The organism is Kosakonia sp. H02 (assembly GCA_030704225.1).
Classification (GTDB): Bacteria; Pseudomonadota; Gammaproteobacteria; order Enterobacterales; family Enterobacteriaceae; genus Kosakonia.
In genome coordinates, this window is sequence record CP131915.1 from 1033680 (window position 1) to 1264365 (window position 230686).

Annotated in this window: 203 protein-coding genes, 2 tRNA genes, 1 other RNA gene and 6 pseudogenes (2 of these 212 only partly in view); 84 read left to right on the forward strand and 128 right to left on the reverse strand. The window is 55.2% G+C overall.

Annotated elements, in window-relative coordinates; all coding sequences use genetic code 11:
* The 4 genes and pseudogenes from Q5705_04925 to Q5705_04940 all read left to right on the forward strand — a co-directional run.
* Window positions 1–454, forward strand: a pseudogene (locus Q5705_04925) (glycosyltransferase family 2 protein) (it extends 107 nt beyond the left edge of the window).
* Between the two features lie 79 nt (window positions 455–533).
* Complete coding sequence (locus tag Q5705_04930) at window positions 534–938, forward strand: hypothetical protein (protein WLI77905.1); 405 nt, start codon at window positions 534–536, stop codon at window positions 936–938.
* Window positions 939–943: 5 nt separating this feature from the next.
* Window positions 944–2482 (forward strand): DUF6056 family protein, encoded by a 1539-nt coding sequence (locus Q5705_04935; protein WLI77906.1) that lies wholly within the window; start codon window positions 944–946, stop codon window positions 2480–2482.
* A gap of 213 nt (window positions 2483–2695) precedes the next feature.
* Window positions 2696–2770: transfer RNA gene (locus Q5705_04940), tRNA-Arg, on the forward strand.
* 12 nt (window positions 2771–2782) lie between these two features.
* Here the strand turns inward: Q5705_04940 and Q5705_04945 are convergent.
* The 6 genes and pseudogenes from Q5705_04945 to hutI form a co-directional block, all read right to left on the reverse strand.
* Window positions 2783–3415: a DNA-binding protein gene (locus tag Q5705_04945; protein ID WLI77907.1), complete on the reverse strand. Its 633-nt coding sequence runs from the start codon at window positions 3413–3415 to the stop codon at window positions 2783–2785.
* Between the two features lie 97 nt (window positions 3416–3512).
* Entirely contained in the window at window positions 3513–5045 is a 1533-nt protein-coding gene (gene hutH / locus Q5705_04950) for a histidine ammonia-lyase (GenBank protein ID WLI77908.1), read from the reverse strand.
* Between the two features lie 2 nt (window positions 5046–5047).
* The gene (gene hutU, locus Q5705_04955) at window positions 5048–6730 is read right to left on the reverse strand and encodes a urocanate hydratase (protein ID WLI77909.1); all 1683 of its coding nucleotides are present in this window, start codon (window positions 6728–6730) and stop codon (window positions 5048–5050) included.
* Window positions 6731–6869: 139 nt separating this feature from the next.
* Window positions 6870–7607, reverse strand: a complete 738-nt coding sequence (locus Q5705_04960) for a histidine utilization repressor (protein WLI77910.1) — start codon at window positions 7605–7607, stop codon at window positions 6870–6872.
* 26 nt (window positions 7608–7633) lie between these two features.
* A complete protein-coding gene (gene hutG / locus Q5705_04965; GenBank protein WLI77911.1) occupies window positions 7634–8590 on the reverse strand; it encodes a formimidoylglutamase in 957 nt (318 codons plus the stop codon).
* Window positions 8587–9854, reverse strand: a pseudogene (gene hutI, locus Q5705_04970) (imidazolonepropionase). The gene hutG and the pseudogene hutI overlap by 4 nt, the downstream one beginning before the upstream one ends.
* Window positions 9855–10314: 460 nt before the next feature.
* On the opposite strand from hutI, the gene ypdK reads away from it, so the two are divergent.
* On the forward strand, window positions 10315–10386 hold the full coding sequence (gene ypdK, locus Q5705_04975) for a membrane protein YpdK (GenBank protein WLI78973.1): 72 nt from the start codon (window positions 10315–10317) through the stop codon (window positions 10384–10386).
* Window positions 10387–10466: 80 nt separating this feature from the next.
* Here the strand turns inward: ypdK and Q5705_04980 are convergent.
* The 9 genes and pseudogenes from Q5705_04980 to fkpA all read right to left on the reverse strand — a co-directional run bounded on the left by Q5705_04980 (window position 10467) and on the right by fkpA (window position 16651).
* Window positions 10467–10532, reverse strand: a pseudogene (locus tag Q5705_04980) (hypothetical protein).
* Window positions 10533–10602: 70 nt separating this feature from the next.
* On the reverse strand, window positions 10603–12717 hold the full coding sequence (gene fusA, locus Q5705_04985; protein ID WLI77912.1) for an elongation factor G: 2115 nt from the start codon (window positions 12715–12717) through the stop codon (window positions 10603–10605).
* Window positions 12718–12817: 100 nt separating this feature from the next.
* A complete protein-coding gene (rpsG, locus tag Q5705_04990) occupies window positions 12818–13288 on the reverse strand; it encodes a 30S ribosomal protein S7 (GenBank protein WLI77913.1) in 471 nt (156 codons plus the stop codon).
* A gap of 96 nt (window positions 13289–13384) precedes the next feature.
* Window positions 13385–13759 carry a 30S ribosomal protein S12 gene (gene rpsL, locus Q5705_04995; protein WLI77914.1) on the reverse strand — a complete coding sequence of 125 codons (375 nt, stop codon included), beginning with the start codon at window positions 13757–13759 and terminating at the stop codon, window positions 13385–13387.
* Between the two features lie 124 nt (window positions 13760–13883).
* Complete coding sequence (tusB, locus tag Q5705_05000) at window positions 13884–14171, reverse strand: sulfurtransferase complex subunit TusB (protein WLI77915.1); 288 nt, start codon at window positions 14169–14171, stop codon at window positions 13884–13886.
* A 7-nt stretch (window positions 14172–14178) separates the two neighbouring features.
* Window positions 14179–14538, reverse strand: a complete 360-nt coding sequence (gene tusC, locus Q5705_05005) for a sulfurtransferase complex subunit TusC (protein ID WLI77916.1) — start codon at window positions 14536–14538, stop codon at window positions 14179–14181.
* Window positions 14538–14924: a sulfurtransferase complex subunit TusD gene (tusD, locus tag Q5705_05010; GenBank protein ID WLI77917.1), complete on the reverse strand. Its 387-nt coding sequence runs from the start codon at window positions 14922–14924 to the stop codon at window positions 14538–14540. The genes tusC and tusD overlap by 1 nt, the downstream gene beginning before the upstream one ends.
* On the reverse strand, window positions 14924–15646 hold the full coding sequence (locus tag Q5705_05015; GenBank protein ID WLI77918.1) for a transcriptional regulator: 723 nt from the start codon (window positions 15644–15646) through the stop codon (window positions 14924–14926). The genes tusD and Q5705_05015 overlap by 1 nt, the downstream gene beginning before the upstream one ends.
* Window positions 15647–15805: 159 nt before the next feature.
* Window positions 15806–16651: an FKBP-type peptidyl-prolyl cis-trans isomerase gene (gene fkpA / locus Q5705_05020; protein WLI77919.1), complete on the reverse strand. Its 846-nt coding sequence runs from the start codon at window positions 16649–16651 to the stop codon at window positions 15806–15808.
* Window positions 16652–16889: 238 nt separating this feature from the next.
* On the opposite strand from fkpA, the gene Q5705_05025 reads away from it, so the two are divergent.
* On the forward strand, window positions 16890–17108 hold the full coding sequence (locus tag Q5705_05025) for a SlyX family protein (protein ID WLI77920.1): 219 nt from the start codon (window positions 16890–16892) through the stop codon (window positions 17106–17108).
* Window positions 17109–17272: 164 nt separating this feature from the next.
* Here Q5705_05025 and slyD read toward each other — a convergent pair whose 3' ends face one another.
* The 4 genes from slyD to kefG form a co-directional block, all read right to left on the reverse strand.
* On the reverse strand, window positions 17273–17851 hold the full coding sequence (slyD, locus tag Q5705_05030) for a peptidylprolyl isomerase (GenBank protein ID WLI77921.1): 579 nt from the start codon (window positions 17849–17851) through the stop codon (window positions 17273–17275).
* A 94-nt stretch (window positions 17852–17945) separates the two neighbouring features.
* Entirely contained in the window at window positions 17946–18146 is a 201-nt protein-coding gene (locus tag Q5705_05035) for a YheV family putative zinc ribbon protein (GenBank protein ID WLI77922.1), read from the reverse strand.
* A 10-nt stretch (window positions 18147–18156) separates the two neighbouring features.
* The gene (gene kefB, locus Q5705_05040; protein ID WLI77923.1) at window positions 18157–19962 is read right to left on the reverse strand and encodes a glutathione-regulated potassium-efflux system protein KefB; all 1806 of its coding nucleotides are present in this window, start codon (window positions 19960–19962) and stop codon (window positions 18157–18159) included.
* The gene (gene kefG, locus Q5705_05045; GenBank protein ID WLI77924.1) at window positions 19962–20513 is read right to left on the reverse strand and encodes a glutathione-regulated potassium-efflux system ancillary protein KefG; all 552 of its coding nucleotides are present in this window, start codon (window positions 20511–20513) and stop codon (window positions 19962–19964) included. Before kefG ends, kefB begins: the two co-directional genes overlap by 1 nt.
* Before the next feature lie 124 nt (window positions 20514–20637).
* Here kefG and Q5705_05050 point away from each other — a divergent pair, with 124 nt between their 5' ends.
* The 4 genes from Q5705_05050 to Q5705_05065 are packed head-to-tail and all read left to right on the forward strand — an operon-like array spanning window position 20638 to window position 24752.
* Window positions 20638–22542: an ABC transporter ATP-binding protein gene (locus Q5705_05050; protein WLI77925.1), complete on the forward strand. Its 1905-nt coding sequence runs from the start codon at window positions 20638–20640 to the stop codon at window positions 22540–22542.
* A 52-nt stretch (window positions 22543–22594) separates the two neighbouring features.
* The gene (locus tag Q5705_05055) at window positions 22595–23614 is read left to right on the forward strand and encodes a hydrolase (protein WLI77926.1); all 1020 of its coding nucleotides are present in this window, start codon (window positions 22595–22597) and stop codon (window positions 23612–23614) included.
* The gene (locus Q5705_05060; protein ID WLI77927.1) at window positions 23611–23829 is read left to right on the forward strand and encodes a YheU family protein; all 219 of its coding nucleotides are present in this window, start codon (window positions 23611–23613) and stop codon (window positions 23827–23829) included. Before Q5705_05055 ends, Q5705_05060 begins: the two co-directional genes overlap by 4 nt.
* Before the next feature lie 53 nt (window positions 23830–23882).
* Window positions 23883–24752, forward strand: coding sequence for a phosphoribulokinase (locus Q5705_05065; protein WLI77928.1), 870 nt, complete (start codon window positions 23883–23885; stop codon window positions 24750–24752).
* 33 nt (window positions 24753–24785) lie between these two features.
* Here the strand turns inward: Q5705_05065 and Q5705_05070 are convergent, their stop codons facing one another.
* Entirely contained in the window at window positions 24786–25190 is a 405-nt protein-coding gene (locus Q5705_05070; GenBank protein WLI78974.1) for an OsmC family protein, read from the reverse strand.
* 312 nt (window positions 25191–25502) lie between these two features.
* On the opposite strand from Q5705_05070, the gene crp reads away from it, so the two are divergent.
* Window positions 25503–26135, forward strand: coding sequence for a cAMP-activated global transcriptional regulator CRP (gene crp, locus Q5705_05075; protein WLI77929.1), 633 nt, complete (start codon window positions 25503–25505; stop codon window positions 26133–26135).
* Between the two features lie 48 nt (window positions 26136–26183).
* Window positions 26184–28262 carry a YccS/YhfK family putative transporter gene (locus Q5705_05080; protein ID WLI77930.1) on the forward strand — a complete coding sequence of 693 codons (2079 nt, stop codon included), beginning with the start codon at window positions 26184–26186 and terminating at the stop codon, window positions 28260–28262.
* On the opposite strand, the gene Q5705_05085 is transcribed toward Q5705_05080, so the two are convergent.
* Entirely contained in the window at window positions 28252–29472 is a 1221-nt protein-coding gene (locus Q5705_05085; protein ID WLI77931.1) for an aspartate aminotransferase family protein, read from the reverse strand. The two genes, Q5705_05080 and Q5705_05085, sit on opposite strands and share 11 nt — an antisense overlap.
* Before the next feature lie 86 nt (window positions 29473–29558).
* Window positions 29559–30122 (reverse strand): aminodeoxychorismate synthase component 2, encoded by a 564-nt coding sequence (gene pabA / locus Q5705_05090; protein WLI77932.1) that lies wholly within the window; start codon window positions 30120–30122, stop codon window positions 29559–29561.
* Between the two features lie 151 nt (window positions 30123–30273).
* Here pabA and Q5705_05095 point away from each other — a divergent pair, with 151 nt between their 5' ends.
* Both Q5705_05095 and Q5705_05100 read left to right on the forward strand, forming a co-directional pair.
* Window positions 30274–30645: a type II toxin-antitoxin system RelE/ParE family toxin gene (locus Q5705_05095; protein WLI77933.1), complete on the forward strand. Its 372-nt coding sequence runs from the start codon at window positions 30274–30276 to the stop codon at window positions 30643–30645.
* The gene (locus Q5705_05100) at window positions 30629–30952 is read left to right on the forward strand and encodes a DNA-binding transcriptional regulator (protein WLI77934.1); all 324 of its coding nucleotides are present in this window, start codon (window positions 30629–30631) and stop codon (window positions 30950–30952) included. Before Q5705_05095 ends, Q5705_05100 begins: the two co-directional genes overlap by 17 nt.
* 19 nt (window positions 30953–30971) lie before the next feature.
* On the opposite strand, the gene Q5705_05105 is transcribed toward Q5705_05100, so the two are convergent.
* The 4 genes from Q5705_05105 to Q5705_05120 form a co-directional block, all read right to left on the reverse strand.
* Complete coding sequence (locus Q5705_05105; protein ID WLI77935.1) at window positions 30972–31574, reverse strand: putative adenosine monophosphate-protein transferase Fic; 603 nt, start codon at window positions 31572–31574, stop codon at window positions 30972–30974.
* On the reverse strand, window positions 31564–31734 hold the full coding sequence (locus Q5705_05110; protein ID WLI77936.1) for a YhfG family protein: 171 nt from the start codon (window positions 31732–31734) through the stop codon (window positions 31564–31566). The genes Q5705_05105 and Q5705_05110 overlap by 11 nt, the downstream gene beginning before the upstream one ends.
* A 104-nt stretch (window positions 31735–31838) precedes the next feature.
* On the reverse strand, window positions 31839–32411 hold the full coding sequence (ppiA, locus tag Q5705_05115; GenBank protein ID WLI77937.1) for a peptidylprolyl isomerase A: 573 nt from the start codon (window positions 32409–32411) through the stop codon (window positions 31839–31841).
* A gap of 144 nt (window positions 32412–32555) precedes the next feature.
* Complete coding sequence (locus Q5705_05120; protein WLI77938.1) at window positions 32556–33854, reverse strand: cytosine deaminase; 1299 nt, start codon at window positions 33852–33854, stop codon at window positions 32556–32558.
* A gap of 240 nt (window positions 33855–34094) precedes the next feature.
* Between Q5705_05120 and nirB the strand changes: the two genes are divergently transcribed.
* The 3 genes from nirB to cysG all read left to right on the forward strand — a co-directional run bounded on the left by nirB (window position 34095) and on the right by cysG (window position 38450).
* A complete protein-coding gene (nirB, locus tag Q5705_05125; GenBank protein WLI77939.1) occupies window positions 34095–36638 on the forward strand; it encodes a nitrite reductase large subunit NirB in 2544 nt (847 codons plus the stop codon).
* Window positions 36635–36961, forward strand: a complete 327-nt coding sequence (gene nirD, locus Q5705_05130; GenBank protein ID WLI77940.1) for a nitrite reductase small subunit NirD — start codon at window positions 36635–36637, stop codon at window positions 36959–36961. Before nirB ends, nirD begins: the two co-directional genes overlap by 4 nt.
* A gap of 124 nt (window positions 36962–37085) precedes the next feature.
* Window positions 37086–38450, forward strand: coding sequence for a siroheme synthase CysG (gene cysG, locus Q5705_05135; GenBank protein WLI77941.1), 1365 nt, complete (start codon window positions 37086–37088; stop codon window positions 38448–38450).
* Window positions 38451–38494: 44 nt separating this feature from the next.
* Here cysG and trpS read toward each other — a convergent pair whose 3' ends face one another.
* The 12 genes from trpS to Q5705_05195 form a co-directional block, all read right to left on the reverse strand.
* Window positions 38495–39499: a tryptophan--tRNA ligase gene (gene trpS, locus Q5705_05140; protein WLI77942.1), complete on the reverse strand. Its 1005-nt coding sequence runs from the start codon at window positions 39497–39499 to the stop codon at window positions 38495–38497.
* On the reverse strand, window positions 39492–40253 hold the full coding sequence (gene gph, locus Q5705_05145; GenBank protein ID WLI77943.1) for a phosphoglycolate phosphatase: 762 nt from the start codon (window positions 40251–40253) through the stop codon (window positions 39492–39494). Before gph ends, trpS begins: the two co-directional genes overlap by 8 nt.
* Window positions 40246–40923 (reverse strand): ribulose-phosphate 3-epimerase, encoded by a 678-nt coding sequence (rpe, locus tag Q5705_05150; protein WLI77944.1) that lies wholly within the window; start codon window positions 40921–40923, stop codon window positions 40246–40248. The genes gph and rpe overlap by 8 nt, the downstream gene beginning before the upstream one ends.
* 56 nt (window positions 40924–40979) lie before the next feature.
* Window positions 40980–41801: an adenine-specific DNA-methyltransferase gene (gene dam / locus Q5705_05155; GenBank protein WLI77945.1), complete on the reverse strand. Its 822-nt coding sequence runs from the start codon at window positions 41799–41801 to the stop codon at window positions 40980–40982.
* Window positions 41802–41868: 67 nt separating this feature from the next.
* On the reverse strand, window positions 41869–43149 hold the full coding sequence (damX, locus tag Q5705_05160; protein WLI77946.1) for a cell division protein DamX: 1281 nt from the start codon (window positions 43147–43149) through the stop codon (window positions 41869–41871).
* A gap of 88 nt (window positions 43150–43237) precedes the next feature.
* Window positions 43238–44326, reverse strand: a complete 1089-nt coding sequence (gene aroB / locus Q5705_05165; protein ID WLI77947.1) for a 3-dehydroquinate synthase — start codon at window positions 44324–44326, stop codon at window positions 43238–43240.
* A gap of 55 nt (window positions 44327–44381) precedes the next feature.
* The gene (gene aroK / locus Q5705_05170) at window positions 44382–44903 is read right to left on the reverse strand and encodes a shikimate kinase AroK (protein ID WLI77948.1); all 522 of its coding nucleotides are present in this window, start codon (window positions 44901–44903) and stop codon (window positions 44382–44384) included.
* Between the two features lie 287 nt (window positions 44904–45190).
* On the reverse strand, window positions 45191–46426 hold the full coding sequence (hofQ, locus tag Q5705_05175) for a DNA uptake porin HofQ (protein WLI77949.1): 1236 nt from the start codon (window positions 46424–46426) through the stop codon (window positions 45191–45193).
* Window positions 46392–46736 (reverse strand): HofP DNA utilization family protein, encoded by a 345-nt coding sequence (locus Q5705_05180; protein WLI77950.1) that lies wholly within the window; start codon window positions 46734–46736, stop codon window positions 46392–46394. The genes hofQ and Q5705_05180 overlap by 35 nt, the downstream gene beginning before the upstream one ends.
* On the reverse strand, window positions 46729–47187 hold the full coding sequence (locus Q5705_05185) for a hypothetical protein (GenBank protein WLI77951.1): 459 nt from the start codon (window positions 47185–47187) through the stop codon (window positions 46729–46731). Before Q5705_05185 ends, Q5705_05180 begins: the two co-directional genes overlap by 8 nt.
* Complete coding sequence (locus Q5705_05190; protein WLI77952.1) at window positions 47171–47710, reverse strand: PilN domain-containing protein; 540 nt, start codon at window positions 47708–47710, stop codon at window positions 47171–47173. Before Q5705_05190 ends, Q5705_05185 begins: the two co-directional genes overlap by 17 nt.
* Entirely contained in the window at window positions 47710–48495 is a 786-nt protein-coding gene (locus tag Q5705_05195; protein ID WLI77953.1) for a DNA utilization protein HofM, read from the reverse strand. Before Q5705_05195 ends, Q5705_05190 begins: the two co-directional genes overlap by 1 nt.
* A 119-nt stretch (window positions 48496–48614) precedes the next feature.
* Between Q5705_05195 and mrcA the strand changes: the two genes are divergently transcribed.
* Complete coding sequence (gene mrcA / locus Q5705_05200; protein WLI77954.1) at window positions 48615–51167, forward strand: peptidoglycan glycosyltransferase/peptidoglycan DD-transpeptidase MrcA; 2553 nt, start codon at window positions 48615–48617, stop codon at window positions 51165–51167.
* 52 nt (window positions 51168–51219) lie between these two features.
* Here the strand turns inward: mrcA and nudE are convergent, their stop codons facing one another.
* A complete protein-coding gene (gene nudE / locus Q5705_05205) occupies window positions 51220–51780 on the reverse strand; it encodes an ADP compounds hydrolase NudE (GenBank protein ID WLI77955.1) in 561 nt (186 codons plus the stop codon).
* Window positions 51781–52097: 317 nt separating this feature from the next.
* On the opposite strand from nudE, the gene Q5705_05210 reads away from it, so the two are divergent.
* From Q5705_05210 to pckA, 5 genes are all read left to right on the forward strand, one after another.
* Window positions 52098–54233, forward strand: coding sequence for an intracellular growth attenuator family protein (locus tag Q5705_05210; protein ID WLI77956.1), 2136 nt, complete (start codon window positions 52098–52100; stop codon window positions 54231–54233).
* Between the two features lie 65 nt (window positions 54234–54298).
* Window positions 54299–54976 (forward strand): GMP/IMP nucleotidase, encoded by a 678-nt coding sequence (gene yrfG, locus Q5705_05215; GenBank protein ID WLI77957.1) that lies wholly within the window; start codon window positions 54299–54301, stop codon window positions 54974–54976.
* A complete protein-coding gene (hslR, locus tag Q5705_05220) occupies window positions 54976–55377 on the forward strand; it encodes a ribosome-associated heat shock protein Hsp15 (protein WLI77958.1) in 402 nt (133 codons plus the stop codon). Before yrfG ends, hslR begins: the two co-directional genes overlap by 1 nt.
* Window positions 55378–55401: 24 nt before the next feature.
* Entirely contained in the window at window positions 55402–56280 is an 879-nt protein-coding gene (hslO, locus tag Q5705_05225) for an Hsp33 family molecular chaperone HslO (GenBank protein WLI77959.1), read from the forward strand.
* Window positions 56281–56618: 338 nt separating this feature from the next.
* Entirely contained in the window at window positions 56619–58238 is a 1620-nt protein-coding gene (pckA, locus tag Q5705_05230; GenBank protein ID WLI77960.1) for a phosphoenolpyruvate carboxykinase (ATP), read from the forward strand.
* 49 nt (window positions 58239–58287) lie between these two features.
* Here the strand turns inward: pckA and envZ are convergent, their stop codons facing one another.
* Window positions 58288–59640, reverse strand: a complete 1353-nt coding sequence (gene envZ, locus Q5705_05235) for a two-component system sensor histidine kinase EnvZ (protein WLI77961.1) — start codon at window positions 59638–59640, stop codon at window positions 58288–58290.
* Window positions 59637–60356: a two-component system response regulator OmpR gene (ompR, locus tag Q5705_05240; GenBank protein ID WLI77962.1), complete on the reverse strand. Its 720-nt coding sequence runs from the start codon at window positions 60354–60356 to the stop codon at window positions 59637–59639. The genes envZ and ompR overlap by 4 nt, the downstream gene beginning before the upstream one ends.
* A 217-nt stretch (window positions 60357–60573) precedes the next feature.
* Between ompR and greB the strand changes: the two genes are divergently transcribed.
* The 5 genes from greB (at window position 60574) to feoC (ending at window position 66746) form a co-directional block, all read left to right on the forward strand.
* Window positions 60574–61047, forward strand: a complete 474-nt coding sequence (gene greB, locus Q5705_05245; GenBank protein ID WLI77963.1) for a transcription elongation factor GreB — start codon at window positions 60574–60576, stop codon at window positions 61045–61047.
* A 99-nt stretch (window positions 61048–61146) separates the two neighbouring features.
* On the forward strand, window positions 61147–63486 hold the full coding sequence (locus Q5705_05250; GenBank protein ID WLI78975.1) for a Tex family protein: 2340 nt from the start codon (window positions 61147–61149) through the stop codon (window positions 63484–63486).
* A 432-nt stretch (window positions 63487–63918) separates the two neighbouring features.
* Window positions 63919–64146 (forward strand): ferrous iron transporter A, encoded by a 228-nt coding sequence (feoA, locus tag Q5705_05255; GenBank protein WLI77964.1) that lies wholly within the window; start codon window positions 63919–63921, stop codon window positions 64144–64146.
* Window positions 64147–64176: 30 nt separating this feature from the next.
* Window positions 64177–66495: a Fe(2+) transporter permease subunit FeoB gene (gene feoB, locus Q5705_05260; protein WLI77965.1), complete on the forward strand. Its 2319-nt coding sequence runs from the start codon at window positions 64177–64179 to the stop codon at window positions 66493–66495.
* An 11-nt stretch (window positions 66496–66506) separates the two neighbouring features.
* Window positions 66507–66746 carry a [Fe-S]-dependent transcriptional repressor FeoC gene (feoC, locus tag Q5705_05265; protein WLI77966.1) on the forward strand — a complete coding sequence of 80 codons (240 nt, stop codon included), beginning with the start codon at window positions 66507–66509 and terminating at the stop codon, window positions 66744–66746.
* A 30-nt stretch (window positions 66747–66776) separates the two neighbouring features.
* Here feoC and bioH read toward each other — a convergent pair whose 3' ends face one another.
* Entirely contained in the window at window positions 66777–67547 is a 771-nt protein-coding gene (gene bioH / locus Q5705_05270; GenBank protein WLI77967.1) for a pimeloyl-ACP methyl ester esterase BioH, read from the reverse strand.
* A 38-nt stretch (window positions 67548–67585) separates the two neighbouring features.
* Between bioH and gntX the strand changes: the two genes are divergently transcribed.
* The 3 genes from gntX to gntT all read left to right on the forward strand — a co-directional run bounded on the left by gntX (window position 67586) and on the right by gntT (window position 70576).
* Window positions 67586–68269, forward strand: a complete 684-nt coding sequence (gene gntX, locus Q5705_05275) for a DNA utilization protein GntX (protein ID WLI77968.1) — start codon at window positions 67586–67588, stop codon at window positions 68267–68269.
* A gap of 58 nt (window positions 68270–68327) precedes the next feature.
* Window positions 68328–68903: a Fe-S biogenesis protein NfuA gene (gene nfuA, locus Q5705_05280; GenBank protein WLI77969.1), complete on the forward strand. Its 576-nt coding sequence runs from the start codon at window positions 68328–68330 to the stop codon at window positions 68901–68903.
* Window positions 68904–69259: 356 nt separating this feature from the next.
* Window positions 69260–70576, forward strand: coding sequence for a gluconate transporter (gntT, locus tag Q5705_05285; protein ID WLI77970.1), 1317 nt, complete (start codon window positions 69260–69262; stop codon window positions 70574–70576).
* Window positions 70577–70624: 48 nt separating this feature from the next.
* On the opposite strand, the gene malQ is transcribed toward gntT, so the two are convergent.
* Together malQ and malP are read right to left on the reverse strand one after the other, a co-directional pair.
* On the reverse strand, window positions 70625–72709 hold the full coding sequence (gene malQ / locus Q5705_05290; GenBank protein ID WLI77971.1) for a 4-alpha-glucanotransferase: 2085 nt from the start codon (window positions 72707–72709) through the stop codon (window positions 70625–70627).
* Window positions 72710–72718: 9 nt separating this feature from the next.
* A complete protein-coding gene (gene malP / locus Q5705_05295; protein ID WLI77972.1) occupies window positions 72719–75112 on the reverse strand; it encodes a maltodextrin phosphorylase in 2394 nt (797 codons plus the stop codon).
* Window positions 75113–75645: 533 nt separating this feature from the next.
* Here malP and malT point away from each other — a divergent pair.
* Entirely contained in the window at window positions 75646–78351 is a 2706-nt protein-coding gene (gene malT, locus Q5705_05300; protein WLI77973.1) for an HTH-type transcriptional regulator MalT, read from the forward strand.
* Window positions 78352–78357: 6 nt separating this feature from the next.
* Here the strand turns inward: malT and Q5705_05305 are convergent, their stop codons facing one another.
* From Q5705_05305 to glpE, 3 genes are read right to left on the reverse strand one after another with little or no spacing between them, the layout of a single operon-like run.
* Entirely contained in the window at window positions 78358–79116 is a 759-nt protein-coding gene (locus Q5705_05305) for a DeoR/GlpR family transcriptional regulator (GenBank protein ID WLI77974.1), read from the reverse strand.
* 17 nt (window positions 79117–79133) lie between these two features.
* Complete coding sequence (gene glpG / locus Q5705_05310) at window positions 79134–79964, reverse strand: rhomboid family intramembrane serine protease GlpG (protein ID WLI77975.1); 831 nt, start codon at window positions 79962–79964, stop codon at window positions 79134–79136.
* Window positions 79965–80022: 58 nt separating this feature from the next.
* On the reverse strand, window positions 80023–80352 hold the full coding sequence (gene glpE / locus Q5705_05315; protein ID WLI77976.1) for a thiosulfate sulfurtransferase GlpE: 330 nt from the start codon (window positions 80350–80352) through the stop codon (window positions 80023–80025).
* A gap of 189 nt (window positions 80353–80541) precedes the next feature.
* Between glpE and glpD the strand changes: the two genes are divergently transcribed.
* Window positions 80542–82047 carry a glycerol-3-phosphate dehydrogenase gene (gene glpD, locus Q5705_05320; GenBank protein ID WLI77977.1) on the forward strand — a complete coding sequence of 502 codons (1506 nt, stop codon included), beginning with the start codon at window positions 80542–80544 and terminating at the stop codon, window positions 82045–82047.
* Between the two features lie 360 nt (window positions 82048–82407).
* Here the strand turns inward: glpD and glgP are convergent, their stop codons facing one another.
* From glgP to asd, 6 genes are all read right to left on the reverse strand, one after another.
* Window positions 82408–84855 carry a glycogen phosphorylase gene (gene glgP, locus Q5705_05325; protein WLI77978.1) on the reverse strand — a complete coding sequence of 816 codons (2448 nt, stop codon included), beginning with the start codon at window positions 84853–84855 and terminating at the stop codon, window positions 82408–82410.
* A 19-nt stretch (window positions 84856–84874) separates the two neighbouring features.
* A complete protein-coding gene (glgA, locus tag Q5705_05330; GenBank protein WLI77979.1) occupies window positions 84875–86308 on the reverse strand; it encodes a glycogen synthase GlgA in 1434 nt (477 codons plus the stop codon).
* A gap of 92 nt (window positions 86309–86400) precedes the next feature.
* Window positions 86401–87684: a glucose-1-phosphate adenylyltransferase gene (gene glgC / locus Q5705_05335; GenBank protein ID WLI77980.1), complete on the reverse strand. Its 1284-nt coding sequence runs from the start codon at window positions 87682–87684 to the stop codon at window positions 86401–86403.
* Window positions 87685–87698: 14 nt separating this feature from the next.
* The gene (gene glgX, locus Q5705_05340) at window positions 87699–89675 is read right to left on the reverse strand and encodes a glycogen debranching protein GlgX (GenBank protein WLI77981.1); all 1977 of its coding nucleotides are present in this window, start codon (window positions 89673–89675) and stop codon (window positions 87699–87701) included.
* The gene (gene glgB / locus Q5705_05345) at window positions 89672–91858 is read right to left on the reverse strand and encodes a 1,4-alpha-glucan branching enzyme (GenBank protein ID WLI77982.1); all 2187 of its coding nucleotides are present in this window, start codon (window positions 91856–91858) and stop codon (window positions 89672–89674) included. The genes glgX and glgB overlap by 4 nt, the downstream gene beginning before the upstream one ends.
* A gap of 261 nt (window positions 91859–92119) precedes the next feature.
* Window positions 92120–93226: an aspartate-semialdehyde dehydrogenase gene (gene asd, locus Q5705_05350; protein ID WLI77983.1), complete on the reverse strand. Its 1107-nt coding sequence runs from the start codon at window positions 93224–93226 to the stop codon at window positions 92120–92122.
* Between the two features lie 173 nt (window positions 93227–93399).
* On the opposite strand from asd, the gene Q5705_05355 reads away from it, so the two are divergent.
* Window positions 93400–93993 (forward strand): YhgN family NAAT transporter, encoded by a 594-nt coding sequence (locus Q5705_05355; GenBank protein WLI77984.1) that lies wholly within the window; start codon window positions 93400–93402, stop codon window positions 93991–93993.
* Window positions 93994–94052: 59 nt separating this feature from the next.
* Here the strand turns inward: Q5705_05355 and gntU are convergent, their stop codons facing one another.
* The 5 genes from gntU to Q5705_05380 form a co-directional block, all read right to left on the reverse strand.
* A complete protein-coding gene (gene gntU, locus Q5705_05360) occupies window positions 94053–95393 on the reverse strand; it encodes a gluconate transporter (GenBank protein WLI77985.1) in 1341 nt (446 codons plus the stop codon).
* Complete coding sequence (gntK, locus tag Q5705_05365) at window positions 95390–95923, reverse strand: gluconokinase (protein WLI77986.1); 534 nt, start codon at window positions 95921–95923, stop codon at window positions 95390–95392. The genes gntU and gntK overlap by 4 nt, the downstream gene beginning before the upstream one ends.
* A gap of 137 nt (window positions 95924–96060) precedes the next feature.
* A complete protein-coding gene (gntR, locus tag Q5705_05370; GenBank protein WLI77987.1) occupies window positions 96061–97056 on the reverse strand; it encodes a gluconate operon transcriptional repressor GntR in 996 nt (331 codons plus the stop codon).
* 102 nt (window positions 97057–97158) lie between these two features.
* Window positions 97159–97854 (reverse strand): pirin family protein, encoded by a 696-nt coding sequence (locus Q5705_05375; protein ID WLI77988.1) that lies wholly within the window; start codon window positions 97852–97854, stop codon window positions 97159–97161.
* A 123-nt stretch (window positions 97855–97977) separates the two neighbouring features.
* Window positions 97978–99015, reverse strand: a complete 1038-nt coding sequence (locus tag Q5705_05380) for an oxidoreductase (protein ID WLI78976.1) — start codon at window positions 99013–99015, stop codon at window positions 97978–97980.
* Between the two features lie 393 nt (window positions 99016–99408).
* Between Q5705_05380 and Q5705_05385 the strand changes: the two genes are divergently transcribed.
* Entirely contained in the window at window positions 99409–99861 is a 453-nt protein-coding gene (locus Q5705_05385; GenBank protein WLI77989.1) for a polymer-forming cytoskeletal protein, read from the forward strand.
* Window positions 99862–100048: 187 nt separating this feature from the next.
* Here the strand turns inward: Q5705_05385 and ggt are convergent, their stop codons facing one another.
* A complete protein-coding gene (gene ggt / locus Q5705_05390; GenBank protein WLI77990.1) occupies window positions 100049–101809 on the reverse strand; it encodes a gamma-glutamyltransferase in 1761 nt (586 codons plus the stop codon).
* A 122-nt stretch (window positions 101810–101931) separates the two neighbouring features.
* On the opposite strand from ggt, the gene Q5705_05395 reads away from it, so the two are divergent.
* Window positions 101932–102351, forward strand: coding sequence for a DUF2756 family protein (locus Q5705_05395; GenBank protein ID WLI77991.1), 420 nt, complete (start codon window positions 101932–101934; stop codon window positions 102349–102351).
* Here the strand turns inward: Q5705_05395 and ugpQ are convergent.
* The 14 genes and pseudogenes from ugpQ to livK form a co-directional block, all read right to left on the reverse strand.
* Window positions 102348–103088, reverse strand: coding sequence for a glycerophosphodiester phosphodiesterase (gene ugpQ / locus Q5705_05400; protein WLI77992.1), 741 nt, complete (start codon window positions 103086–103088; stop codon window positions 102348–102350). The genes Q5705_05395 and ugpQ overlap by 4 nt on opposite strands.
* Window positions 103085–104158: a sn-glycerol-3-phosphate import ATP-binding protein UgpC gene (locus Q5705_05405; protein WLI77993.1), complete on the reverse strand. Its 1074-nt coding sequence runs from the start codon at window positions 104156–104158 to the stop codon at window positions 103085–103087. Before Q5705_05405 ends, ugpQ begins: the two co-directional genes overlap by 4 nt.
* A 269-nt stretch (window positions 104159–104427) precedes the next feature.
* The gene (ugpE, locus tag Q5705_05410) at window positions 104428–105273 is read right to left on the reverse strand and encodes a sn-glycerol-3-phosphate ABC transporter permease UgpE (protein ID WLI77994.1); all 846 of its coding nucleotides are present in this window, start codon (window positions 105271–105273) and stop codon (window positions 104428–104430) included.
* Entirely contained in the window at window positions 105270–106157 is an 888-nt protein-coding gene (gene ugpA, locus Q5705_05415) for a sn-glycerol-3-phosphate ABC transporter permease UgpA (protein WLI77995.1), read from the reverse strand. The genes ugpE and ugpA overlap by 4 nt, the downstream gene beginning before the upstream one ends.
* 104 nt (window positions 106158–106261) lie before the next feature.
* Complete coding sequence (gene ugpB / locus Q5705_05420) at window positions 106262–107578, reverse strand: sn-glycerol-3-phosphate ABC transporter substrate-binding protein UgpB (protein ID WLI77996.1); 1317 nt, start codon at window positions 107576–107578, stop codon at window positions 106262–106264.
* A gap of 280 nt (window positions 107579–107858) precedes the next feature.
* Window positions 107859–107984: a type I toxin-antitoxin system Hok family toxin gene (locus Q5705_05425; GenBank protein WLI77997.1), complete on the reverse strand. Its 126-nt coding sequence runs from the start codon at window positions 107982–107984 to the stop codon at window positions 107859–107861.
* Window positions 107926–108129 (reverse strand): annotated as a pseudogene (locus Q5705_05430) (DUF5431 family protein). Before Q5705_05430 ends, Q5705_05425 begins: the two are co-directional and overlap by 59 nt.
* A gap of 243 nt (window positions 108130–108372) precedes the next feature.
* Entirely contained in the window at window positions 108373–108498 is a 126-nt protein-coding gene (locus Q5705_05435) for a type I toxin-antitoxin system Hok family toxin (protein ID WLI77998.1), read from the reverse strand.
* Window positions 108440–108586 (reverse strand): annotated as a pseudogene (locus tag Q5705_05440) (DUF5431 family protein). The gene Q5705_05435 and the pseudogene Q5705_05440 overlap by 59 nt, the downstream one beginning before the upstream one ends.
* Before the next feature lie 207 nt (window positions 108587–108793).
* Window positions 108794–109507, reverse strand: coding sequence for a high-affinity branched-chain amino acid ABC transporter ATP-binding protein LivF (livF, locus tag Q5705_05445; GenBank protein WLI77999.1), 714 nt, complete (start codon window positions 109505–109507; stop codon window positions 108794–108796).
* A 1-nt stretch (window position 109508) separates the two neighbouring features.
* Window positions 109509–110276 carry a high-affinity branched-chain amino acid ABC transporter ATP-binding protein LivG gene (gene livG / locus Q5705_05450; GenBank protein ID WLI78000.1) on the reverse strand — a complete coding sequence of 256 codons (768 nt, stop codon included), beginning with the start codon at window positions 110274–110276 and terminating at the stop codon, window positions 109509–109511.
* Entirely contained in the window at window positions 110273–111550 is a 1278-nt protein-coding gene (locus Q5705_05455; protein ID WLI78001.1) for a high-affinity branched-chain amino acid ABC transporter permease LivM, read from the reverse strand. Before Q5705_05455 ends, livG begins: the two co-directional genes overlap by 4 nt.
* Window positions 111547–112473: a high-affinity branched-chain amino acid ABC transporter permease LivH gene (gene livH, locus Q5705_05460; GenBank protein WLI78002.1), complete on the reverse strand. Its 927-nt coding sequence runs from the start codon at window positions 112471–112473 to the stop codon at window positions 111547–111549. Before livH ends, Q5705_05455 begins: the two co-directional genes overlap by 4 nt.
* Before the next feature lie 54 nt (window positions 112474–112527).
* Complete coding sequence (livK, locus tag Q5705_05465; protein ID WLI78003.1) at window positions 112528–113637, reverse strand: high-affinity branched-chain amino acid ABC transporter substrate-binding protein LivK; 1110 nt, start codon at window positions 113635–113637, stop codon at window positions 112528–112530.
* Window positions 113638–114071: 434 nt separating this feature from the next.
* Here livK and panM point away from each other — a divergent pair, with 434 nt between their 5' ends.
* Window positions 114072–114455: an aspartate 1-decarboxylase autocleavage activator PanM gene (gene panM / locus Q5705_05470; protein WLI78004.1), complete on the forward strand. Its 384-nt coding sequence runs from the start codon at window positions 114072–114074 to the stop codon at window positions 114453–114455.
* Between the two features lie 100 nt (window positions 114456–114555).
* On the opposite strand, the gene Q5705_05475 is transcribed toward panM, so the two are convergent.
* From Q5705_05475 to ftsY, 6 genes are all read right to left on the reverse strand, one after another.
* On the reverse strand, window positions 114556–115659 hold the full coding sequence (locus Q5705_05475) for a branched-chain amino acid ABC transporter substrate-binding protein (protein WLI78005.1): 1104 nt from the start codon (window positions 115657–115659) through the stop codon (window positions 114556–114558).
* Window positions 115660–115900: 241 nt separating this feature from the next.
* On the reverse strand, window positions 115901–117166 hold the full coding sequence (locus Q5705_05480; GenBank protein ID WLI78006.1) for a 4-aminobutyrate--2-oxoglutarate transaminase: 1266 nt from the start codon (window positions 117164–117166) through the stop codon (window positions 115901–115903).
* A 198-nt stretch (window positions 117167–117364) separates the two neighbouring features.
* Entirely contained in the window at window positions 117365–118222 is an 858-nt protein-coding gene (rpoH, locus tag Q5705_05485; GenBank protein ID WLI78007.1) for an RNA polymerase sigma factor RpoH, read from the reverse strand.
* A 267-nt stretch (window positions 118223–118489) separates the two neighbouring features.
* Window positions 118490–119548 (reverse strand): permease-like cell division protein FtsX, encoded by a 1059-nt coding sequence (gene ftsX, locus Q5705_05490; GenBank protein WLI78008.1) that lies wholly within the window; start codon window positions 119546–119548, stop codon window positions 118490–118492.
* Complete coding sequence (ftsE, locus tag Q5705_05495) at window positions 119541–120209, reverse strand: cell division ATP-binding protein FtsE (GenBank protein WLI78009.1); 669 nt, start codon at window positions 120207–120209, stop codon at window positions 119541–119543. The genes ftsX and ftsE overlap by 8 nt, the downstream gene beginning before the upstream one ends.
* Before the next feature lie 2 nt (window positions 120210–120211).
* Window positions 120212–121585, reverse strand: a complete 1374-nt coding sequence (ftsY, locus tag Q5705_05500; GenBank protein WLI78010.1) for a signal recognition particle-docking protein FtsY — start codon at window positions 121583–121585, stop codon at window positions 120212–120214.
* Between the two features lie 190 nt (window positions 121586–121775).
* On the opposite strand from ftsY, the gene rsmD reads away from it, so the two are divergent.
* The 4 genes from rsmD (at window position 121776) to zntA (ending at window position 125669) form a co-directional block, all read left to right on the forward strand.
* Complete coding sequence (gene rsmD / locus Q5705_05505; protein ID WLI78011.1) at window positions 121776–122378, forward strand: 16S rRNA (guanine(966)-N(2))-methyltransferase; 603 nt, start codon at window positions 121776–121778, stop codon at window positions 122376–122378.
* Window positions 122368–122637 (forward strand): DUF1145 family protein, encoded by a 270-nt coding sequence (locus tag Q5705_05510; protein ID WLI78977.1) that lies wholly within the window; start codon window positions 122368–122370, stop codon window positions 122635–122637. Before rsmD ends, Q5705_05510 begins: the two co-directional genes overlap by 11 nt.
* A gap of 122 nt (window positions 122638–122759) precedes the next feature.
* Window positions 122760–123386, forward strand: coding sequence for a lysoplasmalogenase (locus Q5705_05515; GenBank protein ID WLI78012.1), 627 nt, complete (start codon window positions 122760–122762; stop codon window positions 123384–123386).
* Window positions 123387–123461: 75 nt separating this feature from the next.
* A complete protein-coding gene (gene zntA, locus Q5705_05520) occupies window positions 123462–125669 on the forward strand; it encodes a Zn(II)/Cd(II)/Pb(II) translocating P-type ATPase ZntA (GenBank protein ID WLI78013.1) in 2208 nt (735 codons plus the stop codon).
* Here zntA and tusA read toward each other — a convergent pair.
* Entirely contained in the window at window positions 125666–125911 is a 246-nt protein-coding gene (tusA, locus tag Q5705_05525) for a sulfurtransferase TusA (GenBank protein WLI78014.1), read from the reverse strand. The genes zntA and tusA overlap by 4 nt on opposite strands.
* Window positions 125912–126100: 189 nt before the next feature.
* Between tusA and Q5705_05530 the strand changes: the two genes are divergently transcribed.
* Together Q5705_05530 and Q5705_05535 are read left to right on the forward strand one after the other, a co-directional pair.
* Entirely contained in the window at window positions 126101–126766 is a 666-nt protein-coding gene (locus Q5705_05530) for a 7-cyano-7-deazaguanine/7-aminomethyl-7-deazaguanine transporter (protein WLI78015.1), read from the forward strand.
* 72 nt (window positions 126767–126838) lie between these two features.
* Window positions 126839–127396 (forward strand): DcrB family lipoprotein, encoded by a 558-nt coding sequence (locus Q5705_05535; GenBank protein ID WLI78016.1) that lies wholly within the window; start codon window positions 126839–126841, stop codon window positions 127394–127396.
* A 79-nt stretch (window positions 127397–127475) separates the two neighbouring features.
* Here Q5705_05535 and Q5705_05540 read toward each other — a convergent pair whose 3' ends face one another.
* Window positions 127476–128669, reverse strand: coding sequence for an MFS transporter (locus Q5705_05540; protein WLI78017.1), 1194 nt, complete (start codon window positions 128667–128669; stop codon window positions 127476–127478).
* A gap of 145 nt (window positions 128670–128814) precedes the next feature.
* On the opposite strand from Q5705_05540, the gene Q5705_05545 reads away from it, so the two are divergent.
* A complete protein-coding gene (locus tag Q5705_05545) occupies window positions 128815–129864 on the forward strand; it encodes an AI-2E family transporter (protein WLI78018.1) in 1050 nt (349 codons plus the stop codon).
* On the opposite strand, the gene arnF is transcribed toward Q5705_05545, so the two are convergent.
* From arnF to arnB, 7 genes are read right to left on the reverse strand one after another with little or no spacing between them, the layout of a single operon-like run.
* Complete coding sequence (gene arnF / locus Q5705_05550) at window positions 129861–130247, reverse strand: 4-amino-4-deoxy-L-arabinose-phosphoundecaprenol flippase subunit ArnF (GenBank protein ID WLI78019.1); 387 nt, start codon at window positions 130245–130247, stop codon at window positions 129861–129863. The genes Q5705_05545 and arnF overlap by 4 nt on opposite strands.
* On the reverse strand, window positions 130244–130582 hold the full coding sequence (gene arnE, locus Q5705_05555; protein WLI78020.1) for a 4-amino-4-deoxy-L-arabinose-phosphoundecaprenol flippase subunit ArnE: 339 nt from the start codon (window positions 130580–130582) through the stop codon (window positions 130244–130246). Before arnE ends, arnF begins: the two co-directional genes overlap by 4 nt.
* Window positions 130579–132219, reverse strand: a complete 1641-nt coding sequence (gene arnT / locus Q5705_05560) for a lipid IV(A) 4-amino-4-deoxy-L-arabinosyltransferase (protein ID WLI78021.1) — start codon at window positions 132217–132219, stop codon at window positions 130579–130581. The genes arnE and arnT overlap by 4 nt, the downstream gene beginning before the upstream one ends.
* Complete coding sequence (arnD, locus tag Q5705_05565; protein ID WLI78022.1) at window positions 132216–133118, reverse strand: 4-deoxy-4-formamido-L-arabinose-phosphoundecaprenol deformylase; 903 nt, start codon at window positions 133116–133118, stop codon at window positions 132216–132218. Before arnD ends, arnT begins: the two co-directional genes overlap by 4 nt.
* A complete protein-coding gene (gene arnA / locus Q5705_05570; protein WLI78023.1) occupies window positions 133115–135100 on the reverse strand; it encodes a bifunctional UDP-4-amino-4-deoxy-L-arabinose formyltransferase/UDP-glucuronic acid oxidase ArnA in 1986 nt (661 codons plus the stop codon). The genes arnD and arnA overlap by 4 nt, the downstream gene beginning before the upstream one ends.
* Window positions 135097–136080, reverse strand: a complete 984-nt coding sequence (gene arnC, locus Q5705_05575; GenBank protein ID WLI78978.1) for an undecaprenyl-phosphate 4-deoxy-4-formamido-L-arabinose transferase — start codon at window positions 136078–136080, stop codon at window positions 135097–135099. The genes arnA and arnC overlap by 4 nt, the downstream gene beginning before the upstream one ends.
* Window positions 136073–137218: a UDP-4-amino-4-deoxy-L-arabinose aminotransferase gene (arnB, locus tag Q5705_05580; GenBank protein ID WLI78024.1), complete on the reverse strand. Its 1146-nt coding sequence runs from the start codon at window positions 137216–137218 to the stop codon at window positions 136073–136075. The genes arnC and arnB overlap by 8 nt, the downstream gene beginning before the upstream one ends.
* 618 nt (window positions 137219–137836) lie before the next feature.
* Here arnB and nikA point away from each other — a divergent pair.
* Genes nikA through nikR form a run of 6 tightly spaced genes read left to right on the forward strand, consistent with a single transcriptional unit; the run spans window position 137837 to window position 143114 of the window.
* Window positions 137837–139408, forward strand: coding sequence for a nickel ABC transporter substrate-binding protein (gene nikA, locus Q5705_05585; GenBank protein WLI78025.1), 1572 nt, complete (start codon window positions 137837–137839; stop codon window positions 139406–139408).
* Window positions 139405–140346, forward strand: a complete 942-nt coding sequence (gene nikB, locus Q5705_05590; protein WLI78026.1) for a nickel ABC transporter permease subunit NikB — start codon at window positions 139405–139407, stop codon at window positions 140344–140346. Before nikA ends, nikB begins: the two co-directional genes overlap by 4 nt.
* The gene (gene nikC / locus Q5705_05595; GenBank protein ID WLI78027.1) at window positions 140346–141179 is read left to right on the forward strand and encodes a nickel ABC transporter permease subunit NikC; all 834 of its coding nucleotides are present in this window, start codon (window positions 140346–140348) and stop codon (window positions 141177–141179) included. The genes nikB and nikC overlap by 1 nt, the downstream gene beginning before the upstream one ends.
* Window positions 141179–141943 (forward strand): nickel import ATP-binding protein NikD, encoded by a 765-nt coding sequence (gene nikD / locus Q5705_05600; protein WLI78028.1) that lies wholly within the window; start codon window positions 141179–141181, stop codon window positions 141941–141943. Before nikC ends, nikD begins: the two co-directional genes overlap by 1 nt.
* Window positions 141940–142725 carry a nickel import ATP-binding protein NikE gene (nikE, locus tag Q5705_05605; protein ID WLI78029.1) on the forward strand — a complete coding sequence of 262 codons (786 nt, stop codon included), beginning with the start codon at window positions 141940–141942 and terminating at the stop codon, window positions 142723–142725. The genes nikD and nikE overlap by 4 nt, the downstream gene beginning before the upstream one ends.
* The gene (gene nikR, locus Q5705_05610; protein WLI78030.1) at window positions 142713–143114 is read left to right on the forward strand and encodes a nickel-responsive transcriptional regulator NikR; all 402 of its coding nucleotides are present in this window, start codon (window positions 142713–142715) and stop codon (window positions 143112–143114) included. The genes nikE and nikR overlap by 13 nt, the downstream gene beginning before the upstream one ends.
* Window positions 143115–143116: 2 nt before the next feature.
* On the opposite strand, the gene Q5705_05615 is transcribed toward nikR, so the two are convergent.
* The gene (locus Q5705_05615) at window positions 143117–144208 is read right to left on the reverse strand and encodes an iron-containing alcohol dehydrogenase family protein (protein ID WLI78031.1); all 1092 of its coding nucleotides are present in this window, start codon (window positions 144206–144208) and stop codon (window positions 143117–143119) included.
* 197 nt (window positions 144209–144405) lie between these two features.
* Between Q5705_05615 and Q5705_05620 the strand changes: the two genes are divergently transcribed.
* Window positions 144406–145200 carry an SDR family oxidoreductase gene (locus tag Q5705_05620; protein WLI78032.1) on the forward strand — a complete coding sequence of 265 codons (795 nt, stop codon included), beginning with the start codon at window positions 144406–144408 and terminating at the stop codon, window positions 145198–145200.
* Between the two features lie 9 nt (window positions 145201–145209).
* Window positions 145210–146202, forward strand: a complete 993-nt coding sequence (locus Q5705_05625; protein WLI78033.1) for an alpha/beta hydrolase — start codon at window positions 145210–145212, stop codon at window positions 146200–146202.
* Window positions 146203–146260: 58 nt separating this feature from the next.
* On the opposite strand, the gene Q5705_05630 is transcribed toward Q5705_05625, so the two are convergent.
* On the reverse strand, window positions 146261–147259 hold the full coding sequence (locus Q5705_05630) for a bifunctional helix-turn-helix transcriptional regulator/GNAT family N-acetyltransferase (protein ID WLI78034.1): 999 nt from the start codon (window positions 147257–147259) through the stop codon (window positions 146261–146263).
* A 100-nt stretch (window positions 147260–147359) separates the two neighbouring features.
* Window positions 147360–148337 carry an AEC family transporter gene (locus Q5705_05635; GenBank protein ID WLI78035.1) on the reverse strand — a complete coding sequence of 326 codons (978 nt, stop codon included), beginning with the start codon at window positions 148335–148337 and terminating at the stop codon, window positions 147360–147362.
* A 359-nt stretch (window positions 148338–148696) separates the two neighbouring features.
* Between Q5705_05635 and Q5705_05640 the strand changes: the two genes are divergently transcribed.
* A complete protein-coding gene (locus Q5705_05640) occupies window positions 148697–149401 on the forward strand; it encodes a GNAT family protein (protein ID WLI78036.1) in 705 nt (234 codons plus the stop codon).
* Between the two features lie 58 nt (window positions 149402–149459).
* On the opposite strand, the gene Q5705_05645 is transcribed toward Q5705_05640, so the two are convergent.
* The gene (locus Q5705_05645) at window positions 149460–150656 is read right to left on the reverse strand and encodes an NAD(P)/FAD-dependent oxidoreductase (protein WLI78979.1); all 1197 of its coding nucleotides are present in this window, start codon (window positions 150654–150656) and stop codon (window positions 149460–149462) included.
* A gap of 229 nt (window positions 150657–150885) precedes the next feature.
* On the opposite strand from Q5705_05645, the gene pitA reads away from it, so the two are divergent.
* Window positions 150886–152382, forward strand: coding sequence for an inorganic phosphate transporter PitA (gene pitA / locus Q5705_05650; protein ID WLI78037.1), 1497 nt, complete (start codon window positions 150886–150888; stop codon window positions 152380–152382).
* A 64-nt stretch (window positions 152383–152446) separates the two neighbouring features.
* On the opposite strand, the gene uspB is transcribed toward pitA, so the two are convergent.
* Window positions 152447–152782, reverse strand: coding sequence for a universal stress protein UspB (uspB, locus tag Q5705_05655; protein ID WLI78980.1), 336 nt, complete (start codon window positions 152780–152782; stop codon window positions 152447–152449).
* Window positions 152783–153236: 454 nt separating this feature from the next.
* Here uspB and uspA point away from each other — a divergent pair, with 454 nt between their 5' ends.
* On the forward strand, window positions 153237–153674 hold the full coding sequence (gene uspA, locus Q5705_05660; protein ID WLI78038.1) for a universal stress protein UspA: 438 nt from the start codon (window positions 153237–153239) through the stop codon (window positions 153672–153674).
* 58 nt (window positions 153675–153732) lie between these two features.
* Here the strand turns inward: uspA and rsmJ are convergent, their stop codons facing one another.
* Complete coding sequence (gene rsmJ / locus Q5705_05665) at window positions 153733–154485, reverse strand: 16S rRNA (guanine(1516)-N(2))-methyltransferase RsmJ (GenBank protein WLI78039.1); 753 nt, start codon at window positions 154483–154485, stop codon at window positions 153733–153735.
* A gap of 3 nt (window positions 154486–154488) precedes the next feature.
* On the reverse strand, window positions 154489–156531 hold the full coding sequence (gene prlC, locus Q5705_05670; GenBank protein ID WLI78040.1) for an oligopeptidase A: 2043 nt from the start codon (window positions 156529–156531) through the stop codon (window positions 154489–154491).
* Between the two features lie 177 nt (window positions 156532–156708).
* Here prlC and Q5705_05675 point away from each other — a divergent pair, with 177 nt between their 5' ends.
* The 9 genes from Q5705_05675 (at window position 156709) to pqqF (ending at window position 165516) form a co-directional block, all read left to right on the forward strand.
* Complete coding sequence (locus Q5705_05675; GenBank protein WLI78041.1) at window positions 156709–157551, forward strand: 23S rRNA (adenine(2030)-N(6))-methyltransferase RlmJ; 843 nt, start codon at window positions 156709–156711, stop codon at window positions 157549–157551.
* A gap of 82 nt (window positions 157552–157633) precedes the next feature.
* Entirely contained in the window at window positions 157634–158986 is a 1353-nt protein-coding gene (gene gorA, locus Q5705_05680; protein WLI78042.1) for a glutathione-disulfide reductase, read from the forward strand.
* Window positions 158987–159042: 56 nt separating this feature from the next.
* A complete protein-coding gene (locus Q5705_05685; GenBank protein WLI78043.1) occupies window positions 159043–160083 on the forward strand; it encodes a dipeptidase in 1041 nt (346 codons plus the stop codon).
* Window positions 160084–160122: 39 nt separating this feature from the next.
* A complete protein-coding gene (pqqA, locus tag Q5705_05690) occupies window positions 160123–160194 on the forward strand; it encodes a pyrroloquinoline quinone precursor peptide PqqA (protein ID WLI78981.1) in 72 nt (23 codons plus the stop codon).
* Between the two features lie 53 nt (window positions 160195–160247).
* Window positions 160248–161159, forward strand: a complete 912-nt coding sequence (gene pqqB, locus Q5705_05695) for a pyrroloquinoline quinone biosynthesis protein PqqB (GenBank protein ID WLI78044.1) — start codon at window positions 160248–160250, stop codon at window positions 161157–161159.
* Window positions 161160–161167: 8 nt separating this feature from the next.
* On the forward strand, window positions 161168–161923 hold the full coding sequence (gene pqqC / locus Q5705_05700; GenBank protein ID WLI78045.1) for a pyrroloquinoline-quinone synthase PqqC: 756 nt from the start codon (window positions 161168–161170) through the stop codon (window positions 161921–161923).
* A 5-nt stretch (window positions 161924–161928) separates the two neighbouring features.
* On the forward strand, window positions 161929–162201 hold the full coding sequence (gene pqqD / locus Q5705_05705; GenBank protein ID WLI78982.1) for a pyrroloquinoline quinone biosynthesis peptide chaperone PqqD: 273 nt from the start codon (window positions 161929–161931) through the stop codon (window positions 162199–162201).
* A complete protein-coding gene (gene pqqE / locus Q5705_05710) occupies window positions 162194–163327 on the forward strand; it encodes a pyrroloquinoline quinone biosynthesis protein PqqE (protein WLI78046.1) in 1134 nt (377 codons plus the stop codon). The genes pqqD and pqqE overlap by 8 nt, the downstream gene beginning before the upstream one ends.
* 2 nt (window positions 163328–163329) lie before the next feature.
* On the forward strand, window positions 163330–165516 hold the full coding sequence (gene pqqF, locus Q5705_05715; protein ID WLI78047.1) for a pyrroloquinoline quinone biosynthesis protein PqqF: 2187 nt from the start codon (window positions 163330–163332) through the stop codon (window positions 165514–165516).
* Between the two features lie 26 nt (window positions 165517–165542).
* On the opposite strand, the gene Q5705_05720 is transcribed toward pqqF, so the two are convergent.
* The 5 genes from Q5705_05720 to Q5705_05740 form a co-directional block, all read right to left on the reverse strand.
* Entirely contained in the window at window positions 165543–165977 is a 435-nt protein-coding gene (locus Q5705_05720; GenBank protein ID WLI78048.1) for a hypothetical protein, read from the reverse strand.
* A 2-nt stretch (window positions 165978–165979) separates the two neighbouring features.
* The gene (locus Q5705_05725) at window positions 165980–166513 is read right to left on the reverse strand and encodes a type VI secretion protein (GenBank protein WLI78049.1); all 534 of its coding nucleotides are present in this window, start codon (window positions 166511–166513) and stop codon (window positions 165980–165982) included.
* Window positions 166514–166722: 209 nt separating this feature from the next.
* The gene (locus tag Q5705_05730) at window positions 166723–167334 is read right to left on the reverse strand and encodes an HNH endonuclease (protein ID WLI78050.1); all 612 of its coding nucleotides are present in this window, start codon (window positions 167332–167334) and stop codon (window positions 166723–166725) included.
* Window positions 167334–168734 (reverse strand): AAA family ATPase, encoded by a 1401-nt coding sequence (locus Q5705_05735; GenBank protein ID WLI78051.1) that lies wholly within the window; start codon window positions 168732–168734, stop codon window positions 167334–167336. Before Q5705_05735 ends, Q5705_05730 begins: the two co-directional genes overlap by 1 nt.
* A 94-nt stretch (window positions 168735–168828) precedes the next feature.
* A complete protein-coding gene (locus Q5705_05740) occupies window positions 168829–169722 on the reverse strand; it encodes a LysR family transcriptional regulator (protein WLI78052.1) in 894 nt (297 codons plus the stop codon).
* Between the two features lie 131 nt (window positions 169723–169853).
* Between Q5705_05740 and aguB the strand changes: the two genes are divergently transcribed.
* From aguB to Q5705_05755, 3 genes are all read left to right on the forward strand, one after another.
* Complete coding sequence (gene aguB / locus Q5705_05745; GenBank protein WLI78053.1) at window positions 169854–170738, forward strand: N-carbamoylputrescine amidase; 885 nt, start codon at window positions 169854–169856, stop codon at window positions 170736–170738.
* 3 nt (window positions 170739–170741) lie between these two features.
* The gene (gene aguA, locus Q5705_05750) at window positions 170742–171824 is read left to right on the forward strand and encodes an agmatine deiminase (GenBank protein WLI78054.1); all 1083 of its coding nucleotides are present in this window, start codon (window positions 170742–170744) and stop codon (window positions 171822–171824) included.
* A gap of 431 nt (window positions 171825–172255) precedes the next feature.
* Window positions 172256–173929 (forward strand): alpha,alpha-trehalase, encoded by a 1674-nt coding sequence (locus tag Q5705_05755; GenBank protein WLI78055.1) that lies wholly within the window; start codon window positions 172256–172258, stop codon window positions 173927–173929.
* A gap of 68 nt (window positions 173930–173997) precedes the next feature.
* On the opposite strand, the gene Q5705_05760 is transcribed toward Q5705_05755, so the two are convergent.
* Entirely contained in the window at window positions 173998–175587 is a 1590-nt protein-coding gene (locus tag Q5705_05760; GenBank protein WLI78056.1) for an STY4199 family HEPN domain-containing protein, read from the reverse strand.
* A 300-nt stretch (window positions 175588–175887) separates the two neighbouring features.
* On the opposite strand from Q5705_05760, the gene Q5705_05765 reads away from it, so the two are divergent.
* On the forward strand, window positions 175888–176286 hold the full coding sequence (locus Q5705_05765) for a YdeI family stress tolerance OB fold protein (GenBank protein WLI78057.1): 399 nt from the start codon (window positions 175888–175890) through the stop codon (window positions 176284–176286).
* Between the two features lie 42 nt (window positions 176287–176328).
* Here the strand turns inward: Q5705_05765 and Q5705_05770 are convergent, their stop codons facing one another.
* Complete coding sequence (locus tag Q5705_05770; GenBank protein ID WLI78058.1) at window positions 176329–177087, reverse strand: SDR family oxidoreductase; 759 nt, start codon at window positions 177085–177087, stop codon at window positions 176329–176331.
* A gap of 117 nt (window positions 177088–177204) precedes the next feature.
* Here Q5705_05770 and Q5705_05775 point away from each other — a divergent pair, with 117 nt between their 5' ends.
* The 3 genes from Q5705_05775 (at window position 177205) to Q5705_05785 (ending at window position 180798) form a co-directional block, all read left to right on the forward strand.
* On the forward strand, window positions 177205–178107 hold the full coding sequence (locus tag Q5705_05775) for a LysR family transcriptional regulator (protein ID WLI78059.1): 903 nt from the start codon (window positions 177205–177207) through the stop codon (window positions 178105–178107).
* Between the two features lie 48 nt (window positions 178108–178155).
* Window positions 178156–179208 carry an inner membrane protein YhjD gene (yhjD, locus tag Q5705_05780; protein ID WLI78060.1) on the forward strand — a complete coding sequence of 351 codons (1053 nt, stop codon included), beginning with the start codon at window positions 178156–178158 and terminating at the stop codon, window positions 179206–179208.
* A gap of 273 nt (window positions 179209–179481) precedes the next feature.
* Window positions 179482–180798: an MFS transporter gene (locus Q5705_05785; GenBank protein ID WLI78061.1), complete on the forward strand. Its 1317-nt coding sequence runs from the start codon at window positions 179482–179484 to the stop codon at window positions 180796–180798.
* A gap of 40 nt (window positions 180799–180838) precedes the next feature.
* Here Q5705_05785 and Q5705_05790 read toward each other — a convergent pair whose 3' ends face one another.
* Both Q5705_05790 and pdeH read right to left on the reverse strand, forming a co-directional pair.
* Window positions 180839–182893: an AsmA family protein gene (locus tag Q5705_05790; GenBank protein ID WLI78062.1), complete on the reverse strand. Its 2055-nt coding sequence runs from the start codon at window positions 182891–182893 to the stop codon at window positions 180839–180841.
* 67 nt (window positions 182894–182960) lie between these two features.
* Complete coding sequence (gene pdeH / locus Q5705_05795; GenBank protein WLI78063.1) at window positions 182961–183731, reverse strand: cyclic-guanylate-specific phosphodiesterase; 771 nt, start codon at window positions 183729–183731, stop codon at window positions 182961–182963.
* A 230-nt stretch (window positions 183732–183961) separates the two neighbouring features.
* Here pdeH and Q5705_05800 point away from each other — a divergent pair, with 230 nt between their 5' ends.
* Window positions 183962–184891 carry a sugar kinase gene (locus tag Q5705_05800; protein WLI78064.1) on the forward strand — a complete coding sequence of 310 codons (930 nt, stop codon included), beginning with the start codon at window positions 183962–183964 and terminating at the stop codon, window positions 184889–184891.
* A 170-nt stretch (window positions 184892–185061) separates the two neighbouring features.
* Here the strand turns inward: Q5705_05800 and Q5705_05805 are convergent, their stop codons facing one another.
* The 9 genes and pseudogenes from Q5705_05805 to bcsR all read right to left on the reverse strand — a co-directional run bounded on the left by Q5705_05805 (window position 185062) and on the right by bcsR (window position 200681).
* Complete coding sequence (locus Q5705_05805; protein ID WLI78065.1) at window positions 185062–186555, reverse strand: pitrilysin family protein; 1494 nt, start codon at window positions 186553–186555, stop codon at window positions 185062–185064.
* Between the two features lie 218 nt (window positions 186556–186773).
* Window positions 186774–188060 (reverse strand): dicarboxylate/amino acid:cation symporter, encoded by a 1287-nt coding sequence (locus Q5705_05810; GenBank protein ID WLI78066.1) that lies wholly within the window; start codon window positions 188058–188060, stop codon window positions 186774–186776.
* Between the two features lie 238 nt (window positions 188061–188298).
* Window positions 188299–189918 (reverse strand): annotated as a pseudogene (locus Q5705_05815) (EAL domain-containing protein).
* A gap of 220 nt (window positions 189919–190138) precedes the next feature.
* Window positions 190139–193618: a cellulose synthase complex outer membrane protein BcsC gene (bcsC, locus tag Q5705_05820; GenBank protein ID WLI78067.1), complete on the reverse strand. Its 3480-nt coding sequence runs from the start codon at window positions 193616–193618 to the stop codon at window positions 190139–190141.
* Window positions 193600–194706: a cellulose synthase complex periplasmic endoglucanase BcsZ gene (bcsZ, locus tag Q5705_05825; GenBank protein ID WLI78068.1), complete on the reverse strand. Its 1107-nt coding sequence runs from the start codon at window positions 194704–194706 to the stop codon at window positions 193600–193602. The genes bcsC and bcsZ overlap by 19 nt, the downstream gene beginning before the upstream one ends.
* Window positions 194707–194712: 6 nt before the next feature.
* Complete coding sequence (bcsB, locus tag Q5705_05830; protein ID WLI78069.1) at window positions 194713–197109, reverse strand: cellulose biosynthesis cyclic di-GMP-binding regulatory protein BcsB; 2397 nt, start codon at window positions 197107–197109, stop codon at window positions 194713–194715.
* 25 nt (window positions 197110–197134) lie between these two features.
* Window positions 197135–199738: a UDP-forming cellulose synthase catalytic subunit gene (bcsA, locus tag Q5705_05835; GenBank protein ID WLI78070.1), complete on the reverse strand. Its 2604-nt coding sequence runs from the start codon at window positions 199736–199738 to the stop codon at window positions 197135–197137.
* Window positions 199735–200481, reverse strand: a complete 747-nt coding sequence (gene bcsQ, locus Q5705_05840) for a cellulose biosynthesis protein BcsQ (protein WLI78071.1) — start codon at window positions 200479–200481, stop codon at window positions 199735–199737. Before bcsQ ends, bcsA begins: the two co-directional genes overlap by 4 nt.
* 11 nt (window positions 200482–200492) lie before the next feature.
* Complete coding sequence (gene bcsR, locus Q5705_05845; GenBank protein ID WLI78983.1) at window positions 200493–200681, reverse strand: cellulose biosynthesis protein BcsR; 189 nt, start codon at window positions 200679–200681, stop codon at window positions 200493–200495.
* 171 nt (window positions 200682–200852) lie between these two features.
* Here bcsR and bcsE point away from each other — a divergent pair, with 171 nt between their 5' ends.
* From bcsE to bcsG, 3 genes are read left to right on the forward strand one after another with little or no spacing between them, the layout of a single operon-like run.
* Window positions 200853–202412, forward strand: coding sequence for a cellulose biosynthesis c-di-GMP-binding protein BcsE (gene bcsE, locus Q5705_05850; protein ID WLI78072.1), 1560 nt, complete (start codon window positions 200853–200855; stop codon window positions 202410–202412).
* The gene (gene bcsF / locus Q5705_05855) at window positions 202409–202609 is read left to right on the forward strand and encodes a cellulose biosynthesis protein BcsF (protein WLI78073.1); all 201 of its coding nucleotides are present in this window, start codon (window positions 202409–202411) and stop codon (window positions 202607–202609) included. Before bcsE ends, bcsF begins: the two co-directional genes overlap by 4 nt.
* A complete protein-coding gene (bcsG, locus tag Q5705_05860) occupies window positions 202599–204278 on the forward strand; it encodes a cellulose biosynthesis protein BcsG (GenBank protein ID WLI78074.1) in 1680 nt (559 codons plus the stop codon). Before bcsF ends, bcsG begins: the two co-directional genes overlap by 11 nt.
* Before the next feature lie 132 nt (window positions 204279–204410).
* Here bcsG and dppF read toward each other — a convergent pair whose 3' ends face one another.
* From dppF to Q5705_05915, 11 genes are all read right to left on the reverse strand, one after another.
* Window positions 204411–205424 (reverse strand): dipeptide ABC transporter ATP-binding subunit DppF, encoded by a 1014-nt coding sequence (gene dppF, locus Q5705_05865; protein WLI78075.1) that lies wholly within the window; start codon window positions 205422–205424, stop codon window positions 204411–204413.
* Window positions 205411–206403 (reverse strand): dipeptide ABC transporter ATP-binding protein, encoded by a 993-nt coding sequence (dppD, locus tag Q5705_05870; GenBank protein ID WLI78076.1) that lies wholly within the window; start codon window positions 206401–206403, stop codon window positions 205411–205413. Before dppD ends, dppF begins: the two co-directional genes overlap by 14 nt.
* Before the next feature lie 10 nt (window positions 206404–206413).
* Window positions 206414–207316 (reverse strand): dipeptide ABC transporter permease DppC, encoded by a 903-nt coding sequence (gene dppC, locus Q5705_05875; protein ID WLI78077.1) that lies wholly within the window; start codon window positions 207314–207316, stop codon window positions 206414–206416.
* 9 nt (window positions 207317–207325) lie between these two features.
* Window positions 207326–208345 (reverse strand): dipeptide ABC transporter permease DppB, encoded by a 1020-nt coding sequence (gene dppB, locus Q5705_05880; protein ID WLI78078.1) that lies wholly within the window; start codon window positions 208343–208345, stop codon window positions 207326–207328.
* A gap of 140 nt (window positions 208346–208485) precedes the next feature.
* A complete protein-coding gene (locus Q5705_05885) occupies window positions 208486–210093 on the reverse strand; it encodes an ABC transporter substrate-binding protein (protein ID WLI78079.1) in 1608 nt (535 codons plus the stop codon).
* 702 nt (window positions 210094–210795) lie between these two features.
* A non-coding RNA gene (locus Q5705_05890) (RtT sRNA) lies at window positions 210796–210929 on the reverse strand.
* 29 nt (window positions 210930–210958) lie between these two features.
* A tRNA-Pro gene (locus tag Q5705_05895) sits at window positions 210959–211035 on the reverse strand.
* A gap of 91 nt (window positions 211036–211126) precedes the next feature.
* On the reverse strand, window positions 211127–212809 hold the full coding sequence (gene eptB, locus Q5705_05900; protein ID WLI78080.1) for a kdo(2)-lipid A phosphoethanolamine 7''-transferase: 1683 nt from the start codon (window positions 212807–212809) through the stop codon (window positions 211127–211129).
* Between the two features lie 213 nt (window positions 212810–213022).
* Window positions 213023–213454 (reverse strand): organic hydroperoxide resistance protein, encoded by a 432-nt coding sequence (locus Q5705_05905; GenBank protein ID WLI78081.1) that lies wholly within the window; start codon window positions 213452–213454, stop codon window positions 213023–213025.
* A 116-nt stretch (window positions 213455–213570) separates the two neighbouring features.
* Complete coding sequence (locus Q5705_05910; protein ID WLI78082.1) at window positions 213571–214773, reverse strand: MFS transporter; 1203 nt, start codon at window positions 214771–214773, stop codon at window positions 213571–213573.
* Between the two features lie 241 nt (window positions 214774–215014).
* Complete coding sequence (locus Q5705_05915) at window positions 215015–215695, reverse strand: autotransporter domain-containing protein (GenBank protein WLI78083.1); 681 nt, start codon at window positions 215693–215695, stop codon at window positions 215015–215017.
* 148 nt (window positions 215696–215843) lie between these two features.
* Here Q5705_05915 and tag point away from each other — a divergent pair, with 148 nt between their 5' ends.
* Both tag and Q5705_05925 read left to right on the forward strand, forming a co-directional pair.
* Window positions 215844–216422, forward strand: coding sequence for a DNA-3-methyladenine glycosylase I (tag, locus tag Q5705_05920; protein ID WLI78084.1), 579 nt, complete (start codon window positions 215844–215846; stop codon window positions 216420–216422).
* Window positions 216403–216849: an N-acetyltransferase gene (locus tag Q5705_05925; GenBank protein WLI78085.1), complete on the forward strand. Its 447-nt coding sequence runs from the start codon at window positions 216403–216405 to the stop codon at window positions 216847–216849. Before tag ends, Q5705_05925 begins: the two co-directional genes overlap by 20 nt.
* Here Q5705_05925 and Q5705_05930 read toward each other — a convergent pair.
* A complete protein-coding gene (locus Q5705_05930; protein WLI78086.1) occupies window positions 216812–219142 on the reverse strand; it encodes a molybdopterin guanine dinucleotide-containing S/N-oxide reductase in 2331 nt (776 codons plus the stop codon). The genes Q5705_05925 and Q5705_05930 overlap by 38 nt on opposite strands.
* Before the next feature lie 247 nt (window positions 219143–219389).
* Here Q5705_05930 and Q5705_05935 point away from each other — a divergent pair, with 247 nt between their 5' ends.
* The 6 genes from Q5705_05935 to ghrB all read left to right on the forward strand — a co-directional run bounded on the left by Q5705_05935 (window position 219390) and on the right by ghrB (window position 226694).
* Window positions 219390–221195, forward strand: a complete 1806-nt coding sequence (locus Q5705_05935) for an AAA family ATPase (GenBank protein ID WLI78087.1) — start codon at window positions 219390–219392, stop codon at window positions 221193–221195.
* A 329-nt stretch (window positions 221196–221524) separates the two neighbouring features.
* The gene (locus Q5705_05940; protein ID WLI78088.1) at window positions 221525–222541 is read left to right on the forward strand and encodes a LacI family DNA-binding transcriptional regulator; all 1017 of its coding nucleotides are present in this window, start codon (window positions 221525–221527) and stop codon (window positions 222539–222541) included.
* A 112-nt stretch (window positions 222542–222653) separates the two neighbouring features.
* Window positions 222654–223415: a sugar phosphate isomerase/epimerase gene (locus Q5705_05945; GenBank protein ID WLI78089.1), complete on the forward strand. Its 762-nt coding sequence runs from the start codon at window positions 222654–222656 to the stop codon at window positions 223413–223415.
* Entirely contained in the window at window positions 223408–224349 is a 942-nt protein-coding gene (locus Q5705_05950) for a sugar kinase (protein WLI78090.1), read from the forward strand. The genes Q5705_05945 and Q5705_05950 overlap by 8 nt, the downstream gene beginning before the upstream one ends.
* An 81-nt stretch (window positions 224350–224430) precedes the next feature.
* Window positions 224431–225723 carry an MFS transporter gene (locus Q5705_05955; protein WLI78091.1) on the forward strand — a complete coding sequence of 431 codons (1293 nt, stop codon included), beginning with the start codon at window positions 224431–224433 and terminating at the stop codon, window positions 225721–225723.
* The gene (gene ghrB / locus Q5705_05960; protein WLI78092.1) at window positions 225720–226694 is read left to right on the forward strand and encodes a glyoxylate/hydroxypyruvate reductase GhrB; all 975 of its coding nucleotides are present in this window, start codon (window positions 225720–225722) and stop codon (window positions 226692–226694) included. Before Q5705_05955 ends, ghrB begins: the two co-directional genes overlap by 4 nt.
* Before the next feature lie 59 nt (window positions 226695–226753).
* Here the strand turns inward: ghrB and Q5705_05965 are convergent, their stop codons facing one another.
* Window positions 226754–227467: a DUF3053 domain-containing protein gene (locus Q5705_05965; GenBank protein ID WLI78093.1), complete on the reverse strand. Its 714-nt coding sequence runs from the start codon at window positions 227465–227467 to the stop codon at window positions 226754–226756.
* A 380-nt stretch (window positions 227468–227847) separates the two neighbouring features.
* Here Q5705_05965 and Q5705_05970 point away from each other — a divergent pair, with 380 nt between their 5' ends.
* Window positions 227848–228141: an HTH-type transcriptional regulator gene (locus Q5705_05970; GenBank protein WLI78094.1), complete on the forward strand. Its 294-nt coding sequence runs from the start codon at window positions 227848–227850 to the stop codon at window positions 228139–228141.
* Between the two features lie 285 nt (window positions 228142–228426).
* On the opposite strand, the gene glyS is transcribed toward Q5705_05970, so the two are convergent.
* Window positions 228427–230496, reverse strand: a complete 2070-nt coding sequence (gene glyS, locus Q5705_05975; GenBank protein ID WLI78095.1) for a glycine--tRNA ligase subunit beta — start codon at window positions 230494–230496, stop codon at window positions 228427–228429.
* Between the two features lie 9 nt (window positions 230497–230505).
* Window positions 230506–230686, reverse strand: partial view of a glycine--tRNA ligase subunit alpha gene (glyQ, locus tag Q5705_05980; GenBank protein ID WLI78096.1) — the 3' end only. Its footprint extends 731 nt past the window's final position; only the last 181 of its 912 coding nucleotides appear in the window; the start codon falls outside the window, past its right edge — the gene reads right to left on this strand; the stop codon is at window positions 230506–230508.

Sequence of the window (230686 nt, forward strand, 5' to 3'; positions counted from 1 at the left end):
AGTCTTCATCAACGATGGCAGCAAAGATAAGACGGAATCCATTATTAACGCGCTTGCGCTCCCGGATCCGCTGGTTGTACCGCTCTCATTCACCCGTAATTTCGGTAAGGAATCGGCTCTTTTTGCCGGTCTTGAGCATGCCACGGGCGATGCGATTATCCCCATCGACGTTGATTTGCAGGATCCGATAGAAGTGATCCCGCATTTGATAGCGAAATGGCGAGCGGGTGCCGACATGGTGTTGGCAAAACGTTCTGACCGGTCGAGCGATGGCCGACTGAAGCGCAAAACAGCGGAATGGTTCTATAAGCTGCATAACAAAATCAGTAATCCGCAAATCGAGGAAAACGTTGGCGATTTTCGTCTGATGTCGCGCGACGTGGTCGAAAACATCAAATTACTCTCTGAACGTAATCTTTTTATGAAAGGTATCCTTTCATGGGTGGGAGGTCGAGGAAAACGTTGGCGATTTTCGTCTGATGTCGCGCGACGTGGTCGAAAACATCAAATTACTCTCTGAACGTAATCTTTTTATGAAAGGTATCCTTTCATGGGTGGGAGGTAATGTTGACGTTGTCGAATATATCCGCGCCGATCGCGTTGCCGGGAAGTCAAAATTCAACGGCTGGAAACTGTGGAACCTTGCACTTGATGGGATAACCAGTTTTTCTACATTCCCGTTACGTATCTGGACTTATATCGGGCTTGGCGTTTCATTACTGTCATTCTTTTATGCCATCTGGATGGTAATAGATAAATGGTTCTGGGGTAATCCTGTCCCCGGCTATCCTTCGTTAATGACTGCCATATTATTTTTAGGCGGCATTCAACTTATTGGCATTGGGATCCTTGGCGAATATATGGGGCGGGTTTATACCGAAGTCAAAAACAGACCTCGTTATATCGTTAAAAAAAGAAAAAACACTCTGGAAAGTTAACTATTATGTCAGGAAATTTATATAAATCAGCCATTCTCATTCTCGCCTTTCTGGCTATTTTCGCCATTGAATGGCTTACCCCTATTCACTCTGATGATTACCGATATTTTCTTTTAGGCATATCGCCTGAAGCGCATATTCACCACTATCTCACCTGGAGTGGGCGCATTATTGCGGATTATGCAAGTTCACTGATTCTTGTTAGCCAGTCACAATTTGTCTATTCGTTTTCTACTGCCGCTGCCGTTTTAGCATTTTGTTATTTCATTGCAAAAACACCGGCCAAAACGCTGCGCTGGGCAAAGAGCGATAATATTCTCGTACCATTAATATTTTTCACTTACTGGATATCCAACCCTAACTTAGGGCAGACCACTTTTTGGCTTGTTGGTGCAGCAAATTATCTGTGGACGAATTTATTTGTTGCCGCATGGGTTTTCTATATTTATCAGATTACAGCCGACAATATAAAGAAAATAAGCCCATTAGTGATTGTTCTGAGCTTTATGGCCGGTTGTTCCAATGAAAGCGTTTCGCCCTTTGTATTCCTGCTCGCTTTACTGGCGATGGCTTACGAATTGTGGATGACGAAAACGGTCTCTAAAAACAAAGCCATATACACGCTTTTCACGTTAATCGGTTCGTGCACACTTATCTTATCCCCGGGTAACTTTGTCCGCGCCAGTGACAAAGCATTTTGGTATGGGAAACCGCTGCTGGAGCGCATTGCCATTCACGTAACAGAGCGTGTGCATAATCATCTGGCGTTAATCTGGATTTGCTACGTTGTTCTCTTTCTGCTTGTACTGTTAGTTATTTTTAATAAAAACCTCCGTTCTAAGATCGATAAAAAATATATCGCACCCGCCATCCTGATGATCGTTATTGGCATCGGAACCGTGCTGATCATGTTTGCCTCGCCTTCATATCCGGACAGAGTAGTGAACGGAACATTTATGTTTTTCCTGTTCGCTATTTCGTTTATTGCGTATAGCATTCTGATTAGCGGTATTAAAAAAGGCGTCATCGGCGTAACGGCAATTACAATTTTGTGTGCAGGGACATTCTTATGGTCATATACATTGATGTATAAAAGTTATGTGCGCGTTGCACTGCAAGAACAGGTCAGGCTAAGCATCATTAAAAAAGAAGTGTCGCAAGGCAACCTGGACTTTACGATCCCTGATTACCATTTTGTAAAAATGCAAAATAGCGGCGGCCAGTTTGGTTTATTCCATGACCCTGCGGTTTATGGCGAATACTATAGCGTTAATAACATTTTCAGAAAAACAGTCGGCTTTGATTATTCTGTAATTGCTAATGGTAAAGTAATAAACCTCTCTGACGGTAAATCCGCCTACGCTAATTCGACAGGTGATTTTATTATCATCAGCCAGCAACCGGTTAATAAACCCATTACCGTAAAAGTTAATAACACTGAACGCACTCTTCAGGTAGACAAGATGAAATCTGTAAAAATTAACCATGATTATTGGTATTACAGCCATATTCCTGATGGGACTGTTGCTAACGTGTCACTATAATTTTGCCCCTCCCCACACGATATCGTGGGGAGGGTTATCGTGTTTTGTACTTAATGATTTTGTTCATTAAGTACGCACAGCCCGGCAAAGCCAGGGTGAAAAGCACAGCAAATGGACACAAAGCGAACAACCGGGAACGAAAATATTGAGTCATGACGCAGACTTGCGGTAACATGCCAGCGCTTCAGGGTAAACGTAAAATAACCCGAAAAAGTCCCCTTAGTTAAATGGATATAACGAGCCCCTCCTAAGGGCTAGTTGCAGGTTCGATTCCTGCAGGGGACACCAGTATTTCCTTTCCTAACGACTGCCAGACCGGTAAACCGGGATAAGCCGTGTCGTACCCGTAAGATCATCAAATACTTCGCTTTCCGCCGTCGCGATCGCCATACCAGTTTTTCTCAACCTCTGCACATCAGCGGCAATGCGCTGAATGCCAAACCAGAAAAGCCCATCCAGTGCTGTGACCTGTAATCTTGATTCAAGCGCCAGTTTAAGCCGTTCACGCGGAGCCTTCACTTCTTTGGCGATTTGCTGGTAAGGCGCAGCCGTAGCGCCTGTCGGATCCACTCGTCGGATTCTTGTGGCGAGGCGGTATTGAAACGCATCGGGAATGTCACTCAAATCGGTTTTCAGGCTATAGACGCAGCCGAAACGCTTACCGTTGAAAATCACGTTTTTCTGGGCAAGCTGGAATTCGTCACGCAGGCCAGCAATCAGCTGCGGCGCGCGGGTGAGTAATAATCGGAAGGGAAGTTCAAAACTGGTGACGTAATCGACGTTCAGCAGCGCGATTCGCAGCCGTTCTTCTGCTCCAGCCTTAAGCTGGCGGCACTCGTCGAGAACATCGCGCCACTGCTGCGCCAGGCGAGGCGTTCCGGCGGCGTCTGCAAAGCTATACTTCTCAATCTGATAGTCAATTTTTCCGCTCACCCTGAATTCCCTTCTGGCCGTTTTTAGATTCAGCTGCTCAATTTACCAACTCCATGGCATAACCGGAAGATGGGCGCGCATATCCTTCATGCTGTCATCAGTTGTAATCCGGCAAAATCGCAGGCACCAGCCGCGTCAAATGTCCTTCACTCAATAACTGCATGGCCGTGTCTATATCCGGCGCGAAATAGCGGTCTTTATCATAATGCGCAACCTGTTCGCGCAGCAGATTCCGGGCCTGCTCCAGCAACGGACTGGTGGTAAGCCCTTCGCGCATATCGAGGCCCTGGCAGGCGGCCAGCCACTCGACGGCGATCACCCCGCGCGTATTTGCCGCCATTTCCCATAAGCGACGACCGGCGGCAGGTGCCATCGAAACGTGATCTTCCTGATTGGCCGATGTCGGCAGGCTGTCGACGCTGTGCGGGTGCGCCAGCGCTTTGTTCTCGCTCGCCAGCGCTGCGGCGGTAACCTGGGCGATCATAAAGCCAGAGTTCACCCCACCATTTTTCACCAGGAATGGCGGCAGTTGTGACATATGGCTATCCATCAATAACGCGATGCGCCGCTCGGCCAGCGCACCGATTTCAGCAATCGCCAGCGCGATGTTATCTGCTGCCATGGCGACCGGTTCCGCATGAAAATTGCCGCCCGAAATCACCTCGTTTTCAGCGGCAAAAACCAGCGGGTTATCCGACACGGCATTGGCCTCGGTTAACAGCACGTCAGCGGCGAAACGCAGTTGCGTTAAACACGCGCCCATCACCTGCGGCTGGCAGCGCAGTGAATAGGGATCCTGCACTTTATTGCAGTTGTGATGCGACCGGGCAATCGCGCTGTCGTCCGTCAGCAGATGGCGATACAACGCCGCAGCATCGATCTGCCCACGTTGGCCGCGTACCTCATGAATACGGGCATCGAACGGGCGACGGGAGCCGAGCGCCGCCTCGGTGGTCAGCGCGCCACACACCACCGCTGAGGCGAACAACGCTTCCGCCTCAAACAAACCGCGCAGCGCAAACGCAGTGGACGTTTGCGTGCCATTCAGTAGCGCCAGCCCCTCTTTCGCCGCCAGCGTCAACGGTGCCAGCCCGGCATTTTTCAACGCCTCGGTGGAAGGCAGCCACTCTCCTTGCCAGCGGGCTTTTCCCTCGCCGAGCAGCGTCAGCGACATATGCGCCAGGGGTGCAAGATCACCGGACGCGCCCACCGAGCCTTTGACCGGGATCCACGGATAAACGCCCGCGTTAATCATCCCCACCAGCAGTTGAATCACCTGCAAGCGGATGCCGGAAAAACCGCGCGCCAGGCTGTTAACTTTCAGCAGAATAATCAGGCGCACCATGGCATCATCCAGCGGCTCGCCTACCCCGGCAGCATGAGAAAGCACCAGCGAACGTTGCAGATTTTCGAGATCCTCTGTCGCGATACGGGTTTGCGCCAGCAGGCCGAAACCGGTATTGATGCCGTAGGCCGTGCGCCCTTCTGCCATGATGGCGTTGACACACGCCACGCTGTCATTGATCGCGGCAAAAGCGCTGTCATCCAGCGTGATATGAAAAGGTTGGCGGTAAATGTCGCGCAACTGCGCCAGCGTCAGTTGGCCGGGAATAAGCGTGAAGTTATTCATGATTAGCGATGTTCCTGGGTTGCGGCGATCATAGGAAGATTAAGTCCTTGCTCAACGGCACACTCAACTGCGCTGTCATAACCAGCATCGGCGTGGCGCATAACGCCCGTCGCCGGATCGTTATGCAGCACGCGGGCAATACGCGCAGCCGCTTCGTCCGTGCCGTCACAGACAATGACCATCCCGGCGTGTTGGGAAAATCCCATCCCGACGCCGCCGCCGTGGTGCAGCGACACCCAGGTTGCTCCGCTGGCGGTATTAAGCAGTGCGTTGAGCAGCGGCCAGTCCGACACGGCGTCGGAACCGTCGCGCATCGCTTCGGTTTCGCGGTTCGGGCTGGCAACCGAGCCGGAATCAAGATGATCGCGGCCAATCACAATCGGTGCAGAGACTTCGCCACTGCGCACCATCTCATTAAATGCCAGACCCAGTTTTTGCCGCCACGCCAGCCCCACCCAGCAGATCCTGGCCGGTAAACCCTGAAAGCTGATGCGCTCGCGCGCCATTTCCAGCCAGCGGTGCAGGTGCGGGTCATCAATCATCTCTTTTACTTTGGCATCGGTTTTATAGATATCCTGCGCATCGCCGGAGAGCGCCACCCAGCGAAACGGGCCGATGCCCCGGCAGAACAGCGGGCGGATATAGGCCGGGACAAAACCGGGAAAATCGAAGGCGTTCACCACGCCCATCTCTTTGGCCATCTGGCGAATATTGTTGCCGTAATCGAAGGTTGGAACGCCCATCTGGCTAAAGGCCAGCATCGCGGTAACGTGCGCCGCCATACTGCGTTTAGCGGCTTGTACCGTCCCCTGCGGATCCAATTCGGCCTTGCGCTGATACTCCTCCCACGTCCAGCCTTGCGGCAAATAACCGTGCAGCGGATCGTGGGCGCTGGTTTGATCAGTGACCATATCGGGGCGCACGCCGCGTTTAATCAGCGCCGGTAAAATTTCTGCCGCATTGGCACATAGCGCAACGGAGACGGCTTTCCCTTCGCCGGTGTAGCGTTTAATACGTGCCAGCGCGTCGTCCAGCGAGGTGGCTTGCTCATCGACATAGCGTGTGCGCAGGCGAAAATCGATGCGGCTTTGCTGGCACTCAATAACCAGCGAACAGGCACCAGCAAGGGTTGCCGCCAGCGGCTGCGCGCCGCCCATGCCACCGAGCCCGGCGGTTAAGATCCAGCGCCCTTGCAAGTTGCCGCCATAATGCTGACGACCGGCTTCGACAAAGGTTTCATAAGTTCCCTGGATGATCCCCTGGCTGCCGATGTAAATCCAGCTGCCAGCGGTCATCTGGCCGTACATCGCCAGCCCTTTTGCATCCAGTTCGTTGAAGTGCTCCCAGTTTGCCCAGTGCGGCACGAGGTTGGAGTTAGCGATCAGCACGCGCGGCGCATTGTCGTGGGTTTTAAATACGCCCACCGGTTTGCCGGACTGCACCAGCAGCGTTTCGTCGTGCTCAAGGTTGGTCAGCGCGTTGATGATGGCGTCATAACACTCCCAGTTGCGCGCCGCGCGGCCAATCCCGCCATACACCACCAGCGCAGCGGGGTTTTCCGCCACATCCGGATCGAGATTATTCATTAGCATGCGTAGCGGCGCTTCGGTAAGCCAGCTTTTGGCCGTCAGCACTGTGCCTCGCGGGGCGCGGATCGCCTGCGGGCGATGGCGGGTATGCGACATCGTTTTCTCCTGAAATCACGCGGTGGGTGTGTAAACACATATACTTGTCTATACAATTACGCGCAAGGCAGGTTTTAACAAGTTTGATACAATTTTGTGATAGTGCGTCAGCAATCACGCTTTTACTGACGCGACGAGATCAAGAGCTGAAATGACCCTGCAAGCGGTAGCGGGCGCCAGGGAAAAGCAGGCTGGCATGGGAAACAATATGCGAGGTGGACCAGGTGCGGCGGCGGATCAGCAAACAGGGATCGTGCTCCTGAATGTGCAACAGGCGGCACTCTTCTGGCGTTGCCTTAACGGCTTCCACAATGTGTTCCCCTTCGGTGAGCGGCGCGATAAGCGACAGATAAGCATGGGCGGTGGTTTGTGTGTAATCCTGCTGCAAATAATCAGGCACCACCGACGCATTGACGCTGCGATCTTCAATCTGCACCGGGATCTCATTTTCAAAATGGACCATTTTTGAGTGAAAAATCCGCGTCCCTTCCGCCACATTTAGCGCCGCTGCCTGGGTGACATCGGCGAGCCGCTCTTCCAGCAGCAGCACTTCGCAGCGGTGTTGATGATGGCGGGTAGCGATTTCATCGGCAATGCTGCGCACTTCAAACAGCGCGGACTGGCCTTTTGGCTCGGCGACAAATGTCCCCACGCCCTGCAAACGCACCAGTAACCCTTCATCGGTTAACTCACGCACCGCACGGTTGATGGTCATACGGCTAAAACCAAACTGCGCCACCAGCTCCGCTTCGGAGGGAATACGGTCGTGGGGTCGCCATGTACCGTCGTAAATTTTTTCGCTGATAGCCTGCTTCACTTTTTCATAAAACGGCACCGGCGCACTGGCGGATGCAATTCGGGAGCGTGGCGAATACATAACGCGGCTGTTCCTTATCTTAGTGTTCACTGCCACCAGTGAACGATTTGCCAGGCCAGCCGTGCGGCGGCTTTCGCCCCCTGCCCGGCGTTATCAAATAGCGGGTTAAACTCGACCAGATCGACTGCCTGCATTTTACCGCTGCGACACAGGGGTTCAACAATGCGCAGGAGCAGATGAAGCGGCACACCAGGGGCGGCAGGCGCGGAAACGGCGGGCATCTCCCAGGCCGGAAGCACATCGAGATCGATAGTCAGATAGAGCCTGTCGTAACAGGCAATGATCCGTTCGATTTCAGGCAAAACCTGCGTATCAAAGCGGTTCAACACGGCCAGGTCTTCAATCACCTTGACCTTGCGACGCGCGGCTTCATCCCACAGGGTCTGGGTATTGGCCGCACGGCTGGCGCCGAGGCAGCTATAGTTAAAATCGCGTTGCTGCGCCTCGCATTGCTGCGCCAGCTGGCGAAAAGGCGTGCCGGAACTGGCGCGGGAAGCGTGGCGCAAATCCAGGTGGGCGTCGAGATTGATAATGCCGACCTGCTCATTCGGAAAGGCATCAAGGATAGCAGCGCCGTGGCCGAAGGCAGTTTCATGCCCGCCGCCGAAAACCAGCGTGCGCATGTGTGACTGCTGGCAGGCCAGTACCGCGTCGTGCAGCGCCTGTTGCGCGCTTTCCAGTTGCTCCGGCTGCGCCCGGATATTGCCCATCTCGACTAACTGATTATGCCCGACCTGGCTTGCCATATTCGCCAGCGCCTGGCGCAAGACATTCGGCCCCTGCGCTGCGCCGGGGCGGCCCTGATTGCGCTTTACGCCTTCATCACACTCAAAGCCGAGTAGCGCAATTTTTCCACGATGGTGCTCAGGGGCAAACACGCCCGGCTGCGTGATGGTTTGAAAAAGGCGCAGCGCATTCGCGGCTTCGCTGCTGTCGTCCCGCCCTTGCCAGCACGAAGCGGCCACCGGGTGCCAGAGATTCATGGTGTGACCTCGCCGCGAAAGATGCGCTGATAGAGCGGATTACGCCCCGGCTCATAAACCATTTCCACCGGATGCGCCGCATCCCAGACGACGAAATCCGCCACAAAACCTGGCGCTAACTGGCCGTGCGTCTGCTGGCGGCCAAGCGCCTGCGCGGCATGGCGCGTCACGCCAGCCCAGGCCTCTTCCGGCGTCAGGCCAAATTGTACGCAGGCCATGTTCATTGCCAGATGCAGGCTGGCAAACGGGCTGGTGCCGGGGTTGAAATCCGTCGCTATCGCCATCGGTACGCCCTGCTGGCGCAGTAAATCCACCGGTGGTTTTTGTGTTTCGTTAAGAAAATAGAACGCGCCGGGCAGCAATACAGCCACCGTACCGCTGGCGCGCATCGCCGCCACGCCCGCTTCGCTGAGGTATTCAATATGATCGGCGGACAAGCCCTGAAAACGGCTGACCAATTCTGCGCCACCAAGCGAAGAGAGCTGCTCAACGTGCCCTTTCACCGGAATGCCCAGCGCCCGGGCGGCGCGAAACACCCGCCCGGTTTGCGCCGGGCTAAAGCCGACGTTTTCACAAAATACGTCCACGGCCTCAAACAGCCCTTTTTGCCACAGCGACGGCAGGATGGTTTCGCAGACCAGGTGGATATAGCCATCCGGGTCGTTTTTATATTCCGGCGGCGTGGCGTGCGCGGCGAGCAGAGTACGGCTGATTTCAACAGCGTTGGTTTGCGCCAGCGTCCCGGCCACGCGTAGCATTTTCTCTTCGCTCGCCACATCCAGCCCGTAACCGGATTTTATCTCCACAAGGGTCACGCCTTCGCGCATCAGCCTTGTCAGCCGCGACTGTGCCAGCGCGGTGAGTTCCGCTTCGCTGCTCTGACGCGTCGCCTGCACGGTGGCATTGATGCCACCACCCTGCGCGCTAATGTGCTGATAAGAGACCCCGTTCAGGCGCTGCTCCCACTCCTGCGCACGGTTACCGGCAAAAACCAGGTGCGTGTGGCAATCGATCAAACCGGGCGTCACCAGGCGGCCGGCAAGATCCACACTATGCGGCATTTCTGCCGGAAGATCGGCCTGCGGCACTATCGCCCGGATAACGCCGTTTCGCACCACCAACGCATGTTGTTCAACCAGCCCGTAAGGTTGTGGCCGCAATGGATCCAGGGTCGCCAGCGTCGCGTTATGCCAGAGGCGATCGTCAGAGGTCAGCTCAATCATACGGTTCTCTTGTCATGGGTTGTATAGACATTTATTTGCATAATGATTGTGTTGTCAACTGCGCATAATTAATCGCCGGGAGTGCAAAGCCAGACATCTTTTATTTTTCTTTCGTCGCCGTTTAGCGACGGTTGAAGATTCCTGCTTTGCTCATTATGTGACCTGAATCATAAAATTAGCCTTATATTTCAAGCGGAAATGAAGCGTTTCAGCTGAGAGCAAATTGCGTCGCTCAACGAGGATTTATTTAGCGGCGAAAGTATTGTGTCGCCAAAGCCCGACACATTGTAAGTCACTAAAAGTAAATAGAAAAAAGGCTCTTGTAAGGGTAAAAAATTAAGCGTACATTAGCCCCCGTTTGGTGATGAATTCACCCGAATTCTGAGATGGAGCTGTGGCCGAAACGGAGAAAAGTCTCATTTTCCTTTTGGCGTAGTTTCACCTCTCTATACTCAGTCCTGATAGGTCATAAGTGCATACTTTGTATGCGGAGCGATGAACGTGAAATATTTCTTTATGGGCATTTCGGTGATGGTCATTGTGTGGGCCGGCACATTCGCCCTGATGATCTGACCTGAGCGATGACAGCAGAAAAATAAGGAGCCTTTCGGCTAATGCCGATCGTTTAAGGATCGGTTGACCGATCCGGTGGGGTCAACGTGGCCGATAGTACCGACGTTGACGTGCGGTTTAGTACGTTCATATTTTTCTTTAGACACGGCTTTATTCCTTACTATAGTGCTCTCCCTCAAAGGAGAGAGCACGGGACTTTGGTTTTAACCCTGCGGCTTATTTACCACGGGCTTCAATTACGGCCTGAGCAACGTTGTTCGGCGCATCATCATACTTCAGGAACTCCATAGAGTAAGAAGCACGACCTTTAGTCAGAGAACGCAGCTGAGTTGCGTACCCGAACATTTCAGACAGCGGAACTTCAGCATGGATCACAACGCCAGTAACGTTGGTTTCCTGGCCGCGCAACATACCACGGCGACGACTCAAGTCACCGATAACGTCACCGGTGTTTTCTTCCGGAGTCTCAACTTCAACCTTCATGATCGGCTCAAGCAGAACAGGTTTTGCTTTCTTGAAGCCTTCTTTAAAGGCGATAGAAGCCGCCAGTTTAAACGCCAGTTCAGAGGAGTCAACGTCATGGTAAGAACCGAAGTGCAGACGAACACCTAAGTCTACAACCGGATAACCTGCCAGCGGACCAGATTTCAGCTGTTCCTGGATACCTTTATCAACGGCCGGGATGTATTCGCCAGGAATTACACCACCTTTGATGTCGTTGATGAACTCATAACCTTTCGGGTTTGAGCCCGGTTCCAGCGGGTACATGTCGATAACAACATGACCATACTGACCGCGACCACCAGACTGCTTGGCGTGTTTACCTTCGATATCGGTAACTTTCGCACGAATCGCTTCACGGTAAGCAACCTGCGGTTTACCCACGTTCGCTTCAACGTTGAACTCACGTTTCATACGGTCGACGATGATGTCGAGGTGCAGCTCACCCATACCAGCGATGATGGTCTGGTTAGATTCTTCGTCAGTCCATACGCGGAAAGACGGGTCTTCTTTAGCCAGACGGCCCAGAGCCAGACCCATTTTTTCCTGGTCAGCTTTGGTTTTCGGTTCTACGGCGATGGAGATTACCGGTTCCGGGAATTCCATACGCTCCAGAATGATCGGATTGTCCGGATCACACAGGGTATCACCGGTGATCACGTCTTTCAGACCGATAGCTGCCGCGATGTCGCCTGCGCGAACTTCTTTGATCTCTTCACGTTTGTTAGCGTGCATCTGAACGATACGACCGAAACGCTCACGTGCAGATTTCACGGAGTTCAGCACGGTATCACCAGAGTTAACCACACCAGAGTAAACGCGGAAGAAGGTCAGGTTACCTACGAACGGGTCGGTCGCAATTTTGAACGCCAGTGCAGCGAACGGCTCTTCATCACTTGCGTGACGCTCAGCCGGGGTATCTTTACCATCGTCCAGCATACCGTTGATCGCAGGAACGTCAGTCGGGGACGGCAGGTAATCAATTACCGCATCCAGCATCGCCTGAACGCCTTTGTTCTTGAACGCAGAACCGCAAGTTACCAGGATGATTTCGTTGTTCAGAACACGCTGACGCAGAGCAGTTTTGATCTCTTCTTCAGTCAGTTCTTCACCACCCAGGTATTTCTCCATCAGCTCTTCTGAAGCTTCAGCGGCGGATTCGATCAGGTTCTGATGCCATTCTTCAGCCAGATCCTGCATATCAGCCGGGATATCTTCATAAGTGAAGGTAACGCCCTGATCAGCATCGTTCCAGTTGATGGCTTTCATTTTCACCAGGTCAACAACACCGGTGAAACCTTCTTCAGCACCAATTGCCAGTTGCAGCGGAACCGGGTTCGCGCCCAGACGGGTTTTAATCTGGTTTACAACTTTCAGGAAGTTTGCACCCATGCGGTCCATTTTGTTAACGAACGCAATGCGTGGAACTTTATATTTGTTTGCCTGACGCCATACGGTTTCAGACTGCGGCTGAACACCACCAACGGCGCAGTAAACCATTACCGCACCATCCAGAACACGCATGGAACGTTCTACTTCGATAGTGAAGTCAACGTGCCCCGGGGTGTCGATGATGTTGACGCGATGCGGTTCATACTGCTTCGCCATGCCAGACCAGAATGCAGTAGTCGCTGCGGAGGTGATAGTAATACCACGCTCTTGCTCCTGCTCCATCCAGTCCATGGTTGCGGCGCCGTCGTGAACTTCACCGATTTTGTGGTTCACACCGGTGTAGAACAGAATACGTTCGGTAGTCGTGGTTTTACCGGCGTCGATGTGCGCACTGATACCGATGTTACGGTAACGTGCGATGGGTGTTGTACGAGCCATTTGATTCCTCGTTTGTGTCTTTTAGGCGTTCAGATTTAAGTTGCCAAACGGCGGGCGACTTACTGGAAGCGCCCGCCTGTTGGCTAAAACTCCGAAGGGATTACCAACGGTAGTGTGCGAACGCCTTGTTGGCTTCGGCCATACGGTGAACGTCTTCACGTTTCTTAACTGCGGTACCTTTGTTGTCCGCAGCATCGGAAAGTTCGTTCGCCAGGCGCAGAGCCATGGATTTATCACCGCGTTTACGAGCAGCTTCAACGATCCAACGCATTGCCAGAGCATTACGACGAACCGGACGAACTTCAACCGGAACCTGGTAAGTAGAACCACCAACGCGGCGAGACTTAACTTCGACAGTCGGGCGCACGTTTTCGAGAGCTACTTCGAAAGCTTCCAGTTCATTTTTACCAGAACGCTGAGCCAGGGTCTCCAGCGCGCTGTATACGATTGTTTCTGCGGTAGATTTTTTACCGTCTACCATCAGGATATTTACAAATTTCGCCAGCAGTTCTGATCCGAACTTAGGATCCGGCAGAATTTTACGCTGACCAATAACACGACGACGTGGCATGGAAATACTCCGTTGTTAATTCAGGATTGTCCAAAACTCGAAGAGTTTAGTTTGACATTAAGTTAAAACAGTTTGGCCTTACTTAACGGAGAACCATTAAGCCTTAGGACGTTTCACGCCGTACTTGGAACGAGCTTGCTTACGGTCTTTAACACCGGAGCAGTCAAGCGCGCCACGAACGGTATGGTAACGAACACCCGGGAGGTCTTTTACACGACCGCCACGGATCAGGATCACGGAGTGCTCCTGCAGGTTGTGACCTTCACCACCTATGTAGGAAGTCACTTCGAAACCGTTGGTTAAACGAACACGGCAAACTTTACGCAGTGCGGAGTTCGGTTTTTTCGGGGTGGTGGTATATACACGAGTACATACGCCACGTTTCTGCGGGCATGCTTCCAGCGCAGGCACGTTGCTCTTTGCAACTTTGCGTGCGCGTGGTTTGCGTACCAGCTGGTTAACTGTTGCCATTAAATAGCTCCTGGTTTTAGCTTTTGCTTCGTAAACACGTAATAAAACGGCCTCATGTAATATGAGGACGCAGAATTTTATGGCTGTGCTTAAAAGGTGTCAAGAAATATACAGCGATCCCACATTACCAATGCAGCTGAACGGCGTTTTTCACCGTCAGGCTAACAAAATCAGTATAGCTAACCGTGGCAACACTGCTCGAAATTTGACCATCAAGGCCGCGCGCGTCAACATCCTCTTTTAACACATGCACTGATATGGGGGCGCTGAGTAATAATTCAACAAAGGGGCCACTTTCCAGCGCAGCCATGACCCCGTCAGATAACAGCAGCAGGTCGTCGCCAGAACGCAGCAGACGCAGCATCGCCGCCATATCGCACTGCCAGGGTGAGCGGGACAAAGTAAGCAGCATAAACGCCTCAGAAGGTCAGCACGACAGCATACTGGTTAAGCTGTTCACGTAAAGCTTGCGGCTCCAGGGGCTGAGCCGGCAGCACAAATGCCGTCTCTGCGCCTAAGCCACGCTCGCGCAAGGAAGCCGCACACAGCCAGTACTGGTCGATGTCATAAAGAGGAAGGACTTTAAACGTTGCGATGTAATCCCGCGCCAGAATCGCCGCTGGTTGCTGGTTCGCCAGCAACTGAAACACGCCGTCGCCGACAAAAAACACGCCGATATCGTCGCTAAACGCGGATGTGGCGAGCAGCGCATCCAGGCCTTCACGCCCCGAAGAAGAACCGTGGGGGGCAGAGTTAAAAACAAAAGCGATACGTTTCATCAGAACTGCACCACTCTATCGCAGGAGAGCGCCGCTTCCGCCAGCGCGCCTAACCCGGTGAGGGAAAACCCAGCCTGTAGATTTGCGCCAGCAAGCGCCAGCCGCTGCGCTTCGGTCTCATCGACCACGCCACGGCGCAGTGCGGCGGCAACACAGATATGCAGTTCCACATGCTGTTCATCATGAAGACGCTGCCAGGCGCGAACAAGGTCAAACTCGTCGCTGGCGGGCGCCGTGAGCGCATTCGCGTTGCTCACCCCTTCACGATAAAAAAAGACGCTACTCAGCGTATGTCCGGCGTCAAGCAACGCAAGGGCAAATTGATACGCACTGCTGGCCTGCTGGGTACCATACGCCGGGCCGGTCACCATCAGAGCAAAACGCATTAACGATCTTGCCCGGAGAAATCGCCGCTTTTGAACTGGCGAATGTAGAGGTAAACGGTGTGTTTCGAGATATTCAGGCGGTCAGCGACCTGGTTAATGGCGTCTTTAATATCGAAGATGCCTTTCTCGTAGAGGTTGAGAACTATCTGACGGTTCTTGGCGTTGTTGGAAACGTTACGATCGGCGTTAACCTCTTCGATGGTGAATTCCAGCGTTTGCATGACCAAATCTTCAACGGAAGAAGCGAAATTCACCGAGGAGCCAACATCCGGGGTTTCAGGCGGGACAAAGGTGCTCATAATTTGCGAGAACGGCACATCAAGGTTCATGTTGATGCACAGCAGACCAATCACCCGGTGATCGCGGTTACGGATGGCAATCGTCACTGATTTCATCAGTACGCCGCTTTTCGCCCGCGTGAAGTAGCACTTCGAAACGCTACTGTCAGCACCAGTCATATCGTGCAGCATACGCAGCGCGAGATCGGTAATAGGGGAGCCAATTTTACGCCCGGTATGCTCGCCGTTGGCGATGCGGATGGCGGAACATTTGAGATCCTGCAAAGAGTGCAAAACGATTTCGCAGTGCGAACCAATGAGCATCGCTAACCCGTCCACCACCGCTTCATAGGATTTGAGGATATCGAAGTCGGTCTGATCGAAAGGACGTTGATCCAGCAGATCAAGCTCACTGGTTTCGTTGGTTAATAGCGACCTGGACATGAAAAAAAACACTCCTTTTCAGGAGCCTGTCGTTATGTTTTCAGGGCAGGCTCAGTATTCGTATGGGGATATAAATTAATACATCGTAGGTGAAGCATTCCAGAATTATATGCCTGGTGCAAAAAAAAACGCCGCCCGAAGGCGGCGCGTTTCACAGTTTTATTTCTTACTGGTATCGGCGTCTTTCGCATCAGCCGCTTTATCGCCTGCTGCCGGAGCCGCTTCTGGTGCGGCGGCGTCCGCTTTCGGTGCCGGTTTGATATCCAGCAGTTCTACGTCGAAGACCAGCGTGGAGTTAGCCGGAATACCCGGAACGCCGGTTTTACCGTAAGCCAGTGCCGGCGGGATAACCAGCTTGATTTTGCCGCCCTTCTTGATGTTTTTCAGGCCTTCGGTCCAGCCCGGGATCACACCATCAAGACGGAAGGAGAGCGGTTCGCCACGGGTGTAAGAGTTATCAAACTCTTTTCCGTCAATCAGCGTACCTTTGTAGTTCACCACTACCGTGTCGCTGTCTTTCGGCGCATCGCCAGTACCCGCTTTTTCGACTTTATACAGCAGGCCAGATTCTGAGGTTTTCACGCCTTTTTCTTTGGCGAAGGTATCGCGGAAGGCTTTGCCTTTTGCTTCGTTTTCAGTCGCGTCTTTTTCCATGCGATCCTGCGCGGCAGTTTTCACACGGGTTTCAAATGCTTGCAGAGTCTGTTCGATTTCCTGATCGCTCAGTTTGCTCTTATCAGCAAACGCGTCCTGCACGCCAGCGATCAGTTGAGCTTTATCCAGTTTGATGCCCAGTTTTTCCTGTTCTTTCAGGGAATTTTCCATGTAGCGGCCCAGTGACGCGCCCAGTGCATAGGCGGATTTCTGGTCGTCATTTTTAAATGCCGCTTTGCTGTCAGTCGCTGCTGCGTCTTTTGTTGCGGTATCCGCAGCGAAAGAGATCGGTGCATGAAGGGCAACGGCCATGGTGGTCGCCAGCAGCGTGACTTTAAACAGTGATTTCATCCATTTCTCCAGGGGCCGGGGCATCTCGCCCCAGGGTTATACATAAAGTTAAGAAACGTACTATAAAGCGTTGCGGCAGAAATCAACATAAGGACTCCACCCGAATTCACCTGATTTCTGACTATTTTTGTTTAAATAAGTTTCTGCTTTTCTGCCCTGATGCTGTATCGCGAGGCAAAGTTCAGTAAAATCCGCCCGTTTAACGCAAATCAGGCCGGACGCTATCAGGAGGTGAAGTATGCAAGAGTTAACAATCGAAGCGCGACTGGCGGAACTGGAAAGCCGCCTGGCTTTTCAGGAGATGACCATTGAAGAGCTGAATCAGACAGTTATCGCGCATGAACTGGAGATGGCAAAGCTGCGTGAGCATGTGCGTTTGCTGGTGGAGAAAGTAAAAGCCAGCCAACCTTCACATCTGGCATCGCCATCGGAAGAGACCCCACCGCCCCATTATTGAGGCGTAAAAAAAGCGGGTTTCCCCGCTTAGTGCATTTATACCCTATGGATTTCGAATCGCCGGAAGGCGGCAAGCTTGAAAATCCCCGGGAGCATAGAAAACTATGTGACCGGGGTTTGAAAGCGTAGCCAACGCACCTGCGGCGCGAAAGACGACGGGTATTATTAGTGGCAGCCGCAACCGCCGTTACCACCACAGCCGCCTTTACCACCGTGATCGTGGTCATGGCCACCGCAGCAACCATCATGATCGTGGTCGTGGTCATGATCGTGACCGTGCGGACCATGAACGTGGCCGTGCGCCAGTTCTTCTTCGGTTGCTTCGCGGATAGCGACAACTTCAACGTTGAACTTCAGATTTTGGCCTGCCAGCATGTGGTTACCGTCAACCACAACGTGGTCATCTTCCACTTCGGTAATTTCTACCGGTACCGGGCCCTGGTCGGTTTCGGCCAGGAAGCGCATGCCAACCTGCAATTCGTCAACGCCCATAAAGACGTCTTTCGGTACGCGTTGTACCAGGTTTTCGTCGTACTGACCGTAAGCGTCGTTCGCGCCAACAGCCACATCGAATTTGTCGCCGACTTCGTGACCGTCCAGCGCGTTTTCCAGACCGGAGATCAGAGAACCGTGACCGTGCAGGTAGTCCAGCGGCGCACTCACCGGAGACTCATCAACCAATACACCGTCTTCTGTACGTACCTGATAGGCCAGGCTGACCACCAGGTCTTTTGCTACTTTCATGATATCTCCTGAGAGTGGGAAAAATACTGGCGCAGATTGTAGCGGAATTCTGCACCCGTGTACCCTTTAGCTTAAAAAATCCTGCCTGATATCGCTAGTCCGGATGAAAAATCCCTATCACTTGCTCATCTTTGCGAACATGCTCACGGGCTTCTTTATCCGCCTCGCGCATTTGATGCCCGCACTTAACACATTCAACAATATCGACATTATTTTCACGCCACATTGCCAGGGAGTCTTTCGCCTGGCATGCCGGACAGGTCGCGCCGGCGATAAAACGTTTTCGTACAGCCATTCGAATCCCCTTATTCAAACTCGTCCCAGCCGTCTAACTGGCGACGCTCTTGCTGCATTTCACGCTGGAAGATCTCCTCCAGCTCGCGCCGCGCTTCGCGTACGCGGGAAATTTGTACCGTATCGGTATGCACCGGCATCAGCTCGCGCAGCATGCGCATATCCAGACGCCTGAAGTGCAACTGCGCCCGCTGCGCCTGGTGCGGATGCATTCCCAGCGAAATGAGCGCCTTACGCCCCAACTCCAGCGCACTGGAGAAGGTTTCACGGGAAAACTGCGTCACGCCCGCCTGCAATAACTCATGGGCTTCCACACGTCCCCGCGCCCGCGCCAGGATCGCCAAATGCGGAAAGTGCTGCTGGCAAATCTCCACCAGCTTCATCGTATCGAGCGGATCATTACAGGTGATGACAATAGATTGCGCCGCCTCCGCGCCCGCCGAGCGCAGCAATTCCACCTGCGTGGCATCGCCATAATAAACCTTATAGCCGTATTTACGCATCAGGTTGACGGCGCTGATATCGCGCTCAAGCACGGTGATGCGCATTTTGTTCGCCATTAACAGGCGGCCAATCACCTGCCCGAAACGGCCAAAACCGACCACAATCACCTGCGGCTTGTCGTCGTCTACCCACGGCGCTTCGTCTTCATCTTCAGGCGTGTTAAAACGCCGGGAGAGCAGTTTATCAATGCTGCGCATCAGTAGCGGCGTGGTCATCATCGACAACGTGACGGTCACCAGCAGCAGCGCCAGTTGATCATCCTGGAACAGGCGCTGAGAAGAGGCGGTAGAAAAGAGGACAAAAGCGAATTCGCCGCCCTGGCTTAACACCCCAGCGAACTGCATCCGCTCTGCGCTACGCAGACCATAGATGCGCGCCAGCCCATACAGCACCAACGTTTTCACCGCCACCAGCACTGCGACACTTATCACCACCCACAACAGATGGGTATAGAGCACACCAAGATTCAGCGCCATCCCCACCGAGATAAAGAACAGCCCCAACAACAGCCCTTTAAACGGATCGATAGCGATTTCCAGTTCATGGCGATATTCGCTCTCTGCCAGCAGCACACCAGCGATAAAGGTCCCTAACGCCATCGACAGCCCAAGCGCATCCATAAACAGCGCCGAACCCAGCACCAGCAGCAGCGTCGCGGCGGTAAACACTTCGCGCACGCCGGAAGCCGCAATAAAGCGAAACACCGGACGCAGGAGATAACGGCCGCCAACCAGCATCCCCGCAAACGCCAGCACTTTCATGCCGACCTTCATCCAGTCGAGATGGTTATCACCGTTACCCGCCAGCAGCGGCACCAGCGCCAGCGCCGGGATCACCGCCAGGTCCTGAAACAGCAGCACCGAGAAGCCAAGCTGCCCGGACTCGCTGCGGTTCATGCCTTTATCGCGCATCAGTTGCAGCGCCATCGCCGTGGATGACATCGCAAGGCCAATGCCGCCAATCACCGCCGCCTGCCAGGCAAACTGTGTCAGCATTAATAACCCGGCGAGGATCGCGGCACTGAGCAATACTTGCGCGGCGCCGACACCAAAGATAGAGCGACGCAATTCCCACAGCTTCGACGGGTTCAGCTCCAGCCCGATGATAAACATCAGGAACACCACGCCTAACTCCGAGAAATGAAGGATTTCGTCGACGTCGCTGATAAACCCCAGCCCCCACGGGCCAATCGCAATGCCCGCCAGCAAATAACCGAGCACCGCGCCAATACCTAAACGCGCGGCCAGCGGTACGGCAACCACGGCGGCAAAGAGGAATAACACGCCAGCCAGTAACAGCGTGGAACCTTCCATTAACGACCTCCCGGCAGCAATGGCGAGGCCAGCCAGTCACCGTAAGCTTTGGCATGATTCGCCAGCTCCTGCGGTGCCTGCCGACGAGCCCAATAGATGATGATCGGGCTGAGCCAGTGCATACGGCACATTGCGGCGGTCAGCTCAAAGGGGCGCAAAATATCATTCATTGAGTAGCGATTCAGACCATCATGGCGATAAGCCGCCTCCGGCTCGCCGGTGGTAATCACGCTACGCCAGTACTTTCCCGCCAGTTGGTTCCCGCCGATCCCGCTGGCAAAGCCCCGGCTCAATACGCGATCGAACCACTCTTTGAGCAGTGCCGGGCAGCTATAGGTATAAAGAGGATGTTGAAAAACAATAACGTCATGCTCGCGCAACAGCGCCTGTTCATAAGGAATATCAATAAAAAAATCAGGATAACGGGCGTACAAGTCATGCACCGTTACGTTTTGCAGTTGCGTTGCCGGCTTAAGCAAAACCCGGTTCGCCACCGAGTCCTGTGATTCCGGATGGGCATACAGCAGCAACACTTTCGCTGTCTGCGACATCTATTCCCCTCCCGGGTGTCAAATCTGTCATTTTGGGCTAACATTGCGGCCCCGGTGCGGCATTTGGCCGTAACCTTACATTACCATAAAGACAAATTAACATAGTCTGAACATACGGCGTCTTATGATTGTTTTCTCCTCGTTACAAATTCGTCGCGGCGTGCGTGTCCTGCTGGATAACGCCACAGCCACCATCAATCCGGGCCAGAAAGTGGGCCTGGTGGGTAAAAACGGCTGCGGCAAATCGACCCTGCTGTCGCTGCTGAAAAACGAGATAAGCGCCGATGGCGGCAGCTTCACCTATCCCGGCACCTGGCAACTAGCGTGGGTGAATCAGGAAACGCCGGCGTTAGACGAAGCGGCCATCGATTATGTGATAGACGGCGATCGCGAATACCGCCAGCTTGAAGCGCAACTGAATGCCGCCAACGCGCGCAACGACGGTCACGCCATCGCCACCGTACACGGAAAACTCGACGCCATCGACGCGTGGACGGTGCGCTCCCGCGCCGCCAGCTTGTTGCACGGTCTGGGCTTCGCCAACGAACAACTGGAGCGCCCGGTAAGCGATTTCTCCGGCGGCTGGCGTATGCGTTTAAACCTCGCACAGGCGCTGATTTGCCGCTCCGATTTACTGCTGCTGGATGAACCGACCAACCACCTCGATCTCGATGCGGTTATCTGGCTGGAAAAATGGCTGAAAAGCTACCAGGGCACATTGATCCTGATTTCTCACGACCGTGATTTCCTCGATCCAGTGGTCAACAAAATTCTGCATATTGAGCAGCAAAACCTGTTCGAATACACCGGCAACTACAGCTCGTTTGAGCGCCAGCGCGCGACACGCCTTGCTCAGCAGCAAGCCACTTATGAGAGCCAACAGCAGCGCGTGGCGCATCTGCAAAGCTTTATCGATCGCTTTAAAGCCAAAGCCAGCAAAGCGAAGCAGGCGCAAAGCCGCATTAAAATGCTGGAGCGTATGGAGCTGATTGCCCCCGCGCTCGTCGATAACCCGTTCCACTTCAGCTTCCGCGCACCGGAAAGCCTGCCAAACCCGATCCTGAAGATGGAGAAAGTGAGCGCCGGTTATGGCGATCGCACCATTCTGAACGCCATCAAACTTAACCTGGTGCCAGGTTCACGCATTGGCCTGTTGGGGCGCAACGGTGCCGGGAAATCAACGCTGATTAAATTGCTGGCGGGTGAACTGGCGGCGCAGAGCGGCGAAATCGGCCTGGCAAAAGGCATCAAGCTCGGTTACTTCGCCCAGCATCAGCTGGAATTTTTACGCGCCGACGAATCGCCACTGCAACATCTGGCGCGCCTTGCGCCGCAGGAGCTGGAGCAGAAGCTGCGCGATTATCTCGGCGGTTTTGGTTTTCAGGGCGATAAAGTCACGGAAGCGACGGAACGTTTCTCCGGCGGCGAAAAAGCGCGGCTGGTGCTGGCGCTTATCGTCTGGCAGCGCCCGAACCTGCTGCTGCTTGATGAACCGACAAACCACCTCGATCTCGATATGCGCCAGGCGCTGACCGACGCGTTGATTGAGTTTGAAGGCGCACTGGTTGTCGTCTCGCACGACCGTCACTTGCTGCGCTCCACCACCGACGATCTCTACCTGGTGCACGACGGCAAAGTCGAGCCGTTCGACGGCGATCTCGACGATTACCAGCAGTGGCTGAGCGATGTGCAAAAGCAGGAAAACCAGCCTGCGGACACGGCGAAAGAGAACGGCAATAGCGCCCAGGCGCGTAAAGATCAGAAGCGTCGCGAAGCCGAACTGCGCACGCAAACCCAGCCGCTGCGTAAAGAGATTGCCCGTCTGGAAAAAGAGATGGAAAAACTCAATGCGCAACTGGCCGAAGCCGAAGAGAAGCTCGGCGACAGCGGGCTTTACGATCAAAGCCGCAAAACGGAGTTAACCGCCTGCCTGCAACAGCAGGCGACGGCGAAATCCGGCCTTGAGGAGTGCGAAATGGCGTGGCTGGACGCGCACGAGCAGCTAGAGACAATGCTGCAAGCGGAATAAGGCACAACGGCGGGCGTATTCGCCCGTATGTATACAGAGATTAGTTGACAAGATGGCAGAAATTACACCTGCACTTTCCCATGAAGATCAAGAGGATGCTCGCACTTTCCAGCCGATGCGCGGCGCGAGCAATCCGCATCTACAAACGATGCTGCCACGCCTTGTCCGTCGTCGTTTACAGTTCGAACCCTGGTGGCAGCGCCTTGAATTGCCGGACGGGGATTTTGTCGATCTCGCCTGGAGTGAAGAGCCGAACGAGGCGCGCCATAAGCCGCGCCTCGTCGTGTTTCACGGGCTGGAAGGCAGCCTGCATAGCCCGTACGCTCATGGTTTGATTCATGCGGCGAAGCAGCACGGCTGGCTGGGCGTGGTGATGCATTTTCGCGGTTGCAGCGGCATTCCGAACCGCCTGAGCCGCATTTATCACTCCGGTGAAACCGAAGACGGCACCTGGTTTTTGTACTGGCTGCGCAAGGAGTTCGGCGAAGTACCGACCGCCGCGGTGGGGTATTCGCTGGGCGGCAATATGCTCGGCTGTCTGCTGGCAAAAGCGGATGACGACCTGCCTGTCGATGCGGCAGTGATAGTCTCTGCGCCTTTGATGCTGGAAGCCTGTAGTTACCATATGGATAAAGGCTTTTCCCGCGTTTATCAGCGCTATTTGCTTAATCTGCTGAAAGCCAACGCCGCGCGTAAGTTACGTGCTTACCCGGGATCGTTGCCGACGACGTTGCCCACGCTGCGCAAGCTGCGGCGCATCCGCGAGTTTGACGATTTGATCACTGCGAAAATCCACGGCTTTGCCGATGCCCTTGATTACTATCGTCGCTGTAGCGCCATGCCACAGTTGCCGTTGATTCGAAAACCGACGCTTATCATTCACGCCAAAGATGATCCGTTTATGGATCATAATGTCATCCCCGATCCTGGGCATTTACCCGCTAATATTGAATATCAATTGACGGAACATGGCGGGCACGTTGGCTTTGTCGGTGGCACGCTACGTCGCCCGGAGATGTGGCTGGAAAGGCGCATTCCGGGCTGGTTATCGGCTTATCTGGGAGCATCATGATTATTCCATGGCAAGAACTTGAGGCCGGGACGCTGGACAGCCTGATTGAGAGCTTTGTCTTGCGCGAAGGCACCGATTATGGTGAACATGAGCGTTCGCTTGAACAAAAGGTCGCCGATGTTAAACGGCAACTGCAACGCGGCGAAGCCGTGCTGGTGTGGTCGGAACTGCACGAAACGGTGAATATTATGCCGCGCGGGCAGTTTCACGAATAACAGGATGCAGGCGGCTTTGGTACTGAAAATAATATTTTATTCAGGGAGTTGCTATGTCCGCTAAACATCCAGTCATCGCCGTCACTGGCTCCAGCGGCGCGGGAACCACCACCACCAGCCTCGCCTTTCGTAAAATCTTCGCCCAGCTCAACATGCACGCGGCAGAAGTGGAAGGTGACAGCTTCCATCGCTACACCCGCCCGGAAATGGATATGGCGATTCGCAAAGCCCGCGATCTTGGGCGGCATATCAGCTACTTTGGCCCGGAAGCGAACGACTTTGGTCTGCTGGAACAAACCTTTAGCGAATATGGGCAAAGCGGCCAGGGCCAGGCGCGAAAATATCTGCATACCTACGATGAAGCCGTGCCGTGGAACCAGGTTCCGGGGACGTTTACCCCCTGGCAGCCGCTGCCGGAACCGACCGATGTGCTGTTTTATGAAGGGCTGCATGGCGGTGTGGTAACGCCACAACATGATGTCGCGCGCTACGTCGATTTGCTGGTGGGCGTGGTGCCGATTGTGAACCTGGAGTGGATCCAAAAGCTGATCCGCGATACCAGCGAGCGCGGGCACTCCCGTGAAGCGGTGATGGATTCCGTGGTGCGCTCGATGGAAGATTACATCAACTTCATTACGCCGCAGTTTTCCCGCACTCATATCAACTTCCAGCGCGTGCCGACGATCGATACCTCTAACCCGTTTGCCGCCAAAGGCATTCCTTCATTGGATGAGAGTTTCGTGGTTATTCATTTCCGCAATCTGGAAGGAATTGATTATCCGTGGCTGCTCGCGATGTTGCAGGGTTCATTTATCTCGCATATGGATACACTGGTGGTGCCGGGCGGCAAAATGGGGCTGGCGATGGAGTTGATCATGACGCCGCTGGTGCAGCGGTTGATGGAAGGCAAAAAAATCAAATAGCCCGGCAAACCACGCGCCGCCGGGCGGGCATAATCAGGATTCGATCACTTCGTAAGAGTGGGTGATATTCACCGCTTTTTCCAGCATCAATGCCACGGAGCAATACTTCTCTGCCGAGAGATCAACGGCGCGTGACACCGCCGCGTCTTTCAGCGCTTTGCCGGTGACCACGAAGTGCAGATTGATATGCGTAAACAGGCGCGGCGCTTCTTCGCGGCGTTCTGAGGTCAGCTTCACTTCGCAGTCGGTCACGTCATGACGCCCTTTTTGCAGGATCGAAACGACGTCGATTGCGCTGCATCCCCCGGCGGCCATCAGAACCATTTCCATCGGGCTTGGGGCTTTGTCACCTGAGTTGCCGTCCATCAAAATTTGGTGACCAGACGCAGACTCACCAAGGAACGTTAACCCTTCAACCCATTTCACACGTGCCTGCATTTTCATCACTCCGCCGTTGCAATTTTCTGTACAGATTACGCGTACATAAGAAAAGTCGCAACGGAAGGCGACCTGCGTCATGCTGAAGCGAGACACCAGGAGACAGGCGTTAAAAGCTATGCTAAAACAGTCTGGATGCTAGAGAGATACATTGACGTTACGCATGTACGCAAAGGACATCATACATTAGAGACCGCAGATGACGCTGACGGTCCACTTCCCGGGACTTGGGAAGCATTGATTGCAACCCCAGAATCAGGGTTACCTTACGCCCCACTTCTGGAGCCAGCTTATAACAGAGGATAACCGCGCATGGTGCTTGGCAAACCGCAAACAGACCCGACTCTCGAATGGTTCTTGTCTCATTGCCATATTCATAAGTACCCGTCGAAGAGCACGCTGATTCACCAGGGTGAAAAAGCGGAAACGTTGTATTACATCGTGAAAGGCTCAGTGGCAGTGCTCATCAAGGATGAAGAAGGTAAAGAGATGATCCTCTCTTACCTCAACCAGGGCGATTTTATCGGTGAACTGGGCCTGTTTGAAGAAGGTCAGGAGCGCAGTGCCTGGGTACGCGCCAAGACCGCCTGTGAAGTAGCCGAAATCTCCTACAAAAAATTCCGTCAGTTAATCCAGGTGAACCCGGATATTCTGATGCGTCTCTCCTCGCAAATGGCGCGTCGCCTACAGGTGACCTCGGAGAAAGTCGGCAACCTGGCGTTCCTGGACGTAACAGGACGAATTGCGCAAACGTTGTTGAATCTGGCGAAACAGCCGGACGCAATGACCCATCCTGACGGCATGCAAATTAAAATTACGCGCCAGGAAATTGGTCAGATCGTCGGTTGCTCCCGCGAAACAGTTGGCCGCATCCTGAAAATGCTTGAAGATCAAAACCTGATCTCCGCCCACGGCAAAACCATTGTCGTCTACGGAACGCGTTAATCTGTAAAACGGCGCATCGCTCACCCGGTGCGCCGTTTTTCTCTCCTCATGTGGCGCAGGCTGATTTACCACCCCGAAATCAACTACGCACTGCGACAAACGCTGGTGCTGTGTTTACCCGTGGCGATTGGGCTGCTGGTCGGCCATTTGCAACAAGGCCTGCTGTTCTCCCTCGTTCCCGCCTGCTGCAATATTGCCGGTCTTGATACCCCGCACAAGCGCTTCTTTAAACGCCTGATTATTGGCGGCTCGCTGTTTGCAGGCTGTAGCCTGGCGGTGCAGTTGCTGCCTGGCGATAATATTCCGCTGCCGCTGATCATGACCGGGCTAACGCTGCTGTTGGGCGTAACGGGAGAGATCAGCGCGCTGCACGGGCGTTTATTACCGGCCTCACTGATTGCCGCTATTTTTACCCTGAGCCTCGCCGGGAATATGCCGGTGTGGGAGCCGCTGCTGATCTACACGCTCGGTACGCTGTGGTACGGGCTGTTTAACTGGTTCTGGTTTTGGCTGTGGCGCGAGCAGCCGCTGCGCGAATCTCTCAGTTTGCTCTACCGGCAACTGGCCGATTATTGCGAAGCGAAATATAGCCTGCTGACTCAGCATGCTGACCCGGAAAAAGCGCTGCCGCCGCTGCTCGCCCGTCAGCAAAAAGTGGTGGATCTGATTAGCCAGTGTTACCAGCAATTGCATATGCTGGCCGCTAACCAGAACAGTGATTACAAGCGCCTGCTGCGCGTGTTTCAGGTCGGGCTGGATTTGCAGGAGCATATCTCCGTCAGTTTGCATCAGCCGGAAGAGGTGCAAAAGCTGGTCGAACAAACCCACGCCGAGCAGGTGATCCGCTGGAATGCGCAAACCGTCGCGGCCCGCCTGCGCGTGCTGTCGGATGACATTCTTTACCACCGCTACCCGACGCGGTTCACCATGGATAAACAGACAGGCGCACTGGAAAAAATCGCCCGTCAGCACCCTGACAACCCGGTCGGGCAGTTCTGCGCCTGGCACTTCAGCCGTATCGCCCGTGTACTGCGCACCCAGCGCCCGCTCTATATTCGCGATCTGATGGAAGAGAAGCAGCGCCGCCTGCCGCTTATTCCGGCCCTCAAAAGTTACTTGTCGCTCAAATCCACTGCGTTACGTAATGCCGCGCGTATCAGCGTGATGCTCAGTATCGCCAGCCTGATGGGCAGCGCGCTGAGCTTGCCGAAGCCCTACTGGATCATGATGACGGTGATGTTTGTGACACAAAACGGCTACGGCGCAACGCGGGTACGCATTGTCCATCGGGCGGCGGGCACTTTTGCTGGTCTGGTGATAGCCGGGGCAACGCTGCATTTTCACGTGCCGCTCGGCTTTACGCTGGCGGCGATGCTGATGATTACGCTGGTCAGCTATTTGATTATTCGTAAAAGCTACGGCTGGGCAATGGTCGGTTTTACCATTACCGCCGTGTATACGTTGCAGATCCTGACGCTCAATGGTGATGAGTTTATTGTCGCCCGGCTGGTCGATACGCTGATTGGCTGCCTGATTGCTTTCGGCGGCATGGTCTGGCTATGGCCACAGTGGCAAAGCGGCCTGTTGCGCCAGAACGCGCACGACGCGCTGGAAACTTACCAGGACGCTATCCGCCTGATCCTCAGCGATAACCCCGAGGCCACGCCGCTTGCCTGGCAGCGTATGCACGTTAACCAGGCGCATAACGCGCTGTTTAACTCCCTCAACCAGGCAATGCAGGAGCCGGGATTTAACACTCGCTATCTGAACGATATGAAACTGTGGGTTACCCACAGCCAGTTTATTGTTGAGCATATTAATGCGATGACTACGCTGGCGCGCGAGCACACCATGCTGACGCAGGAACTGGCGCAGCGCTATTTGCAGTCGTGTGAGATTGCGCTGCAACGCTGTCAGCAGCGGCTGGAGTATGACGGGCCGGGTGAATCGGGTGATGTGAATATTCTGGAAGCGCCAGAGACGCTGACCCACGGGCCAATGAGCACGCTGGAGCAACATCTACAGCGAATTATCGGCCATCTGAGCACCATGCACACCATTTCATCAGTGGCATGGCGTCAGCGTCCGCATCACGGCATCTGGCTTCGTCGACGCCTTACGCGTTAACGACGTTCGCGATAGCCTGCGCAAAGCGGCGCATCCCTTCGTCGATATCCTGCTCTTCAACAATCAACGACGGCGCAAAGCGCATCACATCTGGCCCGGCGTTCAGCACCATCACACCCGCATCGGCGGCGGCGTAGAGGAAATCCCGCGCGCGGCCTTGGTACTGCGGCTTCAGCTCAGCCCCAATCAACAACCCCATGCCGCGAATGTCGCTGAACAGGTCAAACTGCTCGTTGATTTGCTGCAAATGGCGGACAAATACTTCGCGTTTGGCATTCACGCCATTCAGCACTTCCGGCGTATTGATGATATCGAATGCGGTTCCGGCAATCGCGCAGGCCAGCGGGTTGCCGCCGTAAGTGGAGCCGTGCGAACCCGCATGGAATACGCTGGCGATCTCCTGCGTGGTTAACATCGCGCTGATGGGGAACCCGCCGCCCAGGGCTTTGGCGCTGGTGAGAATATCCGGCGTCACGCCATAGTGCATATACGCGAACAGCTCGCCGCTGCGGCCCATGCCGCACTGCACTTCATCAAACACCAGCAACGCATTGTGCTGGTCACATAATTCACGCAGGCCCTGGAGGAATTCTGGCGTCGCTGCCGTCACACCACCCTCTCCCTGAATAGGTTCAACCACCACCGCGCAGGTGTGATCGTCCATCACCGCTTTCACCGCATGCAGATCGTTAAACGGTACATGGATGATGTCTGCCGGTTTCGGGCCAAAGCCGTCGGAATATTTCGGCTGGCCGCCGACGCTCACGGTAAACAGTGAACGACCATGAAACGCGTTATGGAAAGCGATGATTTTGGTTTTGTACGGGCTGTGGCGCGTAGATGCATAAAAACGCGCCAGCTTAAAGGCAGTTTCGTTAGCTTCGGTGCCGGAGTTCATAAACACCACGCGTTCGGCAAACGTGGCGTCAATAATTTTACGCGCCAGGCGTAGCGCGGGTTCGTTGGTAAATACATTACTGGTGTGCCACAGCGTTTCGCCCTGCGTTTTCAGGGTCTCCACCAGCGCCGGATGGCAGTGGCCTAAGGCAGTAACGGCAATGCCGCCAGCAAAATCAACATACTCTTTACCCTGCTGATCCCACACGCGGCTGCCTTTTCCCTTCACCGGGATAAACTCGGCCGGTGCGTAAATTGGCAGAATAACGTCATCGAAGTTTGCACGCGTCACCGCGTCTTGCTGAGTTGCCATGGCTTGCCCATCCAGTTTATGTTGCATTGATTATGAAAATATAATCACGAAATATGCATAAAAAATCACTGCATGGCAACCAGAAATCACCGCACGAGGAAGTTTTGCAATAACTGATGGCCCTGCTCGCTGAGGATACTTTCCGGGTGGAATTGCACCCCTTCCAGATCCCATTGTCGATGGCGAATGCCCATTATCTCGCCGCTCTCACTACAGGCGGTAACCTCAAAACAGGCCGGTAACGTGGGCGGATCGATAACCAGCGAATGGTAGCGCGTCACGGTTAATGGATTATTAAGCCCGGCAAAAACGCCAGCGCCGTGGTGAGTAACGGGAGAGGTTTTGCCGTGCATGACTTTTGCTGCACGAACGATGGTGGCGCCAAACACCTGCGCAATCGCCTGGTGACCGAGGCAAACGCCAAGCATCGGCAACTGACCGGCGTAATGCTTAATCACATCGAGCGAAATGCCGGACTCATCCGGCGTGCAGGGGCCGGGCGAGATAACAATCTTTTTCGGGCCCAGCGCGGCAATATCGGCCAGCGTCAGCTCATCGTTACGCCTTACCTCCACGCTTGCCCCCAGTTCGCAAAAATACTGGTACAGATTCCAGGTAAAGGAGTCGTAATTGTCGATAAGCAGGATCATGTGAGTTCAACCAATGGATATGCAGCGTTTCATGCAGATTGCGCAAAACTATACGGCACTTCGCAAAGATAACAAATGGGTTTGCGGAAATGTTCCTTTCCACTGACGAAGAAGTACTATTGCACCAAGTGCTACATTCAGGATGAAAGGGATGCTATCTTTTAAACGGATTTTCAAAACGAAATGGTTTGCTAAGGCAGCCCAAAAACACGGTATACGTGACAGTGAATTACGCCGTGCCATTGATGAGATGATGCAAGGTCAGGCGGATAATCTGGGCGGTGGGGTCTATAAGAAACGGCTCAATCAAAACAGGGACCGCGCCATTGTCCTGGCGAAGGGAGGATCTCATGGGTTTTATACCTTTCTCTACGCGAAGCAGGATATGGCAAATATTGATGATAGTGAGCTAGCCGCATTTCGTGAGCTAGCAAAGCATTACGCCTACCTTTCTGAAAAGGCCATATTGATGCTAATCAGTAACAAAGAGTTGGTTGAGATTACCCATGACAACAAAAAGTAAATTTAAAAGCCCTGCTTTCGAAGCGATCCATAGCGCGGCAAGTGGGTTGTTTGATGCAGGTGCGATTGCGCAGGAAACCATGCGTAATTTCGATGAGCGTTGCTTGAGCCCGGTCGAGGATCTTAAACCTGATGAAATAAAAGGATTGAGAGAAAGATTCAACGTCAGCCAGTCGGTATTTGCTCGCTATTTGAATACCAGCGTTTCAACCATACAGAAATGGGAAAATGGCATGAAACGCCCGAGCGGCGTTTCTCTCAAATTATTATCCGTGGTGCAAAAACATGGGCTTAAGGTCTTGCTCTAAGGGCAGCAAGACCTTCAGTTTACTCGCTCTCCACCGCCTCGCTCACCACGTTGCTAAAGATGGCGATTAAGGGTTCCAGGTCGCCCATGGCACCGGCCTGGTTTGCGGCGCGCCACGCTTCGGGATCGATATCGCGCCAGTCGAGAGAGAAGTTAGCGTGCAGTGCAAGCTGTTCGAAAAAGATGCGCTGTGCAATACCGTTCCCGAGGCGGAACGGATGCAGCACATTGATTTCGCAATAGTAATGCGCCAGCCGCGCAATAAACTCCGCTTTCTCCAGCCCGCAAAGCCACTCCTCATCTTCGAGCTGCTGCATCAGGGCGTTGCCCTCTTTCTCGATATATTCGAAATGGCAAAAGCGGGTATCGCCCTCGTAAATATCGACTTCCCGAATCTGCCCTGCCCAGTCGAACACATCCTGATAGAGATGGTGGTGAATGGCGCAAAGATGGGGAAGCCCGCGCGCCAGCGGCCCGAGTTCGAGCGTTGCGGCGCGTAACGCCGTAAGTTGATACGCCGCCTGCTCCAGCCGTTGTTTTTCGTGAATGCCTAACACATTGCGCATCACTTTCAGACCGGGAAGAAGATATGGGTCGCGGCCATCGCCGAATTTATCGCTCATAGTGCCTCCGCAGCTCTTCAAGACGGACATTGGCTTCTTCGGCGTTAAGCGTCACAAGTTCACCGTCAATGCCCTCCAGACGTCGGCTGGCCTGGAAATTGACATTGCGCTGCTTCTCCCAGAGACGGGATTTTTGCCTGTCGGTGAGTTTTTTTGGCATAGCGCCTCCCTGTAGTAGACGTGTACATGCCCAAATTATAAGCAGAAATTTCACGTTACGCAGGAAGGCAAGAGAACACGGGCCGAACAGCCCGTGTGGGAAAATTACGGCAGCACTTTCGCAGAGAGGATAACAACCGGTTTTGACGGGACATTCTGGTAAGGACCGACATCGTGAGTGGGCACCTGAGAAATTTTATCGGCGACATCCATTCCTTTCACAACTTTACCAAACACCGCATAGCCAAAATCACGTTGCCCGTGATCGAGGAAGGCATTATCCGCAACGTTAATAAAGAACTGGCTGGTTGCGCTGTCTTTATCCGCGGTGCGCGCCATCGCAATGGTGCCGCGCGTATTACGCAGGCCGTTATCCGCTTCGTTCTTGATAGGTGGATTCGGCTGCTTTTGCTGCATCTGCTCGTTAAAACCGCCGCCCTGCACCATAAAGCCCGGGATCACACGGTGAAACGTGGTGTTGTTGTAGAAACCGTTGTTGACGTAATCAAGGAAGTTTTTCACCGACACAGGGGCTTTCTGGTTGTTCAGCTCCAGTTCGATATTACCGGCGGACGTGGTGAGCAGAACATGAGGATCGCCTTTTGCTGCCAGCGCAGCAGGGGAGATAGCAGAAAGGGCAAAAACAGCCGCAATAGCCGCCAGAGTCGATTTAACCATAAGGTTTCCTTAACGAAGTGCAGTAAAGAAAGCGAGTGGCTTGATTCTAAAGAGCAGTCAGCCGGCAGGCCAGCCTTTTACTTAATTTTACGTATTTGGAAACAGATGTAACGCCAACCCCGACACAACGGGGCTGGCGAAGTGCTAGTTGCGCGGTGCGCGGCTGAACACCACCTCTTCACCGCCGTTATTCATTTTCACCCAACTTTGCGCAGGCTGCGTACTGGCAATAATTCGCCCGTGGTGAATCGACCAGCGCACCGGCGCCTGGCAACGCACCGCGTCAAAGCCGCTTTCAACAGGCAAAATAATCATATTGGCAGGAAGACCCGGTTCAATACCGTACTCCGTCAGGCCAAGGGTTCTGGCGCTGTTATGAGTGATTAAACGCAGCCCCTCGTCGATTTGCTGGTAACCCATCATTTGGCAAACATGCAGCCCCATATGCAGCACCTGCAACATATTGCCCGTACCGAGCGGATACCACGGATCGAACACATCGTCATGGCCGAAGCAGACATTCATATCCGCCGCCAGCAACTCTTTCACCCGCGTTATACCCCGGCGTTTCGGGTAGTCGTCAAAACGCCCTTGCAGATGAATATTGACCAGTGGATTAGCAACAAAGTTGATGCCAGAAAGCTTCAGCAAACGAAATAGCCGCGCGGTATACGCGCCGTTATAGGAGTGCATCGCGGTGGTATGGCTGGCGGTGACGCGCGACCCCATCTCCCATTTCAACGCCAGCGCGGCGACGGTTTCGATAAAACGCGACTGCTCATCGTCGATTTCATCGCAGTGAATATCCACCGGGCGTTCATACTCACGCGCCAGCGCAAACGCAAAATGCAGGGATTCCAGGCCATACTCGCGGGTAAATTCGAAATGCGGGATGGCACCTACCACATCCGCGCCAAGCTGAAGCGCTTTTTCTAGCAGCGCTGCGCCATTGGGATAGGAAATAATCCCCTCCTGCGGGAAGGCAACAATCTGCAAATCGATCCACGGCGCGACTTCCTCTTTCACTTCCAGCATCGCTTTCAGCGCCGTGAGCAACGGATCGGAAACATCAACGTGGGTGCGCACATGCTGAACGCCGTTCGCCATTTGCCACTTCAGCGTCTGCCAGGCGCGCGTTTTGACATCCTGATGGCTGAGCATCGCCTTGCGTTCGGCCCAGCGTTCAATCCCTTCAAACAGGGTGCCGGATTGGTTCCAGCTCGGTTCCCCGGCGGTTTGCGTGGTATCCAGATGAATATGCGGCTCAATAAACGGCGGCAGCGCCAGCCCGCCCCGCGCGTTGAGCACTTCCAGCGTGTCACTGTGCGTTGCGCCCATCGGCGTGATATCACCAAATCGCCCGTTCTCAATGGCGATTTGCCATAACCCTTCACGATCGGGTAGATGCACATTCTGAACTAACCAAAGCGGTGTTGCTGTCATAGCATTACCTCCTCTTTTTCCCTCAGATATTTTGTATCAGAGCTCGCGACAAAAACCCTCATTTTTTGTATAGAAATTCTGCAACCAATAAATACCAGTGATATCCGCAACTTAGAAAAACCAATAAAAATCAATTATATACCCATTAAGTGGTATGCGCGGGTGTAATTGATGCATATCAATAACGCCTTAAGCTGAATCGTTAAGGTAGGAGGCAGTAGAAAAGAAATCGAGGCAAAAATGAGCAAAGTCAAACTCGCTATTATCGGTAACGGCATGGTCGGCCACCGCTTTATTGAGGATCTTCTCGATAAGGCCGACGCCAGCCAGTTCGACATTACCGTCTTCTGTGAAGAGCCGCGTAAAGCCTACGATCGCGTTCACCTCTCTTCCTATTTTTCCCACCATACGGCTGAAGAGTTATCGCTGGTTCGTGAAGGCTTTTACGAAAAACATGGCGTAAAAGTGCTGGTCGGCGAGCGTGCCATCACTATCAACCGTCAGGAAAAAGTGATCCACTCGAGCGCCGGACGCACGGTTTATTACGACAAATTGATCATGGCGACCGGCTCCTACCCGTGGATCCCGCCGATCAAAGGGTCCGAAACCCAGGACTGTTTCGTTTACCGCACTATTGAAGATTTGAATGCCATTGAGTCATGCGCGCGTCGTAGCCGCCGTGGCGCGGTGGTTGGCGGCGGCCTGCTCGGGCTGGAAGCCGCAGGCGCGCTGAAAAACTTAGGCGTTGAGACGCACGTTATCGAATTCGCCCCGATGCTGATGGCCGAGCAGCTCGACCAGATGGGCGGCGAGCAACTCAGACGCAAAATCGAAAGCATGGGTGTACGCGTACACACCAGCAAAAACACCAAAGAGATCGTGCAGGAAGGCACCGAGGCGCGTAAATCCATGCGCTTTGCCGACGGCAGCGAGCTGGAAGTTGACTTTATTGTCTTCTCCACGGGTATTCGCCCGCGCGACAAACTGGCAACCCAGTGCGGGCTGGAAGTGGCTCCGCGCGGCGGCATCCTGATTAACGATAGCTGCCAGACATCCGATCCCAATATTTACGCCATCGGCGAGTGCGCAAGCTGGAATAACCGCGTTTATGGCCTGGTCGCGCCGGGTTACAAAATGGCGCAGGTCACGGTTGATCATATCCTCGGCACACAGAACGCCTTCGAAGGTGCCGATCTCAGCGCCAAGCTGAAACTGCTCGGCGTGGATGTCGGCGGGATTGGCGATGCCCATGGCCGCACGCCTGGCGCACGCAGCTACGTCTATCTCGACGAGAGCAAAGAAGTTTACAAACGCCTGATCGTAAGTCCTGATAACAAAACCCTGCTCGGCGCGGTGTTAGTCGGCGATACCAGTGATTACGGCAACCTGCTGCAACTGGTGCTGAACGCCATCGAACTGCCGGAAAACCCGGACGCGCTGATCCTGCCAGCACATGCCAGCAGCGGAAAACCGTCTATCGGGGTCGATAAACTGCCGGACAGCGCGCAGATTTGCTCCTGCTTCGACGTGACGAAAGGCGATCTGATTGCCGCTATCAACAAAGGCTGCCACACCGTTGCCGCGCTGAAAGCCGAAACCAAAGCCGGGACCGGCTGCGGTGGCTGTATCCCGCTGGTCACTCAGGTACTGAACGCTGAGCTTGCGAAACAGGGTATCGAAATCACTAACAACCTGTGCGAGCACTTCGCTTACTCGCGCCAGGAGCTGTTCCACCTGATCCAGGTTGAAGGGATTAAAACCTTCGATGCGCTGCTGGCGAAATACGGTACGGGTTACGGCTGTGAAGTGTGTAAACCGACCGTTGGTTCCCTGCTCGCGTCCTGCTGGAATGAGTATGTCCTTAAACCGCAGCATACGCCGCTGCAAGATACCAACGACAACTTCCTCGCCAACATTCAGAAAGACGGCACTTATTCGGTGATCCCGCGTTCTGCCGGCGGTGAAATCACCCCGGAAGGGCTGATGGAAGTGGGCCGTATCGCCCGTGAATTCAATCTCTACACCAAAATCACCGGTTCACAACGTATCGGCCTGTTCGGTGCGCAAAAAGACGATCTGCCGGAAATCTGGCGTCAGTTGATTAATGCCGGGTTCGAAACAGGCCACGCGTATGCCAAAGCGCTGCGTATGGCGAAAACCTGTGTCGGTTCAACCTGGTGTCGTTACGGTGTGGGCGATAGCGTCGGCTTCGGCGTCGAACTGGAAAACCGTTACAAAGGCATCCGTACGCCGCACAAAATGAAATTCGGCGTTTCTGGTTGTACCCGTGAATGTGCGGAAGCGCAGGGTAAAGATGTGGGGATTATCGCCACGGAAAAAGGCTGGAACCTGTATGTCTGCGGTAATGGCGGCATGAAACCGCGCCACGCGGATCTGCTGGCGGCGGATCTGGATCGCGAAACCCTGTTGCGCTATCTCGACCGCTTTATGATGTTCTACATCCGCACCGCCGACAAACTGACCCGCACCGCGTCATGGCTGGAAGGCCTGGAAGGCGGCATTGCGTATCTGCGAAGCGTAATCATCGACGACAAGCTGGGCTTTGACGCGCAACTGGAAGCGGAAATGACCCGCCTGCGTGAAGCGGTGATTTGTGAATGGAGCGAAACCGTGAATACCCCAGCCGCGCAAACGCGCTTCAAACACTTTATCAATAGCGATCGCCGTGACCCGAACGTGCAGGTGGTGCCTGAGCGCGAACAGCATCGCCCGGCCACGCCGTATGAACGTATTCCGGTGATGTTAGTGGAGGAGAACGCATGAGCCAGTGGAACACAGTCTGCAAAATCGATGACATCGTGCCCGCAACCGGCGTCTGTGCGCTGGTGAACGAGCAGCAGGTGGCGATTTTCCGCCCGCGCCACGATGACCAGGTTTATGCCATCAGTAATATCGACCCGTTTTTTCAGTCCAGCGTGCTGTCGCGCGGTATTATCGCCGAACATCAGGGCGAGTTATGGGTCGCCAGCCCGCTAAAAAAACAGCGTTTCCGCCTGCGGGATGGTCTTTGCATGGAAGATGAAAGCCGTTCTGTTGCGCATTTCGAAGCACGAGTGAAGGACGGCGAGGTACAAATCAAAGCATAATCCCCTGCCCTCTCCGCTGCCGTAGTCATGGGTTACTGATATGCTACGGCAAATTCTGCGCGCCCCGCGGTGCCAACCGCGAGGTGCCAGCTTCAGCGTATAACAAAAACCCCGGAGTCATGTCGTGGACCATTTGCCCATTTTCTGTCAATTACGAGGCCGTGCCTGCCTGCTCGTCGGCGGCGGCGATGTCGCAGAACGTAAAGCTCGCTTGTTACTGGATGCGGGGGCACGGCTTACCGTCAACGCGCTCTTTTTTGTGCCGCAGTTCACCGTCTGGGCAGAAGAAGGGATGTTGACGCTGGTGGAAGGGGAATTTAGCGAAACGCTGCTGGATGAATGCTGGCTGGCGATTACCGCCACCGATAACGAAGCGGTTAACCAGCGGGTGAGCGATGCGGCAGAAGTGCGCCGTATCTTCTGCAACGTGGTCGATGCGCCAACCCAGGCAAGTTTTATTATGCCGTCGATTATCGACCGCTCGCCGCTGATGGTCGCGGTCTCGTCTGGTGGCACATCGCCCGTGCTGGCGCGTTTACTGCGCGAGAAACTGGAGTCGCTGCTGCCGCAACATCTGGGTCATGTCGCCAGGTTCGCGGGTCAATTGCGCGGCCGGGTAAAGCGCCATTTCGCCAGCGTCAGCGAACGCCGTCGTTTCTGGGAGAAATTGTTCGTCAATGACCGGCTTGCCCAGTCATTGGCAAACCAGGATGCACCGGCAGTTGAGAAAATTACCGAACAACTGCTGGCAGAACCGCTGGATAACCGGGGTGAAGTGGTACTGGTTGGCGCGGGGCCGGGTGATGCCGGGCTGTTGACATTAAAAGGCTTGCAGCAAATCCAGCAGGCAGATGTAGTGGTGTATGACCGGCTGGTATCCGATGAAATTATGAACCTGGTGCGCCGTGATGCCGACCGCGTTTTCGTTGGCAAACGCGCGGGTTACCACTGTGTGCCGCAGGAAGAGATCAACCAGATCCTGCTACGCGAAGCGCAAAGCGGTAAACGCGTCGTGCGCCTGAAAGGCGGCGACCCGTTTATTTTCGGGCGCGGCGGCGAAGAGTTAGAAACGCTCTGTCACGCCGGAGTGCCCTTCTCGGTGGTTCCGGGTATTACAGCGGCTTCCGGCTGTTCGGCTTATTCTGGCATTCCGTTGACGCACCGGGATTATGCGCAGAACGTGCGGCTGGTGACTGGCCATTTGAAAACCGGCGGCGAGCTGGACTGGGCGAATCTGGCGGCAGAAAAACAGACGCTGGTGTTTTATATGGGGCTGAATCAGGCGGCAACGATTCAGGAACAACTGATCACGCACGGTATGCAGGCGGATATGCCGGTGGCGCTGGTGGAAAACGGCACATCGGTACAGCAGCGGGTGGTGAGCGGCGGCTTATCACAGTTGGGCGAACTGGCACAGCAGGTGCAAAGCCCGGCGCTGATTATCGTTGGGCGCGTAGTGGCGCTGCGCGATAAATTGAAGTGGTTTTGATATTTAATGCCTGATGGCAGCTGCGCCATCAGGCATTCAATCCATTACGGTTTCGCAACGAACCCAATCGCTTCGTAAACCTTTTTCAGCGTTTCAGAAGCACGCGCGCTGGCTTTTTCCGCGCCCTCTTTCATCACCTGTTGCAGGAAAGCTTCGTCGTTGCGATAGCGATGATAACGCTCCTGCAACTCGGTCAGCATGCCGGAAACGGCGTCCGCCACTTCACCTTTCAGATGACCGTACATTTTGCCTTCGAAGTGCTGCTCCAGTTCGGCAATGCTCTGACCGGTCACCGCAGAGAGGATATCCAGCAGGTTGGAAACGCCCGCTTTGTTGGCAACGTCATAACGCACAACCGGCGGCTCATCCGAGTCAGTCACGGCGCGTTTGATTTTTTTCACCACCGATTTTGGATCTTCCAGCAGGCCGATAACGTTGTTGCGGTTATCGTCGGACTTGGACATCTTCTTGGTCGGCTCCAGCAGCGACATCACGCGCGCGCCGGATTTTGGAATGAACGGCTCAGGCACTTTAAACACATCGCCATAAATCGCGTTGAAGCGCTGCGCGATATCGCGGCTCAGCTCCAGATGCTGTTTCTGATCTTCACCCACCGGCACCTGATTGGTCTGATAAAGCAGAATATCCGCCGCCATCAGCACCGGGTAGTCAAAAAGACCGGCGTTGATGTTTTCTGAATAGCGCGCGGATTTGTCTTTGAACTGGGTCATACGGCTCAGCTCACCAAAATAGGTGTAGCAGTTTAGCGCCCAGCCCAGTTGGGCATGTTCAGGAACGTGGGACTGCACAAAGATAGTGCTTTTCTGCGGGTCGATACCGCACGCCAGGTACAACGCCAGCGTATCCAGCGTCGCCTTGCGCAGTTTTTGCGGATCCTGACGCGCGGTAATGGCATGCAGGTCAACGATGCAGTAGATACAGTGATAGTCGTCCTGCATGTTCACCCACTGACGCAGCGCACCCATATAGTTGCCAATGGTTAGTTCACCTGAGGGCTGTGCGCCACTAAAAACGATGGGCTTAGTCATTTTTCATTTCCTGATGTTCACTGAGCGGGAGCCCGAGTGCGGGCAGTAAATCTTTAAAATGGTCGAACACGTAGTCCGGCTCACTTAAGGTAATCGCTTCGCCGTAGTTATACCCATACGTCAGGCCAACAGAGACGCTGCCTGCCGCCTGCGCGGCGCGAATATCATTGCGGGAATCCCCGACGAAGAGTAACTCATGCGGTTGAATATGCAGTTTTTCGCACACCAGCAGCAGCGGTTCCGGATGCGGTTTTTTATTCACCACATCATCGCCGCCGACCACGAAGGTAAAGTATTTGGCGATATCCAGCGCTTCCAGCAGCGGTGCCACAAACGGCGTCGGTTTGTTAGTCACCAGTGCCAGCGGCAGGCCTTTGGCGTGCAGCGCCACCAGGGTTTCCGCCACATCCGGGAACAGAAAACTGCCCTCTTCGACGGTCTCTTCGTAGTAGCGATTAAACAGTTTACGCAGCATCCCGATCTGCTCTGCCTGCGGAATATCACCGGTATCAATATCAGGTTTGCCCTGCGAGACGCGCTGAAAAGCACGCTCCTGGCGGGCCCAGTTAAACGCGCGCTCCATCAGCACATCCGCGCCGTTCCCAATCCAGGTTACCACGCGCGCTTCGCCGGCCTGCGGGAGCTCCAGCGCATATAACGCGCTGTCCACGGCTGCCGTCAGACCCGGCGCACTGTCTACTAACGTGCCGTCGAGATCGAACGCGACACCCTGAATCAACTGCATTTTATCCATGACTTACCTTCGCCAGTTCGCTACGCATTTCATCAATAACCTGTTTGTAATCCGGCTGGCCAAAAATCGCCGAACCCGCGACGAACATATCTGCGCCTGCGGCAGCGATTTCACCAATGTTGCTCGCCTTCACACCGCCATCAACTTCCAGGCGAATATCCAGGCCAGAAGCATCAATACGACGGCGCACTTCGCGCAGTTTGTCCAGCGTGTGTGGAATAAAAGACTGGCCGCCAAAACCGGGGTTAACGGACATCAGCAAAATGACGTCCAGCTTATCCATTACATGATCCAGATAACTCAGCGGTGTGGCCGGGTTAAACACCAACCCCGCTTTACAGCCATGCTCTTTGATAAGCTGCAATGTGCGGTCAATATGTTCAGAGGCTTCTGGATGAAAAGTGATGATGCTGGCGCCAGCTTCGGCGAAGTCCGGCACCAGGCGGTCGACCGGTTTGACCATCAGATGCACATCGATAGGCGCGGTGATGCCGTAGTTGCGTAGCGCTTTCAGCACCATCGGCCCGATAGTCAGGTTCGGCACGTAGTGGTTATCCATCACGTCGAAATGAACGACGTCGCCGCCGGCGGCCAGCACGCTGGCGGTATCTTCGCCCAGACGGGCAAAATCAGCCGACAGAATTGAAGGGGCAATTAAATACTGTTTCATCCGCATCTCCTTGAGAAATTAGGGTTCGGCAGGCTGGCGGCGCGGTGAACGCGGTGTTACAGGGGAGCCGGGCGGTAGAGCGCCAGCAATTCATCCACCTTTTTGCGTGTCCCACCGTTACTGCTGATACTGCGTCGCACTTTCACCACATGCAATTTTGCCTGACGGTACCATTCACGCGTTAACAGCGTGTCATGGTTGGAAATCAACACCGGGATCCGGTTCTGCACCAGGTTTTCCGCAATCGCGGCCAGATGAGCCTGCTGCTCAAGACTAAAGCTGTTCGTGTGGTAAGCCGTAAAGTTCGCCGTCGCAGAAAGCGGTGCGTAAGGCGGATCGCAGTAGATAACGGAGTTCACGTCCGCACGCGCCATGCTCTCAGCGTAAGATTCGCAGTAAAAGAAGGCATTCTGCGCTTTTTCTGCGAAGTGATACAACTCAGCTTCCGGGAAATAGGGCTTTTTATAGCGCCCGAACGGTACATTAAATTCGCCGCGCAGGTTGTAACGACACAGGCCATTGTAGCCATGCCGGTTGAGGTATAAAAACAGCAGCGCGCGCCGGAAAGGATCCTGGCATTGGTTGAACTCTTCGCGCAGCCGGTAATACACCTCGGATTGATTCGCCTGCGGGACGAACAGCGCCCGCGCATGATGAACGTACTCATCGGGGCGGTCTTTGACGATGTTATAAAGACTGATTAAGTCGCTGTTGATATCAGCAAGGATATAGCGGGAGAACGACGTGTTAAGGAACACCGAACCCGCGCCGACGAACGGCTCGATCAGGCATTCGCCCTGGGGCAAATGCCTTCCGATATCGTCCAGCAGGGGGTACTTGCCCCCTGCCCATTTCAAAAAAGCGCGATTCTTTTTCATGCTGACTGATTACTTACACTCTCTCCGGCTGTGGAGAAAGCTCCGACAGCATCCTGCGCTTTATACATTACTTCAGATCGGACTGAACCTGATGCAGCGGCTTAGCCCACGGGTTTTTCGCCTGGACATCTGCGGGCAGCGCGGCAACAGCACGTTTTGCCTCGTCTTTCGACGCATACACACCGCTCACCAGTACATACCACGGCTGACCATTACGCGTTGTCTGATAGACCACGAAGTTTTTCAGGTTCTCTTTCTTCGCCCACGCATTCAGGTTGTTGTAGTTCGACGAACTGCTCAGTTGCAGGGTGTAGTGGCTACCTGGCGCAGATTTCAGCGCACCGACATTCCCGGTTGAGGTGCCGCCGCTCGTCGCAGGTGCCGCGCTGGCAGTCGCTTTCGGCTGCGCAGGGGTCGCGGTTGCCGCAGGTGCTTTCACCGGCGCGCTCGCGGTGGTTTCAGTACGTTTCGGCGTCTGCGCAACCGGTTTTGATTCCGCTTTTGGCTCGGCTTTCGCCACGGGCGCTTTCACGGCCGGTTTCGGCTCAATCACCATCTGCTTGCGTTCAGTACGCGGCGTTTCACCGGACATTGGCTGCTGGTGAGTTGCTGCGCCGTTGCCGTTGCCATTACGCACCGGCGCGACCGTGGCCGGTTCTGTTGGCAGGGTCGAAGTGGCGGCATTATCGATTTGCGTCTGGTTTTGCGGCTGTGACAGCGCCGTATTCAGATCGCCCTGCACTTCCACACGATTTTGCCCTTCCGGTGTTGCCGGTGCCTGACCTTGCGACGGCGTAGAGGAAATCGGCGGCAGAGAGACATCTTGCTGGGCTGGCGCATTGTCTGCGGCCTGCGGCTGAGTACCTGGCGCTGGCTGTGCGCCATTTGCCTGATCTGCCGGGCTCGCGGTCATGCCCGCATTTTCATTATTACCGGAGAGATCGATACTTTTCTCGCCCGATGGATTCTGTTCGTTATTTGTTGTCGGTGCGGGGGATTTCAGCGCAGAGCCGATACCGACAATCAACAGCAGCAGCACCAGAATGCCAACGCCCATCATTACGTACTGACGAGAGGCTGGCTTCGCGGCGGCGGCTTTCTTACGCTTACGCGGACGACGTTCTTCCCGCTCCTCGTCCAGAGCGGCTTCATCTTCTTCGTAGCTCTCTTCTTCACGCTCATCACGCGCCCGGCGGGAACGTGAAGGACGGCGATCGTCGGCATCCACATCAACATCATCAAAGTTGATCTGCGGATCGTCGACACGCTCGGAAGATTGACGAGAACGACCAGGGCGACGATCGCTGGGATCGGGTTTCAGCTCGTCTTCTGGTTTGAATTCATCCATTTAACACCCCACACAAAGGCGTATGCCACGTCATGCATATCGCCCGAAGTTAAACGCCACGCAGCGCGTGACCAGACCTTTCTAATCGTTACGCCTGCTGGCAATCAGCAATAGCGCCAAGTACTACGTCGTGCGACACTCCGCCGCGAACTTCACTCTTCCCTATTGCCAGCGGGAGCACTAAACGCATCTCTCCCGCCAACACTTTTTTGTCGCGCATCATATGCGGCAGGTAAGCCTGCGCGGACATTTCGCGCGGCCCGTGAACCGGCAAACCAGCGCGTTTGAGCAACGCTTTAATACGCTGCGTATCGGCAGTACTAAACTGCCCGAGGCGCTCTGACGCATGTGCCGCCATCACCATACCGGCGGCAACGGCTTCACCGTGCAGCCAGTTACCGTAGCCCATTTCCGCTTCGATAGCATGGCCGAAGGTATGCCCCAGATTCAGTAAAGCACGTAAGCCCATTTCCCGCTCATCGGCAGCGACGACATCAGCTTTAAGCTCACAACAGCGGCGAATACAGTACGCCAGCGTCGGGCCATCAAGACGCAGCAGCGCATCCATATTCTCCTCAAGCCAGTTAAAGAACTCGCCGTCGAGAATAATGCCGTATTTGATCACTTCCGCGAGGCCGGAGGACAATTCGCGGGCAGGGAGGGTTGCCAGGCAATCAAGATCAATCACAACCGACGCAGGCTGATAAAACGCGCCAATCATGTTTTTGCCCAGGGGGTGGTTTACCGCCGTTTTACCGCCAACGGAGGAGTCAACCTGAGAAAGGAGCGTGGTCGGCACCTGAATAAAGCGCACGCCGCGCTGGTAGCTGGCCGCAGCAAAGCCGGTTAAATCACCGATAACGCCGCCGCCGAGCGCGACCAGTGTGGTATCGCGCCCGTGAGGTTTTTGCAACAGTGCGGTGAAGACCGTGTCCATAACCGCCAGGCTTTTGTACTGCTCGCCGTCTGGCAGAATCACGCTATCAACGTTGACGCCAGCCTGTTCAAGAACGCGGCGAACGCTATCAAGATAGAGCGGAGCCAGTGTCTCATTGGTGACCAGCATAACCTGATCACCAGACTTCAGAGGCGCGAAGGAAGCTGGATCGTTGAACAAACCAGCCGCGATGGTGATAGGGTAACTACGTTCCCCGAGAGTGACGGTGATCCTCTCCATGACGCGACATCCACCTTAGTTGCTTAAACCCGCAGGCCTGTGTATTAAGCCAGAATTAGTTGCTTTCCAGCATATGAATAATCTGGTTTGCCACCACTTTAGCGCTCTGATCGTCGGTGCGAATGGTCACGTCGGCAATCTCTTCATACAGCGGATTACGTTCGTCGGCCAACGCTTCCAACACTTCGCGCGGCGGTGCGTCCACTTGTAAAAGCGGGCGTTTTTTATCACGTTGAGTGCGAGCCAATTGCTTTTCGATAGTGGTTTCCAGATAAACCACCACACCGCGGGCGGAGAGACGATTACGGGTTTCGCGAGACTTCACAGAGCCGCCGCCGGTCGCCAGCACGATGCCCTGTTTTTCGGTCAGCTCATTGATGATTTTTTCTTCGCGATCGCGGAAACCTTCTTCACCTTCAACATCGAAGACCCAGCCCACATCAGCTCCGGTTCGTTTCTCAATCTCTTGATCAGAATCGTAAAATTCCATATTGAGTTGTTGAGCTAACTGACGCCCAATAGTGCTTTTGCCGGCACCCATAGGCCCAACCAGAAAGATATTGCGTTTCTCTGCCATTTTTTCGGTACTACTAAGACTATTCGTTGATGATAAACCCGCTTCGCAGACACGCAGCGTAGCAGGACATGAACTGAAACCTCATATGCGATAGTGCGAGAGTCAGATCGAAAATTATCTCAGTACTCCGGCTTGTTTGGCAACTGAATAAACACGTTACCCTTCTCACCACGCTTTGCTATACGGAGACCACTGACGCTCAAATCGGTACTCCTTGTAAGCTAAATCAACTCTCACGTCAAACACCTGAGCCAAGTTACGGGGTAAAAAGGGGTGTTACGGCAGATTTAATGTACCGCTGCCAGCCTGGGGGTGATAAAGACCACCAGCTCGCGCCGTTCATTATCTTTTTCATCCTGGCGAAACAATCGCCCGAAACCGGGAATCGCCCCAAGCCCTGGAACTCGTGCCTGGCCGGCGGTGTTTTTCTGCGAGAAGATGCCGCCAAGTGCCAGCGTTTCGCCGCTTTTCACCTCCACCTGGGTTTCAATTTCCTGTTTATCAATGGCCAGCGCGTCTCCCCCGGCCTGCTGCAACACCTGTCCTGGCATATTCTGGCTGATGCGCAATTTCAGGCGTACCCGTTTATCGGGCAGCACGGTTGGAGTGACTTCCATCCCCAACACGGCTTCTTTAAATTCCACTGCCGTATTTCCGTTCTCCCCGCTGGCGACCTGATAGGGAATTTCGCTGCCCTGTTTGATACTTGCAGGCTGTAAGTGTGATGCCAGCAAGCGCGGGCTGGCAATAATCTCCAATTGTTGCTGTTGCTCAAGGGCGGAAAGTTCCAGCTCCAGTAACCGTGCATTAATGCTGCCAATATTAAAACCGACGCGGGTGGTGGCGGTAGCAACGGAGAGATCCGCCGACAGACCGCTCATTTGCCCGCGAGTTGCTGGGGTATCCTGAGCAAGCCCCCACTTTACGCCCAGTTCACGCAGACTTTTTTCATTGATGGTGACAATGTATGCCGCCAGTTCAACCTGCTCGACCGGCAGGTCCATCTGGGAGACCCATTTTTCCAGCGCGGCTATCCCTTCTTTATTATCACGGACCAGCAGTCGGTTAAGCCGTGTATCCACCGTAATCGTCCCCAGCGGGCTGAGCAATTTGTCCCCGGCTTTCGCCAGTTCACTGGCATCCGCATAGCGCAGCGTAATGCTACGCGTGAGCTTTGGCGCATTCTGTTTGCGCTTTGTCTGAGCCGCTTCCTGCTCCGCCTGCTTCTGTTGCTGCCATGAAGCCGTATGGACCAGCCAGATATTACCTTGCTGATTCAGCGTTAATCCGGCACTGGCCGCCACGGTATGTAACGCCTGGGGCCAGGGCACATCTGTCAGGTTAAGCGACACGTTGCCGCTGACTTGTGGCGGAATCACGATATTCTGTTTTTCCAGCGCTACCAGCGCCTGTAACACCTGGGTGACGGGCACTTCATCGACGGAGAGAGTGACCAGGTTTGTTGCCGTAGTGCAGGCCACCGGCAGACTAAAGAGCACGACGCTCGCTATCCATTTTCGCATTTTGAGTTCCTTTTCGTTTCCAGCGCCAGGTCGAAGGAGCGCACTCCCTTCCTGTTGCGACGTCTATTTCATGCAGGCTGACCGACAACACCCGCCATCCTGTAATAAGCGTGTCACCAGCCCTCACCCGATGCCAGCGCCCGGCAGCATCGCTTACGATCCCAATGGGTTGCCCGCCCTGTACCACGCCGTGAAAGTGCCAGGCGTTGAGTTGCGTAATGCGACAAAGATCTGGCAACGGCTGAAATGGGTCGCGCATACCGCACAGAAGCAAAGCAATCCCGGTGGCAAAGAGCAGGCGTTTAATCATTGTCATGCTCCAGTTGCAGCGTAAATTGCAGCCTCTCTTCGCTGGCGACCAGAGAAAACGCCGGGATCAACATGCCGCGTTCCGCCAGTAGCGGGAAAGTTTCAACCACCCGTTGCCAGCGAGTTTCCAGCACCAGTTCTCCCCCACCTGGTGCGGGCTGCCAGCGGATGAGTTGCCTGTCCTGCGCCTGAAAATCCAGCGGGCTGAAACGGCGCGCATCAGGCAGCGGCGAATGTTCAACTGGCAGTGACAGGGCGCGTAATTTACGCCATTGCGCCTGTCGCACGGAGTGCTGCGCCATTTGTTGAGCGACGGCGTGGGCCTGCGCGTTGTGTATCGGGCGAATGCTCAACCACCACACCAGCGACAGCCCACAAAGTGCGCTTGCCAGCCAGCATATAACCCGCACAGGCGGCGGCAGGGCTAACCAGGTATCAAGGTTGAATGACATCGCCCTGCTCCCGGTTTAGCTGCCAGCTAAATTGCCAGCGTCCCTGTGCATCGCGCATCGTTGCGCCCATCGGTTGCAGGTGAAAACCTGCTATTTTCTGGAGCCGCTGCTCAAGCTCGCTCAGGGCATTCAAACTGCGGGCGAGCCCGGAGAGCTCAAGCTGGTTTTGCCGCCAGCGAAGCTGCGTCAGCCAGGCTTTTTGCCCCAGTTCCGCCGCAAGGGCAAGCAGGGTTTGCCGCCACGCTTGTGTCGCCTGACGACGCAACAGCCGCGCTTGCGCCAGTTTCCACTGTGCTAACCGCAGCCGCTGCGGTTTCTCACCCGCAACCAGCCCCGCCAGCACGGCGTTATCCGACTGCTGCCAGATCCTGGCGCGGTTAAAATCATTGGCGGCTTGCGCTCGCCATAGCAGCCCGCACAGCGTGATGACCAGCGCAGTAACAGTAAACGTTGCCGCCCAGAAGCGCAGGCAGCGCCGCCGCTTCTGCTGCCGCCAGGGAATAAAATTGACAGGCTGGCGCATCAGTATCCCCTGGCGAGCGCCAACCCAAGCGCGACAGCATAACGGCCACCATCCTGCGGTAACGGCGGCTGACGTGACGGGATGGCACTCCAGCAATCGAACCCACCCGGCATCTCGCCGCATTGGGCGATTTCGTCTGCGGGCAGCCCAAGCAACGACGCCAGTTGTACGGCGTCTTCTGCTTCTTCCCGCGCACGTCGCCCCCAGCTCTCTTTTGTTGCCCACAGCCATTGCCGCTCATCGCACCAGGCGAGACAGCGCATTGGGGAATCCAGCCAGGGCAGCAACGCCTGAAGTGCGCTGGCATCAGGGGTAATAGAAGAGAGATGAAGAGAGAGTGTCCGGGCTATCTCCAGCAACGCGGCCACATCTTTATTTTGTGCCGCCGTCACGCCGTAGGTTCGGGCCGTTTCATCTTCGGTGAAGTCGAAACAGAGCTCGCTTTCCGCCATTTCCAGCTCACGCGCCATCGCCTGGGAAACCCAACTGGTCAGCGCCGGTTCGCGCAGCGTGATTGCCGGGCGCGGCAGTTTTCTTTGCAATGTTTGCCCGGCGGGAAACGCCATGCGCACACAGTGTCGTTGTGGCAAGGCGTGACGCCAGGGGCGCAGCGTTTCGAGGAGTTGTTCCGGGGCTTTAATACGCCCCTGCACCACCGCGCCGGGAGGAAGTGGAAGGTGCCACCAGCGGCGTAGCGCTTGCCCATAGCGACCTGCGGCAAGCGCCACAATGAATATGCCATCTTGTTGAATATGCAGACCAATTTGCCAATGCCTGAATGTCATAAATTACGATCTCCTTATCGCGTCGCGCCTTGACGCTATATCAATGCTTCAGGCTTGCCTTTATACTACCGCGCGGTTGTTTATAAACTGCCCAAATGACTCTAAATGGGAAATCTCCAGTGAAGTTCGTAAAGTATTTATTCATCCTTGCAGTCTTTTGCATTCTGCTGGGAGCAGGCTCGATTTACGGCCTGTACAAATTTATTGAGCCACAGCTACCAGATGTCGCCACGCTGAAAGATGTACGGCTGCAAATTCCAATGCAGGTGTACAGTGCTGATGGCGAATTGATCGCCCAATACGGTGAAAAACGCCGTATCCCGCTGACGCTAAATCAAATTCCGCCTGAAATGGTGAAAGCGTTTATCGCTACGGAAGATAGCCGTTTCTATGAGCACCACGGTGTCGACCCGGTTGGGATCTTCCGTGCAGCCAGCGTCGCGCTCTTTTCCGGCCATGCCTCACAAGGGGCGAGCACCATTACTCAACAGTTGGCGCGTAACTTCTTTTTAAGCCCGGAACGCACCATGATGCGTAAAATTAAAGAAGTGTTCCTGGCTATCCGCATTGAGCAACTGCTGAGTAAAGACGAGATCCTTGAGCTTTACCTCAACAAAATCTACCTCGGTTATCGCGCCTATGGCGTGGGCGCGGCGGCGCAGGTTTACTTCGGTAAAACCGTCGATCAGCTCACCCTGAGCGAGATAGCGGTCATTGCCGGGCTGCCAAAAGCGCCGTCAACGTTCAACCCGCTTTACTCTCTCGACCGCGCAACAGCACGTCGCAACGTTGTGCTGGCCCGTATGCAGAGCGAAGGGTATATCACCGAACAGCAGGCCGATGAGGCACGCAGCGAAGCGATTGACGCCAATTACCATGCGCCGGAAATCGCCTTCTCCGCGCCGTATCTCTCTGAGATGGTGCGCCAGGAGATGGTGAACCGCTACGGCGAAAAAGCATACGAAGATGGTTACCGCGTCTACACCACCGTCACCCGCAAAGTGCAGCAGGCCGCGCAGACGGCTGTACGCAATAACGTGATGGATTACGACATGCGTCACGGCTATCGCGGGCCGTCGAATGTGTTGTGGAAAGTGGGCGAAGCGGCATGGGACAGTAAAAAAATTACCGATTCCCTGAAAACGCTGCCGACGTACGGGCCGCTTTTCCCGGCCGTGGTGACCAGTGCAGATCCACAAGAAGCCACCGCCATGCTGGCAGATGGTTCCTCCGTATCCCTGAAGATGGAAGGCGTACGCTGGGCACGTCCTTACCGCTCAGATACGCAGCAAGGCCCCACGCCACGCAAAGTGACGGATGCCGTGCAGGTTGGTCAGCAGATTTGGGTTCGTCAGGTTGATGATGCCTGGTGGCTGGGGCAGGTGCCGGATGTGAACTCGGCGCTGGTTTCTATCAATCCGCATAACGGCGCGGTAATGGCGCTGGTGGGCGGCTTCGATTTCAACCAGAGCAAATTTAACCGCGCAACGCAGGCGCTGCGTCAGGTCGGTTCAAATATCAAACCCTTCCTTTATACCGCCGCAATGGACAAAGGCCTGACGCTGGCGAGCATTCTGAACGATGCGCCGATTTCCCGCTGGGATGCAGGTGCGGGTTCCGACTGGCGGCCGAAAAACTCGCCGGACGAGTATGCCGGCCCGATTCGTCTGCGCCAGGGGCTGGGGCAGTCGAAAAACGTGGTGATGGTGCGCGCAATGCGTGCGATGGGCGTCGATTATGCGGCGGAATATTTGCAGCGCTTTGGCTTCCCGGCACAGAACATTGTGCATACCGAATCCTTAGCGCTCGGCTCCGCCTCTTTCACGCCGATGCAGGTCGCGCGCGGCTATTCGGTGATGGCTAACGGCGGCTTCCTGATCGATCCTTACTTCATCAGTAAAATCGAAAATGACCAGGGCAACGTACTGTTTGAAGCGCGTCCGAAAGTGGCCTGCGCCGATTGCGATATTCCGGTGATTTACGGTGACACGCCGAAATCGAACGTGCTGGAAAATAAAGACATGGAAAATGTCGCCACCTCGCAGACGCAGCAAAACACCGCCGTTCCAATGCCGCAACTTGAGCAGGCAAACCAGGCACTGGTGCAGCGCAGCGGTGCAGAAGAGTACGCGCCGCATGTGATTAGCACGCCACTGTCGTTTTTGATTAAGAGCGCGCTGAACAGTAACGTCTTTGGCGAACCGGGCTGGCAAGGCACGGGCTGGCGCGCAGGCCGCGACCTCAAGCGTAATGATATTGGCGGCAAAACCGGGACCACCAACAGTTCTAAAGATGCGTGGTTCTCAGGTTACGGCCCAGGCGTGGTGACATCGGTATGGATTGGCTTTGACGATCACCGCCGCGATCTCGGTCGCACCACCGCATCAGGCGCGATTAAAGATCAGATCTCCGGGTATGAAGGCGGAGCGAAAAGCGCACAGCCCGCCTGGGATGCCTATATGAAAGCGGTGCTGGAAGGCGTTCCGGAAGAGCCGCTCACGCCGCCGCCGGGAGTAATAACGGTCAATATCGACCGCAGCACCGGGCAACTGGCGAGTGGTGGCAGCAGCCGTCAGGAGTACTTTATCGAAGGGACGCAACCGACCCAGCAGGCAGTGCGTGAAGTGGGTACGACGCTTATCGATAACGGCGAGACACACGAACTGTTCTGACAGCCAACAAAAAGGGCGCTTTCGCGCCCTTTTCATTTATTATTTTGTGCTCTCAGAGCCGCCCCTGGCTTTTTAACCATTCGCGCACTAAAAACAGCGCACTGACGTTGCGGGCTTCGGTGAAATCCGGGTCTTCAAGCAGGTCCATCAGGTGCTTCAACGGCCAGCGTACCTGCGGTAGCGGCTCTGGCTCGTCACCTGGCAATGACTCAGGATAAAGGTCTTCTGCAACAAGAATGTTCATTTTGCTGGAGAAATAAGAGGGCGCCATGCTGAGTTTTTTCAGAAAAGTAAGCTCTTTTGCGCCAAATCCAACCTCTTCTTTTAGTTCACGGTTCGCCGCTTCGTATATACTCTCACCCGGATCGATAAGCCCTTTGGAAAATCCCAGCTCGTAGGATTCGGTGCCGACCGCATATTCGCGGATCAGGATCAGATGATCGTCGACAATCGGCACAATCATCACCGCTTCATGAGTAGAAGGACGCATACGTTCATAGACCCGGCGCACACCGTTGCTAAATTCCAGGTCAACACGCTCTACGTTAAAAAGTCGTGAAGAGGCTACGGTTTCGACGTTAAGAATGGTGGGTTTTTGCAATGATTCGCTCATTATTATCGGTCTTTGCAGAGAAACTTTCGTTATTGTGCGACACTACGCACTGTTTGGGCAATGTCATTTGCCTCTATTTTACATTCTTGCAACCCACTCCAAACCAATTCCCATTTTCACCAGAAAGTCAATAGGTTGAAATAAAACTAAGAATTTGCTGATATTCCCACCTGGGTCGTTTTGCTATTCTTCCCGCCGATGGTATGCGCTTAAAAATACACAAGTTAATTTCTTGCTTATCACGGCCAACCACATTAGATAGTTACGGGAAGGGTGCAACTGACTACACCTGTTAGAAAAAGTAAGATGGGGAAAGCATGAGCACCATTTTGATTTTTTTCGCTGCTATGCTGGCCTGCGCATTCCTCGCCGGATGGATTTACAGGTTCAGGTCGCAACGCCGGTACCGACTGCCTTATTTACAGGCTTTCACCGGCGCAACTGCCCGCAAATTAACTTCAGAAGAGCGCGACGCCGTTGAACGCTATCTGGAAACGCTTTCCCGTACGCAAAATATCCCTGGGCCGACCGGCGCCACTGCCGCGCCGGTAACCATCAAACTCAATGCCCACAGCAATACCGTTCTGTTTGTCGCGCACTCCATCACGCGCTACGGCATCACGACGGACGCCCCTAATAAGTGGCGCTACTATCTGGATTCCGTGGAAGTCCATCTCCCGCCCTCGTGGGAGCAATACATCACGGACGAGAATAATGTTGAGCTGATTCGCACCGACTCAATGCCGTTGGTGATCTCCCTGAATGGCCACACGCTCAGCGAACATATGCATGAAGAGCGCGGCGGCGAGCTGGAGAATATCGCCTCGACACATTCGGCCATTCGCGGTGAAGAGAGCGAACAGATTGAGCTGCTCAATATCCGCCGTGAAACGCCGTATGAATATGCCTTAAGCCGCCCGGACGGCCTGCGCGAAGCGCTGCTGATCTCCGCCTCTTTCTTGATGTTCTTTTTCTGTCTCGCCGCGCCCGACGTCTTCGTTCCGTGGCTGGCAGGCGGCGGTATATTGCTGCTCGCCGCCGGGCTGTGGGGAATGTATGCGCCACCGGCCAAAAATACGCTGCGGGAGATCCATTGTCTGCGTGGCACGCCAAAGCGCTGGGGGCTGTTCGGTGAAAATAATCAGGAGCAAATGAATAATATCTCATTGGGTATTATTGACCTGATTTATCCCCGTCACTGGCAGCCCTTTATCACCCGCGATTTGGGCCAGCAAACGGATATCGATATCTATCTTGATCGCCACGTCGTGCGCCAGGGGCGTTTTTTATCGCTGCATGACGAGGTGAAAAATTTCCCGTTACAACATTGGGTGCGCAGCGCGGTGATCTCTATCGGCTCGCTGGTGGTGCTGGCAATGTTGCTGATTTGGGTCCCGCTGGATATGCCCATCAAATTCACCGTTTCGTGGATTAAGGGCGCGCAAACCGTCGAAGCCAGCAGCGTAAATCAGCTTGAAGCCGCCGGTCTGCGCATTGGCGATACGCTGCGTATTAGCGGCACCGGGATGTGTAATATCCATACGCAAGGCAACTGGACATCGCGCCAGACATCGCCATTCACGCCGTTCGACTGTTCGCAGATCATCTGGAATAACGCCCCGCCTTTGCCGCTGCCAGAATCTGATACCGTCACGAAAGCCACGGCGCTTGCTCAGGCAGTCAGTCGTCAGCTTCATCCCACAGCCGAAGAAGATTCCCGCGTTAGCCCGGTATTACGTTCTGCCATTCAAAAATCCGGCATGGTCTTGCTGGATGACTTCGCCGATATCGTGCTGAAAACACAGGATCTGTGCGCCGCTGAAGATGAATGTCTGCGGCTGAAAAACGCGCTGGTGAATCTGGGCAACAGTAAGGATTGGGACACGCTGACCAAACGGGCCAGTGAAGGAAAGCTGACCGGGGTGAATGTCTTGCTGCGCCCGGTGAGTGCCGAGTCGCTGGATAATCTGGTTACCACCTCCACCGCGCCGTTTATCATGCGTGAAACCACGCGCGCGGCGCAGGCGCTGAACAGCCCGGCACCGGGTGGCTTTTTGATTATTAGCGAAGAGGGTAACGAACTGGTCGATCAGCCGTGGCCGCCCATCGCGCTCTACGATTACCCGGCGCAAGAGCAATGGACGGAATTTCAGCGCCTGGCGCAGTTGCTGATGCAGACCCCGTTCCACGCCGAAGGCATCATCACTTCTCTTTTCACCGATGCGAACGGCACGAAACATATCAGCCTGCATCGCATGCCAGATGCGGCCGGTTTGTGGCGATATGCGGGCACCACCCTGCTGCTGCTGGCGATGGTGATTTGCGGCGTGTATAACGGCGTGCTGGCCCTGCGCCGCTACCAGCGCAACCGCACCCGTATCGAAGAGATTCAGCAGTACTATGAAAGCTGTCTGAACCCCCGTCTGATCCCTACCGAAGATAGCCTTGGCTGATAACACCGCGCTGCGCGAGCTGTGTTAACCTGTCGCGCACGTTTTCTTCTGGCTGGAGCCTTTTAATGCACATTGATATTGCATGGCAGGACGTCGATACCGTTCTGCTGGATATGGACGGCACGCTACTCGATCTCGCCTTTGATAACTTCTTCTGGCAACAACTGGTGCCGCAAACCTACGGCGAGAAGCTGGGCTTAACGGTCGAACAAGCGCAGGACGCTATCCGCCAGGAGTATCACGCCGTGCAGCATACGCTAAACTGGTACTGTCTGGACTACTGGAGCGAACGCCTCGGGCTTGATATTTGCGCCATGACCACACAGCAAGGGCCGCGCGCCGTACTGCGTGAAGATACGGTGCCGTTTCTGGATGCGCTGAAAAAAAGCGGTAAGCGGCGCATTTTGTTGACCAACGCGCACCCGCACAATCTGGCGGTAAAGCTTGAACATACTGGCCTGGCCTCGCACCTTGATTTATTACTTTCCACCCATACATTTGGTTATCCGAAAGAGGATCAGCGCTTGTGGCAGGCCGTTGCCCAGCAAACGGGTCTCAATCCTGAACGCACGTTGTTTATTGATGACAGCGAGCCGATCCTTGATGCCGCCGCGACGTTTGGCATTCGCTATTGCCTGGGTGTAACCAACCCGGATTCCGGGCTGGCAGAAAAAAGCTATTTGCGCCATCCGGGAATGAATGACTACCGCCGCTTGCTCCCCTCGCTTTTAAAGGAGATGTAATGAAACAGCAGCCTGCGCAAGATGTCCGCCTGGATAAATGGCTTTGGTGTGCGAGGTTTTATAAAACCCGCGCCCTGGCCCGCGAGATGATTGACGGCGGCAAAGTGCATTACAACGGGCAACGCAGCAAGCCGAGTAAAATCGTCGAGCTGAACGCCACGCTGACGCTGCGTCAGGGAAATGACGAGCGTACCGTTATCGTTAAACGCATAACGGATCAACGCCGTCCCGCAAGCGAAGCCGTTGAACTGTATGAAGAAACCGCGGAAAGCGTTGAGAAACGCGAAAAAATGGCGCAGGCCCGCAAGCTCAATGCGCTTACAATGCCGCACCCCGATCGCCGTCCGGACAAAAAGGAGCGACGCGATCTGCTGAAATTTAAATCCGGTGGCAGCGAGTAACGCGCACCCGCAAGAGAGATAATCATGGCCAATCAAGACCAATTACACCGCTATCTATTTGAAAACTATGCCGTGCGTGGCGAGTTGGTAACGGTATCCGAAACCTGGAAACAGGTTCTGGAAAACCACAACTATCCGCTGCCGGTGAAAACCCTCCTCGGTGAGTTGTTGGTCGCGACCAGCCTGCTGACCGCTACGCTGAAATTTGCCGGTGATATTACCGTTCAGTTGCAGGGCGATGGCCCGATGAGCCTGGCCGTTATCAACGGCAACAATCGCCAGCAGATGCGCGGCGTTGCTCGCGTGCAGGGCGACATTCCTGACAATGCGGATTTAAAAACGCTGGTTGGTAACGGCTACCTGGTTATCACCATTACCCCGGAAGAGGGCGAGCGTTATCAGGGTGTTGTTGGCCTGGAAGGCGATACGCTGGCGGCATGTCTGGAAGATTACTTCCTGCGCTCTGAACAGCTGCCGACGCGTCTGTTTATTCGTACCGGCGATGTCGACGGTCAGCCTGCGGCGGGCGGTATGTTGTTGCAGGTTCTGCCCGCGCAGGAGACGCAGGCCGCCGATTTCGAGCATTTAGCCGTACTGACAGAAACCGTTAAAGCGGAAGAGCTGTTGACCCTGGAGGCGCAAGATGTGCTGTGGCGCTTGTACCATGAAGAAGAGGTCACGCTCTACGATCCGCAGGATGTTGAATTCAAATGCACCTGTTCGCGTGAACGCTGCGCTGACGCCCTGAAAACTCTGCCCGATGAAGAGGTGGACAGCATTCTGGCTGAAGAGGGCGAGATTGATATGCACTGCGATTATTGCGGTAACCACTATCTCTTTAACGCGATGGATATTGCGGAAATCCGCAATAACGCCTCCCCTGCCGATCCCCAGGTTCATTGATAGCGCCTATATGTCGCCGCCCGTTGGGCGGCGTTTTTGTTTTCCCCGTCACGTTTTTGTTAAAATCCCGCCGGTAAGTGTTACGTAATTCTCTTTCATGAAAGCGATTACAGTCACAAAGCAAAGGTTAAAAATGTTGTCTTACGCCATTTTGATAACATTTCCCCGGTGAATGTAATAAATTTGACCGTAATCCGTCTCGTTACGTGACCCTAATCACAGCGTTTTGCGTCATTCTGGGTTTGTCAGGTCAGATAATTCTATGAGCCTCGTCCCGGTAGCGGGCAAAAAACAACCCTACACTTTCAGGTAGTACATATTGGCTAAGGAGCAGTGACATGCGCGTTAAGAGCTTAACCCCGCAAGATCTCAAGGCTTATGGAATCAACGATGTTCAGGACGTCGTCTACAACCCCGATTACGACACGTTGTATCAGGAGGAGCTCCGTCCAGACCTGAAAGGATATGAGCAAGGCGTATTGACGACATCTGGTGCTGTCGCCGTCGACACCGGTATTTTTACCGGCCGTTCGCCGAAAGATAAGTATATTGTCCGTGATGACACCACGCGCGATACGGTGTGGTGGGCCGACAAAGGAAAAGGTAAGAACGATAACAAGCCGATCTCGCCTGTGATCTGGCAGCATTTAAAAGGGCTGGTCACGCAGCAACTCTCCGGCAAACGCCTGTTTATTATCGATGCGTTTTGCGGCGCGAACCCGGACACCCGCCTCTCCGTTCGCTTTATTACGGAAGTAGCCTGGCAGGCGCACTTCGTTAAAAACATGTTTATCCGCCCAACCGATGAAGAGCTGGCAAGTTTTACGCCGGACTTTATCGTGATGAACGGCGCGAAATGCACCAACCCGCAGTGGAAAGAGCAGGGCCTGAATTCGGAAAACTTTGTCGCGTTTAACCTGACCGAGCGTATCCAGCTTATTGGTGGAACCTGGTACGGCGGCGAGATGAAAAAAGGCATGTTCTCAATCATGAACTACCTGCTGCCGTTGCAGGGCATTGCCTCGATGCACTGCTCGGCTAACGTTGGCGAAAAAGGCGATGTCGCGGTGTTCTTTGGTCTTTCCGGCACGGGTAAAACGACGCTTTCCACCGATCCGAAACGCCGTCTGATTGGTGACGATGAACACGGCTGGGATGATGACGGCGTGTTTAACTTTGAAGGCGGTTGCTACGCCAAAACGATCCGTCTCTCTGAAGAGGCGGAACCGGATATTTTCCACGCTATCCGCCGCGATGCGCTGCTGGAAAATGTCAGCGTCCGTGCCGATGGCAGTATCGATTTCGATGATGCCTCGAAAACGGAAAATACCCGCGTCTCGTACCCGATTTACCATATTCAGAACATCGTTAAACCGGTGTCGAAAGCGGGCCATGCGACGAAAGTTATCTTCCTGACGGCGGATGCGTTCGGCGTTTTACCGCCGGTCTCACGTCTGACGGCCAGCCAGACGCAGTACCATTTTCTCTCCGGCTTCACCGCCAAACTGGCGGGTACTGAGCGCGGCGTGACCGAGCCGACACCGACCTTCTCCGCCTGCTTTGGTGCGGCATTCCTGTCGCTGCATCCCACCCAGTATGCCGAAGTGCTGGTAAAAAGGATGCAGGCCGCCGGTGCACAGGCCTATCTGGTGAATACCGGCTGGAATGGCACAGGCAAACGCATCTCCATCAAAGATACGCGCGCAATTATTGACGCCATTCTGGATGGTTCGCTGGATGACGCCGAAACCTTTACCCTGCCGATGTTTGACCTGGCAATCCCGACGTCATTGCCGGGCGTGGACAGCCGCATCCTTGATCCGCGTAGCACTTACGCATCGCCGGAGCAGTGGCAGGAGAAAGCCACGCAGCTGGCGACGCTTTTTATTGAGAATTTCGAGAAATATACCGATACCGCCGCCGGCGCTGCGCTGGTGAGCGCCGGGCCGAAATTGTAATTTGATTACGTCAGCACAACAAAAACCCGCCGTTTTTTGGCGGGTTTTTTTATGCTTCCTTGATCTGCCCGTTCTGGCGAACAATCGGGATGGGTAACCAGGCGCGGATACATAACCCGCCCCGCTCGCTGGTGCCTAACTCCAGCAGCCCGTTATGGTTATCCACGATGCGCTGCACAATCGCCAGCCCAAGACCGGTGCCGCTGGTGCTGCGCGCGCTGTCGCCGCGGACAAACGGCTGGAACAGATGTTCGCGCTGTTCCGGTTTGATACCCGGACCGTCATCCTCCACCTGGAACCAGGCACGGTTTAACTCCGTGCCGCTGCTCACTTTGATCCAGCCGTTGCCGTAACGCGCCGCGTTGACCACCATATTGGCGACCGCGCGTTTAATAGAGAGCGGATGCATGCGCACGATGATCTCCCCGGCCATGATCCCGGTTTCGATTTCACGCTCGTACCCGCTTTCCGCCGCGACCACTTCGCCAAGCACCGCATTAAGATCCGCCGCTTCCATCGGCATCTCCTGGCCGGTACGCAAATAATCGATAAACTGCTCGATAATCGCGTTGCACTCTTCGATATCTTTGTTAATAGATTCAGCGAGATAACCATCTTCTTCCGCCATCATTTCCGTCGCCAGGCGGATGCGCGTCAGCGGTGTGCGCAAATCGTGGCTGACGCCCGCCATCAACAGCGTACGATCGTCTGCTAACTGCTTCACCCCGGCGGCCATCTGGTTAAAGGCGCGAGTTACCGAGCGCACTTCCGATGCGCCATACTCGCGCAGCGGCGGCGGAATATGCCCTTTCCCCACTTTCAGGGCGGCATGTTCAAGATCAACAAGGGGACGGTTTTGAATACGGATAAAGAGCCACGCGCCGCCAATCGCCAGCAGCATAATCGCCAGCGTATAGCGGAACAGCGGAGAAAAATCACCCTGGTGAATTTCGGTCAGCGGCACGCGCACCCAGATATTGGGCGACAGCCAGGTTTTCAACCACACCACCGGCGAGCTTTTATTCACTTCAACACGCACCTCGGTCGGGCCACCGAGTTGCTGGGCCATTTGCTGGCTTAAAAATTCATAGTGCTGCGCCCAACGCAGGCCAGCGTCTTCCGCCGCCTCGTTGGAATAGAGGGAAATCCCCAGTTCGCGATAGATCTCGCGGCGAAACGCCGGTGGCACCACCAGTTGCGTACCATCCTCCAGTTGCAGTTTATCGGTCATCAGCATACGAACTTCGTAAGCGAGAACCTTATTGAACTGCTGGAGGCTGGGCAGAATGGCGAAATTCAGCACCACCAGGTATGTTGTCACCAGGCTGACAAACAGCAAGGTGACGATAAGCAATAACGTGCGGGCAAAGGAACTTCGCGGCGAGATACGCACTCGCATCATGCTTTAGAACCGTCCGGCACAAACACATAGCCCAGACCCCAGACAGTCTGAATATAACGAGGATGCGCCGGATCTTCTTCCACCATGCGGCGCAGACGAGAGATCTGCACGTCGATAGAACGCTCCATCGCCGAGTATTCACGACCGCGCGCCAGGTTCATCAACTTGTCGCGCGACAGCGGTTCACGCGGGTGGCTCACCAGCGCTTTCAGCACCGCGAACTCACCGCTAGTCAACGGCATCGGCTCATCTTCACGGAACATTTCGCGCGTACCGAGGTTCAGCTTGAACTTACCAAAGGCAATCACCGCTTCTTCCTGAGACGGCGCGCCCGGAAGCTCATTTGCCTGACGACGCAGCACCGCGCGGATACGCGCCAGCAACTCACGTGGGTTAAATGGTTTGGGAATATAGTCGTCGGCACCGATTTCCAGCCCGACAATGCGGTCCACTTCTTCACCTTTCGCCGTCACCATAATGATCGGCATCGGGTTGCTTTGGCTACGCAAACGGCGGCAGATAGAGAGGCCATCTTCGCCAGGCAGCATCAGATCCAGCACCATCAAATGGAAAGATTCGCGGGTTAACAAACGATCCATTTGCTCAGCGTTAGCGACGCTACGAACCTGGAAGCCTTGCTCGGTAAGGTAACGCTCAAGTAATGCGCGCAGACGCATGTCGTCATCCACTACCAGAATCTTATAATTCTCTTGCATTGTTTATACTCCCAAAGGTTCTAACAATAATGTTTCCGTATTCTAAAAAAGTGCGCGTTAACGACCAGCTAAATCTGGTATAAATTCTAGTCGAAATTGTTACAAAGCATATTTAACAGCAGCTTATATGCATAATGCATCACAGAAAACATGATTAATCCGTACGTTACGACGTTTCGTTTGTAAAGTGCAGACAAGACCCAAATAAGGCTGATGAATGAAAACGCCCCTGATTACCCGCGAAGGTTATGACAAACTGAAGCAGGAACTCGATTTTCTCTGGCGTCAGGAGCGCCCGGAAGTCACAAAAAAAGTTACCTGGGCGGCAAGCCTTGGTGATCGCAGCGAAAATGCTGATTACCAGTACAACAAAAAGCGCCTGCGTGAGATAGACCGCCGGGTGCGTTATCTGACGAAATGTCTGGAAAATTTAAAAATCGTCGATTATTCGCCGCAACAAGAAGGAAAGGTCTTTTTTGGTGCCTGGGTGGAAATTGAAAACGACGACGGCGATACCTTGCGCTTTCGTATCGTGGGCTATGACGAGATTTTTGGCCGTAAAGACTATATCTCTATCGACTCGCCGATGGCCCGCGCCCTGTTAAAAAAAGAGGTCGGCGATGTGGCGGTAGTGCAAACGCCCGGCGGTGAAGCGACCTGGTACGTCAATGAAATCGAGTATGTGAAATAACCCTGCGGATGAGTCCGAGAGACCGCTCAACGGCTGGCATTTTGCGGTGTCAGTCCGTATAACTATCCCCTGATTTTTGTTCAGAAGATGATGAAAGAAATGATGAATGATTCGCTCTGCCGCATTATTGCGGGTGAACTTCAGGCACGAACCGAACAGGTGGAATCCGCCGTTCGCCTGCTTGATGAAGGGAATACCGTGCCGTTTATCGCGCGCTATCGTAAAGAGGTCACCGGCGGTCTGGACGACACGCAATTGCGTCAGCTCGAAACCCGTCTTGGCTATCTGCGCGAACTGGAAGAGCGCCGCCAGGCTATCCTGAAATCGATTAGCGAGCAGGGCAAACTCAGCGATGAACTGGCAAACGCCATTAACGGTACGCTGAGCAAAACCGAACTCGAAGATCTCTACCTGCCATATAAACCAAAGCGCCGTACGCGCGGGCAAATCGCCATCGAGGCCGGGCTGGAGCCGCTGGCTGATTCGCTGTGGAACGATCCGTCGCAGGATCCAGAAACCCTGGCCGCCACCTTTGTTGATGCCGATAAAGGCGTTGCCGACAGCAAAGCCGCCCTCGATGGCGCACGTTATATTCTGATGGAACGCTTCGCAGAAGACGCCGCGCTGCTGGCAAAAGTGCGCGACTATCTGTGGAAAAATGCCCACCTCGTATCGACAGTCGTTGCGGGTAAAGAGGAAGAAGGCGCGAAATTCCGCGACTACTTCGATCATCATGAACCCCTTTCAACCGTTCCTTCACACCGTGCGCTGGCGATGTTTCGCGGTCGCAATGAAGGCGTGCTGCAACTGGCGCTGAATGCCGATCCGCAATTCGATGAGCCGCCAAAAGAGAGCCACGGCGAGCAAATTATTATCGACCATCTCGGCCTGCGCCTGAATAACGCCCCGGCGGATAGCTGGCGCAAAAGCGTGGTGAGCTGGACCTGGCGCATCAAAGTATTGATGCATCTGGAAACCGAGCTGATGGGCACAGTGCGTGAACGCGCAGAAGATGAAGCCATCAACGTTTTTGCCCGCAACCTGCACGATCTGCTGATGGCGGCACCGGCCGGGCTGCGCTCCACCATGGGTCTTGATCCGGGTTTGCGTACCGGCGTAAAAGTGGCGGTGGTCGATGGCACAGGTAAGCTGGTCGCCACCGACACCATTTACCCGCACACCGGGCAAGCGGCGAAAGCAGCAGTGACCGTAGCGGCACTGTGCGAGAAGCATAACGTTGAACTGGTGGCGATTGGCAACGGTACGGCTTCACGCGAAACCGAGCGTTTTTTCCTCGATGTGCAAAAGCAGTTCCCGAAAGTCACCGCGCAAAAAGTGATTGTCAGCGAAGCGGGCGCATCGGTTTATTCCGCCTCGGAACTGGCCGCGCTCGAATTCCCCGATCTCGACGTTTCCCTTCGCGGCGCAGTTTCTATTGCTCGCCGTTTGCAGGATCCGCTGGCAGAACTGGTGAAAATCGACCCGAAATCCATCGGTGTCGGCCAGTATCAGCACGACGTTAGCCAGACGCAACTGGCCCGCAAACTGGATGCGGTCGTCGAAGACTGCGTAAACGCCGTTGGCGTTGATTTGAATACCGCTTCCGTACCGCTGCTGACGCGCGTGGCGGGTTTAACCCGCATGATGGCGCAAAATATCGTTGCCTGGCGCGATGAAAACGGCCAGTTCCAGAACCGCCAGCAGTTGCTGAAAGTGAGCCGTCTTGGGCCGAAAGCCTTCGAGCAGTGCGCGGGCTTTTTGCGCATTAACCACGGCGATAACCCGCTCGATGCGTCGACCGTACACCCGGAAACCTACCCGGTGGTGGAGCGTATTCTGGCGGCGACAGAGCAATCCCTGCGTGACTTGATGGGCAACAGCACGGAACTGCGCAAGCTGAAAGTGTCGGAGTTTACCGATGAGAAGTTCGGTGTGCCCACGGTGACCGACATCATCAAAGAGCTGGAAAAACCGGGCCGCGACCCGCGTCCGGAGTTTAAAACCGCGACCTTTGCTGAAGGTATTGAAACCCTGAGCGATTTGCAGCCGGGCATGGTGCTGGAAGGTGCAGTCACTAACGTCACTAACTTCGGTGCGTTTGTCGATATCGGCGTGCATCAGGATGGCCTGGTGCATATCTCCTCGCTGGCGGACAAGTTCGTTGAAGATCCGCACACGGTGGTGAAAGCGGGCGATATCGTGAAAGTGAAAGTGATGGAAGTGGATCTGCCGCGTAAACGCATCGCGCTGACCATGCGTCTGGACGAACAACCTGGCGAAGGTAATGCGCGCCGTGGCGGTGGAAACAGCAATAACCGCGATAACGGCAACCGCGGTAATGCGCGTCCGGCCAAAGCGCCGCGCGGTCGCGAGTCACAACCCAGCGGCAACAGCGCAATGATGGATGCGCTGGCGGCGGCAATGGGCAAGAAGCGTTGATATTAAGCCCCTCTCTTTATGAGAGGGGCTTTTTTGATCCAGCACGCTATTTTCTAAATTCTGATTAATGCTCTATTTTGTTTGTGAATTAATATTCACAAATATTAATCAATCCGATGTGTTATTAACTGTTCACTTAATATTAACGGTGTTGTTTCATTTCAATTCTTAATTAAACATTAACTTTCTGAATTAAATCCGTACTTTTATTCTGCATTACCCCTAAGACAGGCCGTGATAAATATTGCGCTACGTCAAAAAGGCATCACTTTTTTATTTATCGCCGCCGCAAGCGCACTGTTTCGATTGATGATAGAAACTATTCTCATTATCATTGGCCCCGTAGATTATTTCTCCACTTCTTCGATGACACACGGTACGTCTTGACGACGCATGGTTGATATTGGCACGCAGAACATATAAGTAGGCTCTATGCAATTCTCTCCTGATAGTGCGTGGAAAATTCTCGGTTTCTCGCAAGAAATAAGCCCGGCCTGGCGGCAAAAACTGTTGTCATTAGGCATGTTGCCCGGTTCCTCTTTTAATGTCGTGCGTGTGGCACCTTTAGGCGATCCGGTTCATATCGAAACGCGTCGCGTTAATTTAGTGTTACGGAAAAAGGATCTTGCCTTCCTTAAATTAGAAGCGGTGTCACGTTAATCGCCAACCTTTCGTAGGGTGCTAAATAGAATGAAAAAAATGACCATTGGCTTAATTGGCAATCCCAATTCTGGCAAGACGACATTATTCAATCAGTTAACCGGCGCGCGCCAGCGCGTAGGAAACTGGGCTGGTGTTACCGTTGAGCGTAAAGAAGGCCAGTTCACAACAACGGACAACCAGGTGACGCTGGTCGACCTTCCCGGCACCTACTCGCTAACGACGATTTCCGCGCAAACCTCGCTCGATGAGCAAATAGCCTGCCACTACATTTTGAACGGCGATGCCGACTTGCTGATAAACGTCGTCGATGCCTCAAACCTGGAACGAAACCTCTACCTGACCCTGCAACTGTTGGAACTCGGCGTTCCCTGCATCATTGCCCTGAACATGCTCGATATTGCGGAAAAACAGAAACTGCGTATCGATATTGATGCGCTGGCCACCCGCCTGGGCTGCCCGGTGATCCCGCTGGTCTCCACGCGTGGGCGCGGCATCGAGGCGCTGAAATTAGCCATCGATCGTCACCAGACCAATAACGAAGTTGAGCTGGTGCATTACGCCCTGCCCCTTTCCCGCGAGGCGAGTACGCTGGCAGAGCAAATGCCCCAGGAGATACCGTGGCAACAGCGCCGCTGGATGGGCCTGCAAATGCTGGAAGGCGATATTTACAGTCGCGCCAATGCAGGCATTGATGACGCGCAACTGCAAACCTCCCTTTCCCGCTTACAGGCGGAAATGGACGATCCGGCGCTGCATATTGCCGATGCGCGTTATCAGTCGATCGCCGCGATTTGCGATACCGTCAGCAATACCCTCACCGCTGAGCCAAGCCGTTTCACCGCTGCCGTCGATCGCATTATCATCAACCGCTTTTTGGGTCTGCCTGTTTTCCTGTTCGTCATGTACCTGATGTTCCTGTTCGCGATTAACATCGGCGGCGCGTTTTCACCGATTTTCGATGCGGGTTCCGTGGCGGTGTTTATTCACGGTATTCAATGGCTCGGTTACACGCTGCACTTCCCGGACTGGCTGACGGTGTTTCTCGCCCAGGGACTTGGTGGTGGCGTCAACACCGTGCTGCCGTTGGTGCCGCAACTGGGCATGATGTACCTGTTTATGTCCTTTCTCGAAGACTCCGGTTATATGGCGCGCGCCGCGTTTGTGATGGACCGCCTGATGCAATCGCTGGGTCTGCCGGGCAAATCCTTTGTGCCGCTGATTGTTGGATTCGGCTGCAACGTCCCGTCCGTGATGGGCGCGCGCACCCTGGATGCACCGCGTGAACGCCTTATCACCATCATGATGGCGCCGTTTATGTCCTGTGGCGCGCGGCTGGCAATCTTCGCTGTCTTCGCTGCTGCGTTTTTTGGTCAGCAAGGCGCGGTTGCCGTCTTCTCGCTGTATGTGCTGGGTATTGTGATGGCGATCCTCACCGGCTTGATGCTGAAATACACGCTGTTGCGTGGTGAAGCGTCCCCGTTCGTCATGGAGCTGCCGGTGTATCACGTTCCGCATCTGAAAAGCCTGCTGCTGCAAACCTGGCAGCGCCTGAAAGGCTTTGTTATCCGCGCCGGTAAAGTGATCATCATCGTCAGCATCTTCCTCAGCGCGATGAACAGCTTCTCGCTGGATGGCCGCACCGTAAATACCATCAACGACTCGGCGCTGGCCTCAATCAGCCGTGTCTTTACCCCGCTGTTAGAGCCGATTGGCGTGCATGGCGATCACTGGCAGGCAACGGTAGGCCTGGTCACCGGGGCGATGGCAAAAGAGGTGGTGGTTGGGACGCTGAACACGCTCTATACCGCTGAAAACATCGAGCAGGAAGCCTTTAACCCGGCACAATTCAGCCTGACGGATGAGCTGACCGCCGCGCTGGAAGAGACCGGCAGCTCAATCAAAGAGACCTTCAGCCTGAGCGTGCTGGCTAACCCGATTGAAGCCAGCAAAGGCGACGGCGAAATGGCGACCGGCACCATGGGCGTGATGAGCCAGAAATTTGGCAGCGCGGCTGCCGCCTATAGCTACCTGATTTTTGTGCTGCTTTATGTGCCGTGTATTACCGCCATGGGCGCGATCGCCCGTGAAGCCAGCCGCGGCTGGATGGGGTTCTCGGTGCTCTGGGGGCTGAATATCGCTTACTCGCTCTCAACGCTGTTTTATCAGACGGTTACGTTCCGCCAACATCCCATCTACAGCCTGACCTGCATCCTGGCGGTGATTCTGTTTAATGTGGTGGTGATTGGCCTGCTTCGCCGTGCAAGAAGCCGCGTCGATGTGAACCTGCTGGCAACGCGCAAAACCGTCGCCAGCTGCTGCGACAGCCCGGCGGGCGATTGTCACTAAGGAGCATGTAAATGGCATCAATGATTGAAGTGCGTGATTTACTGGCGTTGCAGGGGCGCATGGAGTCCAGCCAACTGAGCGCCGCACTGCATACGCCCAAAGCAATGATTGATGCCATGCTGGGTAGGATGGAAGCGATGGGCCGCGCCGTGCGTATTCAGGAAGAGGCTACCGGTTGTTTAACCGGTAGCTGCAAACAGTGCCCGGAAGGGAAAAACGCCTGCTTGCGCGAGTGGTGGGCGCTGCGGTAAATATTGCCAGCCCCGTTTGTAGGCCCATGCTCACAGTCTGGATTTCAGCCCCACCAGCGCCTCGCAAAACGCCGCCGGATGGGAGATAAACGGTGCATGCGCCGCTTTCGGGAAGATAACCGACTCACTGCCCGGCCACATTTCATCTAACAGCGGGACAATCTTGCGCGGCACCAGCCCGTCGAGGTAACCGTACAAACGCAAAAACGGCACTGCCAGCGCTCGTAAATCCTCACGCAAATCCACGGTTTTTAATATCTCCAGCCCGCTGTTCAGCACCCCGGTCGACGGCATATCCAGCGACAACACCGCACGTTTTAACTGCCGCGCATCTTGCCGGGCGGTTTCTGTACCGAGCGTTTGCAGCGCCAGAAAACGCTCCACGGTGCGCTGAAAATCCTCGCTAAGCTGACGCTGGAAACCCGCCAGCACCTCAGGCTTAATGCCCGCCCAATCATCCTGCGCGCTAAAACAGGGCGATGACGCCACCGTCACCAAAGCGTCCACGCGTTCCGGAGCCTGTAAGGCAATCTGGCTTGCCACCAGGCCACCCAGGCTCCAGCCCAGCCAAATTGCCTTCTTGGGTGCCTGCACTAACACAATGTCCGCCATCTGCTGCAACGATAACGCGCCGAAGCCGGAGCTTCTGCCATAGCCGGGTAAATCCACCAGATGCAGCGTAAATTGCGTACTCAGTTCCGCAGTTATGCAATCCCAGACCTGAGCATTCAGCCCCCAGCCGTGCAACAGCACAAGATGAGAATTCCCTTCGCCTTTGGTTTGCCACCAGATGTCACTCATCAGTTATTGTTCTCTTCTTTCACACAAGGAGGTGCAACATGCTAACAGTGCCGGGATTGTGCTGGCTATGCCTGATGCCATTAATGCTCAGCCATTGGGGAGTCTGTTCAGGCTGCACACGCGCCATGCAATTGCGGGAAAAAGTTTGCCCTTTGTGCGGTTTACCTGCCGCCCGGGACGACATCCAGTGCGGGCGCTGTTTGCGAAAAGCGCCGCCGTGGCAGCGGCTGGTTGCGGTCAGCCGCTACGCGCCGCCACTCAGCTCGCTGGTACATCAGTTTAAGTTTCGCCCCTACCCGGAAATCGCCCCGGCGCTGGCGCGGCTGCTCTTATTAGCGGTGTTAAATGCGCGGCGGATAAACCCACAGCCGCCGCCGGATATGATCCTCAGCGTACCGTTGCATGCCCGTCGTCAGTGGCGCAGAGGGTTTAACCAGAGCGATCTGCTGTGCCAGTTTCTCGCGCATTGGCTGCAACGCCCTTACCCACGCGCGGCGCTAAGAAGGCTGCGGGCAACGCCGGTTCAGCACCATCTCAGCGCGCGGTTGCGCAAACGAAATGTGAAAAACGCCTTTCGTCTTGAATTGCCAGTAGCGGGTCTCCATATCGCTGTTGTGGATGATGTCGTCACGACCGGCAGTACTGTTGCAGAGATAACACGCCTGCTTTTGCGCAGCGGCGCAGCAACTGTTCAGGTATGGTGCCTGTGTCGAACCTTGTAGACCCTCGATGATGGGCGTATTATAACCGAGTAAAATAGTCAACTATTAGGCCATTGCTATGATCCGTATTTCCGACGCTGCCCAAGCGCACTTTGTCAAACTGCTGGCAAATCAGGAAGAAGGGACACAAATCCGCGTATTTGTGATTAACCCAGGCACGCCAAATGCCGAATGTGGTGTCTCTTATTGCCCGCCGGACGCGGTTGAAGCCACCGACACTGCACTTAAATTTGAACAACTGGTTGCCTATGTCGATGAGCTGAGCGCGCCGTATCTGGAAGATGCGGAAATCGATTTTGTTACCGATCAGTTGGGCTCTCAGCTGACGCTGAAAGCACCGAACGCCAAAATGCGTAAAGTCTCTGACGACGCACCGCTAATGGAGCGCGTAGAGTATTTATTGCAGTCGCAAATCAACCCGCAGCTTGCAGGCCACGGCGGCCGCGTAACGCTGATGGAAATAACCGATGAAGGCTACGCCATTTTGCAATTTGGCGGCGGCTGTAACGGGTGTTCGATGGTCGATGTGACGCTGAAAGAAGGTATCGAGAAGCAGCTGCTGAACGAGTTCCCGGAACTGGCTGGCGTGCGCGATCTCACCGAGCACCAGCGCGGCGAGCACTCCTACTACTAAGCGTTTCTGCTTACCTGTATTTGCCCGGTGGCGTTTCGCTTGCCGGGCCAAACCCCTACCCACCGCAAAACCCAACCCGCTATCCGTCACTCAACATGCCCTCCGGCAAAAAATCGTCATGTCCCGGTATTATGACGAAGCTCTCAGATCTCACATTTAGATCCGATGAGTCATTCTCTTTTCAGGGATGTTACCCGTATCATTCAGCCCAGCACCGACAAGATAAAAAACATCCGACTACAATTTGCAGCAATGGATGTAAACCGTAACGGTGCCGCAGCGCGTTCTTCTCTTTTTGTGAGCGGCTGCCACGAAACACTGACGTTACCCATAACAAATTAAAGGCCAGGTAAATCATGCCATTAGTCATTGTCGCTATCGGTGTTGCCCTCTTACTGTTGTTAATGATCCGCTTCAAACTGAACGGATTTCTCGCTCTTATCCTGGTGGCGCTTGCCGTTGGGATGATGCAGGGTATGCCGTTGGATGCTGTTATCAAATCCATCAAAAATGGTGTTGGCGGAACGCTGGGAAGCCTTGCGTTGATCATGGGCTTCGGTGCCATGCTCGGTAAAATGCTGGCGGATTGCGGCGGCGCTCAGCGCATTGCCACCACCCTTATCGAAAAGTTCGGTCGTAAATATATTCAATGGGCGATTGTGTTAACCGGTTTTACCGTCGGTTTCGCCCTGTTCTACGAAGTCGGTTTCGTGCTGTTGCTGCCGCTGGTGTTTACCGTTGCTGCGTCTGCACGTATTCCGCTGCTGTATGTCGGCGTGCCGATGGCGGCTGCGCTCTCTGTGACGCACGGCTTCCTGCCTCCGCACCCTGGCCCGACCGCAATCGCGACCATTTTCCATGCGGATATGGGCAAAACCCTGCTGTACGGTACGCTGCTCGGTATCCCGACGGTGATCCTCGCAGGCCCGGTATTTGCTCACTTCCTGAAAGGCATCGATAAACCGATCCCGGAAGGCCTGTACAACTCTAAAACATTCACTGATGAAGAGATGCCTGGCTTTGGTGTCAGCGTCTGGACTTCTCTGGTGCCGGTAATCCTGATGGCGCTGCGCGCAGTAGCAGAAATGGTGCTACCGCAAGGTCATGCGATTCTGCCTTACGCTGAGTTCTTCGGCGATCCGGTGATGGCAACAATGATTGCGGTCCTGATTGCCGTCTTCACCTTCGGCCTGAATCGCGGCCGTTCCATGGACGACATCAATGACACGCTGACCAGCTCCATCAAAATCATCGCCATGATGCTGCTGATTATCGGCGGCGGCGGTGCATTCAAACAGGTTCTGGTCGATAGCGGCGTTGATAAGTACATCGCCTCGATGATGCAATCCACCAACCTTTCCCCGCTGTTTATGGCGTGGTCTATCGCCGCGGTTCTGCGTATTGCGCTGGGTTCGGCAACCGTTGCGGCCATTACCGCAGGCGGCATCGCTGCACCGCTGATTGCCACCACCGGCGTCAGCCCGGAACTGATGGTTATCGCCGTAGGTTCTGGTAGCGTGATTTTCTCCCACGTGAACGATCCGGGCTTCTGGCTGTTCAAGGAGTATTTCAACCTGACCATCGGCGAAACCATGCGTTCATGGTCGGCGCTGGAAACCATTATCTCGGTATGTGGTCTGGTGGGATGCTTGCTGTTAGGTATGGTTGTTTGATGTAGACATTGCCGACAAAATAAATGCCCGGTCACCCGGGCATTTTTATTAGCGTTTCCCCGCCACTTTGCGGCGTCGGTCGAGATCCTTAATCAACTTGTTGACCTTCTCGTCGGCAAACACCTTCTCCAGCGATACCGCAAGCTTGCGCCGCCAGTTTTTGTACTGATAACTGGTGCCGGGAACGTTCACCGGCTCCGGCATATCGAGCCAGTCCTCCGGCTGTAACCCCAGCAGCGCACTGTTGCTGTCGGCGATATACCGCTGCATCCCGCGATTAAGCACCGCCGTCATCGGCATACGCGACGCTTTATGCCCAACCTGCTTCGGCAGGCAACCGTGCTGATGCAACGCATCGAGTAGCCCCTGTTTCGCCAACTCACGATCCGCATATAACCCTTGCAGAATGTCCTCGTCCGGGTACAAACCCAACGTTTTTCCGAGGGTTAAATCCCCGCGCTCCCAATAACCACGCAGCGTTGGCAGATCGTGCGTGGTGGCAACCGCCATCGACTGCTCTGGCCATGCCTGCGGCGCGCGGAAGGTTTTCTCGTGATCGTTTTCGAAATAGAGCACTTTGTAGGAGTAGACGCCGCTGCGGCGCAGTTTACCGACAATCTCCACCGGCACTGTACCCAAATCTTCACCAATCACCATGCATTGATGCCGCTGGCTTTCCAGCGCCAGGATTGCCAGCAAATCGTCTACCGGATAGTGCACATACGCCCCGTGGTCTGCCGTTTCGCCATAGGGGATCCACCACAGACGCAACATCGACATCACATGATCAATTCGCAACGCGCCGCAGTTTTTCATGTTGGCGCGCAGCAAATCGACAAACGGCGCATAGCCGCGCGCCTGCATGACATGCGGATCCATCGGCGGCAGGCCCCAGTTTTGCCCCAGCGGCCCGAGAATATCCGGCGGCGCACCAACAGAGGCCTTCAGGCAATAGAGTTCACGGTCGCACCAGGTTTCCGCGCCGCCTTCCGCCACGCCGACGGCCAGGTCGCGATACAGCCCAATCGGCATGGCATAACCCTGGCTGGTTTGCCAGCATTCGGCGAACTGGGTATACGCCAGCCACTGCAACCAGAGGTAGAAATTAACGTCATCGGCATGCTGCTGACAAAACGCTTTCACCTGCGGGCTGTCGATAGACTGGTACGCTTGCGGCCACGCAGGCCAGCCCCAGCGCAGCTTATCTTCCTGCACCTGGAAAGCATGCAATGCATCAAAGGCTGCTTGCCAGTAGAGACTTTCGCCCTCCTGCTGCACAAAAGACTGGAACGCAGCAAACTGTTCATCCGCGTCGCCGCGCTGGCGAAAACCCTGCCACGCCATGCGCAGCGCCGTCAGTTTCAGCGTCGTCACGGTGGCGTAATCGACCCACTCGCTATCCCGTGCACTGTGCAGCGCTTGTTGGGTAGTGGGCAGTTGCCACCACGCCTGCGCCGCTTTGCTGTCGCGGAAATCCGCCACTGCATTGACATCAATATAGAGAATGTTCAACCAGCGGCGGGATGAAGGGCTGTACGGGCTGGCGCTTTCCGGGTTCGCCGGGTAGAGCGCATGAATCGGGTTGAGCCCGATAAACGCGCCGCCGCGCCGGGCAACATCGCCCAGCATCGTTTTCAGATCGCCGAAATCGCCAATCCCCCAGTTAACTTGCGAACGCAGGGTGTAAAGCTGCACACACGCGCCCCATAGTTTTTTACCCTCGTGCAGTGCCTGCGGCTCATAACAACGCGCCGGGGCAATAATCACCCGGCACTGCCAGTGCTGCTTTTTTTGCGTCAGCGTCAGCGTGTGGTAACCCAGCGCCAGCCCGCCAGGCAGCGCCAGATTGCTCCCGCCGCTCACCTCGCCCTGGTGCTGTTTACCGGCTTCGGTGGTCAGTTGCCAGTGAAATTCACCTTTACCGCCCACCGCCAGCCACTTCTTTTTACCGTGGATAAACACCTGCACCGCCGGTACAGGCGAAGCACTGACCGCAGCCGGTACAGGGTGCATCGCTTCCAGCAAACGCTGTTTGGTTTGCGTGGTGATGGACTGCGGTTTGCCGTGCGCATTGATGTAGTTTGGGCTGATCCCCGCCGCCAGCGCGGCCTGTTCCAGACGTTTACTCTGCATCGAGCTTCCTTAACGTTTTGCCTGCCAGATACGGGTCTGGTAATCGCGGATCGAACGATCGGAGCTGAACATGCCGCAGCGGGCGGTATTTAAAATCGCCGCGCGGGTCCAGGCTTCCTGATCGCGATACAACACATCTACCCGTTTTTGCGCCTCCACGTAGGCGGCGAAATCCGCCAGAATCAGGTACGGATCGCCCCCTTGTTTGCCCATGCTGTGCAACATCTGATCGAATGCGTGCTTATCGCCGCCGCTGTATTTCCCGCTCTCCAGCTCTTTAAGTACCGCGTCCAGCAGTTTATCTTTTTTACGCCATTTCACCGGCTCGTAGCCTTTGGCTTTTAACGCTTTCACCTGCTCTACCGTGTGGCCGAAGATAAAGATATTCTCCTCTCCCACCTGTTCAGCAATCTCGACGTTTGCACCGTCCAGCGTGCCGACCGTCAGCGCGCCGTTGAGCGCCAGTTTCATATTGCCGGTACCGGAGGCCTCTTTGCCCGCCGTAGAAATCTGCTCGGAGACATCCGCCGCCGGGATCAGTTTTTCCGCCGCCGACACGCAATAATCCGGCAGGAACACCACTTTAAGCTGGTCGCCAATCGCCGCATCGTTGTTAATCACCTCTGCCACTTTGTTGATAGCGTAGATGATATTTTTCGCCAGGTAGTAACCCGGCGCGGCTTTCGCCCCGAACAGGAACACGCGCGGCACGCGGTTAGCCTGCGGGTTTTCGCGGATCTCTTTATATAGCGCGATGATGTGCAGCAAGCCAAGATGCTGACGTTTGTACTCATGCAGGCGTTTGATTTGAATATCAAACAGCGCCTGCGGGTTGATCTCAATGCCGGTACGCGCTTTCACAAACGCGGCAAGGCGCACTTTGTTCTGCTGTTTGATCTCGCGATACTGCTGGCGGAACGCCGCGTCATCGGCGTATTTCTCCAGATTGATCAACTGGTCGAGATCGTTAGCCCACTCTTTTTTCAGCGTTTTATCCAGCAGTGCGGCCAGCAACGGGTTGCACTGTTTGATCCAGCGGCGCGGCGTAATGCCGTTGGTGACGTTATGGAATTTGCCCGGCCACAATTGGTGATACTCCGGGAACAGGTCTTTGACCACCAGATCCGAGTGCAGCGCGGCAACGCCATTCACGGCAAAACCGCCTACCACGCAGAGATTCGCCATGCGCACCTGTTTGTGATGCACTACCGCCAGCTTTGCCCACACCTCTTTATCGCCCGGCCAGGTTTGCGCCACCTGCACTTTAAAGATGTCATTGATGCGCTTGATGATTTGCATATGGCGCGGCAGCAGCGCTTTTACCAGCGATTCGTCCCAGCGCTCCAGCGCTTCCGGCATCAGCGTGTGGTTGGTGTAGGCAAAGGTGCGGCTGGTGATCGCCCAGGCTTCATCCCAACTGAGTTGGTGCTCGTCGAGCAGTACGCGCAGCAGTTCCGGAATGGCAATCGTTGGGTGCGTGTCGTTCAACTGGATCACTTCAAAATCCGGCAATTGCGCCAGCTTGCGCCCGGCCAGGTGATGGCGGCGCAGAATATCGGCGACCGAACAGGCGCACTGGAAATATTGTTGCATCAGGCGCAGCTTTTTCCCGGCCTGATGGTTGTCATTCGGGTAGAGCACTTTGGTCAGTTTTTCCGCATCAATCCCCGTTTGCTCGGCGCGCAGGAAATCCCCGTCATTGAATTTGGTGAGATCGAACGGGTGCGCATGCGTCGCCTGCCATAAGCGCAGTGGCTGAGTAATGCCGTTACGATAGCCAATGACGGGCAGATCCCAGGCTTCGCCAATCAGCGTAAACGCTGGCTGCCAGTGCCCCTCTTTACTCACTTTACCGCCGATGCCGACCTGCACATCTAACTGCTCATTATGGCGAAACCACGGATAGCTGCGGCGATGCCAGTCATCCGGCGCTTCGTGCTGCTGACCGTCGACAAAAGACTGGCGGAACAGACCGTATTGGTAATTCAGCCCGTAGCCGGTAGCGGGCTGGCCGACGGTTGCCATCGAATCGAGGAAGCAGGCTGCTAAACGCCCAAGCCCGCCATTGCCGAGCGCCGGATCGGTCTCCTCTTCCAGAAGGTCGGTTAAATTGATGTCGTGGCTTTTCAGCACGTCACCGACTTGCTCATACCAGCCGAGGTTCAGCAGGTTATTGCCCGTCAGGCGGCCAATCAAAAACTCCATCGAAATGTAGTTAACATGGCGCTGTTTCTTTGCCGCTTTCGGCGCAGGCTGCGCCGCCAATAGTTCTGCCAGCGCGCCGCTTACCGCCTGCCACCACTGACGGGTTGTCATATCCGTTGCAGCCTGAACCCCCAAACGCTGCCACTGGCGCGTGAGGGCCGCTTCAAATTGCGCTTTATCAAACGTTGGCTTTGACATAAAGAATCCCTGTAATGAAATAAATCGACGTTTGCGCTAGTGTGCCTGGCTCAGGGTGTGACTTCCTCCTCCTGGCGGGGATTAGCCGGGGAGGAGCAGCGGGGATGAGCGAAAAAGTGTGATCGCTGCCTGTTAAAGGTAGCGGCTTTTACGCGCCTCGCTCAGCAATAAAATGAAATGTTGTTTCGGGATTAATTCATTTTGCCGGGATGAAAAAAAAGCGGAAATAATATTTCCGCCCCTCAAGCAAATTCTTTTCACTATTTGTGCGCTTAACTCGCCGTATCGGGTAAATATTCGTTATATATCCTCTGAAATTTACACGACAAATCCAGCATTTGCCCTGCGTTACGCGCCACGCCTGCGCTCGAATTATTGATGACATAAATAGAAATGTGACGTAGTGCAAATTCACAATCGTCAGATACGGACATAACTTGCAATAGTTCTTCATCTGGCCGACCTTATTACTATTAATTACGAAGCGCAAAAAAATTCCCATTGCAGTTTTCCCTCACAGTGAAGTGATAACTATGTTGATTCCGTCCAAACTAAGTCGCCCGGTTCGTCTCGACCACACGGTGGTGCGTGAACGTCTGCTGGCTAAACTTTCCGGCGCCAACAATTATCGGCTTGCGCTGGTAACCAGCCCTGCGGGCTACGGCAAAACCACCCTCGTCTCTCAATGGGCGGCGGGAAAGAATGACGTTGGCTGGTTCTCCCTTGATGAAGGCGATAACCAACAGGAGCGTTTTGCCTGCTACTTTATTGCCGCAGTTCAGCAGGCAACGGGGGGTCATTGCGCCAGTAGCGAGGTGATGGCGCAAAAACGCCAGTACGCCAGCCTGCCTTCGCTCTTCTCGCAACTGTTTGTGGAACTGACTGAATGGCAGCGCCCGTTATATCTGGTGATTGATGATTACCACCTGATAACCAATCCGGTTATTCACGATGCGATGCGCTTCTTCTTGCGCCATCAACCCGAAAACCTGACGTTGATTGTCCTGTCGCGCAACCTGCCGCAACTCGGCATCGCTAACTTGCGCGTGCGCGAACAACTGCTGGAAGTGGGCAGCCATCAGCTCGCTTTTACCCACCAGGAAGCCAAACAGTTTTTTGATTGTCGGCTGAACGCCCCCATCGAAGCCGCAGAGAGCAGCCGCCTGTGTGACGATGTGGCCGGTTGGGCTACGGCACTGCAACTTATCGCTCTTTCCGCCCGGCAAAACCACAGCGCGCCGCACCAGTCTGCGCGCCGCCTGGCGGGGATAAACGCCAGCCATCTCTCCGATTATCTGGTCGATGAAGTCCTCGATAATGTTGATATCAATACCCGCCAGTTTCTGCTGAAAAGTGCCCTGTTGCGCTCGATGAATGACGCGCTGATTGTGCGCGTCACCGGCGAAGAGAACGGGCAAATGCGCCTCGAAGAGATTGAACGCCAGGGCTTGTTCCTGCAACGCATGGACGATTCCGGCGAATGGTTTAGTTACCACCCGCTGTTTGGCAATTTCCTGCGCCAGCGCTGCCAGTGGGAATTAGCCACTGAGCTGCCGGATATTCACCGCGCGGCGGCGGAAAGCTGGATGGCGCAAGGCTTCCCCAGCGAAGCCATCCACCACGCGCTGGCCGCAGGCGATGGCAATATGCTGCGCGATATTCTGCTGCATCACGCCTGGGGATTGTTTAACCACAGCGAACTGAGCGTGCTGGAAGAATCCCTTAAAGCCCTGCCGTGGGAAAGCCTGCTGGAAAACCCGCGTCTGGTGCTGTTGCAGGCCTGGCTGATGCAAAGCCAGCACCGCTACAGCGAAGTGAACACCCTGCTGGCACGCGCCGAGCAGGAGATGACCACCCAGATGGACGCCTCGCTGCACGGCGACTTTAACGCCCTACGCGCCCAGGTGGCGATTAACGCTGGCGATCCGGTGGAAGCCGAGCGGCTGGCGATGGTGGCGTTAGACGAGCTGCCGCTGGCGAATTATTACAGCCGGATTGTGGCAACCTCAGTGCATGGTGAAGTGCTGCACTGTAAAGGCGAACTGGCGAATTCCCTCGCTGTGATGCAACAAACCGAGCAGATGGCGCGGCGTCACGATGTCTGGCATTACGCGCTGTGGAGTCTTATTCAGCAGAGCGAAATCCTGTTTGCGCAGGGTTTCCTGCAAGCGGCGTGGGAGATGCAGGAGAAAGCGTTTGTGCTGATCCGCGAGCAGCATCTTGAGCAGTTGCCGATGCACGAATTTTTATTGCGTATCCGCGCGCAGCTTCTGTGGGCGTGGGCGCGGCTGGATGAAGCCGAAGCGGCGGCGCGTCAGGGCCTGGACGTGCTCGTCGCGCTACAACCGCAGCAGCAGTTACAGTGCCTGGCGTTGATCGTGCAAGTGTCCCTGGCTCGCGGCGATCTCGATAACGCCCGGAGCCATCTGCATCGCCTGGAAAACCTGCTCGGTAACGGCCAGTATCACAGTGATTGGGTCTCGAACGCCGACAAAGTGCGGGTGATTTACTGGCAAATGACCGGCGATAAAAACGCCGCCGCGCAGTGGCTGCGCCAGACGCCGAAACCGGAGTTCGCCAATAACCATTTCCTGCAAAGCCAGTGGCGCAATATCGCCCGCGCGCAGATCCTGCTGGGGGATTTCGACCCGGCAGAAATGGTGCTGGAAGAGTTAAACGACAATGCGCGCAGCCTGCGCTTAATGAGCGACATCAACCGCAACCTGTTACTGCTCAATCAACTTTACTGGCACGCCGGGCGCAAAAACGACGCCCAGCGCGTGCTGCTGGAAGCCTTACAGCTTGCTAACCGCACCGGGTTTATCAGCCACTTTGTGATTGAAGGCGAGCCGATGGCGCAGCAGTTGCGCCAGCTTATTCAGCTCAACACGCTACCAGAGCTGGATCAGCACCGCGCGCAGCGCATCCTGCGCGATATTAACCAGCATCATCGCCATAAATTTGCCCATTTTGATGAGAATTTTGTCGAGCGGTTGCTGGCAAACCCGGAAGTGCCGGAGCTTATTCGCACCAGCCCGCTGACGCAGCGCGAGTGGCAAGTATTGGGGCTTATCTATTCCGGTTACAGCAATGAACAAATAGCCGGGGAACTGGCCGTCGCGGCGACGACCATCAAAACGCATATCCGCAACCTGTATCAGAAGCTTGGCGTTGCCCATCGCCAGGATGCGGTACAACATGCGCAGCAGTTGCTAAAGATCATGGGCTACGGCGTGTAACACCGCTTAGCACAACTCCAGTTGCACGTTGTTATGGGTGATCACCTGCATGACCCCGGCGGGCGGCAAAATGTCGGTATACACCGCGTCAACCAGGCTGATGCTGCCCATATTCACCATCGCGTTGCGGCCAAACTTCGAGTGATCCACCACCAGCATCACATGACGCGAGTTTTCAATAATCGCGCGTTTCGTGCGCACTTCGTGATAATCGAACTCCAGCAGTGAGCCGTCTGCGTCGATGCCGCTAATGCCGAGGATGCCGAAATCGAGGCGGAACTGAGAGATAAAATCGAGGGTCGCCTCGCCGACAATCCCGCCGTCGCGGCTGCGTAATTCGCCGCCCGCCAGAATGACGCGAAAATCCTCTTTTTTCATTAAGGTGTTAGCGACGTTCAGGTTGTTGGTGACAACGCGCAAATCGCTGTGGTTAAGCAGCGCGTGAGCGACCGCTTCCGGCGTGGTGCCGATATCAATAAACAGCGTTGCGCCGTTGGGGATTTGCTCGGCCACTTTACGGGCAATGCGCTCTTTTTCCGCCATCAACGTCGTTTTGCGGTCGTGCCAGGAGGTGTTCTCCGAACTGGAGGGCAACGCAGCGCCGCCGTGGTGACGTAAGATTTTATTTTGATCCGCAAGATCGTTCAGATCGCGACGAATGGTCTGCGGACTAACGGAAAATTGTTCGACCAACTCTTCGGTACTGACATATCCCTGTTGTTTAACCAGTTCAATAATGGCGTCATGACGCTGTGTTTGTTTCATGAATTATCCCGGGAAAATTATGTTCGTTTTCGCACATTCTGCGAGTCCACCAGCGCCATCGAAAGTCCTATGATCAGGCCAGCCGTGTGTGCGCCGTTGGCAATGGCGAAGCCCGTTAAACCGAACCATTCCGCCACCATTAATAACACCGTAAAAATAAACAACCCATTTGGTAACGCGACTTGCGGCTCGGGATCGCGCACGCCGCGCAACCACACATAGCCAATCAGCGCGTAAACCACGCCGGACAAACCGCCAAACCACGGACCGGAGAGCTGGTGCTGCACAAACCCACTGAGCAGCGCACTGATAAGCGTGATGACCACCAGTTTACCGGTGCCGAGGCGTTTTTCTACCGCTCCGCCAAGATACCACCACCAGAAGAGGTTGAAGATAATATGCACCAGCGAAAAATGCATTATCGCGTGGGTAAAGTAGCGCCACACTTCAAACTGCACGCTGGCATCCCACGGCCAGGCGAGCAGCGCCATCACGGTTTGGTCGCCAATGGCGCTCATCACCACAAACACAATCACACAGAGTGCAGCGACGATAAGCGTTAATGGCCCGCCGCGTTCACGCAGGGCCGCCGAGACGGGAAAACGGCGGTAGTGTAAGCCGCTGTTGGTGTGCCCGGATTGCCAACTTGCCGCGAAATAGCGTGGGTCAGCAGGGTTTTCCATAAAGCGCGCCAGTTCACTGCGCACGCGCTCGGCCTGGCTCTCATCCGCCAGCCAGATATCACTTTGCTCATGATGTTGAATCGTCAGGATAACGCCCTGAGTCTGCATATAATCGACAAACGCCTGGGCGACGCGGGGGTTAGCAAAAGAGGTAATCATCAACATGACGGGCGTCGCTTAATCCATACAAAGAGAGACAGTATAGCGGAGAGAGGCCGTCGGCCTAAAGCGTGCCGTGCGCCACTTCCGCCGGGAAATGGCGATGCCACGCATCAAAGCCGCCATCCACGCTGTAAACCTGGTCGTAACCCTGTTGCAGCAAATATTGCGCGGCACCTTTACTGCTGTTGCCGTGATAGCACATCACCATGACCGGCGTGTCGAAATCGTTATCGCGCATAAACGCGCCCAACGTGTCGTTGGTTAAATGAAACGCGCCCGGCGTATGGCCCATCGCGAAGCTTTGCGGATCGCGGATATCCACCAGCACGGCCTGCTGTTGATGCAATTTCTGGTGGGTTTCTTCTACGTTAATGCACTCAAAGTGATCCATGACGTTCTCTTTATTGACACAAGTTAGAGCTATGCTGCCGACAAGTGTACGTCGTGACGGCAGTGAAACGCCATTATGTTATGCATATCACTCTAAATTGTTTTTTTGATGTTACCAAAGGCGCGTTCCTTTGCTATTATGAGCGATATCGAACATTTATGAGCTTTTACGAAAGTGCGTGAGGACAGCATGGAAACCAAAGATTTGATTGTGATAGGCGGGGGCATTAATGGTGCCGGTATCGCGGTTGACGCCGCAGGGCGTGGTTTATCCGTGCTGATGCTGGAGGCTCAGGATCTCGCTTGCGCGACATCCAGCAACAGCTCCAAATTGATTCACGGCGGCCTGCGCTACCTTGAACACTATGAATTCCGCCTGGTGAGCGAAGCGCTCGCCGAACGTGAAGTGCTGCTGAAAATGGCGCCGCATATTGCCTTCCCGATGCGTTTTCGTCTGCCGCACCGCCCGCATTTGCGCCCGGCGTGGATGATCCGCATTGGTCTGTTTATGTACGATCACCTGGGCAAACGCACCAGTCTGCCTGCGTCTAAAAGTTTGCGTTTTGGCTCAGAGTCGGTCCTGAAACCGGAAATCGTGCGCGGTTTCGAATATTCCGACTGCTGGGTGGACGACGCCCGGTTGGTGCTGGCGAATGCGCAGATGGTTGAGCGTAAAGGCGGGAAAGTGTTAACCCGTACCCGTGCAACCAGCGCGCGTCGCGAAAATGGCTTGTGGATTGTCGAAGCGGAAGATATCGACACCGGGGAAAAATTTAGCTGGAAAGCACGAGGTCTGGTCAATGCCACCGGCCCGTGGGTGAAGGAGTTCTTTGATGACGGTATGCATCTGCCGTCGCCCTACGGCATTCGCCTGATCAAAGGCAGCCATATTGTGGTGCCGCGCGCGCACTCGCAGAAACAGGCGTATATCCTGCAAAACGAAGATAAGCGCATTGTCTTTGTCATCCCGTGGATGGACGAGTTTTCCATTATCGGCACCACCGATGTGGAGTATCACGGCGATCCGAAAAACGTGAAGATCGACGATGACGAGATCAACTATTTGCTGAACGTCTATAACGATCACTTCAAAAAACAGCTTACCCGCGACGATATCGCCTGGACTTACTCCGGCGTGCGTCCGCTGTGCGATGACGAGTCCGATTCGCCGCAGGCTATCACCCGTGATTACACGCTGGATATCCACGATGAAAACGGTCAGGCCCCGCTGCTGTCGGTGTTCGGCGGGAAGTTAACCACCTACCGTAAGCTGGCTGAACATGCGCTGGAGAAACTGACGCCGTACTACAAAGGCATCGGCCCGGCGTGGACGAAAGCGTGCGTGTTGCCGGGTGGCGAGATCGCGGGCGATCGCGATGATTACGCCGCGAAACTGCGCCGCAAATACCCATTTATCAGTGAATCAATGGCGCGTCATTATGCCCGCACGTACGGCAGCAACAGCGAGTTGATTCTGGCGAATGCCAGCAGCCTTGAGGCGTTGGGCGAGCACTTCGGCCATGAGTTGTATGAAGCCGAGCTGCGTTACCTGGTCGAGCACGAATGGGTGCGTCGTCTGGACGATGCAATCTGGCGTCGTACCAAGCTTGGAATGTGGCTGAATGACGAGGAGCAGGCGCGCGTGGCGCAGTGGTTGACGCGTCACAGCAAAGCGGAATTGTCATTGGCGTCGTAGTTGTTGTTTTGCCGGATGGCGGCTGCGCCTTATCCGGCCTACGGGTTTTGTAGGCCCGGTAAGCGAAGCGCCACCGGGCGTTTGTTTTGTAGGCCCGGGAAGCAAAGCGCCACCGGGCGTTTGTTTTGTAGGCCCGGGAAGCAAAGCGCCACCGGGCGTTTGTTTTGTAGGCCCGGGAAGCAAAGCGCCACCGGGCGTTTGTTTTGTAGGCCCGGGAAGCAAAGCGCCACCGGGCGTTTGTTTTGTAGGCCCGGGAAGCAAAGCGCCACCGGGCGTTTGTTTTGTAGGCCCGGTAAGCGAAGCGCCACCGGGCGTTTGTTTTGTAGGCCCGGTAAGCGCAGCGCCACCGGGCAACGTCCCTTAAAGTCGAACCGGTTTGATATTCCAGATATGCTCGGCGTACTCCTGAATCGTGCGGTCAGACGAGAAATACCCCATATTGGCGATATTGCGCATCGCTTTGGTGGTCCACTCTTCCGGATGCTGATAAAGCGCGTCCACCTTATCCTGGCAATCGACATAACTGCGGTAATCCGCCAGCACCTGATAATGGTCACCAAAGTTAATTAATGAATCCACCAAATCGCGGTAGCGTCCTGGCTCCTGCGGGCTAAACAGCCCGGTAGCGATTTGCGTTAGCACCTGATGCAACTCTTCATCTTTTTCATAGTATTCGCGCGGTTTATAGCCCTGACGACGCAGCGCTTCCACTTCATCCGCCGTGTTACCAAAGATAAAGATATTCTCTTCGCCGACGTGCTCCAGCATTTCGACATTCGCGCCGTCCAGCGTACCAATGGTCAGCGCGCCGTTAAGGGCAAATTTCATATTACTGGTGCCCGAGGCTTCCGTGCCCGCCAGCGAGATCTGCTCCGAAAGATCCGCCGCCGGAATAATCACCTGCGCCAGACTGACGCTGTAGTTCGGGATAAACACCACTTTCAGCTTGTCGCCGATTTGCGGATCGTTGTTGATCACCTGCGCGACATCGTTGATCAGGTGAATAATGTGCTTCGCCATGTAATACGCCGACGCCGCTTTTCCGGCGAAGATATTCACACGCGGCACCCATTGCGCCGTCGGATCGGCCTTGATGCGGTTATAACGCGTGATGACATGCAGCACATTCATCAACTGGCGTTTGTATTCGTGAATACGTTTGATCTGCACATCGAACAGCGCTTTCGGGTTGACCACCACGTTTAGCTGCTGCGCAATCACCGTTGCCAGCCGCTTTTTGTTCTCGAGCTTGGCCTGACGCACCGCCTGGTTCACCGCCGGAAAATCAATATGCTCTTCCAGCTCGCTAAGCTGGCTGAGATCGGTTCGCCAGGTGCGGCCAATGTTTTCATCCAGCACCTCTGAAAGCGATGGGTTCGCCAGCGCCAGCCAGCGGCGCGGCGTCACGCCGTTAGTGACATTGAGAAAACGCATCGGGAAGATATCGGCGAAATCGGCAAACAACGACTGCACCATCAAATTAGAGTGCAGTTCCGACACGCCGTTAACTTTGTGGCTCACCACCACCGCCAGCCACGCCATCCGCACGCGGCGGCCGCTGGACTCGTCAATAATCGACGCGCGGCTCAGCAGTTCGGTGTTGTTAGGATGCTGTTCCTGCAACGTCTTCATAAAGTAATCATTAATCTCGAAGATGATTTGCAGATGACGCGGCAAAATTTTGCCCAGCATCTCTACCGGCCACGTCTCCAGCGCTTCGCTCATCAGCGTATGGTTGGTGTACGAGAACACCTGGCAGGTCACTTCAAATGCCTCATCCCACTCGAACTTATGCTCATCAATCAGCAGGCGCATCAGTTCAGGAATCGACAGCACCGGGTGCGTGTCGTTCAGGTGAATGGCGATTTTATCCGCCAGGTTGCTGTAAGTCTGGTGCAACTGATAGTGGCGGCTCAGGATATCCTGCACCGTTGCCGAGACGAGGAAATACTCCTGGCGCAGGCGTAATTCACGCCCGGAGTAGGTGGAATCATCCGGGTAGAGCACGCGTGACACGTTTTCCGAATGGTTTTTATCTTCCACCGCCGCGAAGTAATCACCCTGGTTAAATTTACCGAGGTTGATTTCGCTACTCGCCTGCGCATTCCACAAGCGCAGCGTATTGGTCGCATCGGTATCATAACCGGGGATAATCTGGTCGTAGGCCACCGCGAGGATCTCTTCGGTTTCGACCCAGCGGCTTTTTCTCCCCTCTTGCTGGATACGCCCGCCAAAACGTACTTTGTAGCGCGTGTTGTGGCGTTTGAATTCCCACGGGTTACCGTACTCCAGCCAGTAATCAGGGGACTCTTTCTGCCGACCGTCGACAATGTTCTGTTTGAACATGCCGTAGTCGTAGCGAATACCGTAACCGCGTCCCGGCAACCCAAGCGTTGCCAGCGAGTCGAGGAAACAGGCTGCCAGTCGTCCAAGACCGCCGTTACCCAGCCCTGGGTCATTCTCTTCATCGATCAGCTCTTCAAGATCGAGGCCCATCTCATCCAGCGCGTTTTTCACGTCCTCATAAATACCGAGTGACAACAACGCGTTGGAAAGGGTGCGGCCAATCAGAAACTCCATCGACAGGTAGTAAACCTGCCGTACTTCCTGGGAGAGTTGCGCGCGGGTGGAACGCAGCCAGCGCTCCACCAGACGATCGCGAACGGCGAACAGGGTGGCGTTCAGCCATTCATGCTTGTTAGCGATAACCGGATCTTTACCGATCGTGAACATCAGTTTGTAGGCAATCGAATGTTTTAATGCCTCAACGCTTAACGTCGGTGAGGCATAAGTAAACGGAGCATTCATATGCGTGATTCCTGGAAAACTATTTCAACCGAGTGTAAAGATCGCGGTAAGACTGCGCTGCGACCTGCCAGCTAAAATCCATTGCCATCGCCTGGCGCTGTACAAAACGCCACAGTGAAGGACGGGACCACAACACAAAAGCACGTCTGATCGCGCGAAGCAATGACCAGGCGTTACTGTCTTCAAACACAAACCCGCTGGCGACGCCGTCAGCGAGATTTTCCAGCGAGCTGTCGGAAACGGTATCGGCCAGCCCGCCGGTACGGCGTACCAGCGGTAAGGTGCCGTATTTCAAGCCATATAATTGCGTTAAGCCGCACGGCTCAAAGCGGCTTGGCACCAGAATCACATCCGCCCCGCCCATAATGCGGTGCGAGAACGCTTCGTGATAACCAATCTGTACGCCAACCTGCCCCGGATGTTCGGCCGCGGCGGCGAGAAAACCTTCCTGTAACACCGGATCGCCCGCGCCAAGTAGCGCCAGTTGCCCGCCCTGCTCCAGCAAACCGGGCAGCGCTTCCAGCACCAGGTCCAGCCCTTTCTGGCTGGTCAGGCGGCTGACCACGGCAAACACCGGCACTTTATCGTTGACCTTCAGGCCCATGGCGATTTGCAACTGGCGTTTGTTTTCCGCCTTCTCTTCCAGCGTGTCGCGGGTGTAGCGCGCGCCGAGCAGCAAGTCTGTCGCCGGATCCCAAATCTTCTCATCAACGCCGTTGAGAATGCCGCTCAGACGGCCTTCTTGCTGACGCTGGCGTAACAAGCCTTCCATGCCATACGCGTAATGCGGCTCGGTGATTTCCCGTGCATAGGTTGGGCTGACGGCGGTGATATGGTCCGCGTAATACAAACCCGCCTTCAGGAAGGAGATCTGTCCGTTGAACTCCAGCCCGTGCATATTAAAGAACGACCATGGCAGCCCGATGTCATTCATATGTTGTGCATAAAACATGCCCTGATAGGCCAGGTTATGCACCGTAAACACCGATTTCGCCGGGTGGCCATTGGCCGCCAGATAGGCCGGTGTCAGACCGGCATGCCAGTCGTGCGCATGCACGATATCCGGACGCCAGAACGGATCCAGCCCGCTGGCCATTTCGCTGCCGACCCAACCGAGCAGTGCAAAACGCAGCACGTTGTCCGTGTAGGCAAACTGGTTCGTGTCGTGATAAGGGCTACCGGGTCGATCGTATAAATGCGGCGCATCGATCATGTAAATCCCCACCCCGTTGAAATGGCCGAACAGCAGGGCTATCTTCCCGGCGAACGTATCGCGACGGGAGACAACCTGGGCGTCGGTCACACCACGACGAATATCCGGGAACGCAGGCAACAGAACGCGCGTATCCACACCACCGGCAATTTGTGCCGCAGGCAACGCGCCAATCACATCCGCCAGACCGCCGGTCTTCAGCAACGGAAACATCTCAGAACATACATGTAAAACCTGCATTATCGCTCCTGTTCAAAACCGCCCGGTATGCATTACCGTTAACGGAAAAACAGCACGCGGACCCCTTCCGCGCAAGGTTGTAGTTGGTGTTTTCAGCTTTTTAATTTGCGCAGCATTTCGCGCGTAACCAGCACAATGCCTTCTTCCGATCGGTAAAACCGCCGCGCGTCTTCTTCCGCGTTCTCGCCGATGACCGTCCCTTCCGGTATCTCGCAGGCCCGGTCAATAATGCAGCGGCGCAGGCGGCAGGAACGGCCTACCCAGACATCGGGCAGCAGTACCGCTGAGTCGATATTGCAGAATGAGTTGATACGTACGCGGGAGAAGAGTACCGACTGCACGACAACCGATCCTGAAATAACACAGCCGCCGGAGACCAGCGAGTTCAGCGTCATGCCGTGGCTACCGGATCTGTCCTGGACGAATTTCGCCGGTGGCAATGATTGATTATAGGTACGGATAGGCCAGTTTTGATCGTACATGTCCAGTTCGGGCATCACTGAGGCCAAATCAAGGTTCGTTTTCCAGTAGGCTTCAAGCGTGCCGACATCGCGCCAGTACGGCTCAGAGTTCGGGTCGGACTGCACGCAGGACAACGGGAAAGGATGAGCATAGGCCATCCCCGCTTTGACGATTTTCGGCAGAATATCTTTGCCAAAGTCGTGGCTGGAGTTGTCGTTTTTATCGTCCTCCTCCAGCAAGTCGTAGAGGTATTGCGCATCGAAAATATAGATGCCCATGCTGGCGAGCGCTTTGCTCTCATCGCCAGGCATGCTCGGCGGGTTAGTGGGCTTTTCCACGAAATCGACCACTTTGCTGTTCTCGTCAACCGCCATCACGCCAAAAGCGGTGGCTTCGTGAACCGGCACCGGCAAACAGGCCACCGTGCATTGCGACCCTTTTTCAACATGGTCGAGCAGCATGCGCGAGTAATCCTGTTTGTAGATATGATCCCCCGCCAGAATCACAATGTATTCAGCGCGATAGCGGCGGATAATATCGAGATTCTGCGTCACTGCATCGGCGGTACCGCGATACCAGTGTTCACCGTGTACGCGCTGCTGGGCGGGCAATAAATCGACAAACTCATTCATCTCATTATTGAAAAAGGACCAGCCGCGCTGAATATGTTGGATCAGGGTGTGCGATTGATACTGCGTGATCACCCCGATGCGTCGAATGCCGGAGTTGATGCAGTTGGAAAGGGCAAAATCGATGATGCGAAACTTGCCGCCGAAGTGTACCGCAGGTTTGGCGCGTTTTTTGGTTAAATCTTTCAGACGCGTCCCGCGACCGCCCGCCAGGATCAGGGCGACGGATTTTAACGGCAGCTGGCGCGCTAACATTGTAGGGTCGTTCTTATCTAATCTCACCATGACTGGCTCCGTTTTTATAACCGCTGAAATACGCACACACCGTGCGCAGGCCCATGCCAGACAGTTATCACGACCGGATTGTCTTCTCCGGCAAAGGGCGAAATGGCACACCAGCCGCCCGCGGGTAACACAATTTCTGCCACATCAGAGGTGGCATTGAGCGTGATTAGCACGCTGTCTGATAACAGAATCTGTAAGCGGTGGACGCCGTTTTGCCACTCATGCGGCGTTAACGGCTGCCCTTTATCGTTAAACCAGGCGACATTACCGTCGCCCTCTTCCCACCACGCATCACGTGTTAGCGCCGCAATCTGCTGGCGCACCTTAATCAGCGCGGCGGTAAACGCCATCAGCCCGCGATCCGCCCCGGACCAGTCGAGCCAGGTCAGCGCATTATCCTGACAATAGGCGTTGTTATTGCCGTGCTGGCTATGGCCGAATTCATCGCCCGCCAGCAGCATCGGCGTCCCTTGCGACAGCAGAAGCGTGGTCAGCAGCGCGTGCTGGCTTGCGCGTCGGCGTTCTGTCACATCAAGGCTCGCCTCCAGCCCTTCCGTGCCGTGGTTCCAGCTATGGTTATCGTGGGTGCCATCGCGGTTATCTTCTCCGTTCGCCTGGTTGTGTTTGTGGTTAAAGCAAACACAATCGCACAGCGTAAAACCATCATGCGCAGTAACCAGATTGACCGACGCCGACGGTAAACGCCCCGCGCGTTTGAAAACATCGCTGGAGGCGGCAAACCGCCCGGCAAAGGCGCCCAGCGGCAGCGACTGCTCCAGCCAGAAGCGGCGCGTGGCATCGCGAAAATGGTCGTTCCACTCGGCAAACGGCGCAGGGAAATTACCCACCTGATAACCGCCCGGCCCGATATCCCACGGTTCTGCGATCAGTTTGAGGAAGCGCAATTGCGGGTCGTTTTTGATGGCGGCAAACAGCGGTGCCTGCTGGCTGAATTCCGGCGTGCGCCCCATGACCGGCGCCAGATCAAAACGAAATCCGTCAATGTGAAACGTCTCAGCCCAGTAACGCAGACAGGCATGGGCATATTCCACGACGCCGGGATTGCTCAAATTGAGCGTGTTACCGCAGCCGGTCCAGTTGTGGTAATCGCCGTCGTCTCTGATCCAATAATAGCTACGGTTATCAATTCCGCGCAGGGAGAAGGTCGGCCCATCGAGATCCGTTTCTGCGCTGTGATTAAGCACAATATCGAGGATCACTTCGATTCCCGCCTGGTGGAGCGCTTTCACCGCCGCGCGAAATTCATTAATCGCCTGGTGCGGATTGCTGGCATAGGCAGGATGCAGGGCAAACAGCGCCAGCGGGTTGTAGCCCCAGTAGTTACTCAGCCCTAGCCGTTGCAGGCGCGGTTCACTGGCGAAATGGGCAATCGGTAGCAGTTCCAGAGCGGTAATGCCGAGCTGTTTAAACCAGGCAATCATCACCGGGTGGCCCAGCGCTTTGTAGGTGCCGCGAAGGTTTTCAGGAATGTCCGGGTGCAGCCAGGTCAGCCCTTTGACGTGCGCTTCATAAATGACGGTGTTGCCCCACGGAATACGCGGCAGCGTGTCATCTTCCCAGTCGAACGCGTCATTGACGACGACGCTGCGCAACCCGAGCGCAGCGTTGTCGTGGGGATCGGGAATGTCATAGCCGTCATGAAACAGCGGGTTATCTACCGCGTCGCCTTCAACGCGATGTGCGCAAGGATCGAGCAGCAATTTGGCCGGGTTAAAACGGTGACCCCCCGCCGGTTCCCATGGGCCATGTACCCGGTAACCGTAACGCTGGCCCGCTTTCGCGCCCGGCAGAAAACCGTGCCAGATGTCGCCCGTGCGGGCGGGCAGATCGACGCGTTGTTCATTGCCTTCGTCATCGAACAGGCAAAGTTCTACGCGCCCGGCATGGGCAGAGAACAGCGTGAAATTCACGCCGTTGCCCTGCACCTGTGCGCCGGGCGGTGCCGCCGAGCCTGCCGTCAGGGTTGTCATTCCCCCTCCCGCACCAGCCAGATGGTGGCCAGCGGCGGCAGCGTCAGCGAAAGCGAATGTTGACGCCCGCGATTTTCAATCTCATCGCTGTGCACCACACCGCCATTACCGGTGTTACTGCCGTGGTAATGCATCGAATCGCTGTTCAGCTCTTCGCGCCAGCGCCCTGGCTGGTTAATCCCCACGCGATAACCGACGCGCGGAACCGGCGTAAAGTTGCTGGCAACGATGATTTCATTGCCCTGTTTGTCGCGGCGAACAAAGACAAACACCGAGGCTTCGCTGTCGTCGACCACCAGCCATTCAAAGCCGTAGGGATCAAAATCGAGTTCATGCAGCGGCTTATGGTGTCGATACAGGGCGTTCATATCGCGTACTAAGCGCTGGACGCCGTGATGCCAGTTGTCGCCGCCTTCCAGCAGGTGCCAGTCCAGGCTGCCGTCGTGGTCCCATTCACGCCCCTGGGCGAATTCGCCGCCCATAAACATCAATTTCTTACCAGGGAATGCCCACATCCAGGCGTAGTAGGCGCGCAGGTTGGCAAACTTCTGCCAGGCATCACCGGGCATACGGTCAAGAATCGATTTCTTACCGTGCACCACTTCGTCATGGGAGAGCGGCAGAATAAAGTTTTCGGTGTAGTTGTAGACCATACCGAAAGTGAGCTTGTGGTGATGGTACTTGCGGTACACCGGATCCAGCTTCATGTAGTCCAGCGTGTCGTGCATCCAGCCGAGGTTCCATTTGTACCAGAAGCCGAGACCGCCCGATGACGGTGGACGCGAGACGCCGGCAAAGTCGGTCGACTCCTCCGCCATGGTCACCGCACCAGGCGCTTGTTCGCCGATAATGCGGTTGGTATCACGCAGGAATTTAATCGCTTCGAGGTTCTCACGACCGCCATATTCGTTGGGGATCCACTCGCCCTCTTTGCGGCTGTAATCACGGTAAATCATCGACGCCACCGCATCGACACGCAGCGCGTCAATGCCGAAGCGCTCAATCCAGTACAGTGCGTTGCCGACCAGATAGTTGCTCACTTCACGGCGACCGTAGTTATAAATCAGCGTGTTCCAGTCCTGGTGATACCCTTCGCGCGGATCGCTGTGCTCGTAGAGTTTGGTGCCGTCGAATTCAGCAAGACCAAAATCATCGGACGGAAAGTGTCCCGGCACCCAATCGAGGATCACGCTCAGACCGGCAGCATGGGCGGTGTGGATGAAGTGCAGAAAATCATCACGCGTGCCGAAACGGCGCGTTGGCGCATACATGCCGGTGGGTTGATAACCCCAACTGCCGTCGAACGGGTGTTCGTTGATCGGCAGCAGCTCCAGGTGGGTGAAGCCCATCCATTTGGCGTAGGGCACCAGTTGATCCGCCAGTTCGCGGTAGCTGAGCCAGAAATTGTTATCGGTGTGGCGTCGCCATGAGCCTAAATGCACTTCATAGATACTGATTGGCGCGTCGAACTGGTTCGCCTGCTTACGCTCTTCGCTTTGCGTTTTCTTGCCCGGCAGGCCGCAGATAAGCGACGCGTTGTCCGGACGCATTTGCCCTTCAAAGGCGTAGGGATCGGCTTTGATCCGCAGCCTGCCTTGCGCATCGATCATCTCAAATTTATAGAGTTGCCCGTTCAGAGCACCGGGAATAAACAGTTCCCAGATGCCACTTTCACGACGCAAACGCATGGGGTGGCGACGCCCGTCCCAGTAGTTAAACTGCCCAACCACCGAGACACGTCGCGCGTTAGGTGCCCACACGGAGAATCGCGTTCCCACGACGCCATCCATTGTGTCGGCATGTGCGCCGAGGGTTTCGTAAGGCCGTAAATGCGTACCTTCACTGAGCAGCCAGGCATCCATCTCCTGAATTAACGGGCCAAACCGGTAGGGATCATCAATCAGGTTCTGCTGGCCGTGCCAGACGACAGCAAACTGATAATTAAACGGATTCTTACGACGTGCCACCACGCCGCTGAAAAAGCCTCGGGAGTCCAGACACTCCAGTTTCGCCACTTTGCGCCCGGTTTTCGGTTCAATAACCCAGACTTCCGTGGCATCGGGTAGCAGTGCGCGAACTTCCAGACCCGCATCTGTGCGATGCATTCCCAGAACAGCAAAAGGATCGGCAAAATGGCCGGCAATAAGTGCATTAATCACGTCTTTATCAACATGAACAGACATGGTTCTCATCCTGTTGTTGTGGTATCGCACCTTCCACCGTATGTATGTGCGGTTGCGATACTTTTTTTTAACCTGAACGGTGCCGCACTTCATGTGCAATTCACTGCTCCGTTCCACTTTCAGGCAAAATGTTAAGACACCCAATCTAAAGCATAGCCAACGCTTTCAGACTCCTGAGAAAATAAACGCCTCACTGATTCTTTTTGCCAAAAAAGCATAAAAAAAGGGGTGCCGAAGCACCCCTTGTGGTTGGGAATTCTGTTATGCCAGTTGGCGCAACATGCGACGTAGCGGTTCCGCCGCGCCCCACAATAACTGGTCGCCAACGGTAAAAGCGGAGAGGAATTCCGGCCCCATATTCAGTTTACGCAGGCGGCCAACCGGCGTGGTCAGCGTGCCGGTAACGGCGGCTGGGGTCAGTTCGCGCATGCTGATTTCACGGTCATTCGGCACCACTTTCGCCCACGGGTTATGCGCCGCCAGCAGTTCTTCAACGGTCGGGATCGAGACATCTTTTTTCAGTTTGATGGTGAACGCCTGGCTATGGCAGCGCAGCGCGCCGATACGCACGCACAGGCCATCGACCGGAATAGTGGTTGGCGTGTTGAGAATTTTGTTGGTTTCCGCCTGGCCTTTCCACTCTTCACGGCTCTGACCGTTATCAAGTTGTTTGTCGATCCACGGGATCAGGCTGCCCGCCAGCGGCACACCGAAGTTGTCTGTGGCCAGATCGCCACTGCGGGTAAGCGCGGTGACTTTGCGCTCAATGTCGAGAATGGCAGACGCCGGGTTTTCCAGCTCGGTCGCAACGTGGTGATGCAGCTGACCCATTTGCGTCAGCAGCTCGCGCATGTGACGCGCGCCACCGCCGGACGCCGCCTGGTAAGTGGCAACGGAAACCCACTCCACCAGATCGCTTGCGAACAGACCGCCGAGGGACATCAGCATCAGGCTGACGGTACAGTTGCCGCCAACAAAGGTCTTCACGCCGTTGTTCAGACCGTCGTTGATAACGGCCTGGTTTACCGGGTCGAGAATAATAATGGCGTCATCTTTCATGCGTAACGATGAGGCAGCGTCAATCCAGTAGCCCTGCCAGCCGCTTTCACGAAGCTTTGGATAGATTTCGTTGGTATAATCGCCGCCCTGGCAGGTGACAATGATGTCGAGCGCCTTCAGCGCATCCAGATTAAATGCATCCTGGAGCGTGCCTGCCGCCTGGCCGCCAAATGCGGGTGCTGCCTGGCCAAACTGGGACGTGGAAAAGAAGACAGGGCGAATGGCGTCAAAGTCATGCTCTTCAACCATGCGTTGCATGAGGACAGAGCCGACCATACCGCGCCAGCCGATAAAACCAACATTTTTCATAGCGAATTCCTGCGAAGGTGTGTGCTGTTGTGCGTGCGAGCCAGTTCCACTGGCAAGGTTCCACATTACAAAATGCAGCCAAAGTCGCAAGTGAAATTAATCAATGATAGCGAATGCATCAGAAACGCAGCTAATCTTTGCCTTTTTGCCGCATGTGTCCGGGATAAGAATCAATGAATGAAATCATCTCCGCCGCCGTACTGTTGATCCTGATAATGGATCCGCTGGGCAACCTGCCTATTTTTATGTCGGTGCTCAAACACACCGAGCCAAAGCGCCGACGGGCGATCATGATTCGCGAACTGCTTATCGCGCTGCTGGTGATGTTTATTTTTCTGTTTGCGGGCGAGAAGATCCTCTCGGTGTTAAATCTGCGCGCGGAAACGGTGTCGATTTCCGGCGGGATTATTCTGTTCCTGATTGCCATTAAGATGATTTTCCCCAGCGAGTCCGGCAGCAGTTCCGGCCTGCCCGCCGGTGAGGAACCGTTTATCGTGCCGCTGGCAATTCCGCTGGTCGCAGGCCCTACGCTATTGGCAACGCTGATGCTGCTTTCCCATCAATATCCCAATCAAATGGGGCACCTGGTGATTGCGCTCATTATTGCCTGGGGCGGAACCGTCGCCATCCTGCTGCAATCAACGCTGTTTTTGCGTCTGCTGGGTGAAAAAGGCGTGAACGCGCTGGAGCGGTTGATGGGTTTGATTCTGGTGATGCTCGCCACCCAAATGTTCCTTGATGGGATTCGGGTGTGGATGAAGGGGTAATGCATTTAAAACCCGACCTACGGAGGCCCGGTAAGCGTAGCGCCACCGGGCTTGAGAATTTAACTCAACAGCGAAAACGCAATCATCCCGATAATCGCACCGGTGGTGCCGAGGATGGTTTCCATCATCGTCCAGGTTTTCAGGGTTTGACCTTCTGTCGCGCCGGTAAAGCGGCCATACAGCCAGAAACCGGCGTCATTCACGTGGCTCACCACAATCGAACCGCCCGCGATACAGATAGAGAGTGCCGCCATCTGCGCGCCGTTGAAGTGCAGTTGTTCGATAACCGGCATCACCAGACCGACTGCGGTCAGACAAGCAACCGTCGCGGAACCCTGAATAATGCGCACCGCGGCTGCCAGCACAAAGCAGGTAATCGCGATCGGCAAGCCCATTCCGGTCAGTGCTTCGCCCAGTGCCGGGCCCACGCCGGAATCAACCAGTACCTGCTTGAACACGCCGCCTGCCCCAATTACCAGCAGAATAATCCCCGCTGGTTGCAGCGCCTGGCCGCAGATTTCCATCACCCGGTCTTTCGGCATGCCCTGGCGAATCGCCAGACCATAAATCGCCACCAGACACGCCACGAGGATCGCAGTGAACGGATGGCCGATAAATTCCAGCCAGTCGTACAGGCTACTGCCTTCTGCCACAAAACGCGCGGCGATGGTTTTCATTCCCACCAACACCAGCGGCAGCAGGATCAGCGCCAGGCTGAAGCCGAACGACGGCATCTTGCCCTCACCTAAATGCGGCTCGCTCACGTCATCCGGGATATGCAGTTCCACATGACGGCTAATAAAGTTGCCCCACAGCGGGCCGGCAACCAGCATGCCCGGAATTGCCGCGCACAGGCCAATCAGGATCATCCAGCCAAAATCAGCGTGCATCTGCGAAGCCAGCAGCATCGGCGCAGGCCCCGGCAGCAGAAAGGCCGCTGCTGCCGCAACACCGGCAAACAGCGGGATCACCAGTTTCACCAGATTGGTGCCGGTATGGCGCGCCATTGAGAACGCGACGCTAATCAGCAGCACGATTGCCACTTCGAAGAACAGCGGCAGAGCGCAAATCAGCCCCGCCAGACCAATCGCATAATGAGCGCGACTGTGGCCGAAAGATTTCAGCATTTTGACGGCAATTTGATCCACCGCGCCGGTTTCATGCAGGATTTTGCCGAACATCGCACCGAGCGCCACCACAATCGCGAGGAAGCCCAGCGTACCGCCCATCCCTTTTTCCATGGTTTGCGCGATTTTAATTAACGGCATCCCGGAAAAAAGCCCTGCACCAATAGAAACCACCATCAATGCAACGAAAGCATGCATACGCGCTTTCATTACTAAAAACAGCAGCAGTAAAACGGAACCTACTGCTGTTAAAACAAGAGTTAATGTACTCACTGCGCACTGCCTTTATTGATCACTTCAATAGTGCTGGCAACCACGCCTTCCAGCGGCTGGTTAATGTCCACCACCAGCACATCGCGTTCGTCTTCGCCCGGCTCTTGCAGGGTTTCGAACTGCGTTACCAGCATCTGCGTTTTGAAGAAATGGCCTTTGCGCGCTTTCAGGCGGCTTTCGATAACATCGAATTCGCCCTTCAGGTAGATAAAGGAGAGGTTCGGGTTACCTTCACGCAGCAGGTCGCGGTAGTGTTTTTTCAGCGCGGAGCAAACGATCAGCGACACTTTGTTGGTGCGCTGCATGGCGAAAGCGGCATCGTTTAACGCCTGCAACCACGGTTTGCGGTCGTCGTCGTTTAGCGGTTCGCCGGACGCCATTTTGGTGATGTTGCTGCGCGGGTGGAGGAAATCGCCGTCGAGGAACGCGGCCTTTAATTGATACGCCACTTCACTGGCGACAGCAGATTTACCACTGCCGGAAACGCCCATCAGAACATAGACGTGATGATCAAGGTTAGTTGTGCTCAAAGGGTAGCCCCCACGGGTGCAAGAGTGAATTGTTACGGGTAACTGTTATCGGTAACATTGTCCTGCCGGGATCCATGAGAAGCAATATCCATTCGTGCCAGAGATAAATAAGTGTGAGCTACTTCAAATTTGTCAGACTAAATAGATCCACCTGGTGACAAAGTGAAACCTAAATCTAACATTTTCGGCGTAACTACTTCACCACGGATGCGCGCCAGCAGACGTTCCGCGCCGATTCGCCCCATGCGTTCACGCGGCGTCAGCACGCTCGCCAGACGCGGCTCCATCACCTGGCCAATGTCGTGACCGTGGAACCCGGCGATTGCCATATCTTGTGGAATTTTTAACCCCAGACGCTGGCACTCAAACGCTGCGCCCACGGCAAGGTCATCGTTCGTACAGAAAATCCCGTCAAGTTGCGGGTACTCGCGGCGCGCCTGGCGCATCAGCTCAATTCCGGCGGTGTAAGAGGACGACTGTTCCACCATCACGCTGTACGGCGTAAGCCCGGCGTCCAGCATCGCCTGCTCGTAACCCTTCTGTTTGATGATAGTACGTTCATCCAGACGTGCGCCGAGATAGGCAACGCGCTGATGACCGCGCGCAAGAATAGCGGCGGTGATTTGCCGGGCGGCTTCGAAATTATCAAAGCCGACGGCAATATCGAGGCACGGGGATTTGCTGTCCATCAGCTCCACAACCGGAATGCCTGCGACTTCAATCATTTTCAGCGTACGCGGCGTGTGGGTTCGTTCGGTGAGGATCAGGCCGTCAATGTTCCAGGAGAGCATCGATTCCAGGCGCTCCTCTTCCATTTCGGCTTTGTAACCGTAGTGCGCGAGCATGGTTTGATAGCCGTGCGCATCGGTCACGCTTTCTATTCCGCGTAACACTTCGGCAAAAACCTGGTTGGTCAGCGAAGGAAGAAGCACGCCAATCGCCCGGCTGGTGGCGTTAGAAAGAATATCGGGAGCCCGATTAGGAATGTAGCCCAGCTCATCAAGGGCTGCGGCGATTTTGCCACGTAAGGCGACGGAGACTTGTTCCGGGTTACGCAAAAAACGGCTGACCGTCATTTTGGTCACGCCAACGCGGTCGGCCACATCCTGAAGTACGGGTCTTTTCTTTTTCATCGTCCTGACATTTTACACAGAGAGAGATTTTCTGAGTTTATCACGGACAATGCGCAACCTTCCGGTGTTAACCCAAAGGTTGCGCTATTTATTTACGCCACATCAAACCGGCGGCAGATCGAACAGTAGAATTTCGCTGTCGCTATCGGCGTGCACCGAGATAGCCTGCTCATCTGCAATCGCCAGACCATCACTGGTTGTCGCTTTGGTGCCGTTAATGGTGACGTCACCTTTTACCACCTGGATCCACACGCGGCGGTCAGCGGCAACCTGATGGACAGACTGCTCATCTTTCAACAGCGCCCAGCGATAGAGTTCCATATCCTGATGCACTTTCAGCGAGCCTTCACGTGCATCCGGCGACAGGACCAACTGTTTGCCTTGCACGGCATCGAAACGGCGCTGCTCGTAGCGCGGCGTAATGCCGGTGGTTTCTGGAATGATCCAGATTTGGTACAGATGCAAACGTTCAGTTTCGCTGGGGTTGTACTCAGAGTGACGGACCCCGGTACCGGCGCTCATAATCTGGAATTCACCTGCCGGAACCTGCTCTTTGTTGCCCATGCTGTCCTGGTGTTCAACCGCGCCTTCCAGCACATAGGTGAGAATTTCCATATCTTTATGCGGGTGAGTACCAAAACCCTGGCCCGGATCGATCACGTCGTCGTTAATCACGCGCAGTGCCGAAAAGCCCATAAAATTCGGATCGTAATAGTTGGCAAAGGAGAAGGTATGCCAGGAATCCAGCCAGCCATGATTTGCGTGACCACGGTCATTTGCTTTGCGTAAGAAAATCATCTTTTTTACCCCCGTATGTTTGCGATGGGGTAAGTGTGGACGTAAAACATGAGCAATCATAGAGGGTGAAAATTGACTCCTCTGTTCAAAAAAAATGAACAACAGCAGAGGAGCCTTTCCCCCTTATTTCACAAGGGTTATGGTCGCTGGTGAGGCCTGTTCAAAGGCGCGTTCCAGCAGTTCCAGGTTGGTAAGAACCTCAGATTCCTTGACGTAATTTGGCGCACCGTTAACCAGCGTCTCATAGAGCGCATCGTACACGCGGCCATAGTCGCCGGTTTCCGGGGCTATCTCTTCACGCACCGTTTCGCCCGCTGCGTTAACGTACTCAAGAATGCCGATGCTGTCATCGGCGGCAAAACCCGCTTCACCCGGCATAATATTGGCTTTCAGGCTGGTTTCCTGTTGGTCGATACCGTATTTGATAAACGAACCTTTGGTGCCGTGGACAATAAATTTCGGGTACTCGATCTTCACCAGATGGCTGGTTTTGACGATGGCTTTTAAATCGCCATAAAAGAGCTGCGCTTCAAAGGTGTCGTCAGGGTTGGCTTTGTTACGCAGGCTACGGATATCAAAAGCAGCGTGATCCGGGCGGCCAAATAACGAAATGATTTGATCCATGGTGTGTACGCCAAGGCCATAAAACGATCCGTCCTGCGGCAGGCCAGGTTTGGTTTCCACCACCGGGCGGTAATAATCAAAATGGCTTTCGACTTCGACGATATCGCCAAGTTTGCCGCTTTCAATCACCTTTTTGGTGGTCAGGAAGCAGGAGTCAAAGCGGCGGTTCTGATACGGCGAAACCGTCAGCCCTTTGCTTTTTGCCAGTTCAAACAGCGTGATCGCTTCGGCCATCGTCGGTGTAAACGGCTTTTCCACCAGCACGTTTTTACCCGCTTCCAGCGCGCGTTTGGCATAGTCGAAATGGCTATCGGCGTGGGTACAGACGACAACCAGTTTGACCTGCGGATCGTTCAGTACATCATCAAGCGAGCTTGTGAAGTGAATATGTTGATATTGCGGATGCTGCTCTTCCGGTTTCGGATGGCGGCGGAAAATATGCGCCACATGCCAGTTGGCTTTGCGGTTGAGAACATACGGCAGGTGATAGCGGGTGGTACTTTTACCGAATCCAATAAATGCGCAATGTAGGGTCATCATGTCGTCCTTTGCAGAATGTCTTTTAACCTTAGCGCAAGCATCGGACGAGCTGAACCCTGAACAATCTGTTTATGAATTATTGTTATTAATATTAATCATTTATATATTCCTAATTTGATCCTGGTCACTTGACCCCCCTCGCCGATTCCCGCATAACACTCCCCGCAAGATTTCTTCTTGCTCATTTCACGGGTCAGAAGCACCCATCACGCAGGGAGTCGCGCGCAAAACACCATGGAAAGGCAATATCGGTATTTGAATCTCGCACTCGCTCTTTGGGCTTTCGCACTGGCGAGCTGGTGTATGGACGCCCGGCTCTGGGCACATATTGCGGCAGCACTGGCGCTTCTCGGCTTCCTCTTACACACTGTACAAAACCAGGTTAATGCTATGTTTGGCAAAGATAAAACCCCTAAAACTCCCCCTTTACCCACGGTCAATGCGCCGCTGAATAACGAAAAAGAGACGCAGCGAGAAGAGAAACAAAACACGGTGATTGCCGGTGGCTCGCAGTTTGTTGGCAATATCGTTTCCACCGGTCAGGTGCATGTTTTCGGGACACTTACCGGCAATATCGACGCCAAAGACAATGTTGTCAGGATCATGCGCAACGGCGTGGTAGAGGGAAATATTACCTGCCGCGAACTGTTTATCGACGGAACGGTGAACGGTGAATGCGCCAGCGAAACGATCAATATCGAAGAAAACGGCATGATTACCGGCGTGTTAACGTACAGCGCGTTGACCATCAAAAAAGGCGGAACCTTCTCTGGTCAGGCGAAGATCGTCGCCCCTGCGGCAAAAAACGTCGTGGAGAAAGAGAAAAAGAAAGGCGCTGAATAACAGGTAAAAAAAAAAAGCCAGCACCCGGCTGGCTAAGAAATACTGGAAGCAATGTGAGCAATGTCGTGCTTTCAGGTTACCGCATGGTGTCCCTGAACGCATGGCAATAATAATCATTATCATTCGCACTTGTCCACCCCTTTCTGTTAAAAAACGCTCCCTCTCCCCACCGGAAGAGGGAAACGGATCAATATCCGGCGGTTAAATCATCCACCGAGCGCGGATCGGACGCGCCATACAGTGTGCCATCTGGTGCCACCATAATACTCTGCGTGCTGCCCATCGACTCTTTCACCGCCACTTTTTGCCCTCGCTGTTGCAGCAGTTTCAGCGTATCCGGGCTGAAGCCTTTTTCGACACGCAGTTCATCTGGCAACCACTGATGATGAAAGCGCGGCGCGTTGCTCGCTTCGGCTACGTTCATTCCAAAATCAATGGTGTTCACCACCATTTGCAGCACAGTGGTGATAATGCGGCTACCGCCAGGGCTGCCGGTCACCAGCCAGGTTTTGCCATCTTTCAGCACGATGGTTGGCGACATTGACGAGAGCGGGCGCTTGCCCGGCCCAATGGCGTTAGCATCGCCGCCCACTAATCCGTAGACGTTTGGCACACCCGGTTTCGCCGAGAAATCATCCATTTCGTTATTCATCAGAATACCAGTGTTGCCCGCGACAATGCCGCTGCCGAAAATGGTGTTCAGCGTATAAGTGACCGCGACGGCATTGCCGTCTTTATCCACCACCGAGAAATGCGTGGTTTGATTACTCTCGTACGGCTCCAGCTTGCCGGGGCGGATCTGGCTGGAAGGTTTCGCTTTATTCACATCAATCTGTGACGCAATGGATTTGGCATACGCCTTACTGGTCAGCGCCTGCCACGGCACTTTGACAAAATCCGGGTCACCGAGATATTCAGAACGGTCGGCATACGCGTATTTTTCCGCTTCCGTCATCACCTGCATGGCATCAGCGCTGCCAAAGCCATATTTCGCCAGGTCGAAGTTTTCAAGAATGTTCAGGATTTGAATGATATGGATCCCACCCGAGGACGGCGGCGGCATCGAATAGACCTGATACCCGCGATAATCGCCGCTGACCGGCGTACGCTCCACAGCTTTGTAATTCGCTAAATCCTCTTTGGTGATAAGTCCTCCGTTTTTACTCATCTCCTGGGCTATTTGCTCCGCGGTAGTGCCTTTATAGAATCCATCCGGCCCTTTTTCGGCAATCAACTCGAGGCTTTTAGCAAGATTGCTCTGCACCAGCTTGTCGCCCTTCTTCAGCGGCTCGCCCTCTTTCCAGAATATGGCTTTGCTATTGTCGTGGTTCGGCAAGACTTCACTGCCATAGGTTTTCAGGTCGTTTGCCAGCGCATCGTTAACGGTAAAACCCTGCTTTGCCAGTTTGATGGCGGGCTGCACCACTTTGTTGAGTGGCAGGGTGCCGTATTTTTCCAGCGCCATTGAGAAGCCCGCAACAGTGCCGGGCGTACCGGACGCCAGATGTGAAGTGAGGGATTTTTTGCTGTCCGGATTGCCCTGATCATCAAGAAACATATCGCGCGTTGCCGCGGTGGGAGCCATCTCGCGAAAATCAATGGCGGTGACATTACCCTCTTTGGTGCGGATCAACATAAAACCACCACCGCCGAGATTCCCGGCCTGCGGATGGGTTACCGCCAGCGCATAACCTACGGCGACCGCGGCATCCACCGCATTACCGCCCTGTTTGAGGATATCGACGCCAACGCGGGTTGCGGCTTCATCGACGGAGGCCACCATCCCTTGTCTGGCCACTACCGGGTGAAAAACATCGGCTTCAACGCCGTAGGAAACGGGTGCGGGTGCAGGTGCCTGAGCCGGTGGCGGCGCTGCGCCAACGCCAAAACATCCCCCCGCCGTCAGCGCGGCGATCGCCACCCAACGCGCAAACTTCTGTTTTATCATCGTCGTTCTCCACAAAGAAGGGCTACAGTTCCCGCTTAAGTCTGGTTCACAACTCTTAAAAAATCATTCTCATGAATGAATGCGAGTAAACTTATAAGAAGCCTCAATAGGAGGAGAGCACAATGAAACCGTTAATTATCGTGGCAGCGTTACTGCCTTTTGCGGCGCTTGCGCAGCCGCTCAACCCGACGAATAACCCAAATAAACCGGGCTATGTGATCCCCAGCCAGCAGCGAATGCAGACGCAAATGCTCAATCAACAACAGCAGCAGCAAGGTTTGTTAAAACAGCAGCAGCAAACGCAGAGCCGCCAGCAACAGCAGCGCCTGCAAACGCAGATGAACGATAACTCGCAGCGAATAAGGCAGGCACAGCCGGGGGAGCTCAATCCCGTCCGCCAGCAAGTGCTCCCCAACAGCAGCGGCGGGATGCTCAGCCAGGGAAGTAATAGCGGTGGGGTGACGACGCAGCAGCAACATATGCTGCCGCAGACGCAGAGCGGCGGCATGCTGCAAAGCACACCGCAGCCAATAACGCCTTAATACTGAAAATGCGGGCCGATGGTGTCGATATTATCGGTGCAGATACTATCGACGCCCCAACGCAGCAGTTCGGCCGCCCGCGCGGGTTGGTTGACGGTGTATACCAGGATGTGTAAACCCGCTTCGCGCAGCATGCGTACCCGTGATTCATCCAGCAGCTTATGGTTGAGGTGAATTGAGACGCAACCTAAGCGCGTGGTGAGCGCTTGCCAGTCGTCGCGCCACTCGTCGAGCAGCAACCCGCGCGGCAACTCTGGCGCGGCGTGCTGAGCCGCTTCCAGCGCATCAATTTCAAAAGATGAAAGCAGCGGCGGAACCATGCCAGCCCATAAATCGCGGGCCGCCAGCGCAACCACTTTTCCGGTTAAAGTTCCGGTGCCGGTGGTAGGTTTGATTTCGATATTGGCCATCATGCCGTGCTGGCGGCAGCGCTCCGCCACGTCTGACAGCAGCGGCAGCGGTTCGCCTTTAAATTCGCCGCTGTACCAGCTTCCTGCATCCACTTTCAGCAAATCATGCCAGGCCAGCTCGCCCGCCACGCCCCAGCCGTTACTGGTGCGCTCCAGATTGTCGTCATGGAGCAAAAAGATCTGCCCGTCTTTTGACAATTTGGCATCAAACTCAATCATTGTGTGGCCGTAATGCGCCCCGACATCAATCGCCGCCAGCGTATTTTCCGGTGCCAGTTTGCCGCCGCCGCGATGGGCGACAATATGTGGATAAGGCCAATTATTCATACGCGTTGTCCTGTTTCACCCTCAAATAAGTGCAGGTGATTCTCCGCCAGATGCAGCCACAGCGTGCTGCCTGCCGCCGGGCGTTCGTGATGCGACAGACGCACCACCAGTTTCTGTTCGCCCCAGCGGCCATGCGCCAGGTTATCTGCACCAAGCATCTCCAGCGTATCCATCACCAGCGGTACGCCGCCTGCGGCCTGTGAGCTTAGCGCAATATGTTCCGGGCGGATACCTAACGTCATTTTGCGCCCGGCATAGCCGCGATAGTGCCAGTTGATGGGCAGCGCCATGCCGCTTTCCAGTTCGAAATGAGTACCAGCGCTGCTGATGCGACCGTCCAGCAGGTTCATCGCCGGGCTGCCGATAAAGCTCGCCACAAACCGGCTGGCGGGCTTTTCGTACACCTCAACCGGCGTGCCTGTTTGCTCTGCGACGCCTTTGTTCATCACCATCACGCGCTGGGCCAGCGTCATTGCTTCCACTTGATCGTGAGTAACATACAAAGAAGTCGTATTGAGACGACGGTGCAGTTGTTGCAACTCCAGGCGCATCTGCACGCGCAGCTTAGCATCGAGGTTAGAGAGCGGTTCATCAAACAGGAATACGGCCGGATCGCGAACAATCGCACGCCCCATCGCCACACGCTGGCGCTGCCCGCCGGAAAGCTCGCGCGGACGACGTTTTAGCAGCCCATCGAGTTCAAGAATGCGCGCCGCTTCTGCTACTCGGTCGGCAATATGCGCTTTGCCCATGCCGCGAATTTTCAACCCCCACGCCATGTTCTCTTCCACGCTCATATGCGGGTAAAGGGCGTAGTTCTGGAACACCATGGCGATGCCGCGATCTTTCGGCTCCATCTCCGTGACGCGCTGGCGGTCAATCCAGATATCGCCGCTGGAAACGCGCTCCAGCCCGGCGACCATGCGCAGCAACGTCGATTTTCCGCAGCCCGACGGGCCGACCATCACGATAAATTCGCCATCGGCAACATCCAGCGTCAACGGTTGGATCACCTGGGTTTTGCCGCTGTCCCAACTTTTGGTAACCGCTTGTAATTTTAATCCTGACATATAAGGTTGCATCTCTTGATTGTTCGTGAACGTCGCTGGCGGCCATTTTTGCCCAAGGCAAGGCGCGAGCGGCGAAGTTTGGTGGGCCCAAATAAAACGCGAGTAACGCAGCTTTGGGCAAAAATGGCCCCAGCCCTTCGGGACGCGTGCCGAAACCGCGTACTCTGCGTTGTCGGATTTGGACATAGGCCCACTATGTCCATCATCCTCCGCCTTGATTACGCGATTTCGGCTCAGCGTCGACGTCACGCACAATCAAGGGATACAACCTACTTCTCACTATCCACTAAACCACGCACAAACGCGCGCTGCATGGCTAAAACGATAACGACCGGGGGGATCAGCGTCAGCAACATGGCTGCCATCACCTGGTTCCATTGCGTGGTGCCTTCACCGCTGGCGATCATCCCTTTTACGCCCGCCACGGCGGTGCCGAGATTGACATCGCTAATAATCAGCAGCGGCCATAAATACTGGTTCCAGCCGTAGATAAAAGTGATGACGAACAGCGCCGCGAGATTGGTTTTAGAGAGCGGCAACACGATGTCGCGGAAAAAACGCATCGGCGAAGCGCCGTCAATGCGCGCGGCTTCCATTAGCTCATCCGGCAGCGTCATAAAGAACTGACGGAACAGGAACGTCGCGGTGGCAGATGCCATTAGCGGCAAGGTCAGGCCGGTATAGCTATCCAGCATTTTCAGGTTGGCGATCACCTCCACCGTCGGGAAAATGCGCACCTCAACTGGCAGCATTAACGTACTGAAGATCATCCAGAAAAAGAGATTACGCAGCGGGAAACGAAACCAGACAATGGCGAACGCCGAGAGGATCGACACAGCGATTTTCCCCACCGTAATGACAAAAGCCATGATGAAACTGTTAGTCAGCATCAACCAGAAGGGCGCGCTGTTAACACCAATGCCGTTGACCCAGATGTTGCGCAGGTTTTCCCACAGATGGCTGCCCGGAATTAAGGTCATTGGCGTGTCATACACCGCGTTGATATCAAGCGTGGCAGTGACAAAGGCGACATACAGCGGAAACAGCACCACCGCAATGCCGAGAATAAGCATGATATGGCTGAACAGCGTCAGCCCGGGGCGATTCTCAATCATTGGTAGCGCACCTTACTTTCCACATAGCGGAACTGAACGACCGTCAGCACAATCACCAGCACCATCAGCACCACCGACTGCGCCGCAGAGGCGGAAAGATCCAGCCCGGCAAACCCTTCGCGGTAGATTTTATAAATCAGCGTGGTGGTCGCCTGCACCGGCCCGCCTGCCGTTGCGGCATCGATAACCGGGAAGGTGTCGAAAAAGGCGTACACGAGATTCACCACCAGCAGGAAGAAACTTACCGGTGCGATAAGCGGCAGCGACAATGCGAAAAAACGGCGGACAGGCCCGGCACCGTCAATAGCGGCTGCTTCGACCAGCGAACGCGGAATCGACTGCAACGCTGCGAAGAAGAACAGGAAGTTGTAGCTGATCTGTTTCCATACCGAAGCAAATACCACCAGGAACATCGCCTGACCGCTGTTTTGCGCGTGGTTCCAGTCGTAACCAAACTGCCCCAGAAAATGGGTAATCAACCCGCGCCCGGGGTTAAAGAGAAAAATCCACAATACAGCGGCCACAGCGGGCGCAACGGCATACGGCAGAAGCATCAGCGTTTGATAGAGGCGGCTGCCGCGCACCACATTATCGACCAGCGCAGCAAAAAACAGCGACACCAGCAGGCCGCTAAAGGTGACCATCGCGCTAAAGCGGATTGTTGTCCAGAAGGAGTCCAGATAGTAGCCGTCGTGAAACAGCGCCACAAAGTTATCCAGCCCAACAAACTGGCTGGAGAGCCCGAACGGATCCACGCTTTGTACCGAATACCACAGCGCTTCGCCCGCAGGCCAGATAAAGAAAATAATCGTGATCGCCAGTTGCGGGGCAACTAACAGATAAGGCAGCCAGCGTGAACGAAACACCGGACGGGATGAGGACATAAGAAGCTCTTCTGTGAAAAATGCCGGGTGGCGGCTACGCCTTACCCGGCCTACGGGCTGGATTTGTAGGCCGGATAAGCGCAGCGCCATCCGGCATTTCTACATTAAGACTTAGTAGACTGCTCGAAGCGACGCAGCAACTGGTTGCCACGCTCAACGGCGGAATCCAGCGCTTGCTGCGGGGTTTTCTTGCCGGTCCACACGCTTTCCAGCTCTTCATCCACAATGGTGCGGATCTGCGGCATATTGCCCAGACGCATGCCTTTGGTGAAGGCTAACGGCGGCTTGTTCAGCATCTGGCGCGTCGCAATATCGGCACCCGGATTTTTGTCATAGAAGCCCTGCTGACGCGTCAGGTCATAAGCGGCCGTGGTGATCGGCAGGTAACCGGTCTTCTGGTGCCATTCCGCTGCATTTTCCGGTTTCGTCAGGAAGTCGAGGAACTGCGCCACGCCTTTGTAAGTCGCGTCATCTTTGCCCTGCATCACCCACAGGCTTGCCCCGCCGATAATGGCGTTTTGCGGTGCACCTTTTACGTCAGCATCGTATGGCATCATGCCGACACCGTAGTTGAACTTAGCGTAATGACGGATATCGGCCAGCGAGCCGGAAGAGGCGGTGGTGATGGCGCAATCGCCGTTATAGAACTTCTCGGTGGATTCATCTTTACGACCGAAGTAGCTGAAATCCCCTTTCTTATTGAGATCTTCCAGCATGGCGATGTGTTTCACCTGCTCCGGCTTGTTGAACTCCAGTACAGCGTCCGTACCATCAAAGCCGTTATTTTTGGTCGCCACTGGCAGGCCGTGCCAGGCGCTGAAGTTTTCAATCTGGATCCAGCCCTGCCAGCCGCTGGCGTAGCCGCACTTCATCCCGGCGGCTTTCAGCTTCGTGGTGTATTCGGCCAGGTCCTGCCAGGTTTTCGGCGGCTGATCCGGGTTCAGGCCCGCTTTTTTGAAGGCGTCTTTGTTGTAATACAGCACTGGCGTTGAGCTGTTAAACGGCTGAGAGAGCAAATGGCCAGTTTTGGAATCAGTGTAATAACCCGAAACGGTCGGCACGAACTGGCTTTCATCGAAGCTAATGCCCGCATCTTTAAAGACCTGGTACACCGGTTTGATGGCTTTGGAAGCCATCATGGTGGCGGTACCGACTTCGTAAACCTGCAAAATAGCCGGCGCATTGCCAGTACGGAAGGCGGCGATGCCTGCGCTCAGGCTCTGCTCATAGTTACCCTTATACACCGGCACAATTTTGTAATCCGGGTGGGTTTCATTGAAACGTTGCGCCAGGGAGTCAACTTCTTTACCTAACTCCCCTTCCATGGAATGCCAGAACGGAATAGTGGTTGCGGCCATGGCGTTGCCTGCAAAAACGAATCCCAGCGCCAGACCCAAAGCTGTATGTCGTAACGTTGTCATTGTGCTCTCTCTTGTTATAAGGGGTGCGCGTTATCACGCGTTTGTGCTCGCGAGGTAACATGACACGCTCGAATGACAGAAAAATAACTATTTAATTACAAAAACATGACAACCAGGCGTCAGGAAAATGTCGGCAGGATGATAGTCAGGTGAATGAAAAATGGCGGGAAAAGTAAAAGGGCTTCCCTGCAAACAGAGAAGCCCTTTAAACGGCGCTCGGGGAATATGCCACGACGCTATCACCACCTGAAAGGCAGGGATTGCTCCCTGCCCCAGGTTGCTACTTACCGGATTCGTAAGCCATTAAAGCCGCCACCTCCCTGTCTGTATCCTTGTAGCGAATTTCGCACAGCGATTTCCGCGTCAGGTAAGTGAATATCAGCAGTGTGAAACACAGGATAAACACGCACCAGATAAAGGTCTGCGGTAACTTCATAGCCTGCAACTCCTTGCCTTTCAGCGGGTAAGAGGCTACGCTGATGTTGTCTGACATGTTGGTAGCCTCGGGTTAATTGAAAAATTGACTCGGGGCTTTCTTCTTTCTGCCACACAGCTTTCTATGAATGCTCATGAGGCAAAAAGCCTCAAGCGCCGCCCGCATCATATCCCAATAAACCGCCAGGCTGCATTGCTGAACCTCGTTTTTAAGATAAAAACCGATCGTATATATTACTGTTTTCACTAATAAAAAAGGGCTTCTCCGCGATCAGAGAAGCCCTTTAAACGGCGCTCGGGGACTATGCCACGACGCTATCACCACCTGAAAGGCATGTATTGCTCCCTGCACCCGGTTGCTACTTAGCGGATTCGTAATCCATTAAAGCCGACACCTCCCTGTCTGTATCCTTGTAGCGAATTTCGCACAGCGATTTCCGCGTCAGGTAAGTGAATATCAGCAGTGTGAAACACAGGATAAACACGCACCAGATAAAGGTCTGCGGTAGCTTCATAGCCTGCAACTCCTTGCCTTCCGGCGGGTAAGAAGCTACGCTGATGCTGTCTGGGCATACGGGTAGCCTCGGGTTAATTGAAAAATTGACTCGGGGCTTTCTTCGTTCTGCCACACAGCTTTCTACGAATGCTCATGAGGCAAAAAGCCTCAAGCGCCGCCCGCATCATATCCCATTAAACCGCCAGGCTGCATTGTTGAACCTCGTTTTTAAGACAAAAAACCGGTCCTTGCGAGACCGGTTTAATTGCTATTACATCAACGAGTTACCCGCCAAGATAAGCGCTGCGCACCGCTTCGTTCGCCAATAGCGCTTCGCCGGTATCTTCCAGCACCACGTGACCGTTTTCCAGCACATAGCCGCGGTCGGCAAGCTTCAGCGCCTGGTTGGCGTTCTGCTCTACCAGGAAGATGGTCATCCCTTCTTTGCGCAACTGCTCAATGGTGTCGAAAATCTGCTGAATGATGATGGGCGCAAGACCAAGCGACGGTTCATCGAGCAGCAACAAACGCGGCTGGCTCATTAACGCGCGGCCAATCGCCAGCATCTGCTGTTCGCCGCCGGACATCGTTCCTGCGCGCTGAATGCGGCGCTCGTGCAGACGCGGAAACAGCTCGTAAACCCATTTGATGCGAGATTGATACTGATCGCGGTCGGCAAAGAAACCGCCCATCGCCAGGTTCTCTTCCACGGTCATGCGCGAGAACACGCGGCGGCCTTCCGGCACAATCGCCACCGCTTCACGCATGATTTTCGCGGTTTGCCAGTCGGTAATGTCTTTACCATCAAACACAATGCGCCCGCTGGTGGCGCGCGGATCACCACACAGCGTACCGAGCAGCGTCGTTTTCCCCGCGCCGTTCGCGCCAATCAGGGTGACAATTTCGCCCTGATTAATGTGCAAGCTGACATCGTGCAGCGCCTGGATCTTGCCGTAGTGAGCGTTGACTTTGTCAAAAGATAACATCACTTTTTCCATCTTATGCCTCACCCAGGTATGCCCGAATGACGTCCGGGTTGTTACGAATCTCTTCCGGCGTCCCGTTCGCCAGCGGCGTGCCCTGGTTCACCACATAAATCCGGTCAGAAATGCCCATCACCAGTTTCATATCATGCTCAATCAGCAGGATGGTGGTGTTGTGATGGTTACGTAACTCGACGATCAGCTCGTCCAGCTCTTTGGTTTCTTTCGGATTTAACCCTGCCGCCGGTTCATCCAGCATCAGGATCTCCGGCTGCGTCACCATGCAGCGGACAATCTCAAGGCGACGCTGGTCACCGTAAGCCAGGTTACTGGCCTGGCGGTTAGCGTGTGCTAACAAACCAATCCTCTCCAGCCAGGTCGCGGCGCGATCCAGCGCTTCGCTCTGCGCACGGCGAAAGGCCGGGGTTTTCAGCAATCCGGAAAAAACGCCGGTTTTTAACTGCTGATGTTGCGCGACCAGGAGGTTTTCAATCACCGTCATTTCACGGAATAGCCGCACGTGCTGGAAGGTTCGCACTACGCCCATGCGCGCGATTTGCTGACCCGGCAGCCCTTCGAGATGCTGGTCACGCAGCATAATGGTGCCGCCGGTGGGTTTATAAAAACCGGTCAGGCAGTTGAACACCGTGGTTTTCCCCGCGCCGTTCGGGCCAATCAGCGAGACAATCTCCTGCGCCTTAAGCTCCAGCGAGACATCGTTCACAGCCAGCAGACCACCAAAACGCATCATCAGGCCGTTTACGGATAACAGTGGCTGACTCATGCCTGCTCTCCTTTCGCTTGCCCGTTTTTCAATTTCAACTGCGGACGGGTCATCGGCAGCAAGCCTTGCGGACGCCAGATCATCATCAGTACCATCAAACCACCCAGCATTAACATGCTGTATTCATTGAAATCACGCATCAGTTCACGGGAAACCACCAGCAGAATTGCGGCGAGGATCACCGCAAACTGCGATCCCATACCGCCCAACACCACAATCGCCAGCACAAAGGCAGATTCAGCGAAGGTGAAGGATTCCGGGCTGACAAAGCCCTGGCGCGCAGCAAACAGCGTTCCGGCAAAACCGGCGAACGCGGCGCTGATGGTGAACGCCGTCAGCTTGATGCGCGTCGGGTTCAGACCCAGGGAACGACAGGCAATTTCATCTTCGCGCAGCGCTTCCCACGCGCGGCCCAGCGGCATACGCAACAGGCGGTTAATCACGAATAACGTCACCACCACCAGCAGCAGCGCGACCAGATAGAGGAACACCACGCGATCGCTCGGATCATATTTCACGTTAAAGAAGTTGCTGAAGGTATCCCAGCCACCTTCACGCGCAGAACGGCTGAACTCCAGGCCAAACAGCGTCGGTTTTGGGATCTGACTGATGCCGTTTGGCCCGCCGGTCACTTCGGTATTGTTCAGCAGCAGGATACGGACGATTTCGCCGAAGCCCAGCGTCACAATCGCCAGATAGTCACCGCGCAAACGCAGCACCGGGAAGCCAAGCAGGAACCCGGCGGCAGCAGAAACTAACCCCGCCAGCGGCAGACAGGTCCAGAAGCCGAGGCCGTAATAGTGGTTCAACAGCGCAAAGGTATACGCGCCGATAGCGTAAAAACCGCCGTAGCCCAGAACCAGCAAGCCAGAAAGCCCGACGACCACGTTTAGCCCAAGGCCGAGGATGATATAAATCATCGTCATGGTGGCGATATCGACCGTGCCACGCGACACGACAAACGGCCATGCCACGGCTGCGACCAGCAACGCCAGCAGGAACAGCTTCTGTTTGACCGTCGAACCGTCAATCGCTGGCAGGACAAATTTCGGCCCGGAAATGCCTTTCAGGCTTTTCTGGAAAACAGGGCGTAATAACTGGAAGAAAAAGACCACCGCCGTGCCAATAAAGATCCACTGCCAGCGGATATCCGCAGCGGTGTCGACCACCAGTTTGGTCCCGCTCAGCTCCAGTTGCACGCCCATAAAGACGCCCGCCAGCACGAAGAACATGACGGCGGAGAGCAGCGCCATCGCAAAATGCATCGGTTTCATACTTTTTCAACCTCCGGGCGGCCCAGAATGCCGGTCGGCATGACCAGCAACACCACAATCAACAGCGCGAACGAGACCACATCTTTATATTCCGTGCTCAGGTACGCCGAAGAGAGGGATTCCGCCACGCCGAGGATCAGGCCACCGATCATCGCGCCAGGAATACTGCCAATACCGCCTAATACCGCTGCGGTAAACGCCTTCATGCCAGCCATAAAGCCGATATAGGGATTGATAACGCCATAGAACTGGCCGAGCAATACGCCCGCCACCGCCGCCATGGCAGCACCGATAACGAAGGTGAGCGCGATAACGCGGTCGGTATTGATGCCAAGCAGGCTGGCCATTTTCAAATCTTCCGCACAGGCACGGCAGGCGCGGCCCATACGCGAATAACGAATGAACAACGTCAGTGCGAGCATGGCGATAAAGGTCACAATCCAGATAACCAACTGCATGGTGGTAATGGTGGCGGCGAAGTTTTCGCTGCTACCCACCGTCCACTGGCCGTTAAACAGGCTCGGTAAGGCCACATCACGCGAACCTTCGGTCAGGCTGACGTAGTTTTGCAGGAAGATGGACATCCCGATGGCGGAGATCAGCGCAATCAAGCGCTTGGAGCTGCGAACCGGGCGGTAAGCGACCCGTTCGATGCTCCAGCCGTAGGCGCTGGCAATGATAATTGCGCCAACGAAACCTGCGCCCACCAGCAGCCAACTGGTGTCGATGCCCATCATCATCAGCGCGGCGATAATCATAAAGGAGACATAACTGCCGATCATGTAGACCTCGCCGTGGGCGAAGTTGATCATGCCGATAATGCCGTAAACCATGGTGTAACCGATGGCGATCAGTGCATAGGTGCTGCCCAGCGTTACGCCGTTAAACATCTGCTGCAAGAAATAGAGAAACTGCTCAGACATAACATAACCTTCTAAAATCTCTCCGGACATTGCGCCCGGAGAGAGGGATGACAGTTATTTCGCCACGGAAGACGAACCATCGGCGTGCCATTGGAAGACACCAAATTCAAATCCCTTCAGATCGCCTTTTTCATCCCAGTTCAGCGGCCCAATTACGGTTTTAGCCCCGTTGGCTTTTAAATCTTTGATAAGCGCCAGCGGCTCACTGCTGCCGGTACGCTCCAGCGCGGTTGCCAGCGACTGTACCGCAGCGTAGGTGATCCACACATACGGGCCGCTCGGATCTTTTTTCTCTGCTTTCAGGGCATCAACGATACGCTGGTTTGCCGGATCCTGGTCATAGCGCTTCGGCATGGTCACCAGCATGCCTTCTGCCGCATCGCCCGCAATGTTCGACAGCGAGGAGTTACCGACGCCTTCCGGCCCCATAAAGTGGGTTTTCAGGCCATTGGCGCGCGCCTGGCGCAGCATTTGTCCCATCTCCGGGTAATAACCACCGTAGTAGACAAAATCGATATTTTCTTTTTTCAGACGTGCAATAAGCGCAGAAAAATCTTTCTCACCGGCGGTAATTCCGTCGAAGAAGACCACATTCGCGTTTCCTGCTTTCAACCCTTCTTGCACGGAACGCGCCAGCCCTTCGCCGTATTGCTGCTTATCATGAATGATAGCGATACGTTGCGGTTTGACGGTGTTCAGAATGTATTTCGCGGCGGTCGGCCCCTGAGAAGAGTCCAGACCGGCGGTGCGCATAATGTGCTGATAGCCGCGCTGGGTGAGTTCCGGGTTGGTCGCGCCAGGCGTGATCATCAAAATCCCTTCGTCTTCGTAAATATCAGACGCGGGTTGGGTGGATGATGAGCAGAGGTGGCCAATCACATATTTCACGCCGTCGTTAACGATTTTGTTCGCCACGGCCACGGCTTGTTTCGGGTCACAGGCATCGTCGTATTCGACAGCGACCAGTTTGTCGCCTTTGATTCCGCCTTTGGCATTGATATCTGCAATAGCCTGGCGCGCGCCGTTAAATTCCATGTCGCCCCATTGCGCAACCGGACCGGACATCGCCCCAACAACCGCGACGTTAATATCCTTCGCCATCGCCGCGTGAGACATCGCAAGTGCAACCATTCCCGCGATTAATGTCTTCGCGTTCCTTTTCATTCGAGATCTTCCCCATTCGTGTTCGTGATGATGTGTGAATATTTTGTTTTTTTATGGTTAAAAAGCATTCTGTACTTTTAATGCACAACGCTATTTTTACCAGTGCCTTTAATGGTTTAGCGTAGTATTTTGGCAAAAACCACACTAAATCCTCTATTTTTCAGGCGATTAAGCAGAGATAATATTCTGTATTTAATCCGAGATAAACAAAAAAAGCCCCCGATGCCAGCATAAAATAACGGGACAATACGCGGAATAAAACGCTACCAGTCAGGTTAAAATGCTGTCTGTTTTTCGATCTCTAATGTTTCACGCTATTCGCGCGGCTGCGGTAAAACTATTCACCTGTAGAATCAAAATAAAAAAAGTCTCAGGCCCCGCTATGTGAAATTGATTACACTCACACGATGTTTCGCGTTTTGGACAAGCTGTAGATGAAATTAACGATCGTTCGACTGGAGAGTTTCACCGAGCAGGATCACATTGATTTAGCGAAAGTCTGGCCGGAATATTCGGCCGCCTCGCTTATTGTTGACGACACACACCGTATTTACGCGGCACGTTTTAATGACCGCCTGCTGGCCGCTGTGCGTGTAACGTTGCGCGGCACTGAAGGCGCGCTGGATTCCCTGCGCGTACGGGATGTCACCCGCCGTCGTGGGGTGGGGCAATATCTGGTGGAAGAGGTCATCCGCGATAACCCCTCGATCAATAGTTGGTGGATTGCCGATATCGGCGTCGAAGATCGCAGTGTGATGGCCGCATTCGCTCAGGCGCTGGGCTTTACTGCACAGGAAAATGGCTGGGAAAAACGATAAATGCCCGACAGTATGATTGCCTGATGGCGCTGCGCTTATCAGGCCTACAATCGAGCGAACAGGCCGGGTAAGGCGAAGCCGCCACCCGGCACAATATCAGTTACTTAGCATCGGTTGCGGTACCATTCGCGTGCCATGTGAACACGCCGAATTCGAAACCTTTCAGATCGCCTTTCTCATCCCATGTCAGCGGCCCCATCACGGTATCCACTGAATGGCCTTTCAGCCAGGTGGCGATCCCGGTCGGGTCATCAGACTGATTCAGGCCAGCGGCCAGCGATTGCAATGCGGCGTAGGTGGTCCACACAAATGCACCGCTCGGATCCTGTTTCTTGCCTTTGATCGCGTCCACAATTGGTTTGTTCGCCGGAACCTGATCGTAGTTCTTCGGTTTGGTAACCAGCATGCCTTCGGCAGATTCGCCAGCGATGTTAGACAGCGACACGTTCGCCACACCTTCCGGCCCCATAAACTGGGTTTTCAGGCCTGCGGCGCGCGCCTGGCGCAGGATCTGACCCATTTCCGGGTGATAACCGCCGTAATAAACGAAGTCGATATTCTCTTTTTTCAGACGCGCTACCAGCGTAGAGAAGTCTTTCTCACCGGCGGTGATACCGTCGAAGAAGACCACATTCGCGCCGCCTTTTTTCAGGCCATCCTGAACAGCGCGCGCCAGGCCTTCGCCGTACTGCTGCTTGTCATGGATAACCGCGATGCGCTGCGGCTTCACGTTCTCCAGGATGTATTTTGCAGCGGTCGGGCCCTGGTCAGAATCCAGACCGGTAGTACGCAGCGTCAATTTATAACCACGCGCGGTCAGCTCAGGCGCGGTTGCCGCAGGCGTGATCATCAAAATACCTTCGTCTTCATAGATATCAGACGCAGGCTGAGTAGAAGAGGAGCACAGGTGGCCGATAACGTATTTGATGCCGTCGTTAACCACTTTGTTAGCGACTGCAACCGCTTGTTTCGGGTCGCAGGCATCGTCATATTTCACCGCAACCAGCTTGTCGCCTTTGATGCCGCCTTTCGCGTTGATATCAGCAATAGCCTGCTCAGCGCCGGTAAATTCCTGGTCACCATACTGCGCAACCGGACCGGACATGGCGCCGACAACGGCAACTTTGATATCTTTGGCGAATGCCACGTTGCTCATTGCTAACGCAATACATCCTGCCAGTAACGCTTTACCCTTCATTTTCATCCTGAGTTTCCCCATTGTTATGGTTATTGCAATTGTTGTGATGTTGTTGTGCGGCACATTACTCTGCTTATCATCATAAGCAAAGGATATGATAGTTGTTTTCAGCCATACTGCCGGTGCCTGAGCAGCATACTCTGCTAAAACATACCCCATTTTTCGGAATAAGGAATAACAATTTTGATGGTTATGCGACAGACAGATGACAGAAAAGGAGAAAGCCGCCCATAAGGCGGCTGAATAATTAGCAGGTCAGCGACTGATGGATAATATCCAGCGCTTTGCGGAATTGATCTTCCGGAATGGTTAACGGGTAGAGGAAGCGGATAACGTTGCCGTAAACACCGCAACTGAGCAATAACAGCCCGGCCGCCAGGGCTTTATCCTGCACCTGTTTGGTAAATTCCGCCGACGGCGCGCCGGTTTGCGGATCGTTAAACTCCACCGCCACCATCGAACCCTGCGCGCGGATATCGGCAATATACGGACATTGCGCCTTCGCATGGGTTAACACTTCGACCAGATCTTTGCCCAACTGGGTAGCGCGTTCGCACAGGTTTTCTTCGTCGATAACATCAAGTACCGCATGCGCTGCCGCGACCGCCAGCGGGTTGCCCGCATATGTACCGCCAAGCCCACCAGGCGCAGGTGCATCCATCACTTCTGCACGCCCGGCAACTGCTGATAGCGGCAAACCGCCGGCAAGGCTTTTCGCCATGGTGATGAGATCCGGTTTGACGTCATAATACTCGCTCGCAAACAGCTTGCCAGTACGGGCAAAACCGCTCTGCACTTCGTCAATAATCAGCAGGATACCGTGGGTATCGCACAGCTTACGCAGCGCCTGCATAAAATCCGCCGGGGCGACATTAAACCCGCCTTCACCCTGTACGGGTTCGAGCAAAATAGCCGCGACCTGATCCGCTGCGATATCCGCTTTGAAAATCCGCTCCAGGCTTTTCAGCGCCTCTTTCGTGCTGACACCGTGCAGCGCGTTTGGATACTGGGCATGATAAATCGAACCGGGAAACGGGCCGAAGCCGATTTTGTACGGCGCGACTTTGCCCGTCAGCGCCATCGTCATAAAGGTGCGGCCATGAAAACCACCGCCGAAGGTAATAACACCAGGACGCCTGGTATACGCGCGGGCAATTTTCACCGCGTTTTCTACCGCTTCCGCACCGGTAGAGAAAAAGGCGGTTTTCGCCGGGCCTTCAACCGGTACGCGCGCATTAATGCGCTCTGCCAGCGAAACATAGCTTTCATAAGGAACGATTTGGTACGCGGTATGGGTAAATGCCTGCAACTGTTTTTCAACCGCCGCCATCACTTTGGGATGACGGTGTCCGGTGTTGAGCACCGCAATCCCGGCGGCAAAGTCGATAACCTCGTTGCCTTCGACATCCCACAGCGTGGCGTTTTCCGCTTTCTCGGCGTAAAAACCACACATCACCCCAATCCCACGCGGCGTCGCCTGTAAACGGCGCTGATGTAATTCGTTATTCTTCACCTTGATTGCCCCCTGTCTGTGTATGCCCGCTTACCAAGTATATAGCGCCTTTGGCAAGGCGATGTTTCGCTCAGTCTCGCGCAAGCGGAAACACACCGACAGGACAGCTTTCTTCTTATGATGTGACAGAGGCGGGATAAATCAGATAACAAAAAGCCGGGAGAGCTTGCGCTGACCCGGCTTTTTTACTGCATTCGCTTACGCTTCGATAGCGGCGCGCAGTTTTTTCATCGCGTTCTTTTCGAGTTGTCGCACACGTTCGGCGGAAACACCGTAACGGTCGGCGAGCTCCTGTAGCGTGGACTTATTATCTTCGTCCAGCCAGCGGGCACGGATGATTTGTTGGCTACGTTCGTCGAGACCCTGCATCGCATCAGTCAGCTTGTTGGCCGCTTGCTCTTCCCAGTTATCATCTTCAATGCCGTCGGCAAAGTTAGATGATTTATCCTGCAAGTAGAGCACCGGTGCCATCGGCTGGCTGTCCTGCGCGTCGTCGTCAGAAGACATATCAAACGTCATGTCCTGTGCCGCCATACGCGACTCCATTTCACGCACGTCTTTGCTGGTGACGCCCAGTTCACGGGCAACCATTTCGACTTCGTCCTGGTTGAACCAGCCCAGACGCTGTTTGGCTTTGCGCAGATTAAAGAACAGCTTACGCTGTGCTTTAGTGGTTGCGACTTTCACGATACGCCAGTTGCGCAGCACATACTCGTGGATCTCAGCTTTGATCCAGTGCACGGCGAAAGAAACCAGACGTACACCGACTTCAGGGTTGAAGCGACGTACGGCTTTCATCAGGCCGATGTTTCCTTCCTGGATGAGATCTGCCTGCGGCAGACCATAGCCCGAGTAGTTACGAGCAATATGAACAACAAAGCGCAGGTGAGACAGAATCAGCTTTTTCGCTGCTTCCAGATCGCCCTGGTAATGCAGCTTTTCAGCCAGTGCCCGCTCTTCATCAGCCGTTAACATCGGCCATGCGTTAGCGGCCCGGATGTAAGATTCCAGGTTACCAACAGGGGCTAAAGCTAAAGTTTGCATTTCTTTGGTCATTCAAATCCTCTCAATTCACTTTCAGCTGGCGGCGGTCTGTCCCCGTCAGGCAACAAACATGCCAGCGCCTTTGAGCAACGAGAATAGCATTCACTTTTTTATCAGACAGTGATTTTATCCACAAGTTCCTTGTAGGCTTGTGAATAAATTACGCACAAATTGTGACATAAGGATGATAAACCGGAGCAAGGAATGTCAGAAGTGATATTACGCTTCCCTGCTACGGGAATACTTCACGTGCAGGGAAGGAGTATATCAGAGATTTTTTTAGTCCGGAGTAAAGTGACGTAAATGTTGCACAGTGGCCAGCCAGGCGGCGACCCAGCCAATCATTGAGCACACCAATAACAACAGTAAGCACTCGTCGAACGACAAACCGCTCAGCTCGAACTGCGTACCAAACACTTTTGCTACGTCCGTTACCGCTGACGAGAGGCGCATCACCAGAATTTCAGACAAAATCAACGACAGAAATGCCCCGGAGAAACCGAGTAACGCGCCGCCGTAGAGGAACGGACGCAGGATAAACCCATCCGTTGCGCCAATCAGTTTCTGCACGTTGATGGTGTCGCGACGGGCAAAAATACTCAGCCGCACGCTGTTGCCGATAACCAGGAACACCGCAGCAACCATCAGGACACCAATCATCGCCGATACGCGCCCGACCAGCCCGGTTAGCGACGCCAGACGCGCAAACCAACTGTCATCCATGCGCACTTCATCAATCCCCTGAATACGCGTGATGCGATCGCGCAGCGTATTCAATGAATCTGTGCTCTGAAAATCGATTTTCGGCACCACAACGGCCACGGCAGGCAGCGGATTTTCTTCCAGCATATCTAACGCACCGCCAAAACCAGACCAGTTACGAAACTCGCCGAGCGCATCTTCGCGGGACAGGTAATTAACCTTTTCCACTCCCGGCTCGGACTGAAGCTGTCCCACCACCTGTTGCGCGGCGTTATCATCCAGCGCTTTATCAAAATAGACGGTGATTTGCGGCGACGGATAGTACTGCGAGGCCGCCTGGTTGACGTTTTTGTAAACCATGTAACAAACGCTCGGCAGCGTCAGGGAGATGGCAATCACCATTACCGTCAGGAACGTCGCCAGCGGTTTGCTTTTCAGATCCTGCAATGCGCCGTGCCAGGCATAGCGCACCTGCTCGTTAAACACATTGGTTTTACGCGAAGGCGCTCTGGTCGCGGGTTTGTTACGCCGGGGCGCGTTGCGATTGCCATCGCCGCCGGACGAAGCGGGTTTGCGGAATCGGTCGAACTTATTACCGAATCGCCGAATATGATTAAGTGCGTCGCGCTTATTCACTCGCCATGCCTCCATGCAAATGGCCGTCGCTCAGGCTCAACATGCGGTACGAACGACGGGAAATCAGACCCAGATCGTGCGTCGCCATCAGCACCGTTACCCCAACGCGGTTAAATTCTTCGAACAGACGTAAGATCCCTTCAGACAAGGCGTCATCCAGGTTACCGGTCGGTTCATCCGCCAGCAAAACGGCGGGTTTATTCACCACCGCGCGGGCAATGCCAACGCGCTGCTGCTCACCGCCGGAAAGCTGGATCGGGAAGCTTCTCGCTTTGTCGAGCAGCCCGACTTTATCCAGCGCCGCGGATACGCGACGGCGAATATCATCCCCGCTTGCGCCCGCAATAATCAGCGGGATCGCCACGTTATCAAACACCGTGCGATCCATTAACAGATGGTGATCCTGGAAAATCATGCCAATCTGGCGGCGCAAAAACGGCACTTCCCGGTTTTTCAGACGGGAAATATCGTGGCCGCTGAAAAAGATTTTCCCGGCGCTTGGCCGTTCAATCCCACAGATAAGCTTCAGCAGGGTACTTTTCCCCGCGCCGGAATGCCCGGTCAGAAACGCCATCTCGCCCTGTTGCAAGTGGAAAGTCACCCCCTGCAACGCTTGTCTCCCACCGAGATAGGCTTTGCTGACATGTTCAAAGCGAATCATTGTTAATCCTCTCGGGCAAAAAGCGCCTCTATAAAATCGCCCGCGTTAAACGGACGTAAATCCTCAATACGTTCGCCGACACCGATATAGCGGATAGGAATGCCAAACTGATCCGCCACCGAGAAAATAACGCCGCCCTTGGCGGTGCCGTCAAGCTTGGTCAGCGTAATGCCGGTTAACCCCACCGCCTCGTGGAACAGTTTGGCCTGGCTTATCGCATTTTGCCCGGTGCTGGCGTCGATAGTGAGCATCACTTCATGCGGCGCGTTTTCGTCCAGCTTTTTCATCACACGCACGATTTTTTTCAGCTCTTCCATCAGGTGCGCTTTGTTTTGCAGACGACCTGCGGTGTCAGCAATCAGCACATCCACATTGCGCGCTTTCGCCGCCTGGATAGCATCAAAAATCACCGAGGCGGAATCCGCGCCGGTATGCTGGGCAATCACCGGAATATCGTTGCGCTGACCCCACACCTGGAGTTGCTCAACCGCCGCCGCACGGAACGTATCGCCCGCCGCCAGCATCACCGATTTGCCCTGCTGCTCAAATTGACGCGCCAGCTTGCCGATAGTGGTAGTTTTACCCACGCCGTTCACGCCGACCATCAAAATAACAAACGGCGTTTTACCTTCAACATTCAGCGGCTCATCGACTTTCGCGAGGATGTCGCTCATCTCATCTTTCAGCAGGCCATACAGCGCTTCGGCGTCACGCAACTGCTTGCGGCTTGCACCTTCCGTCAGGTTGGTGATGATTTTGCGCGTAGTTTCCACGCCGACATCCGCAATAAGAAGCTGTTCTTCCAGTTCCTCGAACAGATCATCGTCGATCTTTTTCCCACGGAACAGACTGATAAATCCGGAACCGAGATTTTCTTTTGTTTTCAGCAGGCTACGTTTCAGGCGCGCAAAGAAGCCTTCTTTAGTTGGCTTCTCTTGCTCCTGTACGGCCTCGTCCACCGGCACAACGATGACGGCTTCTTCGGCCGCTTCAGCCGCCAGCGCGTCCAGCTCTTCGTCGCTCAGTGGCGCATCTTCAACAACCTCTTCCACCAGCGGTTCAGCTTCTGCCTGCCACTCTTCTGCGCCGATCTCCTGCTCTGCAACCTCTTCCGGCAACGGCAGTTCTTCATGCTCAATTGCCACCGGCGTTTCGTCTACAACGGCTTGCGGTTGCGGCGCTTCGTGCGCCAGCTGTTCGCTGACTTCAACCACTTCTTCGGCGAATTTTTCGCTGTCGGCGGCAGGTTCAACAACCGGTGTCTCTTCGAGCGGCTGTTCCGTTACTTTCTGCTCTTCGGATTGCGCCTCATCGGCCTGCTCTTTCTGCCCGAAGCCCAGCCAGGAAAAAAAGCCACGTTTCTTTTCATTTGCCATTGGCGACTACACTCCTCGCTGTTGATTCTATGGCGCAGCCTGTTCGCTCGACCAGGACTGAAATCATTGGTTAATTAGTCGGATAGTCTACCACTTTCCTGAACTCGCATCACGGCCTGAGGATTAGGGTTTATCGTGATTCATCAGACCGCTAGAATAGCAGGCCGAAATGAAGAGCAAAGCGAAAACCATGAAGAAACCCAACCGTGCCGCCAGCGGACAGATACGTATTATTGGCGGGCAGTGGCGGGGCCGCAAATTACCGGTTCCCGACAGCCCAGGCCTGCGCCCAACCACCGATCGCGTGCGCGAAACATTATTCAACTGGCTGGCTCCGTCAATGGTGGATGCCCATTGTCTTGATTGCTTCGCTGGCAGCGGCGCATTAGGCCTGGAAGCGCTCTCGCGCTACGCCGCCAGCGCCACGTTGCTGGAGATGGAACGCAGCGTCGCCCAGCAGTTGCAGCAAAATCTGGCGACGCTAAAAGCCACCAACGCAAAGGTGGTTAACACCAACACGCTGACCTTTTTAGCCACAGCGGGAACGCCGCACAATATTGTGTTTATCGATCCACCATTTCGCAAAGGGATGCTGGAAGAGACCGTGCGGTTGCTGGAAAACAACGGCTGGCTCGCCGATGACGCGCTAGTCTATATAGAAAGCGAAGTAGAAAATGGATTACCGCCCGTGCCTGCGCACTGGCAATTACACCGGGAAAAAGTCGCGGGCCAGGTGGCGTATCGTCTTTATCACCGCGAAGCACAAGGAGAGAAGCATGCCGCTGTTGATTAATTTGGGGCGTCTGATGATGCTCTGCATCTGGGCCTTTCTGATTCTGAACCTGATTAAACCGTTTCCGCGCCCGTTGAATATTTTCGTCAACGTCGCCCTCGTGTTTACCGTCTTTATGCACGCGTTGCAGGCCACGATGCTCAAAACCGCGCTGCCGAAAGAGGGGCCGCAAATGACCAAAGCCGAACAGATGCGCATTTTTCTTTTCGGCGTTTTCGAACTTCTGGTCTGGCAAAAGAAGCTGAAAGCAAAGAAATAACGCATTCGGAATAAGCGCAATTACACCTGCAAGGGGGAAGATAGCATTGTCATCCCCCTTTTTGCGCCACTACACTTGAGAGAAGAGATTTACGCAAAAATAACAGATACAGGGACTTAATTATGCTGTGGTCATTTATTGCTGTCTGCTTTTCCGGCTGGTTATATGTTGATGCTTCCTACCGTGGGCCGGTATGGCAACGCTGGGTGTTCAAACCCGTAACCCTTCTGCTCCTGCTGTTACTCGCCTGGCAAGCGCCCATGTTTGATGCCATCAGTTATTTGGTGCTGGCGGGTCTGTGCGCCTCGCTGTTGGGTGACGCTCTGATGCTTCTGCCACGGCAAAAACTGCTGTATGCCATCGGCGCGTTTTTCCTCGCTCACCTGCTCTACACCATCTATTTCGCCAGCCAAATGACGCTTACCTTCTTCTGGCCGCTGCCGGTCGTGCTGCTGGTGATTGGCGTGTTGTTACTGGCGGTTATCTGGACACGCCTCGAAGAGTTGCGCATGGCGGTCTGTACGTTTGTCGCCATGACATTAGTGATGGTGTGGCTGGCCGGTGAATTGTGGTTCTTCCGCCCGACAAGCCAGGCGCTGTCGGCGTTTGTTGGCGCAGTCCTGCTGCTGATTGGCAACATTGTCTGGCTCGGAAGCCACTACCGTAAACGCTTTAGCGCTGATAACGCCATTTCCTCCGCCTGCTACTTTGCCGGGCACTTTTTGATCGTCCGTTCGCTGTATATCTAAAAGGCTTGACTCTGGAGCCGACTCCAGAGTGCATACTCCGGTTAATGAGAAAATTATCATTCACCGGAGTATGCAATGCCTGCACCCGACACGAAAAAAGCGCCGCAATTTGCGGCAATAAAATTGCGCCCGATAGCGGAAAAACCCGCGCCGTGCTGTGCCGATGAACAGTGTGAGAACACGCCGTCACCGCCGATAGTCGAAACAGGCGAGCGCTTCAGTTGGCAGGTTACTGGCATGGATTGCGCCGCCTGCGCCCGCAAAGTGGAAAACGCGGTACGCCAGGTAGATGGCGTCGCGCAGGTGCAGGTCGCTTTCGCCACCGAAAAACTGATTGTCATTGCGCAAAACGATATACGTGAGCGCGTGGAACATGCCGTGCAGCAAGCGGGTTATCAACTTCGCCATGAAAACAGCACGCCTGAGCCCACCCCTTCGCGCCTGCGTGAAAACCTGCCGCTTATTTTGCTCATGGTGATGATGGCGCTGAGTTGGGTGCTCGAGCAGTTCAACTATCCCTTCGGTCAGGCGGCGTTTATCGCCACCACGCTGGTCGGTTTGTGGCCCATCGCCCGCCAGGCGCTGCGGTTAATGAAAAGCGGTAGCTGGTTCGCTATTGAAACGCTGATGAGCGTGGCGGCTATTGGCGCACTGTTTATTGGTGCCACCGCTGAAGCGGCGATGGTGCTGCTGCTGTTTTTGATTGGCGAGCGCCTGGAAGGCTGGGCTGCCAGCCGCGCGCGTCGTGGCGTGAGCGCATTAATGGCGCTGAAACCGGATACTGCCACCCGCCTGCGTAACGGTGAGCGTGAAAGCGTTGCCGCAAGCCAACTGCAACCCGGCGATACCATTGAAGTGCCTGCCGGTGGGCGTTTACCGGCAGATGGCCGCCTGCTGTCACCGTTTGCCAGTTTTGATGAAAGCGCGCTGACCGGGGAATCCGTGCCGGTCGAGCGCAGCGCGGGCGACAGCGTGCCCGCCGGCGCCACCAGCGTGGATCGTTTAGTCACGCTAAACGTGGTATCAAAACCGGGCGAAAGCGCCATTGACCGCATCCTGAAGCTGATTGAAGAAGCCGAAGAGCGCCGCGCGCCGATCGAGCGTTTTATCGATCGCTTCAGCCGTCTCTACACCCCGGCGATCATGGCCGTGGCGCTGCTGGGGGCGGTGGTTCCGCCGTTATTGTTCGCAGAAACCTGGCTGGAGTGGATTTACAAAGGGCTGGCGTTATTGCTGATTGGCTGCCCGTGCGCGCTGGTGATTTCCACCCCGGCCGCGATCACCTCCGGGCTGGCAGCCGCCGCGCGTCGCGGGGCGCTGATCAAAGGCGGTGCTGCGCTGGAGCAGCTCGGCAGCATTCAACAGGTAGCATTTGATAAAACCGGCACGCTGACCATCGGTAAACCGCAGATCGCGGCGATCATCCCGCTGGCCGGTACGGAAGAAGCGGAATTGCTGGCGCTGAGCGCGGCGGTTGAACAAGGTTCAACGCACCCGTTAGCGCTGGCGATTGTGCAGGAAGCCCAGCGTCGCCTGGTTGTTATCCCACCAGCCGAAGGCCAACGCGCGCTGGCGGGTAAAGGCATTGAGGCACAGATTGATGGGCGCGAAATCCGTATCAGCGCGCCGGAAAAATTACCGCCAGGCCTGTTAGGTAGCGCCGTGCTGGCACAGATTAATCAACAGGAGAGCCGCGGCCAGACGGTGGTTGTGGTTCAGCGAGACGGCGAAGTTATCGGCACGCTGGCGTTGCAGGACACCCTGCGCGATGACGCGAAAGCGGCGGTGAGTGAACTGCATGCGCTCGGTGTACAGGGCGTGATCCTGACGGGTGATAACCCGCGCGCGGCGGCGGCGATTGCCGGTGTTCTGGGGCTGGATTTTCGCGCCGGGCTGCTGCCGGAAGATAAAGTCAATGCCGTGCGCATGCTCAACGAGAACGCACCGCTGGCGATGGTGGGCGACGGTATTAACGATGCACCGGCGATGAAAGCCTCGACAATCGGCATTGCAATGGGCAGCGGGACGGATGTCGCGCTGGAAACCGCCGATGCGGCGTTAACCCACAATCGCCTGACTGGCCTTGGGCAAATGATCCGTCTGGCGCGCGCCACGCGCAGTAACATCCGCCAGAACATCGCTATTGCGCTGGGTCTGAAGGCGATTTTTCTGGTGACGACGCTACTGGGAATTACCGGGCTGTGGCTGGCAGTGCTGGCAGATACAGGCGCAACGGTGCTGGTAACAGCGAACGCGCTGCGCCTGCTACGCAGCAAAGGTTAGTGGGTTTTGCGCACTAAATAGCGATACGGCAGAGATTCCGTTTGCCCGGCCACCAGCTCATGTTCCATAAAGCGGCAAAAGCCGGGAATATCGCGGGTGGTTGCCGGATCGTCGGCAATAATCAGCACAGTTTCGCCAATTTGCATATTGCGCACGGTTTTGCGCACCATCATTACCGGCTCCGGGCAGCGTAAGCCCAGCGCATCAAGCGTATGGTCGGCAGTGGTAAACGGATCGCTCATCTTCATCTCGCAAGGGAAAAAACCGCATTAGTTTACGCTGCCTGATTTAGGGTGCAAGCAAGGTTAACGATTGCGCTAAAATTAGCCATTGCATCCGTGAATGATTGCAGTATCATGCGGCGGCTTCTGCTAAAGCAGAGCATAAAAAGTACTGGGTTCCCTCACCCCATTTACCAAAAAGGTCACACTATGACGCAGTTTTCACATGCGCAGCGCATGAAGGCGCTGTTCTGGCTTTCGCTTTTCCATCTGCTGGTGATTATTTCCAGCAACTATCTGGTGCAGCTTCCGGTCTCCATTTTTGGTTTTCATACCACCTGGGGCGCATTCAGTTTTCCGTTTATTTTCCTGGCGACGGATTTAACCGTGCGGATTTTCGGCGCGCCGCTGGCCCGACGGATTATTTTCGCGGTGATGGTTCCGGCGCTGCTGGCCTCTTACGTTATTTCGTCGCTGTTTTATATGGGCAGCTGGCAGGGTTTTGGCGCGCTTGCCCATTTCAACCTGTTCGTCGCCCGTATCGCCACCGCCAGTTTTATGGCCTATGCGCTAGGGCAAATCCTTGATGTACATGTGTTTAACCGCCTGCGCCAGAATCGCCGCTGGTGGCTTGCGCCTGCGGCATCAACAGTGTTTGGTAATGCCAGCGATACCGCCGCGTTCTTCTTTATTGCTTTCTGGCGCAGCCCGGATGCCTTTATGGCGCAGCACTGGACGGAAATCGCGCTGGTGGATTACAGTTTCAAGGTCCTTATCAGCATCGCCTTCTTCTTGCCGATATACGGCGTGATGTTGAATATGTTGCTGAAAAGACTGGCAGACAAATCTGAAATCTCGGCATTACAGGCCGGTTAAAGGTACGACTTATCAGTTGTGATAATATGGAACAACTAGCCATTATGGCTGTTTATTGAAAGGAAGAAGTCAATGCGCAATCTGGTTAAGTATGTCGGTATTGGCCTGCTGGTAATGGGGCTGGCTGCTTGTGATAACAGCGACAGTCAAAAACCTGTTCAGGGTGCCGCCGCTGAAAGCAATGCATCCGGCCAGCCGGTCACCCTACTCGACGGTAAACTCAGCTTCTCGCTGCCTGCGGATATGACCGATCAGAGCGGCAAACTGGGCACGCAAGCCAACAATATGCACGTCTACTCCGATGCCACCGGCCAGAAAGCGGTGATTGTAATTGTCGGCGACAACACGCAAGAAGAGTTGAGCGCGCTGGCAAAACGTCTGGAAGACCAACAGCGCAGCCGCGATCCGCAGTTGCAGGTCGTCACCAATAAAGCCATCGAACTGAAAGGGCAAACGCTGCAACAGCTCGACAGTATTATCTCTGCCAAAGGCCAGACCGCATGGTCTTCAGTCGTACTGGGGAAAATTGATAATCAACTGGTGACCATCCAGGTGACACTGCCAGCAGATAACCAGCAGCAGGCGCAGACCGCCGCAGAGAACATTATCAACACCATCGTGGTGAAATAATCTCCGCGTTGAGCAGGAAAAAAAGGGAACTTGAGAGTTCCCTTTTTTATTGTCGGATGGCACTGCTTCTACCGGGCAATTAAACCAACACCGGCCTGTGCTTTAATCGCCACGCCAGCAGAAGTGCAACGGCAACCAGCCCGGCCGCCGCAAGATAAATCACCGACACGCCCGCCCATGCCATCAACAAGCCCGCCAGCGGGCCGGTGATGCCCAGCGACAGATCCATAAACACCGTATAAGTCGCCAGCGCAGAGCCCTGGTTATGTTGCGGTACCGCTTTAACGGCTACTACGCCTAATGCCGGGAACACCAGCGAGAAACCCGCGCCTGTCAGGAACACGCCGAGTTTTGCCATCCACGGATCGACCGCCAGTCCCACCAGCACCAGACCGACGGTTTCCACCACAAAGCAGAGCATCGCGACATTTATGCCGCCGAAACGGTTGATGCCATTAGGAAACAGTAAACGCGCACCGACAAACGCCACGCTAAACAGCGTCAGGGCAAAGGCCGCGCCTTCCCAGCCTTTGGCATCGTAATAAAGAGTAATAAACGTGGCGATCACGCCAAAACCCGCCGAGCCGAGCGCCAGCGCCAGGCCATACAGCCAGACGCGCCCAAGCACGGCGCGAAACGGCAACGGTTTGCCTTTGCTGGCCTTCACCGCCGCCCGCGGCAGCGCAAGCAGCACCGCCAGCAGCGCGACGGCCATAATGGTCAACGACAAACCGTGCAGGCCGCCGTAGTGATAACAGAGCACGCCAAGCGGTGCGCCAAGCGCCATCGCGCCGTAGGTCGCAATACCGTTCCACGAAATCACACGACCAATATGTATCGAGCCGACCACGCCTACGCCCCACAACGTCGCGCCCGTACCGGCAAAACTCTGTCCGATCCCTAAAATCACCCGCCCGAGGCAGAGCAGCGCCAGGCTTAACAACCCCGAACCTTCCCCAATACCCGCCAGCAAATAGCACAGCCCGCTGAGAAACGCGCCGCACAAGCCGAAGATCACCACTTTTTTTGGCCCCAGCAGATCGGCATAACGCCCCGCGTGCGGTCGGCTGAGCAGCGTGGCGAAATATTGCAGGCTGATAACCAGCCCAGCCCAGAACGCACCATATCCCATCACATCATGGACATAGCCGGGCAGCACCGCCAGCGGCAGGCCGATGGTGAGGTAACTGGCAAAGTTAAAGGTAACGACGGACAAAATCCGCAGATTAAGGCGCAATCCGCTAAGCGCCGGTTCGGCGGCGTTTTCAGGCATGAGAACTTACTCAGATTTTCACAACAGTGTTTCACTATTACCACGTCATCGCGCAGAAAGCAGCATTCACTTTAAGAATATCTCTGTCGGGCGAAGGCGGCGCAGAGCACTACACTTAAGGGCAATAAGACAAAAGGAATTCACCATGATACATCCTCAGCCAGACCGGGCAGGTTTACACATTCTTCTTAAACTGGCCTCACTGGTCATCATACTTGCCGGGATCCACGCCGCAGCCGACATCATTGTTCAACTCTTACTGGCGCTCTTTTTCGCCATTGTTCTCAACCCGCTGGTTACCTGGTTTTTACGCCGCGGCATCAAGCGCCCGGTCGCTATTGCCATTGTCGTGCTGGTGATGTTGATCTTCCTTACCGCGCTGTTTGGCGTGCTCGCCGCGTCGATAAACGACTTTATGACCCTGCTGCCGAAGTACAACCGCGAGCTCACCCGCAAATTTATGCAGCTTCAGGATGCGCTCCCGTTCCTCCGGTTGCACATTTCCCCGGAACGGATGCTGCAACGCATGGACTCCGAGCGGGTGATGAGCTTCGCCACCACCATGGCCGCACAGTTATCGAACGCGATGGCCAGCATTGTCCTGCTGGTAATGACCGTGGTGTTTATGCTGTTTGAAGTGCGCCATGTCCCCTACAAAATGCGCTTCGCCCTGAATAACCCGCAAATCCACATCGCCGGGCTGCACCGCGCCTTAAAAGGGGTTTCTCACTATCTGGCGTTGAAAACGTTATTAAGCGTATGGACCGGGGTGATTGTCTGGATGGGCCTGGTTTTGCTGGACGTGCAGTTCGCGCTGATGTGGGGTGTGCTGGCCTTTCTGCTGAACTACGTGCCCAATATCGGGTCGGTGATTTCCGCCATTCCGCCGATGATCCAGGCCCTGCTGTTCAACGGCACCTATGAATGCCTGTTGGTCGGCGCGCTCTTCCTGGTCGTGCATATGCTGATTGGCAATATTCTTGAACCCCGGATGATGGGCCACCGCCTCGGCATGTCAACGCTGGTGGTGTTCTTATCCTTATTGGTTTGGGGATGGCTGCTCGGCCCGGTGGGTATGCTCCTGTCGGTGCCGCTCACCAGCGTATGCAAAATCTGGATGGAAACCACCGTCGGCGGCAGCAAACTGGCGATCATGCTTGGCCCAGGCCGACCGAAAAACCGCTTGCCAGGCTAAGGTTTTAAGCGGGCGGGCAAAAAAATAACCAGCACGCCCGCGATGATCATCAGCACGCCAAGTCCGCCGCGCAGGGAAAAGGGTTCGCGCCATCCGGGAAGCCAGATGGCGGCGGCCCACACCAGAATGTAACTGAGGCTGAGCAGCGCATAGGCTTTGCTCAGCGGTAAGCGGTGCAGCGCCACATACCAACAACCCATTGACGCAAGATACCCCATCAGGCCGAAGATCAGTGCCAGCGTGCCTGGCTGCGGTTGCAGCAGCGCGGCAAAAAAAGCCTGTAAATGCGCGACCGGTGGCAGCGACACCATCGCATAACGCAGCAGCAGTTGCGCCCCGCTGACCAGGAGCACGCTGAGCAACGCCCAGGGCAATCCCTTCATAGCGAACTCCCCAGCAGCACAATGCCCGCAATGATAAGCAGCACGCCGGATGCGTGGCGAATTGTCACCCGCTCATGCCAGATAACGCGCGCCGCAAGCGTAATCCAGACAAAATTCAGGCTCAGCATCGGGTAAGCCACGCCCACAGGAATGCGCTGCAACACCAGTAACCACAGCACCATGCCCGCGCCGAGGGAAACCAGCGCAAGGCATAGCCACAGGCCTACGTGCCTGCCGCGATGCCCCCTCTTTGCCGGGCGCGTCGCCTGTTTCTGGCACAGTTGCCCAAGGCAACTCAGCAAGCTTGCCAGCACAAGCCAGATCCAATTGCTCATTGCGGATAGTACTGAATTAAGACCATACGCCCCTGCACATATACGTTGTCCGGTTTGGGGATCGGCATACGGATAAAATCATCGGGTTTCGATTGATGCAGCACCAGCGAAACCACACCCTGCTGGCGATGCGCTGCCAGCCAGTCATTGAAATCGTCTTTGGCGACAAACCTGCCCTGCCCTTGCGGGTAAGCCAGCCCGTATGCAAGCTCACCGCGTGCGCCGAAGAGAATAATGTCCGGGCGTTTCAGTTCCCAGGCCAGCCCGGCGGCAACACCAGGGTTGTCTGCCAGCACATAGCGGCTGGGCGCCAGCGCGTCATAGACAAAGTTGATCAAAAACTGCGGCTGTTTTGAATCCATCACTTTATCCGGGATAGCCATACCCACCACCAGCGCAAGGGTGAGCGGGCATAACGCGGCAAACGACCAGCGATCCGTGCGCAGCGTATACAGCCCTACCACCGCCCACAGCAAAAAGGCAAACGCCGCCAGAGCCGCTTTATACTCTTCGATGGGCAGCCAGACCGGGTGCGCCGTCACACCCCACGGCGAAACCAGCAGCGCGGTGATAACGCCCGCCACGCCGAAGGCGATATTAACCCAGGCGTTAACGCGCAGTGCTCGCCCGCCAACGACAGCAATAGAGACGGCATAACGCGCCATCAGCATCGCCAGCGGCGCAAAGCACGGCAGAATATAGGTCGGCAATTTACCTTTGGCGATACTGAAAAAGAGCAGCGGCATCACCACCCAACCCAGCAGATAAAACGCGTCATTACGCGACCGCCAGCCGGTTTTCAACGCGCCGGGCAGCAGCGCCAGCCACGGCAGCGAGCCAGCCACAAGAAACGGCAGGTAATACCAGAACGGCGCTTTATGCTGCGCGTCGTCCAGGGCGAAGCGCTGAATATGCTCAACCCAGAAGAAGTAGCGCCAGAAATCCGGCTCGCGCGCCGCAATCGCCAGCCCCCAGGGCAGCACCGTCAGCACACAAACCCCGACCGCCAGCCAGCCCCAGAGCAATACCTCTTTCCAGCGCTTATGGACAATCACCCACGGCAGTACGCCGAGCACCGGCACTGCCAGTGCCAGAAACCCTTTGGTCATCACCCCCATGCCGCAGGCGATACCCAATAACAGCCAGCCGCCGAACTTACCGCGCCAGGTTGCGGCCTGCGAAGCCTGCCAGAAGCTGTACATCGCCAGCGTCATCCACAGCGTAATCATCGGGTCCAGCACCGCATAGGTGCCGATGCTGTACACCAAAAACGTGGTGAGGAAGATAACGCCAGAAAGCACCGCCGTGCGTTTATCGCGCCACATCGTCCACGCCAGATGACCCACTAACAGCGCAGAAGCGGCCATGGAGAAGACCGCGCCAACGCGCACGGCGAAATTATTATGACCAAACAGCCACTGGGCGATGCTGTTGATCCAGTAGCCAGCAATCGGTTTTTCAAAATAGCGTAGCCCGAGAAAATGCGGCACTACCCAGTCGCCGCTTTGCAGCATCTCGCGGCTAATTTCCGCATAACGGGTCTCATCCGGTTGCCAGAGCAGGCGGTATTCGAGCGGAACCAGGTAATAAAAGGCAAACAGCGCCAGCAGCGCAAAACCATAATGCACTGGCTTCATCGTTGTGGACTCAACAGTTGCTGGCACCCCAGCCAGCCTTCGCGACCCATTATCTCGCCGCGCACCACTTTGCCTGCCGGTAGCGTCGTCACATCTTCCGGCAATAGCTGGCTGAGCGGGCAAAACGTTATCTGCTCGCGCGCGGCCATGCTTAACAGTTGGTCAAAACCGTCCGCGCCGATAATCCCCTCCACTTCTGCATGAATGGTGTAAACCGGGGTGCCGTTTTTGCGGTGCATACAATCCAGGATAAAGCGGTTGTACTGCCCGGCGCTGACCGAGGTGCCAACGACTTCATCCCAGGTGGGAAGCGTGACCGGGATCTGCGGCGCCGCGAAGGTGTTCTCTGCAAGCTGCGGGCGAAACGGCTGGCTACCGCGACAGTCGCTGTTATAGCGGAAATTAAACGCTGATTTGGCCTGCACCACGCGCTGATCCGCCCGCCAGCCCGCCGCTGCCGAGCAGGTCACGGCGCGACCGATGATCTGCTCCAGCGCCAGCAAGCCGCGTTCGGTTTCCGCTTCCAGCCGCGCCCGATCCCACACGCCGCTCCAGCGTTGCCAGGCGTGGTGATCCCAGGCATGCAGCCCCACTTCATGCGCCTGCGCCGCCGCGCGGATAATCTCGGCGTTAGCGTCACCAATAACCCGCCCCGGCCAGGCGGTGCCGGCCAGCAGAATATCCCAGCCGTAGAGCGATGCCGCGCGCGAACGCAGCATCTTCCAGAAAAATTTCGGCTTCAGCAGCCGCCAGATGTGCCGCCCCATATTGTCCGGCCCGACGCTAAAGAAAAAGCTCGCCTGAAGCTGGTGCTTCTCGAGGAGTTGCAACAGGCGCGGCACGCCATCACGCGTACCGCGAAAAGTATCGACATCAATGCGTAAACCGATGCGCTTCATGGTGCTTTCTCATCCGTCAGTTCAACGGTACGCAGGAAGAAATCCAGCGTCTCATCGATAGTCTGGCGCATATCCACCGTAGGTTCCCAGTGCAGGCAGCGTTTAGCGTTGCGAATACTCGGCTTGCGGTGCTCCACATCCTGATACCCTTTGCCGTAATAACTGCTGCTCTCCACTTCGCGAAACCCGGCGAACGGCGGAAAGCGGTAGCGCAGCGGGTGTTTCTCAAAGCTTGCCAGCAGCATCTGCGCCAGTTCTTTAATGCTCGCTTCGTTGTCCGGGTTACCAATGTTGATAATCTGCCCGTCGCAGCGCCCCTCTTTGTTTTCAATAATGCGAAACAGCGCTTCGATGCCATCGCTAATGTCAGTAAAGCAGCGTTTTTGCTTTCCGCCTTCGATAAGCTTGATCGGCGACCCTTCCACCAGGTTGAGGATCAACTGAGTGATGGCGCGCGAGCTACCGATGCGCGCGGCGTTGAGGTTATCCAGCCGCGGGCCCATCCAGTTGAACGGGCGAAACAGCGTAAAGCGCAGTCCCTCTTTTTCGCCATAGGCCCAAATCACGCGATCAAGAAGTTGTTTCGACACCGAATAGATCCAGCGCTGCTTGTTGATAGGCCCTACCACCAGGTTGGAGTTATCTTCGTCGAACACCTTGTCAGTGCACATGCCATACACTTCCGAGGTCGACGGGAAAATAATGCGTTTGTTGTATTTCACGCAGTCGCGGATGATTTTCAGGTTCTCTTCGAAATCCAGCTCGAACACGCGCAGCGGGTTACGGGTGTACTCAATCGGCGTGGCGATCGCCACCAGCGGCAGTACCACATCGCATTTCTTAATGTGGTACTCAATCCATTCGGAATGGATGCTGATATCCCCTTCGACAAAGTGAAAACGCGAGCAGTCGAGAAAACGGCTGATGGCATCGGAGCCAATATCAAGGCCATAGATTTCGTAGTGATCATCCGCCAGCAGGCGTTCGGTCAGATGGTTTCCGATAAACCCGTTCACGCCGAGGATCAGTACGCGCGTGCGGCGTTTCACCGCCACAATCGGTTTGCTGGTAAGCAGCGCCCCGGCGACCAGGCCCAGCGACTGCGCCAGTTGCGCGCCCTGCATATAGACGCCGTTTTCCATTTGGCCGGTTAAAATCTCCAGCGCCCCGTCGGCGCAGGCCACCACCAGCGGCGCAACAGAAAGCACCGTGCCCGGACGCGCCGCTGCGACATCGGTGCGTACGCGGGATTTCCAGACGATAAATTTGTGCGCCCCGGCAAAACTAAACGCCCCCGGCCACGGGTCGGTCACAGCGCGTACCAGGTTGTGCTGCGTCTGCGCCGGTTTTTCCCAGTCCAGACGGCCATCTTCCGGCGTGCGGCGGCCAACGTAACTGGCGCGGCTTTCATCCTGCGGCGTTTCGCTAAAGGTCTGCGTTTTGATTGCCGGTAACACGCCTTCCAGCAACTGTTTTGCGGCGTCGGTCAGTTTGCGGTGCAGCAATAACGCATCGTCTTGCTCCGTAATTGCCACGCGTTGTTGGGCAATCATCGCCCCTGCGTCCGCCCGGTGAATCATGCGATGCAGGGTAACGCCGGTTTGCGTTTCGCCATTGACCAGCACCCAGTTAAGCGGCGCGCGCCCACGGTAAGCGGGCAGCAGCGAGCCGTGCAGGTTAAACGCGCCCCCGCGGGCGGTGCTCAGAATGTTGTCGCTCAGTACGTTGCGGTAATAGAACGAGAAAATCACATCCGGCTTCAGTTCACGGATCCGGTCGACCCACAGCGGATGGTTCACATCTTCCGGCGCATAGACCGGAATGCCGCGCTCGGCAGCCATACGCGCCACCGAGCCGAAAAAGTGGTTTTCGTTAGCGTTGTCGGGATGGGTAAAAATCGCCGCAATCTCGAACCCGGCATCCAGTAACGCCTGGGTGCCGACACAGCCCATATCGTGATAAGCAAAGACAACGGCTTTCATTGGTTTTTTTCCTCTTGCGAAACGGTCTGTTCCGGGCGGACAACACGTTGAATAAAGTAACGGGGGCGGGCGCGGACATCGTTGTAGATGCGCCCGATATACTCGCCAAGCAGACCCATGCCGATAAACTGCGCGCCGATAAAGGTGAACAGAATGGCAAAGAGCATAAACATCCCTTCTCCCGCCCACTGCGCGCCAAACGCCATCCGCAGAATGACCAGCAGCATCGACAGGGAGAAACCCAACAGCGCGATCACACTGCCAAAGACGCTCAGCAAACGCAGCGGCGTGGTGGTCAGGCAGGTCACCAGGTCGTACATCAGGTTAATCAGGCGCATAAAGCTGTATTTGGAATCGCCGAACTCGCGCTCGGCGTGTTGCACCGGGATTTCGACCGCTTTACGGGCAAAGGTATTGGCAAGGATCGGAATAAAGGTGCTGCGCTCGTGGCAGTGCAGCATGGCATCGACAATATGGCGGCGGTAGGCGCGTAGCATACAGCCGTAATCGCCCATCGCTTTGCCGGTGGTGCGTTGAATAAGGCGGTTAACGGTGCGCGAAGCCAGTTTGCGAAACAGGCTGTCCTGGCGGTTTTGCCGCACGGTGCCTACCACGTCGTAACCTTCGTTGGCTTTCGCCACCAGCCGGGGGATCTCTTCCGGCGGGTTTTGCAAATCCGCATCCAGCGTGATGACCAAATCACCGCTGACATGATTAAACCCGGCCATAATGGCGGAGTGTTGGCCGTAGTTGCGATTGAGCATCACCGCAACAATATGGCTGCCGGGCTGCTCTGCCGCTTGCGTTAACAGCAGCGCAGAGTCGTCGCTGCTGCCGTCATCCACCAGCAGGATTTCGTAATCGATGCCAAGACGCTCGCAGCTTGCCGTGGTACGGCGAATCAGCTCGGGCAAACTCTCTTGCTCGTTGAAAACCGGGATCACCACAGAGACTTTTTCCACAGGCGGTAAGTTAAACATCTCTGCGCCCTGCAATTTGCTTAAGTGCGTCAATGACGCGGGTTGTGTCGTCATGGGTCATATCCGGGAAAAGCGGCAGGGAACAAATACGTGCGCTGTTCCACTCCGTATTGGCTAAAGAGACAGAGAAGCGGTCGCGGTAGTACTTCTGCGTATGCACCGCGCGAAAATGCAGGCCAGTACCAATGCCCTGCGCTTTCAGGGTTTCCATCAAGGCGTCGCGGGAAATGCCGCAACGTTGCTCATCGACGCGAATAATAAACAGATGCCAGGCGTGCTGGTGCGGCCATGCAGGCAGTGCCAACGGCTGAAACGGCGTATCCGCCAGTTCCTGCAAATAGCGTTGCGCGATGGCGTGACGCCGCGCGTTGGCCGCCGGCAGCTTTCCAAGCTGAACCAGCGCAATGGCGGCGTTAATATCCGCCAGGTTGTATTTGAAGCCCGGTGAAATCACTTCTGCCTGCGGTGCGCGCCCGTGGGTTTGCCGGTCGAAGGCATCGACGCCGAGGCCGTGGAATTTCAGGCTGCGAATGCGGTTAGCGAGCTGCTCGTCATCCGTCACCACCAGGCCGCCTTCGGCGCAGGTCATGTTTTTAATCGCGTGAAAGGAAAAGATGGCGGTGCCGCGTGAACCGACGTGCTGGCCCTTGTAATACGTTCCCGCTGCGTGGGCAGCATCTTCAATAACCGGAATGCCGTGTTTTTCACCGAGGGCGCGAATGGCGTCGAGATCCACCGGTGCGCCCGCGTAATGCACTGGCACAATCGCTTTGGTGCGCGGCGTGATCGCGGCTTCAATCATTTCAGGCGTGACCATCAGCGTCTCTTTGTCGACATCGATCATCACGGGCGTTGCGCCCAGCAGCACGATCATATTGAGCGTGGAAACCCAGGTCATTGACGGGGTAATCACCTCATCGCCCGCTGTGATGCCAAGCGCCATCAGCGTGACATGCATCCCGCCTGTCGCCGAACTCACGGCAATCGCGTGGCGATTCCCGGTCAGGGTACAGAATGCGGCTTCCAGCGCCTGGTTTTTCGGGCCGGTGGTTATCCAGCCCGACGCCAGCACCTGCTGAAGCGCAGCGAACTCTTCCTCGCCCATCGACGGGCGCGAAAACGGTAAAAACTCACTCATCTTTTTTTCCTTGACGCCAGTAGCGTATTAAGAAGTTGCCACCAGAACAGGCTGTGACCAGAGAATAAAATGACGGATGAAAGTTAAATAAAAATATAATGGATGCACATTTTTCACATTTATTAGCGGGCGCATCGTGAGGGGATATTAACAACAAAATATTAGGACAAGATTAAGAAATTCAGGAAAAAACAAATAAACAAAAATAAAAACAATAGAATTAACATGAAGTTAATTGTAAACCCTTAATATTCTCACTGTGAAGGCTGTCAAAAAAGTGCAACAAAAAACGCCCATGCAATAAATGCAAGGGCGTTAACACCGTTAATTAAACGGCATGTCAACAAAGATTAAAAAATTACACGGTTATGCAATTAACGATTTCATGCGTTACGACTGAAATATATTTATTGTCGTTAAGATCTGGCGGTAAATTATTTCACTTGTTCAACCAGATGCAGGCCAGGCTGGGCAAGCGCCGCATCACGCCGCAACGCCCGGTGGTGAATAAACCCCTGCTAATAACATGCCTTTTGATCCAAAACATACTATTCGTATGATGAATATTTAAAATCGTCATACTTTTCCCGCCATTGACGTTTCGTCAGGAAGCTTAACGTGTCTTTTTACCGTCATGCTGGCGCTCTGCTGCTGCTCTGCGCATCGTTTGCTGCTTCTGCGGCCAATGAAACTCTCACCACCGCCTGGCCAGTAAATGTTGGCCCGCTCAATCCCCATCTCTACACCCCCAACCAGATGTTCGCCCAAAGCATGGTTTACGAACCGCTGGTGAAATACCAGGCCGACGGCAGTGTGCAACCCTGGCTGGCAACACGCTGGACACACTCGGAGGATGGCAAAACCTGGGTCTTTACCCTGCGCGATGGGGTGACGTTTTCCAACGGCGAGCCGTTTAACGCCGGGGCCGCCGCAGAGAACTTTCGCGCCGTGCTGGATAACCGCCCGCGCCACGCCTGGCTGGAACTCGCCAACCAGATAACCGACGTCAAAGCCTTAAGCCCCAGCCAGTTACAAATCACCTTAAAAAGCGCCTACTACCCGTTTTTGCAAGAACTCGCCCTGCCCCGCCCGTTTCGCTTTATCGCCCCATCACAGTTTAAAAACCACGAGACGATGAACGGCATTATTGCGCCAATTGGCACCGGGCCGTGGGTGTTGCAGGCGTCACGCCTCAACCAATATGACGTGATGGTGCGCAATGAACACTACTGGGGGCAGAAACCGGCACTCAGCAAAGTCATTATTAAAGTGATCCCCGATCCGACCAGCCGCGCGGTGGCGTTTGAAACCGGCGATATCGATCTGCTGTACGGCAACGAAGGGCTGTTAACGCTGGATACCTTTGCCCGCTATAGCCAGAACCCGGCCTGGCACACGCAGCTTTCCGCACCGGTAGAAACGGTAATGCTAGCGCTGAACTCCGCCCGTGCGCCGACCAACGAGCAGGCAGTGCGCGAAGCGCTGAACTACGCAGTGGATAAAAAAACGCTGATCGACGGCGCGCTGTACAGCACGCAACAGGTTGCCGATACGCTGTTCGCCCCGACGGTGCCCTACGCCAATATCGGCCTGAAAGCCCGCCAGTACGATCCTGAACAGGCTAAAACGTTATTAGATAACGCTGGCTGGACGCTTCCGGCTGGCAAAACTATTCGTGAAAAAGCCGGTCAGCCGCTGCATATCGAACTGGCCTTTACCGGCACCGATGCGCTCAGCAAATCCATGGCAGAGATTATTCAGGCCAATCTGCGCCAGGTCGGCGTGGATATTGCGCTGGTCGGTGAAGAGGAGAGCAGCATCTACGCCCGCCAGCGCGACGGGCGCTTCGGCATGATTTTCAACCGTACCTGGGGTGCGCCGTACGATCCCCACGCGTTTATGAGTTCAATGCGCGTCCCGTCCCATGCGGATTATCAGGCGCAACTGGGCTTGCCGGACAAAGCCGTCATCGACAAAGAGATTGGCGAGGTGCTCACTACCCGCGATGAAAATGCGCGCAAGGCGCTTTACCGGGACATCCTCACCCGGCTGCACAACGAGGCGGTTTATCTGCCCATCAGCTATGTCTCCACGCTGGTGGTGGCAAAACCGGAACTGGGGACAATCCCGTTTGCGCCGATCGCCTCGGAGATCCCCTTTGATCAAATCAAACCGGACGCGACGAAATGAGCCGCTATGTCGTGAAACGGCTGCTGTTGCTGATCCCGATGATCTTTGCCGCCTCGGTGGTGATTTTCCTGCTGCTGCGCCTCGGCGCGGGGGATCCGGCGATGGATTATTTGCGCCTTTCCAACCTGCCGCCAACGCCAGAAATGATTGCCGCCACGCGCGTGCAGCTTGGTCTGGAGCAGCCGCTCGCTAACCAATACGCCCACTGGCTGTGGCGCGCGCTGCACCTGGATTTCGGCATCTCGTACGCCACCCAGCGCCCGGTACTCGACGATGTATTGCACTTTTTGCCCGCCACCTTGCAACTGGCCGGTGCGGCGTTAGTGCTGATTTTGCTCACCTCGGTGCCGCTCGGCATCTGGGCGGCGCGTCACCGCGATGGGCTACCGGATTTTCTGGTGCGCGCGGTGGCGTTTCTTGGTGTGTCGATGCCCAACTTCTGGCTGGCTTTCCTGCTGGTGATGTTCTTTTCTGTGCACCTGAAATGGCTGCCCGCGCTGGGTTACGGCGGCTGGCAGCATCTGATTTTACCCGCCATCTCCATTGCGTTTATGTCGCTTGCGATCAACGCCCGTCTGCTGCGCGCCAGCATGCTGGAAGCCGCCGGACAGCGCCATGTCACCTGGGCGCGGCTGCGGGGGTTAAGCGAACGACAAACCGAGCGGCGACATATTTTGCGTAACGCGTCTTTGCCGGTGATCACCGCACTCGGGATGCACATCGGCGAGTTGATTGGCGGCACGATGATTATCGAAAGCATCTTCGCCTGGCCCGGCATTGGCCGCTACGCCGTGTCGGCTATCTTTAACCGCGACTACCCGGTTATCCAGTGCTTCACGCTGGTGATGGTGATGGTTTTTGTGCTCTGCAATCTGGTTGTCGATCTGCTGAGCGCCGCGCTCGATCCGCGTATTCGCCACCACGAAGGAGCGCGCTGATGCACTTTTTAAAAACCGCGCGCTGGCCGGTGCGTTTCGCGCTGCTGATGTTGCTTTTGCTGCTGATGATTGCCCTGACCTGCCAGTGGTGGACGCCTTACGATCCACAAGCCATTGATCTACCGGCTCGCCTGTTGCCGCCGGGCAGCCAGCACTGGCTCGGCACCGATCACCTCGGGCGCGATATTTTTTCACGCCTGCTGGCGGCAACGCGCGTGTCCCTCGGTTCGGTCATGATTTGCCTGCTGCTGGTGCTGGCGCTGGGGTTAAGTGCCGGCGGCTGCGCCGGGCTGCTCGGCGGGCGAGTCGACCAAATGATCATGCGCGTGGCGGATGTGTTTATGACCTTTCCCACCTCGATCCTGTCGTTTTTTATGGTGGGCGTGCTCGGCACCGGGCTGACCAATGTGATTATCGCCATCGCCCTTTCTCACTGGGCCTGGTATGCGCGCATGGTGAGAAGCCTCGTGATTTCCCTGCGTAGCCGCGAATATGTGCTGGCAGCACGCTTAAGCGGCGCGAGCTATGTGCAGGTGTTTCGCGACCATCTGGCGGGCGCGGTAGTGCCCTCGCTGCTGGTGCTGGCAACCCTCGATATCGGCCATATGATGCTGCACGTCGCGGGCATGTCGTTTCTCGGCCTCGGCGTGAGCGCACCGACGCCGGAGTGGGGCGTGATGATCAACGATGCGCGGCAATATATCTGGACGCAGCCGCTGCAAATGCTGTGGCCGGGGCTGGCGCTGTTTATCAGCGTGATGGCGTTTAATCTGGTGGGCGACGCCCTGCGCGACCATCTCGACCCGCATCTGGTAACGGAGCACGCGCACTGATGACCATTCAATTGAGCCTTGAGAATATCGCCCTGTCTGCGCAGGCTCCGCTGGTGCAGGATGTTTCGCTCACCCTGCAACGCGGGCGCGTACTGGCGCTGGTCGGCGGCAGCGGCAGCGGCAAATCCCTGACCTGCGCGGCGGCGCTCGGCGTGTTACCTGCGGGCGTACGGCAAACGGCGGGGCAGATTTTTGCCGACGGCCTGCCCATTTCCCCACCGGCATTGCGTGGCGTGACGGTGGCAACGGTCATGCAAAACCCGCGCAGCGCCTTTAACCCGCTGCGTACCATGGCGGCACACGCGCGGGAAAGCTGCCAGGCGCTGGGCAAACCGGCCGATGACGCCACGCTTATCGCTGCGCTACACAGCGTCGGGCTGGAGGATGCAAAACGGGTACTCGCGCTCTATCCGTTTGAGATGAGCGGCGGCATGCTGCAACGCATGATGATCGCGCTGGCGCTGCTCAGCGATGCGCCGTTTATCGTCGCCGATGAACCCACCACCGATCTGGACGCCGTCGCGCAGGCGAAAATCCTCGATTTGCTGGAGACCATTATGCAAAAACGCCAGCCCGGCATGCTGCTGGTGACCCACGATATGGGCGTGGTGGCGCGGCTGGCGGATGAAGTGGCGGTGATGGACAACGGGCGCATTATCGAGCGCGGCGCGGTCGAAACCCTGTTTCGCGCACCGCAACACCCGCTGACCCGCCAGCTCGTGGCGGCGCACCTGGCGCTGTACGGCATGGAGCTGGCGCAATGAACATTCTGTCCGTTGAGGGCGTTTCTCACGCTTACCACCAGCAACCGGTGCTGGAGAACATTTCACTGTCACTGCAAAGCGGTGAAACCGTCGCCCTGCTCGGGCGCAGCGGCTGCGGTAAAAGCACGCTGGCGCGGCTGCTGGTCGGGCTGGAAACACCCCACGCAGGCGACATTTTGTGGCAGGGCACACCGCTTTCCCGCCTCACCTCCCGTACCCGCAAAGATTTTCGCCGCGATATTCAGATGGTGTTTCAGGACCCGATTAGCGCAGTAAACCCGCGCATGACGGTGCGCGAGATCCTGCGCGAACCGCTGCGCCACTTGCTCGGGCTGTCGAAAGCGGAGCAGGCGCAGCGCATTGCGCAGTTGCTTACCGATGTGGAACTGGAGAGCGCCTTGCTCGATAAACGCCCGCCACAGCTTAGCGGCGGCCAGTTGCAGCGCGTTTGCCTGGCGCGGGCACTGGCGGTAGAGCCGACGCTGCTGATTCTCGACGAAGCGGTCTCCAGCCTCGATCTGCTGTTACAGGCTGGGGTGATTAGCCTGCTCAAACGCCTGCAACAGCGCTCTGGCGTCGCCTGTCTGTTTATCACCCATGATTTGCGGCTGGTGGAGCGCTTTTGCCAGCGGGTGATGGTGATGGACACGGGCAAAATCGTGGAAACGCTGGAGGTCACTTCGCCCCTGCGTTTTTGCTCCCCGGCCGGGCAGGCACTGCAACAGGCGGTTTTGCCCGCCTTCCCTTCACAACGCAAAAGGATGCCGCTATGCAACGTGTGACCATTACGCTCGACGATGAGCTGCTTGATACGCTGGATGCGCTAAGCCAGCGGCGCGGTTATCACAACCGCTCGGAAGCGCTGCGGGATATTTTACGCAGCGTCCTGGCGCAGGAATCGACCCAGGACCACGAAAAACAGGGGTTCGCCGTGCTCTCTTACGTGTATGAACATGAGAAACGCGACCTGGCGAGCCGCATTGTCGCGACGCAACATCATCACCACGATTTGTCCGTTGCCACGCTGCATGTGCATATCAGCCACGACGACTGCCTGGAGATCGCCGTGCTGAAAGGCAAGATGGGCGAAGTGCAGCATTTCGCTGATGACGTTATCGCCCAGCGCGGCGTGCGCCACGGTCATTTGCAGTGTCTGGCGGCCGACGAATAACGCTACACCGCCGAGCGAGTGGTGAAGAACTGCTCAGTCTGGCGCAATGCCCGCTCAATGCGCGCGGGCTCCAACGGGAAGGGCAAATGATCCGCCGCCGCGCGGGGGAAGGTGATGCTGTGCGCCACGGCCTGGATAACGCCGAGGCGGATCTCTTTTAGCGGAGCCAGCGTCAGCGGCGCATCGTACTGGCGCAGCAACGCCAGCAGGGTTTCATCAGGCGTGTCGCTGTCGTTTTCCAGAAACGACTGCACCAGCAGGCTGTAGCCGACCCGCTCCCCGTGCAGCCAGTGGTTCAGGGCGGGTTCATATGTCAGGCGGTTGTGAATGGCATGGGCAACGCCAGGGGTCGGGATATCCCCGCGAATACTGTTCGCCATGCCCGCAATGGCAATATTGGCATCAATCACATTCACCAGCGCATCGGTCACGGTTTGCGCCTGATTATCCCGCAGCGCCTGCGCGCCGTGCTTCTGGTAAATATCTACCGCCAGCCGGGCGGTATGCACTTTTAATTGCAGCGCCAGGTTATCGGGCGTGTGCTGCAAATAGGGGCGAAACTCATACCATTTCGCCAGCGCATCGACGATGCCCGCTTTTAAATAACGCACATCGCTTTGGGCGATAATTTCGCTGTCCACCAGCACCAGTTTTGGCAGGGTTTTTAACGGCTGGCTGCGTATTTGCCCGCCCTCTTCGGTGTAAAACACCGCCAGCGGCGACCAGGCCGCGCAGGTGGACGCCACCGTCGGAATGGTTATCGACTCGCCGCCTTCCAGCACATCGGCCACTGCTTTGGCGGTATCCAGCACGCGTCCGCCACCCACCCCGACAACGGTTGTCACCCCCAGTTTGCGCGCGCGTTTCGCATAATGCGCCACCCGCTCGTCGGTACAGTAGCCGGTCATCATTTCTGTCTGCCATTTCACGCCGCTGGCGCGCAAACTCGTCTCCAGCGCCGGGTTCACCCGCGCCCAGGCCTGTGCGCTGGTAATAATTAAAATAGATTGACTGAGCGGCGAAATATATTTCCCTGCGTCATGACGAAGACCAGCGTGATGAAACCAGGTCTGCGGGGTTTTTATTGCGAGCATGGGCTATCCATATGGCGAAAAGAGGAGCAATTATCTTCCTGGCGGCCTGTCAGTGTGGGAAGCAATAAAATCAGCAAAGCAATCTCAGGAATGGCATAAGCCAGCCCTGACGCCTTATGCGCAACAATTGACAACGTTCCGTTCGCCCATGTGCCAGGCTTTGTTATTTGCAAAATCCAACAGATAAGGAGCAGACGATGAAGATTGATCTGAGCGGAAAAGTGGCACTGGTGACCGCCTCCACCGGCGGGATTGGTTTTGCGATTGCCAAAGGCCTGGCGGAAAGCGGCGCGGAAGTTGTGCTTAACGGGCGCAGCGATGCGTCAGTCAATAAGGCGAAAGCAGCGCTGACACAGCAGGTCTCCGGGGCAAAAATTCGCACCGCGATTGCCGATCTTGGTTCGGCGCAGGGCGTGGAGGCGCTGGTGAAAGCCGCAGCGGAAGTGGACATTCTGGTGAACAACGCCGGGATTTATGGCCCGCAGGATTTTTACGCCACCGATGATGAGACCTGGGAAAACTACTGGCAGACCAATGTGATGTCCGGCGTGCGTCTGGCGCGTGCGCTACTGCCCGGCATGGTGAAAAAGGGCTGGGGGCGCGTGGTGTTTATCTCCTCGGAATCGGCGCTTAATATTCCGGCGGATATGATCCATTACGGCGTGACCAAAACCGCGCAACTTTCGCTATCGCGCGGGCTGGCGAAGTTTGTTGCTGGTAGCGGCGTGACGGTAAACAGCGTGCTGCCGGGGCCGACGATGTCGGACGGGTTTGCCGCAATGATGAAAGATGAGATGGAAAAAACCGGCAAGTCGCTGGAAACGCTGGCGAAAGAGTTTGTGATGGCTAATCGACCCAGCTCCGTTATCCAGCGCGCCGCCACCGTGGAAGAAGTGGCGAATATGGTGGTTTACGTCTGCTCGAAACAGGCGTCGGCGACCTCCGGTGCGGCGCTGCGCGTGGATGGCGGCGTGGTGGACGATATCGTATAAGGAGGATTTATGCGTCGTTTTACCGCCCGCACGCTGCTTCTCTCGCTGGTATTTACCGGTGCGGCACAGGCCGCCGACTATGGCGAACAACTGGAAGGTTTTGCCTATCCGTGGCCTGTTCAGCGCTTTGAATTTCAGTCCCAACAACAGCCCCTGAGTATGGGGTATATGGATATCCGCGCCGATAAGCCCAATGGCGAGACCGTGGTTTTACTGCATGGTAAAAACTTTTGCGGCGCAACCTGGGAGAGCACTATCACCACATTGCATAATGCTGGTTACCGGGTGATCGCCCCCGATCAAATTGGCTTTTGTACCTCCACCAAACCCGCGCATTATCAGTACAGCTTCCAGCAACTGGCGCAGAACACCCATCAGTTGCTGGCAAAACTGGGTGTCAAAAAAGCGGTGATTATGGGCCACTCCACCGGCGGCATGCTGGCAACGCGTTATGCGCTGATGTACCCGCAGGAGACGCAGAAGCTGGTGATGGTCAACCCGATTGGGCTGGAAGACTGGAAAGCGAAAGGCGTGCCATACCGCAATGTTGATGAGTGGTATCAACGCGAGCTGAAAACCTCGGCGCAGAGCATTAAAGCCTATGAGCAGAAGACCTATTACATGGGGCAATGGAAGCCGGAATATGATAAATGGGTCGATATGCTGGCGGGGTTAAATAACGGGCCGGGCAAGCAACGCGTGGCGTGGAACTCGGCGCTGATCTACGAAATGATCTACACCCAGCCGGTGGTGTATGAGTTTAAGGATTTACGCGTGCCAACCACGCTGTTTATCGGCACCGGCGATACCACCGCGCCGGGTAGCGACAGCGCGCCGCCAGAGGTGAAAAAAGCGGTCGGCAACTACCAGGTGCTGGGTAAAGAGGCGGCGAAACTTATTCCCCATGCCCGGCTGGTTGAGTTCCAGGGATTGGGCCATGCACCGCAGATGCAGGACCCGGCGAAGTTCCACCAGGCTTTGCTGAACGATCTGGCGAAGTAAGCCGTTTGCCGGAAGCGGGTGTGATGCTTCCGGCAAACTTTTGACACTACGTTCGGTACTACACGAGGGATTTTGTCAGTACCTCGAAGAGCAAACCTGGCCGGGTCGGGATGCCGAAGCGCGTATCATCCAGCGGAAACGGCTCAGTTTCGCCGGTGCGGTGATAGCCACGGCGCAGATACCAGGCAATCAACGTGTCGCGCACTTGCAGCACGGTCATCAGTACGCTTTTCCCGCCGCGCGCCCGGCACCACTGTTCCGCCGCATCCAGCAAGCGTCGGCCATACTGCGCGTTTTGCAGCGACGGCGACACCGCCAGCGACCCGAGATACCACACGCCATCGCCCGTCGGCTCGACCCAGACACAACCGTCAATGCCAGCGGCGGTTTTCCACACCAGCATCGTCGCGTTCGGTTTATCCGCCAGTTCCTGACGCAGCGTTTCTTCGCTGATACGATCGCCATCAAGCAGACCGGCCTCGGTTGTCCAGCCCGCGTCTTCCCCACCGCTGCGGTAAGCCCGGTTTAATAAGTTGACGACATCGGCTCGTTCATTTTCTTCCATCGGGCATAAATCAAGCCGGGTGTAACGCGCACCGCGGGCGGGCAGCGAACGCTCAGCAAGCCGCTTTTCAATCTGTGTTATCTGCTCAATAAAATTGCCGGAAAGACCAGCCGTTAATTCCTGAACCACATTGCCCAGCAGCGGCCATGCCACTTCTTCGCCTTGTTCAATGGCGGTTTTGCCCGCTGCGGTTAAGCGAATAAACGATTTACGCCGATCTTCGCCTTCACTCTGGCGGGTGACTAACCCGGCGCGGATCAAGCGGTTGATGCTGCTGGTCATTGCGGGCTGGCTCACCCGTGAGCAACGTGCCAGCTCGCCAATGGTCAGGCCGGGTTGGCGATCCAGCACCAGCAGCACAGGATAAAGCCCCGCAGGAACATGGATGCCAGTGTTTTGCACCAGCACGCTGGCTTCCGCCTGCAACTGCTCGGCGAGCCGTTTTAACCGGCTGCCAAGAAAGGCGTAGGGCATATCAGAGAGAATATCCATTAGTCACCTGTTGAAATATATAACCACTTATATAGATCGTTATATATACAGAAACAGGATGAATGGATGCAAGGGGTGGTGGATAAAAGCCAGATTATCCTCAGGGCCAGTCGGGGTAAAAATGGCCCATTAAAATCATAAATAGCGGCGTCGTGACCGTGGAGATAATGGTGGAAAGCAGCATGCTGGTGGCGGTCGCGCCCTGTAAAACCTGGAATTTTTGCGCCATCAGATAGACGTTAACGCCAACCGCCATCGACCCCAGTAGCACGACCACCTGGCTCTCTTCACGCGGCAGATGCAGCAGATACGCCAGCAGCCAGATTAGCCCCGGCATGAAGATGAGTTTCAGCAGACCGATGGCGCTGCTTTCACGCAGCCCTTTGCGGATTTGATAGCGCGACAGGCTCATGCCCAGGGTGATTAAGGTTAAGGGCGCCGCAACCTGCGCGACCATGCTGACCGGGCTGTCGAGAAATTGTGGCAACGGACGATGAAGCGCGAAGCTCCAGATAAAACCGGTAAAGATGCCGATGATAATTGGGTTGCGCAGCACGCTGACCAGCGTTTTGCCGATACCGCGCAGGGAGAAACTGCCGTTTTGCGCCCATTCCACCGACACGGTCACCAACGTCCATAAAATCAGGCTGTTGAAAACCAGAACCAACGCAACCGAAGCGAGGCTTGATGGGCCAAGCAGGATAATGGCGACCGGAATGCCGAGCATGACATTGTTGGAGAAGATGCCCGCGAGGCCAAACACCGAAGCAGAGACAGAATCGAGTCGAAACAGGCCTTTCGCCACGATGCGCCCGATGACATAGATAACAAAGCAACTGCCGAAATAGGCGATCAGCAGGCGGATGTCCACCGGCGGGCTTTCATAGAACTTGCTCATGACTTTGAACAACATGCAGGGGATCGCGACGTTAAAACAGAAGCGGTTCAGCCCTTCGTTCACCGACTCCGGCCAGCCTGCGAAGCGCCCCAGGCAGTAACCCAGCGCAATCAGTAAAAAGAGCGGCGCAGAGAGCAAAAGTTGCTGCGCGAGTTGCGCGAAAAATTCAGCGGTATCCATTCTTTTCCTTGTTGATGTGTTGTTGCGTTTGCCTGAAGGCGTCCGACCTGGGTGTAATGCATCAATATACTGTATGGCGGTTGGTGGGGGCGTTGTTTTTGCTGGTTTTAGGGGGCTGGGATGGTAAAAGGCGGAACCAAACCCTGAATTAATTGTTTCGCGAGGGTTCTCGCATTTCCATGTTAAATTCGCGACGCCCAGCAAGAAACACGGTATAAATCTGTTGCCCGGCATTATTTATTATTTATGACTTATATAAAACTAACCATTATATGCCCACGGCATTTACCCTACAGATACTTAATACCCATTTAATGAAACTTAAGCAGGATTAAATCAGTAATAATCAGGAGGGGATAATGGAGTTTTTTAATCAATACGGTCAACGTATAGGCCAGGAGTGTCCCGAGTGGACAAAAAGGCCGCTGCCGGAAAAAATTTCACTTAAAGGGCGTTATTGCGACGTCGTGCCATTAACGGTGGATCATGCTGAAGACCTCTTCCCGGAGTGGCAAAGTATTGATGATGAGCGGGACTGGACGTACCTTGGCGATGCCCGTCCGGCAAATATGACGGCCTGCTATGCTTATTTAAGGAATCTGGCATCTCATCCTGACCGGATATACTTTGCGATACAGGATAAAGCGGACAATATAATAAAAGGCATTTTTTACGCCGGTAAATTCGATCCCGAGAATGGCTCTTTTGATATTGGTGACGTGAACTGGACACCATTAATGAAAAGAACGCGCATGAGCACCGAGGCGCTTTATATCGTACTGGCGTATTTCTTCGATCAACTGAAATATAGAAGATGTGAATGGAGAACAAGCAGTTATAACACAGAAGCTATTCAATCGGCTGAACGAATCGGTTTTGTTAAAGAAGGTGTGCTGCGCGATAAAAAGATCCAAAAAGGACATTTTAGCGATATTACCGTGTTCTCAATCACCCTGCGGGAATGGGCTGGGCTCTCGTCGATGATGAAAGGCTGGCTGCATGAAGAGAACTTCGATCACCGGGGCCGCCAGGTGCAAAAACTGGCTTCATTTCGTCGCTATTAATGAAGCCATACCGGGGGGTTGGCCACCGAGAGCCACTGTTATTGCTAAATATTTGTAGCTAAACGTTTTCGACCAGCGCCTGCGCACAGGCCCAGGCGCTGGACCACGCCCACTGGAAGTTATACCCCCCAAGCCAACCGGTGACATCCATCACTTCGCCAATAAAGTACAGCCCCGGCACGTTGCGAGCTTCCATGGTGCGTGATGACAACGCATTAGTATCCACACCGCCAAGCGTCACTTCCGCCGTGCGGTAACCTTCGGTGCCATTCGGCTGGACGCGCCAGCAGGTAAGCGTGTCGACCAGTTTTTCCTGCTCGCGGGTATTAAGTTGTTTGAGCGTCACATCAGGGATCTGCCCAAGCTGTTGCAGGCATTCAACCAGCCTTTTCGGCAACTGCACGCCCAGGGTGTTTTTCAGGCTTTGGTTCGGATGAGCCTCGCGCTGTTGATTCAGGAAGGCCGCCAGATCGCACTCCGGCAGCAAATTAATGCTGACGAATTCGCCAGGTTGCCAGTAACTGGAAATTTGCAGCACCGCCGGGCCTGACAGGCCGCGGTGAGTAAAAAGCAGGTTTTCGCGAAAAACTGTGCCGTTCTCAGCGGTGATAACTGACGGCACAGAAACGCCAGAGAGCGTTTGCACCTGCTCCAGCAGCGGCTTATGCAGCGTAAACGGCACCAGCCCGGCGCGTGTAGGCAGCACGTTCAGGCCAAACTGTTCGGCAACTTTGTAGCCAAAAGGCGACGCGCCGAGGCCCGGCATCGATAAACCGCCAGAGGCAATGACCAGTTTTGCCGCCTGCACGCTTTCGCCATTCAACTGCAATGTATAGCCATCTTCGTTGCGCTCAACAGAAAGGATTTCCGTGCGCAGACGCTGCGTCACGTTGCCTTTTTCGCCCTCTGCCACCAGCAGATCGACAATCTGCTGCGCCGAGTCATCGCAAAAGAGCTGTCCCAGCGTCTTTTCATGCCAGGCAATACCGTATTTGCCGACCAGATCGATAAAATCCCACTGTGTGTAACGGGCCAGCGCAGATTTGCAAAAATGCGGGTTCTGGCTCAGATAGGCCGCTGGCTCGACATAAAGATTGGTGAAGTTGCAACGGCCGCCGCCGGACATCAGGATCTTGCGGCCTGGCTTTTTACCGTTATCCAGTAACAGCACGCGGCATCCCGCCTGCCCCGCCATTGCTGCACAGAACATTCCCGCTGCACCCGCACCGACTACGATGGCATCAAACCTTTCCACATCTTCACCCTCTTCTGAAATCGTCGCGGATTGTAAAGAGTTCACGCTGGTCGCACCAGAGCATAGAGGTGCGAAAATCAACATAACGTTGAAAACTATAAGATAATTTTCAAGATTCAGTGGGTTGTAAGAAATAATGTCAAAAAAAATACATATTTCACTTTGCCCCTACTGCCAATGTCCCTGATAATGCGCGGCGTTCGTGTCCCCAAAAATGGCTTAACGACCTATGGTACATTTGTTTGCCGGCCTGGATCTTCATACCGGGCTATTACTCGTGCTTGCTTTGGTTTTTGTTCTGTTTTACGAGGCCATTAACGGCTTCCATGACACAGCAAATGCCGTTGCAACCGTAATTTATACACGCGCTATGCGCTCTCAGCTGGCGGTTGTGATGGCGGCAGTGTTTAACTTTTTCGGCGTTTTGCTGGGTGGGTTAAGCGTTGCGTATGCCATTGTGCATATGTTGCCGACCGATTTGCTGTTAAATGTCAGCTCCGCACATGGCCTGGCGATGGTCTTTTCCATGCTGCTGGCCGCCATTATCTGGAACCTTGGCACCTGGTATCTGGGTTTGCCTGCTTCCAGTTCCCACACCCTGATTGGCGCGATTATCGGTATTGGTTTAACCAATGCGCTGATGTCGGGTAACTCTGTGGTAGACGCCTTAAATATCCCCAAAGTACTGGAAATCTTCGCATCGTTGATCCTGTCACCGATCGTCGGGCTGGTCTTTGCAGGCGGTTTGATATTTATCCTGCGTCGCTACTGGAGCAGCACCAAAAAACGCGCACGCATTCATATGACTCCGGCTGAACGCGAGAAGATCGACGGCAAGAAAAAGCCGCCGTTCTGGACGCGCATTGCGTTGATTCTCTCTGCTATTGGCGTGAGTTTCTCCCACGGTGCAAACGACGGCCAGAAAGGCATTGGCTTGATTATGCTGGTGCTGATTGGCGTCGCGCCTGCGGGCTTCGTGGTCAATATGAACGCGTCTGGTTACGACATCACCCGTACACGTGATGCGGTGAATAACGTGGAAATTTTCTTCCAGCAACATCCGGCGCTGCTGCAAAAAGCGACCGGTGTTGATCCGTTAATCCCAACGCCGGAAGAAGTGACCACCCAGCCAGGCGAGTTTCATTGCCATCCGGGCCGTGCCATTGGCGCGCTGGATCGCGCAAAAGCGATGCTGACGGGTATTGAGAATTACGAGCAGGTTCCGCTGGAACAGCGCGGTCAGCTGCGCCGTATCATGCTTTGCCTGTCGGACATTACCGATAAAGTGGCGAAACAGCCGGAAGTGAGCGCTGATGACCAACGTCTGCTGAAGAGACTGAAAGGCGATATGCTGAGCACCATCGAATATGCGCCAATCTGGATAATCATGGCCGTTGCGCTGGCGTTGGGTCTTGGCACCATGATCGGCTGGCGTCGCGTGGCAACCACTATCGGCGAGAAAATCGGTAAGAAAGGCATGACCTATGCGCAGGGGATGTCCGCACAAATGACGGCGGCGGTTTCCATCGGTCTGGCGAGCTATACCGGGATGCCGGTTTCCACCACCCATGTGCTGTCATCTTCCGTTGCCGGGACAATGATTGTTGACGGTGGCGGCCTGCAACGTAAAACCGTGACCAACATTCTGATGGCCTGGGTCTTTACCCTGCCAGCGTCGGTTATTCTTTCTGGCGTACTGTACTGGCTTTCGCTGCATCTGATTTGATGCGGTGTAATGCACAACAAGAACGGGTCAGGAAACTGGCCCGTTTTTTTATGTTTTCTGCCGCTCAATGCCAAATCATCAGCGCAACCAAACTCACCACCACCAGCCCGCAGAGAGAGCTGGTTAAAATGAACTGGCGGCGTACACGCTCACAACGGCGGATAAATTCGTCATCATGGTGATCGCGATAACGTTGGCCGTAGATGTACCACACCAGCCGCATCTGTTTACTGGGCTGGCCATGCGCGGTAAAAAAGCCGCCGCCATCCACGTATTGATACAGCAAGGGGTCGCAACCACGAAGTACTACTAACAGGGCGCGCAACGATGAGTAATAACGCGCCATGTTAACCACACACACCACACATAAAGCCCAAAACAGCGCAACAGTGCTGATCACCATATCCCCTCCCCAGCGAAAACCCACAGAGATTCACTCCTGGACTCACGCTCCTGGATACCCAACTGAGTCAGTCAATTAACTGTATTACCAAGGGCCGGACGGAGCACAGTACAGGCGGTGTTCCGCAATTGACCTTGCTTCCATGAGCGGGACAACTTCGGGACACCGTCTTGTTCCGTACGGTTTATTTATAGTGTAGGAGATCAGTTTATTTTTTTGCCACATACGAAAGCATCATCAATGCATCTGGTTGTAAATCTTAGTTAAGTGAATCGTGATCCAGGCTGATTGACGGTACTGAAAGAGCGTTATAAGGTAGAAATATCTTATGAAGATGAAATCCTTACGGCCGGGCGCTACGCTTACGTGAAACGCAGGATGCGAGCGCAGTGCAACAGCATCAGGGTTTTCACCCCGATGGTCATCGACAACTTATGGAAGGAGTAACACTATGGCTTACAAACACATCCTTATTGCCGTCGATCTTTCCCCCGAAAGCAAATTGCTGGTTGAGAAAGCAGTCTCCATGGCGCGTCCTTACAACGCGAAAATTTCCCTGATTCATGTCGATGTGAACTACTCCGATCTTTATACAGGCCTGATTGACGTCAACCTCGGCGATATGCAAAAACGCATCTCCGACGAAACGCACCAGGCGCTGACGGAACTCTCCACCAACGCGGGCTACCCAATTACCGAAACCCTGAGCGGCAGCGGTGATTTGGGGCAAGTTTTGGTAGACGCCATTAAAAAATACGATATGGACCTGGTGGTTTGCGGTCATCATCAGGACTTCTGGAGCAAGCTGATGTCCTCAGCGCGCCAGCTGATTAACACCGTGCATGTCGATATGCTGATTGTCCCGCTGCGCGATGAAGAAGAGGATTAATGCCTCGCTAATCGTTAGCCAGAATACCGCCCGGTACGCGCAATGCGACCGGGCGTTTTTATTCCCCGCGACCGGGGTAGATATCAAAACGGTGGCTTTTGGTTACCACGGCAGATTGCGTGGCAATTCCCGCCAGCGGCGGCGCATAATCCGGGCGCTTCACCACCACGCGCTTAATGGCTAACTGACGCGCAGGCGCAAGCAACCCATCGGCATCCAGATCCGGGCCTACCAGCGACTGGAACACGCGCATCTCTTTTTTCACCAGCGCGCTTTTTTGCTTATGCGGGAACATTGGATCGAGATAGACCACCTGCGGACGCGGCGCGATATCCGCAAGCCCGGTCAGGCTGGAGGCGTGAATAAGCGCCAGCCGCTCGCGCAACCACGGGCCAATTTCCGCATCGGCATAACCGCGTTCGAGACCATCTTCCAGCAGCGCGGCCACTACCGGGTTACGCTCCAGCATCCGCACACGGCAACCGACCGACGCCAGCACAAATGCGTCACGGCCAAGGCCTGCGGTGGCATCTACCACATCCGGTAAATAGCTGCCTTTAATACCGACCGCTTTGGCTACCGCTTCCCCGCGACCGCCGCCAAATTTACGCCGGTGCGCCATCCCGCCCGCGACAAAATCGACAAAAATGCCGCCAAGTTTGGGTTCATCGCGTTTGCGCAGCTCAAGATGCAGCGGGGTAAGCACCAACGCCATCAGGTTATCATCGTCCTGCTCCAGCCCGAAGCGGGCCGCAAGAACAGATAAGGCACCGTCTCCGGTGCCTGTTTCATCCAGCAAACAAATCTTCAAGAGTTAGCCTTCGATACCATAATGCTCAAGCATCGCGTCAATCTGCGGCTCACGTCCACGGAAGCGTTTGAACAGATCCATCGGCTCTTCCGAACCGCCACGGGACAGGATGTTATCAAGGAATGACTGGCCGGTTTCGCGGTTGAAAATTCCCTCTTCTTCAAAGCGGGAGTACGCGTCGGCGGCCAGCACATCGGCCCACAAATAGCTGTAGTAACCCGCCGCATAGCCACCAGCGAAGATATGGCTGAAGGCGTGCGGGAAGCGGCCCCATGACGGCCCCGGCACCACGGCGACCTGGCGTTTGATTTCTGCCAGCGTTTCGAGGATTTTCGCCCCTTGCTCAGGGTTAAACTCCGCATGCAGGCGGAAATCGAACAGGCCGAACTCCAGCTGGCGCAGGATAAACATCGCCGCCTGGTAGTTTTTCGCCGCCAGCATTTTATCCAGCAACTCCTGCGGCAGCGGCTCGCCGGTCTCGTAATGGCCGGAGATAAACGCCAGCGCTTGCGGCTCCCAGCACCAGTTTTCCATAAACTGGCTCGGCAGCTCGACCGCATCCCACGGCACCCCGCTAATACCCGCCACACCGGCGGTTTCAATACGCGTCAGCATATGGTGCAGGCCATGACCAAATTCGTGGAACAGGGTGATCACTTCGTCGTGGGTGAACAGCGCCGGTTTGCCGTTAACCGGGCGGTTGAAGTTACAGGTGAGATAAGCCACCGGTTTTTGCAGCGAACCATCGGCGCGGCGCATCTGACCGACGCAGTCATCCATCCATGCGCCACCGCGTTTGTTTTCGCGGGCGTAGAGATCAAGATAAAAGCTACCGCGCAGTTCGTTGTTTTCGTCATACAGCTCGAAGAAGCGCACATCGGGATGCCAGACATCCACATCGTTGCGCTCTTTAGCGGTAATGCCGTAAATGCGTTTCACCACTTCGAACAGGCCGTTAACGGCGCGGTTTTCCGGGAAGTACGGGCGCAGTTGCTCATCGCTGATGCTGTACAGATGCTGCTTCTGTTTTTCGCTGTAATAGCCGATATCCCAGGGTTGCAGTTCATCAACGCCGAATTCAGCTTTAGCGAAGGCACGCAGTTGCGCCAGCTCTTTTTCGCCCTGCGGACGAGCGCGTTTAGCGAGATCCGTTAAGAACTCCAGCACCTGCGAGGGGTTTTCCGCCATTTTGGTGGCCAGGGATTTATAAGCATAGCTTTCAAAACCGAGCAGTTGCGCCAGTTCATGACGCAGGGCGAGGATCTCCGTCATCACCGGGCTGTTATCCCATTTACCGGCATTCGGCCCCTGATCGGACGCGCGCGTGCTGTAAGCGCGATACATCTCTTCGCGCAGCGCCTGGTTGTCGCAGTAGGTCATCACCGGCAGGTAGCTTGGGATATCCAGCGTTAACAGCCAGCCCTCTTGCTCTTTGGCTTCGGCCTGTGCTTTCGCTGCGGCTAATGCGCTTTCCGGCATCCCGGAGAGCTCCGCTTCATCGGTCACCAGTTTGGTCCAGCCCATCGTCGCATCAAGCACGTTGTTGCTGTAGAGGTTGCCCAGTTCAGAAAGACGCGCGGCAATTTCGCCATAACGTTTCTGTGCCTCTTTTGGCAGGCCAATGCCCGACAATTTGAAGTCGCGCAGCGCGTTATCGACCGCTTTTTTCTCCGCCACGCTCAGGTCGTCGTAATGGGCGCCGTCGCGCAAATCGCGATACGCGTTATACAGCCCTTCATGTTGCCCAACCCAGGTGCTGTATTCTGACAGCAGCGGCAGGGTTTGCTCATACGCTTCACGCAGTTCCGGGCTGTTTTTCACGGAATTTAAATGGCTGACCGGGGAGAAGAGGCGACCGAGGCGATCGTCTGCTTCCGCCAGCGGCTGGCAAAGATTCGCCCATGTATACGGGCCGCCCTGCGCGACAACGCTTTCTACCGCGTTCCGGCAGTCGTCCAGCGCCTGCGTGACCGCAGGGACAACATGTTCAGGACGGATCTGAGAAAACGGCGGTAATTCGAAAGGCGTCAATAATGGGTTGGTCATATGCGCAGTCCTGTTGAAAAAGGTGTCTGATTAGCATGGGGTCAAGTTCAGGAGATTTCAATGCCAGGCGGTGCGCTTAAAGGGGTATCGCAGCAATAAGCAGCGCGTTCAGCGGCAATCCGCCGCGAACTGCGATAGACTGTGCGAAATTTTGTTTATTCTGGAATCTCCGTACCCATGCTTAGTTATCGCCACAGCTTCCACGCGGGCAACCACGCCGACGTCCTCAAACACACTGTTCAGAGCCTGATCATCGAAGCGCTGAAAGAAAAAGAGAAACCGTTTCTCTATCTCGACACCCATGCGGGCGCGGGGCGCTACCAGCTTTCCGGCGAGCACGCGGAACGCACCGGTGAGTATCTGGAAGGCATCGCACGTATCTGGCAACAAGACGATCTCCCCGCCGAGCTGGAACCTTATATGAACGTGGTGCGTCACTTTAATCGTGGCGAGCAGTTGCGTTACTACCCCGGTTCACCGCTGATTGCCCGCGAACTGCTGCGCGAGCAGGACAGCCTGATGCTGACCGAACTGCACCCGAGCGATTTCCCGCTGCTGCGCCAGGAGTTCCAGAAAGACGAGCGCACTCGCGTTGCGCGCGCCGACGGCTATCAGCAATTAAAAGCCAAACTGCCGCCGGTTTCCCGCCGTGGCCTGATCCTTATCGACCCGCCGTATGAAATCAAAACCGACTACCAGGCGGTGGTGAGCGGGATTAACGAAGGTTACAAACGGTTTGCCACCGGTGTTTACGCCCTGTGGTATCCGGTGGTGTTACGCCAGCAAATCAAACGTATGCTGCGCGATCTGGAAGCCACCGGCATTCGCAATATTCTGCAAATCGAGCTGGGCGTGCGCCCGGACAGCGATCACCGCGGCATGACCGCCTCCGGCATGATTGTTATCAACCCGCCGTGGAAGCTGGAAGCGCAAATGAATAACCTTCTGCCGTGGCTGCACAGCAAACTGGTGCCGGCCGGGACCGGTCATACGCTGGTCACGCAACTGGTGCCTGAGTAATCGCAGCCATTGGTGGAACATTCCGCGCTGCGCGCTACAATCGCGACAATTTTCGACTTCGTTCAGGATTAAGGAAACGACCATGAGCAAACATTACGACTACCTCGCCATCGGCGGCGGCAGCGGCGGTATTGCCTCGATCAACCGCGCCGCCATGTATGGTCAAAAATGCGCACTGATCGAAGCAAAAGAGCTGGGCGGCACCTGCGTGAACGTCGGTTGTGTACCGAAAAAAGTGATGTGGCACGCCGCGCAAATCTCAGAAGCCATTCATCTGTACGGCCCGGATTACGGCTTTGATACCACCGTAAATCACTTCGACTGGGGCAAGCTGGTTGCCAGTCGCAGCGCCTATATCGATCGTATTCACACCTCCTATGACAACGTGCTGGGCAAAAACAACGTTGATGTCATTCGCGGCTTTGCCCGTTTTGTCGATGCCAACACCGTGGAAGTAAACGGCGAGACGATCACCGCCGATCACATCCTGATCGCGACAGGTGGCCGCCCGAGCCACCCGGATATTCCCGGCGCAGAATACGGCATTGATTCCGACGGCTTCTTCGCCCTGCCCGCGCTGCCAAAACGCGTTGCAGTGGTGGGCGCAGGCTATATCGCCGTTGAACTGGCGGGCGTCATTAACGGCCTCGGCGCCGAGGCGCACCTGTTTGTGCGTAAACATGCCCCGCTGCGCACCTTTGATCCGATGATTTCCGACACGCTGGTGGAAGTGATGGCCGCCGAAGGCCCGGCGCTGCACACCCATGCGGTGCCGAAATCGGTGGTAAAAAACGCCGACAACAGCCTGACGCTAACGCTGGAAGATGGCCGCACGCAGACCGTGGATTGCCTGATTTGGGCGATTGGTCGCGAGCCTTCGACGGATAACTTCAACCTGGCCGCGACCGGGGTGAAAACCAACAACAAAGGTTACATTGAAGTCGATAAGTTCCAGAACACCAGCGTGCCAGGCATCTATGCGGTGGGCGATAACACCGGCGCAGTGGAACTGACTCCCGTTGCCGTGGCCGCTGGCCGCCGTCTCTCCGAGCGTCTGTTTAATAACAAGCCGGACGAACATCTGGACTACAGCAACATTCCAACCGTGGTGTTCAGCCATCCGCCGATCGGCACAGTCGGGTTAACCGAACCGCAGGCACGCGAGCAGTATGGCGACGACCAGGTGAAAATCTACAAATCCTCGTTCACGGCGATGTACACCGCCGTGACGTCCCACCGCCAGCCGTGCCGTATGAAGCTGGTTTGCGTAGGGCCGGAAGAGAAGATTGTCGGCATTCACGGTATCGGCTCCGGCATGGATGAGATGCTGCAAGGCTTCGCTGTGGCGCTGAAAATGGGTGCCACCAAAAAAGACTTCGACAACACCGTCGCTATCCACCCGACGGCGGCGGAAGAGTTTGTCACCATGCGTTAATACGCCGCCAAAACTGGCCTTCACGGCCAGTTTTACTTTCATAAAAGGCCCGGACAATGGTTCCCCGGTTCCCGGTTTTTGATGGTCACAATGATTTGCTGCTGCGTCTGTGGATTGAGCAGCAGCACACCCCGGTTGAACAGGTTTTTCGCGGCCTGACCGGCGGTCATCTCGATTTCCCCCGCATGCAACAAGCCGGGTTCGCCGGTGGATTGTTCGCCGTCTTTGTTCCCCCCGCCCGCTACGTAGCCGGGCAGCGCGGCATCTCCCTTGCTGACGCGCAGGCTTTGCACGATCCGCTGCGCATCAGCCACCAGCAAATCGATCTCTTTTACCGCATGGTTGAAGCCTCGCAGGGCAAAATGGCGGTGTGCCACAGCGTGCGTGAGATTGAGCAGTGCCTGCAAAACGGTACGATTGCCCTGGTGTTGCACATTGAAGGCGCGGACGCGCTGGATGCAGAGCTAACCCGGCTGGATGCGTTCACCGGGCGCGGGGTGCGCAGTATTGGCCCGTTCTGGAACCTTCCCAACGCATTTGGGGAAGGGGTTAACGGCCAGTTTCCCGGCTCATCGGATACCGGGCCGGGGCTGAACGAGGCGGGAAAAGCGCTTATTCGCGCCTGTAATCAGCAGCGCATTATGATCGATCTGTCGCATATGAACGAACGCGCATTCTGGGACACCGCCGCGCTCAGCACTGCGCCGCTGGTTGCCACCCATTCCAACGCCCACGCTCTGTGCCCGCAGCCGCGAAACCTGACCGATGCGCAGTTGGAAGCCATCGCCGCCAGCGACGGGCTGGTCGGCGTGAACTTCGGCACCGCCTTTTTGCGTGCCGATGGTCAGCGCAACGGTAACACGTCTTTAACGAAAATTTTTCAACACATCGAGTATCTGCTAACTAAACTTGGTGAAGATCGCGTGGCATTTGGTTCAGATTTTGACGGTATTGACCTGCCGGATGAGCTGGGCGATGTCACGGGGTTGCCGCGACTCATGGCCGTGCTGGCGAAGTCCGGTGTCAGCCAGGCACAGGCAGAAAAGCTGGCCTGGCGAAACTGGCTGCGGGTTTTAAAAATGACCTGGGGTGACTGACCACACATCGTTACCCCTCTCATCTCAAGGAGATACGCTATGTGGACGAAACCAACGTTTGTTGATCTGCGCCTGGGTCTGGAAGTCACGCTCTACATTTCCAACCGCTAACCGCGTATGCCCGCCTTGTTGCGGGCTCTTTTCTTCTCTTTCCGGTCTGACACATGCTGATTACTGTTCTGGGTTCGGCGGCAGGCGGCGGCTTTCCCCAGTGGAACTGCAACTGCCCTAACTGCGCGAGTGTGCGTAACGGCACCATGAAAACCTCAGCGCGGACGCAATCTTCCATTGCGATAAGCGATGACGGCAAAAACTGGGTGCTGTGCAATGCCTCGCCCGATATCAGCCACCAGTTACGCGCCACGCCTGCACTGAATAAACCTGAGTTGCTGCGCGGCACCGGCATCGGGTCGATTATCCTCACCGATAGCCAGATTGATCACAGCGCAGGGCTGCTCAGCTTACGCGAAGGCTGCCCGCATCATGTCTGGTGCACAAAAGAGGTGCACGACGATCTCAGCAGTGGTTTCCCGGTCTTTCCGATGCTGAGCCACTGGAACGGCGGGCTGATCCATCACGTGATTGCGCCGCAGGAACGCTTTCAGGTCACGGTCTGCCCGGAACTGCACTTTACCGCCATTCCGCTACTGAGCAACGCGCCGCCCTACTCGCAATACCGCAACCGGCCGCTGCCGGGCCACAACGTGGCGCTGTTTGTCGAAGAGAGCAATAGCGGTAAAAGCCTGCTGTACGCGCCCGGTCTCGGCGAGCCTGACGACACGATCATGCCCTGGTTGCAACGCGCCGATTGCCTGTTAATCGACGGCACGCTGTGGCGCGATAACGAACTGAGCGCCACTGGCGTTGGCAGTCACACTGGCAAAGAGATGGGGCACCTGGCATTAGCGGAGGAGCATGGCCTGACGGCGCTGCTGGCCTCGCTGCCCGCCGGGCGCAAGATCCTTATTCACATTAACAATACCAACCCGATCCTCAACGAAGAGTCCCCGGAGCGACGCTGCCTTGAGCAACAAGGCATTGAAGTCAGCTGGGACGGGATGGTTATCGCGTTATAAGAGGTTCCATGACTGAAGCAACACGGCTAACGCCGGACGAGTTTGAAACCGCGTTGCGGGCGAAGGGGCAGTACTATCATATTCATCACCCTTATCACATCGCCATGCACAACGGCGAGGCAACGCGGGAGCAGATTCAGGGCTGGGTGGCGAACCGGTTTTACTACCAGACCAGCATTCCGCTTAAAGACGCGGCGATTATGGCGAATTGCCCGCACCCGGATGTGCGCCGCCAGTGGGTGCAACGCATTCTCGATCATGATGGCGATGCCGACAACGAAGGCGGCATTGAAGCCTGGCTGCGTCTTGGCGAAGCGGTGGGGTTAACCCGTGAAAGCCTGCTTTCTGAAGAACGGGTGCTGCCCGGCGTGCGTTTTGCGGTCGATGCCTACGTCAACTTTGCCCGCCGCGCCAGTTGGCAGGAAGCAGCGTGCAGTTCACTAACCGAGCTGTTCGCCCCGCAAATCCATCAATCGCGCCTCGACAGTTGGCCGCAACACTACAGCTGGATTGAACCGCAGGGTTATGACTATTTCCGCAGCCGGCTTGCTCAGGCGCGGCGCGACGTCGAACACGGTCTGTCGCTGGCGCTGACGTATTGCGATACCGCCGAAAAGCAGCAACGCATGCTGGAGATCCTGCAATTCAAACTCGACATTTTGTGGAGCATGCTTGATGCCATGACGCTGGCCTACAGCCTGGATCGCGCGCCCTATCACACCGTGACCCGCGAGGCGGTGTGGCACACAAGGAGGCTGGTGTAATGGAGATTCAACAGCGCCACATTCCGCAATTTCGCCGGGGTTATCGCCTGCAATGGGAAGCGGCGCAGGATTGCCACGTTATTCTCTACCCTGAAGGGATGGCAAAACTGAACGACAGCGCGACGGCAATCTTGTCGCAGGTTGACGGCAGCAAAAGCGTGGGCGAGATTATCGCCGCCTTGCAGGCCCGTTTTCCCCACGCCGATGGACTGCCCGCCGATGTGCTGGAATTCCTCGCCCAGGCGTACGAACAAAAGTGGGTGATATTCCGTGAATAACACCGGCAAAGCGGTCAATCCGCCGCTGTGGCTGCTGGCGGAGTTAACCTACCGCTGCCCGCTACAGTGCCCGTACTGCTCCAATCCGCTCGATTTTTCCACCCAGCAGAACGAGCTGACGACCGCGCAGTGGATTGACGTTTTTCGCCAGGCGCGGGAGATGGGCAGCGTGCAGCTGGGTTTTTCCGGCGGTGAACCGTTACTGCGTAAAGACTTACCGGAGCTAATTGCCGCCGCGCGCGAGCTGGGTTTTTACACCAACCTGATCACCTCCGGTATCGGGCTGAGCGAGAAAAAACTGCACACCTTCGCCGATGCCGGGCTGGATCATATCCAGATAAGCTTCCAGGCGAGCGACCCCGCACTCAATGCCGCGCTGGCAGGCAACGAGAAAGCATTTCACCAGAAGCTGGCGATGGCGAAAGCGGTGAAAGCGCTGGGCTACCCGATGGTGCTGAACTTCGTGCTGCATCGCCACAATATCGACCAGATTGACCGCATTATCGCGCTGGCATTAGAGCTGGAGGCAGATGATGTCGAACTGGCAACCTGCCAGTTTTACGGCTGGGCGCAGCTTAATCGCGAAGGCTTACTGCCGAGCCGCGAGCAGATTGCCCGCGCGGAAGCGGTGGTTAAAGCGTACCGGGAGACGATGGCTGAAAACGGCACCCTGACAAATTTGCTGTTTGTTACGCCGGACTACTACGAAGAGCGCCCGAAAGGCTGCATGGGCGGCTGGGGAGCGATTTTCTTAAGCGTCACGCCAGGAGGCACCGCCCTGCCGTGCCACAGCGCGCGCCAGTTGCCGGTAAAATTCCCCTCGGTGCTGGAACACTCGCTGTCACATATCTGGTATGACTCCTTCGGTTTTAACCGCTACCGGGGCAATGACTGGATGCCGGAACCGTGCCGCTCCTGCCCGGAAAAAGAGCAGGACTTCGGCGGCTGCCGCTGCCAGGCCTATATGCTGACCGGCGATGCCGCCAGTGCCGACCCGGTGTGCAGTAAATCCCCATATCACGGCACCATTCTGGCGGCGCGGGAAGCGGCCAACCATAGCCGCACCGGCATCCATGAGCTGCGTTTTCGTAACCGCGTCAATTCCCAACTGATCGTCAAGGGCTGAGCATGCAAACCGTAAACCGCCGCCTGCCAAACGGTGTGGACGTTACGCTGGTGCATCAGCCTGATGCACGCCAGGCGGCGGCGCTATGGTGTGTGGATGCGGGTAGCCTGCATGAACCGGACAGCTGGCCGGGGCTTGCCCATCTGCTGGAACATATGCTGTTTCGCGGTAGCATCGGGTTCCCGAATGCGCAGCGGCTTATCAGTTGGGTACCGGCGCAGGGCGGGCGGTTGAATGCTTCAACCCGCCTGGCGCAAACCGCCTACTTTTTTGAAGTACCGGCGCAACTTCTGGAGCCGGGGCTGTTACGCCTGACGGATATGCTGGTCGCGCCACGGCTCAGTGCGGGCGAGTTGCCCGCAGAAGTGGCGGTGATCGACGCCGAATTTCGCCTGTTACAGCATGATGCCGAAAAGCGCCGCGAAGCCGCGCTGCTGCAAACCCTCGATGGTGATGGTCGCCTGTCGCGCTTTCGCATCGGCAATCGCGCAAGCTTCGGCGAGCAAACGGAGTTACTCCATCAGGCGCTGACGGATTTTCACCGCCAGCACTATCACGCCGCAAGCCTGCAACTTTTTTTGCAAGGGCCGCAATCGCTGGAAAACCTCGACGCGCTGGCCCGTTGTAGCGTGGCGGTGCTGCCGCCTGCGGTGCAGGAAAACCCCGACCGGCCACTCACGCTAACTTCAGGCTCCAGAGCAGTGCAACAGCCGCGCGAAACCATGCTGGTGCTCAGTTTTCAACTGCCCATCGCCGCCTGCGGCGCGCTGCGCTTGCTGGAAACGCTGCTTTTAGATGAAACCCCCGGCGGGTTAATGGCGACTTACCGCCAGCACAATTTGGTGACTGCCATTGCCCTGCAAGCCGATCGCCTGAACGCGACCACGCTGTGGTTGCGGCTAACGTTGACCCTCAGCGATAAAAGAGTCAGCGCCGCGCAGGTTGAAGCGCTGTTTTTCCGCTGGCTGCAATCCGCCGCGATGCTAAACCCCGCGCAGCACATCGCACTGCGGGAATTTGCCGGGCTGGCTTTCGCCCGCCTTGCGCCGCTGGAGGCGCTGCGCGCCCGCGCGATTGGCCTGCCGCCTCCCGATGCAGAGCACTGGCCGGAGTTGCTGACAGCGTTATCTTCGCAGAACCTTAGCCGCCTGTGGGCATCGCCAGACGTTGCCGGTGCGCATTGTGAAAGCCAGGGATTCAGGCTGACGCTGGCGGATTTTCCGCTTCATGTTGCGTCAGACGCCCCGGAAACCGCATTTACGCTATTTCCCCCGCCCGCGCATCCGGTGCAACCACAACTGCCATTACGCGCGGCTCCGCTGGCGTGGCAACACGCTCAGGGCGATGCGGCGTTGCGGTTGCGCCCGGCTCCGGCAACAGCGTTTAGTGATGAACAGGGCTGGCAGTTGGTGTCCCGCTTGCGAACACTCAGCGCGTATGCCGCGCGGCTGCACGGGCAACTTACGTTGCAGCGCGAGCAGGGCATCTGGCAGCTTTATCTTTGCGCTAACCCGCTGTTAATGCAGGCGATACTGGCAAATATGAATCAGCTTTTACACACTGAGGATGCAAGCGCCACCCGGCAGGGTCGCCTTGCACTGGCGCAGGATCGCGCCGTGGAGATGCAGGGCAGCGCCGTTCGCCGTCTGCTGGCGCAATTGCCGCGCGAGCTGCAAGCCGCCATCGCTCAACCGGCGCAAAACCACTGGCAGGCGCGGCTCACCGGCGGCAGCGCACAACTGCATCAGGCGCTATCACAATTACTCAGCGAATTTATTTTTCCGCTAAAAGCCGAGGCAGCCGCGCCTGTATTGCCTTCACCAGGCCAACATTACACGCTGGACGCGCAAGATGAGGATAATGCGCTGCTGCTGTTTCTTCCGCTTGAAGGGATGGGATCCGACGAGATGCAGGCGCTAATCCTGCGTTATCAGCCGCGCTTTTTCCACCAGATGCGGGTGGAGTGCAACTTTGGCTATGTCGCCCAGTGCCAGTGGTATCGCTGTGCGGATACACAAGGCGTGCTGGTCGCGCTGCAATCGCCCGTCCATTCACCTGATGTGTTATTTGAGGAAGTACAACGCTTCTTTGAACAACAAGCCCAGACCGAGCAACTACCCGCAGCACACTGGCTGGCACGGCAACTGCCTGATGCGTGGCGGGGAACGAGCAGGAAAATGCCTCGCTAATACTGATTACTTTTTATTACGGGCAGTTAAAACTCGTTGTTGTTGACCATGATGGGCGTTGCATGACCTTCTTTTATTTCAAAAGCCACGTCAAAGCGGCGGGTGTTAAATTCCGTTGTTTTTGCTCGCTCTTTCGACGCCAGGACGAAACTTGCGACAAACTGACCACTAGCGGGAAATTGATAAACGCCCGGAGGGACGCACATTGTGCCCTCTTTCACGGTTAAGCGGGGAGCCTGTTGATACCAGCGTGCTTTGAAGGGAGTATGTCGCGGTGCCAACGTGATAAATGCGGGCTGATAATCTTCTGGTGACGGTATCCCAAAACAGACTTCACCCTCTTTTAATTCAACCGACGCTGTTTCCGCTGGCTTGTAGCGCTGATCGAGGCGATCACCCATCTGGCAACCGCTTAGCAGAGGCAAAAACAGGAAAGGAATAAAATTTAAATACTTTTTCATTTTCATAACCCGACAGGAAAGTTTCTTAAAGCAACTTTATAGAGGTTTCTTAATTCATCTTCATACTGAACAACATTCTTCAACGTAACAATTCTTAATGTTTTTAACTCTATCCATTTTGCTAAACCATATGTCTCAAGTATGAAGTTATCGGCAACAATTTGAGCCTGCTGTTCAAGTGGGTATTGACTTAATTTACGACCATCTAAGCGATAGCCATAGTCAGCATGCCAGCTAAAAAGCCCTCTGAGTAAGACTTGCATACCGCGCTCTCGCTGCCATACGTGCGTCATTTCATGGATAAAGAGATGCTGGAGGTCCTTTTTTTCTGTTGAGAAATCGTTTTTATACCAATGCCGAAAATAGATTTCTCCATTAGGTGCCATTACATATTCTTTAAATTGCAAACCGAATGGTAGATAGCTGTCATGGTGGATCCAGACAGTATGATAACGAATTGAGTCACCAAAAACTGACCTGGCCAGGCGCAATTCCCCTAACGTTAATAACCTTACAGGGCCTTCTTTTTTAACCACGTCACTCTCCTTGTACGCGTTACCAGTATAGTTACTGGAGCTGAATATACTGCCGCACCAGAGAAGATTCCATTATTAGAAAAGATTGATGCCGAATTGAGGATTAATACTACAGCCCGTTCGATTTCGATTACTCCGGATATTTTTGAGGTGTGATGAATAAAAGTAGCAATATTTTCCACATTGCGATCGCCTGAACAGGTCCGCGATTACAAGCGATGAATATCGGTATTCGGATGCAACGTTTCCAACGCTGTAAGCACTTCCGGGTGAGGCTGAAAGACGGTGTACCACACGGACCAGTAACCCGGGATCGCACCGACTAAAACGTCATCGATTGTCATCGTCTCGTTTTGATAATGTGCCAGAAAGAGGTTTGCAAGGTTGAATGCTGCCCGCCGGGCGAGATTTAAAGGGCTCTGCGGCTGCTGAGAATCATCAAGACAGACCAAATCAATCGTATTCTGGACTTCCTGAAGCAATGGGTTTGCAAGCCCTATGGCAGGTTGCACACGTCCATCCGGCCAGTATTTAAGGAGTCTGTAGGTATTATGCGTATCAGGCCAGACATAATTCAGCCGATTGTTATTCTTACTTCTTTTGAAATCGCGGTTACATCGCAGGCACCCCAGCAACACGTTATTCCAGTCGGTGGCTAAAGCGGGGTTAAGGGATTTTGGCGCAACATGCTCAACATCGAATTTCCCCAGGCATTCACAGTATGAACAGTAGGTGCCAAAGGCATTCACCAGGGGTTCCAAATAGAGCTGGTAATCTATTACAGGCTCCCCGGCATAGGCTGGGCGAAGAACCGGCCTCATTATTTGGCCTCCTTCGCTTTTTTCCTGCGTTCTGCACGTAACAAGGCAACATAAACCGGATTGTCACCAAAATATTTTTCCAGCGTGTCCAGTTCCTCTGACAGCGCCGCAACCTCAGGATCGCTCGCGGGCTTGCCGCTGTTTAAGAGCGCGTAATAATGGCTGGCAGCTGCAACCTGTTTATTGAAAAGCGCGCTGCGCTGCACATTATCCAACCCCATCCATTTTTCTGCGATCTCCTCCACGCTCATCTCTTTTCCGAGATCGGGAGCGGCATTAACGTTAATTTGATCGAGATCGATTAATTCCCCCTCCTTCACAGACTGAAGAATAAAAGGCGAGTGCGTAGACACAATAAATTGAAGATTCGGGAAAACGTCAACCAAACGCGGTAAGAATTCACGCTGCCATTCAGGATGAAGATGCAAATCGACCTCGTCGATAAGGATGATCCCTTCAGAGGCTAATGGGTCAGTTGAAAACGGGTTCGCCTCTGCCAGCCTTGCAGCAATATCCATTACCATGGCAAGTGTGGTGCGATATCCGTCGCTGAGCTGTTCGATTTTTAATTGATGTATTTCTGTTTTCTTTACATTGCTGCTTTCAGGCAAGGGTGTGAGCTTAATTTGGCTGGTTGCGTCTGGGTCATACTCGTCATCATCAAGCGCCACATCTACATATTGTTTTTCCCAATCGACCATGATTCCCGCAGGTTCGACGGAGCGAATATTGCTGAATTGCGGCATCAGACGTTTTATCGCCAGCCGGATTGCCGACAACTCCGGTAGCTCGACATCAAAAGAGCGATGCTCCTTTTGCAGGCGGCTTTCTCGCTCTTCAAGGTCATAAAAATAGTGAACAAAACGGCGGAAATTTGTCTTGCTCTCAAGCGCACCATCCAGCGCTTCAAAACGGGTAAATTTATTTTTGAAGTCACGCTTGCGCATTGGTACGTCAAATACGCCACGCCCGGTACCGTAATAAATAAACACCGGTAAGGTATACGGTTCATCCTCATTATGGGCATTAATAAACGTATCAACGCGCTCATTAAGCGCTTTTAAACCCACTGCTGGCAGGATCTCATTAAGCGTTTTTTTAGCCTTATCGCGCCTTTCCGTTCTGTCCCACACCACCCCATCAAAAGTTTCACATCTGATACGCATATAGGCAGGCTGCTTGCCATCAGGCTTGATGCGGAAATCCGTTTTCTTAAAACTCAAACCACTCACGCCGGGTAAACGCGTCAGAAAAGAACCTAACCCTAACGCAATAGCATCCAGCAACGTTGACTTACCCGCCCCGTTACGGGCAATAAGGATCGTCAGCCGAGGGTGAAATTTAACTTCCGTATTTTCAAAACAACGAAAGTTGGTAAGGGTGATCCTGGCTATTTTCACGCTCGTAAACTCCGGCTCTCAGGGACGATGCGGTATAGTTGTGGAAAATTCGCCCAAATGCAATTGCAACTGTCGAACCTGCTGAAAGCTAACGTTAAATCCGCACCGTTTTAAGCTCATTAATCAGCCACTGCACCGCAGGCTGGTAGTCATACAGGCGGTGAGAAAGCAGTACTAAATCATAAGACGGCGCGCCTTCGGGCAATGCCATAATGCGCAGCGGCAACATGTTTGCCAGCTCCTGGGCAATGCGAAACGGCACGCACATCACATAGCCCGACGCCACCGCCACGCGCCCGCCAACGGCATAACTTTGCACTACCGTCGCCAGCGGGCGATAGAGATGCTGGGACAACAGCCAGTTGTCGATATGATCCGCACCGGAGCTGACCGCCGGTAAATGGATCTGTGCTTCGCTGGCAAGGTGCTTCAGCGTCAAGCGATCGGGCAGATCGGTACGATCCACAGAGGCGATGGCAACAAAGTGATCGGAGATAAGCCGGTGTTTATTAAAGTAGTGCGGAATATGCTGCACGTTCTCCACGCCGATAAACGCATCCAGTTGCCCCGTTTCCACCCGCTCGACTTTGATGGTCTCTGACAGAATATCTACCGACAGCCGGACATTCGGCGCGGCCGTTTTAAACTTCGCGGTCAGCACCGGCATAAACATAAACTCGAAATAATCCACCGCGCCAATATAAAAGGTGTGCGCATCACGTGTGGGATCGAAATGGCTCGGCCCGCGCGTGGCGTTATCAAGCTTACTGAGCGCGCTCTCAATGACCGGGATCATCATCGCGGCATAGGGTGTTGGCTCCATCCCATTGCGGGTACGAATAAACATCTCATCTTTTAATTGCTCGCGCAGGCGGTTCAGCGCATGGCTGAAGGCCGACTGGGACAAATTCGCTTTCTGCGCCGCGCGAGTGACGTTTTTCTCTTTTGCCAGAATCGGCACCAGCCGCAGCAAATTCAGGTCGACCATGATTATGCATCCTGTTCATGTTTTCATGATAACAATACATTTTATTCATAACGCAGATCGTTGCTATAGTTTGCGCCACACTAAGTGCTGAAAATTTGCACTAACCGAACCGAGACCCACGGGAGATATTTATGAGAAATGTAACTGTCGCCGCAACCCAAATGGCGTGTAGCTGGGAGCTGGAAAAAAACGTCCAGAACGCTGAGCGTTTAGTGCGTGAAGCTCACCGCCAGGGCGCGCAGGTTATCCTGATTCAGGAACTGTTTGCGGCCCCTTACTTTTGCATCGATCAAAGCCCGGAGCACTATGCGCTGGCGCAGGAAGTGGGCAACAGCCCGCTGATTAAACATTTCTCTGCCCTGGCAAAAGAGCTTGAAGTGGTTCTGCCGCTGAGCCTGTTCGAAAAGAGCAACAACGCTTACTACAACTCGCTGGTGATGATTGACGCCGACGGCAGCGTGATGGACACCTACCGTAAAACCCATATTCCGAACGGCCCGGCGTATCAGGAAAAGCAGTTCTTCATTCCTGGCGACACCGGCTTCAAAGTGTGGAACACCCGCTACGGGAAAATCGGCGTCGGCATCTGCTGGGATCAATGGTTCCCGGAAACCGCACGTTGCCTGGCGTTGCAGGGCGCGGAACTGATCTTCTACCCGACCGCTATCGGTTCTGAACCGGCTTACCCGGATATCGACAGCCAGCCGCACTGGACCCGCGTACAGCAGGGCCACGCCGCGGCAAACGTCATTCCGGTGATCGCGTCTAACCGTATCGGCACCGAAGCCAGCAAATACATTGATGGCCTGGAAATGACTTTCTATGGCTCGTCGTTTATTGCCGATCAAACCGGTGCGCTGGTTGAGCAGGCGAATAAAACCAGCGAAGCGGTGCTGGTTCATACTTTCGATCTTGATGCCATTGCTGCACAGCGCGCCGCCTGGGGCCTGTTCCGCGATCGTCGCCCGAACATGTACGGCGCGCTTGCGACGTCCGATGGCAGCGTAAGGAGCTAAGCCATGCCACAGCTGACCACGCCCGTACAGGACGGATTTAGCATGCCAGCGGAATGGGCGCCACATCAGGCCGTATGGATGATTTGGCCTTACCGTACTGATAACTGGCGTGCCGATGCGGCGCCCGCCCAACAGGCGTTTGCCGCCGTTGCAAAAGCTATCTCCCGCAATACGCCGGTTATTATGGGCGTACCTGCGGCGGAAATGGCCAAAGCACGTGCCACCATGCCGGCAGAAGTGACGCTGGTAGAAATGGAAAGCGACGACGCCTGGATGCGCGATACCGGCCCCACCGTGGTGGTTAACCCGGCGGGTGAAAAACGCGGTATTAGCTGGACGTTTAACGCCTGGGGCGGTCTTAACGGCGGTCTTTATGCCAGTTGGGATCGCGATCAGTTAGTGGCGGAGCAGGTGGCGAATTATCACCATCTGCCGTGCTACCACACGGATCTGGTACTGGAAGGCGGTTCGATTCATGTCGATGGCGAAGGCACATTGTTGACCACCGCTGAATGTCTGCTGAACCCGAACCGCAACCCGCATTTGAGCAAAGCGCAGATTGAATCGCAGTTGCGCGAGTATCTTGGCGTGTCGCAAATCATCTGGTTGCCGGACGGCGTGTTTAACGACGAAACAGACGGTCACATCGACAACATGTGCTGCTTCGTGCGTCCTGGCGAAGTGGCGCTGCACTGGACCGATGATGAAAACGACCCTCAGTACGCGCGCTCTGTTGCCGCGCTGAAGGTACTGGAAAGCACAAAAGATGCGCAGGGCCGCAGCTTAAAAGTGTGGAAAGTGCCGTCACCTCAGCCGCTCTACGCCAGCGCGGAAGAGACCTGTGATGTGGAAAAAGGCACGGCGATTGAGCGCCACGAAGGCAACCGCCTGGCAGGCTCCTACGTGAACTATCTGGTCAGCAATCAGCAGATTATTTTCCCGCTGCTCGATCCGGCAACCGATGGCACAGCGCAGGCGCTGTTTGAAGAGATGTTCCCGGATTTCGTCATTACCGGCGTACCGGCGCGTGAAATTTTGCTCGGTGGCGGCAATATCCACTGCATTACCCAGCAAATTCCGCGTTAATAAACGCCCGGCGGCCTGCGTCGCCGGGTGTTTTATCACTCAATACCCCCGCAAAGCCGCATAGTGATATTACATTCACAGCGCCGCTTGGCGGATATCGGGACATTGCTCTAACGTATTAGTAGCGAGTGCCAATTTCTTTCCTCAGCGATAAAATGAATATCCTTGCGCAACTGCGCAGGAGCAGGATTATTCACAAATCGTTGCAAAACGAATGCTCTGAAATTTACCGCTGCGTTAAGCGCGTGGTTTGGTCTTTTACGTGCATTAAATCAGTCAGTTGTGGGTTTTATGCTGCTATAAAGCCGATTGCGAAGTGTGATCACCCGCACACTTTGATCACCAGACATCGAAGCGAATGTCTACGCTTTATAGATAGCCGGGCAACACCCGTCATTTTTTTACGACGACATCCGGAGGCCAACGTCACTATGTTCAACCAGAAATTACAAAGCACACAATTAATGGAATTGGTATTCGAGGACGAAACCTACGAAACCGATCCGTGCGAGTTAAAACTGGATGAAATGATCGAGGCGGAGCCGGAACCGGAAATGATCGAGGGGATGCCAGCGTCCGATGCGCTTACCCCTGCCGATCGTTATCTGGAACTGTTTGAGCATGTGCAGTCATCGCGCATCTTCGCCGATAGCAAAACATTCCCTGACTGCGCGCCGAAAATGGATCCGCTCGACATTCTGATCCGCTATCGCAAAATCAAACGCAAACCAGAGTTCAATTTACGCCAGTTCGTGAAGGCGCACTTCTGGACACCGGAAAACTACAGCAAAGAGTACGTTTCCAACCCGGAAAACTCCCTGAAAGAGCATATCGACCAGCTATGGCCGATCCTCACCCGTGAACCGCAGGATCACATTCCGTGGTCTTCTCTGCTGGCGCTGCCGCAGTCCTATATTGTGCCGGGCGGACGCTTTCGCGAGACCTATTATTGGGACTCTTACTTCACCATGCTGGGGCTGGCGGAAAGTGGCCGCGACGATTTGTTGCGCTGTATGGCGGATAACTTCGCGTGGATGATTGAGCGCTACGGGCATATCCCGAACGGCAACCGTACCTATTATCTGAGCCGCTCGCAGCCGCCGGTTTTCGCCCTGATGGTCGAACTGTTTGAAGAAGATGGCGTGCGCGGTGCGCGGCGCTACCTTGATCACCTGCTGATGGAGTACGCCTTCTGGATGGATGGCGCGGAATCGCTGGTGCTGAACCAGGCATACCGCCATGTGGTGCGGATGCCGGACGGTTCGCTGCTTAACCGTTACTGGGATGACCGCGACACGCCGCGTGATGAGTCGTGGATTGAGGATGTGGAAACAGCGCGTCATTCAGGCCGTCCGCCAAATGAAGTCTATCGCGATCTGCGCGCCGGTGCGGCGTCCGGCTGGGACTACTCTTCCCGCTGGCTGCGCGATATGCACCGGCTGGCGAGTATTCGCACGACGCAGTTCATCCCCATCGATTTGAACGCGTTTCTGTTTAAGCTGGAAAGCGCGATCGCCAATATTTCCGGGCTGAAAGGCGACCGGGAGCGCGAAACGCTGTTTCGTCAGAAAGCCAGCGATCGCCGGGCGGCAGTCAACCGCTATCTGTGGGATGAAGAGAACGGCTGCTTCCGCGATTATGACTGGCGTCGCGAAGAGATGGCGCTGTTCTCTGCGGCCAGCATTGTGCCGCTGTATGTCGGCATGGCGACCCATGAGCAGGCCGAACGCCTGGCGGAAGCGGTGACCGCGCGTTTGCTGACGCCGGGCGGCATTCTGGCAACAGAGTATGAAACCGCCGAACAGTGGGATAAACCCAACGGTTGGGCTCCGCTGCAATGGATGGCGATCCAGGGGTTCAAGCTGTATGGCAACGACGCGCTGGGCGACGAGATTGCCCGTAGCTGGCTGCACACGGTAAATCTCTTTTATCAGCAGCACCACAAGCTGATTGAAAAGTACCATATCGCCAGCAGTACGCCGCGCGAAGGGGGCGGTGGTGAGTATCCGTTGCAGGATGGGTTTGGCTGGACCAACGGCGTGGTGCGCCGGTTAATTGGTTTGTACGGCGAACCGAAAGCGGACGATAACCCGCAGGATCCGTAGGCCGGATAAGGCGCAGCCGCCATCCGGCATTTTCGCTGGATGGCGCTAACGCTTAGCCGGCCTACAAATCAATCAATTGCGTTGTAAACGGCGGAATAAATATCCGCCCATTTGCGGTTTTCATCGCTGGGATTGGCGTCGTAGCGCAGTTGCGCCTGCTCCATCTCGTACCGCGCGCGATCCACTACTGCGGGCGTAGTGCAAAACGCCTGCAAATAGCTTTTCGTAATCGACGTTAATTTCTTATTGTTGGCGGCCATTTCATGGGTCAGGGTAGCGATAAACCGCCGACACGGGCGTTTCTCATCCATTTGCAGCCGGTAGCGCAAAAGCAGATCCAGCACATCGTTGTAATCCGCGATCACCGCCTGCTCCGTCCATGATAATTTCCAGTTCATTCCGGTTCTGAGGAACAGCGACACTACACGCGTATCGTTGCGATTGATCGCCGAGCGGAAGTTGTTCTCATCCTGCCCCAGGCCCATGCGGGACAGTTCCTCTTTTGGCGAGGGGGCAACACGCTGATCGGTGATCGGCCCGGTAACGCGTGCTCCACGCGTCACAGGTGCAGACCCGCCAACAAATAACCAGAAGGTACCGATAGCGATGATCAGCGCAACGACGCCCACCGCGCCCCATAGCACGCCGGAGATCATCTGCTCGCGCTCTTCGCGGCTGCGTACCGGACGCTTCGCCGGAGTGTCGATACTGTCGCGGATCGGCTGCGCATCGCCGCCAGCAGCGCGATCTTTTTTCCGCGCCTGCTCCCAGAAAGCCTCTAATCCTTCGCCCGCCTCTTTCAGCAAACCCGTCGGGTTAATTTTGCTGCGCTTTTCTTCATATGCGCGCTGCACCGGCCCGGTAATCTGCGGGTAGTAGTTTGCCAGCATCAACAATTGGTTTGAGGTCAGCGGTTGCCCGGCCACCACACAGGTACGCATTTCACGCACATCATCAAGGAAGGTTTGCAGTGTCTTACGCGGTTCAACAAACAGGTTCAGCACCGAGGCATCGTTAAACAATCTGGCGTAGTGCTGACTAAACTCTTTTTTATCTACCAACAGCAGAGCCAGTTCACTAAAGCGCATCCCACTTAAGACATCGTTACGATCACCCAAGCGCAGCCAGCGACGCACACGATCGCCACCAAACTGCGTCTTCAGGTGATCACGCAAGCGCTCGGGATCGGACCAGGCTTGCATCACCAGCGATTTAATCAGCGACTCCAGCGCACGGAGTTGTTGCTGCCCTTGTTGTTGTTGCTGCGTATTGTCTGCATTTAATGCCGTGTTGTAGCTCAGCAGCTTCTGCTTTTTGCGCAAATTCTCCAGCGCGCCAATAAAACGCAGGGCGGCAATTAATTGATTCTCACTGACATTTTGCCCATTCTCGTAGCGCGGAACGAGCTGTTGCAGATGGCGGAGCTGCAAGGTGAACTGGGTTAATTCCGCATCGCTGAGTTTCAATCTTTTCGCCACTGCGCCCCAGCCGCCCATACTCAGGCGCGCCACATCCAGCTGTTCCAGAAACCAGCGCGGATCTTTTCCTTCCTCAAAATGCACATTCAAAAGCAATAAAATTTCGACAGAGGCCTGACGAATAATGGCAAGGCATTTTTCGAACTGTTCACCCATATTTAGAGGGGCAGGTGTTGTCATTATTTTCCCTTAAGTACAACTTAAGAAATAATTCGCCAGGCGAACCCGCGAAGGTTTTTTTCTTTATTTATGAATAGCTAAAAGATAGCGCAGTTGGTGATTATTATCAGTGATACCTGTTTCAGATTAATAAAAACAGTCCGAATTATTCATGAAATTTATTTTTCATTGCCCGGCAGATTAACCCGCGACAACCTGCGGTTTATATTTTATACGCGCTGAAAACAGACAATTCGCCTGCACATCTGCCTCTTGTCTGCCAGGCTTAGAGAGGTATTTAGTGATATTTCAGGAGAAGTTATGAAGAAAATCGTGCTTACCGCCTGCTTTGCAGCACTGTTTTCCATGTCGGCACTGGCAGAAGAGGCTCCCGGCCTGAAAGCAGATAAAGCGCCGCCGCCGCCGCACAAAATGGATGACGGCTACCGTGGCATTGAAGACGCACGCTCAATGACCGTGAAACAGGCGAAAGAGCTGCATGATGGCGCATCGATTTCGCTGCGCGGTAACCTGGTTGAGAAGCAAGGTGAAGATGTCTATCTTTTCCGCGATAAAACCGACCAGATTCAGGCCTATATCCCGATAGCGGTGTTTGATGGCAAATCCTTGTCACCGGATGAGCTGGTTGGGATCAGCGGTTCGCTGGATAAAAAACAGCAGCCTGCGCGCATCAAAGTCACGCATTTTCAGAAGCAGTAAGACCTCGCCCGGCGGTGAAAAACCGGCCGGGCGTCGCCATGCTTACAGGAACATACCACCAGACACTTCCACGCGTTGCGCCGTCATCCAGGCGAGCTTATCGCTGAGTAGCGCAGCAATCGCATCACCAATATCATCCGGCTGTCCGACACGGCCCAGCGCAGTTTGCGATGCAATGAACTGATGAACCTGCTCATTATCCCGCACCACACCGCCGCTAAAATCGGTGGCAATCGCGCCCGGCGCAATGATGTTGACGGAAATTCCGCGCTCGCCTAACTCTTTTGCCTGGTAGCGGGTCAATACTTCCATCGCCCCTTTTACTGCGGCATAACTGGCGCGGCCCGGCTGACAGAAACGCGTTAAACCGGTCGAGACATTCAGAATGCGCCCGCCCTCTTTTATCAGCGGCAGCAGCAACTGCGTCAGGAAGAACGGTCCTTTAAAGTGGATGTTCACCATCTGGTCGAATTGCTCTTCGCTGGTCTCGGCGAAAGAGGCGTGAATACCCACACCGGCATTGTTTAATAAATAATCAAATGAGTCGCGCTGCCAGACGTTTTGCAGTTGTTCAAGCACGCGACTCACGAAATCACCAAACTGCGATATATCGCCGACGTTAAGCTGCAATGCCGCCGCTTTCCCGCCTTTTTGCTCAATTTCACGCACCACGTTTTCAGCGTCCTGCGCGTTATTGTTATAGGTCAGAATAATGCCGGTTCCCTTCGCCGCCAGTTTCAGGGCCGCATTTTTACCCAGCCCGCGGCTGCCGCCAGTGATCAGTGCAATCGGTTGTGTCATAGAAACCTCTTTTTCGCTGTTGGGATGTACAGAGAAAGCTTATTAGCTGCATGGCATGCAATAAAGGTGTTAAATTACGCTTCACTGTTTCCATCAAAACAACAATAGGGCGCAGTGATGGATAAAATTTACGCAATGCAACTGTTTATTCGTGTCGCGGAACTGGCGAGTTTTTCCAAAGCGGCAGAGTCAATGGGGTTACCGAAAGGCAGCGTCTCGCGCCAGATCCAGGCGCTGGAGACTCAACTCGGTACGCAACTGTTACACCGCACCACGCGCCGCGTCCAGTTAACCCAGGACGGCACGGTCTATTACGAGCGGGCGAAAGATCTGCTGGCGAACATGGACGAACTCGACGGCATGTTTTTGCACGATCCCTCGAGCATCAGCGGACGCCTGCGCGTCGACATGCCCGTTGGCGTTGCGAAAAACCTCGTTATTCCGCGCCTTCCCGCCTTTTTGCAACAGTACCCCGGTATTGAACTGGAGCTGAGCAGCAGCGATCGGCTGGTGGATATTATTCGTGAAGGCTTCGATTGCGTGGTGCGCGTCGGTACGCTGAAAGATTCCGGCTTAATCGCCCGCCAGCTTGGCAAACTCTCGGTGATTAACTGCGCCAGCCCCGATTATCTGGCGCGTTTTGGCTACCCTGACTCCCTCGACGATCTCTCATCTCATGCGCTGGTGCACTACTCTGTCAATCTTGGCACGCGCCCGCAAGGTTTTGAGGTCTGGCAGGATAACCAGACCCGCTGGGTGAAAACCGGCGGCATCCTGACGGTAAACAGCACCGAAACCTATCACGCCGCCTGCCTTGCCGGGCTGGGCATTATTCAGGTGCCGCGCATTGGCGCGCGTGATGCGCTGCGCATGGGAAAACTGGTGGAGGTGCTGCCGCAATACCGCGCGGAGCCGATGCCGGTGTCGCTGATTTACCCGCATCGGCGCAACCTGTCGCGCCGCGTACATCTGTTTATGGAGTGGCTGGCGACCGTGTTAAAGGATTATGTCGACCAGTAGCGGCTATAATTTTCATACAACACATTCAGGAGAAGGAAAAAAGACCTGATGACGCCGGAAAATTTCGAAAAACGCCCGACGCAAGACCTTGATTACGAACCTGTCAGGAAGATGGCTCAGGCTGAGCCACCTGAAAAAGAGAAAACTGAAAAAGAGAAAGATGACGCGCACGGAATGGTCAGCAGCACGATTGCGACCGTCACCGATACGGCGCAAAAGATCCAGCGCCGCCCAATGGTCGCGCATCTGATCCGCGCGACCGAACGCTTTAACGATCGCATGGGCAACCAGTTTGGCGCGGCCATTACTTACTTCTCGTTCCTGTCGATGATCCCCATCATGATGGTGTCGTTCGCCGCCGCCGGTTTTATCCTCGCCTCGCATCCGACGCTGTTGCAGGACATCTTTAATAAGATCCTGACAAGCGTTAGCGACCCGACGATGGCTTCCACCTTAAAAAATACGCTGAACATCGCCGTGCAGCAGCGCACCACCGTGGGTATTGTCGGGCTGGCTGTCGCCCTCTATTCCGGTGTGAACTGGATGGGCAACCTGCGTGAAGCCATTCGCGCCCAGTCGCGCGATGTCTGGGAGCGCAACTCGCAGGATGAAGAGAAGATTTGGGTGAAGTACTTCCGCGATTTTATCTCGCTGATTGGCCTGTTGGTGGCGCTGATTATTACCCTCTCCATCACCTCGGTAGCTGGAGCCGCGCAAGAACTTATCATCTCTACGCTGCATCTTAATTACATAGAGTGGCTAAAACCGGCGTGGGGAGGGATTGGCCTGCTGATTTCGATTTGTGCCAACTACCTGCTGTTCTTCTGGATCTTCTGGCGGTTGCCGCGCCATCGCCCGCGTAAACGCGCGCTGATTCGCGGCACGTTTATCGCCGCGATTGGTTTTGAGGTGATCAAAATCGTGATGACCTGGACACTGCCGTCGCTGGTGAAATCGCCGTCGGGCGCGGCATTCGGCTCGGTGCTGGGCCTGATGGCGTTCTTCTACTTCTTCGCCCGCCTGACGCTGTTCTGTGCCGCATGGATTGCCACGGCGCAATACAAAGATGACCCGCTGATGCCGGGTAAACGCTACCGCTAAATGCGCTATCGGGCTGATAACTACACGGAAAATATCAGCCCGATCTATCATTTCAGCACGAAAAACCAGACGGTAACTTTTATTTAACCTGAAACCAGTTTTATCTTCTAATTTCTAAAATGTGTGAAGCATTTCATGGATGTGAAAACCTAAGTCTGAAGATTATTCGCTTTTTGCCTGTTTTTTGCGCGACTCGCGATTTTGTTACAGATTGAAATGTCGCTTTTGCTGTGGCTAATATGCTCGTTCGTTCGCCCAAAATAAGAAAACTTTATGCAAGCTACAGCTACAACTTTCGACAACGAGCAGGAAAACCCACCGGTAAACTCACGCAATAAAGTGGTCGTCGCGTCTCTGATTGGCACCGCCATCGAGTTCTTCGATTTCTATATTTATGCCACCGCAGCGGTCATCGTTTTCCCGCATATCTTCTTCCCCCAGGGCGACCCAACGGCAGCCACGCTGCAATCACTGGCGACCTTCGCCATTGCCTTTATCGCACGTCCCATCGGCTCGGCGGTGTTCGGCCACTTTGGCGACCGCGTTGGCCGGAAAGTCACCCTCGTCGCCTCGCTGCTGACCATGGGCATTTCGACCGTCGTCATCGGCCTGCTGCCCGGTTATGAAACCATTGGCGTCATGGCGCCGCTGCTGCTGGCGCTGGCCCGTTTTGGTCAGGGTCTGGGCTTAGGCGGTGAATGGGGCGGCGCGGCGCTGCTGGCAACGGAGAACGCCCCGCCGCGTAAACGCGCGCTGTACGGATCTTTCCCGCAACTCGGCGCGCCTATCGGCTTTTTCTTTGCTAACGGCACGTTCCTGCTGCTCTCCTGGCTGTTGACCGATGAGCAGTTTATGGAGTGGGGCTGGCGCGTACCGTTTATCTTCTCTGCCGTGCTGGTGCTGATTGGCCTGTACGTCCGCGTTTCGCTGCATGAAACGCCGGTGTTTGCCAAAGTGGCCGCCGCGAAGAAACAGGTGAAAATTCCGCTCGGTACGCTGCTGACCAAACACGTACGCGTGACGGTGCTCGGCACCTTTATCATGCTGGCGACCTACACGCTGTTCTATATCATGACGGTCTATTCCATGACCTTCAGCACCTCGCCGCAGGGTCTTGGGCTGCCGCGCAACGAAGTATTGTGGATGTTGATGATGGCGGTCATTGGCTTCGGTGTGATGGTGCCGGTCGCGGGCCTGCTGGCAGACGCCTTTGGTCGCCGCAAGAGCATGGTTGTCATTACCTCGCTGATTATTCTCTTCGCGCTGTTCGTCTTCCCGCCGCTGCTCGGTTCCGGTAACCCGGCGCTGGTAATGGCGTATCTGTTGATTGGTTTAAGCCTGATGGGGCTGACCTTCGGCCCGATGGGCGCGCTGTTGCCGGAACTGTTCCCGACCGAAGTGCGTTACACCGGCGCCTCTTTCTCTTATAACGTGTCGTCGATTCTTGGCGCGTCTGTGGCACCCTATATCGCCACCTGGCTGCAAGCGAACTATGGCCTGATGTACGTCGGGATTTACCTGGCGGCGATGGCAGCGTTAACGCTGATTGCCCTGCTGCTGACCCACGAAACGAAACACCAGTCCCTGTAATCGTTACCCCTCTCTCCTGCGGAGAGAGGGGCATTTCCCGTTAGTGTTTCATCTGTGACAGGATTGCCTGGCACTGGTTCTCCTCGCCTTCTGACGGCGAAATCAGCGCCAGCAGTGCCGCCGCGGGCGTAACCAGCGTTGCCAGTGCGGCGGCCACCGCGCCACGGGCAATCAGCGGCCCGGCTTTCACCCCGGCCTGCGGGTTTTTAAAGCTGCCGCGCACGTACAGCGGTGAACGCAGCGTCACAATGCGCACGCCTTTACTTTCCGGGTCAATCGTCAGATCAAGCTGTTCGGATGCCATGCTGGCAGTCCCGGTGACGTTAATCAGCGCGTTTTCCGTGTCGAAGGCAAAGATTTGCGGCCTGGCGACACCGTTAACCAGATCGAGATTGGCGGCGGCGCAGTTGACGCGCACTTCGTCATCGCCAAATAGCTGACCCACAATAAAGTTCCCGACGTTAAGGCCGAGGATTTCCATCAGGTTACGGCTCACCAGCCCGTCGTTCATCAGCAGTTTCAGGTTACCGTTACTGGTGCCCAGCAGCGCCGCGACCGAGTTACCGACGCCGCGAATATCTGCGTCACCGTTCATCTCACCCAGCGTTTTCTGCATCAGTTCCACATCGGGCATCAGCTCTTTCAGCTTCAGCTTGCGCGCCTGAATCTCTGCCCGACCCTGCATCGGTTTTTTATCCCCTTCGAGATGAATGTTCGATGAGATGGTGCCGCCCGCCAGACCGAATTTCAGCGGTTGCAGGCGCAGGTCAGCATTTTTCAGCAGGATGTGGGTAGAGAGATCGCTAATCGGCAGCGAGGATCCGTGTTCGATCCGGCGGCCTTTAAAGCGCACATCCGCATCCATCACGTCCCATTTGTCGGTTTCAAAACGGTCATACGGCAGCACTTTGTCCGCCGGTTGCACCGACTTCTCGCCTTTTTTCTGTTCCGCATTTTTAGATTGCTCCGCACCTTTGCCGGAATCGACGCCAATTAGCGGCCCTAAATCGGCCAGACGAAGCTGGCGCGATTCGACATCGCCTTCCAGTTTCGGGCGCGGTTTGCCGGTGGAATAGGTCAGCGTGCCGTGAATATCGCTCTCGCCGATATGGCCGTTAAAGTTGCGATAATCAAACACCGAGCCTTTTTCGTTGTTGATTTTCGCCACCAGATGGCCGTCGGTTTCAAACGGCGGCGTATCGGGCAACAGCACGCCGGTTAAATCGTACAACTCGCCCAGCGAATCGCCGCCGAACTTCAGTTGTAAATCAACACCGCCCATGTTCATCGGGTCGTTGACCGTGCCGACAAACGCCACGCGGGTATTGCCGGAGCGGAAATCCGCCTGCACCGGGAATGGCGTGCTTTCACTGCGTAGCGCCAGCATGCCGCCAATTTTCCCGTCACCGGAAAGCGGCTGGCCGTTGTAGCGCCCTTTTGCCTTCAGGCCGAAGACGTAATCCCCGGCTTTGGTTTTGTCATTACTTTTGCCCGTCACTTCGCTAAAGGGCAGCGGTTTACCCAGCGGATCGACCATGATTTCGATATCGGCGCGGCTGACCGCATCATCAATGGCAATGCGCCCACGATCGAAGAGGATGTTATCGAGACGGAATGACCAGGCGGAAGGTTTGGCGTTCGGATCTTTGTTCTCATCGCCCGCGAGGGTAAAGGTCCAGTTGTTGAGTTTTTCCGAGCGGCGAATCAGCCTGGCATCCGGCTGTTGCAGTTTGATCCACGGCAGGTAAACGGTTTTGGTGAACAGTGCCAGCGGGGCAAGCGTGGCTTCAACGCGCGGCAGGTGCACCATGGTTATCTCATCGATCCCCGGCGGGTTGCCAAGAATAATATCGTCGGCGTGAACATGCGGCCACGGGATCCAGCTGCGCCAGCCGGTTTCCTCTTTTTGCCGCTCCCACACCACGCCCAAATCGCCGCGTATGGCGAACGGACGATTCAGTTCGGTGGAGACTTTTTCATTAATGGTGGGTTTCAGGCGGTTCCAGTCAAATGTCGCAATGATGACGATGGCAACCACGATGATTAACAACAGCGTCGCGAAGACAGCCGTGAGCGCTTTACTCGTTTTTGTCATTGTTCTGCCTTTCCTTTAATGCCTTACCTCTCATAAAGATAGTAGAGCCTGACGGAAAGGGGAGCGGCTAAAGTTTGAGCGTGACTTGTGCGAGGTTACTTAAAGGAACCGGACGGGAGAGAAAATAGCCCTGCGCCGCGTATGCCGGTGAGTTTTGCACATCGCGCCACTCTTCAAGGGTTTCGACCCCTTCGACAATGACGCCCTGGCAGTAGTGATTCATCAATTGCAGCAGCAGCGTGAACAAATTTTGCCCTTCCGGCGTCTTGCGCAGCATGATAAACAGGTCGCGCGCCACTTTGATGTAGTCATAGCGTACTTCGCTCAGCGCCGAGAAATTCGCCATGCCGGTGCCAAAATCATCCAGCCACAGCGGGCCGATTTCGCTGATGGAGGCAAAGGTGGAGTCCTGCGGTAAACGGATATGCTCCACCAGTTCAAAGCGGATCCACGCCAGCGAGTCGACCAGCGCCATCAGTTCGCTATTCTGGCGCATTGCAAGCAGCGTCGGCCCATCGACATTCACCGAAGCCAGCACACTATTTTTGGTAAAAAAATCTTTCTGTTCGGCCAGTAGCGTGAGTTGCTCGTTAATCACGTCGACGCGCTGGCGCACCGCCACTTCGCTGAAGTAACGATCCGGGGCAATCCGTTTTTCGGGTTCAGAAGGGTGAGTCACCACGGTTAACAGTTCAATCGCCATCAGACGGCCATCGGTTTTGTAGATCGGCTGATAAGTATAAGCACGCTCACATTGCAGCCAATAACGATGCTCCTGCAAGCTTTCCATGCTCGCGTGTGGAATGCTTAGCGGCGGGTTGACCTGCTGTAACTTCATTTCTGCTGTCCTGTCGATGGGATGACCTGGATGAACTCGTCACAGGGTTATCGGCGCATGTTCAGATAACTTTACGTCCCGGCGAAGCGCAAAAATAAAAACCAGGGCGACGGAATCTGCGCGTAATACGCTTTAGCTCAAAAAAATACTGGAACGATGTTTTAATATGGTTGACCACGCATCACCCACATCGCACACTACCGTTAATTTATCTGATTCAGGTTACGAATATGTCCAGGAAAATTGCCGTTATCGGCGAATGCATGATCGAACTGTCGCAAAAAGGCGCTGAAGTTAACCGTGGCTTTGGCGGCGACACGCTGAACACCTCTGTTTATATCGCCCGCCAGGTCAAGCCGTCTGCGCTCTCTGTTCACTATGTGACGGCGCTGGGCACCGACAATTTCAGCCAGCAGATGCTGGACGCCTGGCAGAGTGAAAACGTTGATACCAGCCTGACTCAACGCATGGAAAACCGCCTGCCGGGGCTGTATTACATCGAAACCGACAGCACTGGCGAGCGCACCTTCTATTACTGGCGTAATGAAGCGGCGGCGAAGTTCTGGCTGGAGAGCGAGCAGTCTGCGATGATTTGTGAACAACTGGCGGGCTTTGATTATCTCTACCTGAGCGGTATCAGCCTGGCGATTTTAAGCCCTGGCAGCCGCGCTAAGCTGCTGGCGCTGTTAAAAGCGTGCCGCGCCAACGGCGGCAAAGTGATTTTTGACAACAACTACCGTCCGCGCTTGTGGGCGAGCAAAGAAGAGACCCGCGACGTTTATCAGCAGATGCTGGCCTGCACCGATATCGCTTTCCTGACGCTGGACGATGAAGATCTGCTGTGGGGCGAGAAGCCAGTGGAAGAAGTTATCGAGCGTACCCAACGCGCAGGCGTTAAAGAAGTGGTGATTAAACGCGGCGCAGACTCCTGCCTGGTCGCGATCGCCGGTGAAGCGGTGGTTGAAGTCCCGGCGGTGAAACTGCCGAAAGAGAAAGTGATTGATACTACCGCTGCGGGCGACTCCTTCAGCGCCGGTTACCTTGCCGTGCGCCTGACCGGCGGCGATGCCACCGAAGCCGCCAAACGCGGCCACTTAACTGCCAGCACCGTTATCCAGTATCGCGGCGCGATTATCCCGCGCGAGGCAATGCCGGAGTAACGTAGTACAGCGGCTATGCCGGGTGGCGGCGTTGCCTTACCCGGCCTACAAAGTATGCAATATCAATAAATTGCGAATTCATTCCGTAGGCCTGATAAGCGAAGCGCCATCAGGCAGCAGGTTTGTCATCAGTCTCAACCCTCTCCTTTCACGAAGAGGGTTTTTTAGCGTCACTGCTGCGGCGGGATATCCGACACATCCGGGCGCACATCATCCGTGCTGGTAGCGGCAGGTGCGGCGTCCGTCGGCTTCATTACCGCATCCCACGTCGCCTGCAAATCCTGCATGTTATGTTCCGGTTCGCCTTTCGGTTGCAGCAACACCAGCGTCATATCCTGCGACAACTGCTGGTGCAGATCCTGGTTCAACATTTCCGGCGTCAGGTTGGCTAAAAAGCGCTGGCGCAGCTTTTGATACTGTTCCGGCGCAATATCCACCACCTGGTTTTGCAACGCGCGCATCCGCTGGCTAATCAGGATATCCGTATCGGCGCGCGCGTAGGTGGCAAACAGCTTCTGCAATTCAAGGGATTTCTGCGCAATCAGCGCCTTAACTTCCTCTTCCGGCAGGCCTTTTTCACGCACCTTCGCCAGTTCACGGGCGATCACACCGGTATTGGCATTGAGTTTATCGGTCGGGGAATCGACATTAATCGCGCACTGCGCACGCTGGAACAGCACCCGGCAATCAAAGCCGAGGCCAATCTCTTTAGCGTTGTTTTTGTTGAGATTCTGCTGAATATGCCAGAACAGCGCTTCGCGGGCTAAATCCGCTCGCCAGTAGCGTTCAAGCTCGGCGGATTCGCGAATCGGCTGCCAGGCGGAATCCCACATAATCGACAGACGATCCTGATTTACCGCTTCGGTCATCAGGCTCACCGGCTGGTGCGGCAGCGGTGAAAGCGTGGCGACCGGCGTTGGCGTCTGGCGTTTGCCTTTCAACTCGCCAAAGGTTTTATTGATTTGCTCAGCGACGGCGCGGCTGTCCACATTCCCGACCACAATCAGCGTCATGGCGTCCGGCGTGTACCATTTTTCGTAGAAGGCCTTCAACTGCGCGGCATCCACCGGCTCTTTCATCTCTCCGGCCGGATCGTGACCCAGCAGCGGCGAGCCTTTCAGGCGATAACGCCACCAGTTATCTTTGGTGTCGCCAGGCCAGGTGGCGACCATATCGTTACTGCCCAGCGCATGGTTCACCGTTTCCGGCGTAATGGTTAATTTCCCGGTCGCATCCGCCAGATAGACCATCGCTTCTTTCAGCAAATCGCTGCGGTTGTTCGGCAGGCTAAGGTTGTAAAGCGTGTATTCGTAGGAGACCAGCGCTGGCGGTAGCGGGCGTTTCGGGTCAATCCCTTGTTGCCAGAGTGAACGCACCTGAGCTGGTTCAAGACGACCGCTGTGGGTCAGCGCAACACGGGGAATAAAGTGGCTGTAACCGCTCTGCTGCGTACTTTCGGTGAGCGAGCCGGTATCAATCGACAGACGAATTTCAATGCGATCGCTGGGGCGCTGCGGGGTGGCGAGAACTTGCCACTGAAAACCATTCGACAGCGTCCCTTGTTGCCAGGCCGGATCGGGCTGGAGCGCATCTGCCTGCACATAACTGGCCGCTGCCAACATCAGCAAACCGCCCGTTAACAATCGTATTTTTGTGCCCTGCATGAGAACCCCTAATCAACATTCCTGGTTAAAAAGTATGCCCGCCTAAAGGAGGCTGAAGAGACATAAAACACTTCGCTTTTAGACCGCAGGAAACGCAAAACGTCACATTGCGAAGTGAATTATGCCGAAAATTCATCATGAACTGTGACGCAAGCCAAAGGGGTAATTATGCTTAGCTGCCCGGAGTCAAACAAGAGACTACGGGCATAAGTCGTGAATTACGAAGAAATTCCGGGTGTTTTAACGGTCTCAGCACGATTATCCAGCACACTGACCAGCTGTTTTTGATCCAACTCTTTCACCCATTTCGCCACCACGATGGTCGCGACACCGTTGCCTACCAGGTTAGTCAACGCACGGGCTTCAGACATAAAACGGTCAATACCGAGGATCAGCGCCAGCCCCGCCACCGGCAGGTGGCCCACCGCAGAAAGCGTCGCCGCCAGCACAATAAACCCGCTGCCAGTCACCCCGGCTGCGCCTTTCGACGACAGCAACAGCACCACCAGCAACGTTATCTGGTGAACAATATCCATATGGCTATTGGTCGCCTGGGCGATAAACACCGCCGCCATGGTCAGATAAATGGACGTGCCATCAAGGTTGAAAGAGTAACCGGTGGGAATAACCAGCCCGACCACCGATTTGCGACAACCCAGGCGCTCCATCTTTTCCAGCATACGCGGCAGCGCAGATTCGGAAGAGGACGTGCCCAGCACAATCAGCAGTTCTTCGCGGATATAGCGGATAAATTTAAAGATATTGAAACCCGTAACGCGGGCAATTGTCCCCAACACCACCACCACGAACAGAATACAGGTGATATAGAAGCAAATAATCAACTGACCTAACTGTACCAGCGTGCCGACGCCGTATTTGCCGATGGTAAAGGCCATCGCGCCGAACGCGCCAATTGGGGCAAGGCGCATGATCATGTTGATAATGCCGAAAATCACCTGCGAGAAGCTTTCAATCACGTTGAAAATCAACTGGCCTTTGTGACCAAGACGGTGCAGCGCGAAGCCAAACAGCACCGCAAACAGCAGCACTTGCAGGATATTGCCGCTGGCGAATGCGCCAATAACGCTGGCCGGGATCACATCAAGAAGGAAGTCGGTTACCCCCTGCGACTGCGCCTGTTCGGCATAGACCGCCACCGCTTTGGCATCAAGCGTGGCAGGATCGACGTTCATCCCCGCGCCGGGTTGCACCACGTTGACAATAATCAGGCCGATAATCAGCGCCAGCGTACTGACAACTTCAAAATAGAGCAGTGCCACCGCGCCGGTACGACCCACGGCTTTCATGCTTTCCATACCGGCAATACCGGTCACCACCGTACAAAAAATGACGGGCGCGATAATCATCTTGATGAGCTTCACGAAGCCGTCACCAAGGGGTTTCATCTGCGCCCCGAGTTCAGGATAGAAATGGCCAAGCAGAATACCGATGGCGATCGCTGTCAGAACCTGAAAGTAGAGACTTTTAAACAGGGAGGTTTTCATAGGGTGTCCTTGAGATTAAACCTCAGGCTTTGTAGGGTTTTCGGTTAGCCTGCGGATTAAAAATAACACCCGTCCAACATGACAGAAATGTACTTACAGCAATTCAGAAACAATAATGCTAAGAACTTTGAGCTGACTCGCACAATCCCGTAATAAAGTAACTATTTTAAGTGTTATCTGAAGCGGCAAAATAGCGCTTCTCAAAGGCATCCTGCGATAACACATCCTCCGAACCCTGTATCCGGCGCTCGCAAATATCCAGGCTCAGGGCATCCGGCGCGAGGGCGTAATGGCGCAGCCGCTCAGCGACACTGGCAACCTGCGCATTGTGCAGCAGCGCCTGCGCCGGAAGCGCCACCGCGAGCGGCAGTGTAATGCCGCGCGACTGCCAGTCGGCCAGCAGACAGCAAGCCTCTTCCAGCATCCAGTCGCACACCTTACTCGTTAGCCCACACTCTGCGATGCGCGCGAACAGCGCCTCGTCCTCAGCCCAGCTATCATCCGGCTGGCGTAAACGCAGCACCCCGCGGGCGCTCACCACCGCGCCATCTGGCTGCTCACGCTGGGGTTGCAGCCAGAGCGCAAAACGTTGTTGCTCAAAGGCGGTGACGATTTCGCTCTCCTGCGCCAGCCATTGCTGCGCCTGCTCACGCTGTTGCGGGTCGAAGAAGTGGATCTGGTTTTTGCCGTTGCGCTGCGCACTGGCGAGCGCCGAGGCGGCCTGCTGGAGCAACTCAGCGGCAGAAAGCGTGCCGGTAAACATCGCCACACCCAGGTTGGCATGGGGGCGCAACTGAATCCCCTTCAGCGGCACCCGTTCGTTAATAACAGTGAGTACTCGCTTACTTAATTTCATTGCCTGCCACGGTGCTTGCAGGCCGGGGGCGAAAAGCGCGAAATCGCTGATATTGAGTTGGGTCAGCACCATGCCCGGCGAGAGCACCGATTTCAGTTTTTCCACCAGCGTCAGCAACAGCACTTCGCGCTGCGCTTCCTGTAACACACCGGCGGTGTCTCGCAGGGTAGCGCTGGAGATAATCAACAGTGTCGAGGGCGCATGTCCGGCAACGGCCTGCTCCAGCAACGCCATCAAAAACGCCTTATTGGGCAATTCGGACACCGGGAACAGCATCGCCTGGGTACTCAGCTCTTCTTGCTGGCGCAGCAATTGTTGCTGGTTGCGGTTATAGCTGCGCACGATGATGCCAATCTCATCATCATGATGGAGCCGGGGCAGCGCCAGTTGATGTCCGGGCAGATCCTGGGCAGACAAGTCGTTCAGTTCACGAGAAATTTTGCGCAGCGGATGCATCACCAGCCGGTTAATACACCAGGTTATCGCTACGGTTATCATCAAGGTCAACAGTAAGTAAGCCGTTACTAACGTTGAGAGCGTGCTGATAACGAATTTATAGACCCGGTAAGAGTCGGCTTGCAGCACCAGGTACGCCAGCGGTTGCGGGTTTGCCGGGCGCTCCAGTGAATAAATGGGCAACGAGATCTGAATCGGTAATTCAAAGATGCGGGTGATCATCACCGGCACCGGGCGTTCCGGGATAAAGCGCATACGCAGCGCCTGGAACTGGTTGGGCAGCACCACATCGGCGCGGCTCACCACGCCCGCGGGCTTGATTTGTTTGATAATGGCTTCGGCTTCGGGAATGTCGGCCTTCAAAATCGCCGCCGACAGCGGTTCACGCACCGAACGAGCGATACTTTCCAGTTGTACAGCCGTGTTGTAGCGATTCTGCTGTAAGAAGTGAAACAGCAAAATGACGCAAAAAATAAAAACAAACACCATAGAAACAACGGAAACCATGGCCATCTGTTTAATCGTTAAAGAACGGCTAACACGCAAAATCACTCTCCAGAGAAACAATAGGCGCAGAGGAAAGGTCAGGCTGACTCTGCCGCCAGAGTATACTCTATCGCGGTGCTCTTTAGATAAACGGCGAAGTAGATTATCAGGCCATCTATAATCGTGGCAAATACGTGGGATAACCGATTGAATTGTTGGCGGTTAACCACAGCACCGAGTACGAAGTGCGCCATGATTTCCCGCCAGGAATTGTCTTTTTTTACCAGTCGGCCTGTGGAACCAACGGCTCTATCGGCATATCCATATCGCCTTGCCACCCCGCCGCGGAATAACGCACATAAATCAAGGCGTGGCTGGGGGTGTAATCTTTCGCCTGCTGAATATCAATACCAGCACCTATAAACCAGTTAGATGTCACCCGACGCTCCACCAGCGCGCGGGCGGTATAACCAAAACCGTTACTGCTGCTCCCAGACTCGATTTGCTCGCTTGCCAGCGTGCGGAAATCCGCCGGGATCAGGTTCAACCGTGGGTAGCGCGGCATGGTTTTGTTACGCGAGTGCGACCACGACGCCGACCCGCCCAGCTCCCACGACCAGTTTTCCGTGCGCTGACGCCACATTATCGGCACCGCAAAAGAGAGATACTCCTGCGGGCTGTAATAACCGCCCTGACCGAGCGTGTAGTTACTCAAATCTTTGTCGTAGTGCCAAATCATATTGTTCAGCCCGACCGTCACGCGCCGATTGTTCTCATTAATCAGCTTGTAGTAATAACCGGTCATCCAGCGCACGCGCCAGTTATCCTCGACATTTTTGCCCTCCAGCGTATCCGCGCCGAGGCTCGCCCACACGCCGTTGGCTTCGCCTTTATCGTAACTGAGGCTCAGCGTGCCGCCGTTGGCCCGCACGCCGCCCCAGGTTTTACCGGTGTTGGGATCTTTTTGCCCGCCAAAGGCCAGCAGCGAGCTGGAAATGGCGCGGCGGTGGAGATCCACCGTGTAGCCAAACGGCCCGACATCGCTGCTGTAGCTCACGCCGCCGACCACATCGACCACGTTGAAACCCATCGGCGTGGTGCCAATATCCATCGACCAGGTATTATTTCGCCAGCCGACGCCAAGGCTGGCGCCGCTATCAGACTGGTGCCGGTTGCCGCCCACGCAGGCGACATCACCGCAAGTACCAAAATTCGGGCTGTAGGAACCATCGGCATTTTGCTCAAACGTCCCGACATCCATATTCACCACATCGGTACGAAAGAACATGCGCCCGTCCGCCAGCGGCGCATCCGCCTGCAACATGGTGGTGTGGCCTTTCAAATCGGAATAACCGCCCGTGCCGCTGGAGTCTGAATATTCATGTTGCAGGGTGACATTCACATCCTGCTGGCGGTAAAGATCCGCCGCATCGCTGCGCACGCCCCGTTTCAGCCAGTCATCTTTTTCATCGTTGCGCGTCAAACGGGTAAAACTGTCGTTATCCGTCGGGCGCTGCGTGGCCACACCCGCTGCCACCATCGCCTCTTGATAGGTGTCCAGCGCCTGTTGCGGCGCCCCCGTTTGTGCCTCAAAGCGGGCGGCATCACGCAGCACCAGCGCACTTTCCATCGACGGCGGCTGAGATGTTGCCTGCGGCACAATCGCCCCGAAGATACGCTCTGCGCTGGCGGTATCGCCCAGTTGCGCCTGCACCAGCGCCAGCCGCCGCTGGGTGTTGATGGATTGTGGTTGTGTGGGCGAGGTTGACAGCTTCGCCAGTTGCGCCCGCGCGGCGAGCGGGTTGCCGTCGGCGGCGTAAAGTTCAGCCAGGCCGAGCAGCGCATCGTCATTCGCCGGCTCGCGCTTCAGCACGCGCTGGTAATACTCCTGCGCCGAAGCCGTATCGCCCCGCTGCTGCGCCCAGTCGGCGAGGGTTAAATCAAGGCGCGTGGAAGCAGGTTGCTGCGCTAACAGCGCGATCGCCTGGTCTTCATGACCGCTGTCGCGCAGGCGGTTGGCGCTTTCCAGCAACTGATTGCTTTGCAGCCGGTCTGCCAGTTCCTGAATATTACTGTTCCACTGCGCTTTGGGCAGCGTGTTGAGGTGGTTTAGCGCCGCCCTCTCCTGATTATTGCCAGATAAATAAAGCCCGTAGGCATAAACCTGCTCGGCATCGCCCGGTTTTTGTGTCGCCAGGCGGCTCATCAGGGAATCCGCTTCGCCGCGCTGCCCGGCCTGGCGGAGATCGCTTGCCAGACGGTAGGTTATCCACACGCTGCCGGGGTCGAGTGCCAGCCGCTTACGTTGCACGTCGGCCGCCTGCGCCCACTGGCCCTGGCTTTCCAGCGTCTCGGCCTGTTGCGACAAACGGTCGTTGGTCAGCCCGCGTTCAATATCCTCAATGCTGCGCCGCTGGCTGGCAGTGAGCGACTGAATAAAGCTCTCCGCTTTGTCCGGCGATGTAGCGCGGTAAATATTGGCCAGTCCGCGCACGGCATTAACGTTACCGCTGTCCATGCGCAGCGCCTGGCGGTAAAAGGTCTCCGCTGCCGCGTTATCTTTACGCGCCGCCGCCGCATCGCCGAGGCCGAGTACGGCATAACTGTCAGTGTTATCGGTACTGCGCGCCTGCTGGTAATAACGCTCCGCCTGCGCCGGATTATTCGCTTTCAGGGCTTCATCGCCCTGTTGAATCAATAGCCAGTAGCGGTTGGTTTTCAGCAGGCTGTCCCACTTGCTGCGATTACCGCTGGTCGGATCCATGGCGATGGCTTTTTCAAACTGCGCCACCGCGCGGGCGCGATCGCCGCTTTGTGAATAGGCCTGGCCCAGCGCACCCACGGCTTCGCTGTCGGTCTTGTTGGCATTGACCGCCTGTTGCAACTCACCGACCGCTTTCGCCCCCTGCCCGGCATCCACCGCGGCAAGACCCGTCGCACGGGCGCGGAAGGCGGGATCGGCCAGTTGTTTTTGTTGCGCGGCTAACTGCGTACGGGCGCTGTCTACCGTATCGCCCGAGGAGAAAATCGTCAGAAAATGCTGGAGCGCCTGCACGCTGGCGTCGCTGACCGGCATTTCCTGAAGCTGTTGATACCAGAGGCTGGCCGCCGTTTCGCGCCCGCTGCTCGATTTCGCCATCTGCTCCAGCACCTTATAGCCTTCTGCACTGCGGCCATCGGCAAACAGCAACTGCGCCAGCCCGGCTTGCAGTTGGTCGTTTCCGGGGTTGCGGGCGTTAAGCGCTTGCAGGCGGTTAACGGCTTCAGCGTGCCGCGCCGGAACTTTTGCGACCAACAGCCAGTACTCGACGGCTACATCGCCTTCCGGCGGATTACCCTTAAACAGTGCGTCATACGCGGCAATCGCCTCCTGCGTATGCCCGGTCGTAGCCTGCAAACGCGCCTGTTGCAGCGCCTGTCGCCCTTCGGCTGTCGACAGCGCCATCGTCGTGACAGAAGCGTGATACGCGCCGGAATCCGGGGCCAGTTGTTTCAGGCGATCGAGCTGCTTTTGCGCACCCGCCGTATCGCCCTGGCGCAGTAAATAGCGCAGACGCGCGGCAACGACGTCCGGGTTATCCGGGTCGATAAGTTCAAGGCGGTAGAGCGACTGGCGCACTAGATCCTCGCGCCGGGTGCTCTCACCCAGACGCACCTGCGCCAGTAATTGCTGCTGCGCAGTCGGCTCTGCCGCGCCTGCGCCAGGCGCAAGTGCCAGGCCGAGCGAGACACAGAGTAAGCTTACGATGAACTTGCGCATGACTGGCCCCAGTCAGGTTGTAACTCACCGCGAGGGGTGAAACGAAAACGGTGCTGATCCCACCCTTGTCCAAACAGGGTCAGAACGTAGCTGTAATAGGCATCATCACCGGGAAAGTGGTCGGCCACTTTTTGCCGTTGCACGGCCTGCGCATCGCGATCCTGTAAAAACGGCAGCAGTGCAGCAGCAAAACCGACCGGGCCATCGCCGCGGAGTTGCGTGCTTGCAACATCGACTTTTTCCGGCACTGCGCCATTTTTTTGCGTCGCGCTGGCCATCGGTTTCAGTTTGCTGAGCAGACGCGCTTTTTGCTCGTCGCGATCGTGCATCATGCCCACCCACAAATAGACGCGAATGGCATCGTAGCTGCTAATCAGCGTTTTTTCCGCTTTAAGCTGCCAGCCGCTGTCCTTTTGGTAACGTACCCAGTCCGGCGAGAACCCCTTCGGCGCGGTCTCCAGCAGCAAGCGCAGATTGGTTTCACGAAGCGTCGACCAGGGCGCGCCGAAACGGGCAAAATAACTCGCCAGTTGCGGCGGCAAATAGCTGGGGTTAAAGCGCCAGACCGTTGGTTCGGCAAAGCCAACTTTCCCCGGCAGCAGCATCGAACCCAGCCCCGGCACCGTTACCACTTCTTCTTTGGCAATCCGGGTTAACAGCCCTTTACCTAACTGCGTATAACGATCGTCTTTCCACAGACGCCCGGCCTCCAGCAGAGACCAGGCAATCCAGATATCGCCATCGGACGCCGAGTTGGTATCGAGCACTTGCCAACTGTTGTCCTCTTTTTTACCCCACAACCAGGCGGGAAGATGGGTCGCCAGCGAGCCCTGCGCGAGGTTGTCCTGCGTCCATTGCAGTATCTTGTCAAACATGGCGCGATCATTGGCCGCAAGCGCAAAGAACAGCGCATAGCTCTGCCCTTCCGAGGTGGAGATTTTGCGCTGATCGCTTGGGTCGATAACCCGTCCGCCCTCGCTGATATAGGCCTGTTTAAAGTGATCCCAGGCCGGCCAGGTACAGGCGGCGCGCACATTCATCGCCGCCAGCATCAGCGCCACGATCCCTACCCAGCGTAGTTTTTTCATTAGCAATTACTCATGATCCGATGGATCAAGGCGGCGGCGACTAATGATCCGCAGCAGACGCCACAGCACCCAGGCCATCAACACCACAACGACTGCTGCCAGCACCGCCAGCAGCACCGGATGGTTTGCCAGCGCATACCAGATGCGCTCAAACCACGGCAAATGCCCGACATAATAAATGTCCCCCACGCGCAGGCCATTAACGCCCGATTCGCGGATTACCGTTACTGAACCGTAAATCGACGCGCGCTTGCCGCTGTCATTCAATGCGCCGTTCAGCAGGTCGTAGCCGCGCGGGCTGTCGGCCAGCAGAGCAACGACGCTGCGCTGATCGTGATACGGCGACTGGAAACCCACAATGGCCGCCATTGGGCCATTTGAGGTGACCCCGGTTTGCGTATCGGCCCGCTGGTCGGCGGCATCCGGCACAATCGACGGGAACGCGGTCTGGCGCAGCGGCGTTTTCACCCAGCTTTGCGCCGCATCCACCAGCAGATCGATATGCTCGTCATCTTTTAATGCGGGCGGAATGGTACCGATAATCATGATATCGGCGTCTTTATCCTTGATTTGGTTGCCATCGTTGGTTAACTGCACATTGATCGCCGGGAAGCCGGTTTGTGCGCCAACCGCGCCGAGTGAATCAAGCAGTGTGGCAACCTGCGCCGGTGTGGGCTGCGGTGGCGTCACGACGATGGTTTGCGACAGATCTGCCAACCGGCTGAACGGGAAGCCCGCATTGGCGAAGGCACGCAGATCCGGCATCGCAATAAAGTGGTAATACTTCGAGAAATCAATCGTCGAGTCGTCGCCAATCACCACGCGGTTCGGCACCTGCTGGAAGGTCACGCAGTTCTCAATCGTGCCCCCTGGCATCGGGTTCATATACTGGAAATCAAAGCGCAACTGATTGACCGCACCCAGCTTCAGCGCCGGGATCGAGACATCGGTTTTACTGTCCAGCAGCCCTTGCAGCACCGGCAGATGCAGCATCAGACGGTTGCTCTCCTGGTTCCCTGTCAGGTTGAAATATTGCAGGAACTGGTTGTTAAGGCTGATATCCATGCGCGAGCCATCTTTGGTCGGCGGCGCGGTATAGCGATAATTGAGGCTCATATCGATACCGGTACTGCGCAGCAGATAGAGGTCCGGCGGCAGGTTCAGCGACAGGTTAATAGAAGCCGGTTCCAGCCCGGTGGCCTGCAACTGCTCTTCATAGGCTTTTAACTCGCCAAACGTGACCGGGCGGTCGGTACGCACCCAGTTCGGCGCATCGTACGGCTGGCGCGCCAGCAGCGGTTTCACCTCATCCACCGTCACGCTATCACCGCGAAACAGCACATTGCCCTGGGCGATGCCTTTTGCCGCCTGCAACAGGTCCTTATCATCACGCCCGGCGATGACCAGCAGTTTCATATACGGATTATTCGGGTGATTGACCATGCTGATGGTCGGCCCTTTTGCCGCCGGGAAATCTTTCAGGAAATCCGGGCGCTTGTCGTTGGTGACAAAGACGATGGCGTTGTTGTCCGGCAGCGTATTGTAAGAGACCGGGAAGGTCTGCCCACGCCAGCCGGTGCGGGAGCCGAACCACGAAGCAATAATTGCCGCCGCCTGTTGTTGCCCGATATCCGGCGCGCCCGCGAAGACCATCGGCAGGGTTAACGCGCGGTTATCACGCGGGTCGAAGAAGGGGATCGGGAAATGGGAGAGATCGTTTTTCACCGACAGCTTCTGGTAGGTCAAATCCAGCGAACTGCTGCGCCCGATATCCATCCACAGCGTACTGCTGGCCGGGTTTTCACACACATCGCGGTAGTGGCCGACAAACTCCAGCCGCACGCGGTTAAAGTCGGTGATAAACAGCGGATTGATCGGCATCTGCGCCTGGGTTTTCTTACCCAGTTGCTCTTTGGTGACCGACAATACGCCCATCAATTCGTCGTTCAGATAGACCTTCAATTGGGACTGCACCGGCAGCAGCGACGGCGACGGGGTGTATTCCAGGTTAAGCACCGCGTTCGATACGACTTCATCGCTGCGCATACCAAACTCCACGCCACCGTTCGGGTTAATACCGCGCAGCACCATGCTGCCAGGCGGCGGCGCAATCTGCGCAAAGGTGAGTTTGACATCACGGGACGGGGCATCGGACGTCACCACTGGCGCGTTTGCGCCCTGCACGCCCGGCATCACCTGGCCGACGACGGTTTGCCCTTCGGTGGGCGTGGTCGGCGTCACGGTTTCCGTTTGCCCCGGCGCAGGCGTTACGACCGGTTCAGTGGCAGGCGCGACGGCCGGCACGGTCGGTGCAGGACGGGCGGGCGCAGCCCAGGTCATCATTGGCGTCAGCGTGCTGACACCCACTGCCACGGCACACATCCAGGAAAGTTTTCTTTTCATCGCGTTTTCATCATTGTTGAGCCAATCACGTCATCGGTTGCTGCAACGCCACATTCCGTGCCGGGCGGCGCGGAATAAATGACACTACCCAGGACACCAGCGCGGTGAGCGAGCGGAAGATCATTTTGACGGACGAGGGAGCAAATTCCGCGAGATGGCGGTAGCCGCGGAAACCCAGTTTTAAAATATCCAGCAGGCTTTCCAGAGGCTTATCTTCCGGGAAGCTGTCCTGCCACAGCGCCCAGGTATCGGCGCGGGCAAAGGTGCACTGCACAAAATCGATATGCTGTTTGGTGGTCAGCGGCATCAGTTGTAAGCCCACTTCGTTGCCGTTCACGCGCGCCACCGTGGTCGGGAAGGCATACTCCTGCTGGCCGCGTTTGAGCAGCAAATTGACTTTCTGCCCTTCCAGCACCTGCGCCTGGCCGTTGATCTTGATACCCAGCCCGCCGTCCGAGAAGTCTTGCACGGTGCAGGAGAAAAGGTGTCCATCTTCGCGGGCAATCGCCGCAGGCATGGTCATCTCCACGCGGTGTGAGCGGCGCACCTGCTTGCTCTCAACCGATACCGCCACCGCGCCACCGAGGATCACCATGTTGTAGAACACCCACGCGATACTGACAAAGACGGTGAGAATTTCGTTTTCCGGGCCGTAGAAGTAGCGCCAGATACCCACCAGCACGCCGAGCAGGTTTAGCAACACCAGGTAGATATAGGGTTTGGAGATAACCCAGTCCACATACTCCTCTTCCACCAGCCCGCCTTTGGCGGTGACGTTGAAGGTGCCTTTATGGGGGTTGAACAGCGCCACCAGCGTCGGCGGCGCGATATACCAGGCCAGCACCGTTTCATAGATTTCACTCCAGAACGAGTGGCGATATTTGCCCTGGATTTTCGAGTTGGTCAGGCTGGCGTGGATCATATGCGGCAGCACGAACAAGGCAATCATGATAGCCGGGGCGTAAATGATATAGGCGTGCAGCAGCAAGAACGCCAGCGGCGCGGTCAGGAAGATCAGCCGTGGCACGCCGGACAAGAAGTGGAACATGGCGTTGACGTAACACACACGCTGCGCGAATTTTAGCCCTTTGCCCATCAGCGGGTTATCGAGGCGGAAAATCTGCACCATGCCGCGCGCCCAGCGAATACGCTGGCCGATATGGGCGGATAAACTCTCTGTCGCCAGCCCTGCGGCCTGCGGAATGCGCATATAGGCCGAGGTATGCCCGCGACGGTGCAGGCGCAGTGAGGTGTGCGCATCTTCGGTCACCGTTTCGACCGCGATCCCGCCAATCTCATCCAGCGGCCCGCGGCGGATCACCGCGCAAGAGCCGCAGAAGAAGGTGGCATCCCACATGTCGTTACCATCCTGCACCAGGCCGTAGAACAGCGTGCCTTCGTTTGGCGTTTTACGAAAACGCCCAAGGTTACGTTCAAACGGATCCGGCGAGAAAAAGTGGTGCGGCGTCTGCATCATCGCCAGCTTTTTCTCTTTCAGGAACCAGCCCATGGTCATTTGCAGGAACGAGCGCGTCGGGACGTGGTCGCAGTCGAAAATCGACACAAAATCGCCCTTCGCATGTTTAAGCGCATTGTTGATATTGCCCGCTTTCGCATGTTCGTGCGTGGGGCGGGCAATGTATTCAACACCGACGGTTTTGGCAAACTGGCGAAACTCTTCGCGCCCGCCATCATCGAGGATCCAGATTTTGAGTTTATCTTTTGGCCAGTCGATGCCGAGCGATGCGTAAATGGTGTTTTTCACCACGTTGAGATCTTCGTTATAGGTCGGCACGAAGATATCTACCGACGGCCACTGCGACATCTCTTTCGGCAGCGGCACCGGCTGGCGGTTGAGCGGCCAGACTACCTGGAAATAGCCGAGCACCAGCACAATCCAGGCGTAAGTTTCAGCGAACAGCAGCACCAGGCCGCACACCAGGCTGACCGGATCGTCCCAGTTCAGCGTCGAGGTATAACGCCACCAGATATAGCGGCAGGAAACCGTCAGCGACAGGACAATCAACATCAGGGCTGAGAAGCGCCCCGGAATGCGCCGCACCAGGAGCGCCACGCCCCACAGCAACATCAAAAAGATGAATTGAGACAGCGGATTAAACGGCTGAGTAATGCACAAGATGGCGAGAATAAATGAAAACACCACCACCACGCCGAGAATGATGCGCCGCAGTTGCGGGTTGATGTGGCCGAGCTCTTTTTGTTGTTCAAGATGGCGGGTGCGTTGCGTGAAGCGCCCCGGCAGCGTATCGAGCCAGTGATACCAGCGTCCACGTAACGCGCGGGCGCGGGCAAAACGCTGGCGCCGCGCCGACTTCGGCGGCCCCCACGGTAACATCACCAGTAGCCACAAGGTTTGCAGCAGGTAGCGTGCCGGGTCGAGCGGGCGCGGCCTGTCCGGGTCAATGTGCGGGAACCACTGGTGCTGTTGCGCGCGCAGTTGCTGCCAACGCGGATGCTCCAGCGGAATAACTACCCAGGCGAGGATCGCCCAGAAGCAACCAGCGGCGGCGCTAAAAGCCGACGCGCCATGCTGGCGATAACGCTGGTAGCGCTCGCTCAGGCGCGTGTTAACCGGGAAGGGAAGCAACCAGGCACTCGCGCGGCTCATGCCTCGCTCCTTTCCGGTGCCGTGGCGCAATGCAGCAGGCACCAGTTCGCCAGCGTCAGGATCTCTTCTGCCGCCAGCGCATCGCTACGGTACTCCCCCAGCGGTTGTTTCGAAGCCAGGCACTCGGCCATCGCTTCATCACGGTGGATAACCATGGGCAGAATGCGCGGCTGGCTTTGCAGCCAGACTTGCCAGAGATCGTCCTGCAACTGGCTGCCAAGACGCAGGTCGTTAATCAGAATGTGCGCACCTGCGGGTAGCGGCTGCTGATGCAGGCGCACATGGCAGTTGGTATCGGGTTTCACCACCGTAAACACGTGGTCGCACTGCTCAATAAACTGGCGCGCCAGCGGCGAAACGCCGTGCGGCAGGTCAATCAATATCCATGGATAGTGCTGCTGCGTTTTCAGCGTCTGCAAAACCGGGGTTAATTGATTAAAGGCTTCGTGGAGTAACGCCGTGTTTTCCCATTCGTTCGCCGCCAGACAACCAAAAGGTAAAACATCAAGTTGAGAGGTATAACGCATACCTGCGTCGCGCCACTGATGACCATCAATCAGCGCGCGCGCCCAGCCCGCTTTATGGGTGAAATCGACATTAAATGACAGGCGCAGAAGATTATCAGGGCAGGCGTCAATGACCAGCACTGATTCCCCTAAGAGTTGTAATGACCAGGCCAGAGCCGCAGTGATCGACGTTGTACCAACGCCACCACGGATCCCCTGTAATCCCAAGACGGTCATCCACGGGTCCTTTATTGTTGACGAGCTAATTCAGCCAGCAACGGCCAGCGCTTAATGGCGGCCGCCAACTGTTCACGCTGGGAAATATCGGCATAGTCTATTTCGGGTAATGAAAATGCCTTACTTAGCGCCAAAAAATCGTTTTGGAAGGTATAACCCAGCGTCGGATCTGATTGCGTTTTGCTTTCATTGCTATGCATGCTGGCCCGATCCCATTGAATAAATAACCATATTTGATGTGGCAAGGCATCGCGCCTGAGAAAATGCGTTTACATGCTAAATCTGCTGTTCTTTAATTTCAATGTTAGGTTTATTTCTCGGCTTTCGCTAGTAAACTGAGATACAGACATATTAGCTTCCAGAGGGACATCGTGAACCCTATATTTTCTATTGGAATCCACTCATTGTGGGACGAATTGCGTCACATGCTTGCGGGCGGGGTTTGGTGGTTAAATACCGACCGCGAGCAGGACGCATTCAGCCTGTTAAATCAAACACTCGCGGCACAAGATAGCGACGCTAAAGTCGCGGTGGCGGGCATGGGTAGCGATCTGCGAAGCGTTATTAAATTAGAGAAAGATCACGGCCCGGAAAAAATCAACCTCTTTGCCATGCCAAATCAGGATAACAGTCTATACTTTTTCACCCGCGATTTACTCAGCTCTCTTGACCCGCAAAAATATTTACTGATCCTGCTCTCTGCAAATAATGCATGGCAGAATATTCCTGCGCCAAAATTGCGCAAGTGGTTAGAAAGAACTCATGAGTGGTCTAAATATTATAATTGCGCCGTTCTGGTTATTAACCCCGGCAGCAATAACGATAAACAATCCTCGATTTTAATGAGCGAATATCGCTCACTATTTGGGCTGGCGAGCCTGCGTTATCAAAATGGTATCCACCTTTATGATGTTGCCTGGTGGTGTAATGAAAAAGGTATCAGCGCTCGCCAGCAACTGCTGCTGACTCACCACGAGGGGCAATGGCAGCTCGCGAAGCAAGAAGAGGCCGCCGTTCAGCCGCGCAGCGATGAGAAGCGCATCTTAAGTAATATTGCCGTGCTGGAAGGCGCGCCGCCGCTCTCCGAACACTGGACCTTATTTGAGACCAACGAAGCCTTATTTGAAGAAGCGCGCACCTGCCAGGCGGCGACGCTGATTTTCACCCTCGCGCAAAATAACCAGATAGAGACGATAGCCCGACAGATCCACACCCTGCGCCGCCAGCGCGGCAGCGGTCTGAAAATCATCGTCCGCGAAAGTATCGCCAGCCTGCGCGCCACCGATGAACGCCTGTTACTGGGTTGCGGTGCGAATATGGTGATCCCGTGGAACGCCCCGCTTTCACGCTGTTTAACGCTGATTGAAAGCGTGCAGGGTCAGCAGTTTACTCGCCTGGTGCCGGAAGATATCACCACGTTGCTCTCTATGACGCAGCCGCTGAAATTGCGCGGTTACCAGCCGTGGGAGGTGTTCTGCGATGCGGTGAGCAATATGGTCAATAACCCGTTACTTCCCCCGGACGGTAAAGGGGTAATGGTGGCGCTGCGCCCGGTGCCGGGTATTCGCGTTGAACAGGCGTTGACGCTCTGTCGCCCGAACCGCATGGGCGATATTGTCAGCATGAGCGACAACCGCCTGATGCTGTTTTTGTCGTTTTGCCGGGTCAACGATCTTGATACCGCGCTGAACCATATTTTCCCTCTGCCGACGGGCGATATTTTTTCCAACCGCATGGTGTGGTTCGAGGACAATCAAATTGCTGCGGAACTGGTAGAAATGCGCGCGCTGCCGCCAGAGCGCGTGTCGAAGCCGCTGCCTGCGACTACGCAGACCAAAAAACTGATCAATGCGGAACATGACGGCACTGTCTGGCGTCGGGTTCCGCAGCCGCATCGGTTATTTAGCGATGTGACGGAGCCGTCATCATGATGTCAATCAGCGATATTATTCAGCTCATCGTGCTTTGCGCGCTGATCTTCTTCCCGCTAGGCTACCTTGCGCGCCACTGGCAGCGCCCGATTCGCACCGCGTTTCGTTTAACGTTTACCAAACCCCGCTTTGTAAAACCAACCGGTGTTTTACGCAGGGACCCGCTCGTCAAGGCAGACCGCAAACATGACAAATAATACGTTGACCGCTTCATCGCCTTCGCCGCTGTGGCAATACTGGCGCGGCCTTTCCGGCTGGAATTTCTACTTTCTGGTGAAATTCGGGCTGCTGTGGGCGGGCTACCTTAACTTCCATCCGATGATGAACCTGGTGTTTATGGCCTTCCTGCTGATGCCGCTGCCGCGCCTGCGCCTGCATCGCCTTCGCCACTGGATTGCCATCCCGATTGGCTTTGGCCTGTTCTGGCACGACACCTGGTTGCCGGGGCTGGAAAGCATGCTAAGCCAGGGCAACCAGGTCGCGGGCTTTAGCGCCGATTACCTGCTGGACCTGGTGGTGCGCTTTATTAACTGGCAGATGATCGGCGCGGTGTTTGTGCTGTTAGTGGCGTGGCTGTTTTTGGCGCAATGGATCCGCGTCACGGTGTTTGTGGTGGCGATAATGATCTGGCTGAACGTGCTGACCCTGAGCGGCCCGGCGTTTAATTTGTGGCCCGGCGGCCAGCCAACGACGACGGTAACCACCACCGGCGGTTCGCAGGCGGCAACGGTTGCGGCGGCGGATAATACGCCAGTGGTGGGTGATATTCCGGCGCAAACGGCACCGCCGACCTCAGAAAACCTCAATGCATGGCTCGCCAGTTTCTATGCTGCGGAAGAGAAGCGCCAGAGCACTTTCCCGGCGCAGTTGCCCGCCGATGCCCAGCCGTTCGATCTGCTGTTTATCAATATCTGTTCGCTCTCCTGGTCCGATATTGAAGCCGCCGGTCTGGCGTCGCACCCGCTGTGGGCGCACTTCGATATTGAATTCAAAAACTTCAACTCCGCAACGGCTTACAGCGGCCCGGCGGCGATCCGCCTGCTGCGCGCAAGCTGCGGTCAGCCATCGCATAAAAACTTGTATCAACAGGCGAATAACCAGTGCTATCTGTTTGATAATCTTTCAAAACTCGGCTTTACGCAGCAGTTGATGATGGATCACAACGGCGAGTTCGGCGGTTTCCTGAAAGAAGTGCGTGACAACGGGGGGATGCAGGTGCCGCTGATGAACCAGGCAGGTTTGCCAACGGTGCTGCTCTCCTTCGACGGCTCGCCGGTGTATGACGATACCGCCGTGCTTAACCGCTGGATGGAGTCCGACAGTTTCAAACAGGGCCAGCGCACCGCGACCTATTACAACCTGCTGCCGCTGCATGATGGCAACCACTATCCGGGCGATCGCAAAACCGCCGATTACAAACTGCGGGCGCAGAAACTGTTTGATGAGCTGGATGCCTTCTTTACGCAACTGGAGAAATCCGGGCGAAAAGTGATGGTGGTGCTGATCCCGGAACACGGCGCGGCGTTGCAGGGGGATAAAATGCAGGTTTCTGGTCTGCGCGATATTCCCAGCCCGTCCATTACCAACGTGCCGACGGCGGTTAAGTTCTTCGGCATGAAAACGCCGCACCAGGGCGCGCCGCTGGTGGTGACGCAGCCGAGCAGTTTCCAGGCGATTTCGGAGATTGTTACCCGCGTGCTGGACGGCAAAATTTTTACCGAGGATAGCGTGGACTGGCAGAAACTGGTCAGCAACCTGCCGCAAACGGCGCCGGTGTCGGAAAACGCCAACGCGGTGGTTATCCAGTATCAGAACAAACCGTATGTGCGACTGAACGGCGGCGACTGGGTGCCGTATCCGCAGTAAAGCGGCGTTTATGCCGGGTGGCGGCTACGCCTTACCCGGCCTACAAGGCCTTCGTAGGCCCGATAAGCAAAGCGCCATCGGGCACAAGGGGATTGTAGGCCTGATAAGCGAAACGCCATCAGGCACAAGGGATCATACGTGCGGGATTTCGCGGTTCTCGTCCTGGTCGACGGCGAAACAGGCAACCAATTGACCGTCGTAATCTTTCAACTGCGGCTGCAACTGGGTGCAGGGGCCGAAGCGACGACGACAGCGGGCGTTAAACGCACAACCTGGCGGCGGGCTCAGCGGGCTTGGCAGCTCGCCGGTCAGCTTAATGCGCTCGCGGCGGTCATCCGGGTTCAGGCGCGGCGTTGCAGAGAGTAACGCCTGGGTGTACGGATGGCGCGGGTTGGAGAAGATCTGATCTTTGGTGCCCTTCTCCACGCAGCGGCCGAGATACATCACCATCACTTCATCGGCAATGTGCTCAACCACCGACAGGTCGTGGGAAATAAAGACGTATGACAGCCCCAGATCCTGCTGCAAATCCATCATCAGGTTCAATACCTGCGCGCGCACGGAGACGTCCAGCGCGGAAACGGGTTCATCGGCAATCACCACATCCGGGTCAAGCATCAGACCACGGGCGATAGCGATACGCTGACGCTGGCCGCCGGAAAACATATGCGGATAACGGTCGTAATGCTCGGTTTTCAGGCCGACTTTCGCCATCATCGCCAGCGCTTTTTCCCGACGCTCCGCTTTGCTCAAATCGGTATTGATCTGCAACGGCTCCTCAAGGATCTGCCCGACTTTTTTACGCGGGTTCAGCGAGCCATACGGGTTCTGGAAAACAATCTGGATCTTCTGGCGACGCAGTTTCTGCGCGTGCGGATCGTGCTTGAGCAGATCCTGGCCCTGGTAGTACAGCTCGCCACCGGTCGGGGTTTCAATCATCGTCAGCAGACGACCGAGCGTGGATTTACCACAGCCGGATTCGCCCACTACCGCCAGCGTTTTACCGCGCTCCAGCGAGAACGACACACCGTCCAGCGCTTTTACCAGGCGTTCCGGGGCAAACAGCCCTTTCTTCACCGGGTAGTGTTTTTTCAGGTCGATTGCCTGCAACAGCGGCTGTTGCAAGGTGGCCTCATGCGTACTCATAGTTCGGCCTCCCGGCGTCGTCGAGTGGGTAGTGACATTTGGACTGACGGCCGCCATCAACGGTGTTCAGTGCCGGTTCTTGCTCGCGGCATTTATCGGTGGCATACGGACAGCGCGGGTTGAGCAAACAGCCGCTCGGGCGGTCATATTTACCCGGCACCACGCCCGGCAGCGAAGCCAGACGCGCTTTATCCTGGGCAAATTCCGGCAGCGCGCGCAGCAATGCCTGGGTGTACGGGTGGCGCGGCGCGCGGAAGATATCTTTCGCTTCGCCGGTTTCCACCACCTGGCCTGCATACATCACAATGATTTTGTGCGCCGCTTCCGCCACCAGCGCCAGATCGTGAGTGATCAGGATCAGCGCCATATTTTCTTTTTGCTGCAACTCCAGCAACAGCTCGATGATCTGTGCCTGGATGGTTACATCCAGCGCGGTGGTGGGTTCATCGGCAATCAGCAGCTTCGGCTGACAGGCAATCGCCATCGCGATCATTACGCGCTGGCTCATCCCGCCGGAAAGCTGATGCGGATAAACATCCAGGCGCGACGCCGGATCAGGGATGCCCACCTGGTTCAGCAGGTCAATCGCCCGCTGCCGCCGAGTTTTCTTATTACCGCCCTGATGAACCTTAATGGCTTCCATAATCTGGAAACCGACCGTGTAGCACGGGTTCAGGCTGGTCATCGGATCCTGGAAGATCATCGCCACTTCGGAACCCACCAGACTGCGGCGCTCTTTTTCCGAAATACGTTTCAGATCCTGACCATTGAACTCCAGCTTATCGGCCATCACGCGACCGGGGAAATCAATCAGCCCCATGATCGCCAGCGAACTGACTGATTTACCGGAGCCGGATTCACCGACGATGCCGATCACTTCGCCCTGATTTACGCTGTAGCTTACGCGGTCTACGGCGCGGAATTCGGCACCAACTTCGCCGAAGTGCACCGATAATTTATCTACATTTAATAACGCCATCTCGAACCTCTTACTGCTTCAGTTTGGGATCGAGCGCATCACGCAGGCCGTCACCCATCAGGTTAAATGCCAGCACCGTCAGCAGGATCGCGACGCCCGGGAAGGTCACGACCCACCAGGCACTTTGTGCGAACTGCAACACGTCAGAGAGCATGGTGCCCCACTCCGGTGTTGGCGGCTGCGCACCCATGCCAAGGAAGCCAAGGGCGGCCATATCGAGAATGGCGTTGGAAAAACCGAGCGACGCCTGAACAATCAGCGGCGCAAGGCAGTTTGGGAAAATATTGATGAACATTTGACGCATCGCGCCTGCGCCCGCCACGCGAGAAGCGGTCACGTAATCGCGATTCACTTCCACCAGCACGGCAGCGCGGGTGAGACGTACATAGTGCGGCAAGGCGACAAAGGTTAACGCAAGCGAGGCGTTAACAATCGACGGGCCGAATATCGCGACCAGCACCAGCGCCAGCAGCAGGCTTGGCAGCGCCAGCATGATATCGACGACACGCATGATGATGTTATCGATAAGCCCGCCGAAATAGCCCGCCACCAGACCCAGCACAATACCGGCGACCAGCGACAGCACCACCACTAAACAGCCAACCAGCAGCGACAGACGCGCGCCAAACATCAGGCGCGAGAGCGTATCGCGGCCAACGTCATCGGTACCGAGAATGTGCGTCCAGGTGCCGCCATCCTGCCAGACCGGCGGCGCAAGCAGCGCATCGCGGAACTGATCCGCCGGGTTATGCGGGGCGAGGAAGTTGGCGAAGACGGCAATAATCAGCATGACAACGACGTATGCCAGCCCGACAACCGCGCCTTTGTTGCGTTTGAAATAGTGCCAGAACTCTTGCAGCGGGGTCATCGGCACCGGTGCAGAGACAACTTTGTTTTCAGTAACTTGTGACATGATGGCCCCTTACTTCTTATGCCGAATACGCGGGTTCACCACGCCGTACAGCAGGTCGACCAACAGGTTGACGAGAATAATCATCGTCGCGACCAGCAATACCCCGCCCTGCACCACCGGGTAATCACGGCGTTGCAGTGCATCAATCAGCCAGCGGCCAAGGCCCGGCCAGGAGAAGATGGTTTCCGTCAGGATCGCACCCGCCAGCAGCGTGCCGACTTGCAATCCGATAACCGTCACCACCGGCAACATCGCGTTGCGCAGCGCATGGACGATAATTACGCGCATACGGGTCAGCCCTTTGGCGCGCGCGGTGCGGATATAGTCTTCGCCTAATACTTCCAGCATTGAGGAGCGCGTCATACGCACAATGACCGCCAGCGGAATGGTGCCGAGCACGACGGCGGGCAGGATCATGTGCGCGAGGGCGTCGATAAAGTTGCCCTCTTCGCCCCAAATGGCGGTATCAATCAGCATAAACCCGGTTAACGGGTTACTGTCGTCAAGGAACACCATGTCGCTGACGCGCCCGGAGACCGGGGTCAGGTTAAGCTGCACCGACACCAGCATAATCAGCATCATGCCCCACCAGAAGATAGGCATGGAGTAACCGGTCAGCGCGAGGCTCACGGCGGTGTGATCAAAGATGGAACCGCGCTTCACGGCGGCCAGTACGCCCACCGGAATACCCACGGCTACGGCAAAAATCATGGCGCAGACACCGAGTTCCAGCGTCGCTTTAAAACGCGGCACGAACTCGTCCCACACCGGGAGACGGCTCTTCAATGAGAGACCTAAATCGCCATGTAATACGCCCCAGACATAGTGGACATATTGTTCCCAAAGCGGCTTGTCGAGACCCAGCTCGGCCAGCAACTGGGCATGACGCTCAGGAGAGATACCACGCTCACCTGCCATGATCATTACCGGGTCGCCGGGGATCATATGGACAAAGGCAAAGGTGAGAAGGGTGATACCGATAAACGTGGGGATAACTAACCCCAGACGTCGGAGGATGAACTGCAACATAACCCGGATTCTCAGTAGTGACGCAACGCCTGGCGACGGTGCGTCTGTATTGCTCACAAATGTAGTTCCACTCTCTCACAAGAGGGAATAGACCGTTCCCCCTCCCCATACGGGGAGAGGGAAGTCAGGCATTGTACTTATTATTCAACAGACACGTTTTCGAAGTGGTGTTTGCCTAATGGATCAACCACATAGCCTTTAACTTCTTTACGCACTGGCTCGTACACGGTGGAGTGAGCAACAATCAGCGCCGGAGCCTGATCATGCATCACAACCTGCGCTTGTTTGTACAGCTCAATACGCTTGTTGTGGTCGTCGGTCGCGCGCGCCGGTTGAATCAGGTCTTCAAACGGCTTGTAGCACCAGCGAGAGTAGTTGGAACCGTCTTTCGCCGCAGCACAGCTAAACAGGGTGGCGAAGAAGTTATCCGGATCCCCATTGTCGCCGGTCCAGCCCATCATTACGGCCTGGTGCTCGCCCGCTTTCGCACGCTTGAGGTATTCGCCCCACTCGTAGGTCACGATTTTGGCCTGTACGCCTACTTTCGCCCAGTCAGCCTGAATCATCTCAGCCATACGGCGAGCGTTCGGGTTGTACGGACGCTGTACCGGCATCGCCCACAGTTCAACGGTAAAGCCTTTATCCTGACCGGCTTCTTTCAGCAGTTGCTTCGCCTTCTCTGGATCGTAGGTGTAGTCTTTAACGTCGTCGTTATAGCCCCACATGGTCGGCGGGATCAGGTTTTTCGCGGCCACGCCCGCACCCTGATAGACCGCTTTGATGATCGCTTCTTTATTTACCGCATAGGTCAGCGCCTGGCGGACTTTCACATCATCAAACGGTTTTTTCTCGGTATTGAAGGACATGTAACCGACGTTCAGGCCAGCCTGTTCCATCAGCGTGATGTTTTTGTCCTGCTTCATACGCGCGATGTCAGCCGGGTTCGGATACGGCATAACCTGACATTCGTTTTTCTGCAATTTGGCATAACGTACAGAGGCGTCCGGCGTGATGGAGAAGACCAGGCGATCGATTTTCGGCTTGGTGCCCCAGAAGCCATCAAACGCTTTGTACAGAATGCGCGAATCTTTTTGGTATTGCAGCAGCTGGAACGGACCCGTACCGATCGGATCGAGATCCACTTTATCCGGCGTGCCGGCTTTCAGCATGTTGTCAGCGTACTCTTTGGAGAGAATCGACGCGAAGTCCATCGCCAGGTCAGCCAGGAACGGAGATTCCGGGCGAGTCAGCACGAACTGAACGGTGTAGTCGTCAACTTTCTTCACTTCGCTAATCAGGTCAGGTAAGCCCATGCCTTCGAAGTATTCGTAGCTGCCGCCAGAGATTTTGTGGTACGGGTTTTGATCGTTTTTCTGGCGATCGAAGGAGAACACCACGTCATCAGCGTTGAATTCACGCGTCGGTTTAAATTCTTTGTTGTCCTGCCACTTCACGCCTTTACGCAGGTGGAAAGTGTAGGTTTTGCCGTCATCGCTGATTTCCCACTTATCAGCCAGACCCGGGATCACTTCTGTAGTGCCGGTTTTGAATTCCACCAGACGGTTATAAATCGGTACAGAGCTGGCATCGTAAGTGGTACCAGAAGTGAAAAGCTGTGGGTTAAAGCCTTCAGGCGAGCCTTCAGAACAATAAACTAGGGTTTTAGCCTGCACGCTTGCCGCGACGGTCATGGCCACCAGGCTAAGACCGAGCTTCAGCATCCCTGACTTCTTCAAGGAAATACTCATTGATTCTGCTCCAATGTGATATGTGTTGTTACCCATGCAATGGGTATGTCCGACAGGCCTTTATTAGATTTTTACCCGGTCTGGTCGGTTGTGCCCGAGGGCGTTATGAGAGATGGGGATTCCTTTCACAAGGTTGACTGAGTTGCAGTGCAGATTCTCCATGAAAAGCCCCTCATGCCCTACAATCTGTCAACAGAATGTCGAAACGTCAATACAGGTAACCAGGATTTACAACGACGGTGAGAATCGGCAAACAAAGTTAAAAAAAAGTTCAAGCTGCTATTTTCAGCAGGGAAATTTATGCTAAGGGCGCAATGGCAGAATATTTCCCTTATAAATTGCGCGTACCCAGTGATTAACATTCACGCAGATTATGAAAAATTTCTTGCGAAATGATGAATATCTGAGCGATAAATACCGCGAACGTTAAAACGCACAGCGCAAAATGCTGAGATTATCCATAAGTAACGCGAAAAAAGATTGATACATATATAAATAAATACAATGGAATATCGTACAAAACGAGGAACTGGCAGCGCGAAGTGGGGATAAGGGAGATTTAAGGTATTTTGCCGGATGGCGCTGACGCTTATCCGGCCTACGGCAATTGTAGTAGGCCTGATAAGGCGAAGCCGCCATCAGGCAATTTGACCGAACGCAGAAAGCAAAAAACCCAACCTTGCGGTTGGGCTTTTTTGAATTTGGTCGGTGATAGAGGATAACTCGCCACTGCGTGGCTCGCCCTGCGGGCCGTTGCTGAAGCAACGTTCTCTCGCTTCGCTCGAGTCGAACCTCCGACCCCCGGAGTTTCTCATCCTCTAAACGCCAGATGCAAAAAACCCCGCCGAGGCGGGGTTTTCAAATTTGGTCGGTGATAGAGGATTCGAACCTCCGACCCCTTCGTCCCGAACGAAGTGCGCTACCAGGCTGCGCCAATCACCGAATGCGGGGCGCATCTTACTGCCCTCGACATGCCCCGTCAATCCTTTAATAGAAAAAAGCTAACTGACTGGTGATAAAGCCAGCAGCGCCGTTAATTCGCCGCCTGCGACGGTAAATGGCACCAGTTATTGTTCTCGTTAATCCCGCCGTTTGGCGAGGTATAACCCAGGCAACCCATAATGGTGTCGTACAGTTCCACGTGGCGACGCGGGGTTTTAAACGCCGCTTGCTGCTTGAGCTGCGCGAACATCTGCGCCTTCTCCGGGTCCTGCAAATATTTGTCCGACATCCACACCATCATCGGCACGCGGAACTGCTCCGGCGGAGCCATATTGCGCGGTGTACCGTGCAGATGTTCCTGCTCGTTGATCGACTCACCGTGATCCGCCGCGTAGAAAATAATGGCTTTACGGTCGCGCATCTGATCAATCACGCTATCAATAAAGTGATCGACATAGGTCACTGAGTTATCGAAAGAGTTAATCATCTCTTCTTTCGTGCATTTACGATCGACACCGGCACACTCCGGCGTCCACTGCGCGAAGCTGCGCGGATAACGTTGGGTGTAGTTAAAGTGCGAACCTTTGGTATGCAGAATAATCATGTGTTTACCGTCGGTTTTATTCGCAAGCGAACGCTGCATCTCTTCGACAAGCAGCATATCGTCGACATTCTTCCCGCGGTTGCGCGGCTCTGCGCCAATCTGCTCGCGGTACGCGATGTTATCCGCCATGGTGTTGCTGTAGAACCACATCTCGCTTTGCATAGCGTACAAATCGCTGGAGAAACCAAGCTGCTTGAGCACCGCGAAAATGTTCTGCTCTTTCAATGTGCGCTGCGGATTATCTTCTGCCCCACCTTCGCGCACAAACATACAGCGCAACGAGAGCTTGGTGGCGGTATCACAGGAGTAACCGCGAAACGCGACCAGGTTTTTCTCCTGCGCCAGTTTCGGCGTGGTATCACGGGAATACCCCAGCATCCCCATATGATCCCAGCGCGTAGTCTCGCCGATAATAAACACCACCCACGTATCGTCGATACCTTTCGGTTCAACGTAGGTAAATTTCGTTGCCGGGTTCATCAACGATTTATTGTCAGAGGATTCATCCACCTGTGCCCAGGCGTAAAGCCCCAGCGCAGAGAGCCAGTTTGATGGCAGATAGGAGTTCGCCACCACGCCACCGTAGCTTGGCATATCAACGCCCGAGGCGCGTTCAGTTTGCTTTTGCTGCACATCAAGCAGACGAATCGGCCCCCAGACCAACAAACCGGCCAGCAGCACCAGCCCTGCACTACGTGCGCGCGCGCCCGGCATTTTTAGCTGGCGCAGCAGCGTATCGCGACAGCGGTTATTCCAGATAAACAGCAGCGGCAGTGCGCTCACCGCTACGACCCAGACGATAAGCTGCCAGCCCACCACTTCTTTGGATAAATCGATATCCGTGGTCATCACCGAGGCAATAATGCCGTAGCCGATCACCACGTTGAGGAAAGTCATGTAATAGCTGGCAGCGGCAGAGAACACCACAATCAGCGAGGCGAGAATGCGCCAGACACGGCGACCCAACAGCGACAGGACGCGCAGTAAAAAGAAGGTGACCAGCACTGTAGCAGCGAGTTCGACGACCGCAGAAAGTCCTTTTACAACGGTGAACGCATGCGCATAACCATCAAACCGACGGTAAAAAACTGCGCTATTCATAAACAGACCGATATATAACGCCAACAACAAACTAAGTTTTTGCTGCGTTATTGCTTTTATATAGTTCATGCAAGCAACTCTAAAAGAAGGAAAAGCGCCTGATAGCGTCAATGGATAACGATTCAGACTAAAAAAGTGCGAAGGAAGTTAACACGGGAAACTTCTGAAGCGCGCTAAGTAGACCATAGCGGCGAGAAAAAGTGTCAGTGGGAAGTGCGATCCGGCCATATATTTACAAAAAATATATGGCCGTTGTCAGAAATATGTAACCGAAATCGGTTATCAGGACGTGATGACGTTCAGTTTGACATCAATGTTGCCGCGCGTTGCATTGGAGTATGGGCAAACGATATGGGCTTTTTGCACCAGCTCTTCGGCTTCTTTATGATCCATGCCCGGCAGGTGGATATCCAGTTGCGCTTCAATCCCAAACCCGGTCGGCAATGGGCCAATCCCCACCTGACCTTCAATATAGGCATCTTGCGGCACGCTCTTTTTCTCGGTCGATGCAACATGCTTCAGCGCGCCAAGAAAACAGGCAGAGTAGCCCGCAGCGAAGAGTTGTTCCGGGTTGGTGACTTCACCGCCCGCACCGCCCATCTCTTTCGGCACACCCAGTTTGACATCCAGTACGCCATCAGAAGAGGTTGCGCGGCCATCACGGCCCCCGGTTGCTTTCGCTTTCGCACGATAGACCACTTTTTCTAAAGACATTTGTGACTCCTTCTGTTGGAAGAACCTGACCAATAAGGATAGTCGCTTTAGCGGGAGTTTGCGGGAGGGATAAAAAACCGCCACATTTACGGCGGCGGTTTTATTGTTCAATGCTATCAAGCATGCGCTTCTGTATAGACGCGGCGTTGCGGCTGGCGAATGGTGGTTGACAGCGCCAGCGAGAGGATCAGCAGCGCGAAGATAACGCAGAAGGTGACATAGAAGCCGCCAAACAGCGAGGCGATGATGGAACCGCAGATGCTGCCGATACCAAAGCCCAGGTAAATCACACCGTAGTTTTTCGCCAGGTTATTAAGGCCGAAGAATTCACTGACCAGCGACGGGAACACGGTGATAGTGCCACCAAAGTTAAAGGCAACACAGGCGATGGCAGCAAAGAAGCTTATGGCGTTCAGCGGTGCGAACAACAGTGCCGCCATGCCGACCAGCGAAATCACCTGGCCGATGGTAATAACGCGGATACGGGCGATTTTGTCAGAGAGAATACCGAGCACCAGCCGGCCGCTCAGGTTAGCAATCGCGATCACTGTTACCGCATTCGCCGCGGTGGCGATATCCAGATGCACCATGCCCTGCGCGATATCTTTCGCCACGCCAATCACATACAGGCCACTCATACAGGCGGTCAGGAACATCACGGCCAGCATCCAGTACTGCGGTTTACGCATCGACTGCGCCAGCGTGAAGTCATTTTCCACCACGCCATTCAGAGTGCTCACTTTCTGAAGCGGCGCGTCGGTCATCAGCATCGCACCGAAGACGATCATCACAAGCGTAATCGCGCCCCAAATCATAAAGGTGCTTTCCAGGCCGACGGTGGCGAGCAACTGGCTGTCGATAAATTTAAACCCCAGGCTGCCAAGGCCGTAGGAACCAATAGAAAAGGCGGAAATCAGCCCCTTACGTTCCGGGAACCATTTCACACAGTTAGAGAGGGTTAACAGGTAACCTGCGCCATCGGCCAGGCCCACCAGCACGCCGGCGCTCAGCCACAGCATCAACAAATTATTGGAATGCGCCGTCAGGAAAAAGCCGAGACCCAGCAGAATACCGGACGCCACAGTGACGCGTTTTACGCCAAAACGTTCCTGTAATTTTCCGGCGACCGATGACGAAAGCGCCAGACCCAGGCTCAACAGGCCAAAAGAAAACGCCACCTGGCTTACCGGCGCATGCAGTTTTTCCGCCAGCGAGCTATTGAACAAACTCCAGGTATAAACAGACCCTAATGCAAACTGCGTAATAATGGTGCCGATCAGCGTCAGCCAGCGAGTGCGATTAGCAGTGGAAGTATTCATGGCAGTTGTCCCGCAGAAGAATTAAAGAAATTCACTGCCAACAACCATAACGAAGCGCATTTCATGCCAGGGTGAAAAAGGCATGAAATGCAGCGAGGAGGGAATGAAATGCCGCTCAGCGGGAATGAATGACCGCGCCAAATATTCGCGTGCTGAATAACAAATGTGAGTTAGTACATACTATCGATACAAAACGCGCCGTTATTGTTTCTTAAGTGTAAAAGTTTTGTTTTAAATAAGCTTAAAAACGCGCGCTGACACCCATGCTATAGAGATAATTTTGTCCGTACATCTCATTTTCCGACTGCGACATAGAGGCATAGGCTGCCAGATGCTGGTTCAGCAACATATCGGCGCCCAGCGTCACATCCATCCAGTTACCGTACTGGTTGGCGGCCGTTAAGCGATACAGACCGGACTGGCTCTTCCAGGCGTTTTCGCCAAACTGCTGGTTAAAGCTGATTTGCGCCCACGGACGCAGGTCGCCAAAGCGGCTATCCACGCGCCATCCCAGCGAACTGACGCTGGCGTGCCACAGCGGATCGCTGTAGGGCATGGTGGTCGCGCTGTCGCCAAATTCGTTATACATTGACGTCGTTGAGCCGTCGTAATGCCACACGGCGACCGGGCCGGTGGTGAACCGACGGGCCAGCGGAATATTCCAGCCAAGACTCATGGTGCTGATGGTATCCAGCGGCGTCTCGTCTGGCAGATTCAGCGCCAGGCCCGGCGAATTCTGTGCGGAGCGAATGCGTTCTTCGAGAATATCGTTATAGCGGGGTTGCCGTTCGCTATCCCATGTATAGCGTTCTGTCGTCTTATCAGTACCAACATACTCTTGCTGCCACGCCGCCGCCGTCTGGCAAAAAAGCAGACAAACAGGCAGCAGCGGCAGCACAAGGCCACTGCGGGTTGTTTTCATCAATTTACGACTCCAGAAAAGAGCCGAACTCGGCAGAATAGTTATCGTTTTTTATAGGGGCAAAAAGCCCTTTACTAAATATTGTCTTTCTGATGAACACGTCAAGGCTGGCTGGCGTTTATTTTTCCTTCACAAACGGAGTACGGATATGCAGCGTTGTGGTTGGGTCACTCAGGATCCGCTTTATCTTGCTTACCATGATAACGAATGGGGTGTAGCGCAAACGGACGGGAAAAAACTGTTTGAAATGATCTGCCTCGAAGGGCAACAGGCCGGGCTTTCATGGATTACGGTATTGAAAAAGCGGGAAAATTACCGCAACGCTTTCCATCAGTTCGACCCGGAACGGGTTGCGGCGATGACCACACAGGATGTCGAAGCTTTAGTACAGAATGCCGGGATAATTCGCCATCGCGGTAAGATTGAAGCCATTATCGGCAACGCGCGCGCCTACCTGGCGATGGCGCAAAATGGCGAGTCTTTTTCAGATTTTGTCTGGGGGTTCGTCGATAACCACCCACAAGTGACCCAGGCCACTACACTTGGCGAAATTCCCACCTCGACGCCCGCATCCGATGCGTTATCAAAAGCGCTGAAAAAACGCGGCTTTAAATTCGTCGGCACCACCATTTGTTACTCGTTTATGCAAGCCTGCGGGCTGGTCAATGACCATATCACCGGCTGCTTCTGCCACCCTGGAGGCCAGCATGATCCGCGCGTGGCATAGCGACAATCTGTCACCGCTGCTGGCGCTGTGGCTGGAGAGCACGACGCTCGCGCATCCTTTTATCGACCCGCGTTACTGGATAGAGAGCGAAGCACTGGTGCGCGACGCCTATCTTCCGTCGGCCAGTACCTGGGTCTGGGAAGAGGAGAGCGAGCTTAAAGGGTTTATCAGCGTGATGGATGAGCAATTTATCGGGGCGCTGTTTGTGCGCCCCTCATCGATTGGTCACGGTATTGGCAAGGCGCTGATGAACCACGTCAAACAGCGCTTTAACTGGCTAAGCCTTGAGGTTTACCAGAAAAATGAGCGGGCGGTGAACTTCTACCATGCGCAGGGTTTTCGTATCGAAGAGAGCGCATGGCAGGAGGAGACCGGTCACCCCACTTGGATCATGAACTGGCAGGCGGATCAAACGCCGTCAGCGTAAGCGACGGGCCGTGATATTTCTCGACCCACGCCAGCGCGGTATTCCCGGCGCAGCCATTGCCCAGACGCGAGCTGGGCAAATCTTTGGTCAGCACGTTCACGGCCCCGTTTTTACAGATACCATCCGCCGCCGGATCCAGATCCGGCCATGCGCCTTCGTGAATGCACATCACGCCAGGCTTAATGCCGTCCGTCACCACCGCGCCCGCCAGCACTTGCCCACGTTGATTCCACACTCGCACCACATCACCATGCGCAATGCCGCGCGCCTGCGCATCTTCGGGATGCAGGGTGATCGGCTCGTGCCCGGCAACGGCGTACGTTTCGCGCAGTCGGGTGAAATTAAGCTGGCTGTGCAGGCGATGCGCCGGATGCGCAGAGAGCACCTGCAACTGCTGCGGCTTTGCGTTACCGTGCCATTCATCCGGCTCCAGCCATTTCGGGTGCGGCGGACAATCGGCGTAGCCAAAGCTGTTGATACGTTCAGAGAAAATTTCAATCTTACCGCTTGGGGTTTTTAACGGATGCGCCTGCGGATCGCGGCGGAAATCGGCAAAACGGACAAAACGCGCGTTTTGATCGCTTTCGGGCATCTCAATTAACTGATTGGCCTGCCAAAATTCGTTGAACGGCGGCAGCGTCACCTGCTGGCTGGCACCGCGTTCGCCAGCAATGGCATAAAACGTCTCCAGCCATTGCAGGTCGGTTTTACCTTCGGTGAACCGCTCGCGACCGCCCGTTTCCCAGCGCTCGCTCAACTCGGCAAAAACCTCCCAGTCATCGCGCGCTTCATATTGCGGCGCGACCACGCGCTTCATCGGCACCAGATGCTGGTTGCTGTAATCACCGGTCATCGTCAGATCGTTACGCTCAAACGAGGTCGTGGCGGGCAGCACGATATCGGCGTGTTTCGCCGCCGCCGTCCAGAAGCACTCGGAAATCACTACCAGTTCCGGCTTTTGCCAGGCGCGGATCAGGCGGTTGGTATCCTGATGATGGGTAAAGTTAGCGCCGCCCGCCCACCAGACAAAACGGATATCCGGGTAGTGCCTGTCCAGACCATTGTGCTGATACGGCGCGCCGGGGTTTTCCAGCGCCTCGACAATGCGCGCGACGGGGATTTTATCCACCGCGTCCGTGCCGTCTTTCACCAGACCCTGCATTGAGCCCAGCACCGCCGCGCGGCGCGTGGGGTTGCCGCCATTGGCAAAATGGTAAGAGAGGCCAAAACCGCCGCCGGGCGTACCAATCTGCCCAAGCATCGCCGCCAGCGTCACCAGCATCCAGTGTTTTTGCTCGCCGAACTGCTGGCGCTGCATGCCCCACCCCGCCATCAGCATGGTGGTATTTTCATGGAACAGTGCTGCCAGTGCACGGATTTTCGCCGCATTAATGCCGCAGATCGTCGCCGCCCAGTCTGCCGTTTTCGCCACACCATCGCTCTCACCGGTCAGGTACGCGGCAAAAATCTCATAGCCAACGGTGCAGCGGGCAAGGAAGTCGTCATCCTGCCAGCCGTTTTCCACCAGCGTATGGGCGATACCGAGCATCAACGCCACATCGGTGCCCATATGCGGCGCCAGCCACTCTATGCTGTCGCCGAAGAAATCGACGGTTTCCGATCGCATCGGATCGATGCAGATAATCCGTTTGCCGCTTTTGCGTAGCGCATCGAAATAAGGTATGCCCTGCTCGTCGGAGGCGTTCCACGCAATTTTTAGCGTGTTCAGCGGATTCGCGCTCCACAGCACGACGACATCACTGTGCTCAAGGATCAGCGGCCAACTGGTTTGCTGCTGGTAGACTTCGTTGCCGCCGACCACGTGCGGCATGATCGCCTGCGCCGCGCCGGTGGAGTAATCCCCCAGATGGCCGGTATAACCGCCCGCGAGGCTCATATAGCGTTGCAGTAATGTCGCTGCTTTATGCAGTACCCCGTTCGAACGCCAGCCGTAAGAGCCAGCGAAAATCGATGCCGGGCCGTAGCTGTCGCGAATACGTTTGTGCTGCTCATGGATAAGCGTCAGCGCCTGCTCCCAACTGACGCGCACGAACTCGTCCTGGCCGCGCACGCCCTGCGGGTTAGCAGGCGAGGCGAGAAACCCTTTGCGCACCATCGGGTAACGCACCCGCGTTGGGCTGTGCACTTGCTCCTGCACCACGGTTTGCAGTGAGTTGGGGAAAGGGGTCGGTAATGCGCCGCGCGAGGCGAGCACGTTTTCGCCGTCGGTCTCGACCAGCATTGGCCCCCAGTGGGCCGCCGTAAGGACTGTTTTGATAGCAGAGTTTGCCAAAGCGCGCTCCTGAATAGCTTGCAGGTGGTGGCTGGTGTGTTGTTTGCGCTCTATCATCCACGGCAGCGGCGTTTTGGCAAAGAATTAAACGTCATTACGCTCAGACTGGAAGTTATGAAAATTAAATTGTCAGAAATGAAACGGTTTTTTGATTTGACTCGCACATTTGACTGCATTTTACCCTTAAATTTAATAGGGAAATGATTGGTATTCTGCTTTCTACAAGTTGCATTTTTTATAACAGGATATGGAAATTGAAATGAGACTACACACACTTAGAATTAATGGTTTTAAAAGAATTCATAATTCTCAGGTAAAATTTGGCGACGCCACGTTTCTCATTGGCTCTAATAACGCAGGAAAGAGTTCGGTTCTAAAGGCTATAGAATGGTTATTGTCTGATAAAAAAAGGATGTCACCCGATTGCTTTTGTTCTGAAGTTGACATGGAAACTGGCGAAAACAAGATAGTATGTAAGAAAATAATACTTGAAGCTGAATTTAGAAATATTCCTGAAGAAGCTAAAACATGGAGAGGATTTAAAGGAAGAATTTTTACTTATGACCCCGGCGATAGCGGTGAAACAGGAAATAGTATTTTCTACAAAAAAAGTTATTCCTTGGGGGAAGATGTTGTAATTGAATTAAAGTCACTAAAAAGAGAATTAAAGAAAGAATTTGAAAACATTAAAAAACCGAATGAATTTATTGAACAAGGTATTGATACCGATTTTATAACAGAATTATTCCCCGTTTTAGATAAAAACATTAGTGTCGGAGAAAAACAAAAACTTGAACTGATAGATGAAATTTGGGACATAACTAAAGAAGAGGTTTGGGACAAGAATCCCGGAGGTATAGGGGGGGTAGTCTTATCGAAATTGCCAAGTATTCTATTAATTCCTGCTGAATCAGGCGCAACTGAAATAGAGGAAAAAACAGGAGTACTTCAAAAAACATTGAATGAACTATTTAAAGATGTTCGAGGAATTTCCACTAATTATATGCAGGCTCAAGAATGCTTAAACGAACTTGCTAAAGAATTAAATCCCTCTGATGAAACCTCTGAATTCGGGTTAATGATGGGCGAGTTGAATAAAGTCCTTTGTGGTGTTTTTCCTGAATCAAAGATTTATGCTTCTGCCGATCTTTCTAATCCAGATACTGCATTATCACCAACCTTCACTATTGAAATGTCGAGTAACATTAGAACTTCTGTATCTAATCAAGGTACTGGCATGGTTAGGGCTGCCGTCTTTGGACTTCTTAGATTCAGACAAGAATGGTTAAGAAAAAGAGGTGGGGATGAGCGAAGCCTTATTATTGGCTTTGAAGAGCCAGAAATTTATTTGCATCCAAGTGCTGCAAATCAAATGAGAGATATAATTTATGAATTATCAGGATCATCCTCTCAAATCATTGCCACCACACACTCACCGTTCCTTATTGATTTATCGAGAAAACCACGTCAAGTTTTGAATAGATTTCATTATGATTCTTCTCATACCACAATCCATCCCTTTTCTGTGACTGAGAAGTACAAGCAATTGACCGCAGATAATAAACATTATGTAAAAATGCTAATGAAGTTGGATGATCATTTATCACGTATATTTTTTACTAAACGAGTAATAATTGTCGAAGGTGATACGGAAGAAGTGATTTTCAAGGAGGCAATTCGGAGAATGCCTGTGCTTACTAGAAACAAAATATTAACTAACACTGAATTGATAAAAGCTCGTGGTAAAGCCGCCATAATAGGCTTACTCAAATATCTTTCTGCATTGGATGTTGACTTCGTAGTTATTCATGATCGTGACAAAGGAGTAAAAGGGGCGGAAAAATTCAACTTACCTATTTTAGAAGCAGCTAGTAATCCAGATAAAGTAATCGTTGTCGAGGAATGCATCGAAGATATTCTTGGATATCCAGCCCCTAATTCAGAGAAGCCATATAATGCTTATCAGCAGACCTTAACATGGGGTGATGATTTTGACGGAATTCCAGAGAAATTAAAATATATTATGCAAAGAGCTTATGATGTTTGGTTATAGTTAAGCAAATTCTGCTAGTCAGAACTATAATGATGGGCTTGTTAAGCAAGCCCATCATTATTATTGAACTTTATACTGTTACTAGGTGCTTTAATTATTTGATTCATGACATTCAATGAATTTGGAGCATGCAGCAGGTAGATGACCCTACAGCCAAAATGATAGCATTTCCAATAACTTTGTATTCATACCTTCGTCAACTCAATATTGGCTATACGAGATATGGTCATTCCCAAATGAGATAATAAGTGATAAGCAGAGCTTAACGCTTGATTGCCCGCCGTTTCGCGTTAATGTGTGGGCAACCATTCACGGCGAGGGAAGCAATCATGGCGAAAACGGCGCGCGCCACCATCAGCGATGTGGCGAAAGCAGCGAACACAGGCAAAACCAGTATTTCACGCTATCTCAACGGTGAAAAACATCTGCTTTCCGCTGCCCTGCTGGCGCGTATTGAACAGGCCATTGCCGAACTCGATTATCGCCCAAGCCTGATGGCGCGCGGCCTGAAGCGTGGTCGTACGCGGCTTATCGGGCTGATTATCGCCGATATCACCAACCCCTATTCCGTGCATGTGCTGAGCGGCATTGAAGCCGCCTGTCGCGAGAAAGGCTTTACCCCGCTGGTGTGTAACACCAATAACGAAGTGGATCAGGAGCTGCACTACCTCGATCTGCTGCGCAGCTACCAGGTGGAAGGCATTGTGGTGAATGCCGTGGGGATGCGCGAAGAGGGGCTGAACCGTCTGCAACAATCTTCTCTACCGATGGTGCTGATTGACCGCAAAATCCCCGATTTCGCCTGCGATGTGGTGGGGCTGGATAACATCCAGGCCGCCACTACCGCCACGGAACACCTGGTCGATCAGGGCTTCGAAGCCCTGCTGTTTCTCAGCGAACCGCTCGGCACCGTCAACACTCGCCGCGAACGTTTACAGGCATTTCGCAACACCCTTGCCCGCTACCCCGGCATGGTGGCGGAAAACGCCGAAACGGTGCTGCATGAGGCGGCGCAACTGGACAATATTCTGCGCCAGTTTCACGCCAGCCACCGGGGGATGCGCAAAGCGGTTATCTCCGCCAACGGTGCGTTAACGCTCCAGGTCGCGCGGTCGTTAAAGCGCATCGGCCTGAACTGGGGCAGCGATATCGGCCTGCTCGGTTTTGACGAGCTGGAGTGGGCCGAGCTGGCAGGCGTGGGAATTACCACGCTCAAACAGCCGACCTGGCAAATCGGTTATGCCGCTGTCGAGCAGGTGGTGCGCCGGATTGAAGGCCACAGCGACACCGTGCGCGAGCAGGTTTTTTCCGGCGAACTGATCGTGCGCGGCTCCACCGCCCGTTAATTTCCCTTCGTGATGTCGATCATAAATTCGACATGCTGAACTTTTCTTTGGAACCGGTTCCATCTAGCGTTAAAGACAGAATAAAACCCTGTCGTGAGTTGGGAACCGGATTATGCAAAGAAAAATTATCGTCGTTACCGCTGCGTATGGACGCGATCAAATCAGCGCGCTGGGCGGGCAAGTCGCCACCCTGCCAATCATTGCCGAAGCCGGTGCCGATGGCGTGGAAATCCGCCGCGAACTGCTGAGCGACGAAGCGTTAGCGCATCTGCCTTCGCTGGCTTTCGCCATTGATATGCACAATCTGCAAGCCTGCTACTCCGCGCCGGAACCGCTGTGTCTGGCGGATGGCACCCTCAACCCGCGCCTGCCTGCCTTGCTGGAAGAAGCCCGCACACTTAACGCCCTGTGGCTGAAAGTCTCCCTCGGCCATTTTCGCGATAACGCCGTGCTGGAAACCCTGCGCGGCTGGCTGGCGGCAAGCACTGTGCCGCTGGTGGTGGAAAATGATCAGACGCAATGCGGCAAACTCGCGCCGATGCTGCGTTTTAAAGCCGCCTGCCACACGCTGAACCTTCCCGTCACGTTGACTTTTGATACCGGAAATTGGCTGTGGGTCGGCGATACGCCGGAAGAGGCCGCGCGCCAGCTTGCCCCCGCCGTGAGCTATATCCATGTCAAAGCCGTCGTTACCGACGGTGTTCATCATCGCGCCGTTCCACCCGATGAACACGACCCGTGCTGGCTGGCGCTGCTCAACAGCCTTCCCGCCGATGTACCGCGCGGTATTGAGTTCCCGCTGGAAGGTGACGATTTAACCGCCGTTACCCGTCATTACGTTTCGTTGTTACGCAAGGAGCCAAGCCATGCATAACCCGCTGGATGTCATCACCATTGGCGAAGCGATGGCGATGTTTGTCGCCACCGAAACCGGCGATCTGGCCGATGCCGGGCAGTTTATTAAACGCGCGGCGGGCGCAGAGCTGAATGTCGCGACCGGCCTGGCGCGTCTGGGCTTGAAAGTGAGCTGGGTGAGCCGCGTCGGCGATGACAGTTTTGGTCGATTTATTCTCAATACGCTGCGTAAAGAGGGCATTGATGCCGCTGGCGTCACCCTTGATACGCGCTACCCGACTGGCTTTCAGCTTAAATCGAAATGCGATGATGGAACCGATCCCATCGTGGAGTATTTCCGTAAAGGCTCCGCCGCCAGCCATCTTTCGCCGGAAGATTTCAACGCTGCGGTGTTTAGCGACGCGCGTCACCTGCATATGAGCGGCGTGGCGGCGGCGCTGTCGCCCACCTCTTACGCCCTGCTGGAGCACGCGGCGAAGACGATGAAAGCGCAGGGCAAAACCCTCTCTTTCGACCCGAACCTGCGCCCGGTGCTGTGGAACAGTGAAGCGGAGATGGTGGAAAAGCTGAACGCACTGGCATTCCAGGCCGACTGGGTGCTGCCGGGGCTGAAAGAAGGGGTGATCCTCACGGGTCAACAAACGCCAGAAGGGATTGCTGATTTCTATCTGCAACGCGGTGTGCGGGCAGTGATTATCAAAACAGGTGCCGATGGCGCGTGGTTCAAAACCGCCAGCGGCGAGCAGGGTGCTGTTGCGCCCGTTATCGTGGAGAACGTGGTAGATACGGTGGGTGCCGGAGATGGCTTCGCCGTGGGGGTACTCAGTGCCCTGCTGGAAGGAAAAACGCTGCACGATGCCGTGCGCCGGGGAAATGCTATCGGCGCGCTGGCGATTCAGGTGCCAGGCGACAGCGAAGGATTGCCAACCCGTGCGGAGCTGGGGGCGCTGTAATTCCCCTCTCCCATCGATACCGAAACCGCGCTGTACCCTACATGACAGGCGGCAGATAACCTCAACCATAGAGGCAACCTTATGAGCAACGCCACAAATTCAGCCAAACGCTGGCTCTACATCATGCCGATTGTATTTATCACTTACAGTCTGGCCTACCTTGACCGGGCGAACTTTAGCTTCGCCTCCGCCGCCGGGATCAACGACGATTTAGGCATCACCAAAGGCGTTTCGTCGCTGCTGGGCGCGCTGTTTTTCCTCGGCTACTTCTTCTTTCAGATCCCCGGCGCGGTGTACGCCGAGCGACGTAGCGTGCGCAAACTTATCTTTATCTGCCTGATTTTATGGGGCGCGTGCGCGTCATTAACCGGCGTGGTGAGCAATATTCCGATGCTGGCCGCCATCCGCTTTGTCCTCGGCGTGGTGGAAGCGGCCGTCATGCCCGCGATGCTGATTTACATCAGTAACTGGTTTACCAAATCGGAGCGCTCGCGCGCCAATACCTTTCTGATCCTCGGTAACCCGGTGACGGTGCTGTGGATGTCGGTGGTCTCCGGCTACCTGATCCAGTCTTTCGGCTGGCGCGAAATGTTTATTATTGAGGGCGTGCCGGCGGTGATCTGGGCGTTCTGCTGGTGGGTGCTGGTGAAAGATAAACCGACGCAGGTGAAGTGGCTGTCGGATGATGAAAAAACCGCATTGCAGGCGCAGCTTGATAAAGAACAACAGGGCATCAAAGCCGTGCGCAACTACAGCGAAGCGTTCCGCTCGCGCAATGTGGTGCTGCTGTGCCTGCAATATTTCGCCTGGAGCATCGGCGTGTATGGTTTTGTGCTGTGGCTGCCGTCGATTATTCGCAGCGGCGGCGAAAACCTCGGTATGGTCGAAGTGGGCTGGCTCTCTTCTGTGCCTTACCTGGCAGCGACCGTGGCGATGATCCTTGCGTCATGGGCGTCCGATAAGCTGCAAAACCGCAAACTGTTTGTCTGGCCGCTGCTGCTGATTGCCGCCTTCGCCTTTATCGGTTCGTGGGCCGTGGGCGCAAACCATTTCTGGGTTTCTTACACGCTGCTGGTGATTGCGGGTGCCGCGATGTACGCGCCGTATGGCCCGTTCTTCGCCATTATCCCGGAGATGCTGCCGCGTAATGTCGCCGGGGGCGCAATGGCTTTAATCAACAGTATGGGCGCGCTGGGTTCCTTCTGTGGCTCGTGGTTTGTCGGGTATCTCAACGGGGCCACTGGCAGCCCGTCTGCGTCGTACATTTTTATGGGGGTGGCACTTTTCGCCTCCGTATGGCTTACTTTGATTGTTAAGCCTGCTAACAATAACACCATCCCGGCAGGCGCACCGTCACGAGGGAGAACCGCATGAAGCCATCCATCATTCTATACAAAGCCTTGCCTGATGACCTGTTACAACGCCTGGAAACACATTTCACCATCACCCGTGTTGCCGATCTCAAGCCGGAGACGGTAAAGCAAAACGCTGACGCCTTCGCCAGCGCACAGGGGTTGTTGGGATCCAGTCAAAACGTAGATGCCGCGCTGTTAGAAAAAATGCCGCAACTGCGCGCGACATCGACCATTTCGGTGGGCTATGACAATTTTGATGTCGATGCGCTGAATGCACGCAAGATTGTGCTGATGCACACGCCAACGGTGCTGACCGAAACGGTCGCCGATACCATGATGACATTGGTGCTAAGCAGCGCGCGCCGCGTAGTGGAAGTAGCCGGGCGCGTGAAAGCGGGCGAATGGACCTCCGGCATTGGTCCTGACTGGTTTGGCATCGACGTGCACCATAAAACCATGGGCATTGTCGGCATGGGCCGCATTGGGCTGGCGCTGGCGCAGCGCGCGCATTTTGGTTTCGGCATGCCGATTCTCTACAACGCGCGCCGCCAGCATGCGGAAGCGGAAGAGCGTTTCCAGGCGCGCTACTGCGATTTGGATACCCTGCTAAAAGAGTCTGATTTTGTCTGTCTGGTGCTACCGCTCACCGACGAGACGCATCACCTGATCGGTAAAAAGCAGTTCGAAATGATGAAGAAATCCGCCATCTTTATCAACGCCGGGCGTGGCCCGGTGGTTGATGAGAACGCGTTAATTGAGGCGCTGCAAAGCGGCGAAATCTACGCTGCCGGGCTGGATGTGTTTGAACAAGAGCCGCTACCGGTAACCTCGCCGCTGCTGTCACTGCCTAACGTCGTGGCACTGCCGCATATTGGTTCCGCCACGCATGAGACGCGCTACAACATGGCGGCCTGTGCGGTCGATAATCTTATCGATGCGCTGAACGGTAAGGTGGAGAAAAACTGCGTCAATCCGCAGGTTGTGCGCTAAGCAAATGCAGCAATAAAAAAGAGGCGATCGGATCGCCTCTTTTTTTTGCCTGTGCCAGATTACTGCTGCGTGGCGGAGACCGTTGCCGCCCAGGCCTGAGTAAACGCCTGATGCTGCGCCGCCAGCGGCCCAATCAGTGCGTTATACTGGCTGGCCTGCGGTGAGGTCGGGAACTGAATGCCGTTCGCCACAAAGCTCACCTGCGTCCCCTGCTGAGCGATAAAGTCGCCAACCTGCACCAGTTGCTGGGTGAAAACCTGCGCCGCCGGAATAAGCGGTTGCAGCGCGTTCGCCGGGTTGGTCACCACTTTGGTATACACCTGGTCATAAACCGGCTTCAGATCGTCCGCCTGTTTTAACGCCGCATGCGAGGCATCAGCCTGCATTTTCGCGTTCTGCAACTGCTGGCTCAGCACGCCGAGGGAACCATTGGCCTGACGAAGCGGTTCACGCTGCGTCATATAATCCTGCGGCACGCGGATGGCATTCACGCTATCTACGACCGGACGCAGACCGGAGTCCATCGCCTGGTTAACCTGCTGGGAATAGCCATAAATCACAGCGTAGTCAGAAACAAACGGACCGAACTGTTTCTTCTGATCCGCCGTCAGGGCCGGCAGACGTTCGCTACTGCGCATCGCCGTATTCTGTAAGAAATCGATAAACGCTTTGCGCTGATCGCCTTCTTTGTCAAAACACCCACTCAGGCTAACTACCATTAATAACGCCGCAACAGACGCAAACCAGCGAGAGCAGGACTTTCCTGTCGCCATTTTCTTACTCCTTTCACCCATAAAAGCGCTTCTCGGCACACGCGTGCCTGACGGCTTACAAGGATAGTCCAGGTCCGCGTCGCAAGATACCCCTTCATTGCATTCAAAAGCGTGCGGATCCGTTTTGGCACGATATTTTCCACGAGACCGTACAGAATATTCCTAATCCAAATTTTTGCTGACGATTTACAAATTAATTCTGACAAAACGTAGCGTCTTATTAATCAATCAATTAAGCGGCAAGCAAGCGGGAGAAGGTGCATTGCAGGCACATCTTCCTTAGCAATAATCCTTGTCGCCTCCTCACGCCAGGATTTTTCCCGACTATTCTTAACAAGCTGTATCACGATCCCGCTGTGTGATTTTATGAGGAGTGCTCAATGGAATATAAAGATCCAATGTTTGAACTGATGAGCAGTCTCGAACAAATTGTGTTTAAGAAAGATGTTGCGCAGCCGGTAACCCTAAGCAAAAAGACGAATTCCCTTAATGATTTTGAACTATTGCGACGTGGAACCGGGCTGAAAATTGATGACTTCGCTCGTGCAATGGGAGTCTCTGTATCAATGGTGCACGAATGGGAATCACAACGTATAAAACCCACCGCCACCGAGATGAAACTGATGCGTCTGATTCATGCGAACCCGACGCTCAGCAGACAGTTGATTGATTAAGTAAGTAAGTAGCTCGACAAGAACCCCCGTCAACCGGGGGTTTAAATTTTTGATCGTAACCTGCGCCAGCGATTGAATAGTGCCAACGAGATAGCGCCCGGTGCGCGACACTATTGCCCGGAGCCGCAACCATCACGCCTACGGTGATAATCATCGCGCCGCCGAAGGCTTTAAAGGCGAAATCCAACGCACCATAACCGGCCATGCGGACAATCTCATAACCCGGTAAGTTTCTCTATCGGCATAAAAAAACCCGCCGCAGCGGGTTTTTTATGGCTTTTACTCTTACTGCAACAGGGAGATATCCGCCACTTGCAGGAACAGTTCACGCAGTTTTGCCAGCAGCGTCAGTCGGTTAATACGCACGTCTTTATCGTCGGCATTGACCATCACGTTCTCAAAGAACTCATCCACCGGTTCGCGCAGTTGCGCAAGCTCAATTAAGGCTTCCTGATAACGGCCTTCGGCGAAGAACGGCTGCAACTTATCGCGCAGCACAACCACGTTGCCTGCCAGTTTGATTTCCGCCGCTTCTTTCAGCACTGCTGCCTGAACGTTTTCGTTCAGCGTTTCATCGGATTTCGCCAGGATGTTGGAAACGCGCTTGTTGGCTGCCGCCAGCGCCGCCGCTTCGTCCAGCGTACGGAAGTGGGAAACCGCCTTCATACGCGCATCGAAGTCTGCCGGTTTGGTCGGACGACGCGCCAGCACCGCCTGGATAGTATCGACGCTGTAGCCTTCGTCCTGATACCAGGCGCGGAAACGGCCGAGCATAAAGTCGATCACATCATCGACCACTTTCGCGTTGGTCAGCTTGTCGCCGTACAGACGCACCGCTTCTTCGGTCAGGGTTTGCAGATCCAGCGCAAGGTTCTTCTCAACGATAATACGCAGCACGCCCAGCGCGGCGCGGCGCAGCGCGAACGGGTCTTTATCGCCTTTCGGATGCTGACCGATACCGAAGATACCCGCCAGGGTGTCCATCTTATCGGCAATCGCCACGGCGCAGGCAACCGGGCTAGATGGCAGTTCATCCCCGGCAAAACGCGGTTGATACTGCTCGTTCAGCGCCACGGCTACATCTTCGGCTTCGCCGTCGTGACGCGCATAATGCATGCCCATCACGCCCTGGGTGTCGGTAAATTCGAACACCATGTTGGTCATCAGATCGCACTTGGAGAGCAAACCGGCGCGCGTCGCGTGGTTCACATCCGCGCCAATCTGCCTGGCAATCCAGCCCGCCAGCGCCTGAATACGATCGGTCTTATCGCGAAGCGTACCCAACTGTTGCTGGAACAGCACGGTTTGCAGACGCGGCAGGTTGTCTTCGAGACGTTTTTTACGGTCGGTATTGAAGAAGAACTCGGCATCCGCCAGACGCGGGCGCACGACTTTTTCATTACCGGAGATAATCTGTTGCGGATCTTTCGATTCGATATTGGCGACGAAGATGAAATTCGGCAGCAGTTTGCCGTCGTTGCCATACACCGGGAAGTACTTCTGGTCACCCTTCATGGTGTAAACCAGCGCTTCTGCCGGAACGGCCAAAAACTTCTCTTCGAACTTCGCGGTCAGCACCACCGGCCACTCAACCAGGGACGTCACTTCTTCCAGCAGGCTGTCGCTCAGATCGGCTTTACCGCCAATCTTACGCGCCGCGTCTTCCGCATCCGCTTTGATTTTGGCTTTACGCGCGGCGTAATCCGCCATCACTTTGCCGCGCTCCAGCAGGATTTGCGGGTATTGATCGGCGGTATCGATGGTGAACTCCGGCTCGCCCATAAAGCGGTGGCCGCGGATCACGCGATCGGACTGAATGCCGAGAATAGTCGCCGGAACAACGGTATCGCCCAGCAGCAGCGTCACGGTATGAACCGGGCGTACAAAATGCACGTCCGACGCGCCCCAGCGCATCAGTTTCGGGATCGGCAGTTTGCTTAATGAATTGGCAATCATGTTCGGCAGCAGCGCTTCCACGCTTTCGCCTTTTACATGCGCACGGTAAAGCAGCCATTCGCCTTTGTCGGTCGTCAGACGCTCGGCCTGATCGACGGTGATACCGCAGCCGCGCGCCCAACCTTCCGCCGCTTTGCTCGGTTTACCTTCGGCGTCAAACGCCTGGGCGATGGCCGGGCCGCGTTTTTCGACTTCGCGATCCGGTTGCGATGCAGCCAGTTTGGCTACTTTCAGCGCCAGACGGCGCGGTGCAGCAAACCACTCGACGTCGCCGTGGGCAACGCCTGCGGCATCCAGTTCAGCAGTAAAGTTAGCAGCGAAGGACTCGGCCAGGCTGCGCAGTGCTTTTGGTGGCAGCTCTTCGGTGCCGATTTCCACCAGGAACGTTTTCTCAGACATGGCCGCCTCTTATTTCTTTCTGTTGCACATCGGGAAGCCGAGGGCTTCACGGGAAGCGTAATAGGCCTCAGCCACTGCTTTGGTCAGCGTACGGATGCGCAGAATATAGCGCTGGCGTTCCGTCACGGAGATGGCTTTACGCGCATCCAGCAGGTTGAAGCTATGGGCGGCCTTCAGAATGCGCTCGTAA

Excerpts from the sequence above, each read along its gene's own strand:
- bcsQ (WLI78071.1), bottom strand. The coding sequence starts at position 200,481 with ATGACCGTCTTGGGATTACAGGGGATCCGTGGTGGCGTTGGTACAACG.
- Q5705_05405 (WLI77993.1), bottom strand. The coding sequence starts at position 104,158 with ATGTCAGGATTAAAATTACAAGCGGTTACCAAAAGTTGGGACAGCGGC.
- Q5705_05395 (WLI77991.1), top strand. The coding sequence starts at position 101,932 with ATGAAACCGTTAATTATCGTGGCAGCGTTACTGCCTTTTGCGGCGCTT.
- arnF (WLI78019.1), bottom strand. The coding sequence starts at position 130,247 with ATGAAGGGATTGCCCTGGGCGTTGCTCAGCGTGCTCCTGGTCAGCGGG.
- trpS (WLI77942.1), bottom strand. The coding sequence starts at position 39,499 with ATGACTAAGCCCATCGTTTTTAGTGGCGCACAGCCCTCAGGTGAACTA.
- Q5705_05515 (WLI78012.1), top strand. The coding sequence starts at position 122,760 with ATGCTGTGGTCATTTATTGCTGTCTGCTTTTCCGGCTGGTTATATGTT.
- hslO (WLI77959.1), top strand. The coding sequence starts at position 55,402 with ATGGCCAATCAAGACCAATTACACCGCTATCTATTTGAAAACTATGCC.
- bcsC (WLI78067.1), bottom strand. The coding sequence starts at position 193,618 with ATGCGCAAGTTCATCGTAAGCTTACTCTGTGTCTCGCTCGGCCTGGCA.
- Q5705_05055 (WLI77926.1), top strand. The coding sequence starts at position 22,595 with ATGGCAGAAATTACACCTGCACTTTCCCATGAAGATCAAGAGGATGCT.
- rpe (WLI77944.1), bottom strand. The coding sequence starts at position 40,923 with ATGAAACAGTATTTAATTGCCCCTTCAATTCTGTCGGCTGATTTTGCC.
- hofQ (WLI77949.1), bottom strand. The coding sequence starts at position 46,426 with ATGCGAAAATGGATAGCGAGCGTCGTGCTCTTTAGTCTGCCGGTGGCC.
- Q5705_05060 (WLI77927.1), top strand. The coding sequence starts at position 23,611 with ATGATTATTCCATGGCAAGAACTTGAGGCCGGGACGCTGGACAGCCTG.
- Q5705_05915 (WLI78083.1), bottom strand. The coding sequence starts at position 215,695 with ATGAAAACAACCCGCAGTGGCCTTGTGCTGCCGCTGCTGCCTGTTTGT.
- Q5705_05955 (WLI78091.1), top strand. The coding sequence starts at position 224,431 with ATGAGCAACGCCACAAATTCAGCCAAACGCTGGCTCTACATCATGCCG.
- fkpA (WLI77919.1), bottom strand. The coding sequence starts at position 16,651 with ATGAAATCACTGTTTAAAGTCACGCTGCTGGCGACCACCATGGCCGTT.
- arnE (WLI78020.1), bottom strand. The coding sequence starts at position 130,582 with ATGAGCAATTGGATCTGGCTTGTGCTGGCAAGCTTGCTGAGTTGCCTT.
- glpE (WLI77976.1), bottom strand. The coding sequence starts at position 80,352 with ATGGATCACTTTGAGTGCATTAACGTAGAAGAAACCCACCAGAAATTG.
- panM (WLI78004.1), top strand. The coding sequence starts at position 114,072 with ATGAAATTAACGATCGTTCGACTGGAGAGTTTCACCGAGCAGGATCAC.
- rsmD (WLI78011.1), top strand. The coding sequence starts at position 121,776 with ATGAAGAAACCCAACCGTGCCGCCAGCGGACAGATACGTATTATTGGC.
- Q5705_05685 (WLI78043.1), top strand. The coding sequence starts at position 159,043 with ATGGTTCCCCGGTTCCCGGTTTTTGATGGTCACAATGATTTGCTGCTG.
- gntR (WLI77987.1), bottom strand. The coding sequence starts at position 97,056 with ATGAAAAAGAAAAGACCCGTACTTCAGGATGTGGCCGACCGCGTTGGC.
- gntX (WLI77968.1), top strand. The coding sequence starts at position 67,586 with ATGCTAACAGTGCCGGGATTGTGCTGGCTATGCCTGATGCCATTAATG.
- pdeH (WLI78063.1), bottom strand. The coding sequence starts at position 183,731 with ATGAAGTTACAGCAGGTCAACCCGCCGCTAAGCATTCCACACGCGAGC.
- Q5705_05790 (WLI78062.1), bottom strand. The coding sequence starts at position 182,893 with ATGACAAAAACGAGTAAAGCGCTCACGGCTGTCTTCGCGACGCTGTTG.
- uspA (WLI78038.1), top strand. The coding sequence starts at position 153,237 with ATGGCTTACAAACACATCCTTATTGCCGTCGATCTTTCCCCCGAAAGC.
- Q5705_05085 (WLI77931.1), bottom strand. The coding sequence starts at position 29,472 with ATGGCAACTCAGCAAGACGCGGTGACGCGTGCAAACTTCGATGACGTT.
- gntT (WLI77970.1), top strand. The coding sequence starts at position 69,260 with ATGCCATTAGTCATTGTCGCTATCGGTGTTGCCCTCTTACTGTTGTTA.
- Q5705_04930 (WLI77905.1), top strand. The coding sequence starts at position 534 with ATGAAAGGTATCCTTTCATGGGTGGGAGGTAATGTTGACGTTGTCGAA.
- Q5705_05905 (WLI78081.1), bottom strand. The coding sequence starts at position 213,454 with ATGTCTTTAGAAAAAGTGGTCTATCGTGCGAAAGCGAAAGCAACCGGG.
- bcsB (WLI78069.1), bottom strand. The coding sequence starts at position 197,109 with ATGAAAAGAAAACTTTCCTGGATGTGTGCCGTGGCAGTGGGTGTCAGC.
- dppC (WLI78077.1), bottom strand. The coding sequence starts at position 207,316 with ATGTCACAAGTTACTGAAAACAAAGTTGTCTCTGCACCGGTGCCGATG.
- hutH (WLI77908.1), bottom strand. The coding sequence starts at position 5,045 with ATGAATAACTTCACGCTTATTCCCGGCCAACTGACGCTGGCGCAGTTG.
- Q5705_05950 (WLI78090.1), top strand. The coding sequence starts at position 223,408 with ATGCATAACCCGCTGGATGTCATCACCATTGGCGAAGCGATGGCGATG.
- pabA (WLI77932.1), bottom strand. The coding sequence starts at position 30,122 with ATGATCCTGCTTATCGACAATTACGACTCCTTTACCTGGAATCTGTAC.
- Q5705_04960 (WLI77910.1), bottom strand. The coding sequence starts at position 7,607 with ATGTATTCGCCACGCTCCCGAATTGCATCCGCCAGTGCGCCGGTGCCG.
- pckA (WLI77960.1), top strand. The coding sequence starts at position 56,619 with ATGCGCGTTAAGAGCTTAACCCCGCAAGATCTCAAGGCTTATGGAATC.
- arnC (WLI78978.1), bottom strand. The coding sequence starts at position 136,080 with ATGTTTAACTTACCGCCTGTGGAAAAAGTCTCTGTGGTGATCCCGGTT.
- ugpB (WLI77996.1), bottom strand. The coding sequence starts at position 107,578 with ATGACAACGTTACGACATACAGCTTTGGGTCTGGCGCTGGGATTCGTT.
- Q5705_05910 (WLI78082.1), bottom strand. The coding sequence starts at position 214,773 with ATGAATACTTCCACTGCTAATCGCACTCGCTGGCTGACGCTGATCGGC.
- Q5705_05940 (WLI78088.1), top strand. The coding sequence starts at position 221,525 with ATGGCGAAAACGGCGCGCGCCACCATCAGCGATGTGGCGAAAGCAGCG.
- glgC (WLI77980.1), bottom strand. The coding sequence starts at position 87,684 with ATGGTGAGATTAGATAAGAACGACCCTACAATGTTAGCGCGCCAGCTG.
- rpsG (WLI77913.1), bottom strand. The coding sequence starts at position 13,288 with ATGCCACGTCGTCGTGTTATTGGTCAGCGTAAAATTCTGCCGGATCCT.
- tusC (WLI77916.1), bottom strand. The coding sequence starts at position 14,538 with ATGAAACGTATCGCTTTTGTTTTTAACTCTGCCCCCCACGGTTCTTCT.
- ggt (WLI77990.1), bottom strand. The coding sequence starts at position 101,809 with ATGATAAAACAGAAGTTTGCGCGTTGGGTGGCGATCGCCGCGCTGACG.
- Q5705_05615 (WLI78031.1), bottom strand. The coding sequence starts at position 144,208 with ATGCTCGCAATAAAAACCCCGCAGACCTGGTTTCATCACGCTGGTCTT.
- nikR (WLI78030.1), top strand. The coding sequence starts at position 142,713 with ATGCAACGTGTGACCATTACGCTCGACGATGAGCTGCTTGATACGCTG.
- dam (WLI77945.1), bottom strand. The coding sequence starts at position 41,801 with ATGAAAAAGAATCGCGCTTTTTTGAAATGGGCAGGGGGCAAGTACCCC.
- Q5705_05070 (WLI78974.1), bottom strand. The coding sequence starts at position 25,190 with ATGCAGGCACGTGTGAAATGGGTTGAAGGGTTAACGTTCCTTGGTGAG.
- ftsY (WLI78010.1), bottom strand. The coding sequence starts at position 121,585 with ATGGCAAATGAAAAGAAACGTGGCTTTTTTTCCTGGCTGGGCTTCGGG.
- yhjD (WLI78060.1), top strand. The coding sequence starts at position 178,156 with ATGACGCCGGAAAATTTCGAAAAACGCCCGACGCAAGACCTTGATTAC.
- dppB (WLI78078.1), bottom strand. The coding sequence starts at position 208,345 with ATGTTGCAGTTCATCCTCCGACGTCTGGGGTTAGTTATCCCCACGTTT.
- hslR (WLI77958.1), top strand. The coding sequence starts at position 54,976 with ATGAAACAGCAGCCTGCGCAAGATGTCCGCCTGGATAAATGGCTTTGG.
- nikD (WLI78028.1), top strand. The coding sequence starts at position 141,179 with ATGACCATTCAATTGAGCCTTGAGAATATCGCCCTGTCTGCGCAGGCT.
- bcsA (WLI78070.1), bottom strand. The coding sequence starts at position 199,738 with ATGAGCCGCGCGAGTGCCTGGTTGCTTCCCTTCCCGGTTAACACGCGC.
- Q5705_05545 (WLI78018.1), top strand. The coding sequence starts at position 128,815 with ATGATACATCCTCAGCCAGACCGGGCAGGTTTACACATTCTTCTTAAA.
- zntA (WLI78013.1), top strand. The coding sequence starts at position 123,462 with ATGCCTGCACCCGACACGAAAAAAGCGCCGCAATTTGCGGCAATAAAA.
- Q5705_05065 (WLI77928.1), top strand. The coding sequence starts at position 23,883 with ATGTCCGCTAAACATCCAGTCATCGCCGTCACTGGCTCCAGCGGCGCG.
- ftsE (WLI78009.1), bottom strand. The coding sequence starts at position 120,209 with ATGATTCGCTTTGAACATGTCAGCAAAGCCTATCTCGGTGGGAGACAA.
- glpD (WLI77977.1), top strand. The coding sequence starts at position 80,542 with ATGGAAACCAAAGATTTGATTGTGATAGGCGGGGGCATTAATGGTGCC.
- Q5705_05755 (WLI78055.1), top strand. The coding sequence starts at position 172,256 with ATGTTCAACCAGAAATTACAAAGCACACAATTAATGGAATTGGTATTC.
- bcsG (WLI78074.1), top strand. The coding sequence starts at position 202,599 with ATGACAAATAATACGTTGACCGCTTCATCGCCTTCGCCGCTGTGGCAA.
- Q5705_05925 (WLI78085.1), top strand. The coding sequence starts at position 216,403 with ATGATCCGCGCGTGGCATAGCGACAATCTGTCACCGCTGCTGGCGCTG.
- Q5705_05765 (WLI78057.1), top strand. The coding sequence starts at position 175,888 with ATGAAGAAAATCGTGCTTACCGCCTGCTTTGCAGCACTGTTTTCCATG.
- Q5705_05080 (WLI77930.1), top strand. The coding sequence starts at position 26,184 with ATGTGGCGCAGGCTGATTTACCACCCCGAAATCAACTACGCACTGCGA.
- Q5705_05355 (WLI77984.1), top strand. The coding sequence starts at position 93,400 with ATGAATGAAATCATCTCCGCCGCCGTACTGTTGATCCTGATAATGGAT.
- ugpA (WLI77995.1), bottom strand. The coding sequence starts at position 106,157 with ATGTCCTCATCCCGTCCGGTGTTTCGTTCACGCTGGCTGCCTTATCTG.
- Q5705_05770 (WLI78058.1), bottom strand. The coding sequence starts at position 177,087 with ATGACACAACCGATTGCACTGATCACTGGCGGCAGCCGCGGGCTGGGT.
- Q5705_05935 (WLI78087.1), top strand. The coding sequence starts at position 219,390 with ATGGAAATTGAAATGAGACTACACACACTTAGAATTAATGGTTTTAAA.
- Q5705_05730 (WLI78050.1), bottom strand. The coding sequence starts at position 167,334 with ATGAGGCCGGTTCTTCGCCCAGCCTATGCCGGGGAGCCTGTAATAGAT.
- Q5705_05675 (WLI78041.1), top strand. The coding sequence starts at position 156,709 with ATGCTTAGTTATCGCCACAGCTTCCACGCGGGCAACCACGCCGACGTC.
- Q5705_05630 (WLI78034.1), bottom strand. The coding sequence starts at position 147,259 with ATGGATATTCTCTCTGATATGCCCTACGCCTTTCTTGGCAGCCGGTTA.
- dppF (WLI78075.1), bottom strand. The coding sequence starts at position 205,424 with ATGAGTACGCATGAGGCCACCTTGCAACAGCCGCTGTTGCAGGCAATC.
- greB (WLI77963.1), top strand. The coding sequence starts at position 60,574 with ATGAAAACGCCCCTGATTACCCGCGAAGGTTATGACAAACTGAAGCAG.
- nikC (WLI78027.1), top strand. The coding sequence starts at position 140,346 with ATGCACTTTTTAAAAACCGCGCGCTGGCCGGTGCGTTTCGCGCTGCTG.
- Q5705_05380 (WLI78976.1), bottom strand. The coding sequence starts at position 99,015 with ATGACCCTACATTGCGCATTTATTGGATTCGGTAAAAGTACCACCCGC.
- bcsZ (WLI78068.1), bottom strand. The coding sequence starts at position 194,706 with ATGAAAAAACTACGCTGGGTAGGGATCGTGGCGCTGATGCTGGCGGCG.
- Q5705_05970 (WLI78094.1), top strand. The coding sequence starts at position 227,848 with ATGGAATATAAAGATCCAATGTTTGAACTGATGAGCAGTCTCGAACAA.
- dppD (WLI78076.1), bottom strand. The coding sequence starts at position 206,403 with ATGGCGTTATTAAATGTAGATAAATTATCGGTGCACTTCGGCGAAGTT.
- glyS (WLI78095.1), bottom strand. The coding sequence starts at position 230,496 with ATGTCTGAGAAAACGTTCCTGGTGGAAATCGGCACCGAAGAGCTGCCA.
- Q5705_04935 (WLI77906.1), top strand. The coding sequence starts at position 944 with ATGTCAGGAAATTTATATAAATCAGCCATTCTCATTCTCGCCTTTCTG.
- Q5705_05210 (WLI77956.1), top strand. The coding sequence starts at position 52,098 with ATGAGCACCATTTTGATTTTTTTCGCTGCTATGCTGGCCTGCGCATTC.
- crp (WLI77929.1), top strand. The coding sequence starts at position 25,503 with ATGGTGCTTGGCAAACCGCAAACAGACCCGACTCTCGAATGGTTCTTG.
- ghrB (WLI78092.1), top strand. The coding sequence starts at position 225,720 with ATGAAGCCATCCATCATTCTATACAAAGCCTTGCCTGATGACCTGTTA.
- glgA (WLI77979.1), bottom strand. The coding sequence starts at position 86,308 with ATGCAGGTTTTACATGTATGTTCTGAGATGTTTCCGTTGCTGAAGACC.
- Q5705_05475 (WLI78005.1), bottom strand. The coding sequence starts at position 115,659 with ATGAAAATGAAGGGTAAAGCGTTACTGGCAGGATGTATTGCGTTAGCA.
- nirD (WLI77940.1), top strand. The coding sequence starts at position 36,635 with ATGAGCCAGTGGAACACAGTCTGCAAAATCGATGACATCGTGCCCGCA.
- Q5705_05720 (WLI78048.1), bottom strand. The coding sequence starts at position 165,977 with ATGAAAAAGTATTTAAATTTTATTCCTTTCCTGTTTTTGCCTCTGCTA.
- Q5705_05965 (WLI78093.1), bottom strand. The coding sequence starts at position 227,467 with ATGGCGACAGGAAAGTCCTGCTCTCGCTGGTTTGCGTCTGTTGCGGCG.
- glgP (WLI77978.1), bottom strand. The coding sequence starts at position 84,855 with ATGAATGCTCCGTTTACTTATGCCTCACCGACGTTAAGCGTTGAGGCA.
- envZ (WLI77961.1), bottom strand. The coding sequence starts at position 59,640 with ATGATGCGAGTGCGTATCTCGCCGCGAAGTTCCTTTGCCCGCACGTTA.
- feoA (WLI77964.1), top strand. The coding sequence starts at position 63,919 with ATGCAATTCTCTCCTGATAGTGCGTGGAAAATTCTCGGTTTCTCGCAA.
- Q5705_05810 (WLI78066.1), bottom strand. The coding sequence starts at position 188,060 with ATGAAAACCTCCCTGTTTAAAAGTCTCTACTTTCAGGTTCTGACAGCG.
- nfuA (WLI77969.1), top strand. The coding sequence starts at position 68,328 with ATGATCCGTATTTCCGACGCTGCCCAAGCGCACTTTGTCAAACTGCTG.
- Q5705_05105 (WLI77935.1), bottom strand. The coding sequence starts at position 31,574 with ATGAGCGATAAATTCGGCGATGGCCGCGACCCATATCTTCTTCCCGGT.
- Q5705_05785 (WLI78061.1), top strand. The coding sequence starts at position 179,482 with ATGCAAGCTACAGCTACAACTTTCGACAACGAGCAGGAAAACCCACCG.
- nudE (WLI77955.1), bottom strand. The coding sequence starts at position 51,780 with ATGAGCGAATCATTGCAAAAACCCACCATTCTTAACGTCGAAACCGTA.
- Q5705_05185 (WLI77951.1), bottom strand. The coding sequence starts at position 47,187 with ATGTCATTCAACCTTGATACCTGGTTAGCCCTGCCGCCGCCTGTGCGG.
- Q5705_05250 (WLI78975.1), top strand. The coding sequence starts at position 61,147 with ATGATGAATGATTCGCTCTGCCGCATTATTGCGGGTGAACTTCAGGCA.
- Q5705_05180 (WLI77950.1), bottom strand. The coding sequence starts at position 46,736 with ATGATTAAACGCCTGCTCTTTGCCACCGGGATTGCTTTGCTTCTGTGC.
- hutU (WLI77909.1), bottom strand. The coding sequence starts at position 6,730 with ATGTCGCATACCCGCCATCGCCCGCAGGCGATCCGCGCCCCGCGAGGC.
- Q5705_05885 (WLI78079.1), bottom strand. The coding sequence starts at position 210,093 with ATGAGTATTTCCTTGAAGAAGTCAGGGATGCTGAAGCTCGGTCTTAGC.
- Q5705_05195 (WLI77953.1), bottom strand. The coding sequence starts at position 48,495 with ATGACATTCAGGCATTGGCAAATTGGTCTGCATATTCAACAAGATGGC.
- malT (WLI77973.1), top strand. The coding sequence starts at position 75,646 with ATGTTGATTCCGTCCAAACTAAGTCGCCCGGTTCGTCTCGACCACACG.
- glgX (WLI77981.1), bottom strand. The coding sequence starts at position 89,675 with ATGACAACCCTGACGGCAGGCTCGGCGGCACCGCCCGGCGCACAGGTG.
- bcsR (WLI78983.1), bottom strand. The coding sequence starts at position 200,681 with ATGCATAGCAATGAAAGCAAAACGCAATCAGATCCGACGCTGGGTTAT.
- aroK (WLI77948.1), bottom strand. The coding sequence starts at position 44,903 with ATGGCAGAGAAACGCAATATCTTTCTGGTTGGGCCTATGGGTGCCGGC.
- Q5705_05635 (WLI78035.1), bottom strand. The coding sequence starts at position 148,337 with ATGGATACCGCTGAATTTTTCGCGCAACTCGCGCAGCAACTTTTGCTC.
- pqqB (WLI78044.1), top strand. The coding sequence starts at position 160,248 with ATGCTGATTACTGTTCTGGGTTCGGCGGCAGGCGGCGGCTTTCCCCAG.
- Q5705_05025 (WLI77920.1), top strand. The coding sequence starts at position 16,890 with ATGCAAGAGTTAACAATCGAAGCGCGACTGGCGGAACTGGAAAGCCGC.
- pqqC (WLI78045.1), top strand. The coding sequence starts at position 161,168 with ATGACTGAAGCAACACGGCTAACGCCGGACGAGTTTGAAACCGCGTTG.
- tusB (WLI77915.1), bottom strand. The coding sequence starts at position 14,171 with ATGCTGCTTACTTTGTCCCGCTCACCCTGGCAGTGCGATATGGCGGCG.
- aguA (WLI78054.1), top strand. The coding sequence starts at position 170,742 with ATGCCACAGCTGACCACGCCCGTACAGGACGGATTTAGCATGCCAGCG.
- rpoH (WLI78007.1), bottom strand. The coding sequence starts at position 118,222 with ATGACCAAAGAAATGCAAACTTTAGCTTTAGCCCCTGTTGGTAACCTG.
- ugpE (WLI77994.1), bottom strand. The coding sequence starts at position 105,273 with ATGATTGAGAATCGCCCCGGGCTGACGCTGTTCAGCCATATCATGCTT.
- Q5705_05620 (WLI78032.1), top strand. The coding sequence starts at position 144,406 with ATGAAGATTGATCTGAGCGGAAAAGTGGCACTGGTGACCGCCTCCACC.
- Q5705_05015 (WLI77918.1), bottom strand. The coding sequence starts at position 15,646 with ATGTCCAGGTCGCTATTAACCAACGAAACCAGTGAGCTTGATCTGCTG.
- Q5705_05110 (WLI77936.1), bottom strand. The coding sequence starts at position 31,734 with ATGCCAAAAAAACTCACCGACAGGCAAAAATCCCGTCTCTGGGAGAAG.
- ompR (WLI77962.1), bottom strand. The coding sequence starts at position 60,356 with ATGCAAGAGAATTATAAGATTCTGGTAGTGGATGACGACATGCGTCTG.
- arnT (WLI78021.1), bottom strand. The coding sequence starts at position 132,219 with ATGAAGCCAGTGCATTATGGTTTTGCGCTGCTGGCGCTGTTTGCCTTT.
- feoC (WLI77966.1), top strand. The coding sequence starts at position 66,507 with ATGGCATCAATGATTGAAGTGCGTGATTTACTGGCGTTGCAGGGGCGC.
- Q5705_05775 (WLI78059.1), top strand. The coding sequence starts at position 177,205 with ATGGATAAAATTTACGCAATGCAACTGTTTATTCGTGTCGCGGAACTG.
- Q5705_05625 (WLI78033.1), top strand. The coding sequence starts at position 145,210 with ATGCGTCGTTTTACCGCCCGCACGCTGCTTCTCTCGCTGGTATTTACC.
- hutG (WLI77911.1), bottom strand. The coding sequence starts at position 8,590 with ATGAATCTCTGGCACCCGGTGGCCGCTTCGTGCTGGCAAGGGCGGGAC.
- tag (WLI78084.1), top strand. The coding sequence starts at position 215,844 with ATGCAGCGTTGTGGTTGGGTCACTCAGGATCCGCTTTATCTTGCTTAC.
- livG (WLI78000.1), bottom strand. The coding sequence starts at position 110,276 with ATGAGTCAGCCACTGTTATCCGTAAACGGCCTGATGATGCGTTTTGGT.
- gorA (WLI78042.1), top strand. The coding sequence starts at position 157,634 with ATGAGCAAACATTACGACTACCTCGCCATCGGCGGCGGCAGCGGCGGT.
- glpG (WLI77975.1), bottom strand. The coding sequence starts at position 79,964 with ATGTTGATGATTACCTCTTTTGCTAACCCCCGCGTCGCCCAGGCGTTT.
- Q5705_05190 (WLI77952.1), bottom strand. The coding sequence starts at position 47,710 with ATGCGCCAGCCTGTCAATTTTATTCCCTGGCGGCAGCAGAAGCGGCGG.
- pitA (WLI78037.1), top strand. The coding sequence starts at position 150,886 with ATGGTACATTTGTTTGCCGGCCTGGATCTTCATACCGGGCTATTACTC.
- Q5705_05640 (WLI78036.1), top strand. The coding sequence starts at position 148,697 with ATGGAGTTTTTTAATCAATACGGTCAACGTATAGGCCAGGAGTGTCCC.
- bcsF (WLI78073.1), top strand. The coding sequence starts at position 202,409 with ATGATGTCAATCAGCGATATTATTCAGCTCATCGTGCTTTGCGCGCTG.
- arnD (WLI78022.1), bottom strand. The coding sequence starts at position 133,118 with ATGAAGCGCATCGGTTTACGCATTGATGTCGATACTTTTCGCGGTACG.
- kefG (WLI77924.1), bottom strand. The coding sequence starts at position 20,513 with ATGTCGCAGACAGCGAAAGTGTTGCTGCTGTATGCCCATCCGGAATCA.
- nikE (WLI78029.1), top strand. The coding sequence starts at position 141,940 with ATGAACATTCTGTCCGTTGAGGGCGTTTCTCACGCTTACCACCAGCAA.
- kefB (WLI77923.1), bottom strand. The coding sequence starts at position 19,962 with ATGGAAGGTTCCACGCTGTTACTGGCTGGCGTGTTATTCCTCTTTGCC.
- Q5705_05805 (WLI78065.1), bottom strand. The coding sequence starts at position 186,555 with ATGCAGGGCACAAAAATACGATTGTTAACGGGCGGTTTGCTGATGTTG.
- feoB (WLI77965.1), top strand. The coding sequence starts at position 64,177 with ATGAAAAAAATGACCATTGGCTTAATTGGCAATCCCAATTCTGGCAAG.
- arnA (WLI78023.1), bottom strand. The coding sequence starts at position 135,100 with ATGAAAGCCGTTGTCTTTGCTTATCACGATATGGGCTGTGTCGGCACC.
- slyD (WLI77921.1), bottom strand. The coding sequence starts at position 17,851 with ATGAAAGTAGCAAAAGACCTGGTGGTCAGCCTGGCCTATCAGGTACGT.
- glgB (WLI77982.1), bottom strand. The coding sequence starts at position 91,858 with ATGTCTGTTCATGTTGATAAAGACGTGATTAATGCACTTATTGCCGGC.
- arnB (WLI78024.1), bottom strand. The coding sequence starts at position 137,218 with ATGAGTGAGTTTTTACCGTTTTCGCGCCCGTCGATGGGCGAGGAAGAG.
- Q5705_05035 (WLI77922.1), bottom strand. The coding sequence starts at position 18,146 with ATGGCTGTACGAAAACGTTTTATCGCCGGCGCGACCTGTCCGGCATGC.
- gph (WLI77943.1), bottom strand. The coding sequence starts at position 40,253 with ATGGATAAAATGCAGTTGATTCAGGGTGTCGCGTTCGATCTCGACGGC.
- ugpQ (WLI77992.1), bottom strand. The coding sequence starts at position 103,088 with ATGAATAATTGGCCTTATCCACATATTGTCGCCCATCGCGGCGGCGGC.
- malP (WLI77972.1), bottom strand. The coding sequence starts at position 75,112 with ATGTCAAAGCCAACGTTTGATAAAGCGCAATTTGAAGCGGCCCTCACG.
- Q5705_05760 (WLI78056.1), bottom strand. The coding sequence starts at position 175,587 with ATGACAACACCTGCCCCTCTAAATATGGGTGAACAGTTCGAAAAATGC.
- aroB (WLI77947.1), bottom strand. The coding sequence starts at position 44,326 with ATGGAGAGGATCACCGTCACTCTCGGGGAACGTAGTTACCCTATCACC.
- Q5705_05385 (WLI77989.1), top strand. The coding sequence starts at position 99,409 with ATGTTTGGCAAAGATAAAACCCCTAAAACTCCCCCTTTACCCACGGTC.
- Q5705_05100 (WLI77934.1), top strand. The coding sequence starts at position 30,629 with ATGACAACAAAAAGTAAATTTAAAAGCCCTGCTTTCGAAGCGATCCAT.
- tusA (WLI78014.1), bottom strand. The coding sequence starts at position 125,911 with ATGAGCGATCCGTTTACCACTGCCGACCATACGCTTGATGCGCTGGGC.
- yrfG (WLI77957.1), top strand. The coding sequence starts at position 54,299 with ATGCACATTGATATTGCATGGCAGGACGTCGATACCGTTCTGCTGGAT.
- damX (WLI77946.1), bottom strand. The coding sequence starts at position 43,149 with ATGGATGAATTCAAACCAGAAGACGAGCTGAAACCCGATCCCAGCGAT.
- malQ (WLI77971.1), bottom strand. The coding sequence starts at position 72,709 with ATGCAGAGTAAACGTCTGGAACAGGCCGCGCTGGCGGCGGGGATCAGC.
- livF (WLI77999.1), bottom strand. The coding sequence starts at position 109,507 with ATGGAAAAAGTGATGTTATCTTTTGACAAAGTCAACGCTCACTACGGC.
- fusA (WLI77912.1), bottom strand. The coding sequence starts at position 12,717 with ATGGCTCGTACAACACCCATCGCACGTTACCGTAACATCGGTATCAGT.
- Q5705_05540 (WLI78017.1), bottom strand. The coding sequence starts at position 128,669 with ATGCCTGAAAACGCCGCCGAACCGGCGCTTAGCGGATTGCGCCTTAAT.
- nikB (WLI78026.1), top strand. The coding sequence starts at position 139,405 with ATGAGCCGCTATGTCGTGAAACGGCTGCTGTTGCTGATCCCGATGATC.
- bioH (WLI77967.1), bottom strand. The coding sequence starts at position 67,547 with ATGAGTGACATCTGGTGGCAAACCAAAGGCGAAGGGAATTCTCATCTT.
- aguB (WLI78053.1), top strand. The coding sequence starts at position 169,854 with ATGAGAAATGTAACTGTCGCCGCAACCCAAATGGCGTGTAGCTGGGAG.
- nirB (WLI77939.1), top strand. The coding sequence starts at position 34,095 with ATGAGCAAAGTCAAACTCGCTATTATCGGTAACGGCATGGTCGGCCAC.
- ppiA (WLI77937.1), bottom strand. The coding sequence starts at position 32,411 with ATGGTTAAATCGACTCTGGCGGCTATTGCGGCTGTTTTTGCCCTTTCT.
- tusD (WLI77917.1), bottom strand. The coding sequence starts at position 14,924 with ATGCGTTTTGCTCTGATGGTGACCGGCCCGGCGTATGGTACCCAGCAG.
- prlC (WLI78040.1), bottom strand. The coding sequence starts at position 156,531 with ATGACCAACCCATTATTGACGCCTTTCGAATTACCGCCGTTTTCTCAG.
- asd (WLI77983.1), bottom strand. The coding sequence starts at position 93,226 with ATGAAAAATGTTGGTTTTATCGGCTGGCGCGGTATGGTCGGCTCTGTC.
- Q5705_05945 (WLI78089.1), top strand. The coding sequence starts at position 222,654 with ATGCAAAGAAAAATTATCGTCGTTACCGCTGCGTATGGACGCGATCAA.
- livH (WLI78002.1), bottom strand. The coding sequence starts at position 112,473 with ATGTCTGAGCAGTTTCTCTATTTCTTGCAGCAGATGTTTAACGGCGTA.
- pqqF (WLI78047.1), top strand. The coding sequence starts at position 163,330 with ATGCAAACCGTAAACCGCCGCCTGCCAAACGGTGTGGACGTTACGCTG.
- Q5705_05375 (WLI77988.1), bottom strand. The coding sequence starts at position 97,854 with ATGATTTTCTTACGCAAAGCAAATGACCGTGGTCACGCAAATCATGGC.
- Q5705_05535 (WLI78016.1), top strand. The coding sequence starts at position 126,839 with ATGCGCAATCTGGTTAAGTATGTCGGTATTGGCCTGCTGGTAATGGGG.
- Q5705_05530 (WLI78015.1), top strand. The coding sequence starts at position 126,101 with ATGACGCAGTTTTCACATGCGCAGCGCATGAAGGCGCTGTTCTGGCTT.
- rpsL (WLI77914.1), bottom strand. The coding sequence starts at position 13,759 with ATGGCAACAGTTAACCAGCTGGTACGCAAACCACGCGCACGCAAAGTT.
- Q5705_05305 (WLI77974.1), bottom strand. The coding sequence starts at position 79,116 with ATGAAACAAACACAGCGTCATGACGCCATTATTGAACTGGTTAAACAA.
- Q5705_05120 (WLI77938.1), bottom strand. The coding sequence starts at position 33,854 with ATGACAGCAACACCGCTTTGGTTAGTTCAGAATGTGCATCTACCCGAT.
- Q5705_05095 (WLI77933.1), top strand. The coding sequence starts at position 30,274 with ATGCTATCTTTTAAACGGATTTTCAAAACGAAATGGTTTGCTAAGGCA.
- Q5705_05800 (WLI78064.1), top strand. The coding sequence starts at position 183,962 with ATGTCCAGGAAAATTGCCGTTATCGGCGAATGCATGATCGAACTGTCG.
- eptB (WLI78080.1), bottom strand. The coding sequence starts at position 212,809 with ATGAACTATATAAAAGCAATAACGCAGCAAAAACTTAGTTTGTTGTTG.
- Q5705_05740 (WLI78052.1), bottom strand. The coding sequence starts at position 169,722 with ATGGTCGACCTGAATTTGCTGCGGCTGGTGCCGATTCTGGCAAAAGAG.
- Q5705_05455 (WLI78001.1), bottom strand. The coding sequence starts at position 111,550 with ATGAAACCGATGCATTTTGCGATGGCGCTGCTCTCCGCCGTCATGTTC.
- Q5705_05050 (WLI77925.1), top strand. The coding sequence starts at position 20,638 with ATGATTGTTTTCTCCTCGTTACAAATTCGTCGCGGCGTGCGTGTCCTG.
- livK (WLI78003.1), bottom strand. The coding sequence starts at position 113,637 with ATGAAAAGGAACGCGAAGACATTAATCGCGGGAATGGTTGCACTTGCG.